At 70.2% G+C, this 215657-nt stretch carries 247 protein-coding genes, 2 tRNA genes, 64 pseudogenes and 3 riboswitches (2 of these 316 only partly in view); of the genes and pseudogenes, 185 read left to right on the forward strand and 128 right to left on the reverse strand.

What is annotated here, in order from left to right; all coding sequences use genetic code 11:
- The 4 genes from LP418_RS18925 to LP418_RS18940 all read left to right on the forward strand — a co-directional run.
- Positions 1–414 carry the end of a hypothetical protein gene (locus LP418_RS18925; RefSeq protein WP_257953226.1) on the forward strand. The gene continues 504 nt to the left of window position 1, outside the view, so the window shows 414 of its 918 coding nt (coding positions 505–918); the start codon falls outside the window, past its left edge; its stop codon occupies positions 412–414.
- A gap of 110 nt (positions 415–524) precedes the next feature.
- Positions 525–878, forward strand: a complete 354-nt coding sequence (locus tag LP418_RS18930) for an SAM-dependent methyltransferase (protein ID WP_257953227.1) — start codon at positions 525–527, stop codon at positions 876–878.
- On the forward strand, positions 875–1237 hold the full coding sequence (locus tag LP418_RS18935) for a hypothetical protein (RefSeq protein ID WP_257953228.1): 363 nt from the start codon (positions 875–877) through the stop codon (positions 1235–1237). The genes LP418_RS18930 and LP418_RS18935 overlap by 4 nt, the downstream gene beginning before the upstream one ends.
- Positions 1234–1719: an ATP-binding protein gene (locus LP418_RS18940; protein ID WP_257953229.1), complete on the forward strand. Its 486-nt coding sequence runs from the start codon at positions 1234–1236 to the stop codon at positions 1717–1719. The genes LP418_RS18935 and LP418_RS18940 overlap by 4 nt, the downstream gene beginning before the upstream one ends.
- 68 nt (positions 1720–1787) lie before the next feature.
- Here LP418_RS18940 and LP418_RS18945 read toward each other — a convergent pair whose 3' ends face one another.
- Positions 1788–2267, reverse strand: coding sequence for an HIT family protein (locus LP418_RS18945; protein ID WP_257953230.1), 480 nt, complete (start codon positions 2265–2267; stop codon positions 1788–1790).
- A 363-nt stretch (positions 2268–2630) separates the two neighbouring features.
- On the opposite strand from LP418_RS18945, the gene LP418_RS18950 reads away from it, so the two are divergent.
- Both LP418_RS18950 and LP418_RS18955 read left to right on the forward strand, forming a co-directional pair.
- Entirely contained in the window at positions 2631–2804 is a 174-nt protein-coding gene (locus LP418_RS18950; protein ID WP_257953231.1) for a DUF5302 domain-containing protein, read from the forward strand.
- Between the two features lie 69 nt (positions 2805–2873).
- On the forward strand, positions 2874–3923 hold the full coding sequence (locus tag LP418_RS18955; protein WP_257953232.1) for a MaoC family dehydratase: 1050 nt from the start codon (positions 2874–2876) through the stop codon (positions 3921–3923).
- On the opposite strand, the gene LP418_RS18960 is transcribed toward LP418_RS18955, so the two are convergent.
- Entirely contained in the window at positions 3899–4303 is a 405-nt protein-coding gene (locus tag LP418_RS18960) for a hypothetical protein (RefSeq protein WP_257953233.1), read from the reverse strand. The two genes, LP418_RS18955 and LP418_RS18960, sit on opposite strands and share 25 nt — an antisense overlap.
- Before the next feature lie 403 nt (positions 4304–4706).
- Between LP418_RS18960 and LP418_RS18965 the strand changes: the two genes are divergently transcribed.
- From LP418_RS18965 to LP418_RS18985, 6 genes and pseudogenes are all read left to right on the forward strand, one after another.
- Positions 4707–4949, forward strand: a complete 243-nt coding sequence (locus LP418_RS18965) for a hypothetical protein (protein WP_257953234.1) — start codon at positions 4707–4709, stop codon at positions 4947–4949.
- A 172-nt stretch (positions 4950–5121) separates the two neighbouring features.
- Positions 5122–5466, forward strand: a pseudogene (locus LP418_RS18970) (histidine phosphatase family protein); the annotation flags it as partial.
- Positions 5467–5546: 80 nt separating this feature from the next.
- A complete protein-coding gene (locus LP418_RS18975) occupies positions 5547–5699 on the forward strand; it encodes a histidine phosphatase family protein (protein ID WP_257953235.1) in 153 nt (50 codons plus the stop codon).
- A gap of 31 nt (positions 5700–5730) precedes the next feature.
- Positions 5731–5880: pseudogene (locus LP418_RS33855) on the forward strand (DUF6758 family protein); the annotation flags it as partial.
- Positions 5881–5977: 97 nt separating this feature from the next.
- Complete coding sequence (locus tag LP418_RS18980; RefSeq protein ID WP_257953236.1) at positions 5978–6361, forward strand: DUF6758 family protein; 384 nt, start codon at positions 5978–5980, stop codon at positions 6359–6361.
- Positions 6362–6437: 76 nt separating this feature from the next.
- Positions 6438–6515 (forward strand): annotated as a pseudogene (locus LP418_RS18985) (hypothetical protein); the annotation flags it as partial.
- 157 nt (positions 6516–6672) lie between these two features.
- Here LP418_RS18985 and LP418_RS18990 read toward each other — a convergent pair.
- Entirely contained in the window at positions 6673–7023 is a 351-nt protein-coding gene (locus LP418_RS18990) for a hypothetical protein (protein WP_257953237.1), read from the reverse strand.
- Here LP418_RS18990 and LP418_RS18995 point away from each other — a divergent pair.
- Positions 7016–7252, forward strand: a complete 237-nt coding sequence (locus LP418_RS18995) for a hypothetical protein (RefSeq protein WP_257953238.1) — start codon at positions 7016–7018, stop codon at positions 7250–7252. The genes LP418_RS18990 and LP418_RS18995 overlap by 8 nt on opposite strands.
- Positions 7253–7256: 4 nt before the next feature.
- Here the strand turns inward: LP418_RS18995 and LP418_RS19000 are convergent, their stop codons facing one another.
- On the reverse strand, positions 7257–8009 hold the full coding sequence (locus tag LP418_RS19000; RefSeq protein WP_257953239.1) for an SDR family NAD(P)-dependent oxidoreductase: 753 nt from the start codon (positions 8007–8009) through the stop codon (positions 7257–7259).
- A 60-nt stretch (positions 8010–8069) separates the two neighbouring features.
- Here LP418_RS19000 and LP418_RS19005 point away from each other — a divergent pair, with 60 nt between their 5' ends.
- From LP418_RS19005 to LP418_RS19025, 5 genes are all read left to right on the forward strand, one after another.
- Positions 8070–8852: a ParA family protein gene (locus LP418_RS19005; protein WP_257953240.1), complete on the forward strand. Its 783-nt coding sequence runs from the start codon at positions 8070–8072 to the stop codon at positions 8850–8852.
- A 4-nt stretch (positions 8853–8856) separates the two neighbouring features.
- Positions 8857–9504, forward strand: a complete 648-nt coding sequence (locus tag LP418_RS19010; protein ID WP_257953241.1) for a L,D-transpeptidase — start codon at positions 8857–8859, stop codon at positions 9502–9504.
- 70 nt (positions 9505–9574) lie between these two features.
- Positions 9575–9739, forward strand: a complete 165-nt coding sequence (locus tag LP418_RS19015; RefSeq protein ID WP_257953242.1) for a hypothetical protein — start codon at positions 9575–9577, stop codon at positions 9737–9739.
- Positions 9729–9932, forward strand: a complete 204-nt coding sequence (locus LP418_RS19020; RefSeq protein ID WP_257953243.1) for a hypothetical protein — start codon at positions 9729–9731, stop codon at positions 9930–9932. Before LP418_RS19015 ends, LP418_RS19020 begins: the two co-directional genes overlap by 11 nt.
- The gene (locus LP418_RS19025; protein ID WP_257953244.1) at positions 9920–10546 is read left to right on the forward strand and encodes a hypothetical protein; all 627 of its coding nucleotides are present in this window, start codon (positions 9920–9922) and stop codon (positions 10544–10546) included. The genes LP418_RS19020 and LP418_RS19025 overlap by 13 nt, the downstream gene beginning before the upstream one ends.
- Here LP418_RS19025 and LP418_RS19030 read toward each other — a convergent pair.
- Positions 10487–11959 carry a DEAD/DEAH box helicase gene (locus LP418_RS19030; RefSeq protein WP_257953245.1) on the reverse strand — a complete coding sequence of 491 codons (1473 nt, stop codon included), beginning with the start codon at positions 11957–11959 and terminating at the stop codon, positions 10487–10489. The genes LP418_RS19025 and LP418_RS19030 overlap by 60 nt on opposite strands.
- 235 nt (positions 11960–12194) lie before the next feature.
- On the opposite strand from LP418_RS19030, the pseudogene LP418_RS19035 reads away from it, so the two are divergent.
- Positions 12195–12883: pseudogene (locus LP418_RS19035) on the forward strand (ferritin-like fold-containing protein).
- Between the two features lie 155 nt (positions 12884–13038).
- Here LP418_RS19035 and LP418_RS19040 read toward each other — a convergent pair.
- The 5 genes from LP418_RS19040 to LP418_RS19060 form a co-directional block, all read right to left on the reverse strand.
- Positions 13039–13410: a GlsB/YeaQ/YmgE family stress response membrane protein gene (locus LP418_RS19040; protein WP_257953246.1), complete on the reverse strand. Its 372-nt coding sequence runs from the start codon at positions 13408–13410 to the stop codon at positions 13039–13041.
- A gap of 130 nt (positions 13411–13540) precedes the next feature.
- Positions 13541–13759 (reverse strand): DUF3107 domain-containing protein, encoded by a 219-nt coding sequence (locus tag LP418_RS19045; RefSeq protein ID WP_257953247.1) that lies wholly within the window; start codon positions 13757–13759, stop codon positions 13541–13543.
- A 3-nt stretch (positions 13760–13762) separates the two neighbouring features.
- A complete protein-coding gene (locus LP418_RS19050) occupies positions 13763–14452 on the reverse strand; it encodes a TetR/AcrR family transcriptional regulator (protein WP_257953248.1) in 690 nt (229 codons plus the stop codon).
- Positions 14453–14551: 99 nt separating this feature from the next.
- Positions 14552–15172, reverse strand: coding sequence for an immune inhibitor A (locus LP418_RS19055; protein WP_257953249.1), 621 nt, complete (start codon positions 15170–15172; stop codon positions 14552–14554).
- 51 nt (positions 15173–15223) lie between these two features.
- A complete protein-coding gene (locus tag LP418_RS19060; protein ID WP_257953250.1) occupies positions 15224–16756 on the reverse strand; it encodes an immune inhibitor A in 1533 nt (510 codons plus the stop codon).
- Between the two features lie 371 nt (positions 16757–17127).
- On the opposite strand from LP418_RS19060, the gene moeZ reads away from it, so the two are divergent.
- The 20 genes and pseudogenes from moeZ (at position 17128) to LP418_RS19150 (ending at position 30522) form a co-directional block, all read left to right on the forward strand.
- A complete protein-coding gene (gene moeZ / locus LP418_RS19065; protein WP_257953251.1) occupies positions 17128–18327 on the forward strand; it encodes an adenylyltransferase/sulfurtransferase MoeZ in 1200 nt (399 codons plus the stop codon).
- 132 nt (positions 18328–18459) lie between these two features.
- Positions 18460–18750 (forward strand): hypothetical protein, encoded by a 291-nt coding sequence (locus tag LP418_RS19070; RefSeq protein ID WP_257953252.1) that lies wholly within the window; start codon positions 18460–18462, stop codon positions 18748–18750.
- 28 nt (positions 18751–18778) lie between these two features.
- Positions 18779–19345 (forward strand): hypothetical protein, encoded by a 567-nt coding sequence (locus LP418_RS19075; RefSeq protein WP_257953253.1) that lies wholly within the window; start codon positions 18779–18781, stop codon positions 19343–19345.
- A gap of 96 nt (positions 19346–19441) precedes the next feature.
- Positions 19442–20164, forward strand: a complete 723-nt coding sequence (locus tag LP418_RS19080) for a DUF4129 domain-containing protein (RefSeq protein WP_257953254.1) — start codon at positions 19442–19444, stop codon at positions 20162–20164.
- A 33-nt stretch (positions 20165–20197) separates the two neighbouring features.
- A complete protein-coding gene (locus LP418_RS19085) occupies positions 20198–20599 on the forward strand; it encodes a hypothetical protein (RefSeq protein ID WP_257953255.1) in 402 nt (133 codons plus the stop codon).
- The gene (locus LP418_RS19090; RefSeq protein ID WP_336275760.1) at positions 20586–21269 is read left to right on the forward strand and encodes an AAA family ATPase; all 684 of its coding nucleotides are present in this window, start codon (positions 20586–20588) and stop codon (positions 21267–21269) included. The genes LP418_RS19085 and LP418_RS19090 overlap by 14 nt, the downstream gene beginning before the upstream one ends.
- Before the next feature lie 98 nt (positions 21270–21367).
- Positions 21368–21568 (forward strand): hypothetical protein, encoded by a 201-nt coding sequence (locus LP418_RS31170; RefSeq protein ID WP_336275761.1) that lies wholly within the window; start codon positions 21368–21370, stop codon positions 21566–21568.
- Positions 21569–21833: 265 nt separating this feature from the next.
- Entirely contained in the window at positions 21834–23357 is a 1524-nt protein-coding gene (locus LP418_RS19095; RefSeq protein ID WP_257953256.1) for a DUF58 domain-containing protein, read from the forward strand.
- 15 nt (positions 23358–23372) lie between these two features.
- Positions 23373–23645 carry a 1-acyl-sn-glycerol-3-phosphate acyltransferase gene (locus tag LP418_RS19100; protein ID WP_257953257.1) on the forward strand — a complete coding sequence of 91 codons (273 nt, stop codon included), beginning with the start codon at positions 23373–23375 and terminating at the stop codon, positions 23643–23645.
- Complete coding sequence (locus LP418_RS19105; protein ID WP_257953258.1) at positions 23605–24048, forward strand: lysophospholipid acyltransferase family protein; 444 nt, start codon at positions 23605–23607, stop codon at positions 24046–24048. Before LP418_RS19100 ends, LP418_RS19105 begins: the two co-directional genes overlap by 41 nt.
- A 161-nt stretch (positions 24049–24209) precedes the next feature.
- Positions 24210–24787: pseudogene (locus tag LP418_RS19110) on the forward strand (UvrD-helicase domain-containing protein); the annotation flags it as partial.
- A gap of 113 nt (positions 24788–24900) precedes the next feature.
- On the forward strand, positions 24901–26112 hold the full coding sequence (locus tag LP418_RS31175; RefSeq protein WP_336275762.1) for a hypothetical protein: 1212 nt from the start codon (positions 24901–24903) through the stop codon (positions 26110–26112).
- Complete coding sequence (locus tag LP418_RS19115; RefSeq protein ID WP_336276103.1) at positions 26006–26560, forward strand: hypothetical protein; 555 nt, start codon at positions 26006–26008, stop codon at positions 26558–26560. The genes LP418_RS31175 and LP418_RS19115 overlap by 107 nt, the downstream gene beginning before the upstream one ends.
- Positions 26545–26706: a hypothetical protein gene (locus LP418_RS19120; RefSeq protein WP_257953260.1), complete on the forward strand. Its 162-nt coding sequence runs from the start codon at positions 26545–26547 to the stop codon at positions 26704–26706. The genes LP418_RS19115 and LP418_RS19120 overlap by 16 nt, the downstream gene beginning before the upstream one ends.
- Before the next feature lie 75 nt (positions 26707–26781).
- Positions 26782–27162, forward strand: a complete 381-nt coding sequence (locus tag LP418_RS19125; protein ID WP_257953261.1) for a RecB family exonuclease — start codon at positions 26782–26784, stop codon at positions 27160–27162.
- Positions 27140–27319: a PD-(D/E)XK nuclease family protein gene (locus tag LP418_RS19130; protein ID WP_257953262.1), complete on the forward strand. Its 180-nt coding sequence runs from the start codon at positions 27140–27142 to the stop codon at positions 27317–27319. The genes LP418_RS19125 and LP418_RS19130 overlap by 23 nt, the downstream gene beginning before the upstream one ends.
- Positions 27316–28707 carry a UvrD-helicase domain-containing protein gene (locus tag LP418_RS19135; RefSeq protein WP_257953263.1) on the forward strand — a complete coding sequence of 464 codons (1392 nt, stop codon included), beginning with the start codon at positions 27316–27318 and terminating at the stop codon, positions 28705–28707. Before LP418_RS19130 ends, LP418_RS19135 begins: the two co-directional genes overlap by 4 nt.
- Positions 28614–29312 carry a hypothetical protein gene (locus LP418_RS19140; protein ID WP_257953264.1) on the forward strand — a complete coding sequence of 233 codons (699 nt, stop codon included), beginning with the start codon at positions 28614–28616 and terminating at the stop codon, positions 29310–29312. Before LP418_RS19135 ends, LP418_RS19140 begins: the two co-directional genes overlap by 94 nt.
- 90 nt (positions 29313–29402) lie before the next feature.
- The gene (locus LP418_RS19145) at positions 29403–30173 is read left to right on the forward strand and encodes a hypothetical protein (protein ID WP_257953265.1); all 771 of its coding nucleotides are present in this window, start codon (positions 29403–29405) and stop codon (positions 30171–30173) included.
- Positions 30088–30522: a PD-(D/E)XK nuclease family protein gene (locus LP418_RS19150; RefSeq protein ID WP_257953266.1), complete on the forward strand. Its 435-nt coding sequence runs from the start codon at positions 30088–30090 to the stop codon at positions 30520–30522. Before LP418_RS19145 ends, LP418_RS19150 begins: the two co-directional genes overlap by 86 nt.
- Positions 30523–30531: 9 nt before the next feature.
- Here the strand turns inward: LP418_RS19150 and LP418_RS19155 are convergent, their stop codons facing one another.
- Entirely contained in the window at positions 30532–31242 is a 711-nt protein-coding gene (locus tag LP418_RS19155) for a DeoD-type purine-nucleoside phosphorylase (RefSeq protein ID WP_257953267.1), read from the reverse strand.
- A gap of 94 nt (positions 31243–31336) precedes the next feature.
- Between LP418_RS19155 and LP418_RS33860 the strand changes: the two genes are divergently transcribed.
- The 3 genes from LP418_RS33860 to LP418_RS19175 are packed head-to-tail and all read left to right on the forward strand — an operon-like array spanning position 31337 to position 32896.
- Positions 31337–32266, forward strand: a complete 930-nt coding sequence (locus LP418_RS33860) for an NADH pyrophosphatase zinc ribbon domain-containing protein (RefSeq protein ID WP_442939953.1) — start codon at positions 31337–31339, stop codon at positions 32264–32266.
- A 19-nt stretch (positions 32267–32285) separates the two neighbouring features.
- Entirely contained in the window at positions 32286–32714 is a 429-nt protein-coding gene (locus LP418_RS19170) for a maleylpyruvate isomerase N-terminal domain-containing protein (protein ID WP_257957100.1), read from the forward strand.
- Positions 32672–32896 carry a hypothetical protein gene (locus LP418_RS19175; RefSeq protein WP_257953268.1) on the forward strand — a complete coding sequence of 75 codons (225 nt, stop codon included), beginning with the start codon at positions 32672–32674 and terminating at the stop codon, positions 32894–32896. The genes LP418_RS19170 and LP418_RS19175 overlap by 43 nt, the downstream gene beginning before the upstream one ends.
- Before the next feature lie 10 nt (positions 32897–32906).
- Here the strand turns inward: LP418_RS19175 and LP418_RS19180 are convergent.
- Positions 32907–33154, reverse strand: a pseudogene (locus tag LP418_RS19180) (mycoredoxin).
- Positions 33155–33236: 82 nt separating this feature from the next.
- Between LP418_RS19180 and LP418_RS31180 the strand changes: the two are divergent.
- From LP418_RS31180 to LP418_RS19195, 5 genes and pseudogenes are all read left to right on the forward strand, one after another.
- Positions 33237–33488, forward strand: a pseudogene (locus tag LP418_RS31180) (UvrD-helicase domain-containing protein); the annotation flags it as partial.
- 263 nt (positions 33489–33751) lie between these two features.
- Positions 33752–34795 (forward strand): annotated as a pseudogene (locus LP418_RS31185) (ATP-dependent helicase); the annotation flags it as partial.
- Between the two features lie 151 nt (positions 34796–34946).
- Positions 34947–35285, forward strand: coding sequence for an HRDC domain-containing protein (locus tag LP418_RS31190; RefSeq protein WP_336275763.1), 339 nt, complete (start codon positions 34947–34949; stop codon positions 35283–35285).
- A 290-nt stretch (positions 35286–35575) separates the two neighbouring features.
- A complete protein-coding gene (locus tag LP418_RS33865) occupies positions 35576–35950 on the forward strand; it encodes a WhiB family transcriptional regulator (RefSeq protein ID WP_442939954.1) in 375 nt (124 codons plus the stop codon).
- A gap of 491 nt (positions 35951–36441) precedes the next feature.
- Entirely contained in the window at positions 36442–36585 is a 144-nt protein-coding gene (locus LP418_RS19195; RefSeq protein ID WP_257953269.1) for a hypothetical protein, read from the forward strand.
- A gap of 20 nt (positions 36586–36605) precedes the next feature.
- Here the strand turns inward: LP418_RS19195 and LP418_RS19200 are convergent, their stop codons facing one another.
- Positions 36606–37109 (reverse strand): hypothetical protein, encoded by a 504-nt coding sequence (locus LP418_RS19200; protein ID WP_257953270.1) that lies wholly within the window; start codon positions 37107–37109, stop codon positions 36606–36608.
- Positions 37110–37236: 127 nt separating this feature from the next.
- Positions 37237–37380, reverse strand: a pseudogene (locus LP418_RS19205) (DUF5679 domain-containing protein); the annotation flags it as partial.
- 288 nt (positions 37381–37668) lie between these two features.
- Between LP418_RS19205 and LP418_RS33870 the strand changes: the two are divergent.
- The 4 genes and pseudogenes from LP418_RS33870 to LP418_RS19225 all read left to right on the forward strand — a co-directional run.
- Positions 37669–38031 (forward strand): annotated as a pseudogene (locus tag LP418_RS33870) (enoyl-CoA hydratase/isomerase family protein); the annotation flags it as partial.
- 94 nt (positions 38032–38125) lie between these two features.
- Entirely contained in the window at positions 38126–38365 is a 240-nt protein-coding gene (locus tag LP418_RS19215; RefSeq protein ID WP_257953272.1) for a hypothetical protein, read from the forward strand.
- A 328-nt stretch (positions 38366–38693) separates the two neighbouring features.
- Positions 38694–39722, forward strand: a complete 1029-nt coding sequence (locus LP418_RS19220) for a PHP domain-containing protein (protein WP_257953273.1) — start codon at positions 38694–38696, stop codon at positions 39720–39722.
- Positions 39715–40254, forward strand: coding sequence for a M48 metallopeptidase family protein (locus LP418_RS19225; RefSeq protein WP_257953274.1), 540 nt, complete (start codon positions 39715–39717; stop codon positions 40252–40254). Before LP418_RS19220 ends, LP418_RS19225 begins: the two co-directional genes overlap by 8 nt.
- Here the strand turns inward: LP418_RS19225 and LP418_RS19230 are convergent.
- The 4 genes and pseudogenes from LP418_RS19230 to LP418_RS19245 form a co-directional block, all read right to left on the reverse strand.
- A complete protein-coding gene (locus tag LP418_RS19230; protein WP_257957101.1) occupies positions 40221–40790 on the reverse strand; it encodes an NUDIX hydrolase in 570 nt (189 codons plus the stop codon). The two genes, LP418_RS19225 and LP418_RS19230, sit on opposite strands and share 34 nt — an antisense overlap.
- Positions 40787–41128: a zinc-dependent metalloprotease gene (locus LP418_RS19235; protein WP_257957102.1), complete on the reverse strand. Its 342-nt coding sequence runs from the start codon at positions 41126–41128 to the stop codon at positions 40787–40789. Before LP418_RS19235 ends, LP418_RS19230 begins: the two co-directional genes overlap by 4 nt.
- 64 nt (positions 41129–41192) lie before the next feature.
- Positions 41193–41576: pseudogene (locus LP418_RS19240) on the reverse strand (zinc-dependent metalloprotease); the annotation flags it as partial.
- A gap of 64 nt (positions 41577–41640) precedes the next feature.
- Positions 41641–42093: pseudogene (locus LP418_RS19245) on the reverse strand (zinc-dependent metalloprotease); the annotation flags it as partial.
- 47 nt (positions 42094–42140) lie between these two features.
- On the opposite strand from LP418_RS19245, the gene LP418_RS19250 reads away from it, so the two are divergent.
- Both LP418_RS19250 and LP418_RS19255 read left to right on the forward strand, forming a co-directional pair.
- Positions 42141–42581 (forward strand): molybdenum cofactor biosynthesis protein MoaE, encoded by a 441-nt coding sequence (locus LP418_RS19250; protein ID WP_257953275.1) that lies wholly within the window; start codon positions 42141–42143, stop codon positions 42579–42581.
- Between the two features lie 4 nt (positions 42582–42585).
- Entirely contained in the window at positions 42586–42810 is a 225-nt protein-coding gene (locus tag LP418_RS19255) for a hypothetical protein (RefSeq protein WP_257953276.1), read from the forward strand.
- On the opposite strand, the gene LP418_RS19260 is transcribed toward LP418_RS19255, so the two are convergent.
- The 3 genes and pseudogenes from LP418_RS19260 to LP418_RS19270 all read right to left on the reverse strand — a co-directional run bounded on the left by LP418_RS19260 (position 42811) and on the right by LP418_RS19270 (position 47071).
- The gene (locus tag LP418_RS19260; protein WP_257953277.1) at positions 42811–44295 is read right to left on the reverse strand and encodes a hypothetical protein; all 1485 of its coding nucleotides are present in this window, start codon (positions 44293–44295) and stop codon (positions 42811–42813) included.
- The gene (locus LP418_RS19265) at positions 44292–45374 is read right to left on the reverse strand and encodes a tetratricopeptide repeat protein (protein WP_257953278.1); all 1083 of its coding nucleotides are present in this window, start codon (positions 45372–45374) and stop codon (positions 44292–44294) included. The genes LP418_RS19260 and LP418_RS19265 overlap by 4 nt, the downstream gene beginning before the upstream one ends.
- Positions 45375–45681: 307 nt before the next feature.
- A pseudogene (locus tag LP418_RS19270) lies at positions 45682–47071 on the reverse strand (DUF4331 domain-containing protein).
- Positions 47072–47564: 493 nt separating this feature from the next.
- Between LP418_RS19270 and LP418_RS33875 the strand changes: the two are divergent.
- The 18 genes and pseudogenes from LP418_RS33875 to LP418_RS33900 all read left to right on the forward strand — a co-directional run.
- Positions 47565–47909, forward strand: a pseudogene (locus LP418_RS33875) (hypothetical protein); the annotation flags it as partial.
- An 803-nt stretch (positions 47910–48712) separates the two neighbouring features.
- The gene (locus tag LP418_RS19280) at positions 48713–48883 is read left to right on the forward strand and encodes a hypothetical protein (RefSeq protein WP_257957103.1); all 171 of its coding nucleotides are present in this window, start codon (positions 48713–48715) and stop codon (positions 48881–48883) included.
- Positions 48884–48967: 84 nt separating this feature from the next.
- Positions 48968–49930, forward strand: a pseudogene (locus LP418_RS19285) (UPF0182 family protein); the annotation flags it as partial.
- A 67-nt stretch (positions 49931–49997) separates the two neighbouring features.
- On the forward strand, positions 49998–50600 hold the full coding sequence (locus LP418_RS19290; RefSeq protein WP_257953280.1) for a UPF0182 family protein: 603 nt from the start codon (positions 49998–50000) through the stop codon (positions 50598–50600).
- Positions 50492–50890: pseudogene (locus tag LP418_RS19295) on the forward strand (UPF0182 family protein); the annotation flags it as partial. The gene LP418_RS19290 and the pseudogene LP418_RS19295, both read left to right, overlap by 109 nt.
- A gap of 25 nt (positions 50891–50915) precedes the next feature.
- A pseudogene (locus LP418_RS33880) lies at positions 50916–51041 on the forward strand (UPF0182 family protein); the annotation flags it as partial.
- 158 nt (positions 51042–51199) lie between these two features.
- The gene (locus tag LP418_RS19300) at positions 51200–51808 is read left to right on the forward strand and encodes a UPF0182 family protein (RefSeq protein ID WP_442940286.1); all 609 of its coding nucleotides are present in this window, start codon (positions 51200–51202) and stop codon (positions 51806–51808) included.
- Between the two features lie 108 nt (positions 51809–51916).
- Positions 51917–51990 (forward strand) — tRNA-Met (locus tag LP418_RS19305).
- A gap of 183 nt (positions 51991–52173) precedes the next feature.
- A complete protein-coding gene (locus LP418_RS19310; protein ID WP_257953281.1) occupies positions 52174–52404 on the forward strand; it encodes a helix-turn-helix domain-containing protein in 231 nt (76 codons plus the stop codon).
- Between the two features lie 6 nt (positions 52405–52410).
- A complete protein-coding gene (locus LP418_RS19315; protein WP_257953282.1) occupies positions 52411–53223 on the forward strand; it encodes an N-terminal phage integrase SAM-like domain-containing protein in 813 nt (270 codons plus the stop codon).
- Positions 53220–53402, forward strand: coding sequence for a hypothetical protein (locus tag LP418_RS33885; RefSeq protein WP_442939957.1), 183 nt, complete (start codon positions 53220–53222; stop codon positions 53400–53402). Before LP418_RS19315 ends, LP418_RS33885 begins: the two co-directional genes overlap by 4 nt.
- Positions 53374–53607, forward strand: a complete 234-nt coding sequence (locus tag LP418_RS19325; protein ID WP_336275764.1) for a tyrosine-type recombinase/integrase — start codon at positions 53374–53376, stop codon at positions 53605–53607. The genes LP418_RS33885 and LP418_RS19325 overlap by 29 nt, the downstream gene beginning before the upstream one ends.
- Positions 53604–54032, forward strand: coding sequence for a type II toxin-antitoxin system RelE/ParE family toxin (locus LP418_RS19330; RefSeq protein WP_257953284.1), 429 nt, complete (start codon positions 53604–53606; stop codon positions 54030–54032). The genes LP418_RS19325 and LP418_RS19330 overlap by 4 nt, the downstream gene beginning before the upstream one ends.
- A 1-nt stretch (position 54033) precedes the next feature.
- Complete coding sequence (locus LP418_RS19335; RefSeq protein WP_257953285.1) at positions 54034–54339, forward strand: helix-turn-helix domain-containing protein; 306 nt, start codon at positions 54034–54036, stop codon at positions 54337–54339.
- Between the two features lie 257 nt (positions 54340–54596).
- Positions 54597–55268 (forward strand): annotated as a pseudogene (mobF, locus tag LP418_RS19340) (MobF family relaxase); the annotation flags it as partial.
- A 94-nt stretch (positions 55269–55362) separates the two neighbouring features.
- On the forward strand, positions 55363–55620 hold the full coding sequence (locus LP418_RS33890) for a relaxase domain-containing protein (RefSeq protein WP_442939958.1): 258 nt from the start codon (positions 55363–55365) through the stop codon (positions 55618–55620).
- Between the two features lie 378 nt (positions 55621–55998).
- Positions 55999–56580, forward strand: a pseudogene (locus LP418_RS33895) (AAA family ATPase); the annotation flags it as partial.
- 457 nt (positions 56581–57037) lie between these two features.
- A complete protein-coding gene (locus LP418_RS33900) occupies positions 57038–57685 on the forward strand; it encodes a C-terminal helicase domain-containing protein (RefSeq protein WP_442940287.1) in 648 nt (215 codons plus the stop codon).
- A 1012-nt stretch (positions 57686–58697) separates the two neighbouring features.
- On the opposite strand, the gene LP418_RS19355 is transcribed toward LP418_RS33900, so the two are convergent.
- The 11 genes and pseudogenes from LP418_RS19355 to LP418_RS19405 all read right to left on the reverse strand — a co-directional run bounded on the left by LP418_RS19355 (position 58698) and on the right by LP418_RS19405 (position 67991).
- The gene (locus LP418_RS19355; protein WP_257957276.1) at positions 58698–59543 is read right to left on the reverse strand and encodes a hypothetical protein; all 846 of its coding nucleotides are present in this window, start codon (positions 59541–59543) and stop codon (positions 58698–58700) included.
- A gap of 166 nt (positions 59544–59709) precedes the next feature.
- Positions 59710–60573, reverse strand: a pseudogene (gene dmpG, locus LP418_RS19360) (4-hydroxy-2-oxovalerate aldolase); the annotation flags it as partial.
- Positions 60570–61511, reverse strand: a complete 942-nt coding sequence (locus LP418_RS19365; RefSeq protein ID WP_257953287.1) for an acetaldehyde dehydrogenase (acetylating) — start codon at positions 61509–61511, stop codon at positions 60570–60572. The gene LP418_RS19365 and the pseudogene dmpG, both read right to left, overlap by 4 nt.
- Complete coding sequence (locus LP418_RS19370; RefSeq protein WP_272496282.1) at positions 61511–62245, reverse strand: 2-keto-4-pentenoate hydratase; 735 nt, start codon at positions 62243–62245, stop codon at positions 61511–61513. The genes LP418_RS19365 and LP418_RS19370 overlap by 1 nt, the downstream gene beginning before the upstream one ends.
- 64 nt (positions 62246–62309) lie before the next feature.
- Positions 62310–62996 carry an amidohydrolase family protein gene (locus LP418_RS19375; RefSeq protein WP_336275765.1) on the reverse strand — a complete coding sequence of 229 codons (687 nt, stop codon included), beginning with the start codon at positions 62994–62996 and terminating at the stop codon, positions 62310–62312.
- A gap of 414 nt (positions 62997–63410) precedes the next feature.
- Positions 63411–63845: an amidohydrolase gene (locus tag LP418_RS19380; RefSeq protein WP_257953289.1), complete on the reverse strand. Its 435-nt coding sequence runs from the start codon at positions 63843–63845 to the stop codon at positions 63411–63413.
- Positions 63733–64404, reverse strand: a complete 672-nt coding sequence (locus tag LP418_RS19385; RefSeq protein WP_257953290.1) for an amidohydrolase family protein — start codon at positions 64402–64404, stop codon at positions 63733–63735. The genes LP418_RS19380 and LP418_RS19385 overlap by 113 nt, the downstream gene beginning before the upstream one ends.
- Positions 64404–65321 (reverse strand): FAD-dependent monooxygenase, encoded by a 918-nt coding sequence (locus LP418_RS19390; RefSeq protein WP_257953291.1) that lies wholly within the window; start codon positions 65319–65321, stop codon positions 64404–64406. The genes LP418_RS19385 and LP418_RS19390 overlap by 1 nt, the downstream gene beginning before the upstream one ends.
- Positions 65309–66092 (reverse strand): annotated as a pseudogene (locus LP418_RS19395) (FAD-dependent monooxygenase). Before LP418_RS19395 ends, LP418_RS19390 begins: the two are co-directional and overlap by 13 nt.
- A gap of 18 nt (positions 66093–66110) precedes the next feature.
- Positions 66111–67115, reverse strand: coding sequence for a VOC family protein (locus tag LP418_RS19400; protein ID WP_257953293.1), 1005 nt, complete (start codon positions 67113–67115; stop codon positions 66111–66113).
- Positions 67116–67121: 6 nt separating this feature from the next.
- Positions 67122–67991, reverse strand: a complete 870-nt coding sequence (locus tag LP418_RS19405) for an alpha/beta fold hydrolase (protein ID WP_257953294.1) — start codon at positions 67989–67991, stop codon at positions 67122–67124.
- Positions 67992–68175: 184 nt separating this feature from the next.
- On the opposite strand from LP418_RS19405, the gene LP418_RS19410 reads away from it, so the two are divergent.
- From LP418_RS19410 to LP418_RS19425, 5 genes and pseudogenes are all read left to right on the forward strand, one after another.
- A complete protein-coding gene (locus tag LP418_RS19410; RefSeq protein WP_257953295.1) occupies positions 68176–68709 on the forward strand; it encodes a TetR/AcrR family transcriptional regulator in 534 nt (177 codons plus the stop codon).
- Entirely contained in the window at positions 68639–68815 is a 177-nt protein-coding gene (locus LP418_RS31200; protein WP_336275766.1) for a hypothetical protein, read from the forward strand. The genes LP418_RS19410 and LP418_RS31200 overlap by 71 nt, the downstream gene beginning before the upstream one ends.
- Before the next feature lie 399 nt (positions 68816–69214).
- A complete protein-coding gene (locus LP418_RS19415; RefSeq protein WP_257953296.1) occupies positions 69215–69442 on the forward strand; it encodes a helix-turn-helix transcriptional regulator in 228 nt (75 codons plus the stop codon).
- Between the two features lie 241 nt (positions 69443–69683).
- The gene (locus LP418_RS19420) at positions 69684–69998 is read left to right on the forward strand and encodes an N-terminal phage integrase SAM-like domain-containing protein (RefSeq protein WP_257957107.1); all 315 of its coding nucleotides are present in this window, start codon (positions 69684–69686) and stop codon (positions 69996–69998) included.
- 301 nt (positions 69999–70299) lie between these two features.
- Positions 70300–70641: pseudogene (locus LP418_RS19425) on the forward strand (tyrosine-type recombinase/integrase); the annotation flags it as partial.
- Between the two features lie 10 nt (positions 70642–70651).
- On the opposite strand, the gene LP418_RS19430 reads toward LP418_RS19425, so the two are convergent.
- Positions 70652–71299, reverse strand: coding sequence for a Fic/DOC family protein (locus LP418_RS19430; protein WP_257953298.1), 648 nt, complete (start codon positions 71297–71299; stop codon positions 70652–70654).
- Between the two features lie 500 nt (positions 71300–71799).
- On the opposite strand from LP418_RS19430, the gene LP418_RS19435 reads away from it, so the two are divergent.
- The 6 genes from LP418_RS19435 (at position 71800) to LP418_RS19460 (ending at position 78398) form a co-directional block, all read left to right on the forward strand.
- Positions 71800–72003, forward strand: a complete 204-nt coding sequence (locus LP418_RS19435; RefSeq protein ID WP_257953299.1) for a relaxase domain-containing protein — start codon at positions 71800–71802, stop codon at positions 72001–72003.
- The gene (mobF, locus tag LP418_RS19440; RefSeq protein ID WP_257953300.1) at positions 71966–72943 is read left to right on the forward strand and encodes a MobF family relaxase; all 978 of its coding nucleotides are present in this window, start codon (positions 71966–71968) and stop codon (positions 72941–72943) included. The genes LP418_RS19435 and mobF (LP418_RS19440) overlap by 38 nt, the downstream gene beginning before the upstream one ends.
- A complete protein-coding gene (locus LP418_RS19445; RefSeq protein WP_257953301.1) occupies positions 72846–74378 on the forward strand; it encodes an AAA family ATPase in 1533 nt (510 codons plus the stop codon). The genes mobF (LP418_RS19440) and LP418_RS19445 overlap by 98 nt, the downstream gene beginning before the upstream one ends.
- A gap of 512 nt (positions 74379–74890) precedes the next feature.
- On the forward strand, positions 74891–75238 hold the full coding sequence (locus tag LP418_RS19450; RefSeq protein WP_257953302.1) for a hypothetical protein: 348 nt from the start codon (positions 74891–74893) through the stop codon (positions 75236–75238).
- 1437 nt (positions 75239–76675) lie between these two features.
- Positions 76676–77773: a hypothetical protein gene (locus LP418_RS19455; protein ID WP_257953303.1), complete on the forward strand. Its 1098-nt coding sequence runs from the start codon at positions 76676–76678 to the stop codon at positions 77771–77773.
- A gap of 10 nt (positions 77774–77783) precedes the next feature.
- Positions 77784–78398, forward strand: a complete 615-nt coding sequence (locus LP418_RS19460) for a hypothetical protein (RefSeq protein ID WP_257953304.1) — start codon at positions 77784–77786, stop codon at positions 78396–78398.
- Positions 78399–78873: 475 nt separating this feature from the next.
- Here LP418_RS19460 and LP418_RS19465 read toward each other — a convergent pair.
- A pseudogene (locus LP418_RS19465) lies at positions 78874–80508 on the reverse strand (IS1634 family transposase).
- Positions 80509–81200: 692 nt separating this feature from the next.
- Here LP418_RS19465 and LP418_RS19470 point away from each other — a divergent pair.
- Positions 81201–81355, forward strand: a pseudogene (locus LP418_RS19470) (IS1380 family transposase); the annotation flags it as partial.
- A 66-nt stretch (positions 81356–81421) separates the two neighbouring features.
- Positions 81422–81577 carry a hypothetical protein gene (locus LP418_RS19475; protein WP_257957108.1) on the forward strand — a complete coding sequence of 52 codons (156 nt, stop codon included), beginning with the start codon at positions 81422–81424 and terminating at the stop codon, positions 81575–81577.
- Between the two features lie 348 nt (positions 81578–81925).
- Here LP418_RS19475 and LP418_RS19480 read toward each other — a convergent pair whose 3' ends face one another.
- Together LP418_RS19480 and LP418_RS19485 are read right to left on the reverse strand one after the other, a co-directional pair.
- Positions 81926–82237, reverse strand: a complete 312-nt coding sequence (locus LP418_RS19480; RefSeq protein ID WP_257953305.1) for a rhodanese-like domain-containing protein — start codon at positions 82235–82237, stop codon at positions 81926–81928.
- Positions 82238–82268: 31 nt separating this feature from the next.
- Positions 82269–82640: an ArsR/SmtB family transcription factor gene (locus LP418_RS19485; protein WP_257953306.1), complete on the reverse strand. Its 372-nt coding sequence runs from the start codon at positions 82638–82640 to the stop codon at positions 82269–82271.
- A 212-nt stretch (positions 82641–82852) separates the two neighbouring features.
- On the opposite strand from LP418_RS19485, the gene LP418_RS19490 reads away from it, so the two are divergent.
- The 5 genes from LP418_RS19490 (at position 82853) to LP418_RS19510 (ending at position 85842) form a co-directional block, all read left to right on the forward strand.
- Complete coding sequence (locus LP418_RS19490; protein WP_257953307.1) at positions 82853–83251, forward strand: hypothetical protein; 399 nt, start codon at positions 82853–82855, stop codon at positions 83249–83251.
- A gap of 107 nt (positions 83252–83358) precedes the next feature.
- The gene (locus LP418_RS19495) at positions 83359–83553 is read left to right on the forward strand and encodes a hypothetical protein (RefSeq protein ID WP_257953308.1); all 195 of its coding nucleotides are present in this window, start codon (positions 83359–83361) and stop codon (positions 83551–83553) included.
- Between the two features lie 218 nt (positions 83554–83771).
- Entirely contained in the window at positions 83772–84599 is an 828-nt protein-coding gene (locus LP418_RS19500; RefSeq protein WP_257953309.1) for a rhodanese-like domain-containing protein, read from the forward strand.
- A 138-nt stretch (positions 84600–84737) separates the two neighbouring features.
- Entirely contained in the window at positions 84738–85241 is a 504-nt protein-coding gene (locus tag LP418_RS19505; protein WP_257953310.1) for an MFS transporter, read from the forward strand.
- Positions 85183–85842 carry an MFS transporter gene (locus LP418_RS19510; protein ID WP_257953311.1) on the forward strand — a complete coding sequence of 220 codons (660 nt, stop codon included), beginning with the start codon at positions 85183–85185 and terminating at the stop codon, positions 85840–85842. The genes LP418_RS19505 and LP418_RS19510 overlap by 59 nt, the downstream gene beginning before the upstream one ends.
- Before the next feature lie 61 nt (positions 85843–85903).
- On the opposite strand, the gene LP418_RS19515 is transcribed toward LP418_RS19510, so the two are convergent.
- The 3 genes from LP418_RS19515 to LP418_RS19525 form a co-directional block, all read right to left on the reverse strand.
- Positions 85904–86755 (reverse strand): alpha/beta fold hydrolase, encoded by an 852-nt coding sequence (locus LP418_RS19515; RefSeq protein WP_257953312.1) that lies wholly within the window; start codon positions 86753–86755, stop codon positions 85904–85906.
- The gene (locus LP418_RS19520) at positions 86752–87660 is read right to left on the reverse strand and encodes an NADP-dependent oxidoreductase (protein WP_257953313.1); all 909 of its coding nucleotides are present in this window, start codon (positions 87658–87660) and stop codon (positions 86752–86754) included. Before LP418_RS19520 ends, LP418_RS19515 begins: the two co-directional genes overlap by 4 nt.
- Positions 87661–87738: 78 nt before the next feature.
- The gene (locus LP418_RS19525) at positions 87739–88287 is read right to left on the reverse strand and encodes a TetR/AcrR family transcriptional regulator (protein ID WP_257953314.1); all 549 of its coding nucleotides are present in this window, start codon (positions 88285–88287) and stop codon (positions 87739–87741) included.
- A 140-nt stretch (positions 88288–88427) separates the two neighbouring features.
- Here LP418_RS19525 and LP418_RS31205 point away from each other — a divergent pair, with 140 nt between their 5' ends.
- The 6 genes and pseudogenes from LP418_RS31205 (at position 88428) to LP418_RS19555 (ending at position 91429) form a co-directional block, all read left to right on the forward strand.
- Positions 88428–89375: an oxidoreductase gene (locus LP418_RS31205; protein ID WP_336275767.1), complete on the forward strand. Its 948-nt coding sequence runs from the start codon at positions 88428–88430 to the stop codon at positions 89373–89375.
- On the forward strand, positions 89344–89676 hold the full coding sequence (locus LP418_RS31210) for a hypothetical protein (RefSeq protein ID WP_336275768.1): 333 nt from the start codon (positions 89344–89346) through the stop codon (positions 89674–89676). The genes LP418_RS31205 and LP418_RS31210 overlap by 32 nt, the downstream gene beginning before the upstream one ends.
- Positions 89673–89936: a hypothetical protein gene (locus tag LP418_RS19540; RefSeq protein WP_257953316.1), complete on the forward strand. Its 264-nt coding sequence runs from the start codon at positions 89673–89675 to the stop codon at positions 89934–89936. The genes LP418_RS31210 and LP418_RS19540 overlap by 4 nt, the downstream gene beginning before the upstream one ends.
- A pseudogene (locus LP418_RS19545) lies at positions 89900–90562 on the forward strand (SDR family NAD(P)-dependent oxidoreductase); the annotation flags it as partial. The gene LP418_RS19540 and the pseudogene LP418_RS19545, both read left to right, overlap by 37 nt.
- Before the next feature lies 1 nt (position 90563).
- A complete protein-coding gene (locus LP418_RS19550; protein WP_257953317.1) occupies positions 90564–91256 on the forward strand; it encodes an alpha/beta fold hydrolase in 693 nt (230 codons plus the stop codon).
- Positions 91220–91429 carry an alpha/beta fold hydrolase gene (locus tag LP418_RS19555; protein WP_257953318.1) on the forward strand — a complete coding sequence of 70 codons (210 nt, stop codon included), beginning with the start codon at positions 91220–91222 and terminating at the stop codon, positions 91427–91429. Before LP418_RS19550 ends, LP418_RS19555 begins: the two co-directional genes overlap by 37 nt.
- Here LP418_RS19555 and LP418_RS33905 read toward each other — a convergent pair.
- A complete protein-coding gene (locus tag LP418_RS33905; RefSeq protein ID WP_442939960.1) occupies positions 91408–92100 on the reverse strand; it encodes an SDR family oxidoreductase in 693 nt (230 codons plus the stop codon). The genes LP418_RS19555 and LP418_RS33905 overlap by 22 nt on opposite strands.
- Positions 92097–92525, reverse strand: a complete 429-nt coding sequence (locus tag LP418_RS33910; protein ID WP_442939961.1) for a PaaI family thioesterase — start codon at positions 92523–92525, stop codon at positions 92097–92099. The genes LP418_RS33905 and LP418_RS33910 overlap by 4 nt, the downstream gene beginning before the upstream one ends.
- Positions 92526–92736: 211 nt before the next feature.
- Here LP418_RS33910 and LP418_RS19565 point away from each other — a divergent pair, with 211 nt between their 5' ends.
- From LP418_RS19565 to LP418_RS19580, 4 genes are all read left to right on the forward strand, one after another.
- The gene (locus tag LP418_RS19565; RefSeq protein WP_257953320.1) at positions 92737–92880 is read left to right on the forward strand and encodes a winged helix-turn-helix transcriptional regulator; all 144 of its coding nucleotides are present in this window, start codon (positions 92737–92739) and stop codon (positions 92878–92880) included.
- A 123-nt stretch (positions 92881–93003) separates the two neighbouring features.
- Entirely contained in the window at positions 93004–93177 is a 174-nt protein-coding gene (locus LP418_RS19570) for a hypothetical protein (RefSeq protein ID WP_257953321.1), read from the forward strand.
- Positions 93174–94064 (forward strand): MFS transporter, encoded by an 891-nt coding sequence (locus LP418_RS19575; RefSeq protein WP_257953322.1) that lies wholly within the window; start codon positions 93174–93176, stop codon positions 94062–94064. Before LP418_RS19570 ends, LP418_RS19575 begins: the two co-directional genes overlap by 4 nt.
- Complete coding sequence (locus LP418_RS19580; RefSeq protein ID WP_257953323.1) at positions 94055–94462, forward strand: hypothetical protein; 408 nt, start codon at positions 94055–94057, stop codon at positions 94460–94462. Before LP418_RS19575 ends, LP418_RS19580 begins: the two co-directional genes overlap by 10 nt.
- Here LP418_RS19580 and LP418_RS33915 read toward each other — a convergent pair.
- The 3 genes from LP418_RS33915 to LP418_RS19590 are packed head-to-tail and all read right to left on the reverse strand — an operon-like array spanning position 94397 to position 95882.
- Positions 94397–94669 carry a TetR-like C-terminal domain-containing protein gene (locus tag LP418_RS33915; RefSeq protein ID WP_442939962.1) on the reverse strand — a complete coding sequence of 91 codons (273 nt, stop codon included), beginning with the start codon at positions 94667–94669 and terminating at the stop codon, positions 94397–94399. The genes LP418_RS19580 and LP418_RS33915 overlap by 66 nt on opposite strands.
- On the reverse strand, positions 94666–95097 hold the full coding sequence (locus LP418_RS19585; RefSeq protein WP_257953324.1) for a TetR/AcrR family transcriptional regulator: 432 nt from the start codon (positions 95095–95097) through the stop codon (positions 94666–94668). The genes LP418_RS33915 and LP418_RS19585 overlap by 4 nt, the downstream gene beginning before the upstream one ends.
- Positions 95098–95102: 5 nt before the next feature.
- Positions 95103–95882, reverse strand: a complete 780-nt coding sequence (locus LP418_RS19590; RefSeq protein WP_257953325.1) for a GMC family oxidoreductase — start codon at positions 95880–95882, stop codon at positions 95103–95105.
- Between the two features lie 299 nt (positions 95883–96181).
- Between LP418_RS19590 and LP418_RS19595 the strand changes: the two genes are divergently transcribed.
- The 5 genes from LP418_RS19595 (at position 96182) to LP418_RS19615 (ending at position 98940) form a co-directional block, all read left to right on the forward strand.
- The gene (locus LP418_RS19595; protein ID WP_257953326.1) at positions 96182–96328 is read left to right on the forward strand and encodes a hypothetical protein; all 147 of its coding nucleotides are present in this window, start codon (positions 96182–96184) and stop codon (positions 96326–96328) included.
- A gap of 467 nt (positions 96329–96795) precedes the next feature.
- Positions 96796–97770 (forward strand): enoyl-CoA hydratase/isomerase family protein, encoded by a 975-nt coding sequence (locus LP418_RS19600; RefSeq protein ID WP_257953327.1) that lies wholly within the window; start codon positions 96796–96798, stop codon positions 97768–97770.
- Positions 97770–98096, forward strand: coding sequence for a hypothetical protein (locus LP418_RS19605; RefSeq protein ID WP_257953328.1), 327 nt, complete (start codon positions 97770–97772; stop codon positions 98094–98096). The genes LP418_RS19600 and LP418_RS19605 overlap by 1 nt, the downstream gene beginning before the upstream one ends.
- Positions 98097–98246: 150 nt before the next feature.
- Entirely contained in the window at positions 98247–98678 is a 432-nt protein-coding gene (locus tag LP418_RS19610; protein ID WP_257953329.1) for an alpha/beta fold hydrolase, read from the forward strand.
- A 106-nt stretch (positions 98679–98784) separates the two neighbouring features.
- Positions 98785–98940, forward strand: a complete 156-nt coding sequence (locus tag LP418_RS19615; RefSeq protein WP_257953330.1) for a hypothetical protein — start codon at positions 98785–98787, stop codon at positions 98938–98940.
- Position 98941: 1 nt separating this feature from the next.
- On the opposite strand, the gene LP418_RS19620 is transcribed toward LP418_RS19615, so the two are convergent.
- The 3 genes from LP418_RS19620 to LP418_RS19630 form a co-directional block, all read right to left on the reverse strand.
- Complete coding sequence (locus tag LP418_RS19620) at positions 98942–99499, reverse strand: dihydrofolate reductase family protein (protein ID WP_257953331.1); 558 nt, start codon at positions 99497–99499, stop codon at positions 98942–98944.
- Complete coding sequence (locus LP418_RS19625; RefSeq protein ID WP_257953332.1) at positions 99468–100121, reverse strand: hypothetical protein; 654 nt, start codon at positions 100119–100121, stop codon at positions 99468–99470. Before LP418_RS19625 ends, LP418_RS19620 begins: the two co-directional genes overlap by 32 nt.
- A gap of 221 nt (positions 100122–100342) precedes the next feature.
- A complete protein-coding gene (locus tag LP418_RS19630; RefSeq protein ID WP_257953333.1) occupies positions 100343–100651 on the reverse strand; it encodes a hypothetical protein in 309 nt (102 codons plus the stop codon).
- A 194-nt stretch (positions 100652–100845) separates the two neighbouring features.
- On the opposite strand from LP418_RS19630, the gene LP418_RS19635 reads away from it, so the two are divergent.
- On the forward strand, positions 100846–101631 hold the full coding sequence (locus LP418_RS19635; RefSeq protein ID WP_257953334.1) for a helix-turn-helix transcriptional regulator: 786 nt from the start codon (positions 100846–100848) through the stop codon (positions 101629–101631).
- A gap of 127 nt (positions 101632–101758) precedes the next feature.
- Here LP418_RS19635 and LP418_RS33920 read toward each other — a convergent pair.
- The 5 genes and pseudogenes from LP418_RS33920 to LP418_RS19665 all read right to left on the reverse strand — a co-directional run.
- A pseudogene (locus LP418_RS33920) lies at positions 101759–102316 on the reverse strand (zinc-binding dehydrogenase); the annotation flags it as partial.
- Positions 102317–102377: 61 nt separating this feature from the next.
- A pseudogene (locus LP418_RS33925) lies at positions 102378–103466 on the reverse strand (alcohol dehydrogenase catalytic domain-containing protein); the annotation flags it as partial.
- 351 nt (positions 103467–103817) lie between these two features.
- Positions 103818–104453, reverse strand: a complete 636-nt coding sequence (locus LP418_RS19655) for a metal-dependent hydrolase (protein WP_257953338.1) — start codon at positions 104451–104453, stop codon at positions 103818–103820.
- Positions 104395–104700, reverse strand: a complete 306-nt coding sequence (locus LP418_RS19660) for a metal-dependent hydrolase (protein ID WP_257953339.1) — start codon at positions 104698–104700, stop codon at positions 104395–104397. Before LP418_RS19660 ends, LP418_RS19655 begins: the two co-directional genes overlap by 59 nt.
- The gene (locus tag LP418_RS19665) at positions 104693–105607 is read right to left on the reverse strand and encodes an alpha/beta fold hydrolase (protein WP_257953340.1); all 915 of its coding nucleotides are present in this window, start codon (positions 105605–105607) and stop codon (positions 104693–104695) included. Before LP418_RS19665 ends, LP418_RS19660 begins: the two co-directional genes overlap by 8 nt.
- A gap of 78 nt (positions 105608–105685) precedes the next feature.
- On the opposite strand from LP418_RS19665, the gene LP418_RS19670 reads away from it, so the two are divergent.
- Complete coding sequence (locus LP418_RS19670; protein ID WP_257953341.1) at positions 105686–106387, forward strand: TetR/AcrR family transcriptional regulator; 702 nt, start codon at positions 105686–105688, stop codon at positions 106385–106387.
- Positions 106388–107005: 618 nt separating this feature from the next.
- On the opposite strand, the gene LP418_RS19675 is transcribed toward LP418_RS19670, so the two are convergent.
- The 3 genes and pseudogenes from LP418_RS19675 to LP418_RS19685 form a co-directional block, all read right to left on the reverse strand.
- On the reverse strand, positions 107006–107650 hold the full coding sequence (locus tag LP418_RS19675) for a response regulator (protein WP_257953342.1): 645 nt from the start codon (positions 107648–107650) through the stop codon (positions 107006–107008).
- Positions 107651–108110: 460 nt separating this feature from the next.
- Positions 108111–108818, reverse strand: a pseudogene (locus tag LP418_RS33930) (histidine kinase); the annotation flags it as partial.
- The gene (locus LP418_RS19685; protein WP_257953344.1) at positions 108736–109248 is read right to left on the reverse strand and encodes a hypothetical protein; all 513 of its coding nucleotides are present in this window, start codon (positions 109246–109248) and stop codon (positions 108736–108738) included. The pseudogene LP418_RS33930 and the gene LP418_RS19685, both read right to left, overlap by 83 nt.
- A 55-nt stretch (positions 109249–109303) precedes the next feature.
- Here LP418_RS19685 and LP418_RS19690 point away from each other — a divergent pair, with 55 nt between their 5' ends.
- From LP418_RS19690 to LP418_RS19740, 11 genes and pseudogenes are all read left to right on the forward strand, one after another.
- Positions 109304–109804, forward strand: a complete 501-nt coding sequence (locus tag LP418_RS19690) for a hypothetical protein (RefSeq protein WP_257953345.1) — start codon at positions 109304–109306, stop codon at positions 109802–109804.
- Between the two features lie 73 nt (positions 109805–109877).
- Positions 109878–110210 carry a hypothetical protein gene (locus LP418_RS19695; protein WP_257953346.1) on the forward strand — a complete coding sequence of 111 codons (333 nt, stop codon included), beginning with the start codon at positions 109878–109880 and terminating at the stop codon, positions 110208–110210.
- The gene (locus LP418_RS19700; RefSeq protein WP_257953347.1) at positions 110207–110932 is read left to right on the forward strand and encodes a hypothetical protein; all 726 of its coding nucleotides are present in this window, start codon (positions 110207–110209) and stop codon (positions 110930–110932) included. The genes LP418_RS19695 and LP418_RS19700 overlap by 4 nt, the downstream gene beginning before the upstream one ends.
- Before the next feature lie 2 nt (positions 110933–110934).
- A riboswitch (cobalamin riboswitch) is annotated at positions 110935–111136 on the forward strand.
- A 121-nt stretch (positions 111137–111257) separates the two neighbouring features.
- Positions 111258–111509 (forward strand): hypothetical protein, encoded by a 252-nt coding sequence (locus LP418_RS19705; RefSeq protein WP_257953348.1) that lies wholly within the window; start codon positions 111258–111260, stop codon positions 111507–111509.
- Complete coding sequence (locus LP418_RS19710; RefSeq protein ID WP_257953349.1) at positions 111506–112009, forward strand: hypothetical protein; 504 nt, start codon at positions 111506–111508, stop codon at positions 112007–112009. Before LP418_RS19705 ends, LP418_RS19710 begins: the two co-directional genes overlap by 4 nt.
- A complete protein-coding gene (locus LP418_RS33935; protein WP_257953350.1) occupies positions 112006–112290 on the forward strand; it encodes a precorrin-8X methylmutase in 285 nt (94 codons plus the stop codon). The genes LP418_RS19710 and LP418_RS33935 overlap by 4 nt, the downstream gene beginning before the upstream one ends.
- A pseudogene (locus tag LP418_RS33940) lies at positions 112272–112678 on the forward strand (precorrin-8X methylmutase). Before LP418_RS33935 ends, LP418_RS33940 begins: the two are co-directional and overlap by 19 nt.
- Positions 112675–114195 (forward strand): precorrin-3B C(17)-methyltransferase, encoded by a 1521-nt coding sequence (gene cobJ, locus LP418_RS19725; RefSeq protein ID WP_257953351.1) that lies wholly within the window; start codon positions 112675–112677, stop codon positions 114193–114195. Before LP418_RS33940 ends, cobJ begins: the two are co-directional and overlap by 4 nt.
- A complete protein-coding gene (locus LP418_RS19730; RefSeq protein WP_257953352.1) occupies positions 114192–114944 on the forward strand; it encodes a cobalt-precorrin-4/precorrin-4 C(11)-methyltransferase in 753 nt (250 codons plus the stop codon). Before cobJ ends, LP418_RS19730 begins: the two co-directional genes overlap by 4 nt.
- A complete protein-coding gene (gene bluB / locus LP418_RS19735; RefSeq protein WP_257953353.1) occupies positions 114941–115594 on the forward strand; it encodes a 5,6-dimethylbenzimidazole synthase in 654 nt (217 codons plus the stop codon). The genes LP418_RS19730 and bluB overlap by 4 nt, the downstream gene beginning before the upstream one ends.
- Positions 115595–115604: 10 nt before the next feature.
- Positions 115605–116189 carry a hypothetical protein gene (locus tag LP418_RS19740; RefSeq protein ID WP_257953354.1) on the forward strand — a complete coding sequence of 195 codons (585 nt, stop codon included), beginning with the start codon at positions 115605–115607 and terminating at the stop codon, positions 116187–116189.
- A 170-nt stretch (positions 116190–116359) separates the two neighbouring features.
- On the opposite strand, the gene LP418_RS19745 is transcribed toward LP418_RS19740, so the two are convergent.
- Both LP418_RS19745 and cbiE read right to left on the reverse strand, forming a co-directional pair.
- Positions 116360–116716, reverse strand: coding sequence for a hypothetical protein (locus tag LP418_RS19745; RefSeq protein ID WP_336276106.1), 357 nt, complete (start codon positions 116714–116716; stop codon positions 116360–116362).
- A gap of 238 nt (positions 116717–116954) precedes the next feature.
- A pseudogene (cbiE, locus tag LP418_RS19750) lies at positions 116955–117401 on the reverse strand (precorrin-6y C5,15-methyltransferase (decarboxylating) subunit CbiE); the annotation flags it as partial.
- Between the two features lie 128 nt (positions 117402–117529).
- Positions 117530–117676, forward strand: a riboswitch (cobalamin riboswitch).
- Positions 117677–117703: 27 nt separating this feature from the next.
- On the opposite strand from cbiE, the gene LP418_RS31220 reads away from it, so the two are divergent.
- The 10 genes and pseudogenes from LP418_RS31220 (at position 117704) to LP418_RS19820 (ending at position 126701) form a co-directional block, all read left to right on the forward strand.
- The gene (locus tag LP418_RS31220; RefSeq protein ID WP_336275769.1) at positions 117704–119260 is read left to right on the forward strand and encodes an ATP-binding protein; all 1557 of its coding nucleotides are present in this window, start codon (positions 117704–117706) and stop codon (positions 119258–119260) included.
- Entirely contained in the window at positions 119245–119715 is a 471-nt protein-coding gene (locus LP418_RS19760) for a VWA domain-containing protein (RefSeq protein ID WP_257953355.1), read from the forward strand. Before LP418_RS31220 ends, LP418_RS19760 begins: the two co-directional genes overlap by 16 nt.
- A complete protein-coding gene (gene cobO / locus LP418_RS19765; RefSeq protein ID WP_257953356.1) occupies positions 119715–120329 on the forward strand; it encodes a cob(I)yrinic acid a,c-diamide adenosyltransferase in 615 nt (204 codons plus the stop codon). The genes LP418_RS19760 and cobO overlap by 1 nt, the downstream gene beginning before the upstream one ends.
- A gap of 8 nt (positions 120330–120337) precedes the next feature.
- Positions 120338–122689 (forward strand): annotated as a pseudogene (locus LP418_RS33945) (cobyrinate a,c-diamide synthase); the annotation flags it as partial.
- 64 nt (positions 122690–122753) lie between these two features.
- A pseudogene (gene cobT / locus LP418_RS33950) lies at positions 122754–125445 on the forward strand (nicotinate-nucleotide--dimethylbenzimidazole phosphoribosyltransferase).
- Positions 125446–125581: 136 nt separating this feature from the next.
- Positions 125582–125800 (forward strand): CbtB-domain containing protein, encoded by a 219-nt coding sequence (locus LP418_RS19800; protein ID WP_257953359.1) that lies wholly within the window; start codon positions 125582–125584, stop codon positions 125798–125800.
- Between the two features lie 105 nt (positions 125801–125905).
- Entirely contained in the window at positions 125906–126259 is a 354-nt protein-coding gene (locus LP418_RS19805; protein WP_257953360.1) for a CbtA family protein, read from the forward strand.
- A pseudogene (locus tag LP418_RS19810) lies at positions 126235–126348 on the forward strand (CbtA family protein); the annotation flags it as partial. The gene LP418_RS19805 and the pseudogene LP418_RS19810, both read left to right, overlap by 25 nt.
- A 112-nt stretch (positions 126349–126460) precedes the next feature.
- A pseudogene (locus LP418_RS19815) lies at positions 126461–126559 on the forward strand (CbtA family protein); the annotation flags it as partial.
- Positions 126537–126701, forward strand: coding sequence for a hypothetical protein (locus tag LP418_RS19820; protein ID WP_257957277.1), 165 nt, complete (start codon positions 126537–126539; stop codon positions 126699–126701). The pseudogene LP418_RS19815 and the gene LP418_RS19820, both read left to right, overlap by 23 nt.
- A gap of 112 nt (positions 126702–126813) precedes the next feature.
- Here the strand turns inward: LP418_RS19820 and LP418_RS19825 are convergent, their stop codons facing one another.
- From LP418_RS19825 to LP418_RS19860, 9 genes and pseudogenes are all read right to left on the reverse strand, one after another.
- Positions 126814–127467 (reverse strand): (2Fe-2S) ferredoxin domain-containing protein, encoded by a 654-nt coding sequence (locus LP418_RS19825; protein WP_257953361.1) that lies wholly within the window; start codon positions 127465–127467, stop codon positions 126814–126816.
- Between the two features lie 17 nt (positions 127468–127484).
- Positions 127485–127997, reverse strand: a pseudogene (locus LP418_RS19830) (bifunctional adenosylcobinamide kinase/adenosylcobinamide-phosphate guanylyltransferase).
- On the reverse strand, positions 127994–128713 hold the full coding sequence (locus LP418_RS19835) for a cobalt-precorrin-6A reductase (protein WP_257953362.1): 720 nt from the start codon (positions 128711–128713) through the stop codon (positions 127994–127996). Before LP418_RS19835 ends, LP418_RS19830 begins: the two are co-directional and overlap by 4 nt.
- The gene (locus LP418_RS19840) at positions 128710–130380 is read right to left on the reverse strand and encodes a cobyric acid synthase (RefSeq protein ID WP_442940288.1); all 1671 of its coding nucleotides are present in this window, start codon (positions 130378–130380) and stop codon (positions 128710–128712) included. The genes LP418_RS19835 and LP418_RS19840 overlap by 4 nt, the downstream gene beginning before the upstream one ends.
- A gap of 45 nt (positions 130381–130425) precedes the next feature.
- Positions 130426–130563 (reverse strand): annotated as a pseudogene (locus tag LP418_RS33955) (precorrin-6A synthase (deacetylating)); the annotation flags it as partial.
- 466 nt (positions 130564–131029) lie between these two features.
- Positions 131030–132304: pseudogene (locus LP418_RS19845) on the reverse strand (cobaltochelatase subunit CobN); the annotation flags it as partial.
- Positions 132258–132917, reverse strand: a complete 660-nt coding sequence (locus LP418_RS19850) for a cobaltochelatase subunit CobN (protein ID WP_257957110.1) — start codon at positions 132915–132917, stop codon at positions 132258–132260. The gene LP418_RS19850 and the pseudogene LP418_RS19845, both read right to left, overlap by 47 nt.
- A gap of 67 nt (positions 132918–132984) precedes the next feature.
- Positions 132985–134091 (reverse strand): annotated as a pseudogene (locus LP418_RS19855) (cobaltochelatase subunit CobN); the annotation flags it as partial.
- Positions 134060–134371: pseudogene (locus tag LP418_RS19860) on the reverse strand (hypothetical protein); the annotation flags it as partial. The pseudogenes LP418_RS19860 and LP418_RS19855, both read right to left, overlap by 32 nt.
- 226 nt (positions 134372–134597) lie before the next feature.
- Positions 134598–134683: riboswitch (cobalamin riboswitch) on the reverse strand.
- Positions 134684–134706: 23 nt separating this feature from the next.
- Between LP418_RS19860 and LP418_RS19865 the strand changes: the two are divergent.
- The 8 genes and pseudogenes from LP418_RS19865 to LP418_RS19895 all read left to right on the forward strand — a co-directional run bounded on the left by LP418_RS19865 (position 134707) and on the right by LP418_RS19895 (position 139208).
- Entirely contained in the window at positions 134707–135063 is a 357-nt protein-coding gene (locus LP418_RS19865) for a phosphoglycerate mutase family protein (RefSeq protein ID WP_257953364.1), read from the forward strand.
- Positions 134975–135217 (forward strand): hypothetical protein, encoded by a 243-nt coding sequence (locus tag LP418_RS33960; protein ID WP_442940289.1) that lies wholly within the window; start codon positions 134975–134977, stop codon positions 135215–135217. Before LP418_RS19865 ends, LP418_RS33960 begins: the two co-directional genes overlap by 89 nt.
- Positions 135163–135282 (forward strand): annotated as a pseudogene (locus tag LP418_RS19870) (hypothetical protein); the annotation flags it as partial. The gene LP418_RS33960 and the pseudogene LP418_RS19870, both read left to right, overlap by 55 nt.
- Positions 135279–135647, forward strand: a pseudogene (locus tag LP418_RS19875) (chromate transporter); the annotation flags it as partial. The pseudogenes LP418_RS19870 and LP418_RS19875, both read left to right, overlap by 4 nt.
- A gap of 88 nt (positions 135648–135735) precedes the next feature.
- Positions 135736–136380 (forward strand): chromate transporter, encoded by a 645-nt coding sequence (locus LP418_RS19880; RefSeq protein WP_257957111.1) that lies wholly within the window; start codon positions 135736–135738, stop codon positions 136378–136380.
- Between the two features lie 500 nt (positions 136381–136880).
- Positions 136881–138014, forward strand: coding sequence for an LON peptidase substrate-binding domain-containing protein (locus LP418_RS19885; protein WP_257953366.1), 1134 nt, complete (start codon positions 136881–136883; stop codon positions 138012–138014).
- Entirely contained in the window at positions 137914–138675 is a 762-nt protein-coding gene (locus tag LP418_RS19890; RefSeq protein ID WP_257957112.1) for an AAA family ATPase, read from the forward strand. Before LP418_RS19885 ends, LP418_RS19890 begins: the two co-directional genes overlap by 101 nt.
- A complete protein-coding gene (locus tag LP418_RS19895) occupies positions 138600–139208 on the forward strand; it encodes a S16 family serine protease (RefSeq protein WP_257953367.1) in 609 nt (202 codons plus the stop codon). The genes LP418_RS19890 and LP418_RS19895 overlap by 76 nt, the downstream gene beginning before the upstream one ends.
- Before the next feature lie 12 nt (positions 139209–139220).
- Here the strand turns inward: LP418_RS19895 and LP418_RS31230 are convergent, their stop codons facing one another.
- Positions 139221–140624 (reverse strand): MaoC/PaaZ C-terminal domain-containing protein, encoded by a 1404-nt coding sequence (locus LP418_RS31230; protein WP_336276107.1) that lies wholly within the window; start codon positions 140622–140624, stop codon positions 139221–139223.
- Between the two features lie 77 nt (positions 140625–140701).
- Positions 140702–141866, reverse strand: a pseudogene (locus LP418_RS31240) (3,4-dehydroadipyl-CoA semialdehyde dehydrogenase); the annotation flags it as partial.
- On the opposite strand from LP418_RS31240, the gene LP418_RS19905 reads away from it, so the two are divergent.
- From LP418_RS19905 to paaE, 6 genes and pseudogenes are all read left to right on the forward strand, one after another.
- The gene (locus LP418_RS19905) at positions 141825–141947 is read left to right on the forward strand and encodes a hypothetical protein (protein WP_257957278.1); all 123 of its coding nucleotides are present in this window, start codon (positions 141825–141827) and stop codon (positions 141945–141947) included. The pseudogene LP418_RS31240 and the gene LP418_RS19905 sit on opposite strands and share 42 nt — an antisense overlap.
- A 152-nt stretch (positions 141948–142099) precedes the next feature.
- Positions 142100–142507, forward strand: a pseudogene (locus LP418_RS19910) (Phenylacetic acid catabolic protein); the annotation flags it as partial.
- A gap of 106 nt (positions 142508–142613) precedes the next feature.
- Positions 142614–143018, forward strand: coding sequence for a Phenylacetic acid catabolic protein (locus tag LP418_RS19915; protein ID WP_257957114.1), 405 nt, complete (start codon positions 142614–142616; stop codon positions 143016–143018).
- Positions 143015–143305: a 1,2-phenylacetyl-CoA epoxidase subunit PaaB gene (paaB, locus tag LP418_RS19920; protein ID WP_257953368.1), complete on the forward strand. Its 291-nt coding sequence runs from the start codon at positions 143015–143017 to the stop codon at positions 143303–143305. The genes LP418_RS19915 and paaB overlap by 4 nt, the downstream gene beginning before the upstream one ends.
- Positions 143305–144231: a 1,2-phenylacetyl-CoA epoxidase subunit PaaC gene (gene paaC, locus LP418_RS19925; protein ID WP_257953369.1), complete on the forward strand. Its 927-nt coding sequence runs from the start codon at positions 143305–143307 to the stop codon at positions 144229–144231. The genes paaB and paaC overlap by 1 nt, the downstream gene beginning before the upstream one ends.
- Before the next feature lie 2 nt (positions 144232–144233).
- The gene (gene paaE / locus LP418_RS19930; RefSeq protein ID WP_257953370.1) at positions 144234–145775 is read left to right on the forward strand and encodes a 1,2-phenylacetyl-CoA epoxidase subunit PaaE; all 1542 of its coding nucleotides are present in this window, start codon (positions 144234–144236) and stop codon (positions 145773–145775) included.
- Position 145776: 1 nt separating this feature from the next.
- Here paaE and LP418_RS19935 read toward each other — a convergent pair whose 3' ends face one another.
- Positions 145777–146325, reverse strand: coding sequence for a TetR/AcrR family transcriptional regulator (locus LP418_RS19935; RefSeq protein WP_257953371.1), 549 nt, complete (start codon positions 146323–146325; stop codon positions 145777–145779).
- 1245 nt (positions 146326–147570) lie between these two features.
- Between LP418_RS19935 and LP418_RS19940 the strand changes: the two genes are divergently transcribed.
- Complete coding sequence (locus tag LP418_RS19940; protein WP_257957115.1) at positions 147571–148044, forward strand: SNF2-related protein; 474 nt, start codon at positions 147571–147573, stop codon at positions 148042–148044.
- A gap of 392 nt (positions 148045–148436) precedes the next feature.
- Entirely contained in the window at positions 148437–148892 is a 456-nt protein-coding gene (locus tag LP418_RS19945; RefSeq protein ID WP_257957116.1) for a helicase-related protein, read from the forward strand.
- A 189-nt stretch (positions 148893–149081) separates the two neighbouring features.
- Here the strand turns inward: LP418_RS19945 and LP418_RS19950 are convergent, their stop codons facing one another.
- From LP418_RS19950 to LP418_RS19975, 6 genes and pseudogenes are all read right to left on the reverse strand, one after another.
- Positions 149082–149816 (reverse strand): SDR family oxidoreductase, encoded by a 735-nt coding sequence (locus LP418_RS19950; protein ID WP_257953372.1) that lies wholly within the window; start codon positions 149814–149816, stop codon positions 149082–149084.
- 187 nt (positions 149817–150003) lie between these two features.
- A pseudogene (locus LP418_RS33965) lies at positions 150004–150480 on the reverse strand (histidine phosphatase family protein); the annotation flags it as partial.
- Positions 150477–151517 carry a phosphotransferase family protein gene (locus tag LP418_RS19960; protein WP_257953374.1) on the reverse strand — a complete coding sequence of 347 codons (1041 nt, stop codon included), beginning with the start codon at positions 151515–151517 and terminating at the stop codon, positions 150477–150479. The gene LP418_RS19960 and the pseudogene LP418_RS33965, both read right to left, overlap by 4 nt.
- On the reverse strand, positions 151514–151645 hold the full coding sequence (locus tag LP418_RS19965) for a hypothetical protein (RefSeq protein WP_257953375.1): 132 nt from the start codon (positions 151643–151645) through the stop codon (positions 151514–151516). Before LP418_RS19965 ends, LP418_RS19960 begins: the two co-directional genes overlap by 4 nt.
- On the reverse strand, positions 151632–152273 hold the full coding sequence (locus LP418_RS19970) for an SDR family NAD(P)-dependent oxidoreductase (RefSeq protein ID WP_257953376.1): 642 nt from the start codon (positions 152271–152273) through the stop codon (positions 151632–151634). The genes LP418_RS19965 and LP418_RS19970 overlap by 14 nt, the downstream gene beginning before the upstream one ends.
- On the reverse strand, positions 152270–153445 hold the full coding sequence (locus tag LP418_RS19975) for an acyl-CoA dehydrogenase family protein (RefSeq protein WP_257953377.1): 1176 nt from the start codon (positions 153443–153445) through the stop codon (positions 152270–152272). Before LP418_RS19975 ends, LP418_RS19970 begins: the two co-directional genes overlap by 4 nt.
- A 119-nt stretch (positions 153446–153564) precedes the next feature.
- On the opposite strand from LP418_RS19975, the pseudogene LP418_RS33970 reads away from it, so the two are divergent.
- Together LP418_RS33970 and LP418_RS19980 are read left to right on the forward strand one after the other, a co-directional pair.
- Positions 153565–153735 (forward strand): annotated as a pseudogene (locus LP418_RS33970) (TetR/AcrR family transcriptional regulator); the annotation flags it as partial.
- 125 nt (positions 153736–153860) lie between these two features.
- Positions 153861–154175, forward strand: a complete 315-nt coding sequence (locus LP418_RS19980) for a hypothetical protein (RefSeq protein WP_257953378.1) — start codon at positions 153861–153863, stop codon at positions 154173–154175.
- 672 nt (positions 154176–154847) lie between these two features.
- On the opposite strand, the gene LP418_RS19985 is transcribed toward LP418_RS19980, so the two are convergent.
- The 8 genes and pseudogenes from LP418_RS19985 to LP418_RS20015 form a co-directional block, all read right to left on the reverse strand.
- The gene (locus LP418_RS19985) at positions 154848–155342 is read right to left on the reverse strand and encodes a luciferase domain-containing protein (RefSeq protein WP_257953379.1); all 495 of its coding nucleotides are present in this window, start codon (positions 155340–155342) and stop codon (positions 154848–154850) included.
- Between the two features lie 13 nt (positions 155343–155355).
- Positions 155356–155625, reverse strand: coding sequence for a VOC family protein (locus LP418_RS19990; protein ID WP_336275771.1), 270 nt, complete (start codon positions 155623–155625; stop codon positions 155356–155358).
- A complete protein-coding gene (locus tag LP418_RS19995; RefSeq protein WP_257953380.1) occupies positions 155622–155792 on the reverse strand; it encodes a VOC family protein in 171 nt (56 codons plus the stop codon). Before LP418_RS19995 ends, LP418_RS19990 begins: the two co-directional genes overlap by 4 nt.
- Before the next feature lie 58 nt (positions 155793–155850).
- Positions 155851–156201: a cupin domain-containing protein gene (locus LP418_RS20000; RefSeq protein ID WP_257953381.1), complete on the reverse strand. Its 351-nt coding sequence runs from the start codon at positions 156199–156201 to the stop codon at positions 155851–155853.
- 554 nt (positions 156202–156755) lie between these two features.
- On the reverse strand, positions 156756–157313 hold the full coding sequence (locus LP418_RS20005; RefSeq protein WP_257953382.1) for a hypothetical protein: 558 nt from the start codon (positions 157311–157313) through the stop codon (positions 156756–156758).
- A gap of 49 nt (positions 157314–157362) precedes the next feature.
- Positions 157363–157689, reverse strand: a pseudogene (locus LP418_RS33975) (ATP-binding protein); the annotation flags it as partial.
- Between the two features lie 157 nt (positions 157690–157846).
- A complete protein-coding gene (locus LP418_RS20010; RefSeq protein WP_257953383.1) occupies positions 157847–158254 on the reverse strand; it encodes an alpha/beta fold hydrolase in 408 nt (135 codons plus the stop codon).
- Between the two features lie 531 nt (positions 158255–158785).
- The gene (locus tag LP418_RS20015) at positions 158786–159814 is read right to left on the reverse strand and encodes an alpha/beta fold hydrolase (RefSeq protein WP_257953384.1); all 1029 of its coding nucleotides are present in this window, start codon (positions 159812–159814) and stop codon (positions 158786–158788) included.
- 277 nt (positions 159815–160091) lie between these two features.
- Between LP418_RS20015 and LP418_RS20020 the strand changes: the two genes are divergently transcribed.
- Positions 160092–160310, forward strand: a complete 219-nt coding sequence (locus tag LP418_RS20020) for a hypothetical protein (protein WP_257953385.1) — start codon at positions 160092–160094, stop codon at positions 160308–160310.
- A gap of 217 nt (positions 160311–160527) precedes the next feature.
- On the opposite strand, the gene LP418_RS20025 is transcribed toward LP418_RS20020, so the two are convergent.
- From LP418_RS20025 to LP418_RS20040, 4 genes are all read right to left on the reverse strand, one after another.
- Positions 160528–160950: a hypothetical protein gene (locus tag LP418_RS20025; RefSeq protein ID WP_257953386.1), complete on the reverse strand. Its 423-nt coding sequence runs from the start codon at positions 160948–160950 to the stop codon at positions 160528–160530.
- 179 nt (positions 160951–161129) lie between these two features.
- On the reverse strand, positions 161130–161351 hold the full coding sequence (locus tag LP418_RS20030) for a hypothetical protein (protein ID WP_257953387.1): 222 nt from the start codon (positions 161349–161351) through the stop codon (positions 161130–161132).
- Positions 161348–162241, reverse strand: a complete 894-nt coding sequence (locus LP418_RS20035) for a S8 family serine peptidase (RefSeq protein WP_257953388.1) — start codon at positions 162239–162241, stop codon at positions 161348–161350. The genes LP418_RS20030 and LP418_RS20035 overlap by 4 nt, the downstream gene beginning before the upstream one ends.
- Before the next feature lie 147 nt (positions 162242–162388).
- Positions 162389–162910, reverse strand: a complete 522-nt coding sequence (locus LP418_RS20040; RefSeq protein WP_257953389.1) for a hypothetical protein — start codon at positions 162908–162910, stop codon at positions 162389–162391.
- A 175-nt stretch (positions 162911–163085) separates the two neighbouring features.
- Here LP418_RS20040 and LP418_RS20045 point away from each other — a divergent pair, with 175 nt between their 5' ends.
- Positions 163086–163370: a DUF4193 domain-containing protein gene (locus LP418_RS20045; RefSeq protein WP_257953390.1), complete on the forward strand. Its 285-nt coding sequence runs from the start codon at positions 163086–163088 to the stop codon at positions 163368–163370.
- A gap of 48 nt (positions 163371–163418) precedes the next feature.
- On the opposite strand, the gene LP418_RS20050 is transcribed toward LP418_RS20045, so the two are convergent.
- The 9 genes from LP418_RS20050 to LP418_RS20090 all read right to left on the reverse strand — a co-directional run bounded on the left by LP418_RS20050 (position 163419) and on the right by LP418_RS20090 (position 169005).
- Positions 163419–163985, reverse strand: coding sequence for a TetR/AcrR family transcriptional regulator (locus tag LP418_RS20050; protein WP_257953391.1), 567 nt, complete (start codon positions 163983–163985; stop codon positions 163419–163421).
- A gap of 17 nt (positions 163986–164002) precedes the next feature.
- The gene (locus LP418_RS20055) at positions 164003–164365 is read right to left on the reverse strand and encodes an SPW repeat domain-containing protein (protein ID WP_257953392.1); all 363 of its coding nucleotides are present in this window, start codon (positions 164363–164365) and stop codon (positions 164003–164005) included.
- Positions 164366–164410: 45 nt separating this feature from the next.
- The gene (locus LP418_RS20060; RefSeq protein WP_336275772.1) at positions 164411–164881 is read right to left on the reverse strand and encodes a glycosyltransferase; all 471 of its coding nucleotides are present in this window, start codon (positions 164879–164881) and stop codon (positions 164411–164413) included.
- Complete coding sequence (locus LP418_RS20065; RefSeq protein ID WP_257953394.1) at positions 164845–165555, reverse strand: hypothetical protein; 711 nt, start codon at positions 165553–165555, stop codon at positions 164845–164847. The genes LP418_RS20060 and LP418_RS20065 overlap by 37 nt, the downstream gene beginning before the upstream one ends.
- A 65-nt stretch (positions 165556–165620) precedes the next feature.
- Complete coding sequence (locus tag LP418_RS20070; protein WP_257953395.1) at positions 165621–165947, reverse strand: hypothetical protein; 327 nt, start codon at positions 165945–165947, stop codon at positions 165621–165623.
- Positions 165931–166935, reverse strand: a complete 1005-nt coding sequence (locus tag LP418_RS20075; RefSeq protein WP_257953396.1) for an MXAN_6640 family putative metalloprotease — start codon at positions 166933–166935, stop codon at positions 165931–165933. The genes LP418_RS20070 and LP418_RS20075 overlap by 17 nt, the downstream gene beginning before the upstream one ends.
- A 240-nt stretch (positions 166936–167175) precedes the next feature.
- Positions 167176–167457 carry a hypothetical protein gene (locus LP418_RS20080; protein WP_257953397.1) on the reverse strand — a complete coding sequence of 94 codons (282 nt, stop codon included), beginning with the start codon at positions 167455–167457 and terminating at the stop codon, positions 167176–167178.
- Positions 167458–167542: 85 nt separating this feature from the next.
- On the reverse strand, positions 167543–168610 hold the full coding sequence (locus tag LP418_RS20085; protein ID WP_257953398.1) for an MXAN_6640 family putative metalloprotease: 1068 nt from the start codon (positions 168608–168610) through the stop codon (positions 167543–167545).
- Positions 168610–169005: an adenylyltransferase/cytidyltransferase family protein gene (locus LP418_RS20090; protein WP_257953399.1), complete on the reverse strand. Its 396-nt coding sequence runs from the start codon at positions 169003–169005 to the stop codon at positions 168610–168612. Before LP418_RS20090 ends, LP418_RS20085 begins: the two co-directional genes overlap by 1 nt.
- A gap of 224 nt (positions 169006–169229) precedes the next feature.
- On the opposite strand from LP418_RS20090, the pseudogene LP418_RS20095 reads away from it, so the two are divergent.
- From LP418_RS20095 to LP418_RS33980, 4 genes and pseudogenes are all read left to right on the forward strand, one after another.
- Positions 169230–169367: pseudogene (locus tag LP418_RS20095) on the forward strand (DUF445 family protein); the annotation flags it as partial.
- A 49-nt stretch (positions 169368–169416) separates the two neighbouring features.
- Positions 169417–170022: pseudogene (locus tag LP418_RS20100) on the forward strand (DUF445 family protein); the annotation flags it as partial.
- Entirely contained in the window at positions 169962–170318 is a 357-nt protein-coding gene (locus LP418_RS31245; RefSeq protein WP_336276108.1) for a DUF445 family protein, read from the forward strand. The pseudogene LP418_RS20100 and the gene LP418_RS31245, both read left to right, overlap by 61 nt.
- A gap of 84 nt (positions 170319–170402) precedes the next feature.
- Positions 170403–170528 carry an RNA-binding S4 domain-containing protein gene (locus LP418_RS33980; protein ID WP_442939965.1) on the forward strand — a complete coding sequence of 42 codons (126 nt, stop codon included), beginning with the start codon at positions 170403–170405 and terminating at the stop codon, positions 170526–170528.
- Positions 170529–170665: 137 nt separating this feature from the next.
- Here LP418_RS33980 and LP418_RS20115 read toward each other — a convergent pair.
- From LP418_RS20115 to LP418_RS20125, 3 genes and pseudogenes are all read right to left on the reverse strand, one after another.
- Positions 170666–171008 (reverse strand): annotated as a pseudogene (locus tag LP418_RS20115) (FKBP-type peptidyl-prolyl cis-trans isomerase).
- 38 nt (positions 171009–171046) lie between these two features.
- The gene (locus LP418_RS20120; protein ID WP_257953400.1) at positions 171047–171478 is read right to left on the reverse strand and encodes a CBS domain-containing protein; all 432 of its coding nucleotides are present in this window, start codon (positions 171476–171478) and stop codon (positions 171047–171049) included.
- A gap of 33 nt (positions 171479–171511) precedes the next feature.
- Positions 171512–172412: pseudogene (locus LP418_RS20125) on the reverse strand (inositol monophosphatase family protein).
- Between the two features lie 42 nt (positions 172413–172454).
- Here LP418_RS20125 and LP418_RS20130 point away from each other — a divergent pair.
- The gene (locus tag LP418_RS20130; RefSeq protein WP_257953401.1) at positions 172455–172808 is read left to right on the forward strand and encodes a DUF2231 domain-containing protein; all 354 of its coding nucleotides are present in this window, start codon (positions 172455–172457) and stop codon (positions 172806–172808) included.
- Positions 172809–173202: 394 nt separating this feature from the next.
- Here the strand turns inward: LP418_RS20130 and rsgA are convergent.
- From rsgA to LP418_RS20150, 4 genes and pseudogenes are all read right to left on the reverse strand, one after another.
- Positions 173203–174196, reverse strand: a pseudogene (rsgA, locus tag LP418_RS20135) (ribosome small subunit-dependent GTPase A).
- Positions 174197–174394: 198 nt separating this feature from the next.
- Positions 174395–175483 (reverse strand): annotated as a pseudogene (gene aroA, locus LP418_RS20140) (3-phosphoshikimate 1-carboxyvinyltransferase); the annotation flags it as partial.
- Positions 175484–175506: 23 nt separating this feature from the next.
- Positions 175507–175776 (reverse strand): hypothetical protein, encoded by a 270-nt coding sequence (locus LP418_RS20145; protein ID WP_257953402.1) that lies wholly within the window; start codon positions 175774–175776, stop codon positions 175507–175509.
- Between the two features lie 271 nt (positions 175777–176047).
- Complete coding sequence (locus LP418_RS20150) at positions 176048–177565, reverse strand: zf-HC2 domain-containing protein (RefSeq protein ID WP_257953403.1); 1518 nt, start codon at positions 177563–177565, stop codon at positions 176048–176050.
- Between the two features lie 308 nt (positions 177566–177873).
- Here LP418_RS20150 and LP418_RS20155 point away from each other — a divergent pair, with 308 nt between their 5' ends.
- The 8 genes and pseudogenes from LP418_RS20155 to LP418_RS33985 all read left to right on the forward strand — a co-directional run bounded on the left by LP418_RS20155 (position 177874) and on the right by LP418_RS33985 (position 181244).
- Positions 177874–178221 carry a hypothetical protein gene (locus LP418_RS20155; protein ID WP_257953404.1) on the forward strand — a complete coding sequence of 116 codons (348 nt, stop codon included), beginning with the start codon at positions 177874–177876 and terminating at the stop codon, positions 178219–178221.
- A gap of 24 nt (positions 178222–178245) precedes the next feature.
- Positions 178246–178632, forward strand: a complete 387-nt coding sequence (locus tag LP418_RS20160) for a hypothetical protein (RefSeq protein ID WP_257953405.1) — start codon at positions 178246–178248, stop codon at positions 178630–178632.
- A 19-nt stretch (positions 178633–178651) separates the two neighbouring features.
- Positions 178652–178771: pseudogene (locus LP418_RS31255) on the forward strand (SOS response-associated peptidase family protein); the annotation flags it as partial.
- A gap of 85 nt (positions 178772–178856) precedes the next feature.
- Positions 178857–179399, forward strand: coding sequence for an SOS response-associated peptidase (locus LP418_RS20165; protein WP_336275773.1), 543 nt, complete (start codon positions 178857–178859; stop codon positions 179397–179399).
- A gap of 132 nt (positions 179400–179531) precedes the next feature.
- Positions 179532–180050, forward strand: a complete 519-nt coding sequence (locus tag LP418_RS20170; protein WP_257953406.1) for an alpha/beta hydrolase family protein — start codon at positions 179532–179534, stop codon at positions 180048–180050.
- 108 nt (positions 180051–180158) lie between these two features.
- Positions 180159–180807, forward strand: a pseudogene (locus LP418_RS20175) (sigma-70 family RNA polymerase sigma factor).
- Complete coding sequence (gene rsrA, locus LP418_RS20180) at positions 180804–181082, forward strand: mycothiol system anti-sigma-R factor (protein WP_257953407.1); 279 nt, start codon at positions 180804–180806, stop codon at positions 181080–181082. Before LP418_RS20175 ends, rsrA begins: the two are co-directional and overlap by 4 nt.
- Before the next feature lie 86 nt (positions 181083–181168).
- A pseudogene (locus tag LP418_RS33985) lies at positions 181169–181244 on the forward strand (50S ribosomal protein bL37).
- A 67-nt stretch (positions 181245–181311) separates the two neighbouring features.
- Here LP418_RS33985 and LP418_RS20185 read toward each other — a convergent pair.
- The gene (locus LP418_RS20185; protein ID WP_257953408.1) at positions 181312–181683 is read right to left on the reverse strand and encodes a thioesterase family protein; all 372 of its coding nucleotides are present in this window, start codon (positions 181681–181683) and stop codon (positions 181312–181314) included.
- Positions 181684–181769: 86 nt separating this feature from the next.
- Here LP418_RS20185 and LP418_RS33990 point away from each other — a divergent pair.
- From LP418_RS33990 to LP418_RS20200, 4 genes and pseudogenes are all read left to right on the forward strand, one after another.
- Positions 181770–181895, forward strand: a pseudogene (locus tag LP418_RS33990) (SigE family RNA polymerase sigma factor); the annotation flags it as partial.
- Positions 181896–181948: 53 nt separating this feature from the next.
- Positions 181949–182281 (forward strand): RNA polymerase sigma factor, encoded by a 333-nt coding sequence (locus LP418_RS20190; RefSeq protein ID WP_257953409.1) that lies wholly within the window; start codon positions 181949–181951, stop codon positions 182279–182281.
- Positions 182278–182832, forward strand: a complete 555-nt coding sequence (locus tag LP418_RS20195) for a hypothetical protein (protein WP_257953410.1) — start codon at positions 182278–182280, stop codon at positions 182830–182832. Before LP418_RS20190 ends, LP418_RS20195 begins: the two co-directional genes overlap by 4 nt.
- The gene (locus LP418_RS20200) at positions 182774–183613 is read left to right on the forward strand and encodes a hypothetical protein (RefSeq protein WP_257953411.1); all 840 of its coding nucleotides are present in this window, start codon (positions 182774–182776) and stop codon (positions 183611–183613) included. Before LP418_RS20195 ends, LP418_RS20200 begins: the two co-directional genes overlap by 59 nt.
- Before the next feature lie 82 nt (positions 183614–183695).
- Here the strand turns inward: LP418_RS20200 and LP418_RS20205 are convergent, their stop codons facing one another.
- The 4 genes and pseudogenes from LP418_RS20205 to LP418_RS20220 form a co-directional block, all read right to left on the reverse strand.
- Positions 183696–184178 carry a GNAT family N-acetyltransferase gene (locus LP418_RS20205; protein WP_257957120.1) on the reverse strand — a complete coding sequence of 161 codons (483 nt, stop codon included), beginning with the start codon at positions 184176–184178 and terminating at the stop codon, positions 183696–183698.
- The gene (locus tag LP418_RS20210; protein ID WP_336276109.1) at positions 184178–184945 is read right to left on the reverse strand and encodes a thiamine pyrophosphate-dependent enzyme; all 768 of its coding nucleotides are present in this window, start codon (positions 184943–184945) and stop codon (positions 184178–184180) included. The genes LP418_RS20205 and LP418_RS20210 overlap by 1 nt, the downstream gene beginning before the upstream one ends.
- 127 nt (positions 184946–185072) lie before the next feature.
- Positions 185073–185825, reverse strand: a pseudogene (locus LP418_RS20215) (thiamine pyrophosphate-binding protein); the annotation flags it as partial.
- 114 nt (positions 185826–185939) lie between these two features.
- Positions 185940–186728 (reverse strand): DUF2785 domain-containing protein, encoded by a 789-nt coding sequence (locus LP418_RS20220; RefSeq protein WP_257953412.1) that lies wholly within the window; start codon positions 186726–186728, stop codon positions 185940–185942.
- Positions 186729–186790: 62 nt separating this feature from the next.
- On the opposite strand from LP418_RS20220, the gene LP418_RS20225 reads away from it, so the two are divergent.
- Both LP418_RS20225 and LP418_RS20230 read left to right on the forward strand, forming a co-directional pair.
- On the forward strand, positions 186791–187687 hold the full coding sequence (locus tag LP418_RS20225; RefSeq protein ID WP_257953413.1) for a histidine kinase N-terminal domain-containing protein: 897 nt from the start codon (positions 186791–186793) through the stop codon (positions 187685–187687).
- 17 nt (positions 187688–187704) lie between these two features.
- Positions 187705–188283: a sensor histidine kinase gene (locus LP418_RS20230; protein ID WP_257957122.1), complete on the forward strand. Its 579-nt coding sequence runs from the start codon at positions 187705–187707 to the stop codon at positions 188281–188283.
- Between the two features lie 19 nt (positions 188284–188302).
- Here the strand turns inward: LP418_RS20230 and LP418_RS20235 are convergent.
- Positions 188303–188555 (reverse strand): annotated as a pseudogene (locus LP418_RS20235) (WhiB family transcriptional regulator).
- Positions 188556–188779: 224 nt separating this feature from the next.
- Here LP418_RS20235 and LP418_RS20240 point away from each other — a divergent pair.
- On the forward strand, positions 188780–189226 hold the full coding sequence (locus tag LP418_RS20240) for a hypothetical protein (protein ID WP_257953414.1): 447 nt from the start codon (positions 188780–188782) through the stop codon (positions 189224–189226).
- On the opposite strand, the gene LP418_RS20245 is transcribed toward LP418_RS20240, so the two are convergent.
- The 8 genes from LP418_RS20245 to LP418_RS20280 all read right to left on the reverse strand — a co-directional run bounded on the left by LP418_RS20245 (position 189170) and on the right by LP418_RS20280 (position 193151).
- Positions 189170–189589, reverse strand: a complete 420-nt coding sequence (locus tag LP418_RS20245) for a sigma-70 family RNA polymerase sigma factor (protein ID WP_257953415.1) — start codon at positions 189587–189589, stop codon at positions 189170–189172. The two genes, LP418_RS20240 and LP418_RS20245, sit on opposite strands and share 57 nt — an antisense overlap.
- The gene (locus tag LP418_RS20250) at positions 189559–189756 is read right to left on the reverse strand and encodes a sigma factor (protein ID WP_257953416.1); all 198 of its coding nucleotides are present in this window, start codon (positions 189754–189756) and stop codon (positions 189559–189561) included. Before LP418_RS20250 ends, LP418_RS20245 begins: the two co-directional genes overlap by 31 nt.
- A 16-nt stretch (positions 189757–189772) precedes the next feature.
- The gene (locus LP418_RS20255; RefSeq protein ID WP_257953417.1) at positions 189773–190012 is read right to left on the reverse strand and encodes a hypothetical protein; all 240 of its coding nucleotides are present in this window, start codon (positions 190010–190012) and stop codon (positions 189773–189775) included.
- 1 nt (position 190013) lies between these two features.
- Positions 190014–190463 carry an anti-sigma factor gene (locus tag LP418_RS20260; protein ID WP_257953418.1) on the reverse strand — a complete coding sequence of 150 codons (450 nt, stop codon included), beginning with the start codon at positions 190461–190463 and terminating at the stop codon, positions 190014–190016.
- Between the two features lie 123 nt (positions 190464–190586).
- Positions 190587–190961: a hypothetical protein gene (locus LP418_RS20265; protein ID WP_257953419.1), complete on the reverse strand. Its 375-nt coding sequence runs from the start codon at positions 190959–190961 to the stop codon at positions 190587–190589.
- Between the two features lie 46 nt (positions 190962–191007).
- Positions 191008–191577 (reverse strand): MFS transporter, encoded by a 570-nt coding sequence (locus LP418_RS20270; protein ID WP_442939966.1) that lies wholly within the window; start codon positions 191575–191577, stop codon positions 191008–191010.
- A 207-nt stretch (positions 191578–191784) separates the two neighbouring features.
- Positions 191785–192048, reverse strand: a complete 264-nt coding sequence (locus LP418_RS20275; protein WP_257953420.1) for a hypothetical protein — start codon at positions 192046–192048, stop codon at positions 191785–191787.
- Positions 192045–193151, reverse strand: a complete 1107-nt coding sequence (locus LP418_RS20280; RefSeq protein ID WP_257953421.1) for an NAD(P)-binding domain-containing protein — start codon at positions 193149–193151, stop codon at positions 192045–192047. Before LP418_RS20280 ends, LP418_RS20275 begins: the two co-directional genes overlap by 4 nt.
- Positions 193152–193890: 739 nt before the next feature.
- Here LP418_RS20280 and LP418_RS20290 point away from each other — a divergent pair.
- A complete protein-coding gene (locus LP418_RS20290; RefSeq protein WP_257953423.1) occupies positions 193891–194073 on the forward strand; it encodes a GNAT family N-acetyltransferase in 183 nt (60 codons plus the stop codon).
- Between the two features lie 89 nt (positions 194074–194162).
- Here LP418_RS20290 and sodN read toward each other — a convergent pair whose 3' ends face one another.
- Complete coding sequence (sodN, locus tag LP418_RS20295; RefSeq protein WP_257953424.1) at positions 194163–194615, reverse strand: superoxide dismutase, Ni; 453 nt, start codon at positions 194613–194615, stop codon at positions 194163–194165.
- Positions 194616–194742: 127 nt separating this feature from the next.
- Here sodN and LP418_RS20300 point away from each other — a divergent pair, with 127 nt between their 5' ends.
- From LP418_RS20300 to LP418_RS20325, 7 genes and pseudogenes are all read left to right on the forward strand, one after another.
- Positions 194743–195018, forward strand: coding sequence for a S24/S26 family peptidase (locus LP418_RS20300; protein WP_257957124.1), 276 nt, complete (start codon positions 194743–194745; stop codon positions 195016–195018).
- 52 nt (positions 195019–195070) lie between these two features.
- Positions 195071–195241: a hypothetical protein gene (locus LP418_RS33995; protein WP_442939967.1), complete on the forward strand. Its 171-nt coding sequence runs from the start codon at positions 195071–195073 to the stop codon at positions 195239–195241.
- The gene (locus tag LP418_RS20305; protein WP_442939968.1) at positions 195238–196098 is read left to right on the forward strand and encodes an NAD(P)-dependent malic enzyme; all 861 of its coding nucleotides are present in this window, start codon (positions 195238–195240) and stop codon (positions 196096–196098) included. Before LP418_RS33995 ends, LP418_RS20305 begins: the two co-directional genes overlap by 4 nt.
- A gap of 155 nt (positions 196099–196253) precedes the next feature.
- Positions 196254–197243, forward strand: a complete 990-nt coding sequence (locus LP418_RS20310) for a serine hydrolase domain-containing protein (protein ID WP_257953425.1) — start codon at positions 196254–196256, stop codon at positions 197241–197243.
- A gap of 106 nt (positions 197244–197349) precedes the next feature.
- Positions 197350–198318: pseudogene (locus tag LP418_RS20315) on the forward strand (zinc-binding dehydrogenase).
- Between the two features lie 144 nt (positions 198319–198462).
- The gene (locus tag LP418_RS20320) at positions 198463–198813 is read left to right on the forward strand and encodes an SDR family NAD(P)-dependent oxidoreductase (RefSeq protein ID WP_257957125.1); all 351 of its coding nucleotides are present in this window, start codon (positions 198463–198465) and stop codon (positions 198811–198813) included.
- The gene (locus LP418_RS20325; RefSeq protein ID WP_257953426.1) at positions 198810–199010 is read left to right on the forward strand and encodes a hypothetical protein; all 201 of its coding nucleotides are present in this window, start codon (positions 198810–198812) and stop codon (positions 199008–199010) included. Before LP418_RS20320 ends, LP418_RS20325 begins: the two co-directional genes overlap by 4 nt.
- Here LP418_RS20325 and LP418_RS20330 read toward each other — a convergent pair.
- Positions 198973–199752, reverse strand: a complete 780-nt coding sequence (locus LP418_RS20330) for a TetR family transcriptional regulator (protein ID WP_257953427.1) — start codon at positions 199750–199752, stop codon at positions 198973–198975. The two genes, LP418_RS20325 and LP418_RS20330, sit on opposite strands and share 38 nt — an antisense overlap.
- A gap of 42 nt (positions 199753–199794) precedes the next feature.
- Between LP418_RS20330 and LP418_RS20335 the strand changes: the two genes are divergently transcribed.
- The 3 genes from LP418_RS20335 (at position 199795) to LP418_RS20345 (ending at position 202300) form a co-directional block, all read left to right on the forward strand.
- Positions 199795–200061, forward strand: a complete 267-nt coding sequence (locus tag LP418_RS20335; RefSeq protein ID WP_257953428.1) for a hypothetical protein — start codon at positions 199795–199797, stop codon at positions 200059–200061.
- Between the two features lie 198 nt (positions 200062–200259).
- A complete protein-coding gene (locus tag LP418_RS20340; RefSeq protein WP_257953429.1) occupies positions 200260–202023 on the forward strand; it encodes a fatty acid desaturase in 1764 nt (587 codons plus the stop codon).
- 10 nt (positions 202024–202033) lie between these two features.
- Positions 202034–202300: a hypothetical protein gene (locus tag LP418_RS20345; RefSeq protein ID WP_257953430.1), complete on the forward strand. Its 267-nt coding sequence runs from the start codon at positions 202034–202036 to the stop codon at positions 202298–202300.
- A gap of 5 nt (positions 202301–202305) precedes the next feature.
- Here LP418_RS20345 and LP418_RS20350 read toward each other — a convergent pair whose 3' ends face one another.
- The 7 genes and pseudogenes from LP418_RS20350 to LP418_RS20385 all read right to left on the reverse strand — a co-directional run bounded on the left by LP418_RS20350 (position 202306) and on the right by LP418_RS20385 (position 206282).
- Positions 202306–202482, reverse strand: coding sequence for a DUF6104 family protein (locus tag LP418_RS20350; protein WP_257953431.1), 177 nt, complete (start codon positions 202480–202482; stop codon positions 202306–202308).
- Between the two features lie 6 nt (positions 202483–202488).
- Positions 202489–202902, reverse strand: a complete 414-nt coding sequence (locus tag LP418_RS20355; RefSeq protein ID WP_257957126.1) for a hypothetical protein — start codon at positions 202900–202902, stop codon at positions 202489–202491.
- Positions 202883–204040 carry a thiamine pyrophosphate-dependent enzyme gene (locus tag LP418_RS20360; protein ID WP_257953432.1) on the reverse strand — a complete coding sequence of 386 codons (1158 nt, stop codon included), beginning with the start codon at positions 204038–204040 and terminating at the stop codon, positions 202883–202885. Before LP418_RS20360 ends, LP418_RS20355 begins: the two co-directional genes overlap by 20 nt.
- A complete protein-coding gene (locus LP418_RS20365) occupies positions 203994–204242 on the reverse strand; it encodes a thiamine pyrophosphate-dependent enzyme (RefSeq protein ID WP_336275775.1) in 249 nt (82 codons plus the stop codon). Before LP418_RS20365 ends, LP418_RS20360 begins: the two co-directional genes overlap by 47 nt.
- Positions 204232–204870, reverse strand: a pseudogene (gene kgd / locus LP418_RS20370) (multifunctional oxoglutarate decarboxylase/oxoglutarate dehydrogenase thiamine pyrophosphate-binding subunit/dihydrolipoyllysine-residue succinyltransferase subunit); the annotation flags it as partial. The pseudogene kgd and the gene LP418_RS20365, both read right to left, overlap by 11 nt.
- A gap of 503 nt (positions 204871–205373) precedes the next feature.
- Positions 205374–205502 (reverse strand): annotated as a pseudogene (locus tag LP418_RS34000) (2-oxo acid dehydrogenase subunit E2); the annotation flags it as partial.
- A 183-nt stretch (positions 205503–205685) separates the two neighbouring features.
- Positions 205686–206282 (reverse strand): 2-oxoglutarate dehydrogenase E1 subunit family protein, encoded by a 597-nt coding sequence (locus LP418_RS20385; protein ID WP_257957279.1) that lies wholly within the window; start codon positions 206280–206282, stop codon positions 205686–205688.
- Between the two features lie 302 nt (positions 206283–206584).
- On the opposite strand from LP418_RS20385, the gene LP418_RS20390 reads away from it, so the two are divergent.
- Together LP418_RS20390 and LP418_RS20395 are read left to right on the forward strand one after the other, a co-directional pair.
- A complete protein-coding gene (locus LP418_RS20390; RefSeq protein WP_257953435.1) occupies positions 206585–207088 on the forward strand; it encodes a hypothetical protein in 504 nt (167 codons plus the stop codon).
- Complete coding sequence (locus LP418_RS20395; protein WP_257953436.1) at positions 207088–208005, forward strand: LCP family protein; 918 nt, start codon at positions 207088–207090, stop codon at positions 208003–208005. Before LP418_RS20390 ends, LP418_RS20395 begins: the two co-directional genes overlap by 1 nt.
- Positions 208006–208014: 9 nt before the next feature.
- Here the strand turns inward: LP418_RS20395 and LP418_RS20400 are convergent, their stop codons facing one another.
- Complete coding sequence (locus LP418_RS20400) at positions 208015–209406, reverse strand: hypothetical protein (RefSeq protein ID WP_257953437.1); 1392 nt, start codon at positions 209404–209406, stop codon at positions 208015–208017.
- Between the two features lie 171 nt (positions 209407–209577).
- A tRNA-Arg gene (locus LP418_RS20405) sits at positions 209578–209651 on the reverse strand.
- 85 nt (positions 209652–209736) lie between these two features.
- Between LP418_RS20405 and argS the strand changes: the two genes are divergently transcribed.
- From argS to LP418_RS20430, 5 genes and pseudogenes are all read left to right on the forward strand, one after another.
- Positions 209737–211395 (forward strand): arginine--tRNA ligase, encoded by a 1659-nt coding sequence (gene argS / locus LP418_RS20410; RefSeq protein WP_257953438.1) that lies wholly within the window; start codon positions 209737–209739, stop codon positions 211393–211395.
- Between the two features lie 3 nt (positions 211396–211398).
- Positions 211399–212801 (forward strand): annotated as a pseudogene (lysA, locus tag LP418_RS20415) (diaminopimelate decarboxylase).
- A pseudogene (locus tag LP418_RS31260) lies at positions 212801–214093 on the forward strand (homoserine dehydrogenase). Before lysA ends, LP418_RS31260 begins: the two co-directional pseudogenes overlap by 1 nt.
- Positions 214090–215169, forward strand: a pseudogene (gene thrC, locus LP418_RS20425) (threonine synthase). Before LP418_RS31260 ends, thrC begins: the two co-directional pseudogenes overlap by 4 nt.
- A 3-nt stretch (positions 215170–215172) precedes the next feature.
- Positions 215173–215657, forward strand: the 5' portion of a protein-coding gene (locus tag LP418_RS20430; RefSeq protein ID WP_257953440.1) for a homoserine kinase. Its footprint extends 580 nt past the window's final position; only the first 485 of its 1065 coding nucleotides appear in the window; the start codon lies at positions 215173–215175; its stop codon lies off the right edge, out of view.

Raw genomic sequence — 215657 nt, forward strand, 5'->3', positions numbered from 1 at the left:
TCGCTGGTGACCGTGCCGCCCCCCGGCGCCCCTCGCGAGCTGCTGTGGGAACGCTTCTGCTCGGTCCTCGGTACGCCGCCCGGCGGCTTCCGCTCCGGCCCGGATGGACAACGAGTCGGTCGGCGCGGCGTCGACCCCTGGGTGATCCGCCGGCTCAACGAGCTGCTCAACGAGCAGGACCTCGGCCTTCCCGGCGGGCACCGACCTGCGCAAGGGGCTGCTGGCCAAGCAGGTGCTCGCCGCCCGGAAGTCCTCCGAGCCGGCGATCGGGCTGCCGGTCGCGCCGTGGGTCGCCTCCCATGCCTCTCAGCTGATCGACGGGCTGGTCGAGGCGGGCGTCTCGTTGGTCGGGTCGTGGGACGACCTGACGCCGGTCGACGTGCCGGGTGTCGATCCGGCGTCCGTCTCGTCTGAACTCGTGCTCGACGCGGCGCTGGCCGGCCTCTGGCCGGGATGCTGGCGTCGCAGATCCGGGAATCCTCGTGAGCTCCCCGGACCGGTCCTTGTCTCCGCGCGGGCCGTCGATGCTGCTCCAGATCGTGCGCGAGCTGGACCTCCGGCCCGACAGCGTGGCCGTGGATGTCGGCTGCGGATCGGGTGCTCACTCGTTCCGGCTCGCCACCCACTTCGGGCTCGCAGTGCTGGGCGTCGACCCCGTCCGGGGGCAACCTCGACGCCGCGCGCGAGGCACGCCGCGACGTGCCGGAGGAGATCGCGTCCCGGGTGACGTTCAGCCGGGGGAGTGCCACGCACCTGCCCGTGGGCGACGCGTCGGCCGACTCCGGTCTGGATCCGCTCCGGGCTCGAGAAGGTCCCCTCGCTCGATGATGCGTACGCCGAGCTCGCGCGCGTCCTCCGTCCGGGCGGGCGCGCGGTGATCCACCAGCACGTCGGGACGCCGCTGCTGAGGACCTCGGAAGCGTCGTGGTTGTTCCCGGTGATGGGCGTCGTGCCGTCGTCGATGAGCTCGTCGTCCATCGACGACGCCGTTTCCTGCTCCGGGCTCGCCCCGGATGCGTCCCCGGACATCGGGTCCGAGTGGGGCGAGCACGATGAGGAGGAGACCGGCGCCGCCTCCTCTGCACTGCTCCGAGTGGCTCGGTTGCGCCGGGACCCGGATCGCTTCCGCTCGGAGATGGGCGCTGCGGCGTACGACATGGTGCTGGGGGAAGCCCTGTGGACCGTCTACCTCATGCTCGGGAAGCTGTCGTCCCGGATCCTCGTGCTCACTCGATGAGCCGGCTCATCCACCTCAACGGTCCGCCGGGGATCGGGAAGTCGACGTTGGCCCGGCGCTACGTCGACGACCACGACGGCGTGCTCAACTGCGACATCGACGTGCTGCGGACCTTGATCGGTGGCTGGGACCGTGACTTCGCCGGCGCCGGTGCGCTCATCCGGCCGGCAGCGTTGGCGATGATCGGCGCGTACCTCGCCTCGGGCGAGGATGTCGTGCTGCCGCAGATGTTGGTCAGGCCGAGCCAGGTGGCCCTCTTCTCGGGTTGTGCGACCGATGTGGGTGCGGAGTTCGTGGAGCGCTTCCTGATGGACTCGGCCGCCTCGTCCGTGGCTCGCTTCACGCGTCGGGGGACCGGATCGGCTGATCCGTGGCACGACCAGTGCGGACGATCGTCGCTGCCAACGGTGGCGACGCCGTGCTGGCGGGATACCACGCGGGGTTGTCGAAGCTGCTCCTTGACCGACCGGACGCGGTGGTGATCGCCAGTGTCGATGGTGCTCCTGAGCAGACCTACGAGGCGTTGGTCCGCTCGCTGGGCTGAGCGCGGTCAGGCGTCGAAGGTGCGAGGAAGGCCGAGCGTTTCGGCCAGCCGCTCGGCGAAGGGTTCGCGGACTGCGGCGTCCACGTAGACCGAGTCGGCCTGCCGGGCGTAGAGCCGGTCGTCGGCGTACCGCGGGAAGACGTGGACGTGCAGGTGCCAGACGTCCCGGTTGCCGTGGGGTTCGTTGTGCTGTCGGGTCGAGATGCCGTCACAGTCGTAGGTCTCGCGCATCGCCCTCGCCACGGTCACCGTGAGGTCCCAGACCGCGTGGCCGATCTCGCTGGGGACGTCGTAGAGGTTCTCGACGTGCGCTCGCGGGATCACCAGTGCGGCGCCGGGGTTGTTCGGCCACCACTTCGGCGAGATCCGGGCGTAGGCGAGGTCCGTGACCGCGACGACGTCGGCCGGCTGGTTGCGGTCGTTGTGCTCACCTCGTTGCAGGCGACAGAACGGGCAGTCGTAGCCGGAGGGTTCGTGGTTCCACACGGACGCAGTCTGCCCGGCGACGTCAGGAGCGCCGATGGCGGAGGCACGACCGTCGTCGCGATCGTGACGGTCTGCTCATCGCGCACGGCCCGGTTCTTCACGCGTCGATCCTCGCACCTCATCTGCAGCGCAGACGACAGTGCTGGATCGTCCCCCTTCTGGTGCCGAGGATCCAGCACTGTCGCCGGTCGGGTCACCGCGTGGAAGTCGTGGATGGCGCCCCCCGGCGTCGGCAGTCGCCGGTCCGGCCGACCACGCTGAGCGTGTCTGTTCATCGAGCCGAGAGGGCGCCGTACCCACAACCCACTCGACCGATGATCGGCCCTGCTGGCAAGGTGGGGACCAGACCCACGAGGAGGACGAATGTCGAACGAAGACCTCAAGGCCAAGATGCGCGAGGCCCCGGACAAGAAGAGCAACAAGGAGAAGGGCGTCCACCGGGACGGCCCGGTGCCCGAGAAGGCGCATGGCGCCGAGATCGAGGGTGGTGCGGCGCCGAAGATGCACCGCCGCAAGGCCGGTGGCGGCGGCGTCTGAGCCAGCCGTGAGAAGGACCACGTGAGCACCCGCGCCCTTCGGGGCGCGGGGTGCGGCACGATATGGCCCATGAGCAAGACGACGACTGGCAAGACCAACGCAGGCAACTCCTTCGAGGACTTCACCGTCGGCCGGGTGATCGAGCACGCGACGCCGCGCACGATCACCGAGGGTGACCGCGCGCTCTACCGGGCGCTCTACCCGACGCGCTTCGCCCTGCCGAGCAGCGCGGAGTTCGCCCACAGCGTCGGCCTCGAGCAGCACCCCGTCGAGGAGCTCATCGGCTTCCACATCGCCTTCGGCAAGACCGTCCCCGACGTCTCGCTCAACGCGGTCGCCAACCTCGGCTACGCCGAGTGCCGGTTCCACCAGCCGGTCGTGCCGGGCGACACGCTGCGCACGAAGTCCGAGGTCATCGGGCTCAAGCAGAACTCCAACGGCAAGACCGGCGTCGTCTACGTCCGCTCGACCGCCACCAACCAGCGCGGCGAGGTCGCCATCGACTGGTGCCGCTGGGTGATGGTCAACAAGCGTGACGAGGACGCCCCCGCGCCGGAGCCGTTCGTGCCCGACCTCAAGCCCGCGCTCGCCGCGACTGACCTGAAGATTCCCGCCGGCCCGGACTTCACGGCGTACGACGAAGTGGCGGCGGGGGAGAAGCACCGCTTCGGTGACTACGAGGTGGGCGAGAAGATCGACCACGTCGACGGGGTGACCCTCACCGACCCCGAGCACATGCTCGCGACGCGCCTGTGGCAGAACACCGCCAAGGTGCACTTCAACACGCAGGCCCGTCCCGACGGCAACCGGCTGATCTACGGCGGCCACGTCATCTCGATGGCGCGCGCCCTGTCCTTCAACGGCCCGGCCAACGCCCAGCTCATCGCGGCGATCAACGCCGGCGCACACGTCGCGCCGGCCTACGCCGATCGCACGATCTATGCCCGGTCCGAGGTCCTCGACAAGGCCGAGACGGACGCCCCGGGTGTGGGCGCGTTGCGGCTGCGCCTCGTCGCCACCCGGGGTCGAGACGAGTCGATGACGCTGCGCGGTGAGGACGGCAAGTACGCCGACGGCGTGCTGCTCGACCTCGACTACTGGGTGCTCATCCCGATCTGATCGGGCGTCGGCACCGGCGCCGGAGCGAAGGCACGAGCGAGCGGCAGCAGGAGCAGCACCAGCACCATCGGTACGGCGAAGCCCACCCGCAACGAGCCCGCGCCGGCCAGCCCCGTGAGCACCGAGCCGAGCAGCGCACCGACGTAGTTGAACTGGTTGAAGCGGGCGATCACGGCATCGACCCGCGCCTGCCGTGCCGCGCCCGTCAGCGCGGTGGACGATGCGAGCACCGCGGCGGCGGAGTAGCTCAGGGGCGCGATCACGGCCACCCCGAGCCCCAGCACCGTGAAGCCCAGCACCGCGACCGGCCACGTCGGCGCGAGCACGATGACGAGAAGCGCGCCGAAGGCGACCACGGCGCCATGCCGCAGCACGGCCACCGGGCCGTGGCGCGACCGAGGTGTCGCCGGCGAGCCTCATGAATCCGCTGGCGACGAGGTAGGGCAGCGTCGCGAGCGCGACGAGCCCCGACGGGGTGTCGAAGGTGTCGTCGAGGTAGGTCGGTCCCCGGGTGGCCGCGGCCGTGTCGACCATGTAGAAGAGGACGAGCGCCGCACCGACCGGGGGCAGCGGTCGCCACGGGACGGCTTCCACCGCGGCCGCGGTGACGGGCAGGACATCGCGACGGAGGTAGGGCGCGAACGCGACGACCGGGGGCAGCAGCGCCACCACCGCGGCCCACCGGAAGTCCAGCGAGCCGGTCGCGATCGTGATGACCGAACCGACGATGCCGCCCAGCGTCCACATGCCGTGGAAGGAGGGAAGGATCGGCCGTCCGTAGCCGTGCTCGATCGCGACCGCCTGCATGTTGGTCGACGCGTCGACGACGCCCAGCGCCACGCCGTACGCCGCCATCCCCAGCACGAAGACCGGGAACGCCGGAGCGAGGACCAGCACCGGCACCGCGACCGCTGCGAGCAGGAACCCCGAACGCAGCACGACGGCGCTGTCGGTCGATCGCGCAGCGCTCTCGGCCAGCACCGAGCCGACGCCGGCGAGCACGACCATCATCAGCAGGATCAGTGACAGCGTCACCTCGCTGAAGTCCCACCGGTCGCGCACGTCGGGCAACCGGGTCGTGAGCGAGATGAACACCGGGCCACCGGGTGAAGAACGCCGCACCGTCCGCGAAGCGCGCTCAGCGCAGGTTCTCACTGTGCAGCCTTCCCATGGGCACGATCGTGACAGACTCCGGGCCATGTCCGCAGACGCTTCGTTCTCCAGCGAGCTGTGGCTCGTCCGCCACGGCGAGACCGAGTGGAGCCGCGACGGCCGCCACACGTCGACCACGGACCTGCCGCTGACCGATCACGGCATCGAGGTCGCGCACACGCTGGCCCCACGGCTCGCCGACGTCGAGTTCGAGCAGGTCCTGACCAGCCCTCGCCAGCGCGCACGGCACACCGCCGAGCTGGTCGGGTTCACGGACGCGTCCGTCGACGAGGACCTCGTCGAGTGGGCGTACGGCGACTACGAGGGCATCTCCACGGCCGTCATCCGTGAGACGGTGCCCGGCTGGACGGTGTGGTCACACCCGACCCCCGGAGGCGAGACCGCCGCGCAGGTCACCGAGCGCCTCGACCGCGTCGTCGCCCGCGCGCTCCTGCGAGGGACGAACCCCTCGTGTTCGGCCACGGGCACGCCCTGCGTGCCCTCACGGCACGCTGGCTGGAGCAGCCGGTGGACGAGGGCCGATACTTCCGGCTCGACACCTCCACCCTCTCGGTGCTCGGCTGGGAGCGCGAGACGCCGGTCCTGCTGCGCTGGAACTCTTGACGGCCCCGTCGCCCACGGCCACCGTGGAGCCATGCTCCACCCCGGCTGTCCCCGGTGCAGCCTCCCGCTGACGGAGGTCGCACACACGTGGGCCTGCCCTGAGCACGGCCCGACGCCGCCCCTGTGGCGCCCGCGGGAGTCGACGTACGACGCGTTCGTCAAGCACCTCGAGCATGCGAACGACTTCCCGACCTATCTGCCCCGGCCGATGGGTCCGGGTTGGCAGGTGACCGACTTCGGCGTGGTCGTCCCGGGACGGCAAGCGCCCTCGCGCGACGGTGAGCTGTGTCTCCGGCACCAGCGCGCTCGACGGGCCGGTGGACGTGCTGGTCGTGTCCGAGGAGCCGGGCACCGGCCTCGGTGCCCGCGTCGCGCGCCTGACCAGCCCCGATCCACGCGACATCGGCGAGGGGCCGCCCGTGGTGAAGGTGCGCATCGGTCCCGGGCCGGTGTCGCTGTGGGCGGTGTCGACGAGCGACGCCGATGAGGAGTTCGACCGGTTCGTGATGGTGGGGGAGGCCGCGGGCCGCTGGCTGTGGCTGGTGCTGCGGCCCGCGTCGGCGATGCTGCTGATGCGTGACGAGTGGATCCTGCGCGATGTCGCGGGCATCGGCGCACCCCCGGTGGAGATGTCCTTCGGTGGGCCGCCGCCGGTGTGGTGAGTAGCCTGCCTGAGTGCGCATCGACCTCCATACCCACTCGTCGGTCAGCGACGGGACGGACGACCCGGCCACGCTGGTGCGGCACGCGGCCGCGGCGGGGCTCGATGTCGTCGGGCTGACGGACCACGACACCGCGGAGGGCTGGCCCGAAGCGGCTGCCGCAGCGGCCGAGGTCGGCATCACGCTCGTGCGCGGCATGGAGATCAGCACCGCCCTCGGTTCGGCCAGCGTGCACCTGCTCGGCTACCTCCCCCGACCCGACCCACCCGCCGCTAGCACTGGCGCTCGACAAGATCCTCGACGGCCGCAACTCACGGGTGCCGGCGATCTGCGCCAAGCTGCAGGCGCTCGGCTTCGACGTCACCGAGGAGGCCGTGCGCCGCCGTGCGGCCGACGCCGCGGCCACCGGTCGTCCGCACGTCGCGGACGTGATGGTCGCCGCCGGCATCGTGGTCGACCGGGACGAGGCGTTCGCCCGGTTCCTGAACCCCGGCCGACCCGGCTACGTCAACCGCTACGCCGTACCCCTCTCCGAGGCGATCGCCCCGGTGACCGGGGCCGGCGGAGTCAGCGTGATCGCCCACCCGTGGGGGCGCGGACGGGCCGGCGTGCTGCCCGAGGCGACCCCCGGCCGACCTGCGCGACCGGGGCCCGGTGGGCATCGAGGTCGACCACCGGGACCACGATCCCGCGACCCGCGACCGGTTGCGGGCGATCGCGCGCAACCTCGACCTCGTCGTCACGGGTTCCAGCGACCACCACGGCGCCGGCAAGAACAACCACGACCTCGGGTGCAACACCACGGCGTCCGAGGAGTACGACCGCCTGCTCGACCTCGCCGCCCGGGCCGCCGTTGCCAGTGGGCGGGCGGCCCCGGGCGTGCTCGCCTGACGTCCTACTTGCGGCCCATCGACTGGAACCGCTGCAGCACGCTGCTCGGCACGGCGCGCGTCAGAGCCACCACGGTCTTGTACTGCGCGCCCGGGATCGAGAAGGTGCGCCCCTTGTCGAAGTCGGCCAGCGCCGTCTTCACCAGGAACTCCACGTCGAGCCACATGAAGTTGTCGCCGCGCTTGACCTGCATCCGCTCGTGGAACTCGGTCTTGGTGAAGCCCGGGCACAGCGCCATCACGGTCACGCCCTGCGGCTTGTACTCGTTGTGCGCCCACTCGCTGAAGCTGTTCACCCACGCCTTGGCCGCCGAGTAGGTGCCGCGCGGCAGGAACGCCGCCACCGAGGACACGTTGATGACGCCGCCTCGACCACGTTCGGCCATCGGCCCCAGCGCGGCGTGCGAGAGCCGCAGGACGGCGGTGACGAGCACGTCGAGCATGCCCGCCTCCTCCTCGATGGAGTTCTCGAGGAAGCGCTTCTTGAGCCCGAAGCCCGCGTTGTTGACGAGCAGCTCGATCGGACGGTCGCGGTCCGCCAGACGCGCCTCCACGGTCGCGCACTGGGCCTTGTCGACGAGATCGGCCACGAACACCTCGACCTCCACGCCGTACGCCGATCGCAGCTCCTCCGCAACGGAGCCCAGCCGGGCCTCGTCGCGGGCCACCAGCACGAGGCCGTGTCCCCGGGCGGCGAGCTGGCGGGCGAATTCGAGGCCGATGCCGGCGGTCGCGCCGGTCACGAGTGCGGAAGTCATGCGCCCAGCAAACAGGTGTCGTCACAACGCGGGCAACCCGGTCGGGCATGATGGGACGTGATGACCACGACACTCGCGATCGCCAACCAGAAGGGTGGCGTCGCCAAGACCACCTCGGTGGCCTCGATCGGCGCTGCCCTCGTCGAGCTCGGACACAAGGTCCTGCTCGTCGATCTCGACCCGCAGGCGTGCCTGACCTTCTCGCTGGGCATCGACCCGGAGGACCTCGAGATCTCGGTCCACCACGTCCTCACCAAGGGCCCGGACCCGACCGAGGCCATCATCGAGACCGAGGACGGCGTCGACCTGCTGCCGGCCACGATCGAGCTGGCCGGGGCCGAGGCCGACCTGCTGACGCGCACCGGTCGCGAGCACGTCATCAAGAGCGCGATCGAGGCGCTGGCCGAGGACGACGTCGACTACGACTGGGTGCTGCTCGACTGTCCGCCCTCCTTGGGCGTGCTCACCGTCGCCGCCCTGACCGCCGCCGACGGGGTGCTGATCCCGCTGCAGTGCGAGACCCTGTCCCACCGCGGTGTCGGCCAGCTGCTCGACACGGTGCACGACGTGCGCCGCTTCACCAACCGCAAGCTCGAGGTCTGGGGGTGCTGCCGACGTTGTACGACGGCCGGACCAACCACGCCCGCACCGTCCTCGAGACGATCAGCGACACCTACGACCTCGAGGTCGTCGAGCCGCCGATCCCCAAGACGATCAAGTTCGCCGAGGCGCCTGCCGCCGGTCGTTCGATCCTCGGCGACGAGCCGCAGCAGCAAGGGCGCCCGGGCCTACCGCGAGGTGGCCGCCAACCTCGTCAAGCGCTCCCTACGGCCCAAGGCCTGAGCCCATGAGCCGCCACCGGTCCGCTCGTCCGCGCTACGGCCGGATCGCGCTGGCCGTGGCGGCGCTGGCCGTGACCGGCTTCTCCGTGCTCGGCGGAGTGGGCGTGATCCCGAGCCCGCAGTCCGCGGCGTACGGCGAACGCCCCGCCGCCACCAAGCCGTCCTCGCCGTCCTCGTCGCCCAGCGAGACCGCGGTCGTCGAGCCTGCACTGCAGGGGCCCAGTGCGCCGGTCGCGGAGGAGATCGACCCCGAGGCGCTTCCCGCGCAGTCCGGCAAGGGTCGCAGGATCGTCTTCAGCGAGACCGAGCAGCGGGTCTGGCTGGTCCGCAAGGACGGCACCGTGCGCCGTACCTATCTGGTGTCTGGCAGCACGGAGGACAACCTCGACCCCGGTCGCTACTCCGTATTCTCCCGGGTCGCGCTGGGCCGTCGGTGTCGACGACTCCGGGGTGATGGAGTACTTCGTCCGGTTCGCCCGGGGGAGCAGGCTGCCATCGGCTTCCACACCATCCCGACCAAGCTCGGCACCGTGCTCCAGAGCCGCGCGCAGCTCGGCACCCCGCAGTCGCACGGCTGCATCCGACAGGCCAAGGCAGACGCCATCTCGTTGTGGAACTTCGCCCCCGAGGGCAGCACGGTCGTGGTGATCTGAGTCGCGGACCCACGCTTCTACCACCCGCGAGGATTTGGCGACCCGCCGGGGCCCTTGCCAAGGTGTCCGGATGGCACACACCCCCAAGGCCTTCGCTGCCGCCTGCGCGCTCACCGTCAGCCTCGCGCTGACGCCCGTCATCACGGGCGGCTCGGCGGCCCGAGGCGGAGCCGAAGCCGACGCCGACGAGCACCCCGACCGCCACTCCCACGCCGACGGAGACCGTGACTCCTGACCCCGCGGTCGAGAAGCCCCGCAACGGCTACGGGTTGCGCCTGACGACGTTCAACATCCTGAGCAGCTCGATCGCTCGTGGCGGCATCGACCGCGCCACCCGCGCCGCGCGCTGGGTCCAGGGACCGGGGAGCCGACGCCGCGGCCTTCCGGGGAGGTCGCGAAGGACCAGTTGCGCCAGATGCAGACGGTGATGCCGAAGTACAGCTTCTTCCCGCGCCGTGGGCTCGGCACCCGGGGGTCGGCCATCCAGATCGCCCGGAACACCAGCACGGTCAAGAAGATGGAGACCGGCTACATCATGCGCCCGTTCTCGGGCTGGGCGCGTCCGATTCCCTACGTGCGCCTGCGTGACCGCGAGACGGGCCGCGGCTTCTGGGTCGTGGCGATCCACAACGCCCCCGGTGGACAGGAGCGCAGGCGCGACATCTCCACCGCCGCCGAGATCAAGCTGATCAAGAAGCTGGCGTCCCAGCGGGATCGTCCGGTGTTCGTGATCGGCGACGTCAACGAGCGCTCCGAGTTCTGCCAGAAGGTCGCCGGCGCGACCCCGCTGATCTCCATGAACGGTGGTTCCGAGAAGAACCCGTGCCCCGTGCCGCGCTTCGGCGGCCCTGACTGGATGCTGGGCTCCGGCGCCGAGTTCTCGGACTTCGAGAAGGTCTACAACGGCATCAGCGACCACCCCGCACTCACCGCGCGCCCTGGGTGCCGTCCAAGAACTGAGCGGGCACAAAGGCACACCAAATCAGTCCGACCGGGCACAAAGTTTCGTAACTTTGTGCCCGGTCGGCGTTGGTGCTGGTGACTTTGTGCCCGGTCGGTCAGGCCTCGTTGGTCGTGGCCGCAGGGTGCAGCGCCGCCACCGGAGCGGGTACAGGCGACGACGGTTGGTGCGCGCCACCACGGGCTTGTCACCGGCGGGAGCGGACTCAGGGCTGGCCGGCCGTCTCCCGGGCCGCGGGAGCACCGCCGCGGGTGCGACTGCGGTTGCGGTTGCGGGCGGGACGGTCGCCGGCGGGCTTGTCGTCGCGACGGCCGCGATCGCTGCCCCGGTCGCCACCACGGTCCTCGCGGGGGCTTGCGCTCCACGGGAGCCGCGTCGACGATCCGGCCCTTGGTGCCCGACGGGATGCCCCGGGTCGTGGAAGAGGTGCTCGGACGTGGAGTAGGTCTCCGTCGGGTCCGGGAACGGCAGGTCCAGCGTCTTGTTGATCATCTTCCAACGCGCGATGTCCGGCCAGTCGACCAGCGTGATCGCCGTACCGGACGCGCCAGCGCGACCCGTGCGACCGATGCGGTGGACGTAGGTCTTGTCGTCCTCGGGGCAGGTGTAGTTGACGACGTGCGAGACGCCGCGCACGTCGATGCCGCGGGCCGCGACGTCGGTGCACACCAGCACCTTGAGCTTGTCCTCGCGGAACTTGGCGAGGGCCTTCTCGCGGGCGATCTGCGCCATGTCACCGTGCAGCGGAGCGGCGGAGAAGCCGCGTTCGGCCGAGTCGTCGGCAATGCGCTGCGACTGACGCTTGGTGCGGGTGAAGACGATCATCTTCTCGGCGTCGTCGGCCTGCAGGACGCGACCGATGATCTCGGGCTTGTCGAGGTCGTGCGCGAGGTAGATGAACTGAGCCGTTGCGGGAACGGTGGAGTTCTCGTAGGACGACTCGGCGCGGATGTTCATCGGGTGGCGCATGTGGGTGCGTGCCGGGGCCACGATCGCGGCCGGCATCGTGGCCGAGAACAGCATCGTCTGGCGAGTCTCGGGGGTGAGGCTGAGCAGGCGCTCCACGTCGGGCAGGAAGCCCGGGTCGAGCATCTCGTCGGCCTCGTCCAGCACGAGCGCGTGCACGTGGGAGAGATCGAGGGCCTTGCGGTTGGCCGGGTCGATGAGCCGACCGGGCGTGCCGACGACGATGTCGACGCCGGAGGCCGGGGTGTCGAGCTGGGTGTCGTAGCCGACGCCGCCGTAGACCGTCAGGACCCGGAGACCGAGGTCGGCGCTGGCGAGGTGCAGGTCGTTGGAGACCCGGAGCGCGAGCTCGCGGGTCGGCGCGACGATGAGCGCCTGCGGCTTGCCCTGCGGCATGTCGGCGTAGGCGGGGTCGGTCATGGTGACGCTGCGCTGCAGCACCGGGATGCCGAACGCGAGGGTCTTGCCGGTGCCCGTGCGGGCTCGGCCGATCAGGTCGGTGCCCATCAGGGCGACCGAGAGGGTCATCTCCCCGGATGGCGAAGGGGGTGATGATGCCTGCGCGCTCGAGGGCGTCGCAGATCTCGGGGAGCACCCCGAGCTCACGGAATGTGGTGGTCACGATATTCGCTTTCTGTTCTCAGTCCTCGTCGTGCGGCGGACTCGGAGAGAGAAAGCCAGCCGCGCACATGCGTCGGGGCCGGTCAGTGGATGTGCGAAACACGGCCCTCGATGGGCCCATCCTATCGCCTAGGGTTCTGGCATGACTGAATCGCCGGGCGCGCCGCCCCGGGACCCCGCGTACACCGCGGCCGTGATCGACCTCCTCGGCGCCATCGCCTACGGCGAGCTCAGCGCCTTCGAGCGACTGGCCGAGGACGCCAAGCTCGCCCCCACACTGGAGGACAAGGTCGCCATCGGGTCCATGGCGGCGGCCGAGTTCACCCACCTCGAACGACTCCATGCGCGGCTTCGAGAGCTCGGCGCCGATCCCTACGCCGCCATGTCGTCCTTCCGGTCGGCTTCGACGACTTCCACGCGCACACGCAGCCGGCCGACTGGTACGAAGGGCTGATCAAGGCCTACGTCGGCGAGGGCGTCGCCGCCGACTTCTACCGCGAGATCGCGGCCTACCTCGACCCCAGCACCCGCGACCTGATCATCAACAGCCCGGCCGATGCCGGCCAGTCCGCGTTCGTGGTCGATCGGGTGCGTGCCGGGATCGCGGAGGACCACCGCCCGGGCGGCCGCCCGGCGCTGTGGGGGCGACGACTCATGGGGGAGGCGCTCACGCAGGCGCAGCGCGTCGCGGCCGAGCGCGACGCCCTGACCGCCCTGCTCGCGGGTGGTGTCGACCGGCCCGGCCTCGACCTCGCGGCCCCGGGCCGGATGTTCGCGCGGTTGACCGAGAACCACGCCCAGCGGATGGCGGACCCGGGGCTCGACGCCTGAGTCGCTGGCGCGGTACCCGACCGGATCTTTTCAGCGGTGCGTGAGCCACATTTGCCGGCGCGAAAATGTGGGCGTGGCACCGCTGTCGGGTGAGTTGCGAGGGACTCGCCGCGGCGGCGGTGCGTGAGCCACCTTCGCCGCGTCAGGAATGTGGGTCACGCACCCCTGAGGCCGGGCCGACGGCGCCTGAACATGGAGAAGGGCCCCACGCCCATGGCGTGGAGCCCTTCTGCGTGGAGCCGCTGCGTCAGGCGCCGGCGCGCGTGCGGCCGCTGACGATCGACGCGATGACCACGAGGACCATGGCAGTCAGTACGGCGACGATGCCCCTGGACCCAGTCGAGGCCGTCGCTGCCGTCGCCATCGAAGGCGCGATAGATCACGCCTCCGAGCACCATGCCGCCGATGCCGCAGATCACGGTCAGCCACAGCGGAATATTGTCCTTGTCCCCGGGCGCGAGGAACTTGCCGATGAGGCCGACGATGGTGCCGACGATCAGGAAAAACAAGATGGTCGTGATGTCCACTGTTACCAACCTTTCAGGTGCCACGCCTGTATGGCGCGGTCGTGTCGATCCAAGTCGACGTGTTTCCCATCATGAGCCCCGACGGGTCGCCGATCAAACACCCGCGCGGGCGGACGGGCGGGGCGTTTTCTCAGCGGAAGCCGACGGTTCCGTGGGTCCCGGTGCCGATCTCGACGTAGGCGATCTTGTTGCCGGCCACCGCGACCCGGCGGCCCTTGGTGTCGGTGAACGCGAGCAGGCTCCCGGCCTCGACGGCCCGGGCGAGCTGCGCCTCGAAGTCCTCGGGGCTGACGTCGGTCTCCACGACCAGCTCGCGCGGGGCGTGCTGGACGCCGATCTTGACCTCCATGGGTCACTCCTTGTGTCTGTGTGTCGATGGGTGGGGAAGGGTCAGTGGTCTTCGGTCTTCGGGTATCCCCGGATCCCGCGCCGGAGCCGGGCCCGACACGAGGGCGGCGGCGTCCTTGAGCGGGATCGCCCCGCTGCTGACGCCGGCCTCGCCGAGCCAGAACCGCGCACTGACCCGGGCCATTCCCACCGGGGACACCGCAAGCAGGCGCGATGCCTCGTCGGGCAGGCCGGTGTCGTCGTGGATCACCTCGGTGATCATGGCCGCACACTCGGTGGTGACCCGGTCCACGTGCTCGCGCACGGCGGGCTCGCTGGTCAGGTCGGACTCGAAGACCAGCCGGAAGGCGCCGGACTCCGAGGAGACGTAGTCGAAGAAGGCCTCCATCGTCGCCTGCACGCGCAGCTTGTTGTCCGTCGTGGACGCCGGGGCAGGGCGGCAGTTGTCGATGATGTTGTCGCAGGAGGCGTCGAGCAGCGCGAGGTAGAGGTCGAGCTTGCCGGGGAAGTGCTGGTAGAGCACGGGCTTGGAGACGCCGGCACGTTCGGCGATGTCGTCCATCGCCGCGGAGTGGTAGCCCTGCGCCACGAAGACCTCGAGTGCCGACTCCATCAGCTGGGCGCGGCGCTCGCGTCGCGGCATCCGGCCACCGCGCGGGCGGGCCGCACCCGAGTCGAACTCATCAACGCTCACGTGTTGTTTCCTCCCGGGGATTCACTGAAGTCGCAGCCTACTCATAGACGGCACGAGGGCCCCGCGCGACGCGGGGCCCTCGTGATCGGAACGCGTGGATCAGGGTGCGGCGACTCGGTTGGCCACGCTGACCGTGATGGTGTCTGCGGTCTGCGACGTGACCGTCGCGGTGACGCCGGCGCCGGCGGTCGTGACGGAGACGTACGGCAGCAGCTCGTCGTAGTAGTCGGCCGTGTCGTCGAACGTCGCCGTCGCCGGGAGCGACAGAGCGTTCAACGTCTGGGTCGTGCCATCTCCGACCTCGCGCTGGAGCGCGAGACCGTCGGTGGCCTGCAGGCCGAACGTGGCGTCGTACATCTGGATCCGGCCGCGCACGACGTCACCGCTGCTCCACTTCAGCGCTGCCGGGTTGGCATCGATCGGCAGTGCGTACGCGGCGCCCGGGTGCTGCGAGGTGTTGTTGTCTGCGACGGCGTGATTGACGTACCAGACCAGCATGCCGTCCCGGTAGGAGTACTGCTGAACCCAGTCGGGCTTGGTGGCGGCCCAGCCGAAGTTGTACGGCCCAGTGCGCAGCCCGTCCTCGTAGTTGCCGACGTAGGAACGGTTCTCGAGCAGGTAGTACTGCGCGGCCGTGCCGGTCTCGGCGCCGGTGGAGCGGATGAACTCGTCGGCCGTCCACGCGGTCTCCGTGCTCTCGGCTCCGTCCGTGTCGAGCACGGTGCGTCCGGCCCTGGGTGACGATCTCGTCGAGCATGAGGCCCTTCTCGTTCACGCCACCGTCGCTCTTGTAGACGAAGCGGAACTGCGATTCCCCGCCGGGACGGTAGGAGAACCTCTTGGACACCCAGCCGCGCGAGACGCCGTCGGTCGGCTGGCCGATCTTGGTCCAGGGACCCGCCACCGTTGGTGGAGTATTCGGCCCACCAGTAGTCGTAGCCCGCCTCGGTGTTCCACCACGCCTTCGCGCTGACCGTGACGGCCGACGCGGCCGGGATGGTCCGGGCGAGAGTCGCGGTCAAATCGGAACGGCTTCCGGACCACCGAGGCGTTGCCGCCGGCGTAGGGGGTGGTGATCGTCTGGTCGAACGTCGCGTCGGGAAGGTTGACCACGACGGCGTCGTTCGAGGTCGGATCGCCCTGCGCCCTCAGCGTGTAGTCACCCGCGGTGTCCGCTGCGGCGATCTGAGGGTCGAGCCAACCGAGGAACAGCTTCTCCTCCGGTCCCATGTCATTGGGGGTGCTGCCGATGCCGTACTCGAAGGAGGCGGGGTCGGACTCGGTGCCGTGGTTCATCCACGACCCGCTCGACATCAACGTCCAGAAGCCGGAGCCGTTCTCGCCACCGTTGGTGTCGTAGAAGTCGGGCAGGCCGAGGTCGTGGCCGTACTCGTGGGCGAAGACGCCGAGACCGCCGTTCTCGGGCTCGACGGTGTAGTCACCGATCCAGAACTTGGAGGCGCCGATCTGCTTGCCTCCCGGGAGGTTGCCCGTGGGACCGGCTGAACCCCGGGTGGTGTAGTCGGCGTACCAGCGGTGGGACCAGATGGCGTCCTCGCCGAGGACGCCGCCACCGGCTTCCTCGCCCGCTCCGGCGTGGATCGCCCGGAAGTGGTCGATGTAGCCGTCGGCCTCGTTGAAGTTGCCGTTGTTGTTGAAGTCGTAGCGGTCCCACTGGTCGAACTGTGCGAGGTAGGCATCGATCTCGGCGGCGGTCTTGCCGGCTGCGAGCTCCTTCTCGTACCGGGCGTTCACGGTGTCGCCGATGAAGCCCCACGACCCTTGCGTCTCGTTGGCGTTGTCGCCGTACCAGCTGCCGTTCTTGGGAACCGTCACCCAGTCCTCGGTGGTCACCTCTGCGGTGTATTGGCCGTTGGACTGCTTGAGGTAGAAGTCCTTGAAGGACTCCCCGTCCTCGTTGCCCGTGTTGAACATGGCGTCGAAGTGGGCGACATCGAAGTCAGCGGTCCACTGCGTCGAGTTGTCCATCGTGCGGTCGGGCGCGGCAATCTGGTTGTGCAGCGGGCCGGAGCCACGGCCGTAGCGGCCGGACGACTCGGTGCCGAACTCCGACAGGACCGTCCAGATCTTGGCCTGCTTCTTGTTGTCGAACAGTTCGACGGCACTGCCGTCGGCGAGGGTCACGGTGGACCCGCCGCCGGCCTGCTTCTGCGCGTGGGCCTTCCCGCTCACGATCAGCTCCATCGCCTGCTTGCGCTCGCGCGCCTGCTTCTTGGCGAACGGGTTGGGGCGGTTGTCGGACTGCTGAGCGGATGCAGCCGCAGGTGTGTCGCTGGACGGCACGGCCCTCGGCCGAGGTGGCGGTGAGGGTGGCCGCCATGGTGGCCGAGAGCGCGAGCGTGGTGCCTCCGGCGAGGAGGCGTCTGGTGACGGGCTTCAACGTGGAACCTTCCGACTGGGTCCGGGACATCTTGCGGTGCCGGGCAGACGGTGGTCCACACTGTGTGGCGCGAGGGCGGCCGGACGGGAAAATAGCGAACCCGCTGACCCTCACGCATGGATCACCGTGTGTAAAGGACCGCGGCGAGGTTTTACCCGGTCGTGACACGGCGGTCCGGATGGCGGGACGTGGTTGGGCGCCGCGAAACGCGCAGGGAACATGGAGGTGGCCCCGGAGGTTGTGCCGGGACCGTCATTCTTCGAAGGAGTCCGCAGTGTCTTTCCCAGCGCTCGTCGAGCCAGCCGCCGAGCTCAGCATCGATGAGGTCCGTCGCTACAGCCGGCACCTGATCATCCCCGACGTCGGGATGACCGGGCAGAAGCGCCTCAAGAACGCCAAGGTGCTCGTGATCGGCGCCGGCGGCCTCGGCTCGCCGGCCCTGCTCTACCTCGCCGCCGCGGGCGTGGGCACGCTCGGCATCGCGGAGTTCGACACTGTCGACGAGTCCAACCTGCAGCGCCGGGTGATCCACGGGGTCAGCGACATCGACAAGCCCAAGGGCCAGTCGGCCAAGGAGTCGATCGCGGAGATCAACCCGTACGTCGAGGTGATCCTGCACCCCGAGCGGCTGGACAACGACAACGTCCTCGACGTGTTCCGTGGCTACGACCTGATCGTCGACGGCACGGACAACTTCGCGACCCGCTACATGGTCAACGACGCGGCGTACCTCCTGAAGATCCCCTACGTCTGGGGCTCGATCTACCGCTTCGACGGCCGGGCCTCGGTGTTCGCGCCGATGCTCGGCGAGGACCTCCCGTGCTACCGCTGCCTCTACCCCGAGCCGCCGCCGCCGGGCATGGTCCCGAGCTGCGCCGAGGGCGGCGTGCTGGGCGTGCTGTGCGCGAGCATCGGTGCCATCCGGGTCAACGAGGCCATCAAGCTCATCACCGGCATCGGCGACCCGATCGCGGGCAAGCTGATGATCTACGACGCGCTGGAGATGGAGTACCGCAAGCTCAAGGTGCGCAAGGACCCCAACTGCGCCCTGTGCGGTGAGCACGCGACCGTCACCGAGCTGATCGACTACGACGCCTTCTGTGGCGCCGTGTCCGACGAGGCCGCCGAGGCAGCCGCGGGCTCGACGATCTCCGTGACCCAGCTCGAGCACATGCTCAAGGAGCGGGACAACGGCGAGCGCGACTTCGTGCTGGTCGATGTGCGCGAGCCCAACGAGGCCGAGATCAACCACATCCCCGGCGCGGTGCTGATCCCCAAGGGCGACTTCCTCAACGGATCGGCGCTCGAGCAGCTGCCCGCGGACAAGCAGATCGTCATGCACTGCAAGACCGGCGTGCGCTCGGCCGAGACGCTGGCGATCGTGAAGGGTGCCGGCTACGCCGATGCCGTGCACGTCGGCGGCGGCGTGGTGGCGTGGGTCAACCAGATCGACCCGAGCCAGCCGACCTACTGAAACACCGCAGCTGTGCCCGCATGGCCCGAACGGGCCATGCGGGCATAACTCGTTCGGGCCCCCTCGTTCAACCCAGTGAAGCCCTCGGCGCACCCCGAGCCGAGGGCACAACTGGGAGAGGAAACCAGTCGCATGCGACTCAACAAGACCCTGCTCGCCGTCGCCTCCAGTGCGGTGCTCGTCGCCGCCGTCGCCACGAGCGCGCCCGCCGTTGCCGCCAAGGGCGGCAAGGGCAACACGGTGTCGACGCCCACGTGGGCGCCCGCCGAGACCGCCACGATCACGCCCGGCGTGCAGATGTACACCGACGGTGCCCAGTGCACCGCCAACTTCGTCTACACCGACGGTTCGGGGCGCCACCTACGTCGGCTACGCGGCCCACTGCGCAGGCCTCGGTGCCGCGACCGACACCAACGGCTGTGACGCCGGCTCCCTGCCGCTCGGCACCCGCGTGCAGTTCGTGACCGGCGGCTCGTTGCTCACCGAGGGCACCGAGGTCGGCCGAGGCACCCCGGCCTACTCCTCGTGGCTGACCATGCAGAAGAACGGCGAGACCGACGAGAACGCCTGCGCCTACAACGACTGGCCCCCGGTCAAGGTCGACGCCGCGGACGTCGCCAAGGTCAACCCTTCGGTGCCCTTCTGGGGTGGCCCGGTCGCCATCAACACCGCCGGCACCGCCGCCGGTGACACCGTCTACTCCTACGGCAACTCCAGCCTCCGCGGCGGGATCACCGAGCTCTCGCCCAAGCAGGGCACGAGCATCGGCACCGAGGGTGACGGCTGGTCGCACCCCGTCTACACCGTGAGCCCGGGCGTCCCCGGTGACTCGGGCAGCGCGTTCCTCGACGCCGAGGGCAACGCCCCGGGCACCTTGTCGACGCTCGCGATCGCGCCGCTCGCCGGCTCGAACGGTGTCGGTGACCTCAACCACGAGCTCACCTACGCCCAGCAGAACGGCGGCATCGCCGGCCTGCGCCTCGTGCCGGGCACGGAGCCGTTCAGCCCGCTCTTCTGAGCGATCGCAACACCTGAGGATTCCGGCGGTGCCGTCTGTGGGGGACGGTGCCGCCGGTCTCATTTGAGGAGCCGGCACCGGGGCTAGGGTGGCGCCATGACCCCGGGGGCGAGGCAGACGTGGCGCGCCGTCGCCGCGACGCTGGGTGCCTGCCTGCTGGTGACGCTGGTCTCGTGGGCCGCGCTGATCGGCCCGTCACCCGTCCTCACCGGTCCGGGCCCGATGGCCGACAGCGCCAACACGACCACGACCGAGCCTCCGATCGACGAGGTCGAGACCCGGGCCGAGGACCTCTCCGAGGGTCCGGAGCGCGGCAACCTCGGCTCGCTCGTCATCACTGTCATCGGCGGCCTGATCGTGGTGTTCGCGGCCGCGATGCTGGTGCTCTCGGCCTACCTCCCGGGCCGGCGGGCTCGGACTGCCCGGCGGTTCCGACGCACGGTCGACCCGCCGGCCGACGTCGACTTCGAGACCCTCGCCGCCGGTGATCCGCAGCGGGTGCGGCGGGTGATGGCCTCCGACGCCGACGAGCAGCTGAGGCTGCTCCTCGAAGGCCACCCGCGCAACGCGATCGTCGCCTGCTGGCACCGCTTCGAGCTGCAGGCGGTGGAGGCCGGTCTGGCCCGGCACCCCCGGGAGACGTCGTCGGAGTTCGCGCTGCGGCTCCTCGATCGAGCGGACGTCGATCCGCGCGCGGTCAGTCGGCTCCTCGAGCTCTACCGTGAGGCGCGCTTCTCCGAGCACGACCTCGACGAGGATGACCGGGACGCGGCCGCCGCGGCACTCCGGCAGATCCGGGCCCACGTGGTGAGGCGATGATCCGCGGGTGGGGACCGCGCATCGGCGCCCCGGGTGGTGATCATCGTGGCCGGGCAGGTGATCTTCACCCCGGTCGACTCCGAGCCCCAGCTCCCGGCGTGGGCCCTGACCGCCACCGTCGTCGTGGCGCTGATCTGGCTGGCCTCCGATGCCTTCGGGGTGGCCGACGCACGCTGGGACCAGCCGCTGGCGCCGTACGCCCGACCGGACGCCGCCGACGACAGCGTCCACCACCGCGTGCTGACCAGCCACCCGGCCGCAGGTGAGCCGAGCCCGGCCCTGCGCAACCTGCTGGTCCAGCTCGCGCGCGCTCGCGACCCCGATCTCACCGATCCCGAGCTGCGGGTCCTCGCGGACGGATCGACCCGCAAGCTCAGCCCTACCGACATCGACCGCTACCTCACCCGAATCGAGCAACCACGTGACCACGACTGACGCCGCCCTCACCGCGACCGAGGCCACCGCCATCGCGCAGCAGGTGCTCACCCGGGTCGGGCGCGCGGTGGTCGGCAAGGAACAGCCGTTGAGCCTCGTGCTGGCCGCGATCCCGGCCAAGGGGCACGTGCTGATCGAGGACTTCCCGGGGCTCGGCAAGACACTGGCTGCGCGGACCTTCGCGCAGGCCCTCGGCCTCGACTTCTCGCGCGCCCAGTTCACCCCCGACCTGCTGCCGGCCGACCTGACCGGCTCCTACATCTACGACCAGCGCGTCTCGGAGTTCTCGTTCCGCCGCGGCCCCCTGTTCGCCGGGCTGCTGCTCGCCGACGAGATCAACCGCACCCCGCCCAAGACCCGGGCGGCCCTGCTCGAGGCCATGCAGGAGGGGCAGGTGACGGTCGAGGGCGAGACGCACCTGCTGCCGGTCCCCTTCCACGTGCTCGCGACGGCCAACCCGGTGGAGTACGAAGGCACCTACCCGTTGCCCGAGGCCCAGCTCGACCGGTTCCTGCTGCGGGTCGCCTTCGGCTACCCGACCGCCGACGAGGAGTACGACGTCGTTGCCCGTCGCCTCGAGCGCCAGCGCGAGGAGGTGTCGGTCGAGGCCGTCACGGACGCGGCCGGGCTGGCCGCCGTCCGGGCGGCCGTCGAGCGGATCCGGAGTTGACGAGAGCGTCGGTCGCTACTGCGTCGCGCTCGCGGAGGCCACCCGCGCCCACCCCGACGTGCTGATCGGCGCCTCGCCGCGCGGCAGTCTCGGCCCTGGTGCTGGCCGCACGCGGGTGGGCGCTGATTCGCGGGCGCGACTACGTCATCCCCGAGGACGTCAAGGCCGTCGCGACCTCGGTGCTCGCGCATCGCATCACCGTCAAGCCCGAGCTCTGGATGACCCGGGCATCGGGGTCGCGGGTCGTCACGGCCGTGCTGTCCGAGGTGCCGGCCCCCGGAGCGCTGGAGCGCCGATGAGGCGCTGGCAGCCCACTCCCGCGCTCGGTCGTGCGACCCCTGGTCGCGGCGGCCGGGCTGGTGGGCGCCGCGGTGGCCGGGTCGCCGGTCCCGGTGATCATGGCCGCGCCGTTCCCGGTCCCCGCGATCCTCGGGCTGATCGGGCGACCGTCCTCGCAGCCCGACCTCAAAGTCGAGCTGGGCGTGACCAGGGCTGCACGAGGGCCGGGGCACCACCGGCACGCTGACCATCACGGACTCCGACGAGGTCGAGCAGGTCACCCGCGTGCTGGCCCGGGTGCCGAACGTCTCGACGAGGCCTGCGTGGGGTGCCGTCAGCGAGCTCGTCGGCGACGAGCCCTGCGTGGTCGAGCTGGGACCACGTCGCTGGGGGCGACCGACGGTCGGCGACGAGCAGGTCGCGCTGACCAGCTCCCGGTGCGGTTATCGGTACGGCGCGGTGCGGCTGACGCCACAACAGCTGACGGTGTGGCCGCAGGCTGCGGCGTACGACTCGACGGCGGAGGCGCCGCAACCGGACGGCCTCGTCGGGGCACACCGTTCGCGGCGGGTCGGGAGCGGGACCGAGTTCGCGGGGATCCGGCCGTTCGCCCCCGGCGACCGGCTGCGCCGCATCAGCTGGCCGGTGTCGCTGCGCACCCGCGAGCTGCAGGTCGTCACCACCCGCGCCGAGCAGGACACCTCGGTGCTGATCGTCGTCGACGCATTGCGCGACATCGGGGTCTCCGGCGGGATCGACGGGCGGGCGAGCAGCCTCGACCTGACCGTGCGCGCGGCGTCCGCGCTGGCCGACCACCACGTCCGCCGCGGCGACCGTGTCGGCATGCGCGTCGTCGGACCGGGTGACACACGTGTGCCGTTCGGCAGCGGACCGCGACACCTGCACCGCATCACCGGCACCCTCACCCGCATCGTGGCCGATACCTCACCGGTGTCGGACCAGCCACTCGAGCTCGGCGTCACCGGCGGCAGCGTCGTCTACGTGCTGTCCACGATGCTGCACGGGCCGATCGTCAACGCGAGTGCGCTGCTGTCCGCCCGCGGCGTCTCGGTGGTGGTCATCGACACGTTGGGCGAGCGGTCGCTGGAGGAGCTCGGCGGGCCGACGTCGCCGGCGGGGCTCGCGTGGCGGATGCGGATGATCGAGCGCGCCGACCTGCTCCAGCGGCTCGCCGCCATCGGCTGCCCGATCGTGCCCCCGGCGCGGCCGCGGCACCGTCGACGAGGTGCTGCGCCAGCAGGCCCGGCGCGGACAGGTGCCCCGTGTGCGCGCGATGACGGCCCGGCGTTCCCGGAGCCGCAGCCGGGTGGTCTGTCGCAGCCTCGTCGCCGTGCTGCCGCTCGTCGCGCTGCTGGTCGCGCCCGGGCAACCCCCGCCCTGATGGTGGTGCTGGTGCTCGCGGGGTCGCTCGCGTGGGCTGTCCTCCCCGAGCTCGCGGTCGGGCCGGTGGTGCTTCTGGCGGTGATGGCGTGGTGGGCGGTCAAGGTGCCCGACCCGGTGCGGCCGACCGTCCTCGTGGCCGCCCCGGCGCTGTCCGGCGCCCACGTCGCAGGGTTGCTGGCGGCGTACGGACCGGTGCGCGCAGCGCTGGATCGTCGGCTGGTCCTGATGTGGGTACGCCGCACGCTGCTCGGCTTCCTCGTCGCGCCCGTCGCCTACGCCGCCGTCGTCGGGCTCGACGAGGACAGCGCAGCGTCGATGTGGCCGCTGGCAGTGGGCGTGCTCGCCGTGCTCTGTCTCATCGTGGGCATGCAATTCCGGGAGCGGTCGGAGACGCCGACGTCCTAGGGGACAATGGCGAGCATGTTCTTCGCCGCCGTGCATCGTGTGGTCCCGCCCGTCGCCAAGGCGATCTTTCGCCCGACCGTGACCGGTCTCGAGCACGTGCCCCGCTCGGGTGGGGTGATCTCGGCCAGCAACCACCTCAGCTTCATCGACAGCACGATGATCCCGATCGTGGTGCCGCGCAAGGTGGTGTTCCCCGGCGAAGTCCGACTACTTCACCGGCACCGGGGTCAAGGGGACCCTGCAGCGGATGTGGTTCGAGGGCATGGGGATGCTGCCGGTCGACCGTGACGACAGCAAGGCGGCCATCGCGAGCCTTGACACGGCGCTCGAGGTGCTCGGTCGCGGCGAGGCGTTCGGCATCTATCCCGAGGGCACCCGATCGCGTGACGGACGGCTCTACCGCGGACGCACCGGCGTCGCGCACCTCGCGCTCATGGCCGGCGTGCCCGTCGTGCCGGTGGGGCTGAAGGGGACCCGGGACGTCCAGCCCGTCGATGCGTCGATGCCGAAGCTCGCGCCCGTGAGCGTCGCCTTCGGGGCGCCGATCTCGCCGAGTGCGTACGCCGACCTTCCGCTGGGCAAGGCCCGGCGCCTGCTCACCGACGAGATCATGGCGGCGATCGCGGGGGCTGAGCGGCCGGGACGAGGCCGGGATCTACAACGAGCGGGCTGCCGACGCGTGAGTCGCTGACGGCGTTGTCGGTGCCGTCTGTTTGAGTGCAGTCATGGCCGCGACCCCGACTCCGAGCACGAGCTATCGCCCTGGTCCGGGCGACGGCGCCGGTCGGTGCGCCACCCATCCTCGACGAGGACCAGCAGTCCGTCGTCGCCCACCCGGGCGGGCCACTGCTCGTGCTGGCCGGGCCGGGCACCGGCAAGACCACCACGCTGGTCGAGGCGATCGCCGAGCTGATCGAGCAGCGCGGCGTCCACCCCGACCAGTGCTGGCGCTGACCTTCTCCCGCAAGGCCGCCGAGCAGCTGCGCGACCGCGTGACCGCCCGGGTGGGGCGCACCACGTCGGCGGCGACGTGCTCGACCTTCCACTCCTTCGCCTATTCGCTGATCCGTGCCTACAGCCCGCTGGACCTCTACGACGCGCCCCTGCGGCTGCTGTCCGCGCCGGAGGCCGACGTGGTGCTCCGCGAGCTGCTGACCGACAACCCCGAAGCGGTCGCGTGGCCGGAGTCGCTGAAGAGCGCGCTCGGCACCCGCGGCTTCACCCGTGAGGTGCACGCGGTGCTGTCGCGCTCCCGGGAGAAGGGACTCGACCCGTCGGGACTGTCGGCCCTCGGCGCCGACAACGGGCTCCCGGAGTTCGTGGCCGCCGGTCTCTTCCTCGAGCAATACCTCACGATCCTCGACAACCTCGGCGCCACGGACTATCCCGACCTGATCCGTCGCGCGGTGATCACGGCCGAGGCCCACCGCGACGAGCTGCGGGCCCGCTTCACCCACGTCTTCGTCGACGAGTACCGGGACACCGACCCCGGCCGGGGGCGCTGTTGCGGGCGCTCGCGGGCGACGGGCGCAACCTCACCGTGGTGGGCGACCCGCACCAGTCGATCTACGGGTTCCGCGGCGCCGATGTCCGGGGCATCCTCGACTTCCCCGGGCAGTTCCCGACCTCGTCGGGGGAGCGGGCGCCCGTGCTGGTGCTGCGCCGCACCCGCCGGTTCGGGGCGCGGCTGCTGCTGGCGGCAGGCCGGATCTCGGCACGGCTGCCGCTGACCGGCAGCATCGGCACCGACGCGCGCGAGGCGTTCCTGTCCCCGGAGGCGGTCCCCGGGCCGCACGGGGAGGGGCGGGTCGAGATCCACACCTTCGACACCGACCGCGCCGAGTCCGAGCACCTCGCCGACCTGCTGCGTCGCGCGCACCCGGAGGACGGCATCGACTGGTCGCAGATGGCCGTGCTCGTCCGATCGGGCCGGGCCTCGATCCCGCCGTTGCGGCGAGCGCTGGCCGCGGCCGGCGTCCCGGTCGAGGTTGCATCCGACGACGTGCCGCTGGTGCGCGACCCGGCGGTGCTGCCGCTGCTCGACGGGCTCCGGGCCGTGGTCAACCTCGACAACACCGACCCCGACTCGCCCGACTTCCTCGACCCCGGCCGCATCGAGTCGCTGCTGCTCTCACCGCTCGGCGGGCTCGACGCCGGCGACCTGCGTTCCCTCACGCGCCGCCTGCGCGCGCGACAAGGTCGGCGATGCGCCCCGCACGAGCCGCGAGCTGTTGCGGCTCGCCGTGGTGGCCGACGGATTCCTCGCCGACCTCGACGGGCCCGAGGTCGAGCGCTGCCGGGCCCTCGCGTCCCTGCTGCGCGCGGGGGCAGCCCTGCTGGAGCAGCGTGCGAGCGTCGAGGACGTGCTGTGGCACCTGTGGTCCGGCACCACGTGGCCCGAGCGGTTGCGACGCCGGGTCGACCGGGGGCGGGGCGAGCGCGCCGCGCGCACAAGGACCTCGACTCGATCTGTGCGCTCTTCGAGGTGACCGCGCGCTGTCGAGCACCGCGACCACGTCGGCGTCGCCGCGTTCTTCTCCAACCTCGTCGCCCAGCAGATTCCCGGCGACACCCTCGCCGAGCGCGGCGTGCGCGGGTCGTCCGTCCGCCTGCTCACCGCCCACCGGTCCAAGGGGCTCGAGTGGGAGCTGGTCGTGGTCGCGCACGTGCAGCAGGAGGGCTGGCCCGACCTGCGACGTCGCTCCAGCCTGCTCGGTGCCGACCGGATCGGGCTGGACGCAGCGGGCACTCCTGACCTCGTGCCGCCCGTCACGGCACGCGCCCTGCTGATGGAGGAGCGCCGCCTCTTCTACGTCGCCTGCACCCGCGCCCTGCAAGCGGCTCGTCGTCACCGCCGTGAGGTCGACCGACGACGATGGCGAGCAACCGTCGCGCTTCCCGGCCGAGCTCGAGATCACCCCCGAGCACCGCGACGGGCGACCGCCGCGGCCATTGTCGCTGGGCGGCCCGGTGGCCGAGCTCCGCCGCTCCGTCGCCGACCCGGCCACGTCCGAGCCGCTGCGCGAGGCCGCCGCCCGACGGCTCGCGGCGCTCGCCGCAGAGGAGGCCGGCGGCCGTCCGCTCGTGCCCCACGCCGACCCGTCGACCCGGTGGGGCACCCGCGCCCGCGTCGCGGTCCGCGCTCCCGGTGCGCGACCCCGAGCGGCCCGTCCCGGTGTCGGCCAGCATGCTCGAGTCGTTGATGACCTGCCCGGCCCAATGGTTCTTCGCCCGCGAGGCGGGCGGCGTCTCCGCGGCCCACCGGGCGGCCAACTCCGGGCCAGATCGTGCACGCACTCGCCGAGCGGGGTCGCCACCGGCGAGCTCGCGGCCGACGTCGACACCCTGATGGTCGAGGTCGACGCCGTGTGGGGACGGCTCGCGTTCCGCACGCCCCGGGTCGCGCAAGCGCGAGCACGACCGGGTGCGCAAGGCGATCGCCCGCTTTGTCGAGTGGCACGAGTCCAACAAACGCGAGTTCGTCGACTCGGAGACGAGGTTCAAGACAGTGGTGGAGGTGCACGGACACCGGGTCGCCCTCAACGGCACCGCCGACCGGCTGGAGCTCACCGCGGACGGCGACGTCGTCGTCGTCGACTTCAAGACCAGTCGTGGCGCCCCCACCGCTCCGGCGGTGAAGGGCAACCTCCAGCTTGCTCTGTACCAGTACGCCGTCGACGCGGGCGCTCTCGACGGGCGCCTCGGCCGCCAGACCAGCTCCGGCGGGGCCGAGCTGGTCCAGCTCGGCATCCAGGACGACAGCACCACGGCCAAGGTCCAGGGTGCAGGAGGCGCACGCCGATGACGGGCCCGAGCGCGAGCAGCTGCGGGTCGGCCCGGCCCGGGCCGCGACCCTCATCCGCACCGAGACGTTCCCCGCGGTGCCCGGACAGCACTGCCGCGACTGCACGTTCGTCTCCATCTGCCCCGCCAAGGGCGCCGGGTCGGTGACCGTCCAGTGAGCGCCCGCTCCCCGATCCGCCTCGATACACCGGCCGACCTGCAGGCGCTGATGGGCGGGCACGCCCCGAGCCCCGAGCAGTGGCAGGCGATCACCGCAGACCTGCGCCCCACCGTCGTCGTCGCCGGCGCCGGCAGTGGCAAGACCACGCTGATGGCGCAGCGCGTGGTCTACCTCGTGGCGACCGGGCAGGTCCGTCCCGAGGAGGTCCTCGGCCTCACGTTCACCACCAAGGCCGCGGCGGAGCTGCGCAGCCGGGTCAACGTCGCCCTGACCGCTGCCGGTCTCCTCGATCAGTCGCTCGTGGTCGAGGGCGAGGACGTCCTCGAGCCCACGGTCGCGACCTACCACGCCTATGCCGGCAGCCTGCTCACCGATCACGGGCTGCGGATCGGGCACGAGCCCGACACCCGCGTCGTGTCCGACGCGTCTCGTTACCAGCTCGGCGCCCGCGTGATCGACCGCTTCACCGGCCACATCGAGCTGCTCTCCGACCACCCGGCCACCGTCATCCAGAACCTCCTCGCCCTCGACAGCGCCATGAGCGAGCACCTCGTCGACGCCGGCGACGTCCGGCGCGTGGACGACGACGCGCGCCTCGGCTTCGAGCTCGCCCGCGCGGAGGAGATGCAGGGCAAGGCCCGCAAGACCTACCTCGACGCGATGGACAAGGCCGTCAACGCCCTCGACCGGCGAGCCGAGCTGCTCGAGCTGGTGGCCGGCTACCGACGCCTCAAGGCCGACCTCGCATTGATGGACTTCGGCGACCAGATCGCGCTGGCTGCCCGCCTCGTCGACCAGCAGCCGGACGTCGGAGTCGTGGAGCGGGGCCGCTTCAAGGTGGTGCTGCTCGACGAATACCGGGACACCTCCGTCGCCCAGGCCACGATGCTCGCGCGCCTGTTCTCCGGCCCCGACGTCGATTCGGGCCCAGGGCACCCGGTGATGGCGGTCGGCGACCCCAACCGGGCCATCTACGGCTGGCGCGGCGCCTCGGTGTCCAACATCCTCAACTTCGCCGAGACCTTCCCGGCCGCCCACGGCGAGCCCGGCCGGTTGCCGCTCACGGTCAACCGGCGCTCCGACTCGACGCATCCTCGACGTCGCCAACCGGCTGGCAGAGCCGTTGCTGGCGACGTACGGCGACAAGGTGGCCCGGCTCCGGGCAGCCGACGGACGAGGCGACGGCTTGGTGGAGACCCATGTCTTCGAGCGGGCCGTCGACGAGCTGGCGTGGCTCGCCGGTGCCGTCCAAGCCGTCCACGACGCAGGCACGCCCCCGGGCTGAGATCGGCGTGCTCAGCCGCGACAACGCCCGGGCGGAGGAGGTCTACGACGCGCTCACCGGCGCCGGCATCCCGGTCGAGATCGTCGGACTCTCCGGCCTGATCCGGCTGCCCGAGGTGGCCGAGGTGGTGGCGACGCTCTCCCTGCTCCATGACGTCACGGCCAACGCCGCGGTGCTGACGCTGCTGGCCGGGCCGCGCTGGGCCATCGGACCTCGGGACCTCCGGCTGCTGGCCGAGCGGGCGGCCGAGATCGGCGGTGGTCGCGACCGCAGTGAGGCCGCGTCCATCGCCCAGCAGCTGCTGCGGATCGCCGACGGCATCGACACCTCCGAGCTGCCCGCACTCAGTGACGCGCTCGCCGACCCGGGTGACGCCCCCTACTCGCCCGAGGCGCGAGCGCTTCGGCCTGCTCGCCGGCGAGCTGCGCCGACTCCGCGCCCATGTCGGCGACCCGCTCCTCGACGTCGTGCGGCGCGTCATCGACACCACCGGGGTCGACGTCGAGCTGGCCTCCGCCACGGCGCCGGCCGCCGCCGCCCGCCGCGACAACCTCGACCTCTTCGTCAAGGCCGTCGCGGAGTTCCAGTCGGTCGACGGCGACGTGACACTGCCCGCGCTGCTGGCCTACCTCACCGCCGAGGACGACCCGGGGCAACGGCCTCGACATCGCCACCCCCACCGCCGCCGACTCGGTCAAGCTGCTGACGGTCCACCGGGCCAAGGGCCTCGAGTGGTCATCCGTCTTCTGCGTCGGCGTCGGCGAGACGCGCTTCCCCGAGCAACCGCTCCCGCACCTTGTGGACGAGCTCTCCGGCCGTGCTCCCGGCGCCGCTGCGTGGCGACCGGGCCGACCAGCCGCAGCTGCGCGGCTACGACAAGGCCGCGCTCGACACCTATCGCTCCGACACCCGCGAGCACGACGCCGAGGAGGAGCTGCGCCTCGGCTATGTCGCCTTCACCCGGGCCGCCCACCACCTCGCGGTCACGTCCTACGTCTGGGGCCAACGCAGCTCACCCTTCGGCCCGTCGACCTACCAGCAGGTCGTGCGCGACCAGCTCGAGGAGTGGGGAGCATCCGTCGGTGCTCGGCTCGACAAGCCACCCGCCAAGTCACCCAACCCCAACGACGCTGTCGACCCGTCGCGGCCCCGGCCGGTGCCGGGTCCGGGTGAGGAAGCACGCCGGCGGCTGGCCGCGGCCGAGCTGGTGCTGGCCAGCGACCCGACGGCGCCCGACGAGGGACTCGACTGGGTCGAGTCCGCCCGCGTCGCCGACTGGGACGACGACCTCGGTCAGCTCCTCGCCGAGGCCCGGGCGTCCCGCGCCACCGACATCGCCGTACCCCTCCCGTCGAGCCTGTCCGCGACCGCGCTCACCCGGCTCCACGACGACCCGGACGCGCTTGCTCGCGAGCTGGCCCGGCCGATGCCGCGACCACCGTCGCACCAGGGCGCGCTTCGGCACCGACTTCCATGCGTGGGTGGAGGCGCGGTTCGGTCAGCAGGCGTTGATCGAGCCCGACGAGCTGTGGGGCCGGGCCGACGCCGGCATCGACGACGAGGGTGAGCTGCGCGACGTCATCGACAGCTTCGAGTCGGGACCCTTCGCCGACCGAGCACCCCACGCGGTCGAGGCGCCGTTCGCGCTGGTGCTCGCCGGGCAGGTGGTGCGCGGTCGCATCGACGCCGTCTACCGCGAGGACGACGGCACGTTCCTGATCGTCGACTGGAAGACCGGCCGGTCCGGGTCTGCCGACCCGCTCCAGCTCGCCATCTATCGCCTCGCGTGGGCCGAGATCCACGACGTGCCGATCACGTCGGTGCGCGCCGCGTTCCACTACGTGCGCTCGGGACGGACGGTCGAGCCCGAGGCGTTGCCGGGTCGCGCCGAGCTCGAGGCGCTCGTGGCCGGCTGATCGTGGAGGTCAGGCGAGGGCAGCCGTGAGCGCGATGTCGATCATCGCGCCGAAGGTCTGCTCGCGTTCCGCCGAGGTCGTCTCCTCGCCGGTGACGATGTGGTCGCTGACAGTGCACACGGCCGGGGCCTTCCTCCCGTTCGCCGCAGCGAGCGTGTAGAGCGCGCTGGCCTCCATCTCGATCGCGAGGACCCCGTGCTCGACCATCGGCTTCATGAGCTCGGGTCGCGGCGAGTAGAACGAGTCGCTCGACATGATCAGCCCGACGTGCGTGGTGGTGTCGGGCAGGGCCAGCGCGGCGGCGTACGCACGACTCAGGAGGCCGAAGTCGGCGACCGGCGCGTAGTCGTAGCCACCGAAGCGGTGGGTGTTCATCGACGAGTCCGTGCACGCACCGCTGGCGAGGATGACGTCGCGGACGGCCACCTTCTCGGTGACGGCGCCGCACGAACCGACCCGGATGATCGACTCGACGTCGTAGTCGCGGAAGAGCTCGTTGACGTAGATCGCGAGTGACGGCTGGCCCATTCCGGAGCCCTGCACCGAGACGCGCTGGCCACGCCAAAGCCGGTGTAGCCGTACATGCCGCGGACCTCGTTGTAGCACTTGGCGTCGTCGAGGAAGGTCTCCGCGATCCACCTCGCCCGCAGCGGGTCGCCGGGCATCAGGACGACGGGGGCGATCTCTCCGGGGGTGGCGGCGATGTGGATGCTCATGCACGTACTCGCTTCGCTCCGTGCGCGCATGAGGCACTATCCGCGCTGTGTTGGATGACTCGCTCGCTTCGCTCGCTCATGCTGGCACCCTAGAACCCGTGACCCGCGAGCTGCCCCACGTCGCCCTGTCCGCGCACGCGCACGACCGGGAGGGGATGCGGCGTACGGATGAGGACTGGATCGCCGAACGCTGGGCCGACTCCTCGACCCGCGTGCTGGTGCTGTCCGGCACCCGGCTGCGCCCGGTCGACGGCGCCGTCCCCCCGGGTCGCTGCCGCGGACGCGCCCGAAGGGACGCGGTTGCTGCTCGGCCACGCCGACGGCGTGACCCGCTTCGCGGTGATCGCCGACCCGGGCGCCGTACCCGGGGAGAAGGAGGAGTGGCAGGGCCTGCGCGCCTGTTCCCGCGGGTGATCGCGGGCGACGAGGCGCTGACGGCCGAGGTGCCGTGGCTCTTCCACGCCGTCGGACTGGCGGAGTGGCACTGGGCACACCGTTTCTGCCCGCGCTGCGGAGGCGGGCTCGAATCGACCCACGCGGGGCACGAGCTGCGGTGCGCGTCGTGCGGCAAGTCGCAGTTCCCACGCACCGACCCGGCGGTGATCATGGCCATCACGCTCGGTGAGCCCGGCAGCGAGGACGAACGTATCCTGCTGGGACGCAACGCGTCGTGGCCGGAGAAGCGGTTCTCGACGCTGGCCGGCTTCTGCGAGCCGGGGGAGACCCCCGGAGGACGCCGTGCGCCGCGAGGTGATGGAGGAGACGGGCGTCCTCGTCGGCGAGGTCGCCTACTTCGGCAACCAGCCCCGGCCGCTGCCCTCGAGCCTGATGCTCGGCTTCACCGGGCGGGCGCTGAGCGAGGAGATCGACGTCGACGGCACCGAGGTGGTGGAGGCGCGATGGTTCAGCCGTGCCGACCTGCGCGGGGAGACCGGCGCCGGCATCGTCGTGCCCGGCGGGGTGTCCATCTCGTCGTCGCTGATGGAGGCGTGGCTGGGGTCGCCATTGGTCGCCGGCTGGTGATCTAGTCTTCCGCCCGTGAAGCACATGTGGGAGACCGTGGCGGCCGAGCGCGGAGCGCTCGCCGACGACCCGGCCGGACTGACCGACGAGCAGTGGGAGACGCCCTCGCTGAACGCGGAGTGGACGGTCCACCACACGCTGGCGCACATGGTCAGCACGGCCCACACCGGCCCGCTCGGCTTCGGCGTCGGGATCGTCCGCAGCGGCTTCCGGTTCTCGGAGTTCGCCGACCGCGGGATCATCAAGCACATCGGGTTCACGCCGGCCGAGACGCTCGCGAGCTTCCGGGCGATCCAGCACTCGAAGAAGGCGCCGCCGGACCGAAGACCGCCCGGCTGGGCGAGACGATCATCCACGCCGAGGACATCCGTCGTCCGCTCGGCATCTCCCACGACTACCCCGCCGAGGCGGTGGAGGCGTGCCTCGAGTTCTTCCAAGGGTCCAACACCCTGATCGGCACCAAGCGGCGGATCGACGGGATCGCCCTCGTCGCCACGGACGTGGACTGGCAGCACGGCGCCGGCCTGACCGTCCGGGGTCGGGGCATCGACCTGCTGATGGCCGCGACCGGGCGCGGGTCGGCGTGCGCCAACCTCAGCGGGTCTGGACTCGCGACCCTCGAGTCGCGCTGCTGATCAGGCTCGATCAGGCGAGGGCGGCGATCTTCGCCTTGACCTGCGCCAGTGACGGGTTGGTCTGCGCGGATCCGTCGGTGAAGACCAGCGTGGGCACGGTCTGGTTGCCGCCGTTGGCCTGCTCCACGATGAACGCGGCGTCGGGGTCCTGCTCGATGTCGACGACCTCGTAGCTGATGCCCTCCCGGTCGAGCTGGCCCTTGAGCCGGTGGCAGTAGCCACACCGGGAGTGCTGTACATCGTGAAGCTGCTGCTCATGAGGCGTTGTCCGTCCTGACGTCTAGGGTTTCTGAGTGTTCGCAAGCCCCAACCATCCACCCCCGGGAGTTGTTCCACCCTCATGCCCACGCCCGACGAGCTGCTGGCCGCTCTCGACCCCGAGCAGCGCCAGGTCGCCGAGGCGATCCGCGGACCCGTGCGGGTGCTCGCCGGCGCCGGGACCGGCAAGACCCGGGCCATCACGCACCGCATCGCGTACGGCGTCGCGTCGGGCGTCTACGCCCCGACCGAGGTCCTCGCGGTGACCTTCACGACTCGCGCGGCAGGCGAGATGCGCGGGCGGCTCCGCACGCTCGGAGCCGGGGGAGTGCAGGCCCGCACCTTCCACTCCGCGGCGCTGCGTCAGCTGCGCTACTTCTGGCCGCGTGCACGGGCACGAGCTGCCCGAGCTGATCGACTCCAAGATCGGGTTGCTGGCCGGGGCTGCCCGGCGGCAGCGGATCCAGACCGACCGGGCACTACTGCGCGACCTCGCCAGCGAGGTCGAGTGGGCCAAGGTCAGCAACGTCTCGCCCGACGACTACGCGCGTCGCCGCCCAGCGAGGAAGGTCGGTCTCCCAGCTCGACCCCGACTCGGTGGCGCGGGTCTACGAGGGCTACGAGGAGATCAAGCGCGGCCAGACCCGGATGGACATGGAGGACGTGCTGCTGTTCGCGGCCGGCCTGCTGGCCGACGAGGAGGCCGTCGCCGCGCAGGTCCGCAGGCAGTACAAGTGGCTCGTCGTCGACGAGTTCCGGGACGTGTCGCCCCTCCAGTCGGCGCTGCTCGACCTCTGGCTCGGCGGGCGAGACGAGATCTGCGTCGTCGGCGACCCGGCCCAGACGATCTATTCCTTCGCCGGCGCCAACGCGTCCTACCTCCGCGACTTCACCAAGAAGTTCCCGGCCGCGACGTCGGTCGAGCTGGTGCGCAACTACCGCTCCTCGCCGCAGATCGTGGGCGCCGCCAACAAGATGCTGGCGGGGACGCCGAGCAAGGGAGTGGAACTGAGGGCGCAGCAGCCGGCCGGACCCGAGGTGACCTACCGGGCCCACACCGACGAGGTCGCCGAGGCGGGTGCCGCCGCGGACAAGATCGCGACCCTGCGCTCCGCCGGCACGCCGGCCGGCGAGATCGCGATCCTGTTCCGGATCAACGCGCAGTCCGAGACGTTCGAGGACGCCCTCACCCGTCGCAAGATCCCCTACGTCGTGCGCGGCGCCGCTCGCTTCTTCGACCGGGCCGAGGTCCGTCAGGCGGTCACCCTGCTGCGCGGGACCGCCCGCGGTGGCCAGTCCGAGGGGTCGGTCACCGACCTCGTCCGGGCGACCCTCTCCGGGATGGGCTGGACCCCGGAGCCGCCCGGCACCCGCGGCGAGACCCGCAACCGGTGGGAGTCGTTGCAGGCGCTGGTGGACCGGGCGGCCGAATTCGTCCGTGAGCACCCCACGGCCAGCCTCGGCGACCTCGTCGACGACCTCGACCGACGCGCCTCCGAGCAGCACGCGCCGATCGCCGACGGCGTCACCCTCGCCACGCTGCACACCGCCAAGGGGCTGGAGTGGGACGCGGTGTTCCTGTGCGGCATGCAGGACGGCACCCTGCCGATCACCTACGCCGAGACCCCGGCCGCGATCGAGGAGGAGCGCCGCCTGCTCTACGTCGGCGTCACCCGGGCCCGCAAGCACCTGTCGATCTCCCCGGGCGCTGGCCCGCAACCCCGGCGGCCGCGGCTCCCGCAAGCCGTCCCGGTTCCTCGACGGGGTGGCCGAGGTCGAGCGCTCAGCCGCGGTGACCGGAACGACGAGCCGCAACCGCAAGGCCCGGCACTGCCGCGAGTGCGGCGGCGCGCTCGCCTCCCCGTCGGAGAAGAAGATCGGCCGCTGCGCCGACTGCCCCGCGTCCTACGACGAGGCGCTCTTCGAGCGACTGCGCGAGTGGCGCTCGGCGCGCGCGGCCGACGACAGCGTCCCGGCCTTCGTGGTCTTCACCGACGCGACCCTCCAGCTGATCGCGGAGCACCGTCCCGCTGACGAGCGCGAACTGCTCAGGATCAGTGGTGTGGGCTCCTCCAAGCTGGCGAAGTACGGCGACGACGTGCTCGCCGTGCTGGCCGGCAAAGAAATCTGAAGAAATACCCATAAAATGGTTTGCCCATTACATGGGGCAGCGGCTACTTTTACTCCATCAGCCATCGCGCACCACGACCACTGACACCGGTCGGCGCTCACTCACCCGAAGGAGGTGGATCGCAATGAAGAACTTCACTGGCAGAAGCCGGCTCTCACGCCGGACTTTGGCATGCCCATTTGCGCTCCGACCTCCCACGTCGTGCGCGGCCGGGTTGCCGCAGTCCGCGTGACGGGCCTCGCTGCCGGCTACAGCACGGCCGGATCCGACGCCCGGAGTCCGCCGATCAGTTGACAACACTGAATCGGCTCACCTCCGAGCCGCGGATCCCCACCGGGATTCGCGGCCTTTTCGTTTCTCCGACGAAGAGCCGCGGCCCGCTCCCAGAAGTTTTCTGCACCAGCGATCAGGTCAACGAGAAGGAGGTGACACACATGACCATCAGTGTTCTCGACCGCAACCGAGCCGACGAAGCCGTCCAGGGTGACCTGGGTGACCTCCACGACGCGGCTGCCAAGGTGGATGACGAGCTGCTGCCCTGCCGTACCAACGACGCAGAGCTGTGGTTTGCCGAGTCCCCGTCCGACGTCGAGTACGCCAAGACCCTGTGCCAGGACTGCCCGGTCCAGGGCCTTGTGCCTCAGCAGTGCCCTCGAACGGCGTGAGCCGTGGGGCGTCTGGGGCGGCGAACTCTTCCTCCGGGGCGTGGTGATCCCGCGCAAGCGTCCCCGCGGTCGACCCCGCAAGACCGAAGCCGCAGCGTGACGCGACGGCACCTTCTCAAGCTGAACCCGGAGCTCCACCCGCCATGAACAACACAACTTTCAAAGGATTCGACATGAACACGATGCAAGAAGACTCGGGCGCGCACAGATGACCACGCGCCCGGGAGAGGCGCAGCAGCTGCGACGTGGCCACCAGCTGGCCCCCGGCCCGTCGTATGAGCCGCAAGGCCGAAATGGCCGCGCAGCAGGCGCGTCTCGCCCTCGCCCGCGCGATCTAGGACCAGCACCGAAACACGGGGGCTCGCCCTGATCGCGGGTGATGCAGCAGGACCGGCACGACACGGAACAGTCCGGGTCGTGCCGGTCTTGGCGATTTCGGGGCACGCGGGCGGCTCTCGAGGCGTAGCGTGCGACGCATGCGGACATGTGACATGTGCGGTCGGCAGGCCGCCGACGCCGAGACGCTGACGTGGACGACCTCGGTCGAGAACGGGCGGCGGCGCAGCTATTGCGAGGAGTGCTCACGCACCCACCTGCGTGCGATCGAGGGGAAGCTCGACAGCGCCCGGTGGTGATCGGGCAGGTGGTGACCGGATCAGCCGACGCCCAGCGACGCTCCCCACGAGCAACCGCAGTGCGGGTGTCGTGGCCACTGGGTGACTTCCGGACGCAGGTCGGTGCCGAGGGTGACCGTGCTCGACCACGTCGTCGGCAGCTCGCCCGCCTGCCACGTCACCGGGTCACGCACCGCCCGGGCGAGCGCCATCATCACCGGGGCCGGGTCGAGATCGGCGTACGCCGCAGGCCGCTCGGCACCGGGAGCGCCGGCCACCGCCGGGCAGCGCAGGCAGGCGGTGACTCCCGGCTGCACGAACGGACCGACCCGCAGCGACTCCCGGCCGAGCCGGACCACCGTGTGTGGCAACGAGTCGACCGACCACTGGTCGGCCTCGGTCGGGTCGTCGCGGTCGGTGACGAGGAGGGCGACGTCGGCCCGGCTGCTCGGTCGGAGGCCGGCGAGGTCGAGGACGGCGGTGACGGGCGCGAGGCAGGAGGCGGGAGCGTGCACCCGGGCGCGCACCCTGCGCATCGTGGACATGGCGACACTCAAGCAGGCTTCGACGGGGTCGGCATCCGCTCATCCACAGGCTGCCGGTCGGTGCGGAAATGACAGCGGCGGCGCCACCCGTGGGGTGGCGCCGCCCACTGCTCACGCAGGGGGAAGGTCACGCCTTGCCGAGGATGCGGTTGAGGTTGGTGCCACAGACGGGGCAGACGCCCTTGGCCATCCGGGTGCCCTTGTCGTTGACCTTGACCTCACCCTCCGCCTCGCGCTTCTCCTTGCACTTGACGCAGTAGAACTCGCCGCTCCGGGGTCTCCGCCATGACGGCCTCCTTGTTTTCTCGCCTCGTCACGACGGGATTTGGTGGGGAAGCCCGTCGGGGACGCACGGCTCCGCACGAGATGGGCCGCTGGTCCGTGATGGACATTACGCCAACCCCGCTCGCGATCAGGCGCAACACGCGCGATCAGTAGGCTGGCGCGCATGTCTGAAAACACGGGCGAATACGCCCAGCTCCGGCTCGATCGGCCTTCTCCCGGCGTGGTCCGGCTGACGCTCGACAACCCCGCGATGCGCAACGTGATGAGCGACGAGATGACCGCGTCATGGGTGCGTGCCATCGAGGAAATCGCCGCCGACCGGTCGGTGCGAGCCGTCGTGGTGACCGGCGAGGGTTCCGCCTTCTGCTCCGGTGGCAACACCGGCTGGATCTCCAGCGAGCCGGACGCGAGCGTCGACCACCTCCGCAACCGGATGCTGCCGTTCTACCGTGCTTGGCTCTCGATCCGGAAGCTCGAGGTGCCCACCATCGCCGCGGTCAACGGCCACGCCATCGGTGCCGGGCTATGCCTCGCCCCGGCCTGCGACATCCGCTACGCCGCGACCGGCGCCAAGCTCGGCGTGCCGTTCGTCAAGCTGGGCATGCACGCCGGCATGGCCGGCACCTTCCTGCTGCCCAACGTCGTGGGCCCGGCGCACGCGCGCGACCTGCTGCTCACCGGTCGCGTGGTCGAGGCGGGAGGAGGCGCTGCGCATCGGTCTCGTCTCCCGGGTGATCGAGAGCGCGTCCTTCGACGACGACGTGCTCGCCATCGCTGCCGACATCGCGGCCACCGCCCCGATCGCCACCAAGCTCACGAAGATCGCGCTGGCCGACGGCGGTCACGCCGACTTCGAGTCCGCCCTGCAGTGGGAGGCACTGGCCCAGCCGATGACGCTGGCCACGGCCGACCTCCGGGAGGGCATCGCGGCCAGCCGCGAGAAGCGGTCGCCGGTCTTCGACGGCAACTGATCGCCGTACAAGGTAGAAGAGGCCCTCGGTCCGCTGGCGTCCGACCAAGCGCTTCCCCACGCTGGTCGAGCCCGACGGGGCCGAGGGCCTCATCTGGGGGCAAACCTATGAGACGCCGGTTCGCGCGGTCAACGGGGGTCCATCCACGGCTGTGGACTGGCCTGTGGACAAGGTGTGGACGACGCGCGGGTCGCGGTGGACAACCGGGCCCTTTGCGGGGACGAGGTTGTGGGGGACACGCCCGGCGGGGCGGTGCGCCGAGGCCATGACCAGCCACAATGGTGAGAGACCCCCTGTGGAGCAAAGAAATTCTTGGGAGACGCGATGAGTGACTACGTCGGCGGCCCGGTCGCGGCCCTGCGGCGGATCGCCTTCCTGCTCGAGCGCGCGTGAGGACACGCGCCGCATCCGGGCCTTCCGGTCGGCCGCCGCGGTGATCCTGCCGCTCGGTGCCCAAGAGGTCGCGGCGCGCGCCGAGGCCGGCACACTCACCGACCCGGCCGGGATCGGGCCGAGCACGGCGGCCGTCATCGCCGACGCGTGTCGCGGGGTCGTTCCTGAGCGGCTCGCCAAGCTGGAGGCCGAGCACGCCGGACCGCTGGCCAGCGGTGGTCGCGAGCTGCGGGCGCTGCTGCGTGGCGACTGCCACTCCCACTCCGACTGGTCCGACGGCGGCTCGCCCATCGAGGAGATGGCGATGACGGCGATGGAGCTGGGACACGACTACCTCGTGCTCACCGACCACTCGCCGCGGCTGAAGGTCGCTCGAGGTCTGAGCCCCGAACGCCTGACCCGCCAGCTGGGTGTCGTCGAGGCGATCAACGTGCACCTCGGTGGCGCGTTCACCCTGCTCAAGGGCATCGAGGTCGACATCCTCGACGACGGCTCGCTCGACCAGACCGACGAGCTGCTGGCCCGGCTCGACGTCCGCGTCGCGAGCGTCCACTCCAAGCTGGCGATGGACGCCGACGCGATGACGCGACGGATGGTCGGCGCCATGCGCAATCCGCGCACCAACGTGCTCGGGCACTGCACCGGACGGCTCGTGACGGGCAATCGCGGGACCCGCAACCAGAGCCAGTTCGACGCGCGGGCGGTCTTCGAGGCCTGCCGCGACAACAACACCGCGGTCGAGATCAACTCGCGGCCCGAGCGGCGTGACCCGCCGACCCAGCTGCTCGAGCTTGCCCGCGACCTCGGCTGCCTGTTCTCCATCGACTCCGACGCGCACGCGCCCGGCCAGCTCGACATGCTCGACTACGGCTGCGAGCGGGCGCAGGAGGCGGGCATCGACGCCGACCGGATCGTCAACACCCGGCCGCGGGAGCGTCTCCTCGAGTGGGCCAACCATGTCTGAGGTGGAGGTCCGCCGCTCCAAGCGCCGTCGGCGGACGGTGTCGGCCTACCGCGAGGGCGACCTCATCGTGGTGCTGATCCCCGCGTCCATGAGCAAGCGCGACGAGGCCAAGTGGGTCGCCGACATGGTGGCGCGGATCGAGCGCAAGGAGTCGCGGCGCAAGCCGAGCGACGAGGAGCTGCTCGCGCGTGCCGCCGCGCTCAACGACACGTGGCTCGGCGGGCTCGCCACCCCGGGCAGCGTCCGCTGGGTCTCCAACCAGAAGTCGCGGTGGGGCTCGTGCACGCCCGGTGACCGGTCGATCCGGCTCTCCGTGCGGTTGCAGCAGATGCCGCCCCGGGTCGTCGACTACGTGCTGATCCACGAGCTCGCGCACCTGCTCGAGCCCGGCCACGGGCCGAAGTTCTGGGCGTGGGTCGACCGCTATCCCAAGTCCGAGCGGGCGAAGGGCTACCTCGCCGGCTGGTCGTCAGCGGCGCGGATGGAGCTGCCGGACGGCTACGACGACTCGGGCGAGGCCGAGGTCGACTGATCCACCCGCTCGACGGCGGCATCGATCAGGCGGTACATGTCGTCGAACGTCCTCGGCAAGGCGTCGACCGGCCACCAGCGCACGTCGAGCGACTCGTCGCTGACGACGTGCTCGCCGTCGGGCTCGGCCGTCGCCGGGAACCGCACATCGAGGTGGTGCACGGTGCCGCGGTCGGAGCAGAAGTCGACCGCGTGCTCGTCCGGGGAGAGGGGATTCGGGTCGAAGTCGAAGACCGTCAGCCCGGACTCCTCCCGCAGCTCGCGCCGCGCCGCGTCGGCCAGCGTGGCGTCCTGCGGTTCGATGTGGCCACCGAACGCGAGCCGGGCGTCCGCCTTGCGGTGGTGGTTGAGGAGCACGGCGTCGCCGGCTCGGGACACGACGATCGCCCCCGCCGTCACGTGGTCGGGGAAGCACGCCTTGAGCAGCCCGTCCGGGTGCTGCTGGAGGTGCGCGACGTAGCGGTCACGCAGCGCACCGTCGTGCGGGCTCGGTGGGGTCCAGCCCGCCAGCAGGGCGAGCGCGTCGTCGTGGATCACTGCGTGCTGTCGTCCGGGCTGTCGTCCGGACCGTCGAGGAGCTCGCGCAACCCGGCGTCGAAGTCCTCGTCGGACAGTGTCTGCGGCGTGGCGGCGTCCTCGCGGAACCCGAGCGGGTCGTCCGGGTCGGCCGCCGTGGGCAGCAGGTCGGGGTGCATCCACACGCCGTCGCGGCCCTCGGTGCCCTGCCGGGTCCGCAGCGAACCCCACAACGTCGACGCGTCGCGGAGTCGCCTTGGGCGCAGCTCGAGACCGACCGGGGCGGCGAAGGTCTCCTCGGCCGGACCACCCGCCGCGCGGCGGCGGACGGTCTCCCGGAGCTTCGCGGCGTTGGGCATCCGGGGGCTCGGTCGCCTGCGAGACGACCTCGTCGACCCAGCCCTCGACGAGCGCGAGCGTGATCTCGAGGCGCTCGAGGGCGGCCTGCTGGGCGGGAGACTTGGCGAGGTCGAAGAGCCCGCCCTCCATCGCCGACTGCATAGCCGCCGGGTTGGTCGGGTCGATCTCGCGGAGCTTCTCCTCGATGCCGGCCGTGTTGATCTCGATGCCCTCGCCGTACGCCGTGACCGCACCGATCAGGTGCTCGCGCAGCCACTTCGCGTTGGCGAAGAGGCGCTGGTGCGCGGCCTCGCGCAGGGCGAGGTAGAGGAGCACGTCGTCGGTGCTGACGTCGAGCTCGGCGGCGAACTTCTCGACGTTGCCGGGCAGCAGTGCCGCCTTGCCGTCGGGGCCGAGGGGCAGGCCGATGTCGGAGGCGCCGAGCACCTCGTTGGAGAGCGCGCCCACGCCCCCGGCCGACCCGGGCGGCGACCATCGCGCCGGTGGCCTTGCCGATCATGCCCAGCAGCGGCCCGGCCATCGCGCGGGCCTCCTCCGGCAGGGCGTTGCCCAGAGCGCCGACCGCGGCGCCGGCGATCGGCTCGACGAGGCGCTTCCAGACGTCGGTGGTCTCGACGATCCACTCGGCGCGGCTCCGGGCGGCCGTGGTGGTGACGCCGGAGGGGAAGTCGGTCGCGTCGTCGAGCCAGTGGTCCGCCAGCCGCACGGCGTCGGCGACTGCGTCGCGCTGGGCCTGCGTCGGCGTCGGGTCGGGCTCTCGGGAGGACAGCTTGCGCGCGGTGTCCGTGACGACCGCCCAGTTGACCGGGCCGTCGTGGGGCTGCATGAAGGCCTGCATCTGGTTCATCAGCGAGCTCAGGTCGGGCATCTGGCCACCGGCGGCCATCCCGCTGAACAGCTGCTCGAACGGCGTGCCCTTGAAGGGGTTCTGCTCGTCCGGTCCATCACCGGGGTTCTCACTCATGGCTCAACCGTACTCACCGCGCCCCAGCGGTTACCTACACTCGAACCATGACGCAGGCTCCCTCGCACACAGCAGTCCGCCTCGTCGAGATCCGCGACGAGCCGCTGGATGTCGGCGAAGTGGTCGCCGCCCTCGACGACGACGCGGCCGGCGGGCTGACGCTCTTCGTCGGCCGGGTGCGCGACCACGACGGCGGACAGGGCGTCACCTCCCTCGACTACTCCGCCCACCCGACGGCCCCGGCGCGGCTGCGCGACGTCTGCGACCGGGTGGCGGGGGCGTACGACGTGCACGGACTCGTCGCCGTACACCGCGTCGGGCACCCGGCGATCGGGGACATCGCGGTCATCGTCGCGACCACCGCCGCCCACCGTGGCGTGGCCTTCGACGCGTCGCGGTCACTGATCGACACCTTGAAGTCCGAGGTGCCGATCTGGAAGCACCAGCGTTTCGCCGACGGTGCGGAGGAGTGGGTCGGCCTACCCTGAGGTCGTGGAGATCCTGCTCTGGCTCGTGGTGCCCGCCCCGGTGACCGTCGGCGCCATGGTGTGGGTCAGCTGGCTGGGCCGCGAGGGCCGTGGCGAGGTCGATCGCGACGTCGCCGTACAACGTCTGCAGAAGGCGCTCGAGAAGGACCACCGCAGCAAGCACCCGGTGCGTCCGGCCCGCGAGCCCGACCGCAGCACCGGGATCGCGGTGCGTCCCACCCGCCGTTGATCAGAGCTGCAGGACGGTGCGGATGACCAACGCGGCTCCCACGCCACAGATGCCGATCGCGGCGCCGTAGCGCAGGAACGTCCGAACGTTGCCGCCGAGGAAGCCGCGTCGCTCGGCGAGGCCCTCGAGGCGCAGCACCGGGTCGCGTGCGAGCAGGCCGACCGCGGCCGGGGACACCGCCATCCCGATGCCGAACGCGACCACGAGGGCGAAGCCGAACCGGGCTCGGCCGAGGGCGACGGCAGCCGGGAGCAGCAGCAACGCGGACGGACTCGGCACCGGGCCGCCGACGAGACCCATCACCCACACGCCCCAGCGGCCGGGCGTGGCAGCGGGTTGGGTCTCGACCGGTACGGCGACGCGCGTGGCGACAGCCACGGACCCGTCCTCGTGCCCGTGCCCGTGCCCATGGCCGTGGCCGTGGCCGTGGCCGTGGCCGTGGCCATGGCCATGGCCATGGCCATGGCCATGACCACCGTCCACGTCGACCGAACGCAGTCGCGCGAGCAGGTAGACCCCGAGCCCGACGATCAGGAGTCCGGTGGCCGGGGTGAGCCGGGGGTAGAGCCGGGCAGGCACGAAGGCGCTGCTCAACGAGACCAGCAGGCCCAGCAGCAGGACGGAGCCCGTGTGCGCGGCCGTGACCGCGCTGCCGACGGCGAAGGCCGACCGGACCGACGAGTCGCCGCGCTGGGAGAGGTAGAAGGCCATCACCGTCTTGCCGTGGCCGGGGGAGAGGGCGTGGGTGGCGCCGAGGGCGAGTGCGGCCGGGAGTGCCGGGCCCGCGGCCAGCCAGCCGCTGTCGCCCAGCAGTGCCGTGGCACGCGTCGAGAGCCAGCTGCCGTCCGTGGCGGTCGGGTCGGTGTCGCCGCTTCCGGGCAGGACACCCGCCGGGCCGCCGGGGGAGACGACAAGGGTCGCGGACGTGACGTCCAGCGGGGACTGCAGCAGGTCCTCGGGATAGGACGTGAGGCGGTCGCTGGTGCTCTCGGCCGGCACGTCGGAGCTGGTCAGGGTCATCTCGTCGCCGACCGCGGTGACCTCTCGCCAGCCCACCGAACCGGGTGCGGTCCGGTCGTCGAAGGTGACCTCGCCGGCGCCGATGTCGGCCGCGCCGGAGTAGGTGCAGGTGATCCGGGTGATGGGCAGCCCGCCCTCCCCGTCCGTGGTCGACGCGGACGAGCTCTCGAGCGTGAGGGGTACGGCGGTCCCGGTGACCGAGAGGTCGAGCCCGCGAGCGGTCGTGGCGCACTCGCGCTCCGCGAGGGCCGGCAGGTCGTCGATCGCGTTGCCCAGCTGGGCGGTCGGGACCTCGGCCGGGTCGACCACGTGATCGACCTCGACGCCGGTCGGGGAGACGAGGATGCCGGTGTAGCGGTTGATCGTGAAGTTGCCGAGCGGGTGAGCCGAGGCCGGTGCCGCGGTCACGAAGAGGCAGGCGGTGATCGCGCCGAGGGCGAGCAGGAGACGCGCAACGGTTCTCATCGGGTGCCTTCGATCCCGGAGAGGGTGGCCCGTGCCTCGTCGCGCTGCCACGGCGAGAGGCCGGGGTCGGTGGCGAGGCCGCGCCGCAGGTGGGTGCGGGCCGCGTCGGTCATGCCCAAGGCCGACTCGATGGTGCCGCGGTGGATCCAGAACCTCGCCTCGGGGCTGTCGAGCCGGGTCGCGGCCCGGGCGATCGGGAGTGCTTCGGAGTCACGTCCGGAGCGGTGCAGGGCCCATGCGTAGGCGTCGGCGACGTGGACGCTGGTCCGGCGGTCCCACTCGGACCGGGCCCGGCGCAGCGCCTCCGCGGGCGAGCCGTGGTCGGCCTCGAACAACGCCGTCTCGAGGTCGGTGTCGACGCCGCTCGCGTCGAGCAGCTGGATGGTGGTGCGGACGACCTCGAACTGGGCGTCGGCCCGGCCGGTCCGGCCGAGGTGGAGGAGCAGCTCGCCGAGCTCGATGACGTATTCGGGCAACGGCTGCTGGGCGACCACGTCCTGCCGGGTCGCCACCGCTGCCTCGAGGTCGCCGCGCGCGGTTTCCAGACGGGCTTCGGAGACCGGGGCGGGCAGGTACGTCGGCACCATCTGGCGGGCGAGGTCGAGGTCGCGACCGGCGGCCGCGAGGCGACCCTGCTTGCGCAGGATGTCGGCGCGCAGGGTCAGCACGTACGCCTTGTCCGCGCGGCTGCCGTTGGCCGAGGCGCGGCGCAGGATGTCACCGGCCCGGTCCAGGTCGCCCCGGAGCTCGTAGGCGTAGGAGTAGCGCGCGGCGATCGGCGTACTCGGCTGGAGCCGGTCGGCGATCCGCAGGGCCCGCAGCTGTTCGTCGTAGCGGCCGAGCTCGTTGAGCGCGTCGACACGGATGGCCAGTGCACCCGTGTCGCGGGGATTGATCTCGAGGGCCTGCTCGGCGTTGTCCAGTGCCTCCGCGAAGTCGTGGCGGGCGGCGTGGATCGCGGCTGTGGCGGCCGGGGCGGTGAAGTTGTCGTCCGGCTCGATGTCGAAGGAGCGGGGCGGCGGCTTCGTCGGCCTTGTCGTAGTAGGAGGCGTTGCCGGTGATGCGGGCCTGCTCGACATAGGCGACGGCGAGGTTGGCCCGGGACACGTAGTCGGCAGGCAGCCGGCGCAGCGTGGTCTGGAGCGCGGTGATGGAGGCCGCGAGGTCCCGGCCGGAGTCGGGGACGACCCGCGCGACTGACCCGGTGGGGGACACGGGCTCGGAGTCGGTCGTGCTGGCGACACCGATGCCCCCGGAGACGGCGAGGGCGACGCCGATGCCGATGGCGGTCAGGCTTCTACGCATGTGAACGGGCTCCTACCGATGGATCGGTGGTGCTGCCCGACCGCGCGACGGATGCTCGCGCGGCCGGGCAGGTTGGGAGGGTCAGGCCTTGCGGCGGCGGGTGGCGCCACCGATGCCGGCGATCAGGGCCATCAGCCCCACGCCGATCGCGGCCATGGACTTGTTGCGGCTCGGCACGATGCCGAGCAGTCCGCCCCGGTCACTCGACTGCTTCGCCGCAGCACCCGTGGAGGGGTGCGGGTCGGCGTTGCTGCCACTGGCCGGAAGAGCCGGGTAGGGGAAGGTGTCACCGAAGGCGACGTCGTTGGCGTTCACGCCGTCACCCGTGTCGTTGGGACTTCCCACGAGCTCACCCTCGACGACCTGCAGAGCGATGTCGATGACGTCGTCACCGAGCCTGCGGCCGTTCGGGAAGCCCCGGTTGTCGCCCGCGATCACACCGAGCCGGTTGGGCTCAGCCGTGACCGGGATCGACATGTTGAGGCGCAGCTGCTCGCTCGGCGTGATCTTGCCCTTGGGCATGTTCAGGCCCTTGACACCGGTGAGGAACACCGACACGAGGTCGTTGCGCGGCGTCTTGGGTGCCTCGATGCCGTAGACGGCCTCGACCAGCTTGGGCAGCTCGGGGTGCGTGACGTACTTGAGCGCCGCAGCGTCACCCGTCGGCTTGAGACCGTTGAAGGCGTCCTTCAGCTTGAGCGGGATGACGACCTCGTTGACCAGCGGGTTGCCCGGGCAGGAGATCTGCTGGAACTTGCCGTTGGCCGACTTCTTCTGCGTCGTCGACCAGACACCGATGATCGGGTTCTTCTTGGCGTTCTGCTTCTTCGCCACCCAGCTCTGCGGCACCTGAAGTGCCACCGACTGGACGTTGAAACCTGCGAGCGTGTCGTCGCCGGCCTCGGAGAGGTCACCGCCGTACAGGAGGTCGAAGACCCGCAGGTCGAGGAAGAACGAGTCCTCGGCCCGGCCGGCGAAGGACTTGACGTTCTTGCCGACCTTGATCGTCGCCTCGTTGCGCAGCTTGGCGTAGTCGGGCATCGAGGCCGCGCCGATGTTGGACGGAGCCACGCGGCGGTTGTTGACGACGGTCTTGGTCTTGCCGCTCTTGGAGATCCTGACCAGCTTGTAGGTCTGGTAGTAGTTCAGGTTCTTGTCCTTGAGCGACGTCACCGGACCGGTGGCTGCCAGGGAACGTCTCGTCCGAGACGTAGTGGTCCTTGAACGTCCAGCGGAACGTCACGTCGGGCTTGGCATCCGCGTTGTTGTCGACGTGGATGTCGTACTGCGCGTCGGTGGCGAAGCTGTAGAAGTTCGGACCACCCGCCGGCTCCCGGAAGGGAAGCCAGTTGGCAGCCGGGGTGACGGTGCTCTGCTTCTCCGGGCTGCGGAACGCATAGACGTCTGTCGTGTCGTACTGCAGGGGTGCCCGAGATGAGCGGTGCCTCTCGGTGACTGGACGCGGTGGCAGAGAGCGGACCGAGCCCGGCGAAGCCGACTGCCGTCAGCAGTCCGCCGGCGCAGGCGAGGGCTACTGCCCCTTGTCGCTTGGTGGGTCGTGAGCTAGTCATGGACAACTACTCCTTGATGTCGGCACGCGTCGGATCTGCAGGGTTCGTACGCCGACGCGTGCTGCCCCGGACTCGTCTGTGAGCCGGGATTGTGCTGTGTTCGGAGTCACTCCGGTCGACGGATTGGTGCGATCCCCGGCCGGTCGGTGTGCCGGGGGCTTGCAGGCATTTGAGAGGGTGACGTCATGAGTCGGCGGACGCTTGCGGGGTTGCTGGCCGTGCCGTTGCTGCTCGGGCTCTTCGTGGTCGTCGGCACGCAGCCGCTGCCCTATGTCACCTACCGGCCCGGACCGAGCGTCGACATCCCGGCCGCGCCGGACGGCAGGGAGATCATCGAGGTCTCGGGGCACGAGGCCTACCGCGACGACGGCGAGCTCAGGCTGACGACCATCTATGTCGACCAGCCCGAGGAGGACGTCACCCTCGAGGAGCTCATGCGAGCGTGGATCAGCCCGTCCGAGGCGGTCTATCCCTACGACTCGGTCTACGCCCCCGAGGAGACCGACGAGTCCAGTGACACCGAGTCGGCCGTCCAGATGGTGTCGTCCCGGGGATGCTGCCGTCGCGACCGCGCTGACCGAGCTCGGCTACGACGTCGACCCGGAGATCGAGGTCCTGAACGTCGAGAAGGACCTGCCCGCCGACGGCAAGCTGAAGGTGCGCGACATCCCGGTGTCGGTCGGTGGTGTGGAGATCAAGTCGGCCGACGACGTGGTGCGGGCCGTCGACAAGGCGCCGCTCGGGCAGCCGCTGACCTTCGTCGTCCGTCGCAAGGGCACCGACGTCACACTGGACATCACCCCGCGCGAGGTCGAGGGCGACAAGCGGATCGGGATCACCCCGGGCCCGGGATTCACGTTCCCGTTCGACGTCTCCGTCGACATCGGGGAGAACATCGGCGGGCCGAGCGCCGGACTGATGTTCTCGCTCGCCATCTACGACACCCTCACCCCCGGCTCGTTGAGCGGGGAGAAGTGGTCGCCGGCAGCGGCACCATCGACGCCGACGGACGGACCGGCCCGATCGGCGGCATCGCGCAGAAGATCGCCGGCGCCGAGGCGGCCGGCGCCCGGCTCTTCATGGTGGCGGCCGACAACTGCTCCGACACGATCGATCTCGACACCGGCGAGATGCGCCCGGTGCGGGTCGAGACCATGCACGACGCCGTCGAGGCGATCAGCGCCCGGGCCGACGACCACGATGCCACCCTGCCGACCTGTGAGGACCCCGCATGACGAAGGACGCCGCATGAGCGAGATCTCCCTCCCGCAGGACCCGGCCCCGGCGGCCGCGGTCCTCGAGATCGAGTCCCACATCGCCGAGGCCGGCTGGGACCAGCCGGCCCGCCTCTACGCCCCGGGTCGACACCGCGCGGATCGTCGCGCAGGAGCCGACCCCGGCCTCGCAGATGGGCCTCGACGCTGCTGCCGAAGAGGGTTCCTTCACGCCGGTCGAGCAGGACGCACTGCCCGACCAGCCGCTCGGAGGTCACGCTCGAGACGATCGTGTGGCCGGCCGAGGTGTCCGGCTGTGCCGCGGTCGTGGAGAGGCTCGTGCTGCCGCCGGGTGTGGACGCGGAGATCCCCGACGACCCCGCTGCCGCCGAGGAGTTCGCCAGCAACCACCCGCTGCGCCGGGAAGTCCGCATCGTCGCCGGCGCCACGCGCGCGGGGTGCGACGTACTGTGCCCTGCGCCTGCGGGCCCACGATGACGACCAGTCGGTCGTCGACGGCACTGAGCTGGTCCCCGGGCTGCTCGAGCTGTTGCGAAGCACTCTGGAGGAATTGTGAGCGGGATGTTCGACGCCGAGTCCGAGCGCCGGGAGGAGCCGCCGAGCTCTGGGCGGCCGGGTCGCTCGCGCACGCTGATCATCACCGCGGCGGTGATCGTCGTGCTGTTCCTCGGCCTCACCGGTTTCTCGTCGTTCTGGACCGAGCGGCTGTGGTTCAAGTCGGTCGGCTTCGGCTCCGTCTTCCAGACGCTGCTGTGGACCCGGATCGGGCTGTTCCTCGTCTTCGGCGGCGTGATGGCGGCCGTCGTCGCGCTCAACCTCGCCCTCGCCTATCGCGCGCGGCCGCTCCTGATCGCCGGGGGTGACCCCAACTCGGCTCGCTATCGCGACGCCGTCACCCCGGTCATGGGCTGGTTGTTCGGTGGTGTCTCGGCGTTGATGGGCATCTTCGCCGGCGCCTCGGCGGCCGGACAGTGGCGCGCCTACTCCCTGTGGCAGCACTCCTCCCCGTTCGGCCACACCGACCCCTACTTCCAGCGCGACGCCGGCTTCTACGTCTTCGAGCTGCCGTGGTGGCACTACCTCACCGACTTCGTGATGGCCGTGGCCGTGATCAGCCTGATGGCCGCGGCGCTCGTGCACTACCTGTACGGCGGCATCCGCCTCTCCGTCGCACGCGACCGGCTCAGCGGTGCCGCGCAGGTGCACATCTCCGCACTGCTCGGCGTCTTCGTCCTCGCCAAGGGCGCGGACTACTGGCTCGACCGCTTCGACCCGGTCACCGGCTCCGGCTCGCTGTTCACCGGCATGGGCTACACCGACGACAAGGCGGTGTTGCCGGCCAAGGAGATCCTGACCGGGATCGCGCTGATCTGCGCCGTGCTGTTCTTCCTCAACATCTGGCGCCGCACCCGGCTGCTTCCGTCGATGGGCATCGCCCTGCTCGCGCTGTCCGCGGTGCTGCTCGGGCTGATCGTGCCCGGCGTGGTGCAGCAGTTCCGTGTCAGCCCCAACGTGCCGGACAAGGAGGGGCCCTACATCCAAAGCGAACATCGATGCGACCCGGCTGGCCTACAACCTCGACGAGATCGAGGTGGCGCCGTACTCCTCCGAGCCCGACACCAGCGACGACCTCGCGGCCCCGGACGCCGCCTCGTCGTCGGTGCCGCTCGTGGACCCCAAGATCGTCAGCCAGACGTTCGAGCAGGAGCAGCAGGTGCGCGCCTACTACTCCGTGTCGAAGGTGCTCGACGTCGACCGCTACGAGATCGACGGCACTGACCGCGCGATGGTCCCGGGCGTGCGCGAGCTCGACCGTGCCGGTCTTGCGGACTCCGACAAGAACTGGGCCAACCTGCACACGGTCTACACCCACGGCAACGGGGTCATCGCGGCGTACGCCAATCAGCGTCCGGGCGACGACGACGAGCAGTCGGGCACCATCGAGTGGGCCGAGGGCCGGGGAGACCGACGAGAGTGCGTTGACCAACCTGACGGACGAGGGCTACGAGTCGCGCGTCTACTTCGGGGGAGACCAGCCCGAACTACTCGATCGTGGGCAAGCGAGAAGGCGAGAACTCGGTCGAGCTCGACCTGCCCAAGGGTGAGCGGGACGACGAGAACCAGGCCACGACCTACGACGGATCGGGCGGCGTGCCGATCGACAACATCGTCGACAAGCTGCTCTACGCGGTGAAGTTCAGCGAGCCCAACCCGGTGCTCGCAGGACGCGTGCACGAGAACAGCAAGATCCTCTACGACCGCAATCCGAGGACCATGGTCGAGAAGGTCGCGCCGTGGCTGACGGTCGACTCGGACCCCTACCCGGCCGTCATCGACGGCCGGATCCAGTGGATCCTCGACGGATACACCGTCACCGACCGGTTCCCGCTGTCGCAGCGCGAGTCGCTGGAGGAGATGACCGAGGACTCGCTCACCGATACGCCCGGCTTCCAGACGTTGCCGACCGACGAGATCAACTACATGCGCAACGCGGTCAAGGCGACCGTCGATGCCTACGACGGCACCGTGCACATCTACGCCTCGGGACGAGGAGGACCCCATCCTCCGGGCGTGGAGCGAGGTCTTCCCCGACGTCGTCGAGCCGAAGGCGGACATCCCCGAGTCGCTGATGTCGCACCTGCGCTACCCCGACGACCTGTTCAAGGTGCAGCGCCACCAGTTCGCGCTACCACATCACCAACCCCAACGACTGGTACGACGGCGCCAACCGCTGGGACGTCCCGGCCGATCCGCAGGACAAGACGACCAAGCAACCGCCGTACCGGCTGTTCCCTGGACAACACTCGGGCGCTCACCTCGGTCTACGTGCCGCGGGAGAAGAGCAACCTGGCGTCGTTCGTGTCGGTCAACAGTGACGCGACCTCGGACGACTACGGCAAGATCTCGGTGCTGGAGCTGCCCGACGAACGCACGGACGGGCCGGGGCAGATCGCCAACCTGCTGCAGACCGATGACGGGGTCCGCGAGGAGCTTCTCGGTTTCACGCAGGGCGGTGTGGACCCGATCTACGGAAATCTGCTGACGCTGCCGGTGGGCGACGGGCTGATGTACGTCCAGCCGGTCTACACCCGACGCTCCGGCGACGCCGCGTCCAACTTCCCGATCCTGCGGTTCGTGCTCGTCTCCTATGGCGACCGCATCGGCGTCGGTACGACGCTGCGCGAGGCCATCGCCGACGTGCTCGGCGTCTCCGCCGATGCCCCCACGCCCGTTCCCGAGACCGAGCCGGAGCCGGACCCCGAGACAGGGCAGGCGGAGCCCGAGCCGTCGGGTTCCGGTCGACGACCAGATCCGCTCGCTGCTGGCCCGTGCCGAGGCGAAGTTCGCCGCCGCCGACCGGGCCCAGGGCCAACGGCAACACGGTCGGCTGGGCGCGTCTGATGGAACAGGGACGTGACCTGATCACCCAGTGGATCCGGCTCTCGGACGTTGGTGAGTAACCCCGATTTGGGTTCGTCGCCGACCATCGCGTAAGGTTTTGTTCACCGGCGCGGGGTGGAGCAGCTCGGTAGCTCGCTGGGCTCATAACCCAGAGGTCGCAGGTTCAAATCCTGCCCCCGCTACAAAATTCAGGCTCGGAATCTACGGATTCCGAGCCTGAAAGCATTTAGAGATTTGATCCAGTGTCCACTTACTGTCCGAATACTCGGTCCAGAAACCCTCTGGGCAGCCGATCTGCGGATCGAGTGCGGGTCCGCCCCGTGCGGTGCGGGAGTCGTGCGGAGGTCTCTGCACACCTACGGGGTATGGAGACCACCACAACCACGTTGAGCGGCCCGGAGCCGCTGCTGAGCATCGAGGAACTCTCCGAGTACCTCCACGTGCCGGTCAGGACGCTGTACGACTGGCGCCTCACCGGCAAGGGTCCTTGCGCCGTCCATGTCGGCCGCCAACTGCGCTACTTCGTCAGCGACGTCCACGCCCGGCTGGCCAGCCAGCGCGAACAGGAGCCGGGCCGCGCGCCCGAGGGAGCGTGACGGCTCATGGCTAGGCCGCGCACGCCGATCGGCACCTTCGGTGACATCTCGTACGTCAAGGCGGCGGGCGGCCAGATCCGCGCCCGCACGCGCTACCGGGACGACGACGGCAAGGTACGTCGAGTGTCCGCGACCGGTTCGACAAGGCGGGAGGCCGAGCGCAACCTCAAGAAGGTCGTGGCAGATCGCTCCTCCTACCGTTCGTCGGGCGAGCTGACGGCCGACACATCCTTCACCAGACTCATCGAGCTCTGGCTCGCGGATCTGGATCTTGAGGGCAAGCTGGCGCCGAGCACCCGGGCTCTCTACGAGCGCAACATGCGCCACCCGGTCCAGCCGGCTTTTGACGACTTCACACTGCGCGAGATCACGGTGAGCAAGGTCGACCGGTTCATCAAGACGCTCGCCATGACGAAGAGCTACAGCATGGCCAAGCAGGCAAGAACGGTGCTCAGCCTCGCGTTCGGACTCGCGGTCCGATACGACGCGATTGCGAAGAAGAACCCGGTGCGCGACACAGCGCGCCTGCGCAAGCCACCGTCGCAGGCGATGGCGCTGACCATCGGCCGTCGACGCAATCCGTGCGGCAGTACGCGGCTGGCGACGCGGCCCCCGGCCTCGCCGGCCCACCACCCGACGGGCAACTGGAGCAGGTCATCGAGGTCATGCTCGGCACCTCGGCTCGGATCGGAGAAGTCCTCGCGATTCGCAGGTGCGACGTCGACGTCACGAGGTCGCCGGCGACGGTCCGGTTGTGCGGAACGATCGTGTCCCCGGCCGGCAAACCGACTCACCGCCAAGCCCATCCCAAGACGATGAAGTCGACCGGGACGGTGTCGGTGCCGTCGTTCACCGCCGAGGCGCTGCGCGCCAGCTTGGTGAAGATCGCTTCCGCAGATCCCGAGCACCTGATCTTCTTCAGCCGCAACGGCACACCGCTGACGACCAACAACATCCGCCGCAGGCTCCGTGCGGTCCCGGGACGAAGCGGGCATTGAAGGGGTCACTCCGCACTCGTTCCGACGAACCGTCGCGACTGTGCTCGACAGGGCAGGTGGAGCAGACCCGGCCGCAGAGATGCTCGGGCACACCTCCTCGAAAATCACCAAGGAGCACTACATCGAACCCGACGAGAAGGTGAACCCGGTGACGGCGGAGATCCTTGAGTCGCTTGCCCCGACGCAAGTGAAGCCACAGTCGTGAACGAAGAGAAGCCCGATTCACATACCCTTTACGGTATAGAAGGAAAAGCGTATACTCGTGGCGTGTGGGAGGTCGACGTTGAGCTGATCGAGGACTGGTTGCGTGACATCGACGACGACACCTACGACCGTGTCATGGCCGCGATCAGGGTCCTCGGGAATCACGGTCCCGGGCTCGGGAGGCCATTGGTTGACTCGATCGTCGGATCCAGACACAAGAACATGAAGGAACTCCGGCCGGGCTCGGCTGGCCGGAGCGAGGTGCGGATCTTGTTCGCCTTCGACCCCAGACGCCGCGGCATCATGCTGCTCGCCGGCGACAAGCACGGGGCGTGGGTGAAGTGGTACCGCAAGAACTTGCCGGTCGCCGACGACCGGTACGACGAACACTTGCAGAAGCTGCGAGATGAGAAAGGTTGGCAGTGAGATGGCGAAGACGTACCAGGAGTTCCTCAAGGAACGCCCCGGCAACCCTGAGGCGCAGGCGCGCCACATGGAGCGGATGCTGGCTGAGGTCCGCGCCTATCGACTGCGTGAGCTGCGCGAAATGATGGCGATGACCCAGACCGAGGTCGCCCAGACGCTTGCGATCAGCCAGAAGCGGGTCTCGGAGATCGAAAGTGGCGATGTCGACCGGACCAAGGTCGACACGCTGCGTCGTTACGCCGACGCGCTCGGCGGGACCCTTCGCGTCGAGGTCCGGGTAGGCGACGAGACTTACCAAATCGCCTGATCAGGTCGACCAGCCAGCCCTTGACCACCGCTGTTCCCACTTACCCTTCGCCTCTACCTGCCCTCTACCGTCCCCTCCCGCCTTCTTCTCCTCCTCGAATTCTTCTTCATCTTTCGCCTTCTCCCCACTCAATTTCCTCGCCTCAATTTCCCCTTCACGCCTCTTGCAACTGAGGTCTGACGGCCCCGAGCGCCGGGCGGTCGAGCGCACCTACCTCCTGACAGGAGGTGGTCGCGATGACCGTGACGATCAGCAAGATGAGCGCCGGCAAGGGCTACGAGTACTTCCTGCGCACGGTGGCCGTAGGAGACGGGGACCGGTCACTCTCGACGCCGCTGACCCGCTACTACACCGAGCACGGCACCCCGCCCGGAAGGTGGATGGGCTCCGGGATCGCGAGCCCGGACAGCCACCTCAAGGTCGGCGACGAAGTGACCGAGGAGGAACTCCGCCTGCTGATCGGTGAGGCCAAGCACCCGGTGACGGGTGTGGATCTCGGCCGCCGATACCGGACGTACAAGGTGCCCGAGGACGGCAAGCGTCGACACCCGGTCGCCGGCTACGACCTAACGTTCTCGATCCCGAAGTCGGCCAGTGTGCTGTGGGGAGTCTCCGACGCTGGGACGCAAGCGATCATCACCGACGCCCACCACACCGCCGTCGCCGATGCCATCGCCTTCCCGGAACGGGAAGTCATCGCCACCCGCGGCGGCGCCAAGGGACCCAAGGGCGGTGTCGCGCAGCTCGACGTCACCGGGGTCATCGCGACCGCGTTCGACCACTACGCCTCCCGCGCCAACGACCCACATCTGCACACCCACGTGGTGATCAGTAATCGGGTCAAGGCCACCCGCGACGGCCAATGGCGCACCATCGACGGCGCCCCGCTACACGCCCGGACGGTCGCCGCGTCCGAACTCCACGAAGCGATCTTCAGCGACCACCTCACCCGCGCCCTCGGCGTCGACTGGGAACGACGACCTCGCGGACGCGACTGCAACCCCGCCCCGGGAGATCACAGGCGTGCCGCAGTCGCTGACCGAACAGTTCTCCAGCCGCTCCCACGACATCAACACCGAGACCGACCGACTCATCGAGGAGTACGTCGCCAACCACGGCCGACGTCCCCGCCCGGCCACGATCATGAAGCTGCGCCAACGAGCCAACCTCGCCCACCGGCCCGAGAAGCAAATCCACTCACTGGCCGACCTCACCACCATGTGGCGACGTCGCGCCGCCCGCAACGTCGGCGAGGATGCCACCACTGGGCCCGACGCCTGACGGCAAACCCCTCCGAGGCGGCTGCTGCGCGCCGACGACATCCCTCTCGACATGATCGAGCAGGTCGGCCGAGATGTCGTTGCCACGGTGGGGGAGAAGCGCGCCACCCGGCGCCGAGCGAACCTGCACGCCGAAGCCTCCCGCCAGACCATCGGTTGGCGCTTCGCCACCACCACCGACCGAGAGGCCGTCACCGGCCCGGTCGTGGACGCCGCCGAGCTCGGCTCCCTGCGCCTCACCCCACCGGAGCTGGCCACGACCCCCGAGCCGTTCCTGCGGGCCGACGGCACCAGCACCTTCCGGCCCAAGCACTCGGTCGTGTTCTCGTCCGAGCAATTGCTCGCCGCCGAGGACAGACTCCTCCAGCGCGCGGACACCATGAGCGCCCCTACCGTCGACATCGAAATCGTCGACACCATCGCCGGGCAACCCGTCAAGGGTCACCGGCTCAGCCCCGAGCAGGCCCAAGGGATCGCCAAGGTCGCCGTCTCCGGGCGTCAGGTCGACGTGCTCATCGGCCCGGCCGGAGCAGGCAAAACCACCGCCATGGGTGCCCTCCAGCGGGCCCGGACCCAGCAGCATGGACGAGGCGCCGTCGTCGGTCTCGCACCGAGTGCCGCCGCAGCCCGTGTCCTCGCCGACGATCTCGGCATCGCGTGCGAGAACACCGCCAAATGGCTTTACCAACACGAGCGCGGCGGCTCCCGCTTCCAGCGCGGCCAACTCGTCATCATCGACGAGGCCACGCTCGCCGGAACGTTCAGCCTTGACCGGATCACCGCCCACGCCGCCGAAGCCGGCGCCAAGGTGCTGCTCGTCGGCGACTGGGCACAACTCCAGTCCGTCGAAGCCGGGGGAGCGTTCGCGATGCTCGCCGACGCCCGAGACGACGCGGCCGAGCTCGTTGACATCCACCGCTTCACCCACGAGTGGGAGAAGGGTGCCTCCCTCGACCTACGCCACGGTCACCCCGAGGCAGTCGACACGTACCTCACCCGCGAGCGGGTCACCGGCGGCGACACCGCAGCCATGATCGAAGCCGCCTACCAAGCGTGGCGCGACGACACTGAAGCCGGGAAGGCGAGCGTCCCGGTCACCGACAACACCAAGGCCGTGGTCGAGCTCAACGCCCGAGCCCGAGCCGAACGCCTCGAGACCGGGAAGATCCCCGCAGGCCCAGAGGTCCCACTGATCGACGGCACCCCGCGCCTCGGTAGGCGACTGGGTCATCACCCGCAAGAACGACCGCCGGCTCCGCACGCTCCGTGCTGGCTGGGTCCGCAATGGCGATCGCTGGACTGTCGCCGACGTCCGCGACGACGGCTCCATCGTCGTACGCCGGCAAGGCAAGAAGCACGGCGGCGCCGTCGTCCTGCCCGCCGGATACGTCGCCGACCACGTCGACCTCGGTTACGCCATCACCGCACACCGCGCCCAAGGCCTCACCGTCGATACCGCGCATGTCGTCGTGTTCGACACCACCACGAGGGAAAACCTGTACGTCGCCATGACGCGCGGCCGGGAGCACAACCACGCCTACGTCATCCTCGACACGGCCGACGACAACCACGGGGCAGACGGAGAAGGTGGGACCGCCAGGTCGGTTCTGGTTGGTGTCCTCGCCAACAGTGGTGCCGAACTGTCGGCGCACCAGATGATCACGACCGAGCAGACTGCGTGGACATCGATCGCCCAACTCGCGGCCGAGTACGAGACCATCGCAGCTGCCGCACAACGGGACCGCTGGGCAATGTTGATCCGCTCCTGCCCGCTGACCCCAGATGAGGCCGACGCCGCGATCGAGTCTGAAGCGTTCCGGCCCACTCGCCGCGGAACTGCGACGTGCCGAAGCCAACGGTCACGACATCGAACGGCTGCTCCCAGCGGCCGTCGACCGATACGGACTCGGAGATGCCGAGGACGTCGCAGCGGTGCTCCGCCACCGGCTCGCGCTCGCAACCAAGCCCGCCGGGACCAGCCGGGGTCGACGGCCGGCCAAGCTCATCGTCGGCCTCATCCCCGAAGCGCTCGGCCCGATGGCACCCGACATGCGCGCGGCCCTTGATGAACGTCGCGACCTCATCGAACAACGCGCTCACGCCCCGGCGAAGGACGCAGTTCAGGACAAGACGAGCTGGGTGCACAGACTCGGGGAGCGGCCCGTCGATCGGCGCGAGGCGGAGGAATGGGGCAAGGCACTCGTGACCATCGCCGCCTTCCGCGACCGGCACGGGATTACCTCGATTCCAGCGCTCGGTGCGGAGCCAGCCACCGATAGCCAGCGACTCGATCGGGCTCGAGCTGCCTCAGCGGTTCGCAGGCTCGACGTCCAGGGATCGCTTCGCGCCAGCGACGGCTCGAGGCCCCGGCCTTCAGCTGTGATCCCGAGCCCGCTGAGGCGTCGACCGCTTCCCCGCGGCATTCAGCCGAACACGGTTCCGCACCGGGTGCGGAACCGGTCACTCTGGCGAAGCTTCATCTAGCACGGTGCCGCGTCCGGCGCGGAACCGGTCACTCCTGAGTTGGGCGGCGCCGGTGCCGCCGATTCGGCGGGACCGTGCGATCCGCGAGGACGCTGCGGCTGTGCACCCGGTGCACCACCGCGTGACCTGCGGATTCGTGACAGCGGTGCCGGACACTGTCCGGCACCGTGTGACCTGCAGTGTTGCTGACGGTGGTGCCGAATCGGCACCACCGTGCGGTCTCCGTGGCGCGCACGGCGGCCGACTCGTTACCCGACTCCGATCAGTCCTCGGCACCGCGTCGTCCGGTCCCGGGGAGTCCCCGGGGCCGTGGGCTTCGCACGATCGAGCCTCGGGTCGGCACGGCCGTGAACAACGCCCTATGCGTGCCACGAGCCCGAGAGGTCATACATCGAAGGTGCGCCTCGGCGGCGCCGGGTGTCAACCACCAATTCAGCCTCGACTTCGACTGCTGCGAACCGTTCGAGGACAGTGCAGGACGTCAGCAGACAACGGGTGACAACCAGTGCCCGAAATTCTTCCGGGCACGTCTCACGATTTGAACTGCAACCCGTCTGCCATCGATGGCCAAGGGTTTGTGAGCATCGGTTGCGGTCATCGTCGTGCCTTAGCGAGTGCGGTCAAGGCCTGTTGCATCTCGGATTCGACGCGTGCCGCGAAGTCGGCTGCGGACTCCTCGGGCACCGCGGTCATTGCCGGGAGCACGCGTGTGGCCAGCTTGGTGGGAAGTGGCAGGTAGGGCAGCAGTCCGACACCGCCGACGTTGAGGCCCCGGGGCAGCGACACCGATACCGGTAGCGCTTTCAGTCGCAGGGTTTTGTCGAGCCTGAGGGCACGGGCCAATCGCTGGCCGTCGGAGAGCACCATCAGTGACTCACCGGCACCGGCGGTCACGATGGGCACGATCGAGACTCCGGCGTCCATGGCCAACTGGGCGAAGCCGGATCGGCCGCTGAAGACGATCTTGTCGCGGTCCGCGAACCCCTTGAACGCTCGAGGTCGCCGCCCGGGAGGACGAGCACGTGCTGGCCCTCGGCGAAGCCCTGCGTGGCCGATTCCATGCTCGCGGGCCGAGCACCGATGGGTTCGAGCAGCTTGCCGACTCCCGGGGTCCAGAGCGATCTGGTGGGTCAACATTGTGACTGGCCGATCGAGCTTCAAGGCGTCGAAGGTCGCCGGGATGGCGAAGACGTTGAGGTCGAAGATCCCGCCGAAGCCGTGATTGGCCACGAACAGCACGGGTTCCTCAGGGGCCTCGAGCTCGCCGGAGAGGTCGAGCCGGTGATAGCGGCGGACCCAGTCGATGCCGAGCTTCTGGAGCACCGACACAGCGGTCACCAGCGCGTCGGGCAGGCCCGCTGCTGGGTGAGGGGCGAGGTCCTCCTCGATCGCGCCGAGGACAGCGTCGGCGAGCGACTCGACGTCCTCGAGCTCGCTCACGACTGGCCTGCTGTGGCCCGGGCGAGGTCGAGTGCGATGTCCACGAGCATGTCCTCCCCGGCCGCCGATCAGCTTGCGTCTGCCGGCTTCGGTCAGCAGGGCCCGGACATCTACGCCGTACGTCGCCGACGCAGCCCTGGGCGTGTCGCAGGAAGCTGGAGTAGACGCCGGCGTACCCGAGAGTGAGGGTCTCCCGGTCCACCCGGACTGGCTGTTCCATGAGTGGCCGGACCGGGTCGTCGGCCGCGTCCCGGAGCGCGTGTAGGTCGGCGTTGTGAGACCAGCCCTGCAACGTGGCCGCCGCCACGAACGGCTCGATCGGGCAGTTGCCGGCCCCCGCGCCGAGGCCTGCGAGCGAGGCGTCGACGCGGAGGACACCCTCCTCGACCGCGACCATGCTGTTGGCCACGGCGAGGGACAGGTTCTGGTGGGCGTGAACCCCGAGCTCGGTGTCGGGGGAGAGCACGTCGTGGTAGGCGCGCACCCGGTCCCGGATCCCATCCATGGTCAGACGACCGCCGGAGTCCACGACGTAGACGCAGTTGGCGCCGTAGGACTCCATCAGCTTGGCCTGTTGCGCGAGCGCCTGCGGTTCGGCGAGGTGGCCCATCATCAGGAAACCGGACACGTCCATGCCCAGCTCGCGGGCGACGCCGATGTGCTCGGCCGAGACGTCGGCCTCGCTGCAGTGTGTCGCAACGCGGACCGAGCGGACGCCGATTTCGAAGGCGCGCTTCAGGTCGTGGACCGTGCCGATGCCGGGGAGGATCAGTGTGGTCAACCGGGCGTTGGTGAGGTTGGCTGCGGCCACCTCCAGCCACTCCCAGTCGGTATGCGATCCGGGCCCGTAGTTCAGTGATCCGCCGCCCGGGCCATCGCCGTGGGCGACCTCGAGCGCGTCGACACCGGCTGCGTCGATCGCGGCTACGATCCGGCCGACGTTCTCCGGGGTGACCCGGTGCCGCAGGGCATGCATGCCGTCACGCAGGGTGACGTCCCGGAGGAACACCTTGGTTGTCGAGGTGGTCATCGCACGCTCTCCTTGCTGGCAGCTAGTTGCTCGGCGACGCGGAGGGCCGCGCTGGTCATGATGTCGAGGTTGCCGGCGTACGCCGGGAGGTAGTGCGCAGCGCCCTCGACCTCGAGGAACACCGATACACGGTGGCTCACCGGCGCACCGCCGGTCAACGTGTGCACCGGCGCATCGGCCGGGACCTGCGTGAACTGCACCGCCTGCTTGAGCCGGTAGCCGGGGACGTAGGCCGCGACGTCGGCGACCATCTTCTCGATCGAGGCGACGATCTCGTCCTGCAGCGACAGGTGCGGATCGTGGAAGAGCGCGAGCACGGTGTCGCGCATGATCATCGGTGGTTCGGCGGGGTTGAGGATGATGATCGCCTTGCCGTGGGTCGCGCCACCGACCTGCTCGATCGCGTGCGCTGTGGTCTCGGTGAACTCGTCGATATTGGCCCGGGTGCCCGGTCCGGCTGACTTCGAGGCGATCGAGGCGACGATCTCGGCGTACGGCACCTCAGTGACCCGGGAGATGGCCGCGACCACCGGGATGGTGGCCCGGCCGCCGCAGGTGACCATGTTGACGTTGGTCGCGTCGCGGTGCTCGTCGAGGTTCACTGCGGGTACGACGAACGGCCCGATCGCGGCGGGGGTGAGGTCCACCATCGTCTTGCCGTACGGCGCCAGCTTCGCCGCGTTGGTCTCGTGTGCCGCGGCTGAGGTGGCGTCGAAGACGATGTCGATGTCCTCGAAGCCGGGCAACGCGATCAGCCCGTCGACGCCTTCGTGGGTGGTCGGGACGCCGAACCGTGTTGCTCGGGCGAGACCGTCGGAGTCGGGGTCGATGCCGACCATCGCGCCCATTTCGAGGGTCTCTGAGAGGCGGAGCACCTTGATCATCAGATCGGTGCCGATGTTGCCCGAGCCGATGACGGCCACCTTGGTCTTGCTCATCAGTGGTCTCCCCGAAATGAACCTCGACGGTGCCGAGCTCCCGCTCGGCTGTGGTCAAGGTGGTGGTCACGTGGTCTCCGGCGCGCACGGGTGCCATCGGGCCGAGCGCGCCCGACAGGATCACCTGCCCGGCGCGGAGCGGTTCGCCGTACTCCCGGGCCCGCGCGGGCGAGCCACAGCAGCGCGTTCAGCGGGTCGCCGAGGCAGGCGGTTCCGGATCCGGTGGAGACGACCTCGTTGTTGAGCGTCATCGACATGGTCGTGTCGCGTGGCTCGAAGTCGGCGAGGTCCAGCCGGGTGCTGCCGAGCACGAACAGCCCGCTGGAGGCGTTGTCCGCGACGGTGTCGGCGTAGGAGATGTCCCAGCCCGCGATCCGACTGTCCACGATCTCGAGCGCCACGACGGCGTGGTCGACGGCAGCGCGGATGGTGGCGGGGGAGAGGTCGCCATCGAGGTCGGTCGCAAGCACGAAGGCCAGTTCGGCCTCGACCTTCGGCTGGAGCAGCCGGCTCATCGGCACGGCCGCGCCGTCGGCGTACGCCATGTCGTCGAACAACACGCCGAAGTCGGGGATGTCGACTCCCAGCTGTCTCTGGACGGCCTCGGAGGTGAGGCCGATCTTGCGGCCGACCACGCGCGCGCGGCCCGGGTGCGGGCCCGGTTCACCGGGAGTTGTGCCGCGTAGGCAGCGTCGACGTCCGTGCTGCCGATCAGGTCGCGCACCGGTGCGCACGGCACGCCCTCGGCGTACGCCGTGGTGATGCGGGCTGCGGCCGCGGTCACGGCAGGGGCGGCGGTCATGACGCCAGTCTCCGCTTCAGCCGGGGAAATTGGGCCAGCGCATTGCTCCGCAGCACTCGGCGCAGTTCGGTGTCGTTGAAGGATTCGAGGAGTTGCGGGGCCGGGTCGCCGGGAACCACGAAGACGGGGCCGGAGAACGGCCAATCGGTGGCGAACATGACGTGCGAGACCGGCGCGACCTCGCGTACCGACATCATCGCGCTCGGCGCCGGCGACAGTGCGGTGTCGTAGAACAGGCGGCCGTAGTCGAGGTTCTGCTTGTTGAAGTTCGTCAGGCCGAGGTTCTGGCCGACTGCGGTGGTGAGTTGCAGCAGCGAGGTCCGGTAGGCGAGGTAGGGCAGCGTGCCGCCGGCATGGGCAAGCAACCAGCGCACCATCGGGTAGCGGGTGAACACCCGGTGATAGGTCATGTTTACCGCGGCCCGGGTGGTGTCGAATGGGAACTCGTAGAGGAACGTCGGCAGCTTCAGGTCGGGGTAGGCCGCCGGCGTGACCGGGTGTAGGAAAACCATCGCTCCGAGGCTGTTGAGCGTCGCCATCAGCGGCTCGAGCCGCGGGTCCCCGAGGTAGACGCCGTTGTAGTGGCTGAACACCCCGATGCCGTCGAGGCCGAGGACCTTGATCGCGCGCACCGCTTCGGCACACGCGTTCGCCAGATCGACGGGGTCGTTGGGGTCGCCCAACGGGGAGCACGGCGAACCCGCCGAATCGCTTGGCCAGCGTCGGGTTCGTCGTGGTGATCAGGGTGTCGCGCGTCCAGTCGTTGATCTTGCGCGCCATCGACTTCCGCTCGGCGGCGGTCGGCAGGTAGGTCACGCCCGGCTCGGAGATCGACACCACCTGCGCGGCGATGCCGTAGTCGTTCATGAACTTCACGGCCGGGGCCGGTGACCAAGCGGGGATCGGGATCCCACCGGCGGTCACGACGCCGTGCTCGGCGAGCGAGAGCCGGTAGAAGTCGGGGATGTGGTGGCAGTGCACGTCGACGCGGTACCTGCCCGGCGGGGCGGTCGTGGCGCTGGCGACGCCGGGCATCGAGATCGCGGCGACGCCGGCAGCGCCTGCGCCGAGGAGGCTGCGGCGGCTGAAGGGTGTGCTCATGATGCGTGTCCGATCTGTGAGGGGGCGAAGCGGGGGAAGAGCGCGGTGGCGTTGCGGTGGTCGATGGCGGTTCGTACGGCTTCCTCGAGAGGTACGTCGTCGTACTCCCGGCGCATGAAGCGAACGGCGGGTGCGGGCGCGAAGGGGAAGTCGGAGCCGTAGAGCACGCGGCCCGGTTCGGCGAAGGCCAGCAGGCTGGGCAACGCCATGGGGCTCGACGACAGCGCGATGTCGAAGTAGAACCGGCGCAGCAGCGCCATTCTCTTCTCCACCTCTCGCTTTCGGTCGATCATTGCGCGGGCCCGGGACAGCTTCTGCTCACCGCGGAGCATGGTCAGCAGCACGCGGTGGGAGATGTAGGGGAGGAAGCCGCCGGCGTGGGCGAGGATCCACCGGATTCCGTCGTACTTCTCCAAGGCGCCTGAGAGCACCAGACCCGTGGCCGCGCGGACGGTGTCGAGGAGGAAGTCGGCGGTGAACGAGGGGATGCCGGGAGCGGGCTCGGCGGGTAGTTCGCCGGGGGTGGAGGAAGGCCACCGCGCGGCGTTCGTGAAGAAAGGCCAATAGGGGAGCGAAGGCGGGGTCGTAGACGTACGTGTTGGCGCTGTTGGAGAGCAGCACGACGCCGTCGGCACCGAGGACGTCGAGGGCGTACTCGGCTTCGCTGATCGCGCCGGCTACATCCGGCAGGGTCAGGGTCGCGAAGAACCCGAACTTGGTCGGGTGGTCCGCGACCACGCCGGCGGCGTAGTCGTTGACCTCGCGTGCCGGGCGCCGAGCCTCGCCCCGGTCCCCGAACCAGGCTCCGGGCGTCGACAGGGACAGCACGCTGGAGGCGATGCCGTTGCGCCGCATCACCTTGAGCGACGCCTCGGGGCTCCACCGAGGCACCTCGACCCCACCGGGGCGGACTCCGCGCTCACGCAGGAAATCGGCGTACGCCGGGGGTACGAGGTGGTGGTGGACGTCGATACGTCCGGGAGTCGCCATCAGCTGGCTTCCGCGACCGAACTCGTGGACGCCGCGGGCAGGCCGAGTTGATCGACCGGGGCGCCGGTGAGTTCTGAGGCGTCGTGCCGGGCGATCCCGAAGACGTACTTGTCCGGGCGAAGCACTACGACCGCGCCTTCCCGCACACCGGCCTTGCGCAGCCAGTGGGTCAACTCCCCAGTGGTGTCTTCAAGATCGACGAGGCCACTGCGGCGACGCCCATCACCGATCGCGCCCTGCGGACGGGTGCCCGGGGCGAAGGCGGTCACGAATGTGGCCCCCACCGACTGCCGGGTATCGAGACCGGCCGCGAGGCGCTCACGGGGGTCGACACCGATCCCGATGACAGTCCAGCCGATGCCGACGGCATCGTCGAAGCGCACCGGGCGGCCGTCGTACTGACGGACCATCGGCTGGGGGAACAGCGAACCCTCAACGCCGCGCAGACCGCGCGGAAGGCCGACGTATCCGCCTTTCTTCAGCCGAGGCTTCGGCTTCATCCCGGCCCGACGCAGCCAGCCACCAACTCCCGGAGTGTGCAAGCCCGTGGTCAGGGCAAGATCGCGGGCCTTGGCGCGGGCCGGATTCTTGACCGAGACAAGAGCCTTGTTGAAGACCGAGAGGTCGATCATCGCCTTGGCGTGCGGCCGGCGTTCAGTCTCGAAGCTGTCCAAGATCACGGGGTCGGCCCCGTGACGCAAGATCGCCTCCAGTTTCCACGACAGGTTGTCAGCGTCGCGGACACCGGCGTTCATGCCCCGGCCGATGAACTGGGGCGTCATGTGTGCGGCATCACCAGCGAGCAAGACCCGGGCTTCACGCCACCGGTCCGCAACGACGGCGTTGAAGGTGTAGACGAGTTGCCGCTTCACCTCGACCTCGTCCACGTCGACGTACTGGCCGATCAGGCGCAGCACGGTCTCGTCGGACTCGAACTCGGCCTTGTCGTCGCTGTCGGTGAGGGCGAACTCGAAGCGGTGATGGCCCCCGGCTGCGGGCAGCTGACGGTTGGCATCTGCGGGTTGCAGATGAAGTCGAAGTACGGGAGGTGTCGAAACGCGTCGACCCCGTCCTTCGCTGCGAGATCGACCACCAGCCACCGCTCCGGGTAGCTCTTGCCGACCATTTCGATGCCGAGTTGGGTGCGGACGACACTGCGGCCGCCATCGGCGCCGACGAGGTACGACGCCCGCACGGTCTCTCGGGTGCTGTTGTCGAGAGTGTTCTCGCGCTTGCCGTAGCCGCTGCCGGTCGACGGTGCGTGCACGAGGCTCACGCCGTCGGCGTCCCGGTCGAAGCTGATCAGTTCGCGACCGCGGCGTACTTCGACGGCGGGGTAGCGCTCGAGCAGCGACTCGAGCTTCGTCTCCAGATAGGGCTGGTACAGGAAGTTGGTCACCGGCCACCACAGCGGCCGCTTGGGGGTGCGGAACTGGACCAGCACGTCACCGTTGGCCTTGACCCACTGCACGGTCGAGTCGACGTTCATGTCGGCATGGATCTCGTCGGCAACGCCGGCGGTCTGGAAGACGCGCAGCGCCTCGTCGTCGGTGTAGACGGCGCGCGTTGCCATAGAACTCAGGCTCCCGCTCAAGGAGCAGCACGCTGAGGCCGCGGCGTCCGAGGAGGTGGGCGAGGGTGAGGCCGGTGGGTCCAAGGCCGACAACGGCAACGTCGTATTGGTTCATGAGGATGCTCCGGAAAGTTCAGGTACTGCAATTTCGGATTGGCGGGCGTTGAGCGCGGCCCTGGCGGAGCTGGCCGAGTTTGTCGAAGATGCCGGGGTCGACGGGCTTGTGGCCCCAGATGCTGATGCCTTGATGGGTGGCGACCTGCCGTGCAGCCTCGAGCTCGGGGGTGAGCACGATGGGGTTCCAACCGACCTCGAGTTCGAACCCAGACGGAGTGACGCAGTAGTACGACAGCTCTTTGTCGTTGGTGTGTTGCCCGATCGACCGGGCCATCGAGAATCCGTGCTCGCGCACACGCTGGTAGCTGTCGGTGATGTCCTCGAGGGACGACGCCTGAATGTTGACGTGCTGGACCCGGGTGCGGATCGGGTCGATCTTAAGGCCCCGGATGTTGGCGACGGCCACGGAGTGGTGCCGCTCGTTCACGCGCAGGAACCGGATCTTCAGCGTCAATCCGCTGATGTTCTCGTCGATGTAGTCCGAGAGTCGTGAGTCGAAGACGGTGCTGTAGTAGCCGTGGATACCAAGGGGGTCGCGTGAGGTGATCGCGATGTGTCCCATCCCGCCACCGCCGGTGACAAAGCCGGAGTTGAGCATGTGCAGCGGCTTGGCCGTCGTGGTGGCGGTCGTGAAGATCTCTCGGACGATCCCCTTGGGGCCCGCAAACCGCCACAACCTTTCGACGCCGCGCAGGGCGGCCTCTTCTGGAGTGCTTTCGGCGATGGGTACCCCGCGCTCGGTCACCCTCTTCACGATCCGGTCGAACGTCTCGTGATCGGCGATCTGCCAGCCAACGGCCATCAGGTCCTCGGCCGGACCTCGCTGGATCAGGAACCGGCACTCCCGGTCGTCGATCCGGAACCGCAGCACGTCCTCGGTGAGCTGATCGACGTGCAGCCCGATCGCATCTGCCCCGAAGCGCCGCCAATCGGCAAACCGCTGCGACTCCACCACCGGGTAGCCCAACTGCACTGCCCCGAACACCGACTCGTCGGTGTTCGGCTTGAGGAACGTGTTCATAGCTGATCAGGCCTCGTTGTTCAAGAAGTCGATCGCAAGTGAGTTGAACAGGTCAGCGCGCTCCCACTGCACCCAATGGCCGGTGTTCGCGACCGGGTAGAGATCGCAGTTCGGCATGGTGCTAGCCAATGCCTGACCACCGGAGGGGCGGTTGACCTTGTCGTCCTTGCCCCACACAACCAAAGTCGGGGCTTGCACCTTGGCGAGGCGCTTGTCACGGGTGAAGTCCATACGGAGGAGGGTCCGCAGCGCGGTAGGGCCGGACGGCCGACGCAGCGGCGGATTGGCGACGACGTCAGGCTGAATGCTGGCCCGGTAGCGCAATTCGATCAGGTCGTCGGGAATCGCCGAGCTGTCGTAGACGAGGTAGTCGCGGATGAACGTCTCGAGCTTCTCCCGGGTCGGGCCCTCACCGCCGTAGTAGCTGAGCAGATTGCTGAGCCCCTTGGTGGGAAGGCCGCGCGTTGTGCCGATGCCGCCGGGGCCCATCAGGATGAGGCGTTCGACCTTGTCGGGGCGGTCCATCGCAAGACGCAATGCAGCAGCGCCGCCGTACGAGTTGCCGATGAAGTGCGCCTTGTCGATGCCGAGTTCGTCGAGCAGGCCGCGCATTGCGAAGGCCGGGTCGCCGAACGGGTCGCTGTGGTCGATCTGCTTGGAGGACTGCCCGTAGCCGGGCATGTCCGGCACGATCACCTGGAAGTGCGCGGCGAGCGCGTCGATGTTGCGGGAGTAGTTCGATGCTCCGGTCGCACCGGCACCGCCGCCGTGAAGCAGGACGACCGGAGTGCCCGAGCCGGCATCGGTCACAAAGATGTCGCGGTGTCCAACGCGAACGGTCTGCTCGGTCCGGTGGATGGCTGTCGATACGTTCACGGGTTCCTCCGTCTTAGGTACTTGATAGAATCATCAGTAACGATGAAACCTTCTGTCAAGTTTTTCTGATGATTTCCTCAAGATGTGACCGGCGACATGCAGGCGTGACGCCGCCCCGATTCTGATGAAAGGATCAGTTACGATGGACTTTCCATGACGCGTACAGGGTCGACCGGAGTGACTGATGACGACAACTGCTGAGGCGCCCACCCGGGTCGATCGGCGCAAGGAGCGCACCCGCAATGCACTGCTGGGCGCGGCACGACAGTTCCTCTCCGAAGGCCGCACGAGCGTGAGCATCCAGGAAATCACCGACGCGGCCGACGTCGGCTTCGGTAGCTTCTACAACCACTTCGAGTCGAAGGAGGCGTTGTTCCGGGCAGCAGTCGACTCCACGCTGCAGGCGTATGCCGTCCTCCGTGACGCCGTGGTGGCTGAGTACGACGACCCCGCCGAGGTCTTCTCCGTCAGCTTTCGGATGACCGGTCGCCTACAGCGCCAAGTGCCTGAGATGGTCCGGGTCCTGCTCCACGAAGGCATGCGGATCCTCACGTACGACGAGGGCCTCGCCCCTCGCGCCCGACGAGACATTGCTGCCGCACAGGAAGCAGGTCGTTTCCGATGTGCCCGATCCGGAGTTGGCTCTGATGGCTGCCGGGGGCGCTCTCCTCGGACTGCTCCAGCTGCTCGAGGAGAACCCCGACTCGGACGCCGGTGAGCGCTCCGATGCCATGACGCAACAGATCCTGCGCATGTTCGGACTGTCCGCGACTGAGGCCGCCGAGCTGGTCGCGCGAGAACTCCCGCCACAACCTGCGCTCTGAGCGGGGGCCGGGCCGCTCGGATGAGATTCAATCGGTACCACTTACTGTCCAGAAACACCCGGATTCTGTCGGTACCACTCGGGTACTCTGAGGTTTGAAGCGAGGGCGAATCCCTCACCACGCCGAGCGAATCGGTAGCTTCCAGCCCGAAACCGAAGTAGTCGCAGGTGCCCCGATCTCGCCCAGAGGTCGCAGGTTCAAATCCTGCCCCCGCTACAAAGTTCAGGCCGGGATTCAGTGCGAGATCCCGGCCTGAAAGCATTTGAGAATTGATCCCTCCACCACAAACCCTCCACATTGAGGTGGTTCGCGGGTCGCAGCTCGGACCACAGTCTGGCTGGCTCGTAGTGCCTCCGAACGTGACCGAAGGTTCCGGTCTCGGCTGCGCACCTAGTGAGCATGACCACCGCTACCAATCCGCTGAGCGTGCTCGACCCGCTCGTGACGATCACCGAACTCGCCGAGTACCTCGGCGTGCCGGTCAAGACGATCTACGAATGGCGCCAGACCGGCCGAGGGCCGGCGGGGATCCGTATTGGTCGCCACGTGAAGTTCCGCCTCGGCGATGTGCAGGCATGGCTCGACGGCCAGCGCGACGTCCCGTCGCCTCGCTCCCCGAGGGAGTGAACGGGCATGGCTAGGCCACGCACACCTGTCGGCACCTTCGGCGAGATCGAGTTCAGGAAGCTGGCGAACGGCACTGTCCGTGCCCGGACCAGGTTCCGTGACCACGACGGACAGTTGCGCCGCATCGAAGCGAGCGGTGACACACGCACCCGAGCCGAGCACCGCCTGAAGGAGAAGCTCGCCGCGCAGCGGCTTCTCCACCGGGTTTGGTGAGCTCGCCCCGGATAGCTCCTTCGGCCAACTGGTCGAGGTGTGGCTGGAGGACCTCGACCTTGAGGGCAAGCTCGCTCAGAGCACCCGGGCGCTCTATGAACGCAACATGCGGCAGTTGGTCCTTCCGGCGTTCGAGAACCTCCTGCTGCGCGAGATCTCGGTGCGCAAGGTCGACCAGTTCATCAAAACCCCGGCGAGCACCAAGAGTTACAGCATGGCCAAACAGGCCAGAACGGTGCTGAGCCTCGCTTTCGGGCTGGCGGTCAGGTACGACGCGTACGCGCCAATCCGGTCCGCGAGACCGCACGGCTCAGGAAGCCCCCGTCGAAGACGATGGCTCTGACCCCGGAGCAGGTCGAGGCAATCCGATTTGCTGTGAGTAGTTGGCGCCGAAGGTCTGGCCTCCCCGGCCCTCCGCCGGACGGCCAGTTGGAGCAGATCATCGAGGTCATGCTCAGGGACATCGGCTCGCATCGGTGAGGTGCTCGCCATCCGCAAGTGCGATGTCGACGTGACAGGCTCGCCGGCGACGGTGCGGATCTGCGGGACGATCGTTTCCCCGGCAGGCAAGCCGACACATCGGCAGTCGCACCCGAAGACGATGAAGTCGACTCGGACGGTGTCGGTTCCGAGACTTCACCGCGGAGGTGCTGCGGCAGCGGCTCGTCGCGGTTGCCGACAAGGAGCCCGATCGCTTGTTGTTCGTCACCCGCAACGGCACGCCGCTCACGACCAACAACGTGCGCCGTCGCCTCCGCAGCGTCTTGGAGGAGGCCGGGATCGATGGGGTCACACCGCACTCCTTCCGCCGTACGGTCGCCACCGTTCTCGATCGCGCCGGCGGCCCGGATCTCGCGGCCGAGATGCTGGGGCACACGTCATCGGCGATCACCAAAGAGCATTACATCGAACCCGACGAGAGGGTGAACCCGGTGACGGCGGAGATCCCGGAGACGCTTGCGCCCAGTGATTGGGAGAAGCGATGAGCCGTAAACGTCAGTAGACGGGATCGTTGGTGATGGCGGCGCTGATGATCGATCGAAGCTTCGAAGTGTCGCCGTCCACGCGTGCGACATGACAGGCCGAGTGGAGGCTGTTCATGTCGATTTCGCTCCAGTCGAGACCATGCCCCCACTCCGCCACAAGCTGCGCGAAGAACTCGCGTTGAGTCCGTCCGTTGCCCTCGCGGAATGGGTGGGCGAAGTTCAGGTAGTCGTATAGGTAGGTGACCTCGTCGACGAGTTCGGCGGAGGGGATCGCTCGAAGTCTGTCGCTGTCGGCGATTCGGCTGGCGACGTGCGCAACCGGTCTGTCGATCTCCAGCGGCGGGATGAACGAGGTGTCTTGGCCATCACCCTTGGCGATGCCGACGGTGCGGAGCTCGCCCGCCCACTCGAAGATGTCCCGGAACAGTCGAAAATGGATCGCCTTGAGGTGTGCCGGGTCGTAGGTCCCGGGGACGATCATGGGCTTGGATCTGAGTTCGGCCACCCGGAACTCGAGAAGGTCGTTCTCGGCGGCGCTCAGTGCCTCTACGGTCGTGGCACCGACCTTGTTACGCAGCACCGGAGAGTCGGGTGCGATCAGGTAGCCGTTCCAACGTGCCGCGTGGTCGCCTGATGACCATGGGGCGGCTTCGCTCACTTCAAGCCGTAGCGACTACGGACGCGGACACCGAGTTGCTCGATGTCGATCTCGCCGCGGACGTACGTCCCCGGTCGTCTCGCGTGGCTGCGGTGCTCTGCGAACCTTCCAATTCGGAGGAACGGCGCGCGTCAGCGATCGCACGCTCGCGGCGAGCGCTGTCCGATGTGTCGATGGTCACGAGTACCTCCTTGCTGTGCTCAAGTCTAGCGGCGCGAGCCGACATCTATCGGACCTGAATCTGTTCCCACAGTCCTTGCCAGATCTCGACTACCCCAGTCCTCGACGCCCTCCGTGACTCCTCTCGCTGCCCGAACCCCGGTCAAGCCCCATCCGCTGCGCTCACCACTCGCACACGCCCGAAACGCCCGCTCGCCACAAAGTTCGCCAGCGCTGACCCTCGCCAAGATCCCCTCACGCCTCTTGCAACCGAGGACATGGCTGACGCCCGGGGTAGCTGGGGGAGTCTGCGTACCTACCTCCTGAGGGAGGTGGGCGCGGTGACCGTGACGATCAACAAGATGACCGCGGGCAAGGGCTACGAGTACCTGCTCCGGACCGTCGCAGCAGGCGATGGCGACCGGTCCTTGTCGACACCTCTGACGCGCTACTACACCGAAGCCGGCACGCCGCCCGGGCGATGGATGGGCTCCGGGCTTCCAGGGTGTGGAGTGCTCGATCCGATCAGGGGACGAGGTCACTGAGGAGCAGCTCAAGCACCTGATCGGACACGGAGCCCATCCCGTGACGGGCGAGCCGCTTGGCTGCCGCTACCGCACCTTCGGGCCGCCCGCGGAAGGCAAGCGTCGCCACGCCGTGGCCGGCTACGACCTGACGTTCTCGATCCCGAAGTCGGCGAGCGTGCTGTGGGGAGTCGCCGACGCCGGCACCCAGACACTCATCGCCCGGGCCCACCATGCGGCCGTTGCTGATGCGTTGAACTTCCTCGAACGCGAGGTCATCGCCACCCGCGTCGGCGCCAAGGGGCCGAAGGGCGCGGTGGCACAGGTCGAGGTCGCCGGGGTGATCGCCACCGGATTCGACCACTACGACTCCCGCGCCAACGACCCCCACCTGCACACCCACGTCGTGATCTCGAACAAGGTCAAGACACTGAGGGACGGCAGATGGCGTGCCCCTGGACGGCACGCCCCTGCACGGCTGGGTGGTCGCCCTCTCGGAGCTCCACGAGGCATCGTTCAGCGACCACCTCACTCATACGCTCGGCGTGGAATGGGAGCGCCGCTCGCGCGGGCCGCGACCGCAACCCGGCCTTGGGAGATCAACGGCGTCCCGCAGTCACTGGTGCAGGCATTCTCCAGCCGCGCTCGCGACATCGATGCCACCACCGATCACCTGATCGAGGGGTACGTCGAGCGGCACGGCCGCCGCCCCGGCCGAGCCACCATCATGAAACTGCGTCAGCAGGCCAACCTCTCCAAGCGCCCGGCCAAGCACATCCACTCACTCGCCGACCTCACCGACCGCTGGAGGCGCCAAACAAGCGAACATCTCGGCGAGGACGCCGTCGCTCGGGGCCGAGCGCGTGACCGCCAACCCGCCGAGGCGGCTGCTGCGCGCAGACGACATCCCCCTCGACCTGATCGAGGACATCGGCCACCGCGTCGTCTTCACCGTCGGTGAGAAGCGGTCAACGTGGCGCCGCGCCAATCTGTACTCCGAGGCGGCGCGCCAGACTCTCGGCTGGCGCTTCGCCAGCACCAGCGACCGCGAGGCGGTCACCGGCCCGGTCGTCGACGCCGCCGAACGGAACTCGCTTCGCCTCACCCCGCCCGAACTCGCCCTCACCCCAACGGCGTTCACCCGAGGTGACGGGACGAGCGCGTTCCGGCCCAAGCACTCCACCGTCTTCTCGGCAGAGCACCTGCTGGCCGCTGAGGACCGGCTGATCGAACGGGCCGACACGCTCATCGCGCCGACCGTCTCGATTGAGATCGTCGATGCCACTGTCGACCAACCCGTCAAGGGCAATCGGCTCAGCCCCGAACAGGCCCGGGCCATCGCACGGATCGCCGTGTCCGGTCGTCAGGTGGATCTTCTCGTCGGCCCAGCCGGTGCCGGCAAGAGCACCACGATGCGCGCCCTCCATCGCGCGTGGACCTTCCAGCACAGCCGCGGGAGCGTCGTCGGGCTCGCACCCAGTGCCGCGGCAGCCGCCGTACTCGCTGAGGACCTCGGAATCGGTTGCGAGAACACCGCGAAGTGGCTCCACGACCACGACCACGAGCAGGGACGAGCACGGTTCAGGCAGAACCAGCTGGTCATCATCGACGAGGCCACCCTCGCAGGGACGTTGACGCTGGACCGGATCACAGCCCATGCGGCAGAGGCGGGAGCCAAGGTGCTCCTCGTTGGTGACTGGGCACAACTTCAGGCCGTCGAAGCCGGGGGAGCGTTCGCGATGCTGGTCGGGGCCCGCGCCGACGCGCCGGAACTGGTCGACGTACACCGCTTCACCCACACCCGGGAGAAGACCGCCTCCCTCGACCTCCGGCACGGACACCCCGAAGTCATCGAGACCTACCTCGCCCAACAGCGAGTCTGCGACGGCGACGCCGATGCCATGACCGACGCCGCGCTCCGCGCCCGGAGCCACGACATCGACGCAGGCCGCGCCAGCGTCCCGGTCACCGACTCGACCCAACTCGTACGCGACCTCAACGCCCGCGCACGCACGCAGCGACTGGCTCACGGGAGGACCCGGGTGGGGCGCGAGGTCGTGCTCCTCGACGACACCCGAGCCTCCGACGGCGACTGGGTCATCACCCGCAAGAACGACCGCCGGCTCCGCAGCCTGCGCTCGGGCTGGGTCCGCAACGGCGACCGCTGGCGCATCACCGACGTTCGCCCCGATGGATCACTCGTCGTCCGACGCCTCGACCTGCAGGCACAGTGGCGGCGTCGTCCTCCCCGCCGCCTACGCCGCCGAACACGTCGACCTCGGCTACGCCGTCACGTCCTACCGGGCCCGGGGCATCACCGTCGACACCGCCCACGTGGTCGTCTCGCCCGGCACGACCCGGGAGAACCTGTACGTCGCCATGACTCGTGGCCGTGAGCACAACCACGCCTACGTCATCACCCAGACCCCAGACGAAAACCACGGACCACCCGACGGTGAAGACGTCACCGCCCGATCCGTTCTGGTCGGCGTACTCGCCAACCGTGGAGCCGAACTCTCCGCCCACCAGACGATCCAGGTCGAGCAGGACACTTGGGGCTCCATCGCCCAACTCGCCGCCGAGTACGACACCATCGCCGTTGCGGCCCAACGCGACCGGTGGGCCAGCTTGCTGCGCGTCGGTGGCCTCACCGTCGACGAGGTCGATGACGTCCTCGCCTCGGACGCCTTCCGGGCCGCTGGCCGCGGACCTACGCCGGGCCGAAGGCAACGGTCACGACATCGCACACCTCCTCCCAGCCGCGGTCGCTCGTCATGGCCTTGCCGATGCCAACGACATCGCCGCCGTCCTCCACCACCGGATTCGACTCGCCACCTCGCGACGACCCGGACGCGCGGCTCCACGCCCGCGTCTCATCGCCGGACTCATCCCCGAGGCTGTCGGACCCATGGCACCCGAGATGCTTCAGGCGCTCGACCAACGCCGCGAACTGATCGAGCAGCGCGCAACCGATCTGGTCGCCCGGTCCATCCACGGCCGTGAGCCCCGGATCAAACAACTGGGGGAGGCGCCCACCCATGGACGAGACCGCTGGACAGAAGACGTCCGCACGGTCGCCGCATACCGCGACCGCTACGGCATCACCAGCCGCACCCCACTCGGTGCAGCGCCCATCACCGACGCCCAACGTATCGACCGGGCCCGAGCCGTCGTCGCCCTACGTCAGGTCGCCCAACGCGCCGACTCACAACGGCATCCTCGAGGCGCACACAACCGTCCCGGAATGAGCCTCTGACCCGTCCCGTTCACCAGCCAGCGGTTCCGGCCCCCGGGCCGGAACCACCTACCCGGCGCTCAAGCTCCGGTGCCGTGGGGCCCTCGGCACCGGGTGGCCTCCCAAGAGCGGTGCCGTGGGGCCCTCAGCACCGCGTGGGTCCCCGAAGGCGGTGCCGCCGGGCCGGCGGCACCGCGGGAGGTCCCCGAAAGCCCCTGCTACGGGATCGCGGGCCGATTCGCACCATGCCCATCGACGGTCCCGCTGATTCAGCGGCACCGTGTGACCTGCACATTCAGTTCACGGTCACGCGGGGCCCGCGTCACCGCAAAGGTTCCCGCGATCGCCGTCGAACTCCCTGCAAGGCAGGAAGCGTCAGCGTCGGCCAAGAACGTCATCCATCGAAGGTCTCGCTACAGCCCGGGCAGTGTCAAGGGTCGCCAGTATTCGAGATTGACGCAATGGTGCACTCCTGTGGACAGGAGTGGACACAAGGTGACTCTCTGTTCAGAAATTGTTTGTGTGCATCTCACGCTTCGGTCGTCGCACGTGGGTACTTGGCACATCAGTGCGATTCGCGGACGTCGCACTGACCTGCCGACACGTCATCCGTGCGGGGTGCAGAGTGGTTCCAGCTGGGAGTGTCAATAGTCACAATGAGCCATAGCCGCACAGTTGCTACGGTGATTCGCTGTGCCGGCAGAGAGGCCGGGTCAAGTCCCGCGTCGTGGTGTATGCACTGATTCGTCCTGATCGCGCCCATCCCAGAGTTCGCTGCCGAACTCCACAACCGTGCCCGTAACCACCGCTCCATGGCCTCGACGAGGAGGCGATCGGGCCCGTGTTGACGCGGGCCGACGGCACGTTGGTGTCCGAAGGTGACTGGATCAACACCCGCGAGAACGACCGGCGACTGCGCGTCAGTCGCACGAACTGGGTCAAGAAGGGCGCCTGTTACTGACACGGTTCGCTGAGGGAGGAGAAACCTCTGCTGTGTCTGTGCTGGCCTTCGGGAGGACTAGACCAGTTGGTTCGGTCTCTTGCCGGGTTGGCGTTTTGCATCGACTCTCGGCAGAGACAATCTGATCTCGGGGGCGTGGATGATGGTTCAAGCACTGGGTTTCACCGCGACTGCCTTTTCGGCAGTGATGCTGGTTCCAGAGCCAGGGTGGCTTTGCTCCCGAGGGGAGCATCTCGTGATCTTTCGAAGCCGGATGGATCGTCCGCGAAAGTTCGGACTCTTGGCGAGCGCTATCGCGGCCCTGTCTGTGCTCGGCCTCGTGGGGGGATTGTCCCCGGCTGCGAAAGTTCAACCAAAGACTGAATCGAATGCACCGGCAGAGGCGCCGGTCCCGTTCGATGTCGACGTCCTGCACAACCCGCCACTCATCTATGAGCAAGGCACGCCCGTGCCCCTCGAATTCGAGCTGGTGTGCCCAGTGTGTTGGCTGCGGTGCGGTGGACGCCATTGCGACAGTTCGCGCCGCGGGCGGCGATGCCGTAGAAGTGAACGGTTCAGTCGACCGCGGTGTCCTCGTTTTCGAGGTGCCGACTGAACTCACCGCCTCCGGGTCGTTCGACTACCACGTCGACTTCTCCACCGAGGACGGGTCGGTTGCCCAGTACCCAGCGCCAGATGCATTCATGGAAGCGATCTCTATGTCCACGGCCGAGGTGGTCGACTTGGGTCGTGCCTCTTGGGCCACTGACGAACAAAGCACGGGCATCCCTGTCGCAGCCGGTGCCCGGGGCAAGGGTGAGAACGAGTTCGGGATCAATCCCGAAGGCAACGGTCCGAGTTCCTTCGACGTCGGCCCTGACGGAGAGCTGGTGATCGTCGATCGCCAGAACAGCCGGCTCGTGCAGTTCACGCGCGATGGAGAGCGTAAGAACTTGCCGATTGACCTCAGTCAAGGTGAGCCAGACATCGTGGTAGCACCAGATGGCACACTCCTCATCCTGAACGCGAGCGCAGCCCCGGGCTTGGCCAGCCTCGACGAATTCGCCCCCGACGGGGGCAAGTCGAACAGCCACACGATGTTGCCGGCGGCAGGAAACGCCATCCGCCGGATCGGCGATGCAGTCTTTGTGGAGGCTGACGACTCCCGGTGGACACCAGTTTGGCGCGAGGGACACACCTTGCAGGTCAACGAACAGAGCGCCGCGGGCGTCCCCGGCGTTCCGAACGCAAACGACACGGCCCCGGTGATGCGCAAGCACCTTCGAGAAGCCGGCAACGAAGTCCGCATCACCAGCAGCGGCCCCGACGGCGTTCAGGCGTGGCGCCTCGTGGGAGAGACGCAGCTTGGACCGGTGGTCGAGGCATCGCCCCTCGACGACGGCCGAGTCCCGGTCGTCCAGTCCCAGTTCGAAAACACGCACAGCCAGTACACCGTCCTGATCCCGGGCGGGAGCGAAGTCGAACGATTCGTGATCCCCGCGCAGAACTTTGCGGGGTTCTACACCGAATTCTCGGTGGCGGACAACAGTCTCTTCCAGGCGCGATCGACAAAATCCGGTTACGGGGTCTGGCGCTACGACCTCGGCGAGAAGTGAGGACTCGATCATGAAGAGAACGTTGGTTTGGCTGGCTGCTCTCCCCTTCGCGACCACCTTCATGCTTGGCGTGGCGGTGCAACCCGCGCTTGCCGATTGGGCGGCGAACTGCAACAACAACGGCTCTCAAGCCTTGGGCAGTTGGACCGGGGCTGACGCCCGCAGTTACGCCACAACCGCGGCCGGCGATGGGTATGACTGGGGTGGTGGCTGTTGGAACGGGAACGGCTGGGACGACACACCGGCCGAGAACGGGTTTCAAAATTCGGTCGGTGAGGGTCCCGATTGCTCCGGATTCACCTTCAAGTCGTGGGCGCTTGCTCTTGACGGATCTGCGAACAAGCGACGTTGGGAACTCATGACCAATCAACACGGACCCTACGTGGCAGCCAGCTTCAAGGCCGGGGACTGGGCGTCCATGACGATTGACAAGTCCTACTCGACGACGATGCACATGGACGTTCGCTTCGACCAGCCACATCGGCATGATCTGGTACGAACGGTCGAGCGGGAAGCGACGAGATTATTGAAGCCAAAGACCAAGGCGCAGGGAACCAACATCTACGTCCGCAACTATCGATCCGACGGGAACTACGGCGGATCCAGACGGGAGAACTGGGGATGAGAACAGCCGTCCGGCGGTTATCGTGCGGTGCCATCCTGACGGCGGGTGTACTCGTCGCAACCGCAGCACCAGCACTGGCCGACTTTGAAGATGGATACACCTATTGCGGCAATCGTGTGGCCATAGTCGTCTCCGAGACAAAGGGCACGACCCACGTCGCACCACCCGGTGAGTCCCTCAACTATCGAGGTAACTGGGCCACGTGGCACGTAGCCACTACCTACGAGAGTTCGCCCCCCGGCGGAACATACTGGCGGGTCGAAGGTGCACTAGGACTCCGCACAGCCGGTACATACGTCACATGCAGCTCCCTCACCCGGCCTTGAGTGGAAAGGCAACGCTGGTCTCGGGTCCCGGGAACGCGAGACACTAGAGGATGACACCCACGGGATACGCACGGCGCGCAGGCAAAGCCGCGATGCCGGAAGCTGGGGCACCGACGAATGGCATATGAGCCTGAGTTGGGTCAAACGGCTTAGTGCCTTGGTGCGGGGTCTTCCAGAGCGTTGAGGATCGCGGTCTCGTCGGGATCGAGTGCGGGTGGGATCGTGGTGATGGCGCCGTTGATCTCGACGGTGGCCGAGCGCAGCGGTTTCAGGGTCCGCAGGACCCGGCGCAGCGATACCCCGGTCCTGTTCTGGACTACGCGGGACACGGCGAGCGCGGTGAACACGATGGTGAGGTGTGCCTCGATCGCGTCTTGTGTGCGGGCGAAGATGGGCCGGGCGCGGAGGTCGGTCTTGGACATCCGGAACGACTGCTCGACTCGCCATAGGTCGTGGTAGCTGCCGATGACCTCGCCGGGTCCCATCAGGTCGGCAGGGATGTTGGTGACGTAGCCCTTGAGCCCGACCAGCCGGCGTGCCCCGCGCCAGCGAGGCCTCGTCGAGCGTCCGGGTGCCGTTGTTGTTCTTCACGAACCGCGGGGCCTTGGCGCTCTTGTTCCCGGCCACGACATCCTTGGCGCGGTTCTCCTGCAGGGTCAACGTCCGGTTGTCTCGCACGGCGCGTTTGGTCGAGTAGGCCCACACCGCTCGCCACGACCCGGGGTGCAGCTCGGGGTCCCAGACTGGTTCGGCCTTTTGCTGGTCGTCGTTCTCGATGATCCGGCTGTTCTTGGGTGTGACGGTGTCGATCAATTGGGCCTCGGTGAACGTGTCGCCGTGCCACCGGAAGTGCGACGCCGGTCGATGGGCGCCTTGAGTGTGTGACCCGGGAGCCGACAATGAACCTCAGACCTGCGTCGTCGAGGTCCTTGAGATTGCTCGCGGACAGCATTCCGGCGTCGGCGACCACGACCATGTCGCCCGAGGCCGTGGCGTTCTTGGAACTGCTTCACGATCGGCACGATCGTCTGGGTCTCGGCCTTGTTTCCCTCGTAGCACCCGATCTCGAGGGGGAACCCGTGCCGGTCGACCAGCAGCCCGACCACGATTTGGGGGTCGACACGGCGTTCCTTCGAGAAGCCGACCTTGCGGAGGTCGTCTTCCTTCTCGGCCTCGAAGTAGAGCGTGGTTACGTCGTAGAGCACCAGACTGACGTCGCCGTGTGTGACGGCGTGGTTGAAGCAGGCTTCGGCGATCTGGTCGCGGTAGGTGCCGGCTTGGGCACGGCGCAGGGTTCGCTTACGAGTCGAGAGGCTCGCTGACACGCGACCCATCTCGGCCGGGACCCGGTCGACGTCGAGCAGGCTGGTCGGTCCGACCACCCCGTGCGATCACCGGGTCGTGGAAGACCTCGTCGTCCACGATGTCGAACCCCAGACTCGAGTACACCCCAGCCAAGGTGTCGTAGAGCAACCCCGAGGAAGTCTTGAGTGCTCGTGGTCGTGACACGAGCTGCCGTGCTCCCCGGTGCCGTACCGCGGAACAGGCCGGCAGTCGGCGGGGGAGCATCGTTGTTTCGCGACAGCTGGCGTGATCGCGAGATCCAGCATCCCTTGCGCATCGTCGGCCAGCAGCCGGTGCGCTTCGTCGACAAGCAGCCCGAGCTCGGCCTCGTCATGTGCCGAGCCGACGTGACGCACGATCCGCCGTCGGCCCGCGACCGACTCGGCGATCTGGACCGCGGTGGCCCCCGAGGCCGTGCGCACTTTGCGAACCCGGGCCACCAGCCGATCCTACCGACCCGAATTAGTGCCTTGGAGACGCACTACGACCACGCATCGTCGCAGGTCAGCGCGTTCTCGATCACAAAATCTGGCTCAAGTGACCCAACTCAGGTCCACCGATGGACCCAGCACCACAACCCGATAAGGAGCAACAAATGCAACGTGTTTTCAAGTCCGTGTTCGCCATGCTGGCGGCGCTGCTCATGCCCGCCGCCATGCTCACGAGCACCCGGGCGCCGGCTCACGCCGACGTGACCGGGCAGCTCAGGATCGTCCAGGCCAACGTCGGGTCGTCCTTCGGCAAGACCGGCGACTCCCGGCATGTGGCGATGGCCGTCGATGAAATGTACGCCCGAGTTGTGACGATGCAGGAAATCTGCCGCTCGGAGTTCGACAGGTGGCGAAACGAGTGGGGTTGGTGGGGCGTGTTCACGATCATGACGACGTCGGGCGAGAACGGCGGCAACGCGTGCAGTGGCCGGGACAAGGGGCAGGCGATCCTCGCCCGCCCGACAGTCTCGGTTTCCAACGAGCAGAAGCTCCCGCTCTCCGGTGACGGTTCGGGCAAGGCTCGGGTCTGGTCCCTGCGTTGCGGTTGGCCGAGTCGGCTGGTCTGTATGAAGCTGCTCCATGAGCGGTTGAGTGTGGGCTCGCCGAACTCGACGGTGAAGGCGGCCAGTGTGGCGGGCGCGATGTTGGCAGGCGCGGACAGCATCGATGACCTCGACCTGCTCCGCCATGGCGGGATGGGACGGTTGTTCGCCGGGGTGCGGGCACCCTCGACATTGGCACGTTCCTGCGCTCGTTCTCCCACGGCCATGTCCAGCAGCTCGATGCTGTTGTCAACGCCGGCCGAAAACTGACCCCCTCTTGCCGAGGCAGCAGGGGGTCAAGATTCACCCGGCAGCGACATTTGTCCGTGGAAGGCGCCCAGTTCGCCCAATGCGAACGTGGACTCGACCTGGACGCGCTCACCGCGTTCGTCGACGACGAGCCGCTCTGGAAGGTGCACCGTGCGGTGTTCCCTGTCCTCGCGCTCGAGTCGGAGCCTGTCGACCCGCGGCTCTGAAGATTCGATAATCCACCAGAAACCCTCCAGATTCAGTAGGCACCACTGGGCATAGATCGGTTACAGTCGGAGCAGTTCAAAACAGTGAACACCGCTACAACACAAGCGATTCGGCTGTTTCCCTGCAACGTTCGGTAGCGCTAGGAAAGGCCTCGATCTCGCCCAGAGGTCGCAGGTTCAAATCCTGCCCCCGCTACCCCGGCCTCGGCGCTTGCCTCACTGGCCGACCAGATCGGTGCCCCCGACGGTTGTCCGACCTCGGGGTGCAGGAGTCGGATCTCGCCGCCGTTGTCGAGGAGGTCCCGGCCAACCCCTACGCCAACCCTCGGCCGGTCGACCGCGCCTCACTCACCGAGCTCCCGGAGCAGGCACTGTGATCGACGGTGTCATCTCCAACCCGCTTCGAACTCCTGTCGGGAGCTGGTCGGCCGCCCATTCGGGATAGCCGTCCTCGAGGCGCAGTGCCGTCCTGCCCCGACCGCTGAGCAGGCGCACCGCGTCGTCGGCGTAGACGCAGAACGGACCTCGGCAGTAGGCGACCACGTCGGTTCCTTCGGGGATCTCGGCCAGCCGGGACATGAGTTCTCCCATGGGCATCGACAGAGCTCCGCGGATGTGGCCCGCGTCGTACTCAGTCTGCGGGCGGACATCAAGGACCACGACGTCCCCCTCAATGAGGCGCCCACGGAGCTCATCTCGGGTGATGGTGGCCAGCCCGTCGCGGCTTCCCGTGGTAGGCTCGGGCGACGTCGTCGATCTGCTCGACGTGGCTGACCGCCGCATCCCGCAGTGTCCGCCAGAGCGTGTACACGGACGGGCCCGCAACGGAGTAGAAGATCCGGTTGCCGTCGCGCCGGGACGCAACCAGTCCGGAACGGAGGAGGCGCTGCAGATGCTGAGAGGTGTTGGCCACGGACTGGCCGATCTCATCGGCGAGGTCTTCCACGGAGCGCTCGCCCCGGATGAGTACGTCGACGAGCTCAGCTCGCCGGCCGCTCGACATTGCTTTCGCGATCTCGGCGAGCGCGTCGTACAGCGCTTCCTTTGCTTGTCTGTCGCTCACGTCGACCTCCCGGGGAATGAGTATTCAAGAAAGTTCTTGACAAGACAAGGTTTGACGCCCGGGCTATTCAAGTATTCCCTTGAATAACTCGGGCGTGACCTGAGGAGTCCCGATGACCAGCCTGACCCACCACCTGACAGTCGATTCCGACACGGCGTTCCAGCTGATCACCGACGTTTCCCGGCTGCCGGAGTGGAACGAAGCGGTCACCCGTGTCCCGGACCAGCCGGCGGCCCCCGGTCCCGGGGGCCGAGTGGGTCGTGGAGGTCACGGCGTTCGGCCGTACCCGGCCGAGCCGCTCCCACCTGCACATGCTCGACCCGCGGGCCCGGCACCTCGCCTACCGGTCTTGCAGCGACGACGGGAACCCGTCCTTCGCCGAGTGGTCTCGGAACGTGCGCCCGACCGCAGGCGGCTGTGACGTCACTGTCGAGTGGACCCTGCACCCGAAGTCGTTCTGGCGACGCATCCTGCTCGCCGGGATCCGCGCCTACCAGCTCAAGAAGGGCGAGGTTCCCGGGTCTCTGCGTTCGCTCGAGGCCGCCTGTCGGGCAGACGATGGTCTGCAAGGCGGGAACGGCAGGTCGGAGGAAGGTGCACATGGTGGGTGAACTGGTCACGCGGGTGCCCGACGCCGGCCTCGGGAACACGGCCTACCCGGGTCGACCTCGGTGACGGTCGCGCGCTGGTGGTCGACGCGAGCCGGGACTTGCGTCGGATGAGGTACGAAGCCGACCGACGGGGCCTCGAGATCGCCTACGCCGCAGACACCCACCTTCACGCGGACTTCCTCTCCGGCGCCACCCAGCTGGCCGCGACGGGGGTGCGCAGGTGTTGGCCTCTCGCCCGGGTGGCCGATTGTTCCACCACCGAGGCCCGGTCGACGAGGAGGAGGTTGACCTTGGGGGACTGACCCTCCGCGCTATAGCCACCCCCCGGGCACACCGACGAGCACCTGAGCTTCGCCCTTGTCGATGGGCCGACAGTCCCGGGTGTGTTCTCTGGTGGGTCGCTCATCGTCGGGTCTGCCGCCCGCGTCGACCTCGTCGACCCGGCGCGTGTCGACGAGCTGGCTCGAGCCCAGTTCCGGTCGCTGCAACGGCTCGCCGCCCCGGGCGACGAGGCCGAGCTGTGGCCGACCCACGGGGAGGCTCCTTCTGCTCGACCGCAGCCCCTGCCGGGACCTCCAGCACGATCGGCGCCGAACGGGCGTCGAACCCGCTCCTGTCGCTCGACGAGGACGACTTCGTCGAACAACTCATCGGGTCGCACGCGTCGTTCCCGCCCTACTTCCTTCGCCTCGGCGAAGAAAATCGGAGAGGACCGTCGGTCTTCGACCACAGCCCGGTGTTCGAGGCAGTCGTCCCCGAAGCGGCTGTGCGCCCGGTCGCGTCGGGCGCGACCATCGTCGACATCCGTGGCGTCGAGGCCTACGCCGCATCCCACCCGACCGGAGCCGTGTCGATCCCCTTGCGCCCCGGGTTCGCGAGCTGGCTCGGCTGGTTGACCGCGCACGACCGGCCGATTCTGTTGCTCCGGGACGAAGGCCGGGACCTCGACGACGCGGTCTGGCAGGCGCTCAAGATCGGACACGAGAACATCGCAGGCGAGATCTCGGGCGGAATCGACGCCCGGGCCGCTGCTGGCCTGCCCGTCACGTCCGTCCCGCTGCTCGAGGCGGAGGACGCAGTGGGGCTCCGTGTCCTCGACATCCGCCAGTCATCCGAGTTCGGGGCGGGCCACCTGCCGGGCGCCCTGCACATCGAGCTCGGCAGTCTGACGGCTGCCGCACCTGCTCTCGCGGACGAACCGACGGTCGTGATGTGCGGGCACGGCGAACGCGCGGCCGGCGCGGTGAGCATCCCGGAGGCCGCCGGGCTCAGACAGCTCGCCATCCTCGCGGGCGGTCCCGGGGACCCGGCCGATGCCCGCGGGGTCCAGCTGGAGTCAGCCGGGTGACCAAGGGAAGTCTTTCTGTCCCGCGGCTCGGGCTCAGGGTCAACCTGGGCGCAGTTCACCCTGCTGGTCGCAGTCAACGCCTTGGTCGGCGGGATGCTCGGCCGAGGAGCGGACGGTGCTGCCCTTGCTTGCGGACCGGTGTTCGGAATCGCGTCCTACACGGCGGCATTGACCTACATCCTCGCGTTCGGGCTGGCCAAGGCCGCAACCAACTATCTGGCCGGGACATGGTCGGAGCGCTTCGGGCGCAAGCCGGTGCTCATCGGCGGCTGGCTCATCGCACTGCCCGTCCCGCTCCTGCTGATCTGGGCCCCCCGGTGGTGGGTGGTCATCGCGGCCAACGTCTTGCTCGGCATCAGCCGGGGACTCACCCGGTCGACAACCGTGATCATGAAGATCGACCCGGTCGGCTCCGAGAAGCGCGGCCTCGCGCTCGGGCTCAACGAATCGGCCGGCTACCTCGCTGTCGCGGTCACGGCGCTTGTCACCGGTCAGATCGCCGCCCGGGCGGGTCTGCGCCCCGAGCCGTTCCCCGGTCGGAGTCGCCTATGCAGCACTGGGGCTCGGGCTGTCCACGTTCGCGGTGAAGGAGACCCGCGGACACGCTCGCGCCGAGGCGCAGGCGCACGCCGAGGTCGATGAACGCACCGACGGACAGGTCTTCGCTGCGACCTCCTTCCGGGAGCCGGCGCTGTCCGCTGCGAGCCGAGCCGGCCCGGTGAACAACCTGAACGACGGCTCGGCGTGGGGCCTGTTTGCCGTGCTCTTTGCGTCCGCCGGCCTTGGCCTCGGCCAGTCCGGCATCCCGGTCGCCGTCTACCCGGCGGTGTGGGGGCTCGGACAGCTCGTGACCGGTGCGCTCTCGGACCGCTGGGGACGCAAGCACCTGATCACCGTCGGGATGATGGTCCGGGCCGCGTCCCCGGCCGCGGTCGCCGTGGCCGACTCGTTCACCCGGTGGTTGGTCGCGGGCATCGGTCTCGGCCTCGGGACCGCGATGGTCTATCCGACCCTGCTGGCTGTGGTGGGTGACGTCGCGCACCCGTCCCGGCGTGCCCGGGCGGTAGGTGTCTACCGATTGTGGCGAGACCTTGGCTTTGCTGTCGGCGCTCTGCTGACCGGGGTCCCGGCCGACCTCTGGGGCATTCGGGGGGCGATCTGGTTCGTGGCAGCCCTGACCGCTGCGTCAGGGCTGGTTGTGGCTGTCCGGATGTACGAGACGCACCCGCCAGCGCGGCGCTGACAGCTGCCGAGCCCCGGGGGATCGCCGCTCCGGACGAACCGCGGCTGGCGCCTGATCCAGTTCAGTCGGTGAGGAAGGCGGCGGCGACGGGAGCGAACTCCTCGTGGAACTGGAAGATCCCGCCGTGGCCCGAGTCGGGGTAGATGATCAGCTCCGAGCCCTTGATCCGGCGGTGCAGGTCCTCGGACAGGGGAGTGGGCACCATCCGGTCGTGGTCGCCGTTCGCGATGAGCGTCGGGGGAAGTTCGACAGGTCGGAGGGGGCCGACCGGCCGAACTTCGCGATCGCCATGAGCTGGGTCTGCAGCGCCCGGAGGCTGATCTCCTTGTCCCTGTCCACGGTGCGTTCCCCGGAGCCGCTCGATGAACGCCTTCCCGGCCGCCTTGCCGGTGGCGTCGCGGTTGAAGAAGAGGAACTCCTTCGGGTCCGAGCGGGTCACGGTCGCGCGCAGGATGTCCCAGTAGGTGGTGGCGACCACCTTCTCGATGTCCTTGCCTCCCCGTGGGCCGGTGCCGGTGAGCACGAGCCTGCGGACCGGGTCGGGGTGCTTGACGATCAGGTCCTGGGCGATGAAGCCGCCCATCGAGAAGGAGAAGACGTCGATCTTCTCGAACCCGAGGGCAGAGATGAACTCGTAGGCGTGATCGGCAGCTTCCTCGAGCGTGGCTGGCATCTTCCCGGTCGAGGCGCCCACGCCCCGCTGGTCGAACGTGATGACGTGCCGGGTCGCCGCGATCGGGTCGACGATACGCGGGTCCCAGTTGTCCAACGTCGCGGCAAGGTGCACGAAGAAGATGACCGGGATGCCGCCCTTGGGGCCCAGCTCGCGGTAGGCGTAGGTCACGCCGCCGGCGCTGATGGTGCGAGCCGGGGCTTCGGCGTACGACGTGATGACGGGCTCGGTGGTGCTCATGAGGTGATCACGATCTTTCCGTTGGCCTTGCCCTGTTCGACATACGCCATCGCGTCCAGCGTCTCGTCGAAGGGGAACGTCCGGTCCAGCACGGGCCGCAGCGTGCCGTCGTCGTAGAGGGCGGCGAGGGTCTTGAGCTGCGCACCGCTCGCGCTCATGAACAGGAACGAGTAGCGGACACCCAGCGTCTTGGCCTGCTTGCGGATCTTGCGGCTGAGCACCTTCATCACCGGTGCCAGCAGCGGTTGCCCGAGCTGCTTGGCGAAGCCCGGGTCGGGCGGGCCGACGACGCTGATGGCCGGGCCGCCGGGCTTGAGCACGGTCAGCGACTTCTCGAGGTTGGGGCCGCCGAGGGAGTCGAGGACGACGTCGTAGCCGCTCAACAGCTCGGCGAAGTCCTGCGACGTGTAGTCGACGACCTCGTCGGCACCGAGGTCGCGGACCTTCTCGATGTCCTTGGTGTGCGCGGTCGTCGCGACGTACGCCCCCAGTGCCCGGCCACCCGGATGACCGTGGAGCCGAGGCCGCCCCGCGCCGGCGTGGACGAGCACCTTCTGACCCGGCTTCACCCGGGCGACGTCAACCGGGGCCTGCCACGCGGCCGGGGCCACGAGGGGTACGGCGCCGGCTTCCGCGAACGACAGCGAGCTCGGCTTCAGCGCGACGTCGTCGGCGTCGATGGCGATGAGCTCGGCGAAGGTACCGATCCGCAGGTCGCGCGGGCGTGAGTAGATCTCGTCACCCACCTTGAACTCACGCACGTCGGCACCCACACGGGTGACGACCCCCGCAACGTCGTGGCCCAGCACGAACGGCGGCTTGTACTTCAGGAGCTGCTTGAACTCGCCGTTGCGGACCATCTTGTCCAGCGGGTTGATGCTCGCGGCCCTGACCTCGACGAGCACATCGCGCGGCCCGACCGCCGGGACGGGGACGTCGCTCAGCTGGAGTGTGTCGGGGCCGTAGCGCGACGGTGAAGGCTTTCATTCGGTCTCCCGGGTCGATGGACGAGCGATCTTCATGGCGTTGAGCTGGGCCGACGCGAGCACCCGGTCGGACATCTCGGGATCGGTGACGGCGCGGGCAAGCTGGAGGGATGCCACGAGGAGCGTGATGAGGCCGATGGCCCGGTCGCGGGCGCCGTCAGGGTCGCCTTCGGCGAGGTGGCGGGCGATCGCGTCGATCATCGCCCGCACCCCTTCGGTGTAGGCCTCCCGAGTGGCGACGTCTTGACGCGCGATCTCGTCAAGCAGCGCTGCCGAGGGACAACCATCGCCCGGATCGTCGCGGTGCTCGGGGGAGAGGTACCACTGCACGAAGGCCTCGACCGACTCCGGGCCGAGGGGCAGCGCCTCGACGCGGGCAACCTGCGCGGCGACCTGCTCGGAGACGACGGTGGCGATCAGGTCGTCCTTCGAGGCGAAGTGGCCGTAGAAGGCGCCGTTGGTCAACCCGGCATCGGCCACCAGCGCGGAGATGCCCGCGCCGTCGAACCCGTCGCGCTTGAACCGTCGGGCGGAGACGTCGATCATCCGGCGCCGTGTCGCTTCCTTGTGTTCCGGCGTGTACTCCGGCCATGGCCATCCCTTCGTCGTCGTGCTTGCGACAAACATAACAGTATGATCATAATATTACGAACGTACGACAATGACCGCCAACACAGGAGCCCCCGATGTCCTCACTCAACGACCCGCTCGACCTCCCATCGGGGGTGCGGCTGCGCAATCGCATCGCCAAGGCGTCCATGAGCGAGGCCCCGGGTGACAGTGACAACTCGCCCGACGACAGGATCATCGCGCTGTACCGCCGCTGGGCCCGGGGCGGCTACGGGTTGCTGATCACCGGCAACATCATGGTCGACCGCGAGCACCTCGGGGAGCCGGGCAACATCGTGGTCGACGACGACCGCGCTCTGCCGCAGCTCACAGCCCGGGCCAAGGCGGCTCACGACGGTGGCGCGGCGATCTTCGCGCAGCTCAACCACCCCGGACGCCGGGCCAACATGCTCGCCATCGGGCACACGCCGGTCGCTCCGAGCCCGGTTGCGCTGGCCCTGCCGGGAGCGAGCACGCCGCGCGAGCTGACCGACATCGAGATCGAGCAGGTCATCGACCGCTTCGCGACGGCTGCGGCGATCTGTGAGGACGCCGGCTTCGACGGCGTGCAGCTCCACGCCGCACATGGCTACCTGATCACGCAGTTCCTCTCGCCGCTGACCAACCTGCGCACCGACGAGTGGGGCGGCACCCCCCGAGCGGCGGATGAGCTTCCTGATCGAGGTCGTACGCCGTGTGCGCGGCCGTGTCAGACCCGGTTTCGCCGTCGCCGTGAAGCTCAACTCCGCCGACTTCCAGCGCGGGGGCTTCTCCGAGGACGACTCGCGTGCCGTGGTGGCTGCGCTCGCCGGCGAGGCCGTGGACCTGATCGAGGTCAGTGGCGGCAGCTACGAGGAGCCGGCCATGGGTGGCTCGGCTGCCGCCTCGACCCGGGAGCGGGAGGCCTACTTCCCGGACTACGCCCGCTCCGTGCGGCGCGAGGCAGGCGCCGTCCCGATCGCGGTGACCGGCGGCTTCCGGAACCGCTCGGCGATGGACAGCGCGCTCCGGTCTGGCGACTGTGACTCGGTCGGCATCGCCCGGCCGACCGTGATCGCGATCGACGCCGCGGCGAGCATCCTCGACGGACGTACCGCAACGCTGACCACCCACGAGCTCCGGGTCGGGATGCGCCGGTTGCTCGGTCGGCTCACGAACCTGAAGGCCCTCGACGGGTTCCTGAACATCAGCTGGCACACCGACCAGATGCACCGGCTGGCGCGAGGGCAGCAGGCGAACCTCGACCAAGGTGCGCTGAGCACGGCGGTCGCCATGGTGCGTCGCAACGGTCGGGTGTCCTTCGGTGCGAAGCGAGGCCTGAGGTGAGCCGCTCGTCGTACGACCTCACCGACAAGGTCGTCCTGATCACCGGTGGCAACGGCGGTATCGGGGCCGCGGCGGGGGCCGAGCTGCTCCGACGCGGGGCTCGTCTGGTCGTCGCCGACCTCGACCCCTTGACCCCGGAGCGCTCGGCGGCTCTCGGGCCCGAACGGTCCCGGGCTGCGTTGCCGACGTCAGGGATCGATCATCGCTCGACGAGGTCGTCGCCCGGGCCGTCGAGCGCTTCGGCCGTCTCGACATCGTGATGGCCAACGCCGGGCTGCTTGCGAAGGCTGCGACGTTGCGCAACACGCCGGCTGACGACCTCGAGTCGACGCTGGCCGTCAATGTCACCGGCGTGGTCAACACGGTTGCGGCAGGCATGGACCGGGTGATCGGCAACCGAGGACAGATCGTGCTGATCAGCTCGGTGTTCGCGTTCATCAACGGCATGGGCACCATCCCCTATGCGATGAGCAAGGCCGCGGTCGAGCAGCTCGGCCGCGGAATTCGGCTCGAGCTGTCCGATCACGGGGTCTCGGTGCTCACGGCCTATCTCTCGCTCGTCGACACCGACATGATCAGGCACGGTGTCGACAACGACGACGTGGTGCTCGAGCTGCTCTCGACCCTGCCGAAGCCCATGCTCAAGCGTGTCACGCCGGCCTCCGCTGCGAACGTGATCGTCGACGGGCTCGAGCGGCGCTCTGTGCGCGTCATCCACCCCGGCGTGTGGCGCCCGGTGTCGGCCTTGCGCGGCATCCTCGGCCCGACGCTGGACGCCAAGTTCGCCGGCGACCGTCGCATCCTCGACGTCCTCGCCCGGCTCGATGCGCGCACGACCCCGACCGCCTCACCCCAGACATCCCGCAGAGCAGCAGAAGGAAAGTGACATGACGACCTGGCGAGACACCCCCACCAAGACCATCACGATCGGCGGCACCTCGTTCGCCTACCGCGAGCTCGGCACGCCCGGCGGCATCCCCGTCGTGTTCCTGCACCACTTCACCGCCGTCCTCGACGACTGGGACCCGCGCGTCCTCGACGGCGTCGCTGCGAAGCGCCACGTCATCGCCTTCGACAACCGCGGGGTCGGCTCCACCGACTCCAAGGTCCCGAACGATCTCGAGCAGATGGGCGCCGACGCGATCGCCTTCATCGAGGCGCTGGGCCACGACAAGGTCGACCTCTTCGGCTTCTCGCTCGGGGGGAGCCGTCGCCCAGATGGTCGCGCTGCAAGCTCCCGACTCCGGTGCGGCGGATGGTGCTCGCTGGCACCGGTCCGCGCAGTGGCGGCGGCATCTGGAAGATGCCCTTCATCGTGGGCGGGGCGTACGCAAAGGCGTTCGCCGCCCGCAAGGACCCGCGGCACTTCCTCTTCTTCCCGCGCAACGCGGAAGGCAAGAAGGCCTCGAACGAGTACTTCGCGCGGCTCGCCGAGCGCACCGGGGACCGCAGCCGGCCCGTCTCCCGCCGGGCGGCCCCGGCCCAGCTTCGCGCCATCACCACTGGCGGCCTGCATGCGCCCGACGACCTCTTGGCCATCAAGGTGCCAGTCCCGGTCGCCAACGGTGACCACGACCTGATGGTCGCGAGCGAGCACTCGGCCGACATGGCGCGCCGCCTCCCCGACGCCAAGCTGGTCGTCTACCCCAACTCCGGCCACGGCGGCGTCTTCCAGCACCACGAGAAGTTCGTGCCCGAGGTGCTGGCCTTCCCCGGCCGACTGACCCGGGCTCAGGTTGCGAGCTGCGGGTAAAGAGCTTCGATGGGCGCGGCCAAACCGCTCTTCACCTGTACCGACAGGTCGTCCGCGAGCACTTCGAACGCACCCGCAGCGATTCCGTCGTACGCCTTGCGCACGATGTCGGCCGGATCGTTCTTGGGCACGTCCGGGCCCGCGGTCATCGGCGTGTCCGTGTAGCCGACGTGGAGCGACGTCACGAGCGTGCCTTGGTCAGCGAGGGCGACTCGTTGGGTGTTGGTCGCTGACCAGAGCGCGGCCTTGGTGGCGCTGTAGCCGTCGCCGATGCCGATCCGGGACAGGACGGACAGCACATTGAGCAGGGCTCCTCCGCCATTGGCGGCGAGGGCCGGCGCGAAGGCGCCGGCGACGGCGAGCGGCCCGAAGAAGTTCACGTCGAACAGGTCGCGCAGGGCGGCGTTGTCGTCCAGGACGGTCGAGCCGTTCGCGCCCCCGGCGTTGTTGACGACCGGGGTCACGTCCGGCGCTGCCGCTGCCGCGGCTTCCACGGATGCGGGGTCGGTGACATCCAGTGCGAGGGGCACGATGCGCGGGTCGTTCCACACGCGGGGCGTACGCGCGGTGGCATAGACCTTGTGCGCGCCCCGCTCCGGGGCCTGCTCCACGAAGCGGGTGCCGAGTCCTCCGTTGGCTCCGGTGACGAGCACGACGTCGAAGATCGTCATGACTGCTCCTTCTGCATGATGAGGCACGTAGCGACCGCGTGGCCGATCACTCGACCCGTCTGGTCGGTGATCTGGGCCTCGGCCGTGGCTGCGCGCCGCCCGATGGACACCACGCGTCCTTCGCAGGTGAGGAGCCCGCTGTCCACGGTGGCGGCCCGGGTGAACTTGATGGTCAGGTCGAGGGATGTGTAGCGCGTTCCCGCTGAGAGCTTGGTGTGGACCGCGCACCCGAGCGCCGAGTCGGCGAGAGTCGCCGGGGATCCCTCCGTGCACCGACCCGATCGGGTTGTAGTGCCACTCGGCCGGCTCGAGGGAGAAGACCGCTCGCCCGTCACTGACCTCGACCGGGTTGATGCCCGTGGTCGCATTGATCGGGGGCGGCGCAGAGCCGGGAGCGCCCAGCTGGGCGAAGAAGTCCAGCCCATCCATTCGTCGTGCGGCCGCGGCCAGCAAGGCGGGGTCCTCCCACGTGTAGGAGCGTTCGCGGGTGGTCGTGGATGGACCGGTCGTGACGTTGGCAGTCATCTGAATCCTTCGAAGGGGGACGGGGATCCGACCATAGACTCGGTGGGTTGGATTTTCCAACTCATTAGGTTGTGAAGTCAAACTCACCTACGCTGGGGCACATGACAACCCGTGTTCGGAACGTGCTCGGTCGCGCAGACCCTCGAGTTCGTGGGCACGAAGTGGACACTCCTCGTCGTCCGCGAGCTGTTGTTGGGCAACCACCGGTTCCGACGAGATCGTGCGTTTCACCGGCGCGCCCTCACGACATCTTGACCACGCGATTGCGCAGCCCGGAGGCCGAGGGCTTCATCACTCGGGTGCAATACGAGGAGCGCCCGCCGCGGTTCGGAATATCACCTGACCGACCTCGGCCGTTCGCTCGGTCCGATCGTGACGATGATGCGCGAGTTCGGTGACCGGCACCTCGCTGGAGAGTCGGGGCCACCGATGAGGTTCCTGCACACCTGCGGTGAGGAGTTCCACGCCGTCCCGGCCTGCAAGGCCTGCGGTCAGGTCGTACGCCGAGGCGAAGTCACCCGCATCGACGACCCGCGCGAGGGGCAGTCGTGACCGTCATCGAGCTCGAGCGCCCACGTGCGGGCACCACGACCGGCTTCGTCGTGGCCCTCGCTGCCGTGGCGGCCATGATGGCCGGAGCGAGCGCGCCGTCGCCGTTCTATCCAGTGCTGCAGGCACGCATCGGCTTCTCCGCGGGCACGATGACCATCATCTTCGCAGTCTACGCCGTCGCCCTGCTCCTGACCCTGCTGGTGGCCGGATCGTTGTCGGACCACATCGGTCGCCGGCCCGTCATCAGTGCCGGCCTGATGATCCCGGCCGCGAGCATGATCATCTTCTGGCAGGCCGGCAACGTGGAGGCCCTGATCGGCGCCCGCATCGTGCAGGGCATCGGGGCCGGCCTCTTGCTGGCGTCACTCACCGCGGCAGTCGTCGACAACGAACCACCCGGCCGGCCCGGTTCCGCGGCGGTGTTGAACACCGTGGTCCCCATTGCCGGACTCGCGGTCGGGGCACTTCTCGCCGGAGTCGTGCTGGACCCGGCGGGTCGGGTCGCATTCGCCACGGTCTTCGTGACCGGAGCGGTCACGTGCGCGGCCCTCGGGCTGCTGATCTGGCGAGCGCCGGAGACGTCACCTCGTGTCGAGGGCCTGCTCGGCTCGTTGCGTCCGAAGGTGGGAGTTCCGGCTCCCGCACGAACGGCCTTCGTCCGTGCCCTGCCGGCACTGATCGCGACCCGGGCGACCGGTGGGCTCTACCTCTCGCTGGGTGCTTCGCTGGTGACTCGCGAGCTCGGCGGCACCAGCCACGTCTCACAAGGTCTGGTCGTCACGGCGTTGGCCGTGGGGGGTTCGACGGCCTGCTTCGTCGCGCGGACTGGACCGGGCGGCGGACGACCCTCTACGGCACGACGGCGCTGGCCAGCGGCATGGCCCTGACCCTTCTCGCGCTCGCGGCAGGCAGTCTTCCCCTGTTCCCGGCGGCCTCGTTGCTGGCCGGGACAGGCTTCGGCACGGCGTTCCTCGGCATCATGCGCTCACTCACGCCGCTGGTCGGCACCCACCAGCGGGGCGAGCTGTTCGCGGCCGTGTTCGTAGCCAGCTACCCGGCGTTCGGGTTGCCCGCGGTCCCGGCCGGGTTCGTCAGCGGTGAGGTGGGCCTGCGGGCGACGACGTGCACGGCTATGGCGCCGTCGTCGTGCTCCTCGCGGCGGCTGCTGCGCTGTTGCGTCGTTTCGGCACCGCCGACTGATGGCGGGCACGCGGGAGCGTCAGACAGTTTCGGGACCCGGACGCCACCCCTGCTGGAGGGCAGCCTCGTGCGAGGCGAGGGCTGAGGCGCGGTCAGCCCCCGGGCCCACGCAGAACGTGACGCCCATCGGGAGAAGCACCTGACGCACCGGGTCGGCGAACTCGGTGAAATGACCGGCCAGTTCAAGGGTGATGTAGCCGTGGACGAAGCTCCACAGCGCGCCGGCAGCCGCGTTCGGATCCTCGAGCGTGAGTTCTCCGGCGGCACCCAGACGTCGTGCTGCCTCGATCACGTGGACGTAGGCAGCGTTGAACGCGGGGAGTGGCCGGCTCGCCTTTCCCCCTTGGTGGGGGTGGGCCGGTAGGTCGCCCGGGTCGAGAGTCCGAACATCGCGTCGTACAGGTGTGGGTTCGCCCGGGCATAGGACAACGTGCTCAGGGCCATCGTGAACAGGTCGGCGACGGGATCCTCGCCGGGCCCGACCTGTGCGAACGCCTCGCCGAGCTGGTTGAAGGCGTGGTCCACCACGGCGTCGAGCAGTTCGGGGACGCCTCCGAAGTAGTTGTAGACGACCATGCTCGACATGCCGGCCCGCGCAGCCACGGTCCCGGCCTTGATGGCCGACGGGCCCTCCTCGGCGAGCATCGCCACGGCGGCGTCGATCAGTCTCTCCGGGATCCCGTTCGAGGGCCGGTCGGTCACTGCGGAGTCCTTCGCCATGGTCGTCATTGTCCCGGTGCGGTGGGGATGTGTGACATCGCATGCTCAGCGAGTGCAGTGATCGTGAGTGCGGGGTTGACCCCGGGATTGGCCGGGAGCGCGGCGGCGTCGCACACGACCATGTTCCGGTAGCCGAACACCTGCAGCTGGGGATCCACGACTCCGGTGGCCGGGCTCGCACCGATCACTGCGCCGCCGAGGACGTGGGCTGTCATCGGCCGGTTGCCGAACGCCTCGAACGCGCTGTTCTGGGCGATGCCGCCCGTGCGCTCTGCCAGCCACTCTGCCACCCGGTGGCCTGCCTCGATGTACGTCGGAGCGGGCCGCTCGTCGTCGCGCTGGGTGGTCAGCCGGTATCCGCTCCCCAGCAGCCGCTTCTTCGCGGTGAAACGGATCGCGTTGTCGCGTGGCTGCATGACCAGCATCATCAGGGTGCGTGCGCCCCAGCCCGATCGCAGCGTGGACAGCCACCGGCGGGGATGCCGGACCACCGCACCGAGCCAGCTCAGCAGTCGACGTGGGCCGAGAGCATCGCCCACCGGGACGGTGAACATCAGGCGCATGAAGTCGCCGCCCGGCCCGTAGGTGAGGAACTCGATCTGGGTGTCCTCGTCCACCATGACTCGGCTGCTGGCGGTGACGTCGCGCCATGTGCCGATGTCCTCCGGCAGCAGGACTGACAGCACGGCCTCGCTGTTCGTGCGTGCGAGGTGACCGAGCCGATCGCTGATGGCCGGAAGTGACCCGCGGTGCTTGCAGTCGGCGAGGAGGGTGTTGGTCCCCACCGCGCCGCCGGCGAAGACGACCCCGCGGGGTGGTGATGCTCGTGCGCCGGCCGGCTCGGATGGATCCGGCGCGGCGGGTGGTGACCCGGTAGCCGTCGCTGCCGTCGGCCGCCCCGAGCGGGGTGACGTCGACCACCTCGCGCTCGGCGATGACCCGGGCGCCGTGCTTCTGGGCGAACCAGAGGTAGTTCTTCGTCAACCGGTTGGAGGCACCTGTGCGGCAACCTGTCATGCACTCCCCGCAACGTATGCATCCCGTGCGGTCCGGGCCCTCGCCGCCGAAGTACGGATCCGGGACCGTGACGCCCGGCATTCCGAAGAAGACGGCCACGGGAGCCGGCGCGAAGCTGCCACCGAAGTGGTCCGCGACCTCGCGGGTCAGTCCGCTCGTCACCGACTCCCACGGCGTCGTGCTCGCACCGAGCATCCGCTCCGCCGTGGAGTAGTGCGGACCGAGGAGCTCCTTCCAGTCCGCAAGCTGTCCCCATGGGCCGTTGGCGAAGAAGGCCTCCTGTGGTCGGAACAGGACGCCGCCGTACACGAGGCTTCCCCTCCCACGCCGGTCTGCGTCGAGCTGAACACGTGCCGGAAGAGAACGTTGCGCATGATCCCGCGCAGCCCGATCGACGGCGCCCAGACGAATCGACGGCGGTCCGACGCGGACGTGGGCAGGTCCCCGTCGGCGTACGCGCGTCCACGCTCGACGACGGCGACGCGGTAGCCCTTCTCGGCCGGGCAACGCGGCCACGCTGCCGCCGAAGCCGGACCCGACGACGACCCAGTCAAGGTCCAGCTGGCCGGGGGTGGTGCTGCTCACGGCGACTCCTCAGGGGTTGTTGGCGAACGATAACTTCGTTATTCTGATCCGACAAGCCGCGCACGAACCCCACAGCACCCGCAACGGAGACCGGTCATGACACAAGAAGTACGAGGCAACCTCGACATCGAGGACCGCGGAGCGGTGCTGGTTGCCCGGATCGACGGCGGCCCGTTGGGGCTGTTCGGCAACGACATCGCCGAGCAGCTCGACGTGCTCGTCGACCGGGCCGACAGTGACCCAGCAGTTCAGGCCGTGGTGTTCACCGGGACCCACCCGGAACGCTTCGTCTCGCACGCGGAGGTGCGCTGGCTGCAGGAGGGCGGGGCCACCGTCCCGTCCGTCGGGGTCCGGGGCGCATCGGCCCTCGCCCACACAGCGCGGGGCGTGAACCGGGCCGGCGGGCTGAAGACGGCACTCGGAAAGACGCCCCTGTGGCCGGCCGTCCAGCTGGAGCGGGTGCACCAGACCTTCCTCAAGATGAACCGCAGCGGCGTCATCTTCATCGCCGCGCTCAACGGATCCGCGCTCGGCCTCGGAGCCGAGTTCTGCTGGGCCAACGACCTACGCGTGATGGCCGATGGCGACTACGTCATCGGACAGCCCGAGGTCCTGCTCGGCATCATGCCCGGCGGAGGCGGCAGCCAGCGGCTCCCCGGGCTCGTCGGGAACCACAAGGCGCTGCTGGCGATCCTGTCGGGTGAGCCCTTCACGCCAGCCCGGGCACTGGAGATCGGCGCGGTGGACGACGTCGTGGCGCCGGACCGGGTGCTCGACCGGGCGATCGAGCTCGCCCAGCAACTGGGCTCACGCCCCAAGACGTCGCGCGCTGCGATCAAGCGGTCCGTCTACTTCGGCGGCTCGGCGAGCCCGGAGGAGGGGCTGCACATCGAGCGCTCCGAGTTCCTCGCCACCGCGCTCTCCGACATCGGCCGGGAGCTGATGCTCGACTACATGGCCAACACCGACGCCGCCGGTGAGCTTCCCCTGTACCAGCCCGGCGTCTTCGAAGAAGCGCTCCAGACGGGAACCACCCGGGGCGCCGGTGCCCCGCGAAAGGCAGGCCAGTGATGAGCAAGATCGCCAAGACGTACGAAGTCACCAGCCGGGAGGTCTCCTTCACATCTGCGGGCGAGACCTGCGCGGCCTCGCTCTTCATTCCCGATGGAGTCGCCAACCCGCCGGTCGTCATCCTCGGCCACGGACTCGGCGCCACTCGCGACATGCGGCTGGACGCGTTCGCCGAGCGCTTCGTCCAGGGGGATCGCTGCGCTGACCTTCACCTACCGCCACTTCGGCGACTCCACCGGCCAGCCCCGGCAGCTGCTCTCGATCAAGCGACAGCTGGCCGACTGGGATGCAGCCATCGCCCACGTCAAGACCCGTTCCGATGTTGACGGCACCCGGATTGCCGTCTGGGGAGCTCCTTCGGCGGCGGCCACGCGATCATCGTCGCGGCCCGCCACCCGGAGCTGAAGGCCGCGGTCTCGCAGTGCCCGTTCACGGACGGCCTCGCCTCGGCCCGGGCCCCGGGGCCGGTCGGCACCATGCGGCTGTTGCCGACCGTCGGACGTGACGTCCTCGCCATGGCCATGCGCCGGGATCCCGTCCTGATCACGCTCGCCGGGGCACCGGGGGAGAAGGCACTGATGACGGCACCTGATGCGCTGCCGGGTTATCTGGCCCCGGTGCCGGAGGACGGCAGCTTCGTCAACGAAGTGGCGGCCCGCGTCGCACCCACCATCACCCGGCACCGTCCGGGCAAGGCCGCCAAGGACGTGAAGATGCCGATCCTGTTCTGCATCTGCGACCACGACTCCGTCACGCCGCCCGAGGAGACGCTCGCCTATGCCGGGACCGCGCCGCTGGGCGAGATCAAGCGCCATGACGCCGGGCATTTCGACATCTACCTCGGCAAGCCGTTCGAGACGGTCGTCGCTGACCGTGCCGAGTTCCTCACCCGTCACCTGAAGGCCTGATCCATGACGTTCTGAGTAGCACCGCGACGGCACCGAGGATCGCCGAATGCAGGTGCCGCGGGCGGGGTACGTCGAGGTGGACCGGCCCATCGACAGAGGAGACGTCATGCCCCGCGGCAGCTGGAGCGACAAGCGCGAACGTCAGCACGACCACATCAAGTCCGGCCTCGAGGAGCGCGGACACTCCGAGGACGAGTCCGAGGAGATCGCCGGGCGTTCGACGACGAGCAAGGCCGAGCTGCTGAAGGCGGTCGGCAGGTAGCTCAGCCGACGGCGTACTGCAGCGCGACCAGCTGGGAGTCCGGCAGGCGCCGTACGTCGAGAAGGGACAACCCCTGCTGCACCGGCTGGTTGAACGTCGGGAGACCGGGGCCGATCGCGCCCGGACCGACCATGACGTGCAGCTCGTCGACCGTGCCCCGGGCGAGGAGCGCGTTCCACGCGGTCACAGAGCCGAAGCAGACGATGTCGCCGGCCCCGTCCGTCTTCAGCTGTCCGATTCGGTCGGCCGCGTCCGTCCGGCTCACGACCTCGGTGGTGTCGCTCCACGGGGCGGTGTCGTCCGGGACGGTGCTGTCGGAGATGACGACCTTGTGCAGCGTGTTGTGCAGCCGCGAGATCTCCCGCTCGACCTCGGGTGCACCCTCGTCGTCGGCGAGTGGCGGCCAGTAGCCGCGCGCACCGTGGAAGGACGTGGCACCGAAGACCATGGTCTCGGCGGCCTGCATCCGTTCGAGGTTGTAGCGGTCGAAGCCCGGGTCGATCGGCATCACGAAGACGTTGCCGCCCTCACCCGCTGCCTGACCGTCGAGCGTCGACAAGACTGTGACGATCAATTTCCCCATGCTTCGACATCCTCCACCGCGATGCGGGGGATGTCGACCCACGCGATGCTGCCGAGGGCCACGACGAGGGCGATGTTGGCCGGGATCGCGGCGACGGCGATGTTGCCGATGTGCGCGATCGGCCACACGACGATGGCCGCCAGCACGAGACCTGCCTGCCAGCGTTGGCCGCGCCTGCCTGAGCAGCGGCCGCGACCAGTGCCAATGACAGCGGGAAGAACAGGCCGATGGGCTTGATCAGGTTGGCGGCGCCCGGCTGGTCGACGAGCTGGGTGTCGCCGAGCGACATGTGGATGGTGTCGAAGCCGTAGGCGACGTTGCCCGCCATGCCGATCAGGCCGACGAGGACGAGGGCCGCCTTGAGCCGGGACTCCCGGGGGAGCCGGGTGGCGATGCGCAGGACGACGAGGCCGTAGCCGATGGCGCCGAGGACGTGCATCACGCCGGCCGTCGCGTCGTCCCAGCCGCGTGCGGCGTACGTCGAATCGGCGGCCGGGTAGATGAGCGGGGCGACGACGAGCGACGCCGTGAGGAGCCGGTCGGTAGGTGTGGTGGTCATGACCACCACGCTGGCCGGGAACGGGTCGAGCGCCACCACGGGGACAACCCCGGAACGTCGAAACAGGGTTTTCCCCGGGGGTCCGTCGGCCCGGCTTCTGCCACGCTACGAGGCGTGACCGGCATCCAGTCCCGCGGCGTTGTCCCCCTGCTCACGATCAGCGGCGTGGTGGTGCTGGTGGCCTTCGGTGCTGCGCGCGGCCTCTGGGCCGCCAACCTCCACAACGGCCTCTTCGCGATCGCGTTCACGCTCGTCGGTGCCTACGTGCTCTTCCAGCGCCCCCGCCATCGTGAGGGTGCCCTCTTTGTGGCGAACGGCGTGGTCTCGGCCGTGATGTTCTTCGGCCGCCAGATCGGCCACTTCCCGAGCGAGTCGCAGAGCCCCTGGTGGGGCTGGCTGGGCACGTGGCCGGTGGTGGTGGCGATCGCGTTGTCGACCGTGACGGTGATCTGCTTCCCGGACGGGCGACTGCCCGCACGCGGCTGGCGCTGGGTCGTCGGCGCCGTCGTCGGGCTCGCGACGGTGTGCGCGATCCTCTCCGCCCTCTGGCCGGTGGAGTATTCCGCCACGGGAGTCCTCACGCCGCACCCGATCAACGCCACCGCGCCCGAACCGGTCTCGACGCTGTGGAACGCGATCGCCCACCCGACCTACGCTGCCTTGCAGCTCCTGTGGGTGGTCGCGATCGTGGCAGCTGGCGCGGCGCCTCGGAGTCCGTGCACGGCGCCAGCTGCTCTGGCTCCTGTTCGCGGCCGCCCTCTCGGTGGTCGCGCTGGCGGTCGGCGTCGTCGGGTGGCAGACGCCGAGGGCCGGTCTGCTGGCCGCGGCACTCGTCCCGGTCGCGGCTGGGCTGGCCATCGTCCATGGACAGCACGCGACGGCATACTCCGCACTCACCTGGCTCTCCCGGTCGGCACACTCCGACGACCTGCCCACGGATCTGGCGCGCGCGGCCGCCGATGCGCTGGCCGCGCCCTCGGCGGTGCTGTGGTTGCACGCCGACGAGCGACTGCACGCGGTGGGCGTGTGGCCCCCGAACGACCGGGACATCGCGCCGATCGACCCGGCATCGCTCGGCACGGCCGGCGATCGCACCGTGGAACGTGGGGGCCGGGTCACGGGCGCCCTCACGATCAGCCGCACCGACGCGCTGTCCCTCGCCGAGACCCGGCTGTTCGACGACCTCGCCTCGCAGGCGGCGCTCGTGATCGACCACCTCAACCTCGCCGAGGTGGTCGCCACCCAGCGTCGGGCGGGCTTCCTCGAGGGGCTGAGCCCGCGGGAGGGGCAGGTGCTCGAGCTGATGTCGCGCGGCCTGTCCAACGCCGCGATGTGCGAGGAGCTCCACCTCAGCATCAAGACGGTCGAGCCGATCGTCAGCACCATCTTCGTGAAGCTCGGGCTGCACCCCCGATGCGGCCAGCAACCGCCGGGTGCTGGCCGTGCTTGCCTATCTGCAGCACTGACGCGAGCTCAGCAGGCTTCCGGAGTCCGAACGCGGGTCGACCAGGGATCTTGGCGTGCTTCTCGGGGTCGCCGAGGGCGGTGAACGCCTCGGCGACTCCACCCGTGCCCACGGTGCCGGTCATCAGCGGCGTCGGGTCGACCTTGCCGTCCGCCATCAGGTGCAGCGCCTCACGGAACTCGGTGGGCGTGTAGCCCAGCACGAACCGCAGGTCGATCTCCTTGTTGATCGCGATCGCCGGCCGGATCGAGTCGCTGCCCATGCACACCCCGACGACGACCACCCGGGAGTGGATGGGCACGCTGGCGATCACCCGGGTCGATGATGCCGGGCACGCCGACACACTCGAAGACCACCGGACCCCCGGGGCATGGCGCCGAGCCTCTCGGCGGCCGCCATCGCGGTCCACCACGGCAGCAGGGGCACCGAGCGGAGCTTGGTCATCGAGTCGACCGCCGAGGTCGAACAGTCCGGCCGCGGTGATGAACTTCCCGCGGGCATCGGCGGCGGCGTACGGCGAATCGCTGGTCGGGTCGACCACGACGTCGGCGCCGCACCGGGCGGCGAGCGCCCGGCGACCGGGGGAGAGGTCGCTGGCGATCACGGTCCGCACGCCCGAGGCCTTGAGCATGGAGATCACGGCCAGACCGATGGGGCCGCAGCCGATCACGACGGCAACCCGGCCCTTGCCGACCTCGGCCGCGGCGTACGGCGTGCAGGGCGACCGCCATGGGTTCGGTGAGCGCAGCCTTGTCGGAGGCAAGCCCATTGGGGACAGGCATGGCCAGTGCCGCCCGGACGACGACCCGTTCGGCGAACCCGCCGGGCGCGTGCGGCGACAGCCCGGTGGTGTGCACGGCCCCGGCGGTGCGCAGGATCGGCATTGCGACGACCCGGGTGCCCACCATGAGCTCCTTGCTCGTCCCGGGTCCGTGGTCGATGACCTCGCCGCAGAACTCGTGCCCGAAGACGACCGAGTCGTGCGCGCGCATGAAACCGTCGTAGCCGCTCGCCGCGGCCGCCGCGGCCATCTCGTCGGCGTGGTGGCGGGCGTGCAGGTCGGACCCGCAGATGCCGCAGTGGTGCACGTCGAGCAACAGGTGACCTCGACCCGGCACGGGTGTCGGGAGGTCGGTGACCCGGAGCTCGGTGTCCCGGCAGACGACGGCCTTCATCGTTTCTCCTCGGGGATCGCGGTGCTGGGGAGGTGGAGGTCGGCGCGGACGACGAGCCGGTCGCCGGCAGCCCGCGAGACGCAGGGGAGCAGGCAGCCGGCGTCGCGCTCGGCGGCGGTCAGGGAGCCGTCGCGGTGGTCGGCCTCGCCGTCGACGACGGTGAGCTTGCAGGTGCCGCAGAAGCCTCTGCGACACGAGTAGGGGATTCCCGGATAGGTCTCGGCGAGCACGTCGAGGGCCGACCGGTCGGCCGGGATCTCGAACACCTCGCCGGTGTTCGCCAGCTCCAGCGTGAACGCCCGGCCGTCGATGACCGGGGGGAGCGGAGAACCGTTCGGAGTGGAGCTCGACGTCGGTTCTGCCGCGCAGGCCACGGCGCAGCAGGTCGATCATCGGTACGGGCCCGCAGCAGTAGACGGCCGTTGCGTCGTCGACGCCGGCCAGCAGGTGCTCGGCCGTGGGATGCCCGTCGACCTCGTCGGTGCGGACGCTGACGCGATCGCCGTACGGCGCCAGCTCGTCCGGGAAGGGCAGGGTGTCGCGGCGACGGCCGACATAGACCATCGTCCACTCGACACCCGGGGCGTCGGCGAGACGCAGCATCGGCAGGATCGGGGTGATGCCGATGCCGCCGGCGACGAAGTGCAGGCGCTCGGCCGGTGAGCCGTGGCCGGGCAGGGCGAGCGGGAAGGCGTTGCGGGGCCGACTGACCCGCAGGCTCGCGCCCACCGGAAGGTCGTGCATCTCGACGGAGCCGCCGAGGCCGTCAGGGATCCGTCTGACCGCGATGCGATAGGACGTCCGCTCGGCAGGGTCGCCGCAGAGGGAGTACTGCCGCTTGCGTCCCGACGGCAGGTGGACGTCGAGGTGCGCGCCGGGGCGCCACGTCGGCAGCCGGGCGCCGTCGGGGGATGCCGGGCGGAAGCTGACCACGTCCCGGTCGGTGGCCACGACGGTGCGCTCCGTGACGGCCAGCTCGAGCCGGAGTGGTGCGGGGCGCGTGGTCGCCGGGACCTCGGAGGGCCCGATCCCGGTCCACACCTTGCTGAGCAGCTCGGCCGCGTCCGAGCAACGGGTCGAGGGACTTCGTCGCCATCAGCCGGCCGCGCGGGCCGCGGGGCTCTTCGCCGGGTAGGCGACGGCCTGAGCGGTGCTGCCGAGCCACTCGGGCGTGAAACGCGGGTGCAGACCCGGGAGCGCGCTCCAGCCGATCCGGCGCACGGACGGCAAGGTGCCACGGTGGCCGCTGCGCAGGAACTCGAACCAGATGCGGGCGTAGCTGTGGTCGGGCAGGTCGGGGTCCCGGCGGACCGGGTCGTGACCCGCGCGGGCGATCAGCAGCAGGACGCCGACGTAGGCGACGACGACCGAGGCGGCCCGCTGGGGATAGCTGACGCCGAAGTACTCCGCGACGTCGTGGGCCACCATTCGGTGCTCGACCTCCTCGGCGCCGTGCCAGCGGAAGAGGTCCAGCACGACCGGGTCGGCCTCGAACTTCTCCAACGGGGTCGACAGCACCCAGTCGCCGAGCAACGCGGTGAACGTCTCGATGCCACCGATCAGCGCGAGCCGGGCCACGAGGTGCTTGTGCCGGGCTGCCGCGGTCGGGAGGTTGCGCGGGCCGAGCATCTCTCGGAAGACGCGCTCGGCGACGGCCACCATCGCAGCGGTGTCATAGCCGCGCGCCCGGAACAGGTCGCCGAGGACCTCGTCGTGCGCCCGGGCGTGCATGGCCTCTCCGGCCGATGAAACCGCGCACCGCCTCGCGCAGCTCCTCGTCCTCGATCAGCGGCAGTGCCTCGTTGAAGGTCTCGCAGAACCAGCGCTCACCCTCGGGCAGCAAGAAGTTGATCGCGCTGATGAGGTGGGAGGCGAACGCGTCCTTGGCGATCCACTGCACCGGAGTGCGGCTCACGTCGAAGACGACGTTGCGCGCGTGCAGGGCGACGACTCCGGGGTCGGTGACCTTCTCAGGCATCCTTGCCTCCTCGGGCGTGGACGTAGGTCGTGACCGGGTCGGCGACGAGCTGGGGATCGCTGACCGGCAGCCAGTGCCCTCGATCCGGGTCGATGCGGGTGAGGTCGACACTCCAGTCGGCAGCGTCGGCGAACATCGACGGCTTCATCGCGATGTCCCCGGAGCTGACGACGAGCTGCACCGGCACCGCGCTTCGACGAGGTTTCGGATGGAGCAGGCGCTGCACCATGTTGGCGCGATAGAGCCGGACGCCCGCGACCATGTCGTCGGTGAGGGTCGCGGCGGGCTCGGGAGCGTCGATCCCTTCCGTGGCCTTGAAGAGACGTGGCCAGACCCGGCGGCCGACGACCGGCAGCAGCGCTTCCGGAAGCCCGGGAGTCAGGAAGAAGTAGATGTACGACGACTTGGCGGCCCGGTGCGCGAGCGTGGCGAGGTTGCGCGGCGTGGGGCGCTTGGCGAGTCCGCGCAGCCAGAGCGTCGCGTGGTCGAGACTCGGTCCCGAGATCGACGTGAAGCTGGCGAACCACTGGGCTGCATCGGGGCGGCAGACGGCCTCCCACAGCTGGATCGAGCCCCAGTCGTGGGCCACCGGGTGGACGGGCAGGTCGGGGCTCACCGCCCGGGCGACGGCGACGACGTCGTCGGCGAGCAGGTCGAGGGTGAACTGCTCGCTGGATCCCGGAAGCGGCGAGGCGCCGTGGCCACGGGTGTCGTAGGTGACGACGTGGAAGCTCGCGGCGAGCAGGGACACGACGCCGTCCCAGACGGCGTGGGTGTCCGGCCAGCCGTGCACCAGCAGGACGGTCTCCGACGAGGGATCGCCGTGCTCGAACACCGCGAGACGAGCGTCTCCGCTGATGACAAAGCTCGAAGCGGTGCGGGGCTCGGCCTGACGCGTGCGATCCATGGTCTCCCACTTTCACAGTTCATCTGAACAGTCAACGTAGTATGGCACCCGACCGAACGCTGACAATTGGGATGGGGCATGACGGACGTCACACGGGCAGCACAGCGCGAGGCGACGCGCCGGGCGATGCTCGACGCCGCCGTCACGCTGGTGTGTGCCGAAGGGTTGGCTGCGGTCACCACGCGCCGCGTCGCCCGTGTCGTGAACGTGTCCCAGAGTGCGGTGATGTACCACTTCTCGACCCGCCAGGCGCTGCACGCGGCGGCGGTGGCCCAGCTCGCCGAGGGCATCGAGCGCGAGGCACGCGCCTCGGTCCAGGGCGCTGCTGGGCGAGCCGGGCTTCGACTCGGAACGGATGTTGGAGCTCGCGTGGCGGATCTTCGCGACCCCCGGGCGCTGGCCGTCGCCCAACTGTGGATGGCGGCCGGTGCCGAACCGGCCTACGTCCGGACCGTCCGCGACCCGGAGCTGATGATCGTCGAGCTCGGCCCGGAGTCGGTCCGGCCGATCTCCCACCGCTTCGAGGACGAGGCGGCGGTTTTCGCGTTCGTCGACAGCGTCTTCTCCGTGATCCGCGGCCTGATCATCTCGGTGCCGGTGTGGGGGATGGCAGCCATCGAGGCCCGCTGGCAGGGGAGCAAGCAGATCCTCCTCAGGCTGGTGCCCCCGGACCACGCAGGGCTCGCTGGGCGCGATCCAGGGTCCCAGCCCCACTGCGCCGCCAGCGAGGGAGCAGACGTGATCCGGGCCATCCAGCCGGAGTGGGCCTCGGCCCACTGACCAGCGGGTACGCCGTACGCCTCCGCGACAGCGTCGAAGCCGCTCGTCAGGGAGTGCACGTGGATGTGCGCGCACACCGCGATGTACTGCGCCCGTGGTTACTCCGTTGACGGGCTGCATCAGCGGATCGGTGAGGGGTAGCCCGGCCGGCGGGGGCGGCGGGTCCGACGGCGAGAAGAGGTCCTTGACCGGGGCCGGGAGCTGTGTGACGCCGTCGAGGTCGAAGTCGTTGGTCCACGCCGCATGCCGCTTCCCGGCCTCGTCGAAGCGCGGGGAGAGCTCGTCGCCGAGGCCTCCTCCCGCGAGCCGGGGTCGGAGCCGGACCGTTACCCGGGTCCGCACCGGTCGGTCGCCGGCGCTCGTGTCGTCGGACGAGCCCATCACCACGGCCCGCACGCTGCCGCTGCCGCCCAGCAGCCGGTCGACCGCAGGCTGCCGAGTGGGGTTGAGGATCGTCGGCTCGGGCACCTCGCCGGCGCTGCCGAAGGTGGTCGACCCGTCGGCCTGCGGCATCGCCTCCCGGATGCCTGCGGTCATGGCCCCGGCTGCGCTGACGCCCTGCTTGATGAACTTGTCGATTCCCACGCGCGAGACGCTACGCACGGAGGGCCACGCCCGCTAGCGCGATCGTCCGAGCCCGGCGTCGCGGGCGAGCACGATCGCCCGGCCGCGCTCGGAGAGGTCGAGCTTCGACAGGATCATCGAGACGTTGTTGGCGACCGTCTTGGGGGAGAGGAAGAGCGCGCGCCCGATCTCGACGTTCGTCAGACCCGCCGCGAGCTTGTCGAGGATCGCCCGCTCCCTGTCCGTGAGCTGCGGGAACGACACCGAAGCCGTGGGCGGTGCCCCGGCGAAGAAGGTCTGGAGTCGATGCGCGATCGCGGCCCCGAACACCGCCTGCCCGGCCGCTGCGGAGCGTGCGGCGGCGAGGATGTCCTCGCCGTCCGCGCCCTTGAGGAGATAGCCCACGGCCCCGGCGGCGACAGCGGCGTGGACCGTGTCGTCGTCCTCGAACATCGTCAGCACCAGCACCGCCGTCTCGGGGCGGGTCGCGAGGATCTCCCGGGTCGCGTCCGGGCCCGAGAGGACCGGCAGCTGCAGGTCCATCAGGATCACGTCGGGCTCGACGTCGGTGGCCAGCTCGACCGCGGCACGACCGTCGGCGGCCTGTCCGACGAGCTCGATGTCGCCGGCGGAGGCCAGCACGGCCTCGAGTCCCCGGCGGACGAGCTGGTGGTCGTCGACGACGAGGACGCTGATCATGGCTTCCCTTCCGTTCGCATCGACCGGGAGAGCGGGAACTCCGCACGCAGGCCCCCACCATCCGCGGTCGGGCCGAGCTCGAGGCTCCCACCCAGCTCGGCCACGCGTTCACGCATTGCCACGATGCCGACTCCGGGCGGCCGGGGCCGATCGGCCGTGCCGTCGTCCACGACCTCGACGACGGCGGTCCCGTCGAGCGCGCACAGCCTGACCCGGCAGGCGCCTGCCTCGGGTGGCGGACGACGTTGGTGACCCCCTCGACCGCGATCCGGAACAGCGCCACCTCGATCGCGGCGGGCAGTGCGGGCAGGTCATGGGCCTCGACCTCGATCTCGATCCCGGCGCCGTCGGCCAGTCGGCGTACGTGCGCGGAGATCGCCCCGACCACACCGAGCTCGTCGAGTGCTGGCGGGCGCAGGGAGTAGACGACGGTGCGCAGGTCGGCGATGGCCCGGCTGGACGCGTCCTTCGCCCGGGCGAGGAGCGCGAGCGGATCGCCGTCGCCCTCGGTGAGCTGGGCGCGCATCGCGTCGAGGTTGAGGCCGACACTGGTCAGCAGCGGACCGAGGCCGTCGTGCAGCTCGCGCCGCAGCCGACGGCGTTCCTCCTCGCGAGCCTCGACGATGCGTTGGCGGGAGGCCGCGAGGTCCGCGGTAAGTGCTTCGGCATGCACGGCGGCGCCCGCCTGCCCGGCCAGCTCCGCCAGTACGGCGCGGTCCCGCTCGTCCAGCGTTGCCTCGCCCCGTCGCGACGCGGCCACGAGAGTGCCGACGTCCGTCCCCCGGGGACACCAGCGGCCAGCGGCCGAGCCCGGCACTGCCGGGCTGCGCTTCGCCGCACGCGGCCGGGACCGAGCCGTCGCCGGGGCGCTCGATGGCGACGTGCAGGGAGCCGCAACGACTCCGCGACCGTGGTGACCACCGTGGTCAGCACGGTGCCCGGTGCGGCCACGGCATCGAGGCGTCGGCTCAGGTCGCTCAGTGCCCGGTAGGGGTCGCTGCGGTGACCGTAGAAGAGCTCGTCCACCGGGTGCTGACTGCGGCGCAGAGCCGGTCCGAGGACGAGGGCGGTGATCACCGCGGCCGTCACCGGGCCGATGCGTTCGCCCGCGACCGCGGCGACACCGACGGCCGGGGGCCGCGAAGACCCCCGAGACGAGCACGGTCACGAGAAGGTAGGCGGCGGACCGTCGGATGATGCTGTCGATCGCCCACAGCCGGTAGCGCACGATCGGGATGACCAGCGTCGCGGTGAACAGCAGCCCGTCGGCGAGGTTGACCGCGAGGGGCAGCGCCTCGGTGATCGCGAGGGGGAACAGCACCAGCGCCAGCACGACCCCGAACGCGCCAACGCAGCTGGTCGCGCTCGATGCCCGTGGCCGTCCGGGCGAGGCGCACGATGCGGAGGCCGGCGATCAGCCCCACCGGGATCACGAGCGGGACGGCCACGATGAGGCCGGAGGCGACGTCTCCCAGCACCGTCCCCTCGGTCAGCGGGTTGCCGATCGTCGTCGCGGACCCGTCGGCACGGGTGAGCTCGACGGCCGAGTCGCCGAGCAGTCCGGCGAGCAGGCCGAGCACGATCCCGGTGACGAGCAACCGGTCCAGGATCCGGCCGAACCGCGAGGTGACCCGGCCGCTCGGGAAGCGGACGTTGACCGGGCCCCTGGACGGCGACCGGCAGGAACTGCACCGTCCCGAGCAGGCAGGCGTACTGCAGCAGCGGGCTGTCCGTGCCGCTCCGGCTGAGTGCGGCGTAGGACTGCGAGGCGCCTGCGACACCGACCGCGACGACGGCAGCGCAGCCCGACAGCAACCAGCCGAAGGGGAGATCCGGGCGGCGTACGACGAGGAACGCGCCGACGAGGGCATAGGGCACGACGTAGGCAAGGGTCGTCGCGTACTCGGCCACCCGGTTCCGGGGCGCCTCGTGCGGCTGCGCCAGCGCGAGCAGCGTCAGGGCGACCCCGACCGCAGCGACGGCCAGCAGCACGGAAGCCGCGGGCACCGGGTGGGTGCGCGGCGACCACCTGCGCTCGGTCCTCACGGTGCTGTTCACGATGCCCCAACCCTGACCGGTCCCCGGGAGCGGCGCAATGGATCGGCGTTCCCGGGCGTCGGGAGGATCGCCCGACCTCACGGGATCTCCGCGTGATGTCCGACCCTGTCGGCGGGAACGGTCGCGGGCCGACCATCAGGTCACCAACCACCACTGTCAGGAGAACACCGTGAACTTCCTTCGCATGCTGTGCATCGTCCCGCTCACGCTCATCTCGCTGCTCAACGTCGGCTACCCCTTCGGGACGTCGCCCGACGAGGCACTCTCCGTCGCGGCCGTGGCCCCGGGCCTCGCCGGGTTCGTCGCCGCATTCGGTCTGGCCCGCAGCGCCGGCTGGGGCGTCCCGGCCGCGCTCACCGTGGGTGCCCTCAACGTCGTGGGTGCGATCGCCGCTCTGGCCTCCGACGCGGAGGGCGCTCTCGTCGGCGTGGTGATCAGCTCGCTGGCCCTCGCGATGGCATTCGTCGCCGGCGTGGACGGTCGCAAGGTGGCGTCGGCATGAGCCCCGCGACCGACCGGGCAGCGCGCACCGGACGGGAACCCGTCGCACCGCCACGAGACAGGCGTGGCTTCTGGCGCATCCTGCTCGCGATCGTCGTGCTGCTGCCGATGCCGGCCAAGGCCGTCTACTACTTCCTGACCCCGGTCGCCGGCGACGTCACGTTCGAGGAGTCGGTGACCTCGCTCGAGGCGCACTCCGGGATGCTGGAAGCCCTCAAGTGGTTCGACGCGGTCTTCGTGGTCCTCGTCATCCCGGCCACCATCGCCGTGGCGTGGGTCGCCCGCCGAGGCGCGCCACGCCTCACCGCGATCGGCGGCTTCATCGCCCTGTCGGGCTTCTTCGCCGGCATCGCCCTGCTCGGTGGCGTGATGACCCCACCACTGGTCACCGTTCAGCACGATCTCGACCGCACCTCGATGGCGGCTCTCGACGAGGCGCTGCACCACGAGCCGCTGCTCGGGATCGCGTCGCTGCTGTTCATCGTCGGGGTGGTCTTCGGGCTGGGTCTGCTCGGTGAGGCACTGCGCAGGAGCGGGGCCGTGCCCGCCCGGGTCGGCATCGCAGTGACGATCGGCGGTGCGACCCACCCGTTCATCCCGCACCACGTCGGGCAGGGGATCGGCCTGCTCGTGGCCGCCGCCGGCTTCGCAGGCGTCGGAGTCGCGCTGCTGCGCATGACGAACGACGAGTTCGACCTTCCCGCACGAGCCGCCGGGAGCTGACGCGATACCCTGCTACCGCCAGTCGTACTCCCACGTGGAGTCAGGGAACCCGGTGCGAATCCGGGACTGACGCGCAGCGGTGAGGGTGACGGGCGGAGCACGCCGCCTCCGACGGAGGTGGCAGCCACTGGAGCCAGTCTCCGGGAAGGCGCCCCGGCCCGATTGATCCCGAGTCCGAAGACCTGCTGGCCCTAGCGGCAATCGCCGCCAGGTCATCACGGCCCCGCGCACGGGCCCGGACCAGATCGGCTCCCAGCAATGTCCACTCGAACGCGAGGCGACCTCTGCCCGGGCGTGCTCCGGCCCCCGGTCGGCGACCGACGGGATGCTCGTCCGGCTCCGGCTGATCGGCGGGCTCGTGTCGTCGGCGTCGCTGCAGGCGCTGGCCGACGTCGCCGAGGAGTACGGCGACGGGCGCGTGCACCTCACCTCGCGCGCCAACCTCCAGCTGCGGGCGCTGCCGGGCTCGGGCTCGGCCCTCTCGTCGGAGGTGCTGGCCGCGATCGAGGCGACCGGGCTGCTGCCGACGCGCAGCCACGAGCTGATCCGCAACGTGATGGTGTCGCTTCGGGCGTGAAGGCGGCCTCGTCGACCTCCGGGCTGTTGCTGCGCGCCTCGACGAGCTCCTGTGTGCCGATCCTCTCCTCGGCGTCGCTGCCCGGGCGGTTCCTGTTCGTGCTCGACGACGGACGCGGCGACCTGATCGACCGCGGTTGCGACCTCGGGCTCGTCGCGCTCTCCTCGTCGTCGGTGCAGCTCCGGGTCGGGGCCTGCTTCGGCCCGGTCGTCCCGGTCTCCGAGGCGGCGGCCGCGCTCGCGGAGCTGGCTCACGCGTTCGCCGTACGACGCGGACGTGGGCCTGCTGCGCCGTGGCACGTGGCCGAGCTCCCCGAGCCGCTCGTGCCTGCCGTCGCTCCGGATCCACGGCTGCCGTCGCCAGCACCCGCACTGCCGTTCGGTGACCGGCATCTCGAGTTCCCCGACGGCCTCGATCGCGATGCGGTCCTGACGCTGCCCACTGCCACTCTCGTCGTCACTCCGTGGCGCGGAATCCTGATCCCCGAGGAGACCCCATGAACATCGTGGACCTGCGCCGCCCGCGCCGGCGCTACGACTACGTCGACGTCGGCCCGGACATCTATCTCGACTCGTTCGCCACGATCCGGCGCGAGGCCGACCTCGGCGCCGTGCCCGCCGACGCGGAGAAGCTCGCGGTGCGGATGATCCACGGCAGCGGCCGGGTCGACCTCGCCGCAGACCTCGTCATCCACCCCGGCCTGATCGCAGCGGCGCGTGCATGGCGCTGGAGGCCGGCGCGCCGATGCTCTGCGACGCCACCATGGTCGCGACCGGCGTGACGCGCGCGCGACTGCCGCGGGACAACGAGGTGCTGTGCTTCCTCAACGACCCGCGGGTGCCCGACTGGCGCGTGCCCGGCGGACGACCCGCACGGCCGCCGCCGTCTCGCTGTGGGAGCCGCATCTCGAGGGCGCGGTCGTGGCGATCGGCAACGCGCCGACGGCGCTCTTCCACCTGCTGGAGCTGGTGCTCGACGGCGGTCCGCGACCGGCCGCGATCGTCGGCTGCCCGGTCGGCTTCATCGGCGCCGCCGAGTCCAAGGAGGCGCTCGCTTCGTTTGCGGTCGAGCACGGGATCGACATCCCGTTCGTCACCGTCCGGGGTCGTCGCGGCGGCTCGGCGATGACCTCGTCCGCCCTCAACGCACTGGCCCGGGAGGAAGAATGACTGGCAAGTTCACCGTCGTCGGGATCGGCCCGGGTGACCCGGAGCTGATGACGATCAAGGCGGCCCGGCTCATCGCCGCCGCCGACGTCGTGGCCTACCACGCAGGTGTCAGCAAGCAGTCGCATGCTCGCCGGATCGCAGCCGATCTCATCCCGACGGACGCTGTCGAGGAGGAGCTCCGCTACCCGGTCACGACCGGGACCACCGAGCACCCGGGCGGGTATGTCGGGGCGATGGCCGACTTCTACGAGTCCTGCGCCGTCCGGTTGGCGGTTCACCTCGACGCCGGCCGCGACGTGGTCCTGCTCGCCGAGGGCGACCCGCTCTTCTACGGCTCGTCCATGTACCTCCACGACCGCTTCGGCGAGGTCTACGACACCGAGGTGGTGCCGGGGGTGCCAGCCTTCGCAGCGGCCACCGCCACGATCTCGACGCCACTGGTGCGCCAGTCCGACGTGCTCACGGTCCTGCCCGGGACGCTGCCCGAGCCCGAGCTCGCGCGTCGGCTGGCCGACACGGACGCGGCCATCATCATGAAGCTCGGCCGCACGTTCCCGGCAGTTCGCTCGGCGCTCGAGCAGGCTGGTCGTCTCGACGGTGCGTGGTACGTCGAGCGGGCGTCCCAGCCGGAGGAACGCTGGCTGCCCGTCGCGGACGTCGATCCGGAGTCCGTCCCCTACTTCTCGCTCGTGGTCGTGCCCGGCGACACCGCACATCGCCCGAGTGCCTCCCGCCTGCGGAACTCGGCCCCGGCGGTTGAGGAAGGCGCGCTAGCGCCTGTCACGAAGCCCCGGACCCTGCTCGTCGTGGGCCTCGGTCCGGGTCCCGACGGTTGGCTGACGCCGGAGGTCTCGGCGGCGTTGGCCGACGTCGACCACGTCGTCGGCTACGCGCCGTACGTCTCGCGAGTCCCTCAGCGTCTTGGCTTGACGCGGCACGCGTCGGGCAACACCGTCGAGGTGGACCGGGCGCGGTTCGCGCTCGACCTCGCGCTCGCGGGCGAGAAGGTGGCCGTCGTGTCCGGGGGCGACGCCGGGGTCTTCGGGATGGCGGCCGCGGTCTTCGAGGCGGCCGACGACTCGACGTACGCCGATGTGTCGATCCGCGTCCTGCCCGGAGTCAGCGCCGTGCAGGCCGTGGCGGCGCGGGCCGGTGCCCCGATCGGTGGCGACTTCGCGGTGATGTCGCTCTCGGACCGGCTCAAGCCGTGGTCGGTCGTCGAGCGACGGTTGCGCGCGATCGCCGAGGCCGACCTCGTGCTCGCGATCTACAACCCGGCGTCGCGCTCGCGGACGTCGCAGGTGGCGACCGCCCGGGACGTGCTGCTGGAGCACCGCAAGCCCGACACGGTGGTCGTCGTCGGTCGCGACATCGGCCGCGCCGAGGAGTCGCTGACCGTCACCACGCTGGCCGAGCTCGATCCGGACAGCATCGACATGAAGTGCCTGCTGATCATCGGCGCCTCCGGCACACGCATCAGCCCGGCGGGCGTCTGGACGCCGAGGTACGTCTCGTGACCGTGCACTTCGTCGGGGCCGGCCCCGGTGCCGCGGACCTGCTGACCGTGCGCGCGACGCGGATGCTGGGCGCGGCCGACGTGGTGCTCTACCCGGGCTCCTACCTCGACCCCGACGTCCTCTCGCACGTCTCCCCGTCCGCGACGCTGGTCGACACGCAGGACCTCGACCTCGACCAGATCGTGTCCCGGCTCGTTGAGGCGCACGCTGTCGGACATGACGTCGTCCGGCTGGCCTCCGGCGACCTGTCCATCTACTCCGCGCTCTCCGAGCAGACCCGCCGCCTCGATGAAGCCGGCGTGCCGTGGGACGTGACGCCCGGCGTGCCGGCCTACGCAGCCGCGGCCGCGCTCCTCGGTCGCGAGCTGACGGTGCCGCTCGTTGCGCAGTCCGTCGTGCTGACGCGCACCCGGGCGCGCTCGACCGCGATGCCGTCGGGGGAGTCGCTGGCGGCCTTCGCCGCGACCGGCGCGACGCTGGTGCTGCACCTCGCGATCACGCGCACGCGTTCGCTCATGGAGGAGATCGAGGGGGAGTACGGCGCCGACTGCCCGGTCGCCGTCGTCCACCGTGCGAGCCAGCCGGACGAGGTCGTCCTGCGCGGAACCGTCGGGACCATCGCCGACCTCGTCGAGGGGGCGGGCCTGCGGATGGCCGCGGTGATCCCGGTGGGGCGCGCGCTCGACCCGTTCTCTGGTGGCGAGTCGTATCTCTACGCCCCCTCCCGTGACCGGAGCACCAAACGGTGAACGACCTCTACGACGTGATCAACCGGCGCCGCGACACGCGGCGGGAGTTCACAGGGGCGCCTGTCGATCCAGCGTCCCTCGAGCGCGTCCTGTCTGCGGCGCACTGCGCGCCGAGCGTCGGGATGAGCCAGCCGTGGGACTTCGTGCTCGTGCGATCCCGTCCCACCCTTGACTCGTTCAGATCCCATGTCGACGCCGAGCGTTCGACGTACGCCGCCTCGCTCGAGGGTGAGCGGGCCACGACCTTCGACAAGATCAAGGTCGAGGGCATCGTCGAGTCCGGGCTCGGGATCGTGGTCGGCTACGACCCGTCGCGCGGGGGACCCAACGTGCTCGGTCGTCATGCCATCGCCGACGCCGGGCTCTACTCCGTCGTCTGCGCCATCCAGAACCTCTGGCTCGCCGCGACCGCCGAGGGCCTCGGCGTCGGGTGGGTCAGTTTCTACCGCGAGGACTTCCTGCGCGACCTCGTCGGCTTCCCCGCCCACGTCCGCCCGGTGGCGTGGCTGTGCGTCGGGGCGGTCTCCGAGCTGCCGGAGGTGCCGGACCTCGAGCGATTCGGCTGGCGACATCGCTCACCGCTCAAGGGTGTCGTGCACGAGGGTCGGTACGGCGATGCGCTTACCGAGACGCAGTCCGCCCGCTTGTAGGCTCGACAGGATGGACGACAACGTGATGCGAGCGCTCCAGAAGGTGATGGCCGAACAGGCAGACCGGCCGTTCGGTGATGTCGAGTCGCAGTCTGGTCGGACTCTGCAGCCATTCAGCGTTGCCAGTCAGCAAGGCGCTACCAACCTGCTGAGCAAGGCCAGCAGGGCGCTCGATGACGGTGACCTGAACCGGGCAAAGGCTTTCATCGATCGAGCCGTGCGCCTGCCGTACGACCATCATGAACTAGCGGCTCCGGCTGCCCGGGCAGCGCACATGGAACTCTTCTGTCTTGTCACGGACACGTTGGAAGAGTGCGAGCCCGGCGACTCACGGTGGCTCGACGCCGCGCTCGTGGTGCTGTCGACGGCCGACGACGCGGCCGGCTTCGACCTGCGGGACGTCCTCATGGCCATCGATCAAGACTACGAATTGAGCTCACGGGAGCGCTCGCGGATCCGCTCTGCGGTCGCTCCGATCCCGAAGCGTGCGGAGTTGAGGGACCTCGAGCTGAGCGCGGCAGAACTGGGTGACCAAGTGATGTCCATCTTGGTCGCCTGCCGGGCCTATCGGTCAAGGGTCGACGTACCCATGTAGGACTTGTTGCCCCTCTCCATCGCATGAAGGGGCCACAAGTCCTACACGTGTATGCCGATGTGCTGGGCGACCTCCCCGATTGGGCGTGTACGCCCACTGGGTGACGGTGCGTGCCGGCGTCCAGCCCGTGAAGGTGCCGACGGGAGCCGCGGCCTCGACCGAGATCCGGGTCAGCTCGCCGCCGTGCTCGTTGTAGGCCCGGGGCCAGACGTTGCTCGGTCTCCAGCGTCACGCCGTGGACGACGAGCCGTCTGCCGGGGGACAGCGCGGCCCGGGCAGGCGTCGAGGACGCCCGGAGCGGTCGCGCCGCCGCCGATGAAGATCGCGTCGGGTGCCGGGAGGCCGGTCAGGGCGTCGGGTGCGCGGCCGGTGACAACGGACAGGCCGGGTACGCCGAGGCGCGACGCGTTCCTCAGGATCCGGGCCGCGCGGTCGGGGTTTCCCTCGACGGCGGTGGCGCGGCAGGTCGGGTGGGCGCGCATCCACTCGATCCCGATCGAGCCGGCGCCGGCGCCGACGTCCCACAGGTGCTCGCCGGGAACGGGAGCGAGCCGCGCCGGGGGCGGACGCGCGCAGGTCCCGCTTGGTCAGCTGGCCGTCGTGCTCGAAGGCGTCGTCGGGGAGCCCGGCGGTCCAGCCGAACCGGTGCGGACCGACCGGGTCGAGCGCGAGGACGTGGAGACGAGGAGCGCCACCGGACCAGTCCCGTGCCAGACCGACCGACTGCGATTCCGACGGAGCACCGAGCTCGCCGAGGACGTGCAGGGTGCTGTCGCCGTACCCCACCTCGGTCAGGAGACCGGCGACGGCGGCGGGCGTCTGCTCGTCGTAGGAGAGCACGAGGACGCGGCGCCCGGGGGCCAGCTCGCGCAGGACCGGGGCCGGGTCGCGGCCGACCGGGCTGACCACGGTGCAGGACTCGGCAGGCCAGCCGAGCCGGGCCCGCGCCGGGGCGACGGAGGAGACCGCGGGATGGATGGTCACGCGGTCGGCGCCGAGGAAGTCGATCAGGGTGGTGCCGATGCCGGAGACGAGCGGGTCGCCGGAGGCGAGGGCGACGACGTCTCCATCGAGACCGGCGAGCAGGTCGGGCAGCCCCGCCCGCAAGGGCGAGGGCCACGGCACACGGCGCTGACCGGGGACGTCGGGCAGCAGGTCGAGGTGGCGCTCGCCGCCGAGCACGACCGCGGCCCGCACGATCAGCTCCTTCATCTCGATCGGCAGCCCCGACCAGCCGTCGGCACCGATCCCGACGACCGTGACGGTCGGCTGGGATGGACGGGGGAGTCGGTCACGAGGCCGCACGCTATCGTCACCGCAGGCACGAGGTGCCCCAACGGCTCGTCCTTCGGAAACGGTGGACAGCAGTCGGAGGGGAGAATCTGGGAAGCCGGTGAAAGTCCGGCACAGGCCCGCTGCGGTGAATCAGGCCCCTTGCGAGAGGGGACCCGACAAGTCCGAAGACCGGCCTCGCGTCCGACCAATTTGTTCGGCACAGCGAGCGGGAGCCTCACATGCCTTTGCAGTATCCATTTTCTGCCGTCCTCGGTTGCGAGGCCGACGACCTCGACGACATGGGCCCGGCCCTCGTCCTCACCACGATCGCCCCCGAGATCGGTGGCGTGCTGGTGCGCGGCGAGAAGGGCACGGCCAAGTCGACTACCGTCCGGGCGCTGGCGGCGGTGCTGCCGCCGGTCGACGTCTTCGCCGGGGACCGGTTCTCGATCGACCCCGCCGATGCGTCCGCATCGTCGCCCGACGGTCCCTTCGCCGAGGACGCCGACGTGCTGACCCGGCCGGTCCGGCTCGTCGAGCTGCCCGTCGGTGCCACCGAGGACCGCGTGCTCGGCTCGCTGCACCTCGAGCGCGCGCTGTCGCAGGGCAAGGTGGAGTACGAACCCGGCCTGCTCGCCCGCGCCCACCGCGGGATCTTGTACGTCGACGAGGTCAACCTGCTCCACGACCACCTCGTCGACCTGCTGCTCGACGCCGCCGCGATGGGCCGGGTCACGATCGAGCGCGACGGGGTGTCCGTCGAGCACGCCGCCCGCTTCGTGCTGATCGGCACCATGAACCCCGAGGAGGGCGAGCTCCGCCCGCAGCTCCTCGACCGCTTCGGGCTGACCGTCGAGGTCGCCGCCCCGCGCGAGCCGACGCTGCGCGCCGAGGTCGTACGCCGACGGATGGCCTTCGACGTCGACGCCGTTGCCTTCAGCGAGCGCTACCGCTCCCGTGACCTGGCGCTGACCGCGCGGGTCGAGTCTGCTCGCGACCATCTCGCGAAGGTCCGCCTGACCGACATCGCGCTGCTGAAGATCGCGGAGATCTGCGCGGCCTTCGAGGTCGACGGCCTGCGTGCCGACATCGTCACCGCACGTACGGCCGTCGCGCACGCCGCCCGGGAGGGCCGCGACGAGGTCACCCGCGCCGACATCCGCCGGGCCGCGCTGCTGTCGCTCCCGCACCGCCGCCGTCGCAACCCGTTCGATGCCCCGGGCCTCGACGAGGACCTGCTCGACCAGCTGCTCGGTGACGACGAGCTGCCGCCGGAGCCGCCGGAGGGGCCGGCGCCGGACGACGACCCGGGACGTCATGAGGACGGGTCGTCCGAACAGCCAGATCCCATGACGTCAGGGGAGGGCAGCGAGCCCTCCGAGGGGGCCGCCGAGCCGCCCCTTGGACCTGAGTCTTCTCGAGACTCAGGTCCAAGCGCCGACTCAGTGGTCGGAGCCGCGGCGGCCTACCGGCCGAAGCTGCTGACCGTGAACGGGCTGGGGGAAGGCGCCGCCGGAAGGCGCAGCCGGGCGCTGGCCGGGTCGGGAAGAAGGGTCGGCGCGACGCCCGGGACGAGCGGTTCTCTGCACCTCGTCGAGACGCTGATGGCCGCCGCGGGCAAGCAGCCCGCCCGCGGTCGGACCACGGATCGCGTCGACCTGCGTGCCGAGGACCTGCGCATCGCCGTACGCGAAGGACGGGAGGCCAACCCGGTGCTCTTCTGCGTCGACGCGTCCGGTTCGATGGCGGCCCGCAAGCGGATGACCCAGTCAAGACCGCGGTGCTGTCACTGCTGATGGACGCCTATCGCCGGCGCGACAAGGTCGGCCTGATCACCTTCCGCGGCCACAGCGCCGAGCTCACCCTGCCGCCCACGCACTCGGTCGAGATCGCCGCGCGGCGCCCGGACGAGCTGCCGGCGGGAGGGCGTACGCCGCTGGCGACCGGGCTCCTCGAGGCCGCGACCGTGCTCCAGCGCGAGCGCCTGCGCGACCCGCGGCTCAGGCCGTTGCTCGTGGTGGTGACCGATGGTCGCGCCACCGACGGCGCCGACGCCGTTGCTCGTTCCCTTCGGGCTGCGGAGTACCTCGCCGGCCTCCGCGTCACGACGGTGGTGATCGACGGAGAGGGCGGGCCGTTGCGGCTCGGGCTCGCGGTCCGGCTGGCCGAGGTGCTCGGCGCCGAGCACCTCCCGGTCGCCGAGGTGACCGCGGGAAGCGTTGACCGGCTCCGTGAAGCGGGGGTGGCCTGATGCCGAAGGGTCAGCCGATCGCCGTACCGGACGACGGGCTCACCACCCGGCAGCGCCGCAACCGCCCGCTCGTGATGGTGCACACCGGCGACGGCAAGGGGAAGTCGACGGCCGCCTTCGGGGTCGGCATCCGCGGCTGGAACCGGGGCTGGAAGGTCGGGGTCTTCCAGTTCGTGAAGTCCGCCAAGTGGCGCATCGGCGAGCAGACCGTGCTCGAGCGCCCGGGCAGCCTGCACGAGGAGACCGGCGAGGGCGGACCGGTCGAGTGGCACAAGATGGGTTCCGGCTGGTCCCGGACGCGCAAGCACGGCGACGACGTCGACCACGCCACCGCGGCCGTCGAGGGCTGGCAGGAGATCAAGCGCCGCCTCGCCGAGGAGACGCACGACCTGCTGATCCTCGACGAGTTCACCTACCCGATGAAGTGGGGCTGGGTCGACGTCGACGACGTCGTCGCGACGCTGCGTGACCGGCCCGGCTTCCAGCACGTGATCATCACCGGCCGCAACGCCGACCCCCGGCTCATCGAGGTCGCCGACCCGGTCACCGAGATGACCAAGGTCAAGCACCCGATGGACGCCGGACAGAAGGGCCAGAAGGGCATCGAGTGGTGACCCTGCCCGTGACACTGCCGAGGCTGGTGATTGCGGCACCGAGCACCGGGCAGGGCAAGACCACGATCGCGACGGGGCTCCTCGCGGCGCTCCGATCCGCAGGTCACCGGGTCAGCGGCCACAAGGTCGGGCCCGACTACATCGACCCCGGCTACCACGCGCTCGCCTCAGGGTCGCCCGGGCCGCAACCTCGACCCGCACCTCGTCAGCGAGGAGCGGATCGTGCCGCTGCTGCTGCACGGCGCTGCCGGTGCGGACGTCGCGGTGATCGAGGGCGTGATGGGCCTGCACGACGGGCGGATCGGCACCGACGGCTTTGCCTCGACGGCCCACGTCGCGCGCCTCACGCAGTCCCCGGTCGTGCTCGTCCTCGACATCGCCCGCCAGTCGCGGTCGGTCGCGGCGATCGCGGCGGGCATGGCGACGTACGACCCGGACATCAGCATCGCGGGCGTGATCCTCAACAGGGCGGGCTCCGACCGCAACATCGAGGAGATCCGGCGTGCGCTCGACCTGCCCGTGCTGGGGGTCCTGCCGCGCGACGAGGACCTCGCCACGCCGTCGCGTCACCTCGGCACGGTGCCCGCGGCCGAGCGCGACGAGTCCGTCGCGATGGTCGAACGGCTCGGCGACCGGGTGGCGCGTCACCCGGACCTCGACGCGCTCCTCCAGGTCGCTCGGTCGGCGCCCGCTCTGGACGCAGAGCCGTGGTCGCCGTACGCCGAAGTCACGCCCGGACCCGAGCGCCCGGTCATCGCCGTCGCCGGCGGGCGCGCGTTCACCTTCCGCTACCCCGAGACCGAGGAGCTCCTCGAGGCCGCGGGCTGCGAGGTCGTCACGTTCGACCCGCTCGTCGATCGCGCTCTGCCCGCGGGCACGCGCGGCATCTACCTCGGCGGCGGCTTCCCCGAGGTGTACGCCGCAGAGCTGGCCGCGAACCGGAGCCCGGTCGACGACGTGGCGCGCAGTCGCGGCCGGCGTCCCCACCGTCGCGGAGTGTGCCGGACTGCTCTACCTCGCCGAGACGCTCGACGGGGTGGCGATGGCCGGCGTCGTGAAGACCGACGCCGCGATGGGCGGACGGCTCACTCTGCGCTACCCGACCGCGACCGCGCTCACCGACAGCCTGCTCACGCGTGGGGGGAGCTGGTGACCGGTCACGAGTTCCACAAGACGTCCGTGACCACCGACGGTCGCGCCCTGGAGGTCGACGGCGCGCCGACCGGCTTCGCGGCCGACACCCGGCACGCGTCCTACCTGCACGTGCACTGGGCCGGGCATCCGCAGCTCGCCCAGCGGTTCGCGGACGCGGCGCACGCGGCCGCGCCGCACGTCACGTTGCCCGTGGCCGAGCCCGATCCGGAGGACCCGCTCCGCCACCACGGCGACGCCGAGGTCGACGGACTGCTCGACTTCGCGGTGAACGTCCATCCCGGTCCCCGCCCGGACTGGCTCGACGACGCGCTGCACGCGTCGCTCGACGACACGGCGTATCCCGACGCGCGGCCCGCGCGCCGGGCGTTGGCCCGTCTTCTGGGCCGACCCGAAGGCGAGGTGCTCCCCACCGCCGGCGCCGCGGGAGGCCTTCACCTTGATCGCCCGGCAGCCGTGGCGACACCCCGTCGTCGTGCACCCGCAGTTCACCGAGCCGCACGCCGCGCTGGAGCAGGCCGGCCACGAGGTGCACACCGTGCTCTGCCGACCGGACTTCACCCTCGATCCGAGCGCGGTCCCGTCCGACGCCGATCTCGTCGTGATCGGCAACCCGACCAACCCGACGGGCGTCCTGCACCCGGCGTCGACCATCAAGGCCCTCCGCAGGCCCGGGCGGCTCGTCGTCGTCGACGAGGCCTTCATGGACGCGGTCCCCGGTGAGACCGAGTCGCTGCTCCGCGAACGGCTCGACGGCCTGCTCGTGGTCCGCAGCCTCACCAAGCACTGGTCGATCCCGGGGATCCGGGCGGGGTACGTCGCCGGCGACCCGGCCTTCGTCGCTGCTCTCGCCAAGGTCCAGACACCGTGGTCGGTCGCCGGTCCCGCCGTCGCCGCGATCGTCGCGTGCACCACTCCCCGGGCCACGGTCGAAGCAGACGAGCGAGCGCACGAGATCGTCCGCTGGCGCGAGCACCTCGTCGCCGGCCTGACCGAGCGCGGCATCGAGCACGTCCCTTCGAGTGGATCGTTCGTCCTCGCCCGCATCGGAGCAGCGCGTCAGTCGCTGCGCGATGCCGGCATCGCCGTACGCCGCTGCGACACGTTCCCCCGGGCTCGACCCCACCCGGGCGCGGATCGCCGTCCGCCCCGAACCCATCACCGACCGGCTCCTCGCCGCCCTCGACAACTGCACTTCCGAAAGACAGGACCCACCCATGCCCTACGTCGCCGCCCCTCTCCGAGATCGCCCGCAACCACGCCGAGAAGCGGCTGGTCGCGCTCGCCACGCCGCCCGGCGCGCTGGGCCGCCTCGGCGACCTCGCGGTCTGGGTCGCGGCCTGCCGGGGACAGGTGCCGCCGGTGCCGGTCGACCACGTCCGGCTCGTCATCTTCGCCGGCGACCACGGCGTCGCCGGCCACGGCGTCTCGGCGTTCCCGCCGGCGATCACCGGCGCCATGGTGCGCACGTTCCTGCTCGGCAAGGCGGGAGTGAGCGCCCTCGCTCGGGAACACGGAGTCTCGGTCCGGGTGCTCGACCTCGGTGTCGACGAGGACTTCGACGACCTTGCCGACGACGTACGGACCGCGTTGACCGCCCACAAGATCCGTCGCGGCAGCGGCGCGATCCACCTCGAGGACGCGCTCACGCTCGGCGAGACCCGGGCCGCGCTGGCGGCCGGCGCCGCCGTCGCGCGCGAGGAGATCGCGGCCGGCGCGCAGCTGCTGATCAGCGGCGACATGGGCATCGGCAACACCACCCCGGCGGCCGCACTCGTCGCCGCGGGGCTCGGCCTGCCGGCCTCCGAGGTCGTCGGTCGCGGCACCGGGATCGACGACACGGCACTGCTCCACAAGACGTCGGTCATCGATGCCGCCCTCGCCCGCGCGGGCGATCGCATCGCCGACCCGGTCGAGACCCTCGCCGCCCTCGGCAGCGCCGACCTCGCCGCCAGCACCGGCTTCCTGCTCGCCGCCGCGCAGGAGGGCCGACCCGTCCTCCTCGACGGACTGATGAGCGTCGCCTGCGCGCTCACCGCCGATCGCATCGAGCCCGGTGCCGCGGGTTGGTACGCCGCCGGCCACCGCTCCACCGAACCCGCCCAGTCCCTCGCGCTGGCGAAGATGGGGCTCGAGCCGCTGCTGGACCTCGGACTCCGCCTCGGCGAGGGTTCGGGGTGCCGTCGCGGCCGTTCCTGTCGTCCGCAGCGCGGTCGCGATCCTGCGCGACGTGGCCCTCCTGTCGGAGCTCATGCCCGAATGATCAACGACGCCCGGCGGCTCGCGGTCGGGACGCTGACCGCGATCCCCGTCCGGTCACCCTCCAACGTCGACCGGCGACGGGCCGGCGTCGCGATGGTGGTCGCGCCGCTCGCGGTGCTGCCCCCGGGCCTCGTCGTCGCCGGCGTCCTGCTCGCCGGGCACCGGCTCGAGCTCCCGGTGCTGGTGACCGCGCTGCTCGCGATCGGCGCGCTGGTCCTCGGCAACCGCGCCTTCCACCTCGACGGGCTCTCCGACACCGTCGACGGCCTCGCGGCCTCCTACGACCGCGAGCGCTCCCTGTCGGTGATGAAGTCCGGGACCTCCGGGCCGGCCGGGGTGGTCGCCGTCGTGCTCGTCCTCGGACTCCGGGTGGCGGCGCTCGCGTCCCCCGGCCTCGCCCGGGGGCGCGGTCCTCGCGGGGGTGGCCGTCTGCGCCTCCCGGGCGGCGCTGGTGCTGTGCTGTGCCCGCGGTGTCCTGCCGGCACGAGCCGACGGACTGGGGTCGACCTACACCCAGACCGTGCCGCGGCTCGTGGTTGCCCTCGTCTGGATCGCGGTCGCCGTCCTCCTCGGCCTCGTCGGTGCGTGGACCGGGCTGCCGTGGTGGCGCGGCGCTCTCGCCGCGACCGTTGCGCTGGTCGTCGTCCTCTCCCTCCTGACCCGCACGATCCGTCGCTTCGGCGGCGTCACCGGCGACGTCTTCGGCGCCGCGATCGAGCTGTCGCTCGCCGCCCTGCTGGTGTCCCTGTCGTGAAGGGGCGCGCCCTAGGGATGCTGCTCGGCTTCGCGGCCGACCGGGTCCTCGGGGACCCTCAACGCTTCCACCCGGTCGCCGGCTTCGGCACCACGGCCGCGACCCTCGAGCGTTTCCTGTACGCCGACTCGCGCGCCCGCGGAGTCGCGCACACCGGCCTCTCGGTCGGCGGGACGGTCGCGCTCGGCGTCGCGGCCGAGCACCGCGCGCCCCGGATGTTGGCCACGGCGGTCGCGACGTGGGCCGTGCTCGGCGGACGCTCCCTCGAACGCGAGGCGCTCGCCGTACACGCCCATCTGGCTGCCGACGACCTGCCGGCCGCACGGCAGCGGCTGACCCATCTGGTCGGTCGCGACACTGCGTCCCTCGACGAGTCCGAGGTCGCTCGGGCCGTCATCGAGTCGGTCGCGGAGAACACCTCCGACGCCGTCGTCGCCCCGCTGGTGTGGGGAGCGGTCTGCGGTGTTCCGGGGCTGCTCGGCTATCGCGCGGTGAACACCCTCGGCGCGATGGTCGGTCACCACAACGCCCGCTACGAGAACTACGGCTGGGCCTCGGCGAAGCTCGACGACCTCGCGAACCTGCCCGGCTCGCGGCTCTCGGGCCTGCTTGCGATGGTCGCGACGCCGTCGCAGGCGCGCGCTGCGGCGTACACACGGGAGGCGCGACGCGAGCGCCCACCCGAGTCCGAACGGGGGAGTCGTCGAGTCGGCCTTCGCGGGTGCGCTGGGCATCCGGCTGGGCGGCACGAACACCTACTACGGCGAGCGGGTCGAGCACCGGGCGGTGATGGGGGACGGGCGCGACGCCCGGGCCGACGACATTGCCCGATCCTCAGTCCCGGCGCGGAGGATCGGCCTCCTCGCGGCCCTGTCAGCAGCACTTTCTGCGTCGCTGACTTCTCTTCGTGGCGGGTGGCGCGGAGGGCGTCGGAGTCCGCTAGGGTGAGCGTCAACGATCACTTGGAAGCCGGTGGAATTCCGGCACAGTCGCGCTACTGTGACATCGCCTCGGCGGTGGAGTCAGACCCGATTGGTCGTCCAACCCCAACAACCGGGGACGCACGCATCCCTGAGGAGGACACATGTCGCATTCCGTTGCGGCGCCGGTCGCCGGTGCCCCCGCTCTCCCCACCATCGAGCTCCGCGAGCTGGCCCCCCAGGCGCTCTTCTTCGGACTGCTCGGGACGCTGGTCATCTTCTTCATCAGCGCCGACCGGGGCGCCGTCTCGATCCCCGCGGGCACCGCGATCCACGAGTGGGTCCACGACGCGCGGCACCTCATGGGTTACCCCTGCCACTGATCAGTCACTGATCACCCGGTAGCACCTCTCGTCTCGCCGCCCGGGCAGAGTGCGCTGACGCGCGCCCCGGTGTCTGTCGGCGACCCCCCGGAAACGGAAAACTCAATGAACGCACGCGCATTTCTTGTCCGCGGCCTGCTGGCCGGACTGATCGCCGGCCTAGCCGCCTTCCTCGTGGCCAACGTGGTCGGTGAACCCCACGTCGAGTCGGCGATCGCGCTGGAGGAGTCGGCAGCGCCGGCCGCCCACGATGACGGGCACAGCCACTCACACGACGAGTCGGACTCCGACTCGGAGGAGGCCGTCTTCGAGGTCTCCCGCGCCAACCAGAGCACGTGGGGCCTGTTGACCGGCTCGCTCGCGATCGGCGTCGCCCCGGGGCGGCCCTGGTCGCGCTGGTCGCGGCCGGCACCACAGGGCGACTCGGCCGGCTGTTGCCGGGCCAGTCGACGGCACTGATTGCGTTGCTCGGGTTCGTGTCGGTGGCGCTGGTGCCGTTCCTGAAGTACCCCGCCACCCCGCCGGCCGTCGGCAGCGGCGACACCATCGGCGACCGGACCGCCCTCTACTTCGGCTTCCCGGCCGTCTCCGTCCTCGCGGCCGCCGCTGGCGACGTGCGCCGCCTGCCGCCTGCGCTCGCGGGTCGGGACGTTCGGCGGCGTGGTCCTCGGTGCCGCGGCCTACCTCGTCGTGGTGGTCGTCGCCGCGCTGGTCTTCGCCCCCGTCAACGAGCTGGGTGACTTCCCGGCCGACACCCTGTGGTCCTTCCGGCTTTCGTCGGTGCTCACGCTGGCCACGATGTGGGGCGTGCTCGGGGGTCGTGCTCACCGGGCTGGTCATCCGGCTCTACGCGCAGGAGACCGCCGTCGCCGAGCGGCGGGAGCTGGCCGCCAGCCTCTGACGCACTGCCGCTGGTTGAGCAGCGAGGCCGCCTGCGGCCGAGCGTGTCGAAACCAAGGCCCTTGGCTTCGACACGGTCCTCGCTGCGCTCGTCCCTGCTCAACCAGCGGGAGTCAGCGGGGCAGCCGATGGCTCTCGACGGGGCTCCCGGCCACGAGGTGGTCGTGGACGATCATGGCCGCTGCGGCGGGGTCGACGGCGCCGTACCAGACGTCGTCGGGCTGGACGCTGACGACGGGAGCCCGGTTGCAGGGGAACTGGCAGCCGGTGTGGGTGACGAGCACGTCGTCGTCGCCGAGGCCGGCCTCCATCATCGCGAGGATCAGCGCTCGCATCGTGTCCTCCGAACCGGCCGCGGTGCAGCGGGGCCCGCGGCAGATGAGGACTTGGCGCGCGTGACCGGTCACGTCCTTCCGGGCGGCGGAGGTGAGGCCGGGTTCGCTGCCGGTGATCGGCTTGAGGTCGAGCAGCACGTCGTCGACGGATGACAGTGACGTGACCAGCCGGGTGGCCACGGTGACGACCGGCCGCTCGCCCGCACGCTCGCGCCACCAGTGCGCGGCGATCCGCCGCAGCCACGAGTGCGCGGGCGCGAGGGGACCGAGGTTGACGCCGACGAGCGTGATCGAGGAGACGCCGGAGTCCGCCAGCCGCGTCAGCTCGAGCGAGAGCGACGGGTCGCCCATCTGCAGGAACGCGACGGAGGCCTGTCGAGAGCGAGCCTCGGCGAGCAGCGCGTCTCGTCTGTCCACGTCGCTGACGGACATGCCCACCGGGACCGGGCTCACAGCTTCAGCACCCGGCCGGCGATCACGAGGTGCACCTCGTCGCAGGCTGCCGCGAGGCGCTGGTTGACGAGCCCGAGCAGGTCGCGGAAGAGGCGTCCGGAGCGATGGACGGGTACGACGCCGAGCCCGACCTCGTTCGTCACGAGCACCACGTCGTCGCGGTCGGTCAGCACGGCGACCACGTCGTCGAGCAGGCCGTCGACCACCGCTGTGACTTCGGGCGCGGACGCGTCCCACAGCTCGCGCTCGTCGAGGGACGCCCGTCAGCCAGTGCCGAGGCAGTCGACGAGGACGGGCCCATCGAGGGCGAGGGCCGAGACGAGGTCGCGGGTCTCCACCGTCGTCCACGACGCGGGTCGTCTGGCCCGGTGGGCCGCGATCCGGGCGAGCCAGTCAGGGTCGGAGTCGTTGGTGGGCCCGGGTGCGACGTAGGACACCGGACCGGAGAGCAGCGACTCCGCGTGCCGGGACTTGCCCGAGCGGACACCGCCCGTGACGAGGACCTTCATGCCAGCTCCCTGACCCGGGCCACCGCGTCGGCGACCTCGTCGACGGTGCGGACCCCTGCCGGGGCGGGCGGTCGCCGTACGACGACGACGGCGACGCCCGGGCGGGCGGCCGCCTCGAGCTTGGGCCCGGTGTAGGAGCCGCCGGAGTCCTTGGTGACCAGCACGTCGGTGCGGTGCCGGCGCATCAGCAGCAGCTCGCCGTCGAGCCCGTAGGGCCCGCGGCTGGTGAGCAGCTCCCACGCGGGCGGCAGGTCGAGGGTGGGTACGTCGACGACGCGCGCCAGCGCCGGCAGTGGACCGAGCGCCGGGACGAACGAGGCGAGCTCCTGCCGACCGACGGTGAGGAAGGGGCGCCCGCCGAGTGACGCGGCGGTCACCGCGGCCTGTGCGTGGGTGTCGACGAAGTGCCACGAAGGATCCGGCTCCCAGCCGGGTCTTGCGAGCCGCAGCAGCGGCAGGTCGGTGCAGGCAGCAGCCGCGTTGGCGGTCATGCCCTGCGCGAACGGGTGGGTCGCGTCGACGACGGCGTCGTAGTCGGCCAGCGCGGCGCGCAGGCCGTCCACCCCGCCGAAGCCGCCGATGCGCACCTTCCCGACCGGCAGCCGGGGACGGGCGACCCGGCCCGCAAGGGAGGAGGTGACGTCGATGCCGGCGTCGACGAGGTCGGCGGCGAGCTCGCGGGCCTCGCTGGTGCCTCCGAGCAGGAGCAACCTCATGACGCACCTCCGGGCGGCAGGACCTTCAGGTCCTTCGGGGCCCCGTCGCGAGCGAGGGCGAGCAGCGCGTCGACGTCGAGGTGCTCCTCGACCGGGTCGCCGAGCAGGTCGAGCCGTCGCTCACGAGCGACGGGGAAGGAGACGTCGGACGCCGACAGGCCCAGCGCCTCGTGCAGGAACGCGCGCCTCAGGTCGTCACCCTCCGGGCTGCCGTGCCACATCGTCCCGAAGACGAGTCCGTCGCGCGCGCCGCCGAGGAATTCCTCGCCGGAGCCGACCGTGATCCGGCCGTGGTGGATCTCGTAGCCGTGGGCGGGTGCGCCCAGCGCCGTACCGGACGGAAGGCGAAGGACCTTGTCGGTCCCGAACGTCGTCGTCACGTCGAGCAGCCCGAGCCCCGGCACCGAGGCACCCGGCAACCCCTCGACACCGTCCGGATCGTCGACAGCCGCACCGAGCATCTGGAAGCCGCCGCAGATGCCGAGCACCGGCCGGCCGCGACGCGCGTGCTCGACGATCGCGTCATCGAGACCACGAGACCGCAGCCGGGCGAGGTCGCTGATCGTCGCGCGGGTGCCCGGCAGCACGACCGGGTCGGCGTCGGCGAGGTCGCGCGGGTCGGCGGCGAAGACGACGTCGAGGTCGGGTTCGAGCCCGAGCGCGTCGAGGTCGGTGAAGTTGCTGATCCGGGGGAGTCGCACGACCGCGACCTTGCGGGCCGCACTCGAGGCGGCCCGGCGTCCGTCGAGGTCGAGCGCGTCCTCGGAGTCGAGCCAGAGTCCCGCGTCCCACGGCAGCACGCCGAAGACGCGTCGTCCCGTCAGGGACTCGAGGGAGTCGATGCCCGGCGTCAGCAGCGAGACGTCGCCCCTGAACTTGTTCACGACGAAGCCTGCGATCAGCGCCCGGTCCTGAGCCGAGAGGAGCGCGACCGTCCCGAACATCGCCGCGAACACCCCGCCCCGGTCGATGTCGCCGACCACCACGGTCGGGATCGACGCGTGCTGGGCGAGCCCCATGTTGACGTAGTCGCTGGCGCGGAGATTGATCTCGGTCGGGCTGCCCGCGCCCTCGGCGACGACGATCTCGAAGCGCGCGGACAGGTCGTCGTAGGCCGCATGCGCCGCCTGCGCCAAGTGCCGCCGACCCGACTCCCAGTCGTGGGACGACACGTCGCCAGCGGGTTGTCCCATCAGCACGACGTGGCTGCGCTGGTCGGAGCCGGGCTTGAGCAGGACGGGGTTCATCGCGGGCTCGGGCGTCACCCGCGCGGCGAACGCCTGCACCCACTGCGCACGCCCGATCTCGGCGGTGGTCCCGTCCGCGGCCACGCAGACCATCGAGTTGTTCGACATGTTCTGGGCCTTGTACGGCGCAACGCTGACCCCGCGCCGCGCGAACGCGCGGCACAGGCCGGTCGTCACGACGCTCTTGCCGGCGTCGGAGGTGGTGCCGGCGATCAGGAGGCTCACGAAGGTCCCCTCAGGAGATACGCGTCCATCACCCAGCCGGCCGTCGCCTTCGCACGCGCCCGCGGCGTCGTCGAGATCGGCGAGCACGTCGCCGACCCGGCCGGCCACGAGCTCCTCGGAGTCCGTGCCCGGGTTGGCCCCCCACCAGATCGACCAGTCGTCGAGGCCGGTCAGGTCGAGCTGGCCGGTGAGCATCACGACGAGGTTGGTCTGCCCAGCGGCGATGTCGTCGCGCAGTCGCCGGGCAGTCGTGACGTGCACCGGCTGGCCGACCTCGTGCAGCACGATCCGGTGGCTGGCGGCGAGCACCGACGGGGCGCTCACCCCGGGCAGCACGTCCCACTCGGCACCGACCGAGGCGGCCACGCGAGACACCACGCGGATCGTCGAGTCGTAGAGCGATGGGTCTCCCCAGACCGGGGAAGGCGGCGGTGCCGCCGCGCTCGCGCAGCACGGAGGCGTACGCCGCAGCGCGGGCGTCGTGCCAGTCGCGGACGGCGCCGGGGTAGTCCGCGGGATCGGCCCGGTCGCGCGGAGGATCCGGGACCGCGACCAGCTCGACGCCGTGCTCGTCGCAGATCGCCTGCCGCACGGCGAGCAGCTCGTCGTCGGCGGTCTTGCTGGCGGCCACCACGTAGTCGCACGAGCGCAGCGCGGCGGCGACCTCGGAGGTCACGTGCCGCGGCCCCATCCCGACGCCGAGCAGCCGGACCCTCACGCGCCGTCGTCCTCCCGGGTCGCCCTCGACCTCGAGGTAGACCTGCTGCATCGCGGCCATGACGTCCGGGTCCGGCGACTCCCACAGCCCGCGCTCGGCGGCCTCGTGGAGGCGCTCGACGATCCCTCGCAGCGCCCACGGGTTCGACGTACGCAGGAAGGCCCGGTTGGTCTCGTCGAGGACGTACTCGGTCGCGAGCTTCTCGTACATCCAGTCGTGCACGACACCGGCAGTGGCGTCGAAGCCGTAGAGGTAGTCGACGGTCGCGGCCAGCTCGAAGGCGCCCTTGTAGCCGTGGCGCTGCATCGCCGCGATCCAGCGCGGGTTGACGACGCGGGAGCGGAAGACGCGGGCGGTCTCCTCGGCCGGGGTGCGGGTGCGGACTGCGTCGGGCGAGGTCGAGTCGCCGACGTAGGCCTTGGGGTCCGAGCCCGTCAGCGCGCGGACGGTCGCGATCATGCCGCCGTGGTACTGGAAGTAGTCGTCGGAGTCGGCGATGTCGTGCTCGACGCTGTCGACGTTCTTCGCCGCCACCTTGATCCGGCGGTAGTTGGCGCGCATGTCGTCGGCCGCCGGGGCGCCGTCGAGGTCGCGGCCGTAGGCGAAGCCGCCCCACGCGGTGTAGACCTCGGCCGGGTCCTTGTCGTCGCGCCACGAACCCGACTCGACGACCTGCAGGATGCCGGCGCCGTAGGACCCGGGCTTGGACCCGAAGATCCGCGTCGTGGCGCGACGCTCGTCGCCGTGCTCGGCCACGTCGGCTCGTGCGTGCGCGCGGACGTAGTTGTCCCGGTCGGACTCCTCCAGCGCGGCGACCATCCGCACGGCGTCGTCGAGCATCGCCACGACGTGGGGGAAGGCGTCGCGGAAGAAGCCGGAGATGCGGACGGTGACGTCGATGCGCGGCCGGCCCAGCTCGGACAGCGGGACCACGGTGAGCTCACGCACGCGGCGCGACTCGGCGTCCCACTCGGGGCGTACGCCGAGGAGCGCGAGCACCTCGGCGATGTCGTCGCCGGAGGTGCGCATCGCGGAGGTGCCCCATACGGACAGGCCGACGGACGCGGGGTAGGACCCGGTCTCGTCGAGGTAGCGGTTCAGCAGCGAGTCGGCCATCGCCCGGCCGGTCTGCCACGCCAGCCGGGACGGCACCGCGCGGGGGTCGACGGTGTAGAAGTTGCGGCCGGTCGGCAGCACGTTGACCAGCCCGCGCAGCGGGGAGCCGCTCGGACCGGCGGGGATGAAGCCGCCGTCGAGGGCGTGCAGCACGGCGGTCAGCTCGTCCGTCGTGCCGGCCGGGCGCGGGACGACCTCGGTGGCCGCGAAGGCCAGCACCCGCTGCACGTCCGGGTCGTCATGGAGATCGATCGCGGCGGCCGGGTCCCAGCCCGACTTCTCCATCTGCTCGACCAGACCGCGGGCCCGGGCCTCGAAGACATCCACGGCCGCCCCCGTGGCGGCGTCGACGTCGACGAGACCCGGGGCCGCGCGGAGGCCGGGGACGGCATTGCCGACCCCGCCCCAGACTCCGGGCCGCGCGCAGGATCGCGAGCACGAGGTTGACCCTCGCCTCGCCGATCGGCGCCTCGCCCGGGACGTGCAGCCCGTCGCGGATCTGTGCGTCCTTGATCTCGCACAGCCACCCGTCGACGTGCAGGATGAAGTCGTCGAAGTCCTCGTCGTCCGGCCGTTCGTCGAGCCCGAGGTCGCGATGCAGCTCGGCGGCCTTCATCAGGGTCCAGATCTCGCCGCGGACCGCGGGCAGCTTGGCCGGGTCCATCGCCGCGATGTTGGAGTACTCGTCCAGCAGCTGCTCGAGACGGGCAATGTCGCCGTACGCCTCGGCGCGAGCCATCGGCGGCACGAGGTGGTCGACGATCGTCGCGTGCGCGCGGCGCTTGGCCTGCGCGCCCTCGCCCGGGTCGTTGACGAGGAAGGGATAGATCAGCGGCAGGTCGCCGAGCGCCGCGTCGGTGCCGCAGGAGGCGGAGAGCGCGGCGTTCTTGCCGGGCAGCCACTCCGAGCGACCCGTGCTTGCCGAGGTGCACGATCGCGTCGACGCCGAAGCCGCGGTCGAGCCAGCGGTAGGCGCCGAGGTAGTGGTGGCTCGGCGCGAGGTCGGGGTCGTGGTAGATCGCGACCGGGTTCTCGCCGAAGCCGCGCGGCGGCTGGATCAGCAGCACGACGTTGCCGGCGACCGGGGTCGCGAGCACCAGCTCGTTGTCGTCGTTGACGAAGAGCGTGCCGGGTGCCGGGCCCCACGCCTCGACCATCGCGTCGCGCAGGTCGGCGGGCAGGTCACGGGTCCACTCGTCGTACGACGATGCGCTGATCCGCACGTGCGCGTCGGTCAGCTGCGCGCTGGTCAGCCACTCCTCGTCCCGGCCACCGGCGGCGATCAGCGCGTGGATCAGGGCGTCGCCGGCCTCGGTGTCGTCGGCCATGTCGATGATGTCGACGACCGCCGCCTCGCCGGTTGAGCTTGTCGAAACCCCGAGGTCGTAGCCCGCGTCCCGGAGCTCGCGCAGCAGCCGGATGGCGGAGACCGGGGTGTCGAGGCCGACCGCGTTGCCGATGCGCGAGTGCTTGGTCGGGTAGGCCGACAGCACGAGGGCGAGCTTCTTGTCGGCGTTGGGGATCGTGCGCAGTCGCGCGTGCCGGACCGCGATGCCGGCGACCCGCGCGCAGCGCTCGGGGTCGGCGACGTAGTGGGGGAGGCCGTCGCCGTCGATCTCCTTGAAGGAGAAGGGTGCGGTGATGATCCGGCCGTCGAACTCCGGGATCGCGATCTGGGTGGCGGAGTCGAGCGGCGTGACGCCGTCGTCGGACGCGAGCCAGTCCGCGCGGCTGCTGGTCAGGCACAGGCCCCGGATGACCGGGATGTCGAGCGCCGCCATGCGAGCCACGTCCCGGGCCTCGTCGTCGCCGCCCGCGCTGGCGGTCGACGGCACGCTGCCACCGGCCGCGAGGACGGTCACGATGAGCGCGTCGAGGGTGCTGAGCTCGGTGTAGAGCTCGTCCGGCGCGGCGCGCAGCGATCCCGCGAAGATGGGTACGCCGATGGCCCGGCCGGTTGCGTCGACCGCGTCGGCCGGGGGCGTGCGCGAACGCGGTGTTGCCGCTCGCCTCGTGCGCGCGGTAGTAGAGCACCCCGATGCGCGGCAGGCTTTCCCCCGCCGGTTGAGCAGCGAGGGACGAGCGTGTCGAAACCAAGGGCCGCTCGGCGTACCCCCGGGCCGGCAGGACGGCCGGCGCCTCGAAGCCCTCGCCGGTCAGCAGCACCGTGTCGGACAGGAACGCGTGCAGCTGGCGCAGGTTGGCCGGACCGCCCTCGGCGAGGTAGCGGTGGGCCTCGGCCGCGATGCCGATCGGCACCGACGACATCTCCATCAGCTCGGCGCTGGGCGTCTGCTCGCCGCCGAGCACGACGACGGGCCTGTTCGCGGCCAGCTCGGCAAAGCCGGGCATCAGGTCCTGCGGGGAACCGAGCAACCGGATGACGACGAGGTCGCAGCCGTCGACGAGATCGGCCAGCGGCTGGCCCGATCGGACCGGGTTGGCGACGACGTAGTCGGCGCCGGATCCCCGGGCGCTGAGCAGGTCGGTGTCGGACGTGGAGAGCAGGGCGATACGCACGGCGGATGTTCCTCCTCCGGGGTTCTCGCCCCGGCTAACGGTCGGATGTGCCCGTGCTGAGTGTCTGGCTCGATCCCCTCTGCCTGATGTGCAGGGTGGGATCTCACAGTGGCGGAACCGCCCCGGAGTCTCACCGGGTTCCTCATGCCATGGGCGTTGCCAGCGTAGTGGAGACTGTGCGCCGTGCGCGCCCGGTCTATCTCGTCAGGCACGGGCAGTCCGAGTGGAACGTCCTCCGGCTCACCCGGGGCCAGACGATGCATCCGCGGTTGACCCCGACGGGCCGTGCGCAGGCAGCCGCCGCGGCCGACTCACTCGCGCTCGGGCTGGCCAGCCGTCCCGTGCGGCTGCTCACCAGCGACCTGACCCGCGCGGTCGAGACGGCCGACATCATCGGGGGAGCGGCTCGGCGTCGAACCGGCCCTCGACGCGCGCCTGCGCGAGCAGCACCTCGGCTCGTTGGAGGGCCGCGCCTACGAGGAGACTCGGGCCGAGGCCGAGCAGCACGACTGGTCCGATCCTGAGCTGCCGATGGCAGGGGGCGAGTCCGTGGGCGCCGTACGGCGACGCCCCCGGCCAAGCTCCTGTCCCAGATCGACCCCGACGTGGCCACCGTCCCGGTCAGCCACGGCGACGCGATCCGCTCCGCCCTCGCCCACCTCGAGGGACACCCGATGACAGAGGTCCCGTGGGTCTACGTGCCCAACGGCTCGATCACCCGCGTCGACGGGGCGCTGGTGTGAGCCGCCTGCGCGACCGGACGGGCGACGTCGTCCCGCTCCGCGAGGCGACGAAGACCCGGTTCGCGATCTCGCTGCAGACCTTCGGCGGCCCGGCCGGCCAGATCGCCGTCATGCAGCACAAGCTCGTCGACGAGAAGCGCTGGATCGGGCAGCAGCGGTTCCTGCACGCGCTCAACTACTGCATGCTGCTGCCCGGCCCCGAGGCCCAACAGCTCGCGATCTACACCGGCTGGCTGCTCAACGGCAGCCTCGGCGGACTGATCGCCGGATTCCTGTTCGTGCTGCCCGGGATGCTGGCGATGCTGGCGCTGTCCGCGGTCTACATCGGCGCCGGCGACACCTCCGTGGTGACCGGCCTCTTCGTCGGGCTCGCGCCCCGCGGTGATCGCGATCGTCGTGCACGCGGTGGGTCGCGTGTCCGGGCGCGCGCTCTTCCACCCGCTGCTCGTGGTGATGGCGGTGGCGTCCTTCGTCGCCCTGACGGCCTTCGGCGTGCCCTTCCCGCTCGTTGTCCCGGCCGCGGCCGTGCTCGGGTGGCTGCTGCGGGGCCTCGTCGGCGTCGCGCCGTCCGGACACGGGGCGGCAGGCGACGTACCCCCGCCGCTGATCAGCGACGACACGCTCCACCGCGAGGGGCCCTCGACCCGACGGGCGTTGACGATCCCGGGGGTCGGACTGGTGCTGTGGTTCACCCCGGTCGCGGTCGCGGCACTCCTCTTCTCCCGCGACAGCGTCTTCGTCGACCGGGGACTGTTCTTCTCCGGCGCCGCGGTGGTCACCTTCGGCGGGGCCTACGCCGTCCTGTCGTACGTCGCCCAGCAGGCCGTCCGGGTCTACGGCTGGCTCGCCCCGGGCGAGATGGTTCGCGGGCTCGCGCTCGCCGAGACGACGCCCGGGCCGCTGATCATGGTCGTGCAGTTCGTCGCCTTCGTCGGCGCCTACCGCCAGCCGGGCTCGCTCGACCCGTGGGTCGCGGCCGTCCTCGCCTCGCTGCTGGTGACGTGGGTGACGTTCGTGCCGTGCTTCCTCTTCATCTTCCCAGGGGGCGCCGTACGTCGAGCGCCTCCCGCAGCAACGTCCACCTCGGCGCCGCACTGACCGGCGTGACCGCGGCCGTCGTCGGGGTGATCGCCAACCTCGCGGTGTTCTTCGCGCTGCACACGCTCTTCGACGCGGCCCGCTCGCTGCAGTGGGGACCGATCGACCTGTCGCTGCCGGTCCTGTCCACCCGGGACCCCGTCGCGTTCTCGCTGACCGGCGTCGCGCTGGCGATGGTCTTCTGGCTGAAGTGGTCGACGCTGCGGGTGCTCGGGGTGTGCGCGGCGCTGGGGCTCGTGGTGACCCCGGTATCCGGGTAGTTACCAAATCCCTCGATTCGTGGGGTCTTCCCGGGTTGGTTGGTAACCGGCTACCTACCAGCGCGCCGAGGGGACCGGATTCCCGGGATTTGGTATCCACCTAGCAACCACAGCCTCCCGCGCTGCGGAGGTTGAGGCGGGACGATTTCGCTGTGGACGAACACGACGGTCCTGCGGAACACGGGACCCACGCCGATAGTTGAGTCGACACCACTCAAGGTTGTCGAAAGCGAGCGCCTCATGTCTCACACCAGTCTTCCCGTCCTGTTCGTCGCCGATATCGTCGTGCTCCCCGGGATGGTGGTCTCGCTCGAGCTCGACGACGCCTCCCATGCCGCAGTCGATGCGGCCCGCGCCGGCGGCGACGGCCGCGTCCTCGTCGCTCCGCGGCTCGAGGACCGCTATGCCTCGCACGGCGTCATCGCCACGGTCGAGCGCGTCGGACGGTTCAGCAGCGGCGGTCCCGCCGTCGTGCTCAAGGCCGAGCAGCGCGGCCGGATCGGCAGCGGCGTCAGCGGCCCCGGTGCGGCTCTCTGGGTCGAGGTCGAGCCCGTCGAGGACCACGTCACCGAGCGTGCGCGCGAGCTGGCCGAGGACTACAAGCGCCTCGTCGTGGCCGTCCTCCAGCGGCGCGAGGCCCGGCAGGTCATCGACCGGGTCCACCAGATGTCCGATCCCAGCGCGATCGCGGACGCGGCCGGCTATGCGCCGTACCTCTCCTCGGACCGCAAGCGTGAGCTCTCGGAGAACCCCGACGTCGAGTCCCGCCTCGAGACCCTGATCGGGTGGACCCGTGACCACCTCGCCGAGGCAGAGGTGACCGACAAGATCGGCGAGGACGTCCGCGAGGGGATGGAGAAGAGCCAGCGCGAGTTCCTGCTCCGCCAGCAGCTCGCCGCGATCCGCAAGGAGCTCGGCGAGGGCGAGCCCGAGGGGGCGGACGACTACCGCGCCCGGGTCGAGGCCGCCGACGTCCCCGACGCCGTGCGCGAGGCCCTGCTCCGCGAGGTCGACAAGCTCGAACGCTCCAGCGACCAGAGTCCCGACTCGGGCTGGATCCGCACCTGGCTCGACACCGTTCTCGAGCTGCCCCGGGACGTCACGACCGACGACTCCACCGACATCGTCGCGGCCCGCGCCGTGCTCGACGCCGACCACCACGGCCTCGACGAGGTGAAGGAACGGATCGTGGAGTACCTCGCCGTGCGCGCCCGTCGCGCCGAACGTGGCCTCCAGGGTCGTCGGCGGCCGCGGCTCGGGTGCCGTCGTCCTGCTGGCCGGTCCGCCCGGCGTCGGGAAGACCTCGCTCGGCGAGTCGGTCGCGCACGCGCTCGGCCGCAAGTTCGTCCGCGTCGCCCCGGGTGGCGTGCGTGACGAGGCCGAGATCCGGGGCCACCGCCGGACGTACGTGGGGGCGCTGCCCGGCCGGATCGTGCGGGCGATCAAGGAGGCCGGTTCGATGAATCCGGTCGTCCTGCTCGACGAGGTCGACAAGCTCGGCGCTCGCCCGGGATTCGGCACCGTCGGCGGCGACCCGGCCGCGGCGCTGCTCGAGGTGCTCGACCCGGCGCAGAACCACACGTTCCGCGACCACTACCTCGAGCTCGACCCGGACCTGTCCGACGTGCTGTTCATCGCCACCGCCAACGTGGTCGAGCAGATCCCGCAGGCGCTGCTGGACCGGATGGAGCTGGTCACGCTCGACGGCTACACCGAGGACGACAAGGTCGCGATCGCACGTGACTTCCTGCTGCCGCGACAGCTCGAGCGGGCGGCGCTGACCGCCGACGAGGTCACGGTCTCCGACGCCGCGCTGCGCGAGATCGCGGCCAACTACACGCGTGAGGCGGGCGTACGGCAGATGGAGCGGTTCCTCGCCAAGGCGCTGCGCAAGGCGGCGATCCGCCGGCGACCGGCGCCGAGCGCGTGGATGTCGACCTGCCCGACCTCAAGGAGCTGGTGGGGCGCCCGCGGTTCACCCCGGAGGCGCACGAGCGCACCTCGGTGCCCGGCGTCGCCACTGGGCTCGCCGTGACCGGGATGGGCGGAGACGTGCTCTTCATCGAGGCGTCCGTGCACGACGGGCCTGCGGGGCTCACCCTGACCGGCCAGCTCGGCGACGTGATGAAGGAGTCCGCCCAGATCGCGCTGACCTTCGTGCGCGCGCACGCGGCCGAGCTCGGCGTCGATCCGGCGTTCCTCGACCGGGCGATCCACGTGCACGTGCCGGCCGGGGCGACCCCGAAGGACGGTCCGTCCGCCGGCATCACCATGGTCACCGCCCTGACGTCGCTGGCCACCGGCCGGCCGGTGCGGTCCGAGGTCGGCATGACCGGCGAGGTCACGCTCAACGGCCGGGTGCTGCCGATCGGCGGGCTGAAGCAGAAGCTGCTCGCCGCCCAGCGCAACGGCCTGACGGAGGTCTTCGTGCCGCTGCGCAACGAGCCGGACCTCGACGACGTGCCCGCCGACGTGCTCGAGACGCTGACCGTCCACGTCGTCGGCGACGTCCTCGACGTGGTGCGGGGCGCACTGTCCCCGGCGGCGACCACGGCGGCCGCTGCGTGATTCTCGCGGAGGTCAGTCCTCCGACAGGTGCGGATCGGCCGGGAGGTACTGCGTGAGCTTCCCCAGGTGCTCGCGGTCGTGGTGGCGCACCGGCTCGGGCACCATCCGTCCCTCTGCGCTGTCCCAGAACTGGTCGATGCGCCGCGCCACCATCCGCGCGACCCGACCCGGCACGCCCCGGTGGGGGATGAACGGGTGCGGCCGGGTCGGCGCCTTCAAGGTGGCATGGTGAAGTCGGGTCGCCGGGTCTTCGGGCGACGGCTCGGCCAGCAGCATCTGCACGAGGCGGCGCTCCATCTCGGTGACCACGTCGAACTCGCGGCGTACGTCCTGCCAGATCGACCGCCAGCCGCGCTCGGCGGCATATGCCGAGCCGTAGAGCTTGGCCTTGACCTGCGCCAGCGTCTCCTCGTAGCGCCGGCTGGCGTGCACGAAGTCGACCGCCGGGTCGTGCCCGTCGGGGAGCCGGTGGACCAGTGGTGCGATGGCATCCACCATGCCGGCGTTGTGCCGACTCGCCACCGCGAGGAAGGTGTCGATGGCGCCGTAGTGGTCACGCGGATGTCGCACGTCGGGCCGCGCCGTGGACGCCCGGGCGAGCCGGTGCTCAAGGTCTCGATGGATGCTGTCCGGGTCGTGCCCGAGAGTGATCACGGCGCTCATCTCCTTCGGCGGACCGTGTCCATCCAGTCTCCTCCGATCTCGCGGAGAAACAAGGCCGTCAGGCAGGCCAGTCTTCGCCACCAGTGTCAGCACGTCGTACGTCGCCACCGGCTCGCCGGAGGCATTGACGACCGTCGCGTCCCAGCGAACCTCGCCGTAGTCGGCGTTGGAGCGCGGGGTGATCTGCTTGACCGTCAAGGTGACTCGGATCGAGTCGTCGGCCTTGACCGGCGTGAGGAACCGCAGCCGGTCGACGCCGAAGTTGGCGAGCACCGGACCCGGGTCGGGGTCGACGAAGAGGCCGGCGGCGAGCGAGACGACGAGGTAGCCGTGCGCCACGATCCCGCCGAAGAGCGGGTTCTTCCGGGCGGCCGCTTCGTCGGTGTGCGCGTAGAACGTGTCGCCGGTGAACTCCGCGAAGTGCTCGATGTCCGCCAGCGTCACCGTGCGCGACGCGGGAGCTGATCGTGTCGCCGATCGCGAGGTCGGCGAGCGACTTGCGGAAGGGGTGGACGTCGGTCTCCGTACGAGTGGCGCCGGTGATCCACTGGCCGCTGATCGCCGACAACATGTCGGGGGAGCCCCCGGATCGCGGAGCGCTGCATGTGGTGCAGCACGGCGCGGATGCCGCCGAGCTCCTCGCCACCGCCGGCGCGACCGGGGCCGCCGTGGACCAGCACCGGCAGCGGCGAACCGTGACCGGTCGACTCGGCAGCGCTCGCCCGGTCGAGCACGAGCAGGCGTCCGTGCCATGGCGCGAGGCCGAGGGTGAGCGTGCGCGCCACCGACGGGTCGTGGGTGACGATCGACCCCACCAGCGAACCCCGGCCGCGGGCAGCCGGGCGGATCGCGTCGTCGAGGTCGTCGTAGGTGATGACGGTCGAGACCGGGCCGAAGGGCTCGACGTCGTGCGGCTCGCTGGCACCGGGGTGGGCGCGCAGCAGGACCGGCGACATGAAGGCGCCGGTCTCCGCGTCGGCGTCGACCACCTCGACGACGTCGGGGTTGCCGAAGACGATCTCGGCCGACGCGCGCAGCGCCCGGGACCGCCTTGCGCACCTCGTCGCGCTGGGCCAGCGAGGCAAGGGCCCCCATCCGTACGCCCTCACTGGTGGGGTTGCCGACGGTGATCTTCGCGAGCCGGGCGGAGATCGCCGCGACCACGTCGTCGGCGATGCCGGACGGCACGATCACGCGCCGGATCGCCGTGCACTTCTGGCCGGCCTTGACCGTCATCTCGGTGACGACGCCCTTCACGAACAGCTCGAACTCCGGGTCGTCGACGCCGACGTCGGTGCCGAGGATCGAGCAGTTCAGCGAGTCGGCCTCGACGCCCAGCTGCACGCCGCCGTGCAGCACGGACGGGTGCTGCCGCAGGTGGGCGCCGGTCGCCGCGGAGCCGGTGAAGGCCACCGAGTCCCGGGCGCCGAGCTCGTCGAGCAGCCCCGCGGGCGACCCGCACAGCAGCTGCAGGGTCCCCTCCGGCAGGAGGCCCGAGTCGATGATCCGGCGCACGACCGCCTCGGTCACGTAGGCCGTCTGGCTGGCGGGCTTGACGATCGTCGGCAGGCCGGCGAGGAAGGCGGGTGCGAGCTTCTCGAGCATGCCCCAGACCGGGAAGTTGAACGCATTGATCTGTACGGCGACGCCGGGGCGCGACGTGTAGAGGTGCTGCCCCGGGAACGTGCCCTCCCGGCCGAGCCGTTCGGGCTGGCCGTCGAGCACGACGGTGTCGTTCGGCAGCTCGCGGGTGCCCTTCGACGCGATCGAGAAGACCGTCCCGATGCCGCCGTCGATGTCCACCATCGAGTCACGCTGGGTCGCGCCGGTGCGCGCGGACAGGGCGTAGAGCTCGTCCTTGTGCTCGCCGAGCATCTTCGCCATCGCCTTGAGCGCGGCGGCGCGCTCGTGGAAGGTCAGGGCTCGCAGCGCCGGCCCGCCCACCTCCCGCGCGTGGGCCGTCATCGCGGCGAGGTCGAGGCCGGTCGAGGAGATCCGGGCGACATCCTCACCGGTGCTCGCGTCGAGGAGGGGCTCGCCCTCGTCGCTGGCGCGGAACCAGTGCCGCAGGAGTAGCTGGCGAGCATTGCGGTGTCTGAGGTCACCGTGCCAGACTATTACCGACCGATCGGTCTGTAAATAAGGAAGGTGGCCCGGTGACCTCCACTCTGGAAGCCGACTTCGAGCGCACGATCGAGCACCACGACCGCATCGAGCCACGCGACTGGATGCCCGACAAGTACCGCGCGACGCTCGTGCGCCAGGTCGCGCAGCACGCCCACTCCGAGATCATCGGCATGCAGCCCGAGGGCAACTGGCTGACCCGCGCGCCGAGCCTCCGCCGCAAGGCGATCCTGCTCGCCAAGGTGCAGGACGAGGCCGGCCACGGCCTCTACCTCTACTCCGCCGCCGAGACGCTGGGCGTCACCCGCGGCGAGCTCACCGAGAAGCTGATCTCCGGCAAGCAGAAGTACTCCTCCATCTTCAACTACCCGACCCTGTCGTACGCCGACGTCGGCACCATCGGATGGCTCGTGGACGGTGCAGCGATCTGCAACCGGGTGCCGCTCTGTCGCACGTCCTACGGCCCCTACGGGCGCGCGATGATCCGCATCTGCAAGGAGGAGTCCTTCCACCAACGGCAGGGATTCGAGCTGCTGATGACGATGATGTCCGGCACCGACGAGCAGCGCGATGGTGGTGCAGGAGTCGGTCGACCGCTTCTGGTGGCCGGCGCTGATGATGTTCGGCCCGCCCGACACCGAGTCGCCCAACACCGCGCAGTCGATGGCGTGGGGGATCAAGCGCGACACCAACGACGACCTGCGGCAGAAGTTCGTCGACATGTCCGTCCCGCAGGCCAAGGCCCTCGGCGTCACGCTGCCCGACCCCGACCTGACGTGGAACGAGGAGCGCGGCCACCACGACTTCGGCCAGCCCGACTGGGACGAGTTCGCCGCCGTCGTGCGCGGCTCCGGTCCCTGCAACGCCCAGCGCATCGCCCACCGCAAGCGCGCCCACGACGAGGGTGCGTGGGTCCGCGAAGCAGCCACCGCCTTCGCTGCATCGACGCTGGTTGAGCAGGCGCCGGCTCCGCTGGTTGAGCAGGCGCGCCAGCGCCGTGTCGAAACCGAGGAGACCCAGTGACAGTCCAGCCCGAGTGGCCCCTCTACGAGATCTTCGTTCGCGGCAAGCGCGGCCTCAACCACGTCCACGTCGGCTCGCTGCACGCGGCGGACGACGAGATGGCGGTCCGGCACGCCCGCGACGTCTACACCCGCCGCAACGAGGGCGTCAGCATCTGGGCGGTCCGCGCCGACCTGATCGTGGCGTCCAGTCCCGACGAGAAGGACCCGCTGTTCGCGCCCGCGGGCGACAAGGTCTACCGGCACCCGACCTTCTACGCCATCCCCGACGACGTACCCCACATGTGATGGAAAGCCGCGACCTCGACCTCGACCACGACTCCGTCTACGACGGACTGCTCGGCGGCGACCCCTCGCAGTGGGCCTTCGGCACCGACTTCGAGGACCCGCTCGCGGGCGTCGACACCACGATCCCCGCAGGCGTCGACGGCGCCGCCCCGGCGGCCTACTGCCTGATGCTCGGCGACGACGCGCTGATCTATGCCCACCGTCTCTCGGAGTGGACCAGCAACGCGCCCGACCTCGAGGACGACATCGCGCTGGCCAACATCGCGCTCGACCTGCTCGGCCGGGCGCGGCTGCTGCTCGCCCGCGCCGCGGCGGCCGACCCGTCCGTCGTCCCCGTGCTGCCGGAGGGCTCTCCCGTCCCAGCCGAGGACGCGCTGGCGTTCTTCCGCGACGAGCCGGCCTTCCGCAACGTCCGCTACGTCGAGGCCGTCAACGGCGACTTCGCGGTCACGATCGCGCGCCTCCTGCTCTTCGCGAGCCACCGGCTCGCGCTGCTGCAGCGCCTCACCTCCAGCGTCGACCCGGTGCTCGCCGCCATCGCCGCGAAGGGCGTCAAGGAGGTCACCTACCACCGCGACTACGCCGGTCGCTGGTTCCTCACCCTCGCCCGCGGCACCGACGAGTCCCGACGCCGCCTCGTCGCCGGGTTGCAGACCGTCTGGCCCATGTACGCCGAGCTGTCCCGCTGCTCCGACATCGAGGCCGTGGCCGCCGAGCAGTCGTTCGGGGTCGACCCGAGCACGCTGAGCGACGAGGTCGACGCCGTGATCGAGCACGTCCTCGCCACCAGCGGGGTCGAGCGCCCGGACGTGCCGCCCTCGGGCACCCGCCCGCTGGGTCGCGAGGGCCAGCACACCGAGGCGATGGGACACCTGCTGGCCGAGCTGCAGGTCGTCGCTCGTGCCCACCCGATGGGGAAGTGGTGACGATGAGTGCCCTCGCGGTGGCGGCCACCGTCACGGACCCCGAGATGCCGATGCTGACGCTCGTCGACCTCGGCGTGCTGCGCGACGTTGCCGAGGAGGGTGAGCACGTCACCGTGACCATCACCCCGACCTACTCCGGCTGCCCGGCGATGGCGACGATGCGCGACGACCTCGTGCACGCGCTGCAGGACGCCGGCTATGCCGACGTCGACGTGAAGGTCAGCCTGAGCCCGGCCCGGTCGAGCGACTGGATCACGGGCGACGGTCGCCGAAAGCTGAAGGCGCACGGGCTCTCCGCCCCCCGGTCCTGCCCGGACCGGGCCAATCCCGTTGACCCTCGTTCCGACCCGGCGGGCGATCGACTGTCCCCGCTGCGGCAGCGCCGACGTGCGGCTGACCTCCGAGTTCGGGCCGACGGCGTGCAAGGCGCTCTACCAGTGCAGCAGCTGCCTCGAGCCGTTCGAGCACGTGAAGGAGATCTGAGGATGGCGCGCGGCACCTTCCACCCGCTCACCGTCGCCAAGGTCGAGGCCCTGACCGACGACTCGGCGGCCATCACCTTCGACGTCCCCGACGTGCTGGACGCAGAGTTCGACTTCGACGCCGGCCAGTCCCTCACGCTGCGGCGGATGATCGACGGCACCGAGCACCGACGCTCCTACTCCATCTGCGCTCCGGCCGGAGCGGCCCCGCGCATCGGCGTACGCGAGATCCCGGACGGCTTGTTCTCCCGCTGGCTCATCCACGAGGTGAAGCCGGGCGACGTGATCGACGTACAGACACCGAGCGGCTCGTTCGCCGCGAGCGAGGACCTGCCCGGGCGCCACCTGTGCATCGCGGCCGGATCGGGGATCACGCCGATGCTCTCGATCGCCTCGACGGTCCTGCGCAACCCCGACTCGACGCTCACCCTGCTGTACGGCAACCGGCACACCAACACCGTCATGTTCGCCGAAGAGCTGGCGGACCTGAAGAACCGTTACCGGCACCGGCTCGAGCTGGTGCACGTGCTGTCGCGCGAGCCGCGCGACGTGGAGCTCTTCTCCGGACGCCTCGACGCCGACCGGTTGCGCCGGCTGCTGACGACGCTGGTGCCCGTCGGGGGAGTCGACCACGTGTGGCTGTGCGGTCCGTTCGGGCTGATCGCGGACGCGCGGGAGGTGCTCGCCGAGCTCGGCGTGCCTGCTGACCGGGTGCACTTCGAGCTGTTCTACGTCGACGAGCCGCCGCCCGAGCTGGAGCGGCTCGAGCCGGTCGCGGAGGGCGACGTCAGCGACGTGACGATCTCGCTCGACGGTCGCACGACCACCGCTCCGATGCCCCGCGCGACGACGATCCTCGACGGCGCCGCGGCCACCCGCAACGACCTGCCGTTCGCCTGCAAGGGCGGCGTCTGCGGCACGTGTCGTGCCCACCTCGTCAGCGGCGAGGTCGACATGCGCCGCAACTACGCCCTCGACGACGACGAGGTCGCGCGCGGCTACGTGCTGACCTGCCAGACGTTCCCCGTCTCCGACGAGGTGGCCGTCGACTTCGACGCCTGAGCTACTTCCTCGACAACCCGTCGAAGGCGATCCCGGTGATCGCATCGGCCAGCACGGCGGCCTCCACCGGGCCCTCCGGGTTGACCCACTCCACGAGCCCGTTGACCATCCCGAAGAGCAGCCGGCTGATCAGCTCGGGGTCGATGTCGGTGCGCAGGCTTCCCTCGCGTACGGCGTCGCGGACCAGCCCAGCGAGCGCGTCGTCGATCGCACGTCGCCGGCCGAGGGCGGCCTGCTCGACCTCGCTGTTGCCGCGGGCCCGGAGCAGGAGCGTGACCGCGGGCAGGTGGGCGACGAGGATCTCGACCGAGGAACGGATCGCGGCCCGCAGCCGCACCTCCGCCGACTCGGAGCTGGTCGCCGCGATGGCGGTGACCGTGCTGCTCAGGGCATCCAGCGCCTCGTCGAGGCCCGACGCCAGCAGGTGCTCCTTGCTCGGCACGTGGTGATAGATCGTGGACTTGCTCAGGCCGAGCTCGCGGGCGAGGTCGCCCATGCTGGTCGCGTCGTAGCCCCGGCGGTTGAACAGGTCGATCGCGCGACGCAGCACGGTCTCCCCGGTCGTAGCCCGGTCGCCCGCGCCGTACCGCGTTGACGCCGTTTCCGTCGTCGGGCACGGAGTCGGTGGTCATGGGCCAACCTTCGCACGGGGCGGGCGGTTTGGTGGTCGGCGTCCCGGTCGGCGCAGTTGTCGGCGTAGTTGAGGGCGACCTTGTAGGGATTTCCCTGCTGGACGACAAACTCGCACTCAACTACCCCGGGGCTGCCCGTGCCCGCCCTCGCCGACCTACGTGCCCGACTCCGCGGGGGTGCACGGATTCGGGACCGGGGGCAGGTAGTATGGGGCTCGCCTTCGTCGCTCGATCAACCCGATCAGGTGACGGAGCCCCGGCATTCGGATGCCGCCCGTGACTCCTCTGTCACGCGGCACGGTCGGGTTCTGCGTTGCTGAGTCGCCTGTCCGGCGCGGTGGCGCGGCTGGCAAACTCCCCGGAGGAAATGAGTGGCTCAGCGAAGCCGACGCACATCCACCGCACGTCGTGGCGGCACCAAGGTCGTCCGCAAGGACAACGAGGGCATCATCCCGGTGCTCGCACGCTCCGTGCGCGAGGTGGAGCAGGCAGCCGAGCGCGGCAAGGTCGCCCCGCACGGGCGCGGACCTTCCGGGTCGTGGCGCTGCTGGTGCGCGACGAGCGCCACCGCCTCAACGCCGACACCGAGCTGGGCGAGGGCCGCAAGGCCGAGCAGCTCAAGCGCCTCGACGGCATCGCCACCATCCTCGCCAAGACCGCCGCGCGCGACACGTCGCTGCTGCAGCTGCTGGCCGAGGACGCCGAGATCTCTGAGGGGGCCCGCGCCCTCAAGCGGCAGATGCTCAAGTCGGGCGGCATGGACGTGCCCGAGGAGGTCGAGCCGCCCAAGCCCGAGACGGCCGCGACGTCGTCCGCCCGCCGGGTCGTCCCGCAGTCCGTCATCTCGCGTCAGCTCGCCAACCCCTTCCTCGTCCCCGACTTCTCCGCCGCCGAGGCCAACCGCGTCGAGGCGCGACGCCTCGCCAACTGGGAGCTGCTCGAACCCCTCTTCAAGTCCTTCGAGTACGTCGGTGGCGGGGCCGCCGCCTGCATGAAGCTGCCCGCCCCGGTGCCCGTGCCGGGCGTCGCGCTGATGGTCCACCGGGCCCAGCTCGTAGCCGCCGCGGCCGCCGGCCACCGCACCTTCCTGCTCGCCGACGAGCCCGGCACCGGGCAAGACCGCCCGGGCGCTGCTCGCTGCGCAGGCCGCGCACGCGTGGCCGCTGCTCGTCGTCGTACCCAACGTCGTCAAGGCCAACTGGGCCCACGAGGTCAGCCTCTGGACGCCCAACCGCTCCGTCACCGTGATCCACGGCGACGGCGAGGAGATCGACGGCTTCGCCGACATCGTCGTCGTCAACTACGAGGTGCTCGACCGCCACGTCGGCTGGCTCGGCAACCACGGCTTCCGCGGCATGGTCGTCGACGAGGCGCACTTCATCAAGAACAAGTCGTCGCAGCGCTCGCAGCACGTGCTCGAGCTGTCGCAGCGCATCCGCACCCGCATCGCACGGCCGCTGCTGATGGCGCTGACCGGCACCCCGCTGATCAACGACATCGAGGACTTCCGCGCGATCTGGCAGTTCCTCGGCTGGATCGACGACCACAAGCCGCTGGCCGAGCTGATGAACAAGCTCGAGGACACCGGGCTGATGCCGGGGAGCCGGGGTTCTACCCCAACGCGCGACGTTCCGTGATCGAGATGGGCATCGTCCGTCGCAAGAAGATCGACGTCGCCGCCGACATCCCCGCCCGCCGCGTGGCCGACCTCCCGGTCGAGCTCGAGGGCGCCGAGGGTCGCTCCATCCGCGACGCCGAGCGCGAGCTGTCGCGCCGACTCGTGAAGCGCTATGACGGGGCCCTCGAGGCGCGCACCACCAACGTCGTGTTCGACGGCATCGACACCGACCTCGTCCGACGCGTCGCCAAGTGGGAGCGCGAGGACATGGAGTCGGCCAAGGACGGCGAGAACGTCTTCTCGATGATGCGCCGCATCGGTCAGGCCAAGGCCGGTCTTGCTGCCGACTACACCGCCCAGCTGGCGCGCAACGTCGGCAAGGTCGTCTTCTTCGCCAAGCACATCGACGTGATGGACGAGGCCCGGGCCAGCTTCACCAAGCGCGGCATCAACTTCGTCTCCATCCGCGGTGACCAGACCGCCAAGGCCCGCGCCGCGGCGATCGAGTCCTTCACCAACGACCCCGAGACCTCGATCATCGTCTGCTCGCTCACCGCCGCCGGTGTCGGCCTGAACCTCCGGGTCGCCTCCAACATGGTGCTCGCCGAGCTCTCGTGGACCGACGCCGAGCAGACCCGGGCGATCGACCGGATCCACCGCATCGGTCAGTCGGAGCCGGTCACCGCCCGGCGGATCATCGCGGCCCAGACGATCGACTCCAAGATCGCCGAGCTGATCGACTCCAAGGCCGGACTCGCCGCCCGGGCGCTCGACGGCGCCGACGAGATCGCCTCGTCCGTCGACGTACAGCTCGAAGCGCTCGTGGGCCTGCTCACCGACGCCCTCGAGGCCCGCGGGGGCCGCTGACCGGCGCAGTCTCCGCGACTCGCCCGGCAGCGGTGAGTGAGCCACATTTCGTACGGCGATCTTGTGGCTGTGCCACCGCCCGCCGGCGTGCCCCCACGCGACGCGCCCGGCAGGGGTGAGCCACCCACATTCCGCGCGGCGAAAATGTGGCTCACTCACCGCCGGGCAAGCTCACAAAAAGGCGAGAAATCAGCCCATCAGCTTCCGCGCGAGCGGGAGCGGCAGGTGCTCGAGCGCGAAGCCGACGGGCACCCGGGGCCAGCCGGGGACACGGGCGGACGCCTTCTCCTTCTCGATCGCGGAGACCATGGCGCGCACGCCCTTCTCGGTGGACGCCACGAGCGGAGTAGCCGAAGAGGTGGCGCTCATCTCGGAGACGATGTAGCCCGGGTAGAGCACCGTCACCTTGATCGGGGTGCCCATCACGTCGGCGCGGAAGCCCTCGGCCAAGTGCGCGACGCCGGCCTTCGTGGCGGCGTACGTCGTGATGTTCTTCGGCATCCCGCGGATCGCGGAGACCGACGAGATCATCACGAGCTGGCCGGCGTTCTGCTCGCGCAGGATCCGGGCGGCGGCCTCGGTCTGCGCGAGCGCGCCGATGAAGTTGGTCTGCGCGGTCGCGAGGTTGGCGTCGAAGCGGCCGGTGCCGAGCGGCTGGCCCTTGCCGAGCCCGGCGTTGACGATGAACTTGTCGATCGTGCCGAACTCCGCCCGGAACTCGTCGAAGACCCGGAAGACGGCGTCGTGGTCGTTGACGTCGAGGGCCTTCACGGACACCTTCACGTCGGTCAGCTCCGCGGCGAGGGCCTCGAGCCGCTCGGTCCGACGGGCGCAGAGCGCGAGGTCGTAGCCGAGCGCGGCGAACTGGCGGGCCATCTCGGCGCCGAGGCCGGCGGAGGCGCCGGTGATGAGGATCGTGGCCATGCGGGGTTCCTATCGGTAGGTCTGGTGGTCGGGGGAGAGATGCGTGTGCTCGTTGAAGGCGAGCAGGGTGGCGCCGCGCGAGCCGACGACGAAGCTGGTCACGGCCGCGTTGATCACCACCCGGGTTGAGGCGCAGCCACAGGTGGGCGCCACCGTCGAGCCGCGTCGCCGCGGCCCACGCGATCGGGCCGCCGCTGGTGAGGACGACGGCGGTGGCCTTCGGTTCCAGTACGGCGATCGCCCGGTCGAGCGCGGCCGAGACCCGTTCGCAGAACTCGGCGAAGGACTCGTCGTAGTCGTCGTGCTCGCCGCCGGTCCAGCGCGAGGTCGCGCCCTCGAACCAGCGCTGGAACGCGCGCGGGTCGGAGGCGATGTCGACGCCCTCGGGGGCCGGGTGGCGTTCGAGGACCCGGAGGTGGTCGAACTCGTCCCAGCCGTTGTCGACGGTGACCGGCAGTTCCCAACCGGCTCCGTCGCACACCCCGGCAGCCGTCTGCGAGTGCCGCTTCATCCCACCCGAGACCAGCACGTCGGGCGTGATGCCCTGCGCTGCGAAGGCGGCGCCGAGCGTACGCGCCCGGGAAGCGCCGAGGTCGGAGAGCTGGTCGTAGTCGGCCGCACCCCGGGACGCCCGGCCGTGCCGCACGAGGAGGATCCGGCTCACGCCAGCAGCTCCGCGATCCGCCGGTCGAGGATCTGCACGCCCGGCCCGAAGAGGGCGAACATCTCGTAGGTCGTCTGCCCGTGGAAGTAGCGGTAGTAGATCTGCTGGGCGATCACGGCGTTGCGGAACAGCCCGAAGACCTCGTAGAACCGCCACTGCTCGGGCGTCAGCGTGAAGCCCATCCGCTCGCAGTAGGCCTGCACGAACTCCTCACGCGTGATCATCCCCGCCGGGTCGGTCGGCACCCGCTTGGTCATCTTCAGCTCGTCGGAGTCGTCGGCCCGGATCCAGAAGGCCAGCGCCCCACCCACGTCCATCAGCGGGTCGCCCGGGGTCGCCATCTCCCAGTCGAGGACGCCGATGACCTTCGTCGGGTCATCGTGGGAGAAGACGATGTTGTCGACCTTGAAGTCGTTGTGGATCACGCAGTTGGCGATGTCCTCGGGCTGGTTGGCGTCCAGCCGGGCCATCACCTCGGTGAACTCCGGGTTGTCGGGCGTGTGCGCGTTGCGGTAGCGCGTCGACCAGCCCTCGACCTGCCGGCGCACGTAGCCGGTGCCCTTCCCGAGCTCACTGAGCCCGGCCGCCTCCGGGTCGACCGTGTGGAGCTCGGCGTACACCTCGACGACGTTGAAGCACAGCTGGCGTGCCTGCTCGGGCGTCAGCGGGACGTCCTTGGGCCAGTTGCTGCGGGGGATCAGCCCGTCGATGCGGCCCATGACGTAGAAGTCGCCTCCGATCACGGACGGGTCGTCGCAGAAGCCGATCATCGGCGCGACGTAGGGGAAGACCGGCGCCAGCGCGGACTGGATCGTGAACTCGCGGCGCATGTCGTGCGCGCCCTTCGCCTTCGTGCCGCCGGGCGCGCGGCGCAGGATCAGTTCGCGTCCCGGGACCCGCAGCAGGTAGGTCAGGTTGGAGGCGCCGCCCGAGAACTGGCGGACCTCCTCGATCGGCCCGTCGACGCCCTGCTCCTGCAGCCACTGCGCGATCGCGTCGATGTCGAAGGCGTCCTCCTCGCGTACGGCGGACGTCATGACATCTCCTCCAGTCGCGTGGCCCGGTGCCTCATCACTTCGTCGTACGCCGATCGGTCGGCCCACTTCAGGAAGTAGGCCCGGCGAGCTGCCTCGTCGGGGACGATCACGTCCTCACCGGCCTCCATCCCCGCCCGGGACGGCCGAGGCGATGTCGTCCGCGCTCACCTTCGAGGTGGCCACGAGGTTGCCGATCACCTTGCCGACCGCCTCATCGGTGCCCTGCATGGAGTCGATGAGGTTGGTGCGGAAGTAGGACGGGCAGACCGCGCTGGCCTTGATCCCGAAGCCCGCGAGCTCGTGACCGCAGGTCTCGGTGAACGCGACGACCGCGGCCTTGACCGCGTTGTAGGAGCCCATGCCGGCGGGGTGCACGAGGCCGGCGAGCGAGGCGACGTTGACGATGTGGCCGGACCCCCGGGCCTTGAGCATCGGGGTGAACGTCTGCACGCCGCGGACGACGCCGAAGAGGTTGATCTCGGTGATCCAGCGCCAGTCGTCCATCGAGCACAGCTCGATGCGACCACCACCGGCGACCCCCGCGTTGTTGACGAGCACGTCGAGACCGCCCCATCGCTCCTCGACAGCCGTCTTCGCGGCGGCCCAGTCGGCGTCGGAGGTGATGTCGAGGACGAGGTCGATGCCGTCTGCGACCACGCGGTCGGTCGCCAGCACCTCGTCGCCGCGAGCGCGGAACGCGGCGGCGAGGGCGGCACCGAGGCCGGACGCGGCCCCCGTGACGAGCACCCGGCTCATCGTGGCCCCCGAGAGGTTGCGCGTCCCAGCTCGATCTTGGCGATCACGTTGCGGTGCACCTCGTCAGGCCCGTCGGCCGGGCGCAGCGACCGCGCGCCGACGTACGCCGCGGCAAGCGGGAAGTCGTCGGTCATGCCGGCGCCGCCGTGCAGCTGGATCGCCATGTCGATGACGTCGAGGGCCATGTTGGGCACCTCGACCTTGATCTCGCTGACGGCCGAGACGGCCTCCATCGACAGTCCCCGGTCGAGCAGCCACGCGGCGTGCATGACGAGCAGCCGCGACCGGTTGATGGCGATCCGGGCGTCGGCGATCCGCTCGCGGTTGCCGCCGAGGTTGGCCAGCGGCTTGCCGAAGGCCGTACGGCGCTGGGCGCGCTCACAGGCGAGCTCGAGCGCCTTCTCGGCGAGCCCGATGGCGCGCATGCAGTGGTGGACGCGACCCGGACCGAGCCGGCCCCGGGCGATCTCGAACGCGCGACCCTCGCCGAGCAGGATGTTGCCGACGGGCACCCGCACGTTGTCGAAGGACACCTCGCCGTGACCGAGCGGCTCGTCGTAGTAGCCCATCGTGGTGAGCATCCGCTCGACCTTCACGCCCGCGGCGTCGCGGGGGACCAGCACCATCGTGTGGCGCGAGTGCCGGTCGGCGTCGGGGTTGGTGAGCCCCATGAAGACCAGGATCTTGCAGTCGGGGTTGCCGATGCCGGTGGAGAACCACTTGCGGCCGTTGATGACGACCTCGTCGCCGTCGACGACGGCGGTGGCCTCCATGTTGGTCGCGTCGGAGGAGGCGACGTCGGGCTCGGTCATGCAGAAGGCACTGCGGATCTCCGCGCGCAGCAGCGGCTCGAGCCACGTCTTCTTCTGCTCGTCGGTGCCGTACTTCAGCAGCACCTCCATGTTGCCCGTGTCGGGCGCGTTGGAGTTGAAGACCAGCGGCGCGAGGAACGAGCGCCCCATCACCTCGGCGAGCGGCGCGTAGTCGATGTTGCTCAGCCCCTCGCCACCGTCGGTGCCGAAGTCCGCGGCATACGTCCCCGCGTGCCCGGCGGGCAGGAAGAGGTTCCACAGCCCCTGTGCGCGCGCCTTGGCCTGCAGCTCCTTGATCCGCGGGTCGGGCGTCCAGTTGTCGCCGCCGCTCTCGCGGGCCTTCGTGATCACGTGGTGCATGTCGGCCTCGAGCGGCTCGATCTCGGTGTCCGGGGAACGCGCGGACGCGGGCCTGCAGGTCGGCGGCGCGCGGGGAGAGGGAGAAGTCCATGGGTTGACCATAACCACACTGTTGAGCAATGCTCAATAGCGTGTCATCCAATTCACCCGCGGATTCCGTACGCCGAAGGCTGAGCGCCGACGACCGCCGCCGCCAGCTCGTGGCGATCGGGCTGTCTCGACTCATCGACACCCCGATCCAGGACCTCTCGCTCGACCGGGTCGCCGCCGAGGCCGGCATCTCGCGCGGCCTGCTGTTCCACTACTTCCCGACCAAGACCGACTTCTACCTCGCCTGCATCGCCGCCGCCGGGCGTCGGATCCTGCGCAACACGGCACCGTCGTCCTCCGATTCGGGGAGGTGCAGGTGCGGACCATGGTCACCGCGATGGTCGAGCAGATCGACCGTCGTCGCTCCTTCTACCTCACCCTCGTCCGGGGCAGCGGCGTCGCCGACCCGCGGGTCAGCGAGGTCCACGACTCCGCACGGTCCGTCTCCACCGACCGGGTGATGAGCGCGCTGGGACTGGCTTCGTCATTGCGACCCGTCGTCCATGCACGGTGGGCGTACGTCGAGGACCGGGCCCTCAGCTGGAGCGGCGATCCCGCCTCCGAGCGGACCGAGTCGCTGGACGAGCTGGTTGCGCACTGCGAGCGAGTCCCGGCCGCGGTGTGCGCCGAGCCGGGTTGACGCTGGGGGCGTGTCATTGAAGGCTCTGGCCCTCGAGGGTGTTCGTCAGGCGCTTTCGTTGAGGGTGGCTTGGACGAGTGCTGCTGCCATCCGGGCCATCACGTCGAGGGCGGTCTCGCGGTCGACGCCGGCGATGTCGGTGCTCCAGATGACAGCGTCGGCTCCGAACAGTGGGATGAGGGCGATCGAGAGCCGGTTTCGCGCTTCCCCGGGGCACGTGGTCGGGCAGTCCTTCGAGCAGGGTGGCGATCCGGGTGTCGCGGTTCGTGCTGGCCCGGCGGTCGATCTTGTCTGTGCCCGGGGGGCGCGAGCGAGAGACGCATGAAGGTGCGTAGCTCGTGCTCGTGGTCGAATGCCCACTCGCCCATCGTGCGGACCGGGGTGGAGGCACGGGCGGGAAGACCTTGGGGTGCCCGGTGGTCGGGCTCATCGAGGTCGGGCGGCTGTGGCTGCAGGCTGGCGCCGTCGACGAGTGGCGCGGTGGCGTGCACGACCACGGAGTCGTTGTTGGGGAAGTACCTGTACGCGGTTGCTCGGGAGACGCCCGCCGGTCTGCTGCCGCCTGCACGGTGAGCGGGCCGCCCGTCCGCAGCAGCTCGCGGGCTGCCTCCGACAGCAGGTGGCGGGTGCGTTCCCGAGCGCTAGGTCTCGCCGGCATGGGTGGTTCAGGTGTCATGGCATTCCGGCGTCGGCATTGGCGCGATCGACGACACCGAGGGCAAACTGGTAAGAGGCTCGGACCAGTCGCAGGATGACGTCGCGCTCGGCCTCGTCGCGCGGGGCGTAGAGCATGGTGATGCTCGGTGGCGCCCGGTGGGTGTGCACCGGGTAGTGGGGCTCGCCCCAGCCCGCCTCCTGTGCGGCCCGGGCCGGGTGAGGTGGGAGTGCGGCGTGCAGGCTTGAGTCGCCGCCTGCATGCCCGTGGCAGAACTCTCGACCGATCATGAACGCCTCGGGGGGACCGGTCTCGGCCTCGTCGGTCAACACCGGGGCCCGAGACCCCTCCACGGCGATCCGCGAGGGCTGGATCGTCACCTGCGGCCGGGTCGCCGCTTCGGCCGGGACGGAGTCGAGGTCCCGAGTGCTGGCGGGCTGCTGGTCGAGCTGTGAGTGCGGCAGGGCGGCGGTGGCAAGCGGCCGGTCACCGACCCGCGGTGGCAGATCCATCTGTCTCATGGTCTCAGCCCGCCGCCCAGAACAGCTCGATCGGGATGCCATTGGGGTCGTGCACCACCATGGCCGCGTGGACTGGCTGGTCCTTGTCGTGGATGGGTCCGTGCGCGACGCCGAGCGTGGTGAGCCGATGGGCCCACGCGTCGAGGTCCGACCGGTCGTCGACCGCCAACGCGAGGTGGTCGAGTCCGGTACGGCGCTCGTCGAAGCGCTCCAGATCTGCCTGCGGATGAAAGTCCGGGCCGAGGAACAAGAAGGTGTCGGGGCGGTTGATCACCACAGTGTGCCCCCGCCGGCGGGGTGCGGCTCGACGAAGACACGGACCATGCCAAGCACGTCGGCATACCAGTGCTCGCTCTCGTCGATGTCGCGGACGGTCAGTCCGAGGTGGTGGATTCCGGACAGGCTCGGCAGGGTCGCCGTCGCTGCGTCTGTCTGTGTCATGGCTGTCGTGAGCGTCATGTTGTCCTCCCCGGTCAAGGGTTCGAGTCGAAAGACACGATCAGGGCCGGTAGGGCTCGGTGGCGTAACGGGCCATGACCTCGAGCACGTCGGCGGGGACGAGCACACCCTCAGGGCCGGGTCGCAGGTCGGCAAGGTCGCGGAAGTAGCCGAGGTAGCGCTCCGGGGTCACGCTGCACAGCAGGGTGGCCGGCGCATCCGGGTCCGCGTTGAAGAACGTGTGCGGGTCGCCGATCGGCGCCGTCACCGGGCTGCCCGCCTCAGCCACCAGTTCGTCGGATCCACAACGGAACCCCACCACACCCGACACCACGAAGAATGTCTCGTCGTGCTCGCGGTGGACGTGTTGGGGAGGACCCGGCCAGCCGGGGGCGATAGTGCATTCGGCCACGCCGAACCTTCCGTCGACCCCGACGCCGTCCTCCGGGATCCGGAACCCGACGGGTCCGCTCGTGAAGGCCTCGCCCTCCCCGGTGATGTCACCCTGACCGTCATGGCTCTCCCTCGTGATACCTAGTGTCTCATTTTGAGACACTAGGTATCATGTGCTCGGTGTTCTTGCTTGTCAAGGGTCGAAGGGACGACCCTCAACGGCTCCGAGGCCCGATGTCCGGCACGGCGTCGACCACGTGGCCCGCCGGCGCACCTGATCCACGAGTCGTGCCCATCGCACTCACATATCGCGATGAGTGCGTCTATCCGCCGCGATCGCCCTGTGCGAGGGGCAACGACGGTCCGAGACCGCCTTGGCGGCAGCGGTCTCCTCAAGTTTCACGGAACTTGACGAAGCTTCAAGCATCGTTGCGGTTTAGGTGAGCGTCCGCTACACCTGTTTCTACGAGGCGCCCGGGAGCGTTCGCTCGCGCAGGGGATGGTCCCTAGGCGCCTCGACCAATGCTCCGACAGATGTTCTTCGCGGGGGACGAGCCGATGATGGTGTGGCTGTCAGCCACGCTCGTGCAGCCACTCCTCGTATGGCACCGGTTCGGCTTCTTCCTCCGCCCGGCTGACGATGGAGTCAGTGAACCGGGTGCGCAGCGACACCATCTCCGGAGTGGACCGCAGCGTGAGCAGTTGGTGGGTCTCGCATATCTCATCAGCCAGGTTGTCGGCGTCCAGCAGTTCACGGACCGTCGCGGCCATCTCACGGGGAAGTGTCATCTCGATGTCGACGTACTCCATCCCCGCTGCGGCGGCGTCCGGGGCGGTCCGCCGACCCGTGTGGCGCGCAAATGCAGGGCGGGTCACCAGTCGCTCGATGAGATGGCCCAGCTCCTGCGGCGGAGTCGAACCTTCCTTGGAGTCGATGAGCTGGAGCTCCCGAACAAGGTCGTCGAGCCGTTGGTCGATCTGGAGCCCGAGCTGCACCGGACACCGAAGTAGCCTCACCCTCGCCCACCCGGCGGGCAGGACGCCCTGCTCCGGTGCCGCGCGTTCGCGGTACTCCACCACTGGCGGCCGTACGTCGTGCTCGACGCCGTCGCCGACAAGTTCGGCCCACACGCGTCGTCCATCGACGTGCTCCTCGATCCCCCGAGGACTTCGCCAGCACCGACACGATCGCCAAGCCGCGCCCGGTGGTGCCCCGGCTCGCGACAGGCGGCGGGGCCACCGCCGCGACCGGGACCATGCCGCCAGCGTCCTCCACACTGAGCCGCACGCCCGGCTCGATATCACGCAACCGGACATGTAGGTAAGGGCTGCCGCTGTGCAGGGCGGAGTTCGCTGCCATCTCAGTGACGCACAGGGCGGCGTCGTCGACGAGATGCTCGCGGCCCCACTGCCGCAGCCCGTCAATGACGAACCTACGCGCTCCGGGGACGCTGGAGGTGTCCGCGGCGAGTTGGACTCGCAACTCCGGGTGGGCCCCTCGTGGCATGGACGTCACGTTGGCATTGTGCCCGACCTGTACGCCGCCGCGATCGTGCCGATTCGCGACGACTCTGAGAGCCGTGCCTCCGTCGCAAACTCGCTCCGCACTGCGTCCTTCCAACCGCGAAAGCGGACCTCGGCCGTCTCCGGGTCCACATGCTTGGCTAGAGGCGGCCGAGCTCCTTGAGGATTTCGGTGACGATCTGCTCGGGGGCGAAGCCCTGCAAGTCGTGCGGTCCCTCGATCGAGACCTGCCGGGAGTGCGGGGAGAGCTGCAGCCAATGACGCTGGTTCTTCTCGCCCCCCGGGTCGGCTTGGGTGGCGCTGATCACCGGGACTGGGAAGTCGCCGATCGGCATGGTCATTGTGTCCAGTTCCTCGGAGTAGTCGACGTAGTCCACGAACTCAGGGTTGTCGGTCCACACGAGCCCTTCCGCCCGCAGCCGCTCCGGGTCGTCGTGGTAGCTGTCGATGGTCACCGGGCCGGCTACGTGCTTCGAATGCCGGGCCGCGCAGCCGATATTGAGGTTGCCGCCACCTGACTGGCCGACGAGAACGTAGCGCGTGGGCATGGGCAGCCTCGCCACAACCTCGGTCCTGAACGTCGCACAGATCTCGCATCGTGCGACGCCGGCGAGGTGGTGCGTCACTGGACCCGGTGCCGGGGCGGTCGTAGGTGCAGACGGTCGCCTCCGCGATAAGCGGGTCGACGAATGCTGCCGGGTAGGCGTCGGTGCCCCCGGTATCGGTGCCCGCCTCCAGCAGGAATCCCGGGCTGCCCTTGCCGGCGCACCAGTAGTAGACGGACTCACCTGAGGCGAGCGTGAGACTGCCATCGCGTCGGTCACCCGGTGACGGCGAAGGTGAAGCCGGGCTACTGCTGGTGTCAGGTGCGCGGGTCTCCTCTTCGTCGGAGGAGTCTTCGCCGCAGGCGGCGACGAGCATCAGGGCTGCGGCCAAAGCGAAATGGCCTCGACCTCGCCGGGAGTGATGGCGACGAGCCACCTCGGGCGTCTCCCCACTGCGGCGGCTGTTGCGGTACTCGGTCATTGCCACCTCCCAAGGCTTCTGGCTTCACCCAGACCGCGCAACCCCAACGTGCGTCATATCGCCGCCACAGGCGCATGCGTATATCGGATCGGCCTGATGAACGGTGTACGCGTCAGCACGGACCACCGGGTGGAGTTGCACCCTGCATGCCCTGATTTGAGAATGAGCCCAATGGCTCCACGGCGCAGCAGCGGAGCCTTCAGCCCGCCGGGGGCGATGACGTGTTCGAGGTTCCTGACCACCAGATTCGGCTCGGCTTCGTCCATCCAGTGAGGTGCGCTGACAGGCTTCCAGATGCCCGGTGACCAACGTCGGACGAACGCCTTCCTGAGGGAGTCATCCGTAACGTCCCCCCGATCGGATGGATCCGCGGCTGCCGTGTAGATCAGCGGCACCTCCGGTTCCTCAGCTCGGCGGTCGTATGCCCACTGCGCGAGCTGGCAGTTGTCGATCTTCTCCAAGGAGTCTCGGGCGTCGGCCTCACGGTTCGCTCTGAGGCACATGCCCGCGAATCCGTGGCGCCGGTCGATGATGTAGTCGTCTGGGATGGAGGAGTCGAGCAGGAGAATCGCGGTGACCCGGTCGGGGTGCGCCACGGCGTAGGCGCCGGCGACCGGGCCACCGAAGGACGCTCCGAGCAAGACGAAGGGACCGTCCTCCCCAATGGCTTCGAGTACGCCGTCGGCATCGGCGACTATTTCCTCCGGCGACTGAGTACCGTCCACCGTTTCGCTTCGTCCGGTGTTGCGGCGCTCGTAGGAGCAGATCCGGTGACGACCGTCATCGGCGGCCTCGACAGCCCGGATCGTGTCTACGCCGAGTTTGCTCTGATCCGGCGCCCACCCTGCGAAGTAGACGACGGTGGGATTGCCGGTGCCGGTGCCGCTGCAGCGGGCGTAGATGGCGTGGCCATTGACGTCGATCAGGCCCTCGACCGTCGCATCCGCCTCGACCGGGACTTCGATCTGCGGCAGGTGCGACCCAGCCTCCGATTCCGATCCGCTAGGTGTCCCGGGCCCGGTCTCCGTGCTCGATGGCTCTGGTGAGTCAGCACCGCAGGCGCTGATCAGCAGGACGGTCACAGTCATTCCGACCCGATGGGCGAAAGGCGATTTCAGCATGAGACCTCCCGGCCCCGGAAGCCACGATAGGACCGGGGGCTTCACCCGTCCACCGGTTCTCTTCAGGCCCGATGCGAGAACGTCCGCTGATCAGCGCAGCAGCGTCTACGCCAAGCATCTGGTAGGTGCCACGTCTGTGGGGCTGTTCGTAGGTCATCGGGCTAGCTGCCCGCGCAGTGCGTCGTCGGGATGCATGGGCGGGGTTCCTTCAGCACCGTGGAGGGACGATGCTGGGTGAGTGGCGCTCGCCGTCTGCTTGCTCTTCGACGCCCGGTCGGACCTCATTATACGGGAGCTGTGGTCGCGGCTGGAGGATGCGGAAGTCGCCACGCTGGCAACCCACACGCATGGCCGCCACCACCCGCACTTGTCCTATTTAGTGCTGCGTAGCTGGGACTCGGATCGTGTGCAGCATGCGCTCGCCGCGCTTCCGGCTGCCGAGCCCTTCATGATGTAGTTTCACGGCACGCTCGCGTTCCCGCGCGGCCGGGCTGCGCTCGCGCCGGCAATCGCGGCCGATGTGGCATTGCGACAGTGGCGAATCGTCACCGCTCTCGCGGCCACCGGCGCGGAGCTGCACCGCAACTACGAGGGTGGCCAGTCGGTGCCGCACGTCTCGGTGGCTACCCGGGCCCAAGGCGCCAAGTCGGCCACCTCACCGCCGACTCGGTCGATCAGTCCCGAGTCGCCCGGTGACCCCACTCGAGGGCGCTCTCGCGGGATCGCGCGCGAGCGCGAAGCGGGATGGTCGCCCGCGGGCGTCCCGCCGTACCGCGCTCGGCGGCCCGCCGAGTCCCGGCGACGACGTGCACGCGCTGCGTGAACACCACGAAGCGAGCCTCCTCCACGAGGCTCCCCGTCGGGGTCACGTCCACCGCGAGCCACAACCCGTCCGGCTCGAAGCCGACGACGGCCTTCCCGGTGCCGGAGCGCTCCTTGCTCACGGCGGACGAGGTGACCTGGAGGTCGAACTCGACGGATCGGGAGTGCGCACCGCGGGTCCTCCGCAGCAGTTGCACCGCCTCGACGAACGTCCGCTCCTCCGATGAGATGACGCCGGCCGGGATCCACGGCGCACGTGGGCCGGTGGCGTCCATCCCAGGGTCGGACCTTGTCCCCGTTGACCCAGACATCTCCCCAACTCATCCACGCATCCTCGCACCAGCCCCCGGCCCGGTGTCTGGAGGTAGCGATGTCGTCGACTGCTCCCGCTCCAAATCTTCAGCCAGTGCCGCACGCGAATCGCGTGCGTCCTTCCGACGCCTGAGGGTCGCCCCTACTCGCCGCTGGTTGGCTCAAGCCATTCTTCGGGCGCGAACTCACTGCCGAAGTCAGCGCATGCCTCGTTCTCGCAGCGCCCTTGAGTCTCGAAAGTGATGCCGGCGTTGCCTGAGGCCATCACCAGTGTGGCGTTGTCAGGTTGGAGGTGGCCGCCGTGCCGGAGCGGCTGGCCGCAGGTCGGACAGTGCGGGTCGCTCAGCTCGGCGGGGTCGGTCATTCAGTCACGGTAGGACCGATCGGCCGCCCTCGTCCATGGTCACGCGGCCCGCATCCGTTCAGCGCGTCTTCTTGCTCAACGTCAGCGCGTGGACACAGGTGAGCGCGGCCTTGGTGTCGACCATGCCGAGCCCGGAGTGGATGTCGAAGCCCGGGGTCATCATGTCGACGGCTGTCGAGAGCAGGCACTGCTTCGCCCGGGCCGGTGTTGCGTTCAGGGTTCGCCCGGAGCATCAGTGCCAACACGCCGGAGACGTGTGGGGACGACATCGACGTCCCGGAGATGCAGAAGTAGCCGGGCTGCTGGATCTCGGCGCACTCGGTCAGCGGGGCGAGCACGGAGGGGGACAGGGCGGCCATGATCGTGTCGCCGGGTGCCACCACGTCGACCTGCGGGCCGGTGCCGTCTGCCGCTCCTCGGCTGGAGAAGCCCGTGATCTCCCGGCCGGGCACGCAACCGGACGAGTCCACGGACTTGCAGGCGGCGCCGACGAGGACGGCTCCGTTGGCGGGGTCGTGGTAGCCGCCGATCGTGCCGGGCTCTGGCCCGTCGTTGCCGGCGGAGAAGACGACGTGGATGCCGCTGTCGACCACCGACCCGATCATCTGCGACATCGCGTCGAAGTCGGTCGGCTCGCCGCAGTCCAGTCCGAGGCAGTTCGGCTCGGTCGGGAGCAGGCCCCGGGAGTTCTGGGTGATGTCGATGCCGAACTCCTCGCGGTGCCGGATGGTCCAGTCGAAGGCCGCCAGCGCAGCCTCCTCCCAGTCGAGGTCGTCGACGATGCCGAAGCCCGGGGTCGCGACCCGCATCGAGATGAAGTCGACGCCCGGAGCGACGCCGGCGAGGTCCGGACCGCCCTGCGAGGCGGAGAGGCTGCCGTCGCCGCCCACCGTGCTGGCGACATGGGTGCCGTGACCGATCTCGTCCCGGGCGCCGGGGTGCCGGTCGACTCGGCATACGCATCCCACTGGTCCGCCGTGAAGCCGACCTGCTGGGCCGCCTCGGCGTAGGAGAAGTTGAGGCCCTTCACCACGCGGTCACCGAAGTCGGGGGTGGGGAGCGAAGATCCCGGAGTCGAGCACGGCCACGGTCACGCCCTCGCCGGTCACGCCGGGCCGGGTCGCGGTGACCTTCTTGCCGCCGACCCGGGTGGTGTACGTCGACGGCTGATCGACGCCAATCGCGTTGATCTGCTCCTTCGAGGCGTAGAGGTGTGACACCGGGCGCCGCTGCGGCTCCACCGCGATGACGCCCGGGAGGGTGCTGAGAAGGCTGACGAGCGGGAGGTCCGCCGTCACCGCCACGGCTCCGATGGACGGCAGCTCGATCGCCCGCTCCACACCGAGATCGCGCAGTGCCCCGAACGTGCCCGCCGGGACCACGCCGTCGGCGAAGGCCACGATGACCTTGCCGTGCCCCGCCTCGTCCGTCGGCACCGAAGGTGCGGCGATCGATGTCAGCTCGGGGCTCGCTCCGGCGGACACCGGCGCCATGAGAGCGGCGGCGCCGGTGGTGAGTACGGCGACGAGCGCCGCGAGACGCCGAGTGGGTCGAAGCATCGGGTGAACCTCCGTCGTGGGTCGTTGATGCGACCAACGAGGCGCGTGCCCAAGCGTTATCGCCAGCGGCGCACTAGCCCGAAGACGTCGCCGCTGTGCCGTTCGATCGGCCGGCATTGCGGGCCGCGTGAGAGTTCGGTCTACCATTCGCGCTCCGCCCTGAGAGGACGCCACCTTGGCCACCGACTACGACGCATCCCGCAAGACCGAAGACGAGCAGAAGGAAGAGAGCCGGGAGGCGCGACGCCTGACGTTGGGCGAGCAGGACAAGACGTCCGGAAAGATCGACGAGGACGAGACCGAGCTGGCCGAGTCCTACGAGCTTCCCGGCGCGGATCTCTCCGACGAGACCCTGTCCATCGAGGTCGTGCCGAAGCAGACCGACGAGTTCACCTGCACAGGCTGTTTCCTCGTGCAGCACGCGTCCAGAGCGGTCCTCACCGGCCGTCGATCTGTGTGACGACTGCGCCTGAAGATCCAACCCCGGCTCCCGGGTGAAGACGCCCGATCACGCCGGGCCCGGGGCCGCCACCGCCAACCCCACCACGGTGGCCGCCCCCTGCACGTCCGGCAGCGCGCCTCCCGACCTGCGCGCGTTGGCGTGGTCGAGCATGACGGAGACGAACGTCTCGGCCGCCCGGCGGCGCAGCGTCTTCGCCACGGTCCACTCGACGGCCCGGTCCAGCGCCTCCTCGGTGAGCTCGACGAGCGAACGACGCAGCTGGCGCAGGTGGTCGCGCACCTCCGGGTGAGTGCCGCTCTCGCGGAAGATGATCGTTCGCAGCACCAGCGAGTCGTGGTCCTCCATCCCGAGCCGCCGGTGCATGGCCAGCAAGGACCCGGCCGGGTCGCCCCGCCGTACGACACCAGCGAGGGTGTCCTTCGTCGGTGTCGGCAGCCGCTCCTGCAACAGCGTCAACAGCAGGTCGATCTTGCGTGGGAAGTAGTAGAACACCAGCCCCTTCGGCACCTTGGCGGCCTCGGCGACACGCGCCGTCGGCGTGCCGTCGAAGCCGTCGACGGCGAAGAGCTCTTCGGCCGCATTCAGGATGCGGGTACGGCGGTCAGCGGCCATCGGTCCTCACAGGTGGCCTAGTGCGCAATCGGTCCGTGGTGCATGTGCATCCTGTTCTCGACCCGGGGCATGCCCAGAACGCCGGCGACCACGGTGACCGCACCGACGATCCACGCCGTCAGGGCCATGTCGTCGAGGCGCTCGAAGCCCATCACCCACGGTGAGGCGATGAACAGCACGCCCATCAGCATGAGCGCATATTCCGAGATGCGATCCTCCGACATGGCCAACGACCACAGCGCGATCGCCGCGGTCACGACACCCGGGGCCACCAACGTCCACGTCGCAGTCTCGTTCGTCTGGGTCCAGAGGGGTGACAACGCCGCATAGGCGCCAGCCGCCAACGCCACCCGGGCCTGCCATCGCGTCCACTTCTGCATGACTGATCCTCTCCTTCACATCCGGACCCGTCGCCGTACGACGGATCATCCAGCTTCAGCATGCGCCTTGATTGACCGCCCGGTCAAGACTGCTTCTGCCACGTCGTCGGGGCTGGGCATCGCCGCGATGATGCCTCCCAGTCGCCGTGCCGCTTCTCGTTCCGGGGCGTGCTGCTCGGTCAACGACGTGACGGCCGCGGCGATCGATCCGGGCGGGGCGCCCGGGGGCACGATGCGGCAGGCGCCTTCCGCGGCGAGGTGGTCCGCGTTCCAGAACTGGTCGGCGCCCTGCGGCATCACGACCTGCGGCAGGCCATGGGCCGGGGCACCGATCACGGTGCCGGTTCCTCCGTGGTGCACGACGAGGTCGACGTGCGGCAGGACGTGCGCCTGAGGAACCTCCTGCTCGACGTGCACCGTGGGCGGCATGGCACCGAGGGAGCTCGGCTCCGTCCCGGGCCCCGTCGCGACCAGGGACCTCACATCCCGAGCCGGCGATCTCGAGTGCCGCCGCACGGAGCTGCTCCGCGTTGCCGAAGACCGTCCCCATGGTCAGGTAGGCCCGCGGGACCCGCCCGGTTTCCGAGCAGCCACGGCGGCACCGGACGGTCCGGGGACCGGGCCGTGGGTCGCATCGCCATCACCGGAAACGGTGGTGTGGCGTCGACGTCGGCCGGGAAGTGCGGGTGCGGGTCGATCAGCCCTTCGGCCAACGCGCCGGCGTCGGGCGCCCGGACCAAGGACGCCACCGTGTCGTAGATCGTCGACCACTGGCTGCCCCAACCGACGATGCCCGGGCAGAAGGCCCGGACACCGGTCCGGTGGGCAGCCATGGCGGCACCGACATTGCTCTGCTCGAAGATGACGAGGTCGGGTCGTTCTCGTTCCAGCACCCCGGTCATGACGTCCACGACGTGCGGCGCGCAGAGCTCGACGAACAGTGCCTGTCCGAGACCCTCGTCCGACACGGCGTCGCCCATCTGTTGGACGCGTCGCCCGATCTCCGACGTGGCGTCGGAGAAGGCCCACGACGCCTCGGCACCGGGGACGGTTCGCGCAGGCAATCGACTCGCGAACTCCTCGCCGGTCGCGAACGCGACCGTCGCCCCCGCCCGCTCGAGCGCAAGGGCCAGCGGAACCGGGGGATAGAGATGACCGAACGCCGGCAACGACGCCAGAACGACCTTCACGGCGACCTCATGCTCCGACCGTAGGCCGGATCCCGAGCCGAGTCATCACCTCATCCGGGGATGCGTCAGCGCTTCTTCAGCGCCCGGGTGGTGACCACAAACTTCTGGTCGTCGTCACGCGCCTTGCCGTGACATGCGAAGTCGGTGTCCTTGCCACAGCGGAAGCGCGTGGAGACGTTCGCGAACGACACGGAGATCGCCGCGATCGCAGCCGAGCTGAATGGCACGAGAGCACGAGCGCGGCCACGCCGATCGAAGGAGAGCGCCCGCGTCCCGACCGTTCCGTCGTGCTTGTGGACCAGCAGGCGCCCTTCCGGGGCAGCGCGAGGTGGGGCCTGCACGCTGACGCGCAGCTTCCACTTCCTGCCACCCGGGTCACCGCCGGGCCGCACGTGGATCGCGTCGGCGGACAGGTGGTCGAGCCCGGCGCGGACGACGTCCGACTTCGAGGCCCGCGACAGCGTCACGTCCGACTTGACCTTCGGGTCGGCGAACTCCGGCACCCCGGGCGCCTCGGCGTAGGAGCGGCTCGGCGTCACGTTGGCGGCCGCGAAGTCGGCGTACACATCGGTCAGGGACGACCTCTTCTTGCGCAGCACCGACCGGATGGCCTCGATGGAGTAGCGCCGGCCGTCGCGTCGCAGGCTGCCCGCGGCCTCCCGGGCCTTCTTCACCAGTCCGGTGCTGTAGCGCGAGGTGAGGTATTCCCAGAAGATCCAGTTGCCGTACTGGAAGCCGTAGGTCGAGCTGAACGCGTCGAGGGAGACGTAGGCCGCTCCGGAGCTGGCTGTACTGGAGGTACTGCCGGTTGTCGTTGATGCTGTCGGCGACCTGCTCCTCCATCCGGGTGGCCGTGGACTCGAGCATCCACGGGTCCTCGTTGTAGTCGTAGGAGTACTGCACGGCGTGGAAGAACTCGTGCGCTGCGGTCACCGCGAGGTTGTTCTCGGGGGTCTGGTCGGGGAACTGGGCGGCGGCGTAGTCGTTGTCGAGCACGCAGAAGCCGCTCGCCGTGCGGGCCTTCTTGCGGAACTCCGCCGCGCAGTAGCCGTAGAGCCCGGTGCCGAGGTCCTTGAGGTAGACGTCGAGCTTGCCGTCGCCGCCCTTGTTCCCGTCCTTGCGCGGGGGACGGAAGCCGAGCTGGTTGACCTCGCGCTCGTAGACGTTCTCCATCGTGGTCAGCGTGAGCGCGACCCAGTCGAGGCTCGGGGGAGCGTCGGCGGTCGTCGGCACGTAGTGCACGCACACGTGGTCACCGCACTGGCTCGAGGACGGCACGGTGTAGCCGTTGGCGAACGGGTCGTCGGCCCCGTCCGTGGGCCGGGCGAGCAGCGAGGACGCCTCGAGTGCCTCCGAGCCGGTGAGGTCCGGCCGGGCCACCCACAGGTCGCGCAGCGGAGGGTGGCGGACGGGTCGCTGGAGAGCGCGTCGCCGGCGAGCACGCGGCCCGCGGTGTCGAGCGCGGTGAGCGCGACCCGGGCGTTGGGGTCGGCCGGAAGCGGAGTGGGGTCGGCAGCCGCCGTAGGCAAGGAAGTGGACAGCAGAGCCCCCACCACCACGGCAAGCACGGTTGACCTACGCACACAATCCCCTTCGTCGATGACCGCGATCGAGGCTACGTCAGCGCTGGGCGCGGACCACAGTCGCCGTCAGGCCGAACCGCTGGGCGTCGTCGCGCGGGACGCCCTGACAGGCGAACTGCGTGCGCTCCCCGCAGTCGTAGCGGGTAGACGCGTTGGCCAGCACGACCACCACGCGACGAACCCGGGAGCCGGCGAACTTCACGACGCGGCTGCCCTCGCCGCGCTTCAGCCTGATCGGCAGGTTCGCGACCTTGCCGGACGTCATGAAGACCTGTGCAGAAGCCGCGGCTCCGCTGCCGCGCGTCGCCGACACGGACACGCGCAGCTTCGCTGCCCCGCGCAGGGAAGCGCGCGGTCGGAAGGCGATCGCCCGCGACGTCAGATGCGGTACGCCGATGCGCCGGTCACGCCGGGACGAGTGACGTGGCCCCCGTGCGGACCGAGTCGTCGAGCTTCGCCGCACGGTAGGCGCTGCCCTCGTCGTAGCCACGGTGGGGGCTGAGATTGGCGCGCACGAAGGCCGCATACACCGACGAGAACGTGCCGCCCCGGCTCTCGACGAAGTGGCGCACGGCCTCGATCGAGAAGTCGTCGCGACGGCCCGGTCCCGCGTCGGCGCGGTCCCAGATCTGCCGGATCGCGTCGACGCCGTACCGCTGCTCGAGGAACTGGAAGAAGATCCAGTTGCCGTAGATGCCGAGGTCCGCGGCGGCGTGGTCGAGGGGGACGGTGCGGCGCCCGAGCTGGCCGGCGGAAAGATATTGCCGGTTGTCGTCGACGTCGTCGGCGACCTGCTCCTCCATCCGGGTGGCGCTCGACTCGAGGAACCAGCGGTCCTCATGCACGTCCATGCCGAACTGCACCGCGTGGAAGAGCTCGTGGGCCGCGGTGACCCGCAGGCTCTCGTCGGCCGGCATCGGGAAGCCGGCGAAGTCGTTGTCGAAGACGCAGTAGGACGACGCGTGGCCGGGGGCGCCCAGCACCGGCGCCTCCGGTGCGCAGTAGCCGTAGAGCCCGGCGCGACCGATGTCGGCGAGGTAGACGTCGAACTGGGCCGAGTCGCCGCGCCCGGAGTCCGACGGGACGCCGGGGTAGCCCAGCTCCGCCATCCGGGTGAGCGCGAGCTCGGTGACGTCCGGGTTGCGGCGCACCCAGTCAGGCGTCACGCCGTCCGACGCGGCCAGCGGGGGAGCGTCGGACGTGGTGGTGACGTAGTGCAGGCACACGGCCGCGCCGCACACCCCGGGGCGCGGGGCGGCGGGGTCCCAGAAGAACTCGCCCGAGCCGTCGGCGGGATCGGAAGGGCGGGCTGACACGGCGGAGCCGCGGGCCGAGAACGCGTCCCGGGCGACATATGCGTCCCGCAGGTCGAGCGTGTGGTCGCGGGACAGGGGCGGGACGTCCGCGACGGACTGCGTGGACGGCAGCACCGCCGCCACGAGGGCCAGCGCCGGGCCGGCGACCCTTCTCACTACATGTCCGCGATGTGTTCGATGATCGCGGTCGTGGAGATCGCCGGAGTGCGGGGGAGGTAGACGACCTCGCACACGTCGGCGTACTCATCGAACTTGCCGGCCCAGTCGTCGCCCATCACCAGCACGTCGGCGCCGTGCGTGACCGAGTAGTCGCGCTTGGCCTCGAGGCTCTCCTCGACGAAGACCTCGTCGACGACGCGCAGCGCGGACACGATCGCCAGCCGCTCGCCCCGGCTGAAGACGGGGGCGCGCCCCTTCTTCCTGATGTTGAGGGCATCGGCGGAGACGCCCACGACCAGCCGGTCGCCGAGCGCCGCCGCGCGTTCGAGCACCCGCAGGTGGCCGACGTGGAAGACGTCGAAGGTTCCGAAGGTGACGATGGTGCGCGACATGCGCGAAACAGTATCGGGCCGCCTGAGAGGATCTCCGCGTGTCCATCACCGCACCCATCTCGATCATCACGCCCGACCCGGGGGCCGACGAGGCGCGCCGTCGCGGACTGCGCCAGATGCGGACGGTCGCGGTCTCCCTGCTCGTGCTGGCCGCCATCGTGTACGTCGCCACGCTGGGCCGCGACGGGGCGTGGGGGTTCGTCAATGCCGGCGCCGAGGCGTCGATGGTCGGCGCCATCGCCGACTGGTTCGCGGTGACCGCGCTCTTCAAGCACCCGCTCGGCCTGCCGATCCCGCACACCGCCCTGATCCCCAAGCGCAAGGACGAGCTCGGCAAGGGGCTGGAGGAGTTCGTGGGGGAGAACTTCCTCCGGGGAGGACATCATCCGCGACCGCACCGGCGCCGCGCAGATCTCGGCGCGGGTTGGAGACTGGCTCTCCGACCCGGCCAACGCCCGGCGCGTGGTCGACGAGGTGTCCGACGTCGCCGCCATCGCGCTCGACAAGATCCGCGACGACCACATCGCCGACCTCGTCAACGACGCCTTCGTGCCGCGCTTCCGCGAGGAGCCGATCTCGCCGATCCTCGGCAGCCCGGTCACCGAAGCGGTCCGCGACGACCTGCACCACGGCGTCATCGACCTCGCCCTCGAGGAGCTGCACCGCTGGCTGGTGCACAACGGCGAGACCTTCACCGACGTGCTCAGCGAGCGCGCCCCGTGGTGGGCGCCGCCGCGGCTCAACGAGGCCGTCACCCAGCGCCTCCACCTCGAGGCGATCCGCTGGATCGCCGACATCCGCGACAACCCCGACCACCACGCCCGCGACGCGATCGACTCGATGCTCAGCCAGCTCGGCCGGGACCTGCTGACCAACCCGCAGACGCAGGAGCGCGCCGAGCGGTTCAAGGAGCGGCTGCTCGACCACCCGCAGGTCGTCACCACCGCCATCTCGCTGTGGAAGGCGATGCGCTCCGCCCTGCTGAGCTCGGTCCGCGACCCGCACGGGGCCGTGCGGCAGCGGATGCTCCTCGAGCTCAGCGCCTTCGCCGAGCGACTGCGCACCGACGCCCCACTGCGCGACAAGCTGGACAAGACGGCGGCCGACGTCGCCGTCTTCGCCGTCTCTCGCGGTACGGCGCCGAGCTGACCGCCGTCATCACCCACACCATCGAGCGATGGGACGGCAAGGAGGCCGCGCGCCGGATCGAGCTGCACGTGGGCCGCGACCTGCAGTTCATCCGGATCAACGGCACGATCGTCGGCGGACTCGTGGGCGTGCTGATCCACGCGATCAGCCTGCTGGTTCACTGACCCCATGAGCGAGCGAAGCGAGCGAGTCAATCAGCACTGTGCGTCCTGTGCCTCGTGCGCGCACGGAGCGAAGCGAGTACACGCATGAGCTCTGATGCGGTGGACGTGCCCATCAAGGACGAGAAGATCCGCCTCGGGCAGTTCCTCAAGCTCGCCAACCTGATCGACTCCGGCTCCGACGCCAAGCCGCTGCTGGCCGACGGCCGGTGAGCGTCAACGGCGAGGTGGAGACCCGGAGGGGCGCCAGCTCGTCGCGGGCGACGTGGTGACGCTGGCCGGACAGTCGGCCAGAGTCGCGTCAGGGGACGCCGAGATCGACGTCCCCCCGGTAGCGCTCGGTCGACCGGTCAGCTGACCTTGAGCAGGTCGACGACGAAGATCAGCGTCTCGCCGGGCTTGATGGCGCCGCCGGCTCCGCGGTCGCCGTACCCCGGGTGCGGGGGATGACGAGGCGACGACGGCCGCCGACCTTCATGCCCTGCACGCCGGTGTCCCAGCCCCGGATGACTCGGCCGATGCCGAGGCGGAAGTTGAGCGCGTCGCCACGGTTGTAGGACGCGTCGAACTCCTCGCCCGTCGAGTGGGCGACACCGACGTAGTGGACCGACACGGTCGATCCGGCGGTTGCCTCCCGCGCCGTCACCCTCGATGAGGTCGGTGACCTCCCGGGTCGGCGGGAGCGTCTCCCATGTGCGGGTCGACGTCGGGCTTCTGCATGGTGAGGCCTTTCAGGTCTGGTGGACGTAGTTGTCCAGCTGGTCGCGCTCGAACTCGAGCTCGCCGATGCGATTCTTCACCACGTCGCCGATGCTGATGATGCCGGTCAGCTTGCCGTCGGTCAGGACGGGCACGTGCCGGATGCGGTGCTCGGTCATCACCTGCATGAGCTCGGTCAGCGCCTCGCTGCCCTCGCAGGTGCGCACGGTGGTGGTCATGATCTCGCTGACGAGCGCGTCGAGGATGTCGCTGCGCTCGTGCAGGCGGCGTACGACGTCACGCTCGCTGACGATCCCGTCGACGGTCTCGCCGTCGACGCTGACGATGAGGGCGCCGACGTTGTGCTCGGCGAGCAAGGTGACCAGCTCCCGCACGCTGGCCTCAGGGCTGATGGTGATGACGTCGTGGCTCGACTTGGCCTTGATCACGTCGTTGATGCGCATGGCTACCTCCGCGGGTGGTGTGTCACAGCCACGCTAGTCATTTGCGTCGCTGGGCGACAGGGGCGATCTCGCGCGCAGGTCGTGCACCGAACCCGCACCGCTCGGGCGCGAGTCCGGGTCGTCCGCGTCGTGCGGCATCGAGCCGAGGAAAGACAGGGCCGCGTCGTGCAGGTGGCCGTTGGAGGCGATCGCGTTGCCGCCGTAGGGACCGTCGGTCCCGTCCGGGGCCGTGAACCGGCCGCCGGCCTCGCGCACGATCACGTCGAGCGCGGCCATGTCGTAGAGCTCGAGCTCGGGCTCCGCCGCCGGGTCGACCGTGCCCTCGGCCGGGAGCATGTAGGACCAGAAGTCGCCGTACGCCCGGGTGCGCCAGCAACGGCGGGTGAGCGAGACGAAGTCCCGGAGCCGGTCGCGCTGGTCCCAGCCGGACAGCGAGCTGTAGGACAGGGATGCGTCCTCCAAGCGCCGCACGTCGGAGACCTCGCACTTCGTGGCCTTCATCAGCGACCGGCCGGTCCAGGCGCCGCCGCCCTTCACCGCCCACCAGCGTCGTTGCAGCGCGGGGGCCGACACGACGCCCATGACGACCTCGCCGTCGACCGCGAGCGCGATCAGCGTGGCCCAGACGGGGACACCGCGGACGAAGTTCTTGGTGCCGTCGATCGGGTCGATGATCCACTGGCGCTGGCTGTGGCCGGTGGAGCCGGTCTCCTCGCCGAGCACCGCGTCCCGGGACCGGGCCCGCGAGAGCGTACGGCGGATGCCCTCCTCCACCGCCCGGGTCGGCGTCCGTCACGGGACTCAGGTCGGGCTTGCTCATCACGTGCAGGTCGAGCGCCTTGAACCGCGACATCGTCAGCGAGTCGGCGTCGTCAGCCAGCACGTGCGCGAGGCGCAGGTCATCGGTGTAGTCGGTGGGGCCGGTGATGGGCATGGTCCACAGGCTATTCCCAGTGTTCGGGTCTAGCGTGCTCCCATGGAGATCAACGGTGTTCCCCTGCACCCGCTGGTGGTGCACGCGGTCGTCATCTTCGGCCCGCTCGCAGCGCTGACCGGGCTCGCCTACGCCTTCGTCCCGGCGTGGCGATGGCTGCTGCGCTGGCCGCTCGTCGCACTGTCGCTCGTCGTCGCCGCCACCGCGATCGTCGCCGTCGCGGCCGGCGAGTCGCTGCTCGACTCCCGCCCGGAGCTGGAGCCGCTGGTCGCCGACCACGAGGAGCGGGGCCGGCTGCTGCGCATCTGGGCGGCGACGTTCGTCGTCGACGCGGCCCCTCGCCGCCCGGGCACTGGGCGGTCCGTCCGCCCCGGCCTCGGGTCGGGGTGCGCGTGAGTCGCGTGGCGTCATCGGCTGGCTCGCGATGGCGCTGCTCGTCGTCGGCCTCGATCGGCCTGTTGGTGCTGGTCTTCCCGGCCGGCGACTCCGGCGCGCGGGCTGTTTGGGGCTAGCCGCGTCGGCCCAGTGCGCCGGCATCCCGGCGTGCGCGCCCAGTCTTTCGCCAGCCTCCTCGCGCTACCGAACAGTCAGGGGCCTCTGATCGGGCGGAACCCCCTGACTGTTCGGTAGCGGGCCGGGTGAGGCTGTCGCCGTACGACCTGTCGACCCAGCCCAGCGTGGGCACCCATCAGGCGAGTCCTGCACCTGTCAGGGGTTTCAACACCTGACACGTGAGGAAGTCCCCGGATATCCGGGGACTTCACCACATGTCAGGGAACTTCTACGACGATCAGTACTCCGCCGCGCCCTCACGCGCGGAGAGCAGCCGCCGGAACGACTCGACCCGGTCGGGGTCTGCCTCGCCGGCCTCGACCGCGACGTCGAGGCCGCACTCGGGCTCGCCGGTGCCGTGGGAGCAGCCGCGTGGGCAGTCCTCGGTCATCTCCTCGAGGTCGGGGAAGGCGCTGATCAGGTCTTCCGGCTGCACGTGCGCGAGCCCGAAGGAGCGGATGCCGGGGGTGTCGATGATCCAGCCGTCGCCGCCGGGGAGCTCCAGCATGTAGGCCGACGTCGACGTGTGCCGCCCGCGCCCGGTGACGGCGTTGACGATGCCGACGTCGCGGTTGGCGGTGGGGATCAGCGCGTTGACCAGCGTGGACTTGCCGACGCCCGAGTGGCCGACGAACACGCTGGTGCGCCCGCGCAACCGGTCGCGCACCTCGGCCGGGTCGCCGCCGCGCTCGGTCACTACCCACGGCACGCCCGGGGGAGCGGTAGGTCGACAGCAGCACCTCCGGGTCGGCGAGGTCGGCCTTGGTGAGGCACAGGAGCGGCGCCATACCGGCATCGAAGGCCGCGACCGGGGCGCGGTCGATCAGTCGGGGCCGGGGCTCGGGATCGGCCAGCGCGGTGACGACGACGAGCTGGTCGGCGTTGGAGACGATGACGCGCTCGACGGGGTCGTCGTCATCGGCTGTACGGCGAAGCGTGGTCGTGCGAGGGACGACCTCCACGATCCGTGCCAGCGAGCCGTCGACCCCGGACACGTCGCCGACGACGCGGACGCGGTCGCCCACGACGACGCCCTTGCGGCCCAGCGGACGCGACTTCATCGCCATCACCGTGGTGCCGTCGATCAGCAGCGTGAACCGCCCTCGGTCGACCGTGACGACCACCCCGGACACGGCGTCGTCGTAGGTCGGGCGGTCCTTGGTGCGCGGGCGGGTGCGCCGACGGGGGCGCTCGTAGTGCTCCCGGTCGTGATCGGTGTAGCGGTTGGTCACTGGTCCACCCGAGTGAGCCCCACCAGGTCGGTCCAGGCCCCGGCGAAGTCGGGGAAGGTCTTGGAGGTCGTGGCGATGTTCTCCACGAGCACCCCGTCGACCGCCGAGCCGATGATCACGCCGGCGTGCGCCATCCGGGTGGTCGGCATAGGTCCGGAAGGTGCCGCCGTGCAGGGGAGCGGGCCGGATCGAGAGCCCGTCGGCGTGCTCGGTGACGTCGGCGCCGAGGTTGCCGAGCTCCGCGGCGAGGGCGGCCGGGCGGTCGGTCTCGTGGTGGCGGATGTGGCCGACGCCGCGCAGGTGCGAGGGGAGTCGGCGAGGGCACACAGGGCCGCGATCGCGGGGGTGAGCTCGCCGATGTCGTGCAGGTCGATGTCGACGCCGTGGATCGCGCCGGTGCCGCGGACGGTCAGCCCGTCGTCGTCGAGCGTGACCGAACACCCCATCTGGGTGAGAACGTCCCTCAACGAATCGCCCGGCTGGGTCGTGGAGGCCGGCCAGTCGCGGATCGTGATGGCCCCGCCGGTCGTCGCGGCCAGCGCCACGAAGGGCGCCGCGTTGGACAGGTCGGGCTCGATCGACTCGTCGAGCGCCGCGATCGGGCCGGGCGCGACGGCCCAGCGGTTGACGTCGGCGTCGTCCACCTCGACCCCGCGCGCGGAGCATCGCGATCGTCATCTCGATGTGGGGGAGCGAGGGCACCGGCTTGCCGTCGTGCCGAACGTCGACGCCGGTGTCGTAGCGCGCGCCCGCCAGCAGCAGCGCCGAGATGAACTGCGACGACGCGCTCGCGTCGATCACCACCGTGCCGCCACGCACCGAGCCGGTGCCGCGGACGGTGAACGGCAGCGAGCCACGGCCGCCGTCCTCGATGTCCACGCCCAGTCCGGCGAGCGCCGTCAGCACCTCACCGACGGGCCGCTGGCGCATGTGCGGGTCGCCGTCGAAGGCGATGGTGCCGCTCGACAGGCCGGCCACCGGCGGCACGAACCGCATCACCGTGCCGGCCGGGCCGCAGTCGACCGCCGCGTCCTCGGTCAGCAGGCCGGGCGAGATCCGCCAGTCGTCACCCTCGTCGCAGACGCCGACGCCCATCGCGGCCAGCCCGGCGACCATCAGCAGGGTGTCGCGCGATCGCAGCGGTCGGCGTACGACACTCGGGCCGTCGGCCAGTGCCGCGAGCACGAGCGCGCGGTTGGTCAGGGACTTGCTGCCGGGCAGCGAGACGACCCGCTCGACGGGCGTGGTCGGGCGTGGAGCCGGCCACGGGTCCGCAAGAGAGGTCACGCGCGAACCCTATCGGTGGGAGATCAGGTGAGCTGGGCCTTGGCCAGCCCGGCCTCACGGCGGGCGTCCTTGGCGAGCCGACGAGCCTCGCGCTTGACGTCGGTCGCGGCATGACGCGCGCGCCACGCCACGCCGGGCTTGCCGTCGGTGTCGGCCCCGGCGATCAGCAGCCCGCCGAACATCGAGACGTTCTTGAAGAAGTGCACCTTCTGGTTGCCCTTGACCGCGGGGTCGGACTCCTCCCAGAACCGGTGCGCGGCCGCCGTGGTCGGCACCAGCGTTGCCGCCAGCACGGTGGACGCGAGCCGCGGCGCGTGGCCGGTCGCGAGCGCGACGCCGGCGAGGACCCGGACGCCGGCGTTGAGACGGACCCGGGGTCGCGGCGTCGGTCGGGATCGGCGCCTGCGGAGCCACCCGCTTCACCATCGGCACGACCTTGTCGGTGATCGGCTGGGCCGTGCCGGCGAGTCGGCCGGCGTTCTTGAAGGCGTTGATGCCGCCCACGACGAACATCGAGGCCAGCATCGGACGGGCGATCAGTCTGGTGACGGTCATGACTCCTTCCTACACGACGAGGGGGAGGACGAGTCCACCCTTGCGTGTCACTTGGAGTCGAGCACCAGCGTCGCTGTGTTGTTCGCCGGGTTGGGGTCGACGGCACCGCCGGACACCGTCACGGTCACGCTCGCGTTGCCGTTGGGGATCCGATCCGCGTGTACGGCGATGGGCGCCGACCCGGTCACGGTGCAGACGAGGCCCGCGCCCTGCGTCTGGCAGCGCCCGTCGCTCGTGGTCAGGGAATCGACGTTCCCCCCAGAGATCGTGACGGTGGCTGCCCCACCATCGGGGATGCCGGTCGCGACCACGGAGAGGTCCTCGACGTTCCCCTTCCGGGCGGTCGAGGAGACGGTGATCGCGAGGTCGGGCGCAGGCACGACCGTCGGCGTCGGCGTCGGTGTGGGGGTCGGCGTGGGTGTCGGCGTCGGGGTGGGGGTCGGCGTCGGCGTCGGCGTCGGCGTCGGCGTCGGCGTCGGCGTGGGGGTCGGCGTGGGGGTCGGTGTCGGGGGTGGCCGTGGGCGTCGGATCCTTGGTCGGTGGATCCACCGTCGGGTCCGGGGTCGGGTCCGGGGTCGGTGTGGCGGCCTCCGACGTCGGAGTCGTCGCAGGGTCCGCGGGCGCAGTGGTGATGTCGATGGCGGTCGTCGCCTTCGGCGTCCGTCGCGCCCGGGCGCCCTTCGTCGTCGCGGACGGGGACGACGGGATCGGCGCCGGGTCGCTGGTGGTCGCGATCGCGGAGGCGGCCTCCCTCGGCGGCTTGACGGGCTCGTCGGCCAGCGCCACGAACGTCAGCCCGGCGACCGCAGCCGCGGCGGCGACGCCGCCCGCGGCCGAGACTCCCGCGTTGGCGACCACGAAGTCCTTGGCCCGGTCGGCGAACCCCAGCAGCAGCGCGCCGACGCCCACGGCCGACGCGGCCGAGGTGGTGGCGAGGTAGCCCACGGCTGCGCTGCCCGGGAGCAGCGGCGCGATGATCGCGCCGAGGTTGGAGTTGACGTCGACGAGCTCGAGGTAGATCGCGGCGCAGGCACGGCACTCCTCGAGGTGCGTGTCGACCTTGGCCACGTCGCGCTTGGAGAGCCCGTTGCGGATGTAGGGGCCGATGTGGTCGTGCGTCCAGCGGCAGGTCTCGCCCTCGATGTCGGCCACGTGCTCGTTGAGGAACGCCTGCCGCAGGCCCTCTCGTGCGCGATAGGCCAAAGCGGAGACGGAGTTGGCCGACATCCCGAGCAGCGGCGCGATCTCCGCCGGCTTCTGCTCCTCGACCTCGGTGTGCCACAGCACCAGCTGCCAACGCTCGGGCAGGGAGGCGAACGCGCGAGCCGCCGCCTCGTTCTCGAAGCCCTCGATGGTGGTGTCACGGAAGGGGACCCCCGGGTCGAACATCTCCATGTCGTCGCTGGTCTGCAGCTTGGACGACGCCCGGATCTTGTCGACGCGCAACCGGCGCACGGCGGTCAACAGGTAGGCCCGGAACGCGATGTCCGGCCCACCACCGCGCTGCAGCACGCCCAGCACCTTCATGAACGCCTCGGAGACGAGGTCGTCGGCGTCGCCGGGGGGACACCAGCTGGCGAGCCAGTCGCTGCGCCGCCAAGAAGTGCCGGTCGAACAGGTCGCCGTACGCGTCCAGGTCGCCTTCGCGCACAGCGGAGATCAGCTCGGCGTCAGACCGAGTGTCTTCTATCGCTTGTGCGCTCATGGGGCATCTCGACGTTCGTCGTGGGGGAAGCGTCAGTGGAGTCACTGTAGGACCGGATCGGCCCCGTGAGTCGGGATTGACGTGAGTTGGCTCACAAGATTTTGCCATGTCTCGGCGTCATGGCCTCACGGTGACCACGTTTCACGCCGAGGGACCACTCGATCGAGGAGCAGATGTGGCCAGATTCGCGATGCTGGGAAGGCGCCCGACGGCTCGGTCGGCCTACCCGAGCGGCTTCGAGGCGGTCGGCGAGGCGCTGGCCTCGGGACACGACCCCGCCGAGGCCTGTGCGGTCGCCGGGCGCGAGCTGGCCGTCGACGGCATCTCCGTGGCGGAGGCGCTCACCGACCTGCGCGCCACGTGGCTCCGTGTGCGCGGCACCGATCCGCCGTACGCCGCTCTGTCGGCCCTCGTCGTCGCTCCGGGACCGACTCCACGCTGGCCTACCTCCACCACCTGTCCTGCGAGGACCCGATGACCGGCCCTGGCCAGCCTCGGGCACGTGCGCGGGCGGATCTCCGAGCTCTACCTGCAGACCGACGCGGTCCGGGACCAGTGGGCCGCGGTCGTGGTCGAGCTGCCCGCGCCCGCCGTGCACGCCGCCGACGACTGCACCGTCGGCGAACGGCTGGTCCACTCGATGCGACTCGTGCGGGCAGCCCGGGCGGTGCGCACCGTCTTCGTGCACGGCGAGACGATCGGGCGGGCCGGCAACCGACGGATCCCGGCGATCGTGGAGCGAGACGACAGACTGGGGGACCGGGTCGGGCTGCTGCACCGGTTGCTCGACGACTCCGGTCCCGAGGCGCCCGCTCCGCGCGTGTGGGTCGAGGGACTGCCCGCCACGGACCACGCGGCGGAGCTGCTGCTCGACGAGCTCGCGCGCTGACCTCACTAGGCTGGACCACATGTGCGGTCGCTACGCCTCCTCCCGGCAGCCCGAGGACCTGATCGAAGAGTTCGAGGTCGTCGCCGACCGCACGCCCGCGCCGCTGGCCGCCGACTACAACGTCGCGCCGACCAAGGAGGTCTACGCCGTGGTCGAGCGCCCGCCGACCAAGGACAGCCCGGAGCCGCCCGAGCGCCAGCTGCGCGTCTTCACCCGGGGCTCCGGTGCCGTCGTGGGCCAAGGACCCGAGCATCGGCAACCGGATGATCAACGCCCGGATGGAGACGGTCGCCGAGAAGCCTGCCTACAAGAAGGCCTTCGCCGTACGCCGTTGCCTGCTGCCCGCCGACGGCTACTTCGAGTGGTATCCCACCTCGCAGACCAACGCCAAGGGCAAGCCGGTCAAGCAGCCCTACTTCATCCGCCCCGCCGACGGCGGCGTGCTGGCGATGGCCGGCCTCTACGAGATCTGGCGCGACCAGACCCGCGCAGACGACGATCCCGACCGCTTCCGCTGGACCTGCACCGTGCTCACGACCCGGGCCGAGGACTCGCTGGGCCACATCCACGACCGGATGCCGCTGATGGTCGAGCGCGACCGATGGGGCGACTGGCTCGACCCGCGCGTCGGCGGCGAGCTCTCGCTGCTCGTCCCGGCCGCACCGGGCAGCCTCGAGGCCTACCCCGTCGCGGCGCTGGTGAGCAACGTGCGCAACAACGGACCCGAGCTGGTCGAGCCACTCCCGCTGGAGGACGCACTCTCATGATCAAGGCCGTGGTCCGCACCATCTCGACGCCGTACGGCGACGGCCGACTGCACGTACGCCGCGCGGTCAGCCCCATCGCGACGCTGTTGCTGAGCCACGGCGCCGGGCGCGGCGTGGACGCTCCCCGACCTGATGGCCCCGGCCGGGGCCCTGCCGGCGCAGGGGATCAGCGTGCTGCTCTTCGAACAGCCCCGGCACGTCGCCGGTCGCAAGATCGCGACCCCGCCCGCCACCCTCGACGCCGGCCTGATCGCCGCGGCCAACACCTTGCGCACCCAGACCCCGCTCGTGGTCGGCGGCCGGTCCGCGGGTGCACGTTCGGGCGCGCGCTGTGCGAAGGGGCTGGGGGCCCGTGGCGTGCTCGCCCTGTCGTTCCCGCTGCACCCGCCGGGCAAGCCGGACAAGACGCGGGTGGACGAGCTGCGCGGTGCCGGGTTGCCGATCCCGGTCGTGCAGGGGGAGCGCGACCCGATGGGCCGCCCGGAGGAGTTCCCCACGGACGTGCGCGGCCTCGACATGACGGTCATCCCCGAGGCGGACCACGGGCTCAAGGTCCCCCAGCGCGCGGCGCTCTCGCAGGCCGAGTCGCTGGGCATCGTCGTCGAATCGACGCTGGAGTGGCTGATCCGCGACATCGCCGGCTCGCACTGATCTGCTGGGAATCAACCCGGGGTGGGTCGCGTTGAGGTCGACATGCTGGCTACCCGACCCCGTCCTCGTGAGCTGGACGACGCCGAAGCGGCGGTAGTGTGGAAGACGATGACTGAATCACTTTCCGACCCACTGGCCGACGCCGTCCCCGACGACCTCCTCGAGACCGAGTCCGCCGACGAACGCTCGGCGCGGTTCGAGCGCGACGCGCTGCCGTTCCCGGACCAGCTGTACGGCGCCGCGATGCGCATGACCCGCAACCCGGCCGACGCCGAGGACCCGGTGCAGGAGACCTTCGCCAAGGCCTACTCCGCGTTCCACCAGTTCAAGCCGGGCACCAACCTCAAGGCGTGGCTCTACCGCATCCTCACCAACACCTACATCAACACCTATCGCAAGAAGCAGCGCCAGCCGCAGCAGTCGATGGCCGAGGATGTCGAGGACTGGCAGCTGGCCCGGGCGGAGTCGCACAGCTCCACCGGCCTGAAGTCCGCCGAGATGGAGGCGCTCGAGCACCTCCCCGACTCCGAGGTGAAGGACGCGCTGCAGCGCCTGCCCGAGGAGTTCCGCCCGGCGGTCTACCTCGCCGACGTCGAAGGCTTCCCCGTACAAGGAGATCGCCGAGATCATGAACACCCCCATCGGCACCGTGATGTCCCGGCTGCACCGCGGCCGCCGCCAGCTGCGCGACATGCTCTCCGACCACGTCCGCGCCAACGACCTGCTGCCCAGCGGCGCGACGAAGGGGAAGTCATGAGCGAGTCCACCAGCCCGCACAGCCACGGCAAGGACGAGTGCTCGGACTACCTCGACCGCATCGTCTTCTTCCTCGACAACGAGCTGGACGACGCCGACTGCTCCGAGGTGCGCGTGCACCTCGACGAGTGCGGCCCGTGCTCGGAGAAGTACGACCTGCAGCGCACCGTCAAGCAGATCGTGGCGCGCTCCTGCTCGGAGTCGGCTCCCGACGGCCTGCGCGAGCGCGTGCGGATCCAGATCCGCGAGGTCCAGGTCCGCATCAACGAGGGCTGATTGGCTCGATCGCCTCTCGTTTGAGAGGATGACCCTCAGCCCTGTCACGGGCAACGAGCAGGGCTAACGATTTCTGGAGGAACACCATGGGCAAGACCGGACGCAAGCGCCGCGCTCTGCAAGAAGAAGAAGGCGAACCACGGCAAGCGCCCCAACGCCTGAGCGCATTCCACGCAAGCCCCCGGCTCCTTCCTCGCGAAGGCCGGGGGTTCGCTGTATTTCGGGGTTTTCAGACCCTGCTCATGAACCGTTCCGCGTCGACCACGACCCGGGTCACCTCGCCTGCCCCGACCACGCGCCCGCCGTCCACGTGACGCGCGGACACCGTGAACCTGTGCAGTCGCCCGTCGACGTACGCCGAGGAGGCAGCCACCTCCAGCACGGCGCCGACCGGGCTTGCGGCGAGGTGCTCGAGGGTGACCCGAGTGCCGACGCTGGTCCCGCCCGCGGGCAGCGCCGACTCGATGGCGGCGCAGGTCGCGGCCTCGCACCACGCCGGGAGGCGCGGGGTGCCGAGGACCGGCAGCGACCCGCTGCCGACGGCGATCGCGGTGTCCTCGTCGGTGACGGTGAACCTGAGTGTCGCCTGCTGCTCGGCCATGCCCGGATCCTAGGCTGCAGAAAGTCGTCGGGACGCACGAGCAACCTCCGAGGCGCGGCGACGTCCTAGGGGGTGTGACCATCAACATGGAGCCGCCGACGCAGGCCGTGGGGCTCGCGGAGCTGTATGCCGCGCACCGGCTCGCTCTCGTGCGGCTCGCCGTCCTGCTGGTGGACGACCGTGCCAGCGCCGAGGACGTCGTGCAGGACGCCTTCGCCGCGCTGGCGCGGACGCAGCCACGGACTGCGCGGATCCGTCGGCGGCCGTGGGCTACCTGCGGGTGTCGGTGGTCAACGGCTCCCGGTCGATGCTGCGCAAGCGGCGAACCGTGCGCGGCTACAAGCCGCCCCGGACCATCGAGGCGGCGGGACCCGAGGACCGCGCCGTCCTCGCCGAGGAGCACAGCGAGGTCTTCGCGGCCGTGCAGTCGCTGCCGCCGAGGCAGCGCGAGGTGCTGGTGCTGCGCTACTGGTCGGGGTTGTCCGAGGCCGAGATCGCTGCCGCCCCGGGCATCACCCCGGGCACCGTGAAGTCCACCGCGAGCCGTGCGCTCGACGCACTCGAGCGAACCCTGAAGGCCAAGGAGGGCTGGTCATGAACGACCCGGAGACCCGACTCGCTTACGCCCCGGCGGCCCGAGCTGACCTCGTCCGGCCGGAGGACCTGCGCGACGAGCCGCTGCCCGCTCCGGTGGTGCCGCTGTGGCGCCGTACGCCCGTCGTCCCGGCAGCCGCCGCCTGCCCGGCGGTGATCGCCACCACGACCGCGGTCGTGGTCACGCGCGGCGATGCCGACCGCCCGCAGCCCACGGACCCGAGCCCGACGCTCGAGCTGCCGCCGGACATCGGCCTCGACTGGGATCCGGCCAAGGCGTCCACGCCTGCCGAGCTCGATCTTGACGGCGATGGCACGCCGGAGAAGGTGCGCTTCCTCGGCGAGCCGACGAAGGAGTACGACGGCCGCGTGCGGGTCCAGACGATCTTGAGCAGTGACGGTTCCATCGCCTTCGGCATCATCGATGTCGGCACCACGATCGGCGTCACCGCCCCGGCCCCCGATCGACGCGGACGCCGACGGCGACCGGGAACTCGTGCTGCTCGACGACAGCGACCCGGTGCGGGCGGTGCCGATCGTGCTCGACCTCCTTGACGGCCTCCTCGTCCCGGTGTCACCGAGCGAGCCCGAGCAGATCTTCATGGGCCAGAGCATCGTCTCCGAGGGTGGCGAGTTCTACGACATGGTGCGCCTCGGCCAGTTCTGGGTCGAGGACGGCACGCTCATCTCCACCCGCTCCCGCAACTCCTTTGCGGCCGGCAACATGAGGCTCTTCCGCCGGGAGGAGTACACGATGGACTCCTGGGCTCGGCGGCTCACCGCCGACGGGACGCTGGTGCCCGAGCCGGCGGCCACGCCCTGCCCGGGTCCAGTGCCGGAAGCAACCCGACCCTGCGCCGAGGGTGAGCAGGACATGCTCCCGCTGCTGGCGCCGATGGCGACGGAGCGCATCGGCCCGGGTGAGTCCTTCATCTCGAACGACGCCTATCCCTTCGAGGCGTCCATCGAGGAATCGACGACCGACGGCATCGCCACGGACCTCGTCGTGGTGACCGACGACGGGCGCCTCGAGGCCCCGATTTTCCTCGGGGAGCAGTCGACGGTCCTCACGAAGGCACCGATGCTCGAGTGGGACGGCGCGGTCGTCGTGGTCGCCTCGGACGACGCAGACCAGCCCGCGGATCTTGCGGTGCATGTCCAGCACGGCGACCAGTTGATGGGGCTCGGCGAGCCCGGCCCCGCGCCGCTGGGCCGCGGAACCATGCCCAACGGCCGTCCGTTCCGCAGCTGGCTGACCGTCAACGGCGCGTTGTTCACGATCGTGGCGGAGTCCACCGACGAGTCCGGGCCGTGGCAGGTATACACTGGGCCGTGATCGAGGGACCGCGTATCGCGCCCTTCCCGCTCGAGGTCATGTGCTTCGACGACCCGAGCGACCCGGCCACCGGCCACCGCTGCTAGGCGAGCGGTTTGCCGAAGGCGACGAGGTGCACTCCCGGGGCCGGGTCCCAGTCCCGGTCCGGGAGGCGCGTGTAGCCGAGGCGTTCGTAGATCCGGTGCGCCCCGGTCATCACGCGCAGCGACGACAGCACCATCGCGGTCGCCCCGTGCTCGCGGGAACGCTCCTCGCACAGGGTCGCCAACGCCGTACCGACTCCGCGGCCGCGGGCGCCCGGACTCACGGCGAGCATCCGGAACTCGCCCTCGTGCGCGCCCGCGATCTCGTGCCATGGCGACCCGGGCGGGCAGTGCGTCACGCAGCCGAGCACCTCGTCGCCGTCGACCGCGACCCAGACCTCAGCCTCGGCGTCGCGGCGCATGACGTCGCGGACCTTCGCGCGATAGAAGTCCTCGGCTCCGCCGAAGAAGGGAACGTACGCCGCAACGCACACCTCTCCCGCAGCGGCGTGCTCGTCGGGCCGGATGCGACGGAGCTCCATCAGATCCCGAACGTGCTCCGCGGGTAGGCCGCGTTGACGTCGGTGATGATGTTGACGAGGTAGGGCACCCCCGACGCGAACGCGCGGTCGAGCGCGGGGCCGATGTCCTTCGGGTCGCTCACCTTCTCGCCCGCGCCACCGAGCGCCTTGACGACCTCGTGGTAGGCCGTCTGCTCGGCCGGGTCTGCCGCGACGTCGTAGCCGTAGAGCATCTGCATCGGGCCCTTCTCCGGGCCCCGGGCGGAGTTGTTGCCCATCACCATCACGACGGGCAGGTCGTGGCGCACGAGGGTGTCCACGTCCATCAGCGAGAAGCCGGCGGCGCCGTCGCCGAGCAGCAGCGCGACCTGCGCGGACGGCCGGGCGAGGCGAGCAGCGATCGCCGCACCGAGACCGGCGCCGAGGCAGCCGTAGGGACCGGGGTCGAGCCAGCCGCCGGGCCGCTTGGGCTCGACGAACTTGCCCGCGAAGCTGACGAAGTCGCCGCCGTCGCCGATCACGACGGCGTCGTCGGCCAGCCGCGGCACGAGCTCGCCGTAGATGCGCGCCGGGTGGATCGGGTCGGCCTCGGCGCCCAGCAGCTCGTTGTCGCGCGCGGCGGTCGCCTTCACCACGTCTGCCAGCTCGGCAGCCCAACCAGACCAGTCCCGCGCCCTTCCCTGTACGGCGACGACCAGCCCGTCGAGGATGGTGGACAGGTCGCCCGCGGCGGACGCGGCCGGGTCGGCGTGCGCCGCGAGCTGGCCGGGGGAGTCGGCCACGTGCACGACCTTCGCCGGGACCGCACCGTCCTTGCCGCCGAAGACGCCGTAGCCGAGCCGGAAGTCGAGGCGGGGTGCCGACCACGATGACCGTGTCGGCGCCGTTGATCGCCGCGCCGCGGGCCTTGGTCACCAGCAGGGGATGCCCGCCGGGCAGCAGGCCGCGGCCCATGCCGTTGGTCAGCGTCGGGATGCCGAGTGACTCGACGAGCCGCAGCGCGGCGTCCTCGGCGTGGTCGGCCCAGACATCGGTGCCGAGGATGAGCAACGGGTGGTGGGAGTCGGCGAGCAGGGCCGCGATCCGGGCGACGTCGTCGCCGTCCGGCTCGACGACCGTGGTCGGCGCGCCCACCGACGCCGGCCCGGAGCCGGAGTTGAAGAACTCGTCCATCGGGATGTCGACGTACACCGGACCGCGGTGCGAGGACCGGGCGACGGTGAAGGCATCGTCGAACCCGGCGGCGACCTCGCCGGCGGTGTGCAGGGTGCGGGCCTGCTTGGCGACGGGGGAGACGATCGGCAGGTGGTCGATCTCCTGCAGGGCGCCGCTGCCCCAGCGGTTGGCGGGTGCGCGGCCGCCGACGACGACCATCGGCGAGCCGGCGAACTGGGCCTGCGCGATCGCGGAGATCCCGTTGGTGACGCCCGGCCCGGCCGTGAGGACGGCGAGCCCGGGGACGCGGGTCAGCTTGCCGGTGGCCTCGGCCGCGAAGGCGGCGGTCTGCTCGTGGCGCACGTCGAGCAGCCGCATCGGCGGCTCGGCCTTGACCGCGCCGTCGTACATCGGGAAGACGTGTGCCCCCGACAGCGTGAACATGGTCTCGACGCCGTGGGCGCGTGCGACCGAGACTGCCATTTCCCCGCTGTGACCGCTGAGTTCGTTCATGCCCGCACGCTAGAGCATGGGCCCCAGCGGACAGGCCCGATCAGGCGGAGAGTCAGCTGGGCGGGGAGAGGAACGGGAAGTTGGTGGCCTTCAGCGCCTCGACGAGCACCGGGATCAGGTCGGGGGCGTACGGCGGGTGGGTTGCTCGCGAGCGCGAGCTGGACGTGCAGGGAGCGTAGGTAGGCCCGGGCGTTGCCCGCGAGCTGGTAGGGGTCGTGCTCGCCGCTGCTCCCGAACGGGTTGGCGCCGGCCGCGATCCGGGTGGATCCACGGCTCGAGCACCTTGAGGCTGATCACGTTGCGACGCAGGATCTGCATCGTCGCGGCGGCCATCCGGTCGGTCTCGCCGGCCACCAGCAGGTCGGTGTCGCGCATCAGCAGCCGGTCGGCGAGCACGTCGAGGAAGACGGTCAGCTCGTTGGTGGCGAAGTAGGGCGACTGCGCCGGGATGCCGATCGCGTCGGCGCCGTGCGCGATCGCGTGCGCCCAGCCCTTGCCGGGGACATAGCCGCGGGTGTCGCGCCTGCGCAGGAACCAGGAAGCGACCCGGTCGCCCCAGTCGAAGACCCGGCCGCTGGGCACCAGCAGCTTCACGTTGTCGCGAGCCGGGCACTCGGCCAGCGCGAGCACGGAGAAGCTGCGCCGGAAGACGGTGTCGGTGCCGGTCTCGCCGAGCCCGATCGCCAGCCCGGCGGCCATTCCGTCGCCGAGTCCGGAGAGCAGGTCGTCGTAGACACCGCGGTCGATCCACGTCGACAGGGCGGGGTAGGCGGTGCCGTCGCGGAGCTCCGGATCGGGGGAGCCCAACATGGTCGTGAGCTCGGCCGTCAGGTCGTCCAGCGGCCGATCGGCGGGGACGGCGAGGCCCTTCGAGAGGATCTCCTGCCAGTACCCAGTGGCCATGGCGACATCCTGCCAGCCGATGGACTGCGGGGCTAACCCGGGCGTCTCACTAGAGTGAGGCCGTGCCGTCTCTCCTCGAGCTCGTCCGAGCACACACTGATCTCGACGACGACGACGTCACCCGGCTGCAGCAGCTGATGGCCGACTGGCAGATCATCGCCGACCTCTCCTTCGCCGATCTGGTCATGTGGCTGCCCGATCGCGAGGGCAACGGGTTCTGGGCGGGCGGGCAGATGCGCCCGACCACCGGACCCACCTCGTTGCCCGACGACGTCGTCGGCACCTTCGTGCCGACCGGGCGCAGGCGGATGGTCGACGAGGCCTACGAGCACGGACGCCCGGTGCGCGAGGGCGATCCCGAGTGGCGCGACGACGTCCCCGTCCGGGTCGAGGCGATTCCTGTACGGCGAGCAGGCCGCATCATCGCCGTGGTCGCCCGCAACACCAACCTGCTCGGCGTCCGCACCCCGAGCCGCCCGGAGCTGTCCTACCTGCAGACCGCAGCCGAGCTGACGCAGATGATCGCGGGCGGTTGGTTCCCGCCAGTGGGGCAGCGCAGCGACCACGCCGACACCGCCCGGGTGGGTGACGGGTTCCTGCGCCCGGACGCCGGCGGGCGGGTCGCCTACGCGAGCCCGAACGCGCTGTCGGTCTATCGACGCCTCGGCCTGCACGGCGACCTGACCAACCTCGTGCTGACCGACCTGACCCGCGACTGGTGCCGCCGCGGCGGCGGCTCGACGAGGAGTCGCTCAGTGCCGTGCTCAGCGGCCGCGCTGACCACGACACCGAGATCGCGACCGACGACGTCGCCCTCGTGGTGCGCAGCATCCCGCTGCGACCGCACGGCGAGCGCATCGGCGCGGTCATCCTGCTGCGCGACGTCACCGAGCTGCGACGACGGGACCGCGAGCTCGTCACCAAGGACGCCACCATCCGCGAGATCCATCACCGGGTGAAGAACAACCTGCAGACCGTGGCCGCGCTGCTGCGGTTGCAGGCTCGCCGGATCGACCAGCCTGAGGCCCGGGCCGCGCTGGAGGAGGCCGTACGCCGCGTCGGGTCGATCGCGATCGTGCACGAGACCCTGAGCCAAGCCGTCGAGGAGACCGTTGACTTCGACGAGATCGCCGACCGGTTGGGCCGGATGGTCACCGACGTCAGTGCCGTCAGCGGCCGGGTGCGCGTGCTGCGCGACGGCGCCTTCGGGGTGCTGCCCTCGGAGACGGCGACGGCCATGGCGATGGTGCTGACCGAGATCTTGCAGAACGCAGTCGAGCACGGCTATCCGGGGATGGCCGACGTCGCCGAGGTCGACGCCGCCCACGAGGGCCGGATCCCGGTCAGCGTGCGCCGGATCGTCGGACGGCTGCACGTCGCCGTACAGGACGACGGTGTGGGCCTGCCGGCCGACTTCGATCCGGACACGACGACGAGCCTCGGGCTCTCGATCGTGCGCACCCCGGTCGAGTCGGAGCTCGGCGGCCTGATCGAGATGGGCCCGGCCAACGAGGGCAGCGGAGCAAGGGTCCAGATCGACGTACCGATGGACTGATGCTCCGAGCAGGCGTTCCTCAGGCCGTGCGGACCCGGGCGCGAGCGTTGCGACGCTTGAGCGAGCGGCGCTCGTCCTCGCTCAGGCCACCCCAGACACCGTGGTCCTGACCCGCCTCCAGCGCCCACGCAAGGCACTGTTCGCGCACCTCACAGCGTCGGCACACCTGCTTGGCCTCCTCGATCTGGAGGATGGCCGGACCGGTGTTGCCGATCGGGGAAGAACAGCTCCGGGTCCTCGTCGAGGCAGGCAGAGCGCGAGCGCCAATCCATGGAGTGGGGGTTCCTCTTTCAGTATCAACAGGCTGTGTGCGGGCGGTCAGCGGAGCCCGGGCGGTCGTGATCTGGACACGGTGATGTGAACTCATTCACGAGCGCGGTGCCCAGCGTGGCAAGAAGTGGATCGATAAACAACCCCTTGTCAGGGTCACTTCCGTCACAAAGGCACTACATCGGTCGCCCTGCGCCGCACAGATCCTGCCGCATAGGCTGCCACCGTGAACAGCGAGAATCCCCCGACCGCTCCGCCGCCGCTGGTGACGGCGGCGTCGATCACGGCCGTCGAGGGCGTGCTGCTGGTCGCCCCGGCCGTGCTCGAGATCGCCAACCTCACCGGCGGCCGGGTGACGATGGGACTCACCACGGCGGTGTTCTTCGCGGCTTTCGGCGTGCTCCCCGGTCGGCTGCGGCTGGCTGATCACTCGCGGTCACACGTGGCCTCGAGGCCCGATCCTGCTGGCCCAGCTGATCGGCCCGGGGCTGGCGTGGAACCTGCGCGGTGGCGAGACGACGCTGGTGTCGGTGGTGATCGCCGTGGTCGCGCTGATCGTGCTCGCCGGCATGCTGCACCCCGCGAGCATCGAGGCGATGAACGAGGCCGACGGGCGCTAGTCCTGCTCGAGCGACTCCCGCAGCTGCTTGAGGGTCTTGGTCAGCAGGCGTGACACGTGCATCTGCGAGACGCCGATCTCCTCGGCGATCTGCGACTGCGTCATGTTCTTGAAGAAGCGCAGCAGCAGGATCCGCTTCTCGCGCGGGTCCGGGCCCTCGAGGAGCGGCTTGATCGACTCGCGGATCTCGACGTGCTCGAGGTTGTGGTCATCGACCCCCAGCGAGTCCAGCAGGCTCGGCGGTCCGTCGTCCGAGCTGTCGTTGGCGTCGAGGCTCAGCGTGGAGTAGGCGTTGCTGGACTCCATCCCCTCGATGATCTCCTCCACGCTGCAACCGATCAGCTCGGCGAGCTCGCGCGGGGTGGGGGAGCGGCCGAGCTTCTGGGTCAGCTCGGCGGTGCTCGCCGTGATCTGCATGCGCAGCTCCTGCAAGCGGCGCGGCACCCGGATCGCCCAGCCCTTGTCGTGAAGTAGCGCTTGATCTCGCCGATGATGGTCGGCGTGGCGTAGGTCGAGAACTCGACACCGCGCTCGGTGTCGAATCGGTCCACGGCCTTGATCAGGCCGATCGTGCCGACCTGCACGAGGTCCTCGTGGGGCTCACCGCGGTTGCAGGAACCTGCGCGCGCAGTGCTCGACGAGCGGCAGGTGCAGGCGCACCAGGTCCTCGCGTGCCATCGTGCGGGCAGCCTCGGACAGCTCCTCGTCCCGGAAGGTCACGAAGAACTCCGCGCTTCGCTTGCGCGTGATCTCGATCCCGGTGAGCTCGATTGGCGCGTCGTCGTCGACGGCCTCCGCACCGTCCACCACCGCGCCGTCCCCCGTCGCGTCCTGAGTCATCTCAGAGCTCTGCACCCGTCGGCTTGTCGGCCGACCCCGCGGCCAACTGGGAGGTCATCGTGAACCGGACGCGGAACAGGCCCTGCTCGGACGTCACGAGTGCATCGCTGGCCGGGGTGTCGAGCACCTGCCACGCGAAGCTCTCGAGGTCGGGCTCCGGGTTGTCCATCGCATCCGTCGAGACCTCGACGGTCATCGTGCCCTGACCCAGCTGGAACCGGGCGGTCAGCGCCGCCCCCGGGTCGGCAGCGGGCAGCACCAGCGCGCCGGCCTCGGCGACCGCGATCCGCAGGTCCTCGATGTCGTCGATGGTGAAGTCGAGGCGGGCCGCCAGCGCGGCCGTGGTCGTGCGGAGCACCGAGGCGTATGCGCCGTCGGCCGGCAACCGCAGCTCGACGTCCGCGCGGGTGGAATCTCCGGTCGCGCTGTCGCCGCTGGTGGGGGCACTCACAATCTGCGTCCCGTTCTCGAGATTGGTTCGGTGGGCACACACTAACCAAGACTCTTTCGGCCGCGTGAGCAGGAGTTCATCCGACACCGGCGCGAGGCGGTGGCTTGGGCGTGGCCCAGAGCATCAGCACCGCCGCCACGGCCGCAACGCCGGCGAGGACGAGGAACGCGTCGGCGTACAGAACCGAGCAGTTGTGCCAGCGCGGCGCCCGCGAACGGTGCGACGGCGGAGGCGGCGAGGGCCGGGGCGGTGAGGATGCCGTTGAGGGTGCCGTAGGCCTCCGGACCCCAACGGTCCGTGACGGCGGTGGCCCTGGACGAGGGTGTAGATGCCACGCGCCGGGCCAAGGACCATGCCGAGGCCGATGAGCAGGCCCGCGGAGCCCGGGGCCGGGGCCAGCGCGGCCGTGGCGGCGGCGACGGCGGTGAGCACGATGACACCGCGCGAGGTGACCGAGGTCGTGGCGGCGAACCGCGCGTAGCCCAGCCGTCCGGCCACTGGCCGACGCCGCCGAGACCGAGGGCCACGGCGGCGAGGTTGCGGCTCAGGCCCTGCTCGACCAGCATCGGCACCGGAGTTGATGATGACGGCGAAGACGGCCGGGGCCGGTCAGGGCATTCGCCAGCATCAGCAGCAGGAACGGGGTGCTGCGCGCGACGACGGCGGCCTGCGCCGTGCGGTGGGTGGCCATGGCGTGGTGATGGGTCGCGGCGTGCGAGGTGCGCCGGGGGTGGTTCAGGCCCCACCAGTGCAGCGGCACCGTGATCAGCACCGGGCTCGCCAGCAGGACGAGGTAGGCGTGACGCCACCCGAGCCAGTCGTCGAGCACCGAGGCGAGGGGAGCGAAGACCGTGCTGGCCAGACCCGCGACCAGCGTCAGGGTCGTCAGGGCCCGGACGCGACGTACCCCGCCCCAGTGTGTGAGAGCTGCGAAGGCCGGCGGGTACAAGGTGCCTGCCATGGCCACCCCGGTGAGCATCCACCCCGCGTAGAACGCGGCCGGGTTGGGTGCCAGCGCCACGGTGCCCACACCCGGGATCGCGATGAGGGACGCGGCGGTCATCACCCTGCGAGGACCGACGGCATCGATGTGCCGTCCGACCCAGATGCCCACACCGCCGGAGACGAGCTGGGCCAGCGAGAACGCCCCCGGTGACCGCGACGCTCGACCAGCCGGTGTCGGCGGTGATGGAGGACTGCAGCGCCGCGAACGCGTAGTACAGGATGCCCCAGGACACGATCTGGACGGTGCTCAGCACCGCCACGACCTGTCGCAGCCCGGCGCCGTCGAGATCGCCGGACTGCGAGGTCGCGGCTTCGGTCACCGGCTCACGGTCTCGGGGGCGCGGCCGAGGCTGATCAGCTGCGGTTCGGCTGCCGCCGGTGTGCCGCAACAGCCGCCACCTACGGACGCCTCGCCCGGGTCGTCGAAGGCCCCGGCCCCGTTGCACACCCCGGACTCGGGCAGCACGAGGTCGACCCGGGCGGCGGCCTCGAGGTCGCCGTCGAGCGCCGCGACGACCGAGCGCACCTGCTCGTAGCCGGTCATCGCCGGGAAGGACGGGGCACGGCCGTAGGACTTCATGCCGACCGGGGAAGAGACCGGCCTCGGGCTGGGTGAGCTCCCGGAACCCGTGCGGGGCCACGTCGCCACAGGAGTGGTGGTCCGGGTGGATCTGGTTGGCGAGGATCCGCGCGGAACCGAGAGTCGGATCCAGGTCCAGACGGACCTCTGAGAGGAACCCGAAGTCGGGACGGAAGCCGGTGACCACGATGACCTCGTCGACGTCGGTGACCCGCTGACCGTTGACCGAGCCGATGGTCAGCCGCCCGTCGACCTGCTCGACGACGGACTCGGTGCGGAACTGGGTCACGTTGGTCACGAGCCCGCTGGTGGCGGCCGCCTTGGCGTCCCGGCCGAGCTTGCCGCGCTGTGCGAGCTGGTCGTTGTCGCCGCCGCCGAACGCGTCTCCCACGCTCGGGCGGCGCAGCAGCCGGGTGACCCGGGTGGCGGCGTCCTGCCGGCCGAGCCGGGCCAGCCCGACCCGGGACTCCCCGGGCCGAAGCCCCCTTGCCGGCGACCGCCACGTGCTTGCCGGCATAGCGGGCCGCGACGGCGGGATCGGTGAAGTCGGGGATGCCATAGGTGATGCGCCGGGCGTTCTCGGTCTCGCCCGGGGCAGGGTAGCCGTCGGCGCCGAGCGGGTTGGGCTGCGACCACGTGCCCGACGCGTCCACGACCGCGCTGGCCAGCAGCCGCTCCCGACCTGCCGGTCCTTCGACGTGTACGGCGAACTCGTCGGCCTCGCGTCCGGAGTCGACCAGCAGGTCGCGGCCGGCTCGCCCGACGCCTGTCACTCGACTGGTGTAGCGGATCGCCCCGCCGGACGTTGCGTTCAGCAGGTCGGCAAGTGGCTGGAGGTAGTGCTCGCGCCACTCGCCACCCGTGGGGTAGCCAGCATCGTCGGGTGCCGTCCAGGTGCCCGTAGCGCCCGGGAGGCGGCGGGCCGCCGGGTCGATGAGCTCGAACCACGACGAGAACAACCGCACGTGCGCCCACTCGCCGATGGCGGCGCCGGCGTCGGCACCGGCCTCGAGGACGACGAAGTCCATTCCTCGCTCGACGGCGTTCGCGGCAGCGGCCAGCCCGATGGGGCCGGCGCCGATGATGACCAGTGGGTGCTGCATGACTCACTCCTCAGGACCAAAAGACATCGACGGGCGTCGATGTATGCAATGTATCGATCGACGTCGATGAATGCAAGGTACTCTTCCGACATGACGACAACGCCGGCCCTCGACAAGTCAGAGGCCGAGAACTACTCGGAATGGTTCGCCGTCCTCGCCGACCCCACTCGCGTACGCCTGCTGCACACGGTGTCGACCTCTGCGACCGGAGCCATGCGCATCGGCGACATCGCGACCGCGCTCGAGATCAGCCAGTCGACCTGCTCGCACCATGTCGAGCTGTTGCGCAGGGTCGGCTTCGTGATGGTCGACAAGGTCGGCACCGCGAGCCCGGTGTCCGTCAATGCCGCCTGCTGCACCGGCCTTCCCCACGCCGCAGACGTGGTCATGGGCACGCTGTCCTCCCCGCCGTGCTGTCCCGACGACCTCCCGGCAGACGTCACCACACGCCCGGTGGTCGAGGAGGACCTCCCCGGTGCGCTCGCGATCTACGAGGAGGGTCTGGCGACCCGCAACGCCACCTTCGAGACGCAGCTGCCGACCGCCACCCAGCTCCGCGACCGCTGGCTGCCGGGCTTGGCGTGGGTCGCCGTGCTCGACGGCGACGTCGTCGGCTGGACGGCCGTCTCGTCGGTGTCCGCCCGCACGTGCTACTCCGGTGTCGGCGAGACCTCGGTCTACGTCACCGAGTCGGCCCCGCGGTCGCGGCGTCGGCAAGGCCCTGCTCTTCGCGCAGGTCATGGAGGCCGACAAGGCGGGGCTGTGGACCCTGCAGACCTCGATCTTCCCCGAGAACCGCGCCAGCTCGGCGCTGCACCACTCGGCCGGCTACCGCACCCTCGCGGTCCGCACCCGCATCGCCCAGCTCGACGGAGTCTGGCGCGACACCGTCCTGCTCGAGCGTCGCAGCGAGAAGAACTGAGCGAAATGCCGACGAGGCCGGTTCCCCCGGGGGAACCGGCCTCGACCGTGCGTGGTGAATCGAAAGCGTGCGTCCGCGCTTCGCTGCGCTCAGCGCGTCCTCCAGATCAGAAGGCGAAGCCAAGCGGCTCCGCCGCTCTGGCTACGCCTTCTTGGTCTCCCAAAAATTTCCACGATCTCGTCGATCTTCGCGAGCAGCTCGTCGGCCTTGCCGGCGTCGAGCTCACCCTTGGTGCCACTGGCACCGGCCAGCTTGGTGGCCTCGTTGACGAGGGTGTGCAGCTGCGGGTACTTCTCGAAGTGCGGCGGCTTGAAGTAGTCGGTCCACAGCACCCACAGGTGGTGCTTGACGAGCTCCGAGCGCTGCTCCTTGATCAGGATGGCACGGGTGCGGAAGTCGGGGTCGTCGTTGTCGGCGACCTTGCCGATGAGCGCCTTGATCGACTCGGCCTCGATGCGGGCCCGGGCGGGGTCGTAGACGCCGCACGGCAGGTCGCAGTGGGCGGAGACATCGATGGTCGGAGCGAAGAGCTGGGGGAACATCGCGGTCCTCTCAGGTAGGTGAGTTCTCACGTTCGCTGCGACACTACTCCGCGTGAAGAGGCCATTTCATCGGGGTTCCACCCACACGGGTGGTCGCTGGGGAATGGCCGTGGTGCGAGGCCGATCAATGGCGCCGACATTGGCCGAGGGCGACCGACTGCTTGTCTCGTACGCCGCAGCGCCCGCCGCCGGAGATGTCGTCCTCGCCCGCTTCGCTGACGGCACGGTGGCCGTGAAGCGTGCGGTCGAGGAACGGACGGCTCGCGGCGGCGTACCGGCGTGGTGGCTCCTCAGCGACAACCCGGACGAGGGCGTCGATTCCCGGCATCGGGGACCCGTGCCGAACGAGTCCGTGCTGGGCGTCGTCCGGCTCCGACTGTGGCCTTCCCCACGGCGGATGTGAATCCCGGTGGGACACGTGCTGCCGCAGGGGCGGGCTGTGGAAGGATCGGGGCATGGAACCGGAGTCGCACCCCTTCGCCGGTGACCCCGTCTTCGACCTGCATCTCGGCGGCAAGATGGAGACGGTCTCGACGGTCGAGCTGACCGGCGCAGACGAGTTGTCACTGGCCTACACCCCCGGCGTCGCGCGGTCTGCGAAGCGATCGCGGCCGACCCGGGCATGACCCAGCACTACACGTGGGTGCCCAACGTCGTCGCCATCGTCAGCGACGGCACCGCTGTCCTCGGACTCGGCGACATCGGCCCGGCCGCCGCGATGCCGGTGATGGAGGGCAAGGCCGTGCTGTTCAAGCAGTTCGGCGGCGTCGACGCGGTGCCGATCTGTCTCAACACGACCGACGTCGAGGAGATCATCGAGACGGTGCAGCGCCTCGCCCCCAGCTTCGGTGGCATCAACCTCGAGGACATCTCCGCACCCCGCTGCTTCGAGATCGAGGACCGGCTCAAGGCCAGCCTCGACATCCCCGTCTTCCACGACGACCAGCACGGCACCGCGGTCGTCGCCCCGGCGGCGCTGACCAACGCGCTGCGCCTGACCGGCCGCACCCCGGAGGGCACCCGCGTGGTCATCTCCGGCGCCGGTGCTGCCGGCGTGGCCGTCGCCCGGATCCTGCTCAGGGGCGGGCGTCCGCGACATCGCCGTCATCGACCGCCGGGGCGTGCTCAGCTCCACCCGCTCCGACCTCACGCCCGTCAAGGCCGCGCTCGCGAAGGACACGGCCGACAACTTCGGCCGCAGCGGCTCCCTCGGCCGACGCGATGGCCGGTGCCGACGTCTACATCGGCGTCTCCGGTGGCACCGTGCCCGAGGAGATCGTGGCGTCGATGGCGCCCGACGCGATCATCTTCGGCCCGGCCAACCCGACACCCGAGGTGCACCCCGACGTCGCGCACAAGTACGCCCGCGTCGTCGCGACCGGTCGCTCCGACTTCCCCAACCAGATCAACAACGTGCTGGCCTTCCCGGGGATCTTCCGCGGTGCCTTCGACGTGCACGCCACGGCGATCACCGAGAACATGAAGCTCGCCGCCGCGACGTGCGCTCGCCGACCTCGTCGGTGACGACCTCGCGGAGGACCTGATCATCCCGTCGCCGTTCGATCCGCGGGTCCCCGGCGCCGTACGCGAAGCCGTGGCCGAGGCCGCGCGTCGCGACGGGGTCGCGCGCCGCTGAACGTGTCGATCGTCGAGGCCGAGCTCGAGCGGGGCGTACGCCGCCGTGCCGGCCTCGTCATCGGCGTGCTCCGCGACGGCCTGCCGACGGTGCGCGGACGGGCCGCCGACGGCGGCGTCCTCGACGGCCAGTCCATCTTCGAGATCGGCTCGATCACCAAGACCTTCACGTCGCTGCTGCTGGCCGACGGAGTTGTCCGTGGCGACTGGTCGCTGGCCACGCCCGTGCGCGACCTCCTTCCGGCGGGCACCCGTGTCCCGTCCCGCGACGGCGTCGAGATCACGCTCGAACACCTCGCCACGCACACCTCCGGGCTGCCCGGTGCCGCCGTCCCGGTGGTGCGCGGTTCGGTGGAGATGCTCCGCGGCCGCGATCCCTACGCCCGCCTCACCACCGACGATCTGCTGCTCGTCCTCTCCCGTTCGCAGCTGAAGCGGACGCCGGGCACCCCGGCGGTGCACTACTCCAACCTCGGGGTCGGCGTGCTCGGTCAGGCGATGGCGCACGCGAGCGGGACGCCGTACGCCGATCTGCTGGCCACCCGCGTCCTGCGCCCGCTCGGGCTGGCGGACACGGCGACCCACGCACGGCTCGATCCGGTCCAGCGGTCGCGACTGGTGCCCGGGCACCGTGGTCGTGGCAGGCCGGCCGCCGCCCGGCCGCTCGAGGGGATGCCGGCCGCAGGCGCGCTGCGGTCCACGGCGGACGACATGCTGCGCTACCCGGCGGCGCAGCTGGACCCCGACCAGTCGCCACTCGGCGAGGCGATCCGGCTGACGCACGTGCTCCGCGAGGACAAGTTGCTGACCGTCGGCCCGGGCTGGATGCGGATCGACAAGCCGCGCATGCTGTGGTGGCACAATGGCGGTACGGGCGGCTATCGCTCGTTCGTCGGGTTCCGCCCCGATCGGCGCGACGCCGTCGTGGTGCTGTCGAACCAGTCGCGCGGCGTGGATCTCGTCGGGCTGCGGGTGCTGAAGTCGCTGGACTGAGGCTGACAGGGGCGGCAACTTGCGCCGACTCGGCGTGCAACTTGCGCCGACTCGGCAGGTGGTTGGCGCCGACTCGGCGGATCCGGCCCCCGATAGGGTCGGAGCCATGTTCGCCGTGTACGCCGATGCCTTCTCCTCCGACGACCCGCTGTCCGGCCTCGTGGTCGGCGAGCGGCCCGACCCGACGCCGCCGCCGGGCTGGACGACCGTCACCGTCAAGGCCGCGAGCCTCAACCACCACGACCTGTGGTCGTTGCGCGGGGTCGGCCTGAAGCAGGAGAGCCTGCCGATGATCTCGGGCTGCGACGCGGCCGGGCTCGACGAGGACGGCAACGAGGTCGTCGTGCACGCGGTGATCAGCGACCCAGACTGGTCCGGCGACGAGACCTTCGACCCGAAGCGTTCGCTGCTCTCCGAGCGGCACCGGGGCACGTTCGCCGACAAGGTGATCGTGCCGCGGGTCAACGTCATCCCCAAGCCTGCCTCGATGAGCTTCGAGGAGGCCGCGTGCCTGCCGACGGCGTGGCTGACGGCCTACCGCATGCTCTTCACCCGGGGGTGGCCTCAAGGCCGGCGACACGGTCCTCGTGCAGGGAGCCGGTGGGGGAGTCGCCACGGCGCTGATCACCCCGGCGCGCGCCGGCGGCCTCAAGGTGCTGGCCACCAGCCGCGACGAGCACAAGCGCGCCCGCGCCCTCGAGATCGGTGCGCACGAGGTCTTCGAGTCGGGCGCCCGGCTGCCCGTCAAGGTCGACGCCGCGATGGAGACCGTGGGTCGCGCGACGTGGTCGCACTCGATCCGCTCACTGCGCCCCGGCGGCAAGATCGTCATCAGTGGCACCACGAGCGGCCCCAACCTCGACGACGCCGAGCTGACCCGGATCTTCTTCCTGCAGCTGCAGGTGATCGGCTCCACCATGGGCACCCGCGGTGAGCTGGCGTCCCCCGGTCAACCTGCTCGGCGCGTCCGGCAGCAGGCCGCTGATCGACCGGGTGCTGCCGATGGAGCAGGCCCGCGACGTTCGCCGCGATGGAGAAGGGCGACGTCTTCGGCAAGATCGTGCTGACCCGATGAGCACCCACGTCCTGACCGGAGCCACGTCCGGCATCGGTGCAGTCCTCGCGCGTGCCCCGGCCGAGCGCGGCGACCGCCTCGTGCTGCTCGCCCGCAACGACTCGAGATGCCGCGGCCCCGGCGACGGACTTCCCGCAGGCGCAGGTGCTCGTCGCCGACCTCGCCGACCCGGGCACCCTCAACGGGATCGGCCGCCGGGTCGACGGCCCGGTCGATTCGCTGCTGCACGTGGCGGGCGTCGTCGAGCTCGCTCCGGTCTCCCGGTTGCGGCTCCAGCACTTCGAGGAGCAGCTGGCCGTCAACCTGACGTCACCGGCCGTACTGACGCGCGAGCTCCTCCCGCACCTGCGCGATGGCCGAGGGATCGTGCTGTTCGTGAACTCGTCGGCCGGCCTGTCGGCGAGCGCCGAGTGGTCGGCGTACGCCGCGTCCAAGTTCGGGCTGCGCGCTGGCCGACGCTGCGCGCCGAGGAGATCGAGCATGGCGTCCGCGTGACCACCGTCTATCCGAGCCGCACCGCCACGGCGATGCAGGAGAAGGTGCACGAGCAGGAGGGGCAGACCTACGACGCGTCGAGGTGGATCACGCCGGAGACGGTGGTCTCGACGGTGCTGCACGTGCTCGACCTGCCCGCCGACGCGACCATCCCCGACGTCACCGTCCGTCCGGTCGTGCCGCGTCCCAGCCGCTAGCGCCGGGACCTAGCGGCGCGACTTCCAGTTCAGGGCGCCCACCATCAGCATCCGCAGCTGGGTGCGGGTCTCGACCCGGGATCCGGGCCTCCGCCTCCGGCGCCTCGATCAGCCGCTCGGCCGTCGTCACCACGAAGGAGACGATCAGGTCGGCGAGCAGGTTGAGGTGCTCGCTCGAGAAGGCAGCGCTGTCGGGGAGCCGGGCGACGTCGGTGGCCAGCTCGCGGGTGATCAGCTCGATCTCGTGCCGGATGGCGTCGCGCACGCGCGGCGGCCCGGCGGTGCGCTCCCGAGCGATGAACGCGTAGTGCACCCGGTGCGCCCGGACGTGGTCGGCGAGCACCGGTAGCGAGCCGTCGATGTAGTCGCGGAACTCGGGGGAGCGGAGCCAGACCTCGCGCAGCAGCCCGCGCAACGACTCGAAGCTCTCGTCGACCGGGGCCAGTCCCGGGGACTCGACGGAGTCGAAGTGCCGGTAGAACGCGGTCGGCACGATCCCGACCTCCTTGGCGACTCGGCGCAGCGAGATCGCCACGAGGCTGGTGCCCTCGGTCAGCTCGAGGGCGGCGTCCGGATCGCGCGTCGGGTGCGCTCCTTGCGCTCCACGCGGGTCTCGGTCACCTCGCTCGCTCCGGCCATGCCCGCGATCGTAGACCAGCCGATTGAGTGCACGTGTGTTCACGAGGTGGTGTGGATCACGCGCGCCCGCGTTGACCACGAGCGCGCATCCCGCCAGACTCATCAGTGAACATATGTTCACTCAAACTTTGGAAGGAGAGCCCCGATGGCACTCGTCACGACTCTCTTGAGGTCCCGTGTCGCGGCCGCGCTGGCCTCGCCGCACGGCGTCGACCACTACCTCGAGCAGCTCAACCCGATGTGGGCGGCCACCGACGTGCGAGCGCGTGTCGTCGCCGTACACCGTGAGACCGAGACGCCCGGCGCGTGCGTCGCGACCGTCACCCTGCAGCCGACCAGCACTGGCGCGGGCACCGTGCCGGGCAGTACGTCCAGGTCGGCGTCGAGCTGCCGGGCAGCGCGCGCCGGCTGACGCGGTGCTTCTCCATCTCGTCCGCGGCGTCGCTGCCGGGGGAGCAGATCACCCTGACGATCCGCGCCCACGACGAGGGCCAGGTCAGCAAGTTCTCGGTCCACGAGGCGCGACCCGGGCAGATGGTGCACCTGAGCCGGAGCCGAGGGCGACTTCACGCTGCACGAGAGCGCGGCAACCCCGACCAACAACCGGCTGGTGTTCATCACGGGCGGGTCGGGCATCACGCCCGCCATGTCCATCGTCCGCACGCTGTTGCGCGACGGCTACGACGGCCGGGCCAACCGCAAGGTCACGTTCCTGCACTTCGCGCGCAGCGAGGCCGACCAGATCTACGGTGCCGAGCTGGCCGAGATCGCCGCGGCCGACAACCACGTCGACGTCCATCTGCGGTACGGCGACCAGCTGTTCAGCGAGTTCGAGCTGCGTCGGCTTGTGCCGGACCACCGCGACACCGACACCCGGGTCTGTGGCCCGGGTGGGTTGGTCGATCTCGTCCGCGACGCCTACGACGGCTCGGACCGGCTCCGCGTCGAGTTCTTCAAGCCGCCGACCGTCTCCACCGGCACTGCCGAGGGCGAGGTCAGCTTCACCCGCTCGGGCCAGCACGCGGCCAACGACGGCGCCTCGCTGCTCGAGCAGGCCGAGGCCCCCGGGCCTGAAGCCGGAGTTCGGCTGCCGGATGGGCATCTGCTTCTCCTGCACTGCCACCAAGACAGACGGCACCGTCCGCAACATCTTGACGGGCGAGGAATCCTCCCTGCCCGACGAAGACATCCGCATCTGCGTGAGCGCGCCCGTCGGCGACTGCTCCGTGGACCTCTGAAGGGAAGTCGCATGACCACCAAGACGAAGACCCTGACCCGCGACGAGCTCGACGAGTTCGGCCGCGAGCTCGACGCCATCCGCCAGCGCGTGATCGCCGATCTCGGCGAGGAGGACGCGGCGTACATCCGCGGCGTCGTCAAGCGCCAGCAGCAGTTCGAGGTCGTGGGACGCGCGTTGTTCTACGTCCCGCCGGCCCGGCCGCTCGCGGTCGCGTCGCTGGCCGTCTCCAAGATCCCGGAGAACATGGAGATCGGCCACAACGTGATGCACGGGCAGTACGACTGGCTGGGTGACCCCAAGCTCAACTCCCGCATCTACGACTGGGACAACGTCTGCCCGGGCGAGCAGTGGAAGTACAGCCACAACTACATCCATCACACGTTCACCAACGTGCTCGGCAAGGACCACGACATCGGCTACGGCATCCTCCGCATGGACAAGGACCAGCCCCGGCACCCCTACTACCTCGGCAACCCGGTCTACGCGCTGGCGTTGATGCTGTTCTTCGAGTGGGGCGTGGCGATGCACGACCTCGAGGTCGAGAACCTCGTCAAGGGCACCCGTGAGTGGGAGCAGAACAAGTCGCTGCACGCGGGCATCATGCGCAAGGTCAAGCGTCAGGCCCTCAAGGACTACCTCCTGTTCCCGGCCCTGACCGGACCGCTGTTCCCGCTGACGCTGGCCGGCAACGCCACCGCCAACCTGATCCGCAACATCTGGGCCTTCAACATCATCTTCTGCGGTCACTTCCCCGCCGGTGTCGCGACCTTCACCGAGGACGAGTGCCTCGACGTCGAGGGGCCCAACGGGCCCGAGGAGTCGCGCGGACACTGGTACTACCGACAGCTGCTCGGCTCCGCGAACATCTCCGGCTCCAAGCTCATGCACCTGATGAGCGGCAACCTGAGCCACCAGATCGAGCACCACCTGTTCCCCGACCTGCCGGCGCGCCGCTACCCCGAGATCGCCGTCGAGGTCCGGGAGATCTGTGAGCGCTACGACCTGCCGTACAACACCGGACCGCTGCACAAGCAGCTGTTCAGCGTCGCCAGCAAGATCTGCCGGATGGCGCTGCCGGACCGCACGTCGTCTCAGGAGACGACGCCGGTTGCCGAGCCAGCCGTCGCGGCGTGACACTGGCTCCATGACGAGGCTGAGCAAGACCGAGATCCGCAAGGACGCTGTCCAGGGACACCGTCGCTGCCGCCGCCACGACCGTCGGTCAGGTCACGACGATCATCACGGGGGCAGTCAAGGACGTCGCGGGCTCCATCGGCGGCCTCGCCACCGAGATCTTCGAGATCCGGGAGTCGGCCAAGAAGGCGCTGGACGACGAGGCCTGACGTCTCAGGACGTCATACGCCGCTCGGACGTCATACGTGCGTCGACCCATGGGTGGACGCACGTATGACGTTGTCAGTCGTCGGGGTCGTCGGATCGTGCCAGCCGGGTGGCGAAGCGCTCGATCGGCGTCTCGAACTCGGGGAACGTGTCGACGAAGACCTGCAGCTCCTCGGCCAACCACGCCGGGGTGACCTCTTCGTCACCCCGGCGCTTGACGAGCTCCTCGAGCCCTCGGTCCGTGAAGTACATCGAGCCTCAGTAGTCGCCGGCCGGCTTCGCGGCGGGTACGGCGAACGCCGCGTCGAGCAGTGACTTCTGCTCCTCCGCGTGGCGCTTGATCGTGCCCACCGACGGCGAGGCGGACTCGGGCCGGGTGACGGGCTCGACGGTGAGGTCGAGACCGGGCCACACGTTGAGCTGGTAGTGCGGCCACGGGCCCATGTTGGCGGGCTCGTCCTGCACCCAGCGCACGGCCTTGAGGTTCGGGTACTTGGAGATCTCGGCGACGATCTCGTCGGCCGGTCGCGGGTAGAGCCGCTCCACGCGACCGATGGCGAAGGTCTCGCCGTTGTCGCGCTTGGCCCGCTCCACCGCCGGGTCCCGGGTGACGCGGCCCGAGCAGAGCAGCAGCGTCTCGACCTTGGCGGGGTCAGCCGTGTCGTCGCCGATGAAGGGACGGAACGTCGTGTCGCCGGTGAAGTCCTCGGGCTGCGAGGCGGCTTCCCTTGCGCTTGAGCATCGACTTGGGCGTGAACACGATCAGCGGACGGTGCTCCTCACCCGTGGGAGTGCTGGCGCAGCAGGTGGAAGTAGGACGCGGGCGTCGAGGGCTGCGCAACCACCATGGCGTCCTCCGCACACATGGTGAGGAAGCGCTCGATGCGGGCCGACGAGTGGTCGGGACCCCGGCCCTCGTAGCCGTGGGGAGCAGCAGCACGACGCCGGACTGCTGGCGCCACTTGGTCTGACCGGCGGAGATGAACTCGTCGATCACCGTCTGGGCGCCGTTGACGAAGTCACCGAACTGCGCCTCCCACAGGACCGGGGCGTCGGGACGGGCCACGGAGTAGCCGTACTCGAAGCCGAGGGCGGCGTACTCGGAGAGCAGCGAGTCGTAGACGTGGAACTTGGCCCGGTCCTCGGTGAGGTGGGTCAGCGGCGTCCACTCGTCTGCGTTGGTGCGGTCGATGATGGTCGCGAACCGCGAGACGAACGTGCCGCGGCGCGAGTCCCGGCCGGCCGGGCGGACCGGGCGACCGTCCATCAGCAGCGAGCCGAACGCCGGGATCTCGCCGGTGCCCCAGTCGATCGGGCCACTGGTGATCGCGGTCGAGCGACGCTGCAGCTGCGGCATCACCTTCGGGTGGACGGTGAAGCCCTCCGGCGGGGTGACGTAGGCGTCGGCGATCCGCTTGAGCACCTCGGGCCCGACGGCGGTGGTGAACTCGCCCGCCGGCTTGTCGGGGTAGTCCGGGACGGTGGTCCACTCGGAGACCGTGTCGTTGCTGGCCTCGCGGACCTCGGTGAAGACCCGCTCCAGCTGCAGCTGGTAGTCCTTGAGGACCTGCTCGGCCTCCTCGACGGTGATGTCGCCACGGCCGATCAGGGACTCGGTGTAGAGCTTGCGAACCGACCGCTTCTGCTCGATCAGGTCGTACATGAGGGGCTGCGTGTACGACGGGTCGTCACCCTCGTTGTGTCCGCGGCGGCGGTAGCAGACGAGATCGATGACGACGTCCTTGTTGAAGGCCCGGCGGTACTCAGAACGCGAGCCGGGCGACGCGGATGCACGCCTCCGGGTCGTCACCGTTGACGTGGAAGATCGGTGCCCGGACCATCCGTGCCACGTCGGTGCAGTAGAGCGACGAGCGCGACGAACCGGGGGACGTGGTGAAGCCGACTCGGTTGTTGACGACGACGTGGATCGTGCCGCCGGTGCGGTAGCCCGCGCAGCTGCGACAGGTTGAGCGTCTCGGCGACGACACCTCGGCCGGCGAACGCCGCGTCACCGTGGACGAGCAGCGGCAGCACCGGGTAGTCGGCGCCCTTGTTGAGCACGTCCTGCTTGGCGCGGGCGATGCCCTCGAGCACCGGGTCGACGGCCTCGAGGTGGGACGGGTTGGCAGCGACGGACACCTTGATCGTGTCGCCGAGCCCGGACAGGAAGATGCCCTCTGCCCCGAGGTGGTACTTCACGTCGCCCGAGCCCCTGGGACCGTGCGCGGGTCGATGTTGCCCTCGAACTCGCGGAAGATCTGGCTGTACTTCTTGCCGACGATGTTGGCCAGCACGTTGAGCCGACCACGGTGCGCCATACCGATCGTGACCTCGTCGAGGCCCGCCTCGGCGGCCGCCTCGCAGATCTCGTCGAGCACCGGGATCGTGGTCTCGCCACCCTCGAGGCTGAACCGCTTCTGGCCGACGAATTTCGTCTGCAGGAAGGTCTCGAACGCCTCGGCCCTGGTTGAGCTTGAGCAGGATCCGGAGCTGCTCCTCGCGGGGCGGCTTGGTGTGCGGTTGCTCGACGCGCTGCTGGACCCATCGGCGCTGCTCGGGATCCATGATGTGCATGTACTCGATGCCGACCGTGCGGCAGTAGGAGTCGCGAAGGATGCCCAGCACGCTGCGCAGCTTCATGAAGCTGCGAGCGCCACCAGAACTCACCGGTCGCGAACTCGCGGTCGAGGTCCCACAGGGTCAGGCCGTGCTCCTCGACCTCGAGGTCGGGGTGGCTGCGCTGCTTGTACTCCAGCGGGTCGGTGTCGGCCATCAGGTGGCCGCGCACGCGGTAGGCGTGGATCAGCTCGAGGATCCGGGCCTGCTTGCTGACGTCGTCGTCGTGACTGGCGGAGACGTCCCGGGCCCAGCGGATGGGCTCGTAGGGGATCCGCAGGGCGCGGAAGATCTCGTCGTAGAAGCCGCCGTCGCCGAGCAGCAGCTGGTGCACGGCACGGAGGAACTCGCCGGACTGTGCGCCCCGGATGACGCGGTGGTCGTAGGTGGACGTCATCGTCATGATGCGCGAGACGGCGTTGCGGGTCAGGGTCTCCTCGGAGGCACCCCCGGGACTCCGGCGGGTAGTCCATCGAGCCGACACCGATGATCGCGGCTCGGCCCTGCATCAGCCGTGGCACCGAGTTGTTGGTGCCCGGGCCACCGACGTTGGTCAGGCTGACGGTCGTGCCGGAGTAGTCCTCCATCGTCAGCTTGTTGTCCTTGGCCTTGCGCACGATCTCTTCGTACGCCGTCCAGAACTGTGCGAAGTCCATGGACTCGCAGCCCTTGATGGAGGGAGCCACGAGCTGACGAGTGCCGTCGGCCTTGGTCTGGTCGATCGCCGGAGCCGAGGTTGATGTGCGCCGGCGTCACCATGGTCGGCTTGCCGTCGGTCTCGGCGAAGGTGTTGTTCATCGCCGGCTGCGTCTTGATCGCCTTGACGATGGCGTAGCCGATCAGGTGCGTGAAGGAGACCTTGCCGCCCCGCGCGCTTGAGGTGGTTGTTGATGACGATGCGGTTGTCCCAGAGCAGCTTGACCGGGATGTTGCGCACGCTCGTCGCGGTGGGCACCGAGAGCGAGATGTCCATGTTCTTCGCCGTGGCGGCGGGGATGCCGCGCAGCACGGTGTAGGTCGGCTCGTCCCCTGGTCTCCGCAGGCGCGGCCGGCTTGGGGTCCTTCGCGACCGGCGTCGTGGTGCCCGCGGCGGGCTCGGCGGCAGCGGCGGTGGGCCGCGGCTTGGCCTGCGCGGCCGGAGCCGGCGCGGCAGCAGCGGCGGGGGCCGCAGCGGTGGGGGCCGCAGGGGTTGCCGGGGCGGCCGCCTTGGCAGGAGCGGGTGCGGGAGTGGCTGCCGGAGCGGCCGCGGGCGTGCCGGCGGCGCTCGCCGAGGGCTTGCCGTTGGCCGAGAAGTAGGCGGCCCATTCAGCCGTGACACTGCCCGGATCCGCGGCATACTGCTCGCGCATCTCGTCCACGAGCCACTCGTTGGCTCCCGGGTCGGAGGACGGGGCAACGGACGTGTTGCCGGACTGATCGGTGGGGGACTGCGGCACGGCTTGCTTCGCCTCTTCCGGATGGCAGATGTGTGTATGTGCGATCGGTTGTCAAGGCTAGTCCCACACGCGCACAAATGCAGGGCGGGTCCACGTGTTTGGGGCAAGGTGTCATCAGCGCCACACGCGCCACCAGCAACACATGCGCCCCACTGGAGAATGAATGCGTACTGCCTTCCCGGGTCACCCCCCGCGGGCCCGGGGCCCGGCCGGCATCCTGATGCTCGGCCTCGCCCTCGTCTTCTCGTGCACCACCCTCTCCGGCTGCAGCCCGGACTCTGCCACCGGACCTTCGCGTTCGGGTGGCGCGACGGCCCGTCACGTCGGCGTCACGACTCCGGCACGACGGGGACGGTCCCACCGCGCTGGCCACGTCCGCCGACATCGGCCGGATCATCGGGCGGCTTCCCGGCAGCCGGCGCAAGGCCGTGCGCAAGGAGGTCACCGCCGTCGTCGACCGCTGGTGGGAGGCCGCCTACCTGTCCGGGGCCGGTCAGGCGACCGACCCGGCACGGGCGTTCCCCGGGTTCACACCGGGAGCCCGCAAGCGGGCGACCTTCGACCGCGCGCTGATGACCAACGCCGATCTCGACACCGACACGATCTCCCCGCTGATGCGCAAGGTGCGACTCGACCTGCTCGCGGTCAACCAGCGTGCCCGCTCCGTGACGGCCCGCTTCGACCTCCGCGTCCGCACCACCGGTGAGCGCAACCGCCGGCTCCGGGTGCGTGGCCGGCTGTTCCTGACCCGCAAGGCCGACGGCTGGCGGGTCTTCGGCTACGACGTCTCGAAGGGATGGCTGTGATGACCGGGAGGAGTGGCGGTCTCACCCGCTCCCTGCGCACCGGCGTGCTCGCGCTCGTGCTGGCCGCGGCCGCGTTCGTCGTACCCAACTCGAGTGTGCAGCCCACGGACGTCGAGCTCGTGCGGATCAAGCGCGCCGGCGGGGTGTCGGTGGGGCCCGACGTGATCTGGATCCCGGCCGTCGGGTCGGACGCGCGGCCGGGACAGGACATGCTGCGCAGTCGTGGTGACGCGCTGCAGCTGATCGGCATCAACACCGGGACCGACTCGGCGACCGCCATCGGGGTGCCGCGCGACTCGTGGGTCTCGATCCCGGGGCACGGCATGAACAAGATCAACGCCGCGCTCTACTTCGAGGGGCCGAAGGGCATGGCCGGCGCCATGGCCAACCTCACCGGCATCTCGGCTGACTACGTGATGGTGACCGGGTTCCCGTTCTTCGAGGACATGGTCGACGACATCGGTGGCATCGAGGTGCGCAACCCACGGCGCTTCTACGACCCCTTCCTGAAGAAGGAGGGGTTCAAGGCCGGGCGCATCCACCTCGGCGGCTACGACGCGATGGCCTTCTCCCGCATCCGCAAGTCGTTGCCCGGAGGTGACTTCGACCGCTCCGCCAACCAGCAGCGGACCCTGCGCGGCATCCACGCCCGCATCCGTGCGCAGGCCGACCGGCCCGGTTTCATCGAGCGCGGCGTGATGACGGTGCTCAAGCACATGTCGACCAACGTCGGCCCCGCCGAGCTCTACGAGCTCGCCCGGGCGGTCGCCCGGGTCGAGCCGGGCCGGATCACCACCTGCGTGATCCGGGGCCGGATCGGCGCCACCGCCGGTCAGAGCGTCGTCTTCCCCGACGTGGCGCAGGCCCGGCGGCTGGGCAACGCCGCCGGGGCCGACGCCACGTTGAGGGGTTGCTGACGGGCTTCCTCAGCGCGGGTAGATGTGCCCGTCCGCGAGCCCGAGGTCGAGGACGACCGCGTTGGCGAACAGCTGCACGCGCAGGCCGATCGACTTGGCGCCGTAGCGACTGTTCTTGACGAGCTGGCGCTGGATCAGCCCGGCACCGTTGGGCAGCTCGACGGTCTGGCCCGGCTCGGGTACGGCGACGGGCTGGCCACGGAAGGTGATCGAGCCGATGCTCGAGGTGACCGTCGACCTGACCGGCTTGTTCTCCTTGCCGCGCATCTTGACTCCGGCTGAAGATGTCGTTGATCTCCGGGCCGACCGCCGGCACCGAGGTGTTGGCGATGCGGACCGACGAGAAGCCCTTGGCGAGGTCCTTCCTCGCGTGCTGGCTGCCGCGGTGGGCGTAGGTGACGCCGTTGACGCGGGCCACGAGCCCGAGCAGGACGCCGGCCGTGGGGACCGTGAAGGTCTTGGTCTGGCCCGGGGTGCCCTCGCAGGGGATCGACTTGTGCTGGACGTTGCCGAAGTGCAGCGCGCTCTGCAGGGCCTGCAGGTCCAGGGGCGGTGCCACCCGCGCGGAAGACGCCGGCCGGGGTGGGGGCGCCGATGCGGGCGTTGGCCGAGCCGATCTCGAGCAGCTGGCGCGAGCCGCCGGCGTCGACCACGATCTCGAGCGCCATCGCCTCCGACGTCGCCTTCTTGCTGGTGGCCGTGCCACGCACCTTGCCCAGCGATCGAGCCGAGGCCCGGAATCTGGATCGGTGCGGTGGCCGACTGGAGGACCTTGAAGATCTCGTTGGCGACCTCGTTGGTGCCCTCGAAGACCGTGTCGGTCACCCGGTTGAGGGGCTCGAGCAACGCCTCGAGCGGCGTGCCCTGCAGGGGAGTGCCCTCGAGCAGCTCGAGCTTGATGCTCGCGAAGTCGAAGGCCTCCGCATGGCCGAAGCCCTGCGGGGTGTGGAAGGCGTTGGCGCTCGTGGTGAGGCCCTCGATCACCAGCGACGGAGTCTTCACGTCGCCGACGACGCCACCGATGCGGATGTCGCCGACGGTGTTGACCCCGCGGACCCCGTGGGTGTCGCCCTCCTTGTAGGTGTCCGTCCGGCTCCGGCTCGCCGCGATGTTGATCAGCGGGTTGTCGGGAACGCTGAGGACCGACGTCTCCTCCGCGGCCCGGCCGATGGCGCGGGTGCAGCGCAGCTGGGCGTGCGCGTCCTTGAGGTTGAACGCCTCGACGTTGTCGGTGACGAGCTTGACGCCGTAGACGTCGGCCCGGAAGCCGAAGTTGGTCAGCGTCGGTGCGGTGCGCTCGCCCGGAGCGGCGTTCGCGGGGGCGAGGCCGCCGGCTACCAACGACGTGGCGGCCAGCGAGGCCGCCGGGGACAGGGCGAGACCCGGGATCAATTTGCTCACGGTGAGTGCTCCAAGTGGTGTCGACGCGTAGTGATCCACGGCCGCGCACACACGCCCCCGTGGTAACTCAGTGTTACACCATGGTGCCCCATGTACACCCGAATGCGAGAACACGTTCTCGTGATGGGACGGACGCGGAAGATGGACACGCGTCGGGCAGTGAGAAGGAAGCGCCTCCGGCAGGATTCGAGACCTGCGGCACCCGGTACCGGAAACCGGTGCTCTATCCCCTGAGCTACGGAGGCTAGGGCGAAGCAGACCCTACAACCCCGTTCGTCCCAGCGTGAAACCGGTTCGGGTGGTGGGGTCCGGCGCCGATAGGCTGGGTCGGTGACCCCGGACCAGCTCTCCTCGACCATTGTCGCCGTCCTCGAAGCCCTCGTGGCCGACGGCTCCCTGACGCTTCCCGACGGTGTCCCGACGACGGTCACGGTGGAGCGCCCGCGCCAGCAGGGTCACGGCGACTACGCCACCAACGTCGCCCTCCAGCTCGCCAAGCTGGCCGGCACCAACCCGCGCGCCCTCGCCGAGCTGGTCGCCAAGAAGCTCTCCGACGACGCCGCGATCAGCGACGTGGAGGTCGCCGGGCCGGGTTTCTTGAACATCACCGTCGAGGCGGGTGCCCGGGGGCAGGTCGCCGCTGACGTGGTCGCTGCGGGTGCGGCGTACGGCGCTTCCGACGCCTTCGCAGGCGAGAAGATCAACCTCGAGTTCGTCTCCGCCAACCCGACCGGTCCGCTCCACCTCGGTGGGGTGCGCTGGGCGGCAGTGGGTGACGCGCTCGGCCGGATCTTCACCCTGACGGGAGCTGAGGTCACCCGGGAGTACTACTTCAACGACCACGGTGCGCAGCTCGACCGCTTCAGCGCCTCGCTGATGGCGTGGGCCAAGGGCCTGCCGGTGCCGGAGGACGGCTACGGCGGCGCCTACATCGAGGAGATCGCCAAGGACGTCATCGCCAAGCGCCCCGACGTGCTCGACCTGCCCGAGGCCGAGGCGCAGGAGGTGTTCCGGGCCGAGGGCGTCGAGCTGATGTTCGCCGAGATCAAGCAGTCGCTGCACGACTTCGGGGTGGACTTCGACGTCTACTTCCACGAGGACAACCTGCACAAGAGCGGGGCCGTGGAGCGGGCGATCGCCCGGCTCACCGAGCTCGGCAACACCTACGAGGCCGACGGCGCCCTGTGGTTGCGCACCGAGAAGTTCGGTGACGACAAGGACCGGGTCATCATCCGGTCCAACGGTGCGGCCGCCTACCTCTCCGGCGACTCGGCCTACTACCTCGACAAGCGCGAACGCGGCTTCGACCGCTGCTTCATCATGCTCGGCGCCGACCACCACGGCTACGTCGGCCGGATGAACGCCATGTGCGCGGCCTTCGGCGACGAGCCGGGCAAGAACCTCGAGATCCTGATCGGCCAGATGGTCAACCTGCTCCGCGACGGCCAGCCGATGCGGATGTCCAAGCGGGCCGGCACCGTCGTCACCATCGACGACCTCGTCGGCGCGATCGGCGTGGACGCCAGCCGCTATGCGATGGCGCGCTACCACACCGACTCGCCCATCGACATCGACCTTGACCTGTGGTCGAAGGCGACCAACGACAACCCCGTCTACACCGTTCAGTACGCCCACGCCCGGGTGGCGAGCCTGCTGCGCAACGCGGCCGACCTCGGCGTGGAGGCGGTCTCGCACCCCGAGCTGCTCACGCACGAGAAGGAGGGCGAGCTGCTCCGCGCCCTCGCCGAGTTCCCGCGGGTGGTCAAGGCGTCGGCCGAGCTGCGCGAGCCGCACCGGGTCGCGCGCTACCTCGAGGAGCTGGCGGGCACCTACCACCGGTTCTACGACGTCTGCCGGGTGCTGCCGCGCGCGGCGACGAGGAGACGGGCGACCTGCACCGCGCCCGGTTGGTGCTCGTCCGGGCGACACGGACGGTGCTGGCAGAACGGTCTCGGCCTGCTCGGTGTCTCCGCTCCCGAGCGGATGTGACGCGTGGCCACCTCACACCCGTCCGGCTGGGCGCACGCTGACGGTGCCTTCCGGGGCCCGTCCCGGCTGCGCGAGCCCAGCGACCCCAACGAGATCGTCCCGCTGCTCTGGTCGAGCACGGCCGCGAAGACCGACGGCGTGCTCAGCGTCGGCGGCGTCGCGCTGACCGACCCGGTCGCCCGGGAGGGGAGCCCGGCCTACGTCCCGGACGAGGCCGACTTCCGGGCCCGGGCGCGTGCCTTCAAGGAAGCGTTCGGCGCCTACGACGTCTTCTTCGCGGGCAAGTCCTTCCTGTCGACGACCACCGTGCGCTGGTTGGACGAGGAGGGCCTGCACCTCGACGTCTGTTCGGGCGGCGAGCTCACCGTCGCCGAGCGAGGCGGGTTTCCCCGATGGAGCGGATCGGCTTCCACGGCAACAACAAGAGCCGCGTCGAGCTGGTCCGCGCGGTCGGCCTCGGCGTCGGGCGGATCATCGTCGACTCGTTCCACGAGATCGAGCGCCCGGCCGGCATCGTCGCCGAGCTCGGTGCCACGGCCCGGGTGATGATCCGGGTGACCGCCGGGGTCGAGGCGCACACCCACGAATACATCGCCACCGCGCACGAGGACCAGAAGTTCGGCTTCTCCATCACCAGCGGTGACGCCTTCGATGCGGTACGCCGCGTGCACGACGCCGCAGGCCCGGATCTGCTCGGCCTGCACAGCCACATCGGCAGCCAGATCTTCGACTCGTCCGGCTTCGAGGTGGCGGCGCGCCGCGTGCTCGCACTGCACGCCCGCGTCAGCGAGGAGATCGGCGTCGAGATGCCGGAGATGGACCTCGGTGGCGGCTTCGGCATCGCCTACACGACCCGGGACGACCCGAGCGACCCCGCGCAGCTGGCCACCGAGATGTCCAAGATCGTCGAGCACGAGTGCAAGGCGCTCGGCATCACCGAGCCGCGGCTCAGCATCGAGCCCGGTCGCGCGATCGTCGGGCCGGCGATGTGCACGGTCTACACCGTGGGCACGGTCAAGGAGGTGGCGCTCGACGGCGGGGCAAGTCGCACCTATGTCTCCGTCGACGGCGGGATGAGCGACAACATCCGCACGGCGCTGTACGACGCCGACTACTCCGCCACGCTCGCGAGCCGCAGCTCCGCGGCGACGCCTACCCCGGCGCGCGTGGTGGGCAAGCACTGCGAGGCCGGCGACATCGTGGTCAAGGACGAGTTCCTGCCCGGCGACATCGCGCCCGGTGACCTCGTCGCTGTCCCCGGGACCGGCGCCTATTGCCGCTCGATGGCCTCCAACTACAACCATGCGCTGCGACCTCCGGTGATCAGTGTGCGGGACGGGAAGATTTCCGTCGTGCTGCGCAGGGAGACTGAAGACGACCTGTTGGCTACTGACGTGGGTGCGTGATGGAGAACAAGCGACTGAAGGTCGCCGTGCTGGGCTGTGGTTCGGTCGGTTCACAGGTGGTGCGGCTGCTCATGGAGCAGGCCGACGACCTGACGGCCCGGGTCGGGGCACCCGTCGAGCTGGTCGGGGTGGCGGTGCGCCGCCTCGACGCCCAGCGTGACGTCGACGTGCCCGCCGAGCTGCTCACGACCGACGCGGCCGGGCTCGTCGCCCGCGACGACGTCGACCCGGTGATCGAGGTGATCGGAGGCATCGAGCCCGCGCGGTCGCTGATCCTCAGTGCGCTGGGCAACGGCGCGAGCGTCGTCACCGCCAACAAGGCGCTGCTCGCCGAGGACGGCCCGACGCTCTTCGAGGCTGCGGCCAAGGCCGAGCGTGACCTCTACTACGAGGCCGCCGTGGCCGGCGCGATCCCGATCCTGCGTCCCCTGCGCGAGTCGCTCGCCGGCGACAAGGTCACCCGGGTGCTCGGCATCGTCAACGGCACCACCAACTTCATCCCGGACAAGATGGACTCCTCCGGCGCGGGGTTCTCCGAGGCGCTGGAGGAAGCCCGGACCCGGGCTACGCCGAGGCCGACCCGACCGCCGACGTCGAGGGCTTCGACGCGGCGGCCAAGGCCGCGATCCGGCGCCAGCCTCGCCTTCCACTCCCGGGTCACCGCCTCCGACGTCTACCGCGAGGGCATCTCCGAGGTGACGGCGGCCGACGTGCAGTCGGCCCGCGACATGGACTCGGTCGTCAAGCTGCTCGCGATCTGCGAGCTGCGAGACGACCAGTGGCCGTGCGCGTGCACCCCGCGATGATCCCGCGCAGCCACCCGCTGGCGAGCGTGCGTGGCGCCTACAACGCGGTCTTCGTCGAGTCCGAGGCCGCCGGCCAGCTGATGTTCTACGGCCCCGGTGCCGGCGGTTCGCCGACGGCCAGTGCCGTGCTCGGTGACCTCGTCACGGTCGCGCGCAACCGGCTCAGCAACACTCGGGGCGCCGGCGAGTCGGCGTACGCCGATCGGGCGGTGCTGCCGATGGGGGAGACCCGCACCCGCTACCACGTGGCCCTCGATGTCGACGACAGGTCGGGCGTGCTCGCCGCCGTCGCCAACGCGTTCGCGGACAACGACGTCTCGATCCAGACCGTGCGCCGGGGAAGGTCGCGGTGCCGACGCCCAGCTCGTCGTGGTCAGTCACGCGGCGACCGACGCGGCGCTGAGCAAGACCGTCGAGCATCTGCGCGGCATGGACGCCGTGCGCGCCGTCACCTCGGTGATGCGCGTCGAAGGAGGAGACGAATGAGCACCACCGTGACCAGTGGCCAGTGGCGCGGGGTGATCGAGGAATATCGCGACCTCCTCGACATCCCCGAGGGCCTCGAGGCGGTCACGCTCCGCGAGGGCGGCACCCCGCTGGTGCACTCCGACTGGCTCTCCGGGCTGACGGGAGCCGAGGTGTGGCTCAAGGTCGAGGCCAACAACCCGACCGGCTCGTTCAAGGATCGCGGCATGACCGCGGCCATCTCGCTCGCGAAGCACGAGGGTGCCGAGGCCGTGGTGTGCGCCTCGACCGGCAACACGTCGGCCTCGATGGCGGCCTACGCCGCCAAGGCCGGCCTCAAGCCGCTGGTGCTGATCCCCGAGGGCAAGATCGCCGCCGGCAAGATGGCGCAGGCCGTCGTGCACGGCGCGCAGATCATCATGGTGCGCGGCAACTTCGACCACTGCCTCGACATCGCGCGGACTGGCCGGGGGACTACCCCGTGGCGCTGGTCAACTCCGTCAACCCGGTGCGACTCCGGGGCCAGAAGACGGCGTCCTTCGAGATCTGCGACTTCCTCGGTGACGCCCCCGACTTCCACCTGCTGCCCGTCGGCAACGCCGGCAACATCGCCGCCTACTGGATGGGCTACCAGCAGTACGCCGCACTCGGCCGTTCGTCCCGTCTGCCCGTCATGCGGGGATTCCGAGCCGAGGGTGCGGCGCCGCTGGTGACCGGCGAGCCGTTCCCCGACCCGGAGACCAAGGCCACCGCGATCCGCGTCGGCAACCCGGCGTCGTGGCACCTCGCGGAGATGGCGGCCAAGGAGTCCGAGGGCCGTTTCGCCTCGGTGACCGACGAGCAGATCCCCGGCTGCCCGGGCCGAGCTGGCCCGACGCGACGGCGTCTTCGTCGAGCCGGCCTCCGCGGCCGGTGTCGCGGGTCTCCTCAAGGAGCTCGCGGGGGGCGACACCTATGCCGGGAAGACGGTGGCGATCACCGTCACCGGCCACGGGCTCAAGGACACCGCGACCGCGCTCGAGTCCTACACCGACATCGTCGACACCGTCGTCGATGCCGACGTGGTGGCAGCTGCCGCCGCGGCCGGTCTCGCCTGACCGATGGCGACCTTCGTCAACGGCCCGGTGCGGGTCAGTGTCCCGGCCACGTCGGCCAACCTCGGTCCCGGCTTCGACTCGCTCGGCCTCGCCCTGTCGTTGCGTGACACGCTCGAGGCGGAGGTCACCGACGGTGGCCTGCGGATCGAGGTCTCCGGCGCGGGGGCCGACGACGTGCCGCGCGACGAGACGCACCTCGTGGTGCGGTCGATGCGCGCCGCCTTCGCCGCCATGGACGCCGAGCCCGCCGGGCTCGTCCTGCGCTGCGCCAACGTGATCCCGCACGGGCGCGGCCTCGGCTCGTCCTCCGCCGCCATCGTGGGCGGGGTCTCGCTGGCCCGCGCCCTCGTCGCCGGCGGGCAGCTGCTGCTCGACGACGACGCGCTGTTCCGCCTCGCGGCCGACATCGAGGGGCACCCCGACAACGTGGCTCCCGCCTTCTACGGCGGGTTCGTGATCTCCGGGCGCGAGGGCGATGAGTGGTACGC

Origin of the sequence: Nocardioides sp. B-3 (assembly GCF_024703895.1) — a bacterium.
In the GTDB taxonomy this organism is placed as follows: Bacteria; Actinomycetota; Actinomycetes; order Propionibacteriales; family Nocardioidaceae; genus Nocardioides.

Bases quoted from the DNA above. Each gene is read 5' to 3' on its own strand.
- LP418_RS18930 (WP_257953227.1), top strand. From the start codon at position 525: ATGCTGCTCCAGATCGTGCGCGAGCTGGACCTCCGGCCCGACAGCGTG.
- LP418_RS18940 (WP_257953229.1), top strand. From the start codon at position 1,234: ATGAGCCGGCTCATCCACCTCAACGGTCCGCCGGGGATCGGGAAGTCG.
- LP418_RS18950 (WP_257953231.1), top strand. From the start codon at position 2,631: ATGTCGAACGAAGACCTCAAGGCCAAGATGCGCGAGGCCCCGGACAAG.
- LP418_RS18955 (WP_257953232.1), top strand. From the start codon at position 2,874: ATGAGCAAGACGACGACTGGCAAGACCAACGCAGGCAACTCCTTCGAG.
- LP418_RS18990 (WP_257953237.1), bottom strand. From the start codon at position 7,023: ATGCCCACCGGGCCCCGGTCGCGCAGGTCGGCCGGGGGTCGCCTCGGG.
- LP418_RS19000 (WP_257953239.1), bottom strand. From the start codon at position 8,009: ATGACTTCCGCACTCGTGACCGGCGCGACCGCCGGCATCGGCCTCGAA.
- LP418_RS19005 (WP_257953240.1), top strand. From the start codon at position 8,070: ATGACCACGACACTCGCGATCGCCAACCAGAAGGGTGGCGTCGCCAAG.
- LP418_RS19010 (WP_257953241.1), top strand. From the start codon at position 8,857: ATGAGCCGCCACCGGTCCGCTCGTCCGCGCTACGGCCGGATCGCGCTG.
- LP418_RS19015 (WP_257953242.1), top strand. From the start codon at position 9,575: ATGGCACACACCCCCAAGGCCTTCGCTGCCGCCTGCGCGCTCACCGTC.
- LP418_RS19025 (WP_257953244.1), top strand. From the start codon at position 9,920: ATGCAGACGGTGATGCCGAAGTACAGCTTCTTCCCGCGCCGTGGGCTC.
- LP418_RS19030 (WP_257953245.1), bottom strand. From the start codon at position 11,959: ATGACCCTCTCGGTCGCCCTGATGGGCACCGACCTGATCGGCCGAGCC.
- LP418_RS19045 (WP_257953247.1), bottom strand. From the start codon at position 13,759: ATGGAGGTCAAGATCGGCGTCCAGCACGCCCCGCGCGAGCTGGTCGTG.
- LP418_RS19070 (WP_257953252.1), top strand. From the start codon at position 18,460: ATGCGACTCAACAAGACCCTGCTCGCCGTCGCCTCCAGTGCGGTGCTC.
- LP418_RS19080 (WP_257953254.1), top strand. From the start codon at position 19,442: ATGACCCCGGGGGCGAGGCAGACGTGGCGCGCCGTCGCCGCGACGCTG.
- LP418_RS19100 (WP_257953257.1), top strand. From the start codon at position 23,373: ATGTTCTTCGCCGCCGTGCATCGTGTGGTCCCGCCCGTCGCCAAGGCG.
- LP418_RS19105 (WP_257953258.1), top strand. From the start codon at position 23,605: ATGTGGTTCGAGGGCATGGGGATGCTGCCGGTCGACCGTGACGACAGC.
- LP418_RS19120 (WP_257953260.1), top strand. From the start codon at position 26,545: ATGCTCGAGTCGTTGATGACCTGCCCGGCCCAATGGTTCTTCGCCCGC.
- LP418_RS19170 (WP_257957100.1), top strand. From the start codon at position 32,286: ATGTGGGAGACCGTGGCGGCCGAGCGCGGAGCGCTCGCCGACGACCCG.
- LP418_RS19195 (WP_257953269.1), top strand. From the start codon at position 36,442: ATGTGCGGTCGGCAGGCCGCCGACGCCGAGACGCTGACGTGGACGACC.
- LP418_RS19200 (WP_257953270.1), bottom strand. From the start codon at position 37,109: ATGTCCACGATGCGCAGGGTGCGCGCCCGGGTGCACGCTCCCGCCTCC.
- LP418_RS19225 (WP_257953274.1), top strand. From the start codon at position 39,715: ATGTCTGAGGTGGAGGTCCGCCGCTCCAAGCGCCGTCGGCGGACGGTG.
- LP418_RS19235 (WP_257957102.1), bottom strand. From the start codon at position 41,128: ATGCCCAACGCCGCGAAGCTCCGGGAGACCGTCCGCCGCCGCGCGGCG.
- LP418_RS19250 (WP_257953275.1), top strand. From the start codon at position 42,141: ATGACGCAGGCTCCCTCGCACACAGCAGTCCGCCTCGTCGAGATCCGC.
- LP418_RS19260 (WP_257953277.1), bottom strand. From the start codon at position 44,295: ATGAGAACCGTTGCGCGTCTCCTGCTCGCCCTCGGCGCGATCACCGCC.
- LP418_RS19265 (WP_257953278.1), bottom strand. From the start codon at position 45,374: ATGTCGAGCAGGCCCGCATCACCGGCAACGCCTCCTACTACGACAAGG.
- LP418_RS19310 (WP_257953281.1), top strand. From the start codon at position 52,174: ATGGAGACCACCACAACCACGTTGAGCGGCCCGGAGCCGCTGCTGAGC.
- LP418_RS19315 (WP_257953282.1), top strand. From the start codon at position 52,411: ATGGCTAGGCCGCGCACGCCGATCGGCACCTTCGGTGACATCTCGTAC.
- LP418_RS33885 (WP_442939957.1), top strand. From the start codon at position 53,220: ATGAAGTCGACCGGGACGGTGTCGGTGCCGTCGTTCACCGCCGAGGCG.
- LP418_RS19335 (WP_257953285.1), top strand. From the start codon at position 54,034: ATGGCGAAGACGTACCAGGAGTTCCTCAAGGAACGCCCCGGCAACCCT.
- LP418_RS19365 (WP_257953287.1), bottom strand. From the start codon at position 61,511: ATGAGCAAGACCAAGGTGGCCGTCATCGGCTCGGGCAACATCGGCACC.
- LP418_RS19385 (WP_257953290.1), bottom strand. From the start codon at position 64,404: ATGGCGACTCCCGGACGTATCGACGTCCACCACCACCTCGTACCCCCG.
- LP418_RS19400 (WP_257953293.1), bottom strand. From the start codon at position 67,115: ATGAACACGTTCCTCAAGCCGAACACCGACGAGTCGGTGTTCGGGGCA.
- LP418_RS19410 (WP_257953295.1), top strand. From the start codon at position 68,176: ATGACGACAACTGCTGAGGCGCCCACCCGGGTCGATCGGCGCAAGGAG.
- LP418_RS31200 (WP_336275766.1), top strand. From the start codon at position 68,639: ATGGCTGCCGGGGGCGCTCTCCTCGGACTGCTCCAGCTGCTCGAGGAG.
- LP418_RS19415 (WP_257953296.1), top strand. From the start codon at position 69,215: ATGACCACCGCTACCAATCCGCTGAGCGTGCTCGACCCGCTCGTGACG.
- LP418_RS19450 (WP_257953302.1), top strand. From the start codon at position 74,891: ATGGCACCCGAGATGCTTCAGGCGCTCGACCAACGCCGCGAACTGATC.
- LP418_RS19460 (WP_257953304.1), top strand. From the start codon at position 77,784: ATGAAGAGAACGTTGGTTTGGCTGGCTGCTCTCCCCTTCGCGACCACC.
- LP418_RS19495 (WP_257953308.1), top strand. From the start codon at position 83,359: ATGAGGTACGAAGCCGACCGACGGGGCCTCGAGATCGCCTACGCCGCA.
- LP418_RS19515 (WP_257953312.1), bottom strand. From the start codon at position 86,755: ATGAGCACCACCGAGCCCGTCATCACGTCGTACGCCGAAGCCCCGGCT.
- LP418_RS19525 (WP_257953314.1), bottom strand. From the start codon at position 88,287: ATGATCGACGTCTCCGCCCGACGGTTCAAGCGCGACGGGTTCGACGGC.
- LP418_RS31205 (WP_336275767.1), top strand. From the start codon at position 88,428: ATGTCCTCACTCAACGACCCGCTCGACCTCCCATCGGGGGTGCGGCTG.
- LP418_RS31210 (WP_336275768.1), top strand. From the start codon at position 89,344: ATGGACAGCGCGCTCCGGTCTGGCGACTGTGACTCGGTCGGCATCGCC.
- LP418_RS19550 (WP_257953317.1), top strand. From the start codon at position 90,564: ATGACGACCTGGCGAGACACCCCCACCAAGACCATCACGATCGGCGGC.
- LP418_RS33905 (WP_442939960.1), bottom strand. From the start codon at position 92,100: ATGACGATCTTCGACGTCGTGCTCGTCACCGGAGCCAACGGAGGACTC.
- LP418_RS33910 (WP_442939961.1), bottom strand. From the start codon at position 92,525: ATGGGCTGGACTTCTTCGCCCAGCTGGGCGCTCCCGGCTCTGCGCCGC.
- LP418_RS19570 (WP_257953321.1), top strand. From the start codon at position 93,004: ATGATGCGCGAGTTCGGTGACCGGCACCTCGCTGGAGAGTCGGGGCCA.
- LP418_RS19580 (WP_257953323.1), top strand. From the start codon at position 94,055: ATGGCCCTGACCCTTCTCGCGCTCGCGGCAGGCAGTCTTCCCCTGTTC.
- LP418_RS19585 (WP_257953324.1), bottom strand. From the start codon at position 95,097: ATGGCGAAGGACTCCGCAGTGACCGACCGGCCCTCGAACGGGATCCCG.
- LP418_RS19600 (WP_257953327.1), top strand. From the start codon at position 96,796: ATGACACAAGAAGTACGAGGCAACCTCGACATCGAGGACCGCGGAGCG.
- LP418_RS19605 (WP_257953328.1), top strand. From the start codon at position 97,770: ATGAGCAAGATCGCCAAGACGTACGAAGTCACCAGCCGGGAGGTCTCC.
- LP418_RS19610 (WP_257953329.1), top strand. From the start codon at position 98,247: ATGCGGCTGTTGCCGACCGTCGGACGTGACGTCCTCGCCATGGCCATG.
- LP418_RS19615 (WP_257953330.1), top strand. From the start codon at position 98,785: ATGCCCCGCGGCAGCTGGAGCGACAAGCGCGAACGTCAGCACGACCAC.
- LP418_RS19655 (WP_257953338.1), bottom strand. From the start codon at position 104,453: ATGCACGCCCGGGCGCACGACGAGGTCCTCGGCGACCTGTTCCGGGCG.
- LP418_RS19660 (WP_257953339.1), bottom strand. From the start codon at position 104,700: ATGCCTGAGAAGGTCACCGACCCCGGAGTCGTCGCCCTGCACGCGCGC.
- LP418_RS19665 (WP_257953340.1), bottom strand. From the start codon at position 105,607: ATGGATCGCACGCGTCAGGCCGAGCCCCGCACCGCTTCGAGCTTTGTC.
- LP418_RS19670 (WP_257953341.1), top strand. From the start codon at position 105,686: ATGACGGACGTCACACGGGCAGCACAGCGCGAGGCGACGCGCCGGGCG.
- LP418_RS19675 (WP_257953342.1), bottom strand. From the start codon at position 107,650: ATGATCAGCGTCCTCGTCGTCGACGACCACCAGCTCGTCCGCCGGGGA.
- LP418_RS19700 (WP_257953347.1), top strand. From the start codon at position 110,207: ATGAGCCCCGCGACCGACCGGGCAGCGCGCACCGGACGGGAACCCGTC.
- LP418_RS19705 (WP_257953348.1), top strand. From the start codon at position 111,258: ATGCTCGTCCGGCTCCGGCTGATCGGCGGGCTCGTGTCGTCGGCGTCG.
- LP418_RS33935 (WP_257953350.1), top strand. From the start codon at position 112,006: ATGAACATCGTGGACCTGCGCCGCCCGCGCCGGCGCTACGACTACGTC.
- cobJ (WP_257953351.1), top strand. From the start codon at position 112,675: ATGACTGGCAAGTTCACCGTCGTCGGGATCGGCCCGGGTGACCCGGAG.
- LP418_RS19740 (WP_257953354.1), top strand. From the start codon at position 115,605: ATGGACGACAACGTGATGCGAGCGCTCCAGAAGGTGATGGCCGAACAG.
- LP418_RS31220 (WP_336275769.1), top strand. From the start codon at position 117,704: ATGCCTTTGCAGTATCCATTTTCTGCCGTCCTCGGTTGCGAGGCCGAC.
- cobO (WP_257953356.1), top strand. From the start codon at position 119,715: ATGCCGAAGGGTCAGCCGATCGCCGTACCGGACGACGGGCTCACCACC.
- LP418_RS19800 (WP_257953359.1), top strand. From the start codon at position 125,582: ATGTCGCATTCCGTTGCGGCGCCGGTCGCCGGTGCCCCCGCTCTCCCC.
- LP418_RS19805 (WP_257953360.1), top strand. From the start codon at position 125,906: ATGAACGCACGCGCATTTCTTGTCCGCGGCCTGCTGGCCGGACTGATC.
- LP418_RS19825 (WP_257953361.1), bottom strand. From the start codon at position 127,467: ATGTCCGTCAGCGACGTGGACAGACGAGACGCGCTGCTCGCCGAGGCT.
- LP418_RS19835 (WP_257953362.1), bottom strand. From the start codon at position 128,713: ATGAGGTTGCTCCTGCTCGGAGGCACCAGCGAGGCCCGCGAGCTCGCC.
- LP418_RS19840 (WP_442940288.1), bottom strand. From the start codon at position 130,380: ATGCTCACCGGCCAGCTCGACCTGACCGGCCTCGACGACTGGTCGATC.
- LP418_RS19880 (WP_257957111.1), top strand. From the start codon at position 135,736: ATGGCGGTGGCGTCCTTCGTCGCCCTGACGGCCTTCGGCGTGCCCTTC.
- LP418_RS19885 (WP_257953366.1), top strand. From the start codon at position 136,881: ATGTCTCACACCAGTCTTCCCGTCCTGTTCGTCGCCGATATCGTCGTG.
- LP418_RS31230 (WP_336276107.1), bottom strand. From the start codon at position 140,624: ATGGCACGGACGCCTGCTCGTGCTCGACCGGGCGAGCGCTGCCGAGTC.
- LP418_RS19915 (WP_257957114.1), top strand. From the start codon at position 142,614: ATGTTCGGCCCGCCCGACACCGAGTCGCCCAACACCGCGCAGTCGATG.
- paaC (WP_257953369.1), top strand. From the start codon at position 143,305: ATGGAAAGCCGCGACCTCGACCTCGACCACGACTCCGTCTACGACGGA.
- paaE (WP_257953370.1), top strand. From the start codon at position 144,234: ATGAGTGCCCTCGCGGTGGCGGCCACCGTCACGGACCCCGAGATGCCG.
- LP418_RS19945 (WP_257957116.1), top strand. From the start codon at position 148,437: ATGGACGAGGCCCGGGCCAGCTTCACCAAGCGCGGCATCAACTTCGTC.
- LP418_RS19950 (WP_257953372.1), bottom strand. From the start codon at position 149,816: ATGGCCACGATCCTCATCACCGGCGCCTCCGCCGGCCTCGGCGCCGAG.
- LP418_RS19960 (WP_257953374.1), bottom strand. From the start codon at position 151,517: ATGACGTCCGCCGTACGCGAGGAGGACGCCTTCGACATCGACGCGATC.
- LP418_RS19965 (WP_257953375.1), bottom strand. From the start codon at position 151,645: ATGGAGGCCGGTGAGGACGTGATCGTCCCCGACGAGGCAGCTCGCCGG.
- LP418_RS19970 (WP_257953376.1), bottom strand. From the start codon at position 152,273: ATGAGCCGGGTGCTCGTCACGGGGGCCGCGTCCGGCCTCGGTGCCGCC.
- LP418_RS19975 (WP_257953377.1), bottom strand. From the start codon at position 153,445: ATGCACCACGTGATCACGAAGGCCCGCGAGAGCGGCGGCGACAACTGG.
- LP418_RS19980 (WP_257953378.1), top strand. From the start codon at position 153,861: ATGGTCACCGCGATGGTCGAGCAGATCGACCGTCGTCGCTCCTTCTAC.
- LP418_RS19985 (WP_257953379.1), bottom strand. From the start codon at position 155,342: ATGGATCTGCCACCGCGGGTCGGTGACCGGCCGCTTGCCACCGCCGCC.
- LP418_RS19995 (WP_257953380.1), bottom strand. From the start codon at position 155,792: ATGACACAGACAGACGCAGCGACGGCGACCCTGCCGAGCCTGTCCGGA.
- LP418_RS20010 (WP_257953383.1), bottom strand. From the start codon at position 158,254: ATGCCCACGCGCTACGTTCTCGTCGGCCAGTCAGGTGGCGGCAACCTC.
- LP418_RS20025 (WP_257953386.1), bottom strand. From the start codon at position 160,950: ATGGACGCCACCGGCCCACGTGCGCCGTGGATCCCGGCCGGCGTCATC.
- LP418_RS20030 (WP_257953387.1), bottom strand. From the start codon at position 161,351: ATGACCGACCCCGCCGAGCTGAGCGACCCGCACTGTCCGACCTGCGGC.
- LP418_RS20040 (WP_257953389.1), bottom strand. From the start codon at position 162,910: ATGCTTCGACCCACTCGGCGTCTCGCGGCGCTCGTCGCCGTACTCACC.
- LP418_RS20050 (WP_257953391.1), bottom strand. From the start codon at position 163,985: ATGGCCGCTGACCGCCGTACCCGCATCCTGAATGCGGCCGAAGAGCTC.
- LP418_RS20055 (WP_257953392.1), bottom strand. From the start codon at position 164,365: ATGCAGAAGTGGACGCGATGGCAGGCCCGGGTGGCGTTGGCGGCTGGC.
- LP418_RS20090 (WP_257953399.1), bottom strand. From the start codon at position 169,005: ATGTCGCGCACCATCGTCACCTTCGGAACCTTCGACGTCTTCCACGTC.
- LP418_RS33980 (WP_442939965.1), top strand. From the start codon at position 170,403: ATGAGCTCTGATGCGGTGGACGTGCCCATCAAGGACGAGAAGATCCGC.
- LP418_RS20120 (WP_257953400.1), bottom strand. From the start codon at position 171,478: ATGCGCATCAACGACGTGATCAAGGCCAAGTCGAGCCACGACGTCATC.
- LP418_RS20130 (WP_257953401.1), top strand. From the start codon at position 172,455: ATGGAGATCAACGGTGTTCCCCTGCACCCGCTGGTGGTGCACGCGGTC.
- LP418_RS20150 (WP_257953403.1), bottom strand. From the start codon at position 177,565: ATGAAGGTGCTGGGCGTGCTGCAGCGCGGTGGTGGGCCGGACATCGCG.
- LP418_RS20170 (WP_257953406.1), top strand. From the start codon at position 179,532: ATGGCCCCGGCCGGGGCCCTGCCGGCGCAGGGGATCAGCGTGCTGCTC.
- rsrA (WP_257953407.1), top strand. From the start codon at position 180,804: ATGAGCGAGTCCACCAGCCCGCACAGCCACGGCAAGGACGAGTGCTCG.
- LP418_RS20185 (WP_257953408.1), bottom strand. From the start codon at position 181,683: ATGGCCGAGCAGCAGGCGACACTCAGGTTCACCGTCACCGACGAGGAC.
- LP418_RS20195 (WP_257953410.1), top strand. From the start codon at position 182,278: ATGAACGACCCGGAGACCCGACTCGCTTACGCCCCGGCGGCCCGAGCT.
- LP418_RS20205 (WP_257957120.1), bottom strand. From the start codon at position 184,178: ATGGAGCTCCGTCGCATCCGGCCCGACGAGCACGCCGCTGCGGGAGAG.
- LP418_RS20220 (WP_257953412.1), bottom strand. From the start codon at position 186,728: ATGGCCACTGGGTACTGGCAGGAGATCCTCTCGAAGGGCCTCGCCGTC.
- LP418_RS20245 (WP_257953415.1), bottom strand. From the start codon at position 189,589: ATGCAGATCACGGCGAGCACCGCCGAGCTGACCCAGAAGCTCGGCCGC.
- LP418_RS20255 (WP_257953417.1), bottom strand. From the start codon at position 190,012: ATGACTCAGGACGCGACGGGGGACGGCGCGGTGGTGGACGGTGCGGAG.
- LP418_RS20275 (WP_257953420.1), bottom strand. From the start codon at position 192,048: ATGAAGTCCTACGGCCGTGCCCCGTCCTTCCCGGCGATGACCGGCTAC.
- LP418_RS20280 (WP_257953421.1), bottom strand. From the start codon at position 193,151: ATGCAGCACCCACTGGTCATCATCGGCGCCGGCCCCATCGGGCTGGCC.
- LP418_RS20290 (WP_257953423.1), top strand. From the start codon at position 193,891: ATGGAGGCCGACAAGGCGGGGCTGTGGACCCTGCAGACCTCGATCTTC.
- sodN (WP_257953424.1), bottom strand. From the start codon at position 194,615: ATGTTCCCCCAGCTCTTCGCTCCGACCATCGATGTCTCCGCCCACTGC.
- LP418_RS20300 (WP_257957124.1), top strand. From the start codon at position 194,743: ATGGCGCCGACATTGGCCGAGGGCGACCGACTGCTTGTCTCGTACGCC.
- LP418_RS33995 (WP_442939967.1), top strand. From the start codon at position 195,071: ATGGAACCGGAGTCGCACCCCTTCGCCGGTGACCCCGTCTTCGACCTG.
- LP418_RS20305 (WP_442939968.1), top strand. From the start codon at position 195,238: ATGACCCAGCACTACACGTGGGTGCCCAACGTCGTCGCCATCGTCAGC.
- LP418_RS20330 (WP_257953427.1), bottom strand. From the start codon at position 199,752: ATGAGTCTGGCGGGATGCGCGCTCGTGGTCAACGCGGGCGCGCGTGAT.
- LP418_RS20335 (WP_257953428.1), top strand. From the start codon at position 199,795: ATGGCACTCGTCACGACTCTCTTGAGGTCCCGTGTCGCGGCCGCGCTG.
- LP418_RS20345 (WP_257953430.1), top strand. From the start codon at position 202,034: ATGACGAGGCTGAGCAAGACCGAGATCCGCAAGGACGCTGTCCAGGGA.
- LP418_RS20350 (WP_257953431.1), bottom strand. From the start codon at position 202,482: ATGTACTTCACGGACCGAGGGCTCGAGGAGCTCGTCAAGCGCCGGGGT.
- LP418_RS20395 (WP_257953436.1), top strand. From the start codon at position 207,088: ATGACCGGGAGGAGTGGCGGTCTCACCCGCTCCCTGCGCACCGGCGTG.